The sequence below is a fragment of the Pseudomonas reactans genome (genome assembly GCF_013387025.1).
Taxonomy (GTDB): domain Bacteria; phylum Pseudomonadota; class Gammaproteobacteria; order Pseudomonadales; family Pseudomonadaceae; genus Aquipseudomonas; species Aquipseudomonas reactans.
Window position 1 is genome coordinate 110,512 of record NZ_JACAQP010000036.1, and the last position, 206,713, is coordinate 317,224.

A 206,713-nucleotide genomic window follows, 5' to 3' on the forward strand; every position below is an offset into this window, starting at 1 on the left:
TGGGAGTACAACTGCGCCATCTGCGGCAGCCATGAATCGTTCCTCGATGAGCTGATTCTGGACGATGCGGGAACCCAGAGTTTTGTCTGTTCCGACACCTGGTATTGCGCGCAACGCGTCAAGGAGAACAACCAGTGAGCCAGCCGTTATTGCAAGTGCGTGACCTGTCCCTTTTGTACGGCCCGGAGAAGGGCTGCCAAGGCGTGAGCTTCGATCTTTACCCCGGCGAAGTGCTGGGCATCGTTGGCGAGTCCGGCTCGGGCAAGTCCACCTTGCTCTCGCTGTTGAGCGGGCGCCTGCCGCCGCAAGCGGGGAGCATCGGCTACCGCAGCAAGGACGGCGAATGGCTGGATTTGTACAGCGCCAGCGAAGCCGAGCGCCGCACCTTGCTGCGCACCGAATGGGGCTTTGTCGAGCAGAACCCCCGCGACGGTTTACGCATGGGCGTGTCAGCCGGCGCCAACATTGGCGAGCGCCTGATGGCCCAGGGCGTGCGCAATTACGCGCAACTGCGCGGTGCCGGTCTCGATTGGCTGAGCCAGGTGGAAATCGACCCGCAGCGCATTGATGACTTGCCGCGCACCTTCTCCGGCGGCATGCAGCAACGCCTGCAAATCGCCCGCAACCTGGTGTCGAGCCCGCGTCTTGTGTTCATGGACGAGCCCACCGGCGGTCTCGATGTGTCGGTGCAAGCGCGCCTGCTCGACCTGCTGCGCGGCTTGGTGCGTGAGCTGGATTTGGCGGTGGTGATCGTCACCCACGACCTGGCTGTCGCGCGTCTGTTGGCCGACCGCCTGATGGTGATGCGTCGCTCCCGTGTGGTGGAAACCGGGCTCACCGACCAGATCCTCGACGATCCACAGCACCCTTACTCTCAACTGCTGGTGTCTTCGGTATTGCAGCCATGACAAATGCCTTGATCGAGGTCCGTGACCTCTCGAAAACCTTCACCCTGCATCAGCAACATGGCGTGGTGCTCAACGTGCTGCGTGGCGTCGAGTTCAGTGTGCAGGGCGGTGAATGCCTGGTGCTGCACGGCCAGTCCGGTGCCGGTAAAAGCACCTTGCTGCGTACCCTCTACGGCAACTATCTGCCGGCGGGCGGCAGCATTCGTGTGCAGCATGCGGGCGAGTGGCTGGAGCTGGTCGGCGCCGAGCCGCGTGACATTTTGCAGGTGCGCCAGCAAACCCTCGGCTACGTCAGCCAATTCCTGCGGGTAATCCCCCGCGTGGCGTGCCTGGACGTGGTGATGGAACCGGCGTTGGCCCGTGGCTGGTCCAAGGCCAATGCGCAGTCGCGTGCCGAACACCTGCTGACCCGCCTGAATATCCCGCAACGCCTGTGGCAGCTGGCGCCTGGCACCTTCTCCGGGGGCGAGCAACAGCGCGTCAACATCGCCCGCGGCTTCATGGTGGCCTGGCCGGTGATGCTGCTGGATGAACCCACCGCGTCCCTGGACGACAACAACCGCCAGGTGGTGCTGGAGCTGATGAACGAAGCCAAGGCCGCCGGCGCGGCGCTGATCGGCATCTTCCACGACCGTGCCGCCCGTGAAGCGGTTGCCGACCGCCATTTCGACATGACCCCCACGCCTGTTGCCCAAGAGGAATACGCCCATGCCCGCTGAACAGATCCTCAGTAATGCCCAGATTGTCACGGCTGATCGCATGTTCCTGGGCTCGGTGGTGCTGCGCGACGGCAAGATCGTCGACCTCGCCGAAGGCCGCAGCCAGTTGCCCCAGGCCCAAGACCTGGGCGGTGATTTCCTGTTGCCGGGCCTGGTGGAGTTGCACACCGACAACCTCGAAAAACACATGACCCCGCGCCCCGGCGTGGACTGGCCGTCGACCTCGGCCGTGCTCAGCCACGACGCGCAGATCATCGCGGCGGGCATCACCACGGTGTTCGACGCCGTCTCCATCGGCGACGTAAATCCCAAGGGCAACCGCATGAAAAAGCTGCCGGCGATGCTCGATGCCATCGCCCAGGCGGAAGGCGCCGGCCTGACCCGCGCCGAGCACCACCTGCACCTGCGCTGCGAGCTGTGCCACCCGGACACCCTCAGCGTGTTCCGCGACCTGGTGGAAAACCCGTTGGTGCAACTGGTGTCGGTGATGGACCATTCGCCGGGCCAGCGCCAGTTCGTGCTCGAATCCAAGTACCGTGAGTACTACATGGGCAAGTACCACCTGAACGACGAAACCATGGACGCGTTCATCGTGCTGCAAAAGGCCAACTCCCTGGCGTACAGCGACCGTTATCGCGCCGCCATCGTCGAGCATTGCCTGGCGCGCGGACTGTCCGTCGCCAGCCACGACGATGCGACATTGGCTCACGTGCAAGAATCGGCGCGCTACGGAATGACCATCGCCGAATTCCCCACCACCCTCGAAGCGGCGAAGGGTTGCCAGGCGCTGGACATGAAAGTGTTGATGGGCGCGCCGAACGTGGTGCGCGGCGGGTCGCACTCGGGTAATGTGGCCGCCGCCGGCCTGGCGGCCGAGGGATTGCTGGATATACTTTCCAGCGACTATTACCCGGCCAGCCTGTTGCAGGCGGCCTTTGTGTTGGCCGACCAGCAGGACGGCGGCGACCTGTCGCGAGCGGTCAAGATGATCAGCTTGGCGCCGGCAAAAGCCGCGGGCTTGAGCGATCGCGGTGAAATCGCCATCGGCCTGCGCGCGGACCTGGTCCAGGCCCGCAGCCGTGAAGGGCTGCCGGTGGTGCAACAAGTATGGCGACAAGCGAAGAGGGTGTTTTGATGGCAGGCAGGTTGATCTATCTTATCGGGCCCTCCGGCTCGGGCAAGGACAGCCTGCTGGATGCCGCACGGCCACGGTTGGCCGAGCGCGGTTGCCGCATCGTGCGCCGCGTTATCACCCGCTCGGCAGAAGCGGTGGGCGAGGCCGCGCAAGGGGTCAGCCCGGAACAGTTCGCCGCGCTGCAGGCCGAGGGCGCCTTTGCCCTCAACTGGCAGGCGAATGGTTTGTCCTATGGCATTCCCAAGGAGATCGACGCGTGGTTGGCGGCGGGGGACGACGTGCTGGTCAACGGCTCCCGCGCGCACCTGGCACAGACCCGCGCACGGTATCCGTCGTCGCTGGTGTTGCTGTTGACGGTGGATCAGGCGGTGCTGCGCCAGCGCTTGATCGCACGTGGACGTGAGGCCCTGGCTGACATCGAGGAGCGCCTGGCACGCAATGCACGGTTCACTGCCGAATTGATCGCTGGCAATGGCGCGGGATTGTTCGTGCTGGATAATTCCGGACCGCTGGAGCACACGGTCGAGCGCCTGCTGTGCTGCCTCGACCACGGCCACTCGGCATGCGCCTGACGCTGCTCGGCACCGGTGACGCGCGGCAAGTCCCGGTGTACGGCTGCGAATGCCCCGCGTGCGGTTTGGCGCGCAGCGACGAAAGCCTGCGCCGCCGCCCGTGCAGTGCGCTGATCGAATGCGGCGACCAGCGCTGGCTGATCGACAGCGGCTTGCCCGACCTCACCGAACGCTTCCCGCCGCGCAGCTTCAACGGGATTTTCCAGACCCACTATCACGCCGATCATGCCCAGGGTTTGCTGCACTTGCGCTGGGGGCAGGGGCTGGTGATTCCGGTGCATGGCCCGGCGGATCCGGAGGGTTTGTCCGACTTGTACAAGCATCCGGGTATCCTCGATTTCAGCCGGCCTTTTGCCGAATTTGAAACACGCCAATTTGGCGAGTTGAGCGTCACAGCGTTGCCGTTGCAGCATTCCAAGCTAACCCTGGGCTACCTGCTGGAAGGCGAGGGGCGGCGCATTGCCTACCTCACCGACACGGTCGGCCTGCCGCCAGCGACATTAGCCTGGCTGCAACGCGAGCCGCTGGACGTGCTGGTACTGGATTGCTCCATGCCACCGCAGCCGCAAGCGCCGCGAAATCACAATGACCTGACGCTGGCGTTGCAGAGCATTGAGGAAACTGGCGCGCAACGGGGGGTGTTGACCCATGTGGGGCATACGTTGGATGCGTGGTTGCTGGAGCATAGGTGCGAGTTGCCACGGCATGTCACGGTCGGCTGGGATGGCCGGATTATCTGAACGCCTACGGTTGCACAGAACGCTAATTCCTCAATAACCCCTCAACGTATTCGATAAATGCCTTGGCCTTGGCACTCGGCATTCGCCCCGTCGGCAATACCGCCCACAGGTCCTTTGGCGGAAGTTCCCAATCGGTCAATACGGGCTTCACCTCACCCCTGGCCAATTCCGGCGAGAACATCCATTCGGACGTCATCGCCAGGCCGTGGTGGGCGAGCACACCTGCGCGCAAGCCTTCGGAGGAGGTGACGCGCAAGCGTCCTTGAGCGGCGATGGTGTGTTCGTGAAGGCCTTGTTTGAAGGGCCAGAGCGGGCTTTCCCCGAGGCTGTAGATCACCGCTTGGTGGTTGAGGATATCTGCCGGACTTTGTGGCTCGCCGAAACGTTCGAAGTAAGCCGGTGTACCGAACACCCGGCACGGACTTTGGCCAAGCCGGCGAGCAGTGAGGCCAGAATCACTCAGGTTGCCGATACGCAGGGCGACGTCGATGCCGTCTTCAACCAGGTTCAGGAGCCGGTCGTCGAGCAACACGTCGATGTTCAGGCCTGGATGTTGGTCCAGGAACGGTCCCAGGTTAGGAATGATCCGCATGCGGGAGAACGTCACGCCGGCGCTGACCCGCAGGTTGCCCGTCAATCCGGCGCTGGCGCCACGGGCGGCCTCGTCGGCTGCATTGGCTTCATCGATAGCCCGCTTGGCCCGTTCGAAGTACACCAGGCCCGCCTCGGTGGGGGTCAGGCCCCGTGTGGAGCGCATCACCAGTCGCACGGCCAGGCGCGCCTCCAGTTGCGCAATGCTCTTGGACACGGCGGGCTGGCCGATTCCCAGGCGTTTGGCGGCTGCGGAGAACGAGCCGGTTTCGACGACGTGGACGAAGGTTTCCATGGCACTGAGGCGGTCCATCGGGTGTTCCTGTCTGGCTTGGCGGGGTTCAAGCCTAAGACGGTGACCCGGATGTGTCATGCGTTTCCAGTGTCGAACGGGTGGGTTTTCAATATCCAGTAAAACAGCCGTCAGTCAGGCTCGCGTATTTTGTGCTTGAGTAAAGATAACTCTAGGGTTACTTTTATTCAGGCCAAGCCAAGGAGGCTCGGGTGCAAAGCAGGTTATTGATCAAGGAACTGCAAGAGGCAGGTTGGGTGCTGGATCGGGTCACGGGCAGTCATCATATTTTTACCCACCGCTATAGCCCGTACACCATCCCTGTGCCTCACCCCAAGAAGGACCTGCCGCTGGGCACCGTCAGAAGCATCAGGAAACGCGCCGGCTTGTTTCAGTTTTAAGGAGAACATTCATGCAATACCCAATCTGTATCGAATGGGGCGATGACTTCACCGCCACCGGTATCCAGATCCCCGATATCCCTGGCGCAGTCACCGCCGGGGACAGTTTTGAAGAAGCCTACAACGCCGCAGTCGAAGTCGCGCACATCATGCTGCAAGAGATTGCCGCAGAAGGCGGGCCGATTCCGATGCCGACGTCGGTGGCCAACCATCACGCGCACGAGGACTACGCCGGCATGGGCTGGGGGATGTTGGAGTTGGACATCTCGCCCTATCTGGGCAAGACCGAGAAGGTCAATGTGACTTTGCCTGGTTATGTCATCCAGCGCATCGACCGGTATGTGCGTGAGCACAAGGTCAAGAGCCGCTCCTCCTTCCTGGCGGATGCCGCGTTGGAGAAGCTGGTGCGGTCCTGAGGAAGGTTTAAGGGATATGTCCTGACTGTTGGGAAAACCGCGTAGTTGAGCGAGAGGTGCTGTTTTAGATTTTGTTTTTCTCTTACCAAAACAACGCGATGCCGCCCGGGCCTTTATGTTGTCGAGTGTTTCAATTGCAAAGGAATTCTTGGGTGTATCGCCTCGTGTTTCAGGGGCTTAGGGTGTTTCGGTTGGTATTGACTTTACGGTGGTATCGGATTTTTCAGCGTGCGAGTTTCCCTATGGGACTGCTGGCTAGCGATCAGTTGGCCGGCTCTCTTTATTGAAACCAAAGGCGATGCACAATGAATAATTATGATCTGCGAAGTATGAGTCCTCTGAACAATCTGCCGTTATCGGACCCCGGCCCGTTTGGCGCAGGGTTTGGTAACAAGCCTTCTTACACAACGGACCAGGCAGCTAAACAGCTCTCGCGGGAAAACCTGCGTTTTCATGACCGTAATGGCGATTCGAAGGTCGATGTGAATTACACGGTGGATAGCAGTTTCACCTCCCAGCAACAGCGACGCGTCCGCCAGGCGGCGCAGTCCTGGCAGGATGTGGCCAACATCAATTTCCGCGAGCAGGCAGGCGGGACCGACGGCACGCTCAACATCCGCAATAATCCACGCGGTGATCGGGGGGTTGCCACATCTCCCAATCGCTCTACTTCCAATACGACGGCCACGATTGGCACGCTGAGAGAGAGCGCGTCACCGACGTTGGGCAGCCACTTTTCGGTCACGGCCATTCATGAGATCGGTCACGCCATCGGCCTTCATCATCCGGGTCACTACAACGGCGGTACCCCCAATTACCAGACGGGTGCGGCCTACGCCGAGGATACAAAAGGGCGCACGGTCATGAGTTATTTTTCGGAGAAAAACCAGAAGGCGCACGACTTCAAGGGGCAGAACCCTTCCGCGCCGATGATGGACGATATCGCGGCTGCGCAACGCCTGTATGGGGCTAACCATCAGACCCGTAACACCGACACTACCTATGGCTTCAATTCCAATACCGAGCGGGAGGCGATGACTCTCAAAAGTGCTGCGGACAAACCGGTTTTTTGTGTCTGGGACGGCGGTGGTGTCGACACCATGGATTTCTCCGGGTTTTCCCAGGACCAGAACTTCAACCTGAACGCCGAATCGTTTTCTGATGTGGGCGGGATGAAAGGCAGCGTGTCCATTGCCAAGGGATGCACGATTGAAAACGCGATTGGCGGCGCTGGGCGAGACAATCTATCGGGGAATGAGGCGGCAAACTGGATCAAAGGCGGTGGGAAGGGCGACTCCCTGAGAGGCGGCGGCGGCGCGGACACCTTTGTCTACGACAAGGCCAGCGATTCCACGCCGACCGACCCGGACATGATCGAGGATTTCACCAGTGGTACGGATAAGATCGACGTATCAGGCGCCTTGAAGGACGCCGGTGTGAGCGGTCTGGTCTTTACTGATCGGTTCACCGGGAAAGCCGGTGAGGCGATGCTCAAGCACGATGCCAGCACGGGCCATTCCAGCCTGGCGATTGACCTCAAAGGGACGGGCAACGCGGCCCTGTTGCTCAAAAGCAAGGGGGAGATCAAACCCGCCGATGTGTTGTGGGGTGGGAAGGCGCCCGAGGTTCAGCCTTCACCGACACCGACACCAGCCCCGGCTCCCGCCCCCTTGCCAGATAAAGCGCAGGATAGCGTCGCGGGTTTGATCCAAATGTTCGCCATCTCAGTGCTGGCGTTTTTCTCACAGTTGATGAGCGCGCTGACGCCGTCATCAGATCAGGCATCCGCGAAAAAAACCCAGCCTTGAACCCATCCCTCAAGCAGTGGCAACCGTGGCCTGACGTGAAACGCTCAGGAACCGCAGCAGCGCGACCAGGGGGAACGCGCTGCCCACCAGCATCACGCCCAGCCAGCCGCCGTGTTCATACACGCTGCTGGCAATCGCCGAGCCGAAGGCGCCGCCGATGAAAATGCTGGTCATGTACAGCGCGTTCAGGCGGCTGCGGCTATTGGCGTCGAGCGCGTAGATGGCGCGCTGGCCCAGCACCATGTTCATCTGCACGCAGAAGTCCAGGACCACGCCGGTTACGGCCAGGCCAATCACGCTGTACAACGGGTGCACGAAGGCCGGCAGGAAGCTCAACGCGGCAAACAGCATGGCCAGCAACGACGCGCGGTGAGTGTGACCGGCATCGGCCAGGCGACCAGCGATGGGCGCGGCAATGGCACCCAGGGCGCCGACCAGGGCAAACAGCGCGATCTCGCTCTGGCTCAAGCCGTGGTTGCGCGCCAGTTCCAGTGGGGCAGCGGTCCAGAACAGGCTGAAGGTGGCGAACATGCAACCCTGATAGAACGCCCGTTGACGCAACACTGGTTGCTCACGCAGCAAGGTGCCGAGGGAGCGCAGCAACTGGCCGTAGGTGGCACTGTGATCGGGTTGGCGCTTGGGGATGGTGATCAGCAACACCACACTGATAAACGCCATCAACGCCGCCGCCGCCATGAACATCGCGCGCCAGCCGAAGTGGTCCGCCACCACGCTGGATACTGGCCGAGCCAACAGGATGCCAAGCAACAGGCCACCCATGATGCTGCCGACCACGCGGCCACGGGACTCGGCGGGTGCCAGGTGCGCGGCCAATGGGATCAGGATCTGCACCGACACCGAACTGAAACCGATCAGCAGCGATACCAACAGGAACAGATTCGGCTGCTCGGTGAACGCCGCACCCAACAGACTGGCGATGGCCAGTACGGTGGTGGCGATCATCAGCTTGCGGTTTTCCAGCAGGTCACCCAGCGGCACCAGGAAAAACAGGCCCAGGGCGTAACCGATCTGCGTCAAGGAGACGATCAGGCTGGCCATGGCGGGCGTGAGGCCGATGTCCGGCGCGATCAGCTCGATGATTGGTTGTGCATAGTAGATATTGGCAACGATGGCGCCGCAGCAAAACGCAAACAGCATCACCATGCTCCGGGTCATGGTGGTTGTAGCGTGGGACGTAGCGTTCATGGTGTTCTCATAAATGCGAAGGAAAGTGGGGCGAGCCTAAAGACAACACCGTAGCCCGGGTAGGCCGCTGGCAGTGATAACACTCATGCCCGGTAATGATGAGTGAATCGTTAACTTTCTGCGCGAAGGGTAATGATACATTCAGAAACAACTGTCGAAACAGGAAATCCCATGAAGATCACGTTGAACAAGATGCTCCTGGCTTCCACCCTGGCCGCCGCGATGGCCGTAGGCCTGGCCCAGGCTGCCGAGGCACCCCGCGTGGGCGTGCGCGGCGCCATTACCGCGATGGAAGGCGATGCGATGCACGTCAAGGTCAACAGCGGCGAAGACGTCATCGTGCACCTGACCCCAAGCACTCAAGTGCGCGCGGTCACCCTGGCCAAGATCGATGAGATCAAGCCGGGCAGCTACATCGGCTCCGCCGCCATGCCCAACGCCGATGGCACCCTGACCGCGCTGGAAGTGCACGTCTTCCCACCGGCCATGGCCGGCACGGGCGACGGGCATCGCGCGTTTGACTTGAAAGAAGGCAGCAGCATGACCAACGGCACCGTCGGCGACTTGGTCGTCAGCAACGGGCGCACCTTGACCGTGAAGTACAAAGGTGGCGAGCAGAAGATCGTGGTGCCGGACGATGTGCCGATCGTCAACCTGGAACCGGGGGATCGCAGTTTGCTCAAGGCGGGGGTGAAGGTGGTGTTGTTTGCGGCGCAGGGGGCGGATGGGACCATCACTGCCCAAGCGATTTCGGCGGGTAAGGATGGCGTGACACCGCCGATGTAACGCAAAAATTGTAGGAGCCGGCTTGCCGGCGATGAGGCCAGCGGCAGCACCGCCAGCCTCACGATTGAATCGCCGGCAAGCCGGCTCCTACAAGGGGTGGTTCAGTTATTGACCGGAGTAGATCTGGTCGAAAATGCCACCATCATTGAAGTGAGTCTTCTGCACGGTGCGCCAGTCACCAAAGGTCTTCTCTACCGACAGGAAGTCGACTTTGGGGAAGCGGTCGGTGTACTTGGCCAGCACTTTCGGGTCACGCGGACGCAGGTAGTTGTTGGCCGCGATTTCCTGGCCTTCCGCCGACCACAGGTACTTCAGGTAGTCTTCGGCGGCCACGCGGGTGCCTTTCTTCTCGACCACCTTGTCGACCACCGACACCGGCGGCTCGGCTTCGGCGGAAACACTTGGGTAGATCACTTCGAACTGATCACGGCCGAATTCACGGGCGATCATTTCCGCTTCGTTCTCGAAGGTCACCAGCACGTCGCCGATCTGGTTGGTCATGAAGGTGGTGGTCGCCGCACGGCCGCCGGTATCCAGCACCGGGGCCTGTTTGAAGAGCTTGCCGACAAAGGCCTTGGCCTTGTTTTCGTCGCCGCCGTTCTTCAGCACATAGCCCCAGGCCGACAGGTAGGTGTAGCGGCCGTTACCCGAGGTTTTCGGGTTGGGCACGATCACTTGCACGCCGTCTTTCAACAGATCCGGCCAGTCCTTCAGGGCTTTCGGGTTGCCTTTGCGCACGATGAATACCGTGGCGGAGGTGAACGGCGCGCTGTTGTTCGGCAGGCGGGTGACCCAGTTGTCCGGCACCAGCTTGCCGTTGTCGACCAAGGCGTTGATGTCAGTGGCCATGTTCATGGTGATCACGTCAGCCGGCAGGCCGTCGATCACCGAGCGCGCCTGTTTGCTGGAACCACCGAAGGACATCTGTAGGGTCAGCTTGTCGTTCGGGTGCTCGGCTTCCCAGTGTTTCTGGAACGCGGCGTTGTAGTCCTTGTAGAAATCGCGCATCACGTCGTAGGAGACGTTGAGCAGTGTGACGGGGGCGGCCTGGACGGCGCCCGCCAGGGCAAGGCCGGCGGCCAGGAGGGAGGCGCTAACGAGTTTTTTCACTGCTCATTCCTTGTTGTTCGAGAAGGTGGTCGATTGAGTAGGGGCAATTTGCCAGCGACTATAGCGGGCGCCGCATAGACGTTTAAAGATTAAAACGTACTTTGCTTATTCCACTTTACGGAAAAGGTTACTCCCGCACCGCGAGCAGAAGGCGGCATTCGGTTCATGGCTGTTCTTCTTGCACACCGGGCAATCATGTTGCAGTTGCTCACCCCGCATGGCGCTGGCCAACTCGGCGGTGAAAATCCCGGTGGGTACGGCAATGATCGAATAACCGGTGATCATCACCAGCGACGAAATCACCTGGCCCAGCGGCGTCTTCGGCACGATATCGCCAAAGCCCACAGTGGTCAGGGTCACGATGGCCCAGTAGATACCTTTCGGAATGCTGGTAAAGCCGTGCTCCGGGCCTTCGATCACGTACATCAAGGTGCCGAACACCGTGACCAGCGTGCACACGCTGACCAGGAACACCACGATCTTCTGCTTGCTGCCCCGCAGCGCCGCCATCAGGTAGTTGGCCTGCTTGAGGTACGGGCTGAGCTTGAGCACGCGGAAGATCCGCAGCATACGGATGATGCGGATGATCAGCAGGTACTGCGCGTCGCTGTAATACAACGCGAGGATGCCGGGCACGATGGCCAGCAAGTCCACCAGCCCATAAAAGCTGAAGGCGTAGCGCAACGGCTTGGGCGAACAATACAGCCGCAGCCCGTATTCGATCAGGAAGACGAGGGTGAAGCCCCATTCGATGTAGGCCAGTACATCGGCATAGTTCTGGTGGATCTGGTCGATGCTGTCGAGCATCACGATCACCAGGCTGGCCAGGATGATCAGCAACAGGATGCCGTCAAAGCGCCGCCCGGCCGTGGTGTCACTCTGGAAAATCATGACGTAGAGCCGCTGGCGCCAGTCGTTGCTGCTGTCCATAAATCTCGCCTGAATCGAATATCGAGCAAGCCTAGGGGGATTCGAAGGGACTGTCCATGTGGGGTTTACGCAGCACCCGAGCGCCTGCACGCACCAGCCAGCAGGCGAGGATGAACGGCGCGGTCAGCGCGGGCAGGTGCAGGGCGGCAAAGCCCGGTGTGAGGATGATCGCCAGCAGGATGCCGAGCAGAGGTAGCCAGGGCTGGCGACGTACCTGGCTCAACGCCACGGCAGCCAGCGCAGGGTTGTAGCTGTGCAGGCCGAGGAGGGCGCTGGCGGGTTCGTCCAGCCACAGCGCAATCAGCACGCCGACACTGGCACCGATCAAAGCCCAGGTGGCGGCGCGGCGGTTGGCCAGCCACAGGCCGAGCGCAATCAGCGCGCCCGACACCGGCTGATCCAACAGCATGATTTGCGCGAGGCCGGTAAAAGGTGCGGTGAGGATGGCCAGAGTGTCGGGTTCGCTCAGGGCAACGGTACTCTCCGGCACCGTGCCCAGCAGCAACCAACCCAGGCCGACAAAAGGTGCGGTATAGGCCGGCAAATCATTGGGCTGGCTGGCGCGTTTCAACCATTGGCGCGTCAGGATCGCACTCAAGCCGCCGCACGCCAGGATCAACGGCGGCAGCAAGGCTGACCAGGCAAAGTGCTGGCTGATCAACAAACCCAGCAGCACGCCGTTATAGCTATACAGCCCGGCCTGGCGCTCGGTCTTGGGATAACCGCGACGCTGGGCCGTGAGCAACCCCGCCACGCCACCGAGCAGCGCGCCGCCGAGCAGGCTGGGTGCGCCGATCAGGATGGCCAGCAGGCACAGCAGGCCACACAGCGGCTGGCGCTGCAGGAATATTTGGCTGAAGCCGTTGAGCAGGGCTTCAGCCCAGTCGGGGCAGGTGGGGTTGTGCATGGTGGGTATTCAGTGAGACCGAGTTGTCCCCTTCGCGAGCAAGCCCGCTCCCACATTTGACCGAGTCGTCATGTCGAACCGTGATCGAAATGTGGGAGCGGGCTTGCTCGCGAAGAGGCCCTTACAGGCGCTAGATCAACGTCTCTATACGCAAAGAGTTGGTCGACCCCGGCTGCCCAAACGGCACCCCCGCCGTAATCACCAACGTATCCCCACGCTCCGCCATCCCCTGCGCCTGGGCAATCTCCAGCGCCGTGGAGCACACCTCATCCACCTGACGCAGCCGGTCATTGACCACCGAATGCACGCCCCACGCCACGCTCAACCGCCGGGCCGTGGACAGGTTGGGCGTGAGGTTGAGGATCGGCGCCACCGGCCGTTCCCGCGCCGCGCGCAGGCTGGAGCTGCCCGACTCGCTGTAGTTCACCAGCACCGCCACCGGCAGAATGCTGCTGATACGGCGGATCGCGCAGCTGATGGCGTCCGATACCGTCGCATCCGCCTTCGGTCGGCTGACATCCAACTGCGCCTGGTAATCCGGGCCGTTTTCCACCTGGCGGATGATCTTGCTCATCATCTGTACGGCTTCCAGCGGGTACTCGCCAGAGGCGGTTTCCGCCGACAGCATCACCGCGTCCGCGCCTTCGGCCACGGCATTGGCGACATCGGTGACTTCGGCGCGGGTTGGTGCCGGCGAGAAGCGCATCGACTCCAGCATCTGCGTCGCCACCACCACCGGTTTACCCAGTTGGCGGCAGGTGCTGATGATGTCCTTCTGGATCTGCGGCACGCTCTCGGCGGGCACTTCCACGCCCAGGTCGCCTCTTGCAACCATGATCGCGTCGCTCAGTTCGGCGATTTCCTGCAGGCGCTGCACGGCCGAGGGTTTCTCGATCTTGGCCATGAGGAACGCCTTGTCGCCGATCAGCTCGCGGGCTTCGCGAATGTCTTCCGGGCGCTGCACGAACGACAGCGCCACCCAGTCCACACCCAGTTCCAGGCCGAAGCTCAGGTCGCGCCGATCCTTGGCGGTCAGTGGGCTCAGTTCCAGCAGTGCTTGTGGGACGTTCACGCCTTTGCGGTCCGACAATTCACCGCCATTGAGCACGGTGGTGTCGATGGCGTCGGCATGTTTGGTGATCACCCGCAGGCGCAGCTTGCCATCGTCCAGCAGCAGGTCCATGCCGGGTTCCAGCGCCGCGATGATTTCCGGGTGGGGCAGGTTGACCCGACGCTGATCGCCCGGTGTTTCGTCCAGGTCCAGGCGCAACGCCTGGCCGCGCACCAGTTGTACCTTGCCCTCGGCAAAACGCCCGACGCGCAGCTTCGGCCCTTGCAAGTCCATGAGGATGCCCAGTGGGTAATTCAGCTGGCGCTCGACCTGGCGAATCCATTGGTAGCGTTGGGCATGGTCGGCGTGGTCGCCGTGGCTGAAATTGAGCCGGAAGATGTTTACCCCGGCTTCCACCAGCTCGCGGATGTCGTCGATACCGTCGGTGGCCGGGCCCAGGGTGGCGAGGATTTTGACCTTCTTGTCAGGCGTCATGTTTGGCAGTCTCAAGGATCAGGATGGCGCGGAAGTCGTTGACGTTGGTGCGCGTGGGCTCGGTGATGATCAAGCCGTCGAGGGCGGCGAAATAGCCGTAGCCGTTGTTGTTATCCAACTCATCGCTGGCCGACAGTCCGAGAGCCTCGGCGCGCGAATAGCTGCACGGCGTCATGATCGCGCCGGCGTTGTCTTCCGAGCCGTCGATACCGTCGGTGTCACCGGCCAGCGCGTACACGCCGGGCAGGCCCTTGAGGCTGTCGGTGAGGCTCAACAGGAATTCCGCATTGCGCCCGCCACGGCCATTGCCGCGCACGGTCACGGTGGTTTCGCCGCCGGAGAGGATCACGCACGGCGCCGCCAAGGGCTGGCCGTGTTGCACGATCTGTCGGGCGATACCGGCGTGTACCTTGGCCACGTCCCGTGCTTCGCCTTCGAGGTCGCCGAGGATCAACGGACTGAAACCGGCCTGGCGGACTTTTACCGCCACCGCTTCGAGGGATTGCTGGGGGCGGGCGATCAATTGGAAGTGGCTGCGGGCGAGCACCGGGTCGCCGGGCTTGACGGTTTCCGAGGCCGGGTTCTGCAACCAACTGCGCACCGAGGCGGGGATGTCGATGTTGTAACGCTTCAGGATCGCCAGCGCCTGTTGCGACGTGCTCGGGTCGCCGACCGTGGGGCCGGAGGCGATCACCGTGGCCTGGTCGCCGGGCACATCGGAAATCGCGTAGGTGTAGACCGTGGCGGGCCATGCCGCTTTCGCCAGTCGACCTCCCTTGATGGCCGAAAGGTGCTTGCGCACGCAATTCATCTCGCCGATGGTCGCGCCGGATTTGAGCAGGGCTTTGTTAATGGCCTGTTTGTCGGCCAGGGTGATGCCTTCGGCGGGCAGCGCCAGCAGCGCAGAGCCACCACCGGACAACAGGAAGATTACGCGGTCGTCTTCCGTCAGGTTGCTGATCAGCGCGAGTACGCGCTGGGCCACGGCCAGGCCGGCAGCGTCGGGCACTGGGTGAGCGGCTTCGACCACTTCGATTGTCTTGCACGGCGCGCCGTGGCCGTAGCGGGTGACGACCAGGCCGGTAACTTCGCCCTGCCAGACGTTTTCCACGACCAGCGCCATGGCGGCGGCGGCTTTGCCGGCACCGATCACGATCACACGGCCGCTGCGGTCAGCGGGCAGGTAGGGTTCAAGGACTTGCCGGGGGTGGGCAGCGTCGATGGCTGTGGCAAACAGCTCGCGAAGCAGATGTTGCGGATCGACCGACATAAGCGGGCTCCCGGGGAATTCTTATTATTGGAGGTATGAACACCTGTAGGAGCGAGCTTGCTCGCGAAAATCGTCAACGATAACGCTGGCAAGCTGGGTGAACGTGGCGCCTATGCGTTTTTCGCGAGCAAGCTCGCTCCTACAGGTGGGGTGTCGCGGGTTTATTTATCGCGAATCGAGAAATTCGCCATATGTTCCAGGCCCTTGATCAGCGCCGAGTGGTCCCAGTTGCCGCCGCCAATCGCGGTGCACGTACTGAACACCTGCTGCGTACCGGCGGTGTTCGGCAGGTTGATCCCCAGTTCCTTGGCACCGGCCAGCGCCAGGTTGAGGTCCTTCTGGTGCAGGTTGATGCGGAAGCCCGGGTCAAAAGTGCCCTTGATCATGCGCTCGCCATGCACTTCGAGGATTTTCGACGAAGCAAACCCCCCCATTAGCGCTTCACGCACCTTGGCTGGGTCGGCGCCGTTCTTGGAGGCGAACAGCAGTGCTTCCGCCACCGCCTGGATGTTCAGCGCGACGATGATCTGGTTGGCGACCTTGGCGGTCTGGCCATCGCCATTGCCGCCCACCAACGTGATGTTCTTGCCCATGGCCTGGAACAACGGCAGCGCGCGTTCGAAGGTCTGCGGCTCGCCACCGATCATGATGCTCAGGGTGCCAGCCTTGGCGCCGACTTCACCACCGGACACAGGTGCATCCAGGTACTGCGCGCCGGTCTCGTTGATCTTCGCGGCGAAGGCCTTGGTGGCGGTGGGGGAGATCGAACTCATGTCGATCACCACTTTGTTTGGCGACAGGCCGGCTGCGACACCGTCTTTGCGGAACAGTACGTCGTCGACCTGCGGGGTGTCCGGCACCATCACGATGATGAACTCGGCTTCCTGCGCAACCTGCTGCGGGTTGGCCAGAGCCACCGCGCCAGCGTCGAGCAGCGCTTGCGGCGCCTTGCCATGGTGTTCGGAGAGGAACAGTTGGTGACCTGCTTTCTGCAGGTTGGCGGCCATGGGTTGGCCCATGATGCCGGTGCCGATAAATCCGATTTTAGCCATGATCAATTCCTCTTTTTATTCGATGGGCAGACCTGACCCGGTCAGCCAGACACAGGAGGTCTAAATGTGGGAGCGGGCTTGCTCGCGAAGGTCTTTCATTCAACAGGTGCGTCGACTGATACACCGCTTTCGCGAGCAAGCCCGCTCCCACATAGGGGTTGTGGGGCGTTGGTTAGAGGGCGTTATGGGTTTTGAGCCAGCCCAGACCCGCTTCGGTAGTGGTCAGCGGCTTGTACTCGCAGCCGACCCAACCTTGGTAACCGATGCGGTCCAGGTGTTCGAACAGGAAGCGGTAGTTGATCTCACCGGTACCCGGCTCGTTGCGCCCCGGGTTGTCCGCCAGCTGGACGTGGTTGATCTCACCCAGGTGCGCGGCCATGGTGCGGGCCAGGTCGCCTTCCATGATTTGCATGTGATAGATGTCGTACTGCAGGAACAGGTTGGCGCTGCCCACCTGTTCCCGAATCGACAGGGCTTGCGCCGTGTTGTTCAGGTAGAAGCCTGGGATGTCGCGGGTGTTGATCGCTTCCATCACCAGCTTGATGCCCACGGCTTGCAGTTTTTCAGCGGCGTACTTGAGGTTGGCGACGAAGGTTTTTTCCAGGGTTTCGTCGTCAACACCTTGTGGCCGGATACCCGCCAGGCAGTTGATCTGGGTATTGCCCAGCACTTGTGCATAGGCGATGGCCAGCTTGACCCCGGCACGGAATTCCTCGACCCGGTCCGGGTGGCAGGCCAGGCCGCGTTCGCCCTTGGCCCAGTCACCGGCCGGCAGGTTGAACAGCACCTGGGTCAAGCCGTTGGCGTCGAGTTGCGCCTTGATTTCGGCAGAGCTGAATTCATAGGGGAACAGGTACTCGACGCCTTGGAAGCCAGCATCGGCGGCCGCTTTGAAACGGGCAAGAAAGTCCTGTTCGGTAAACAGCATGGACAGGTTGGCGGCGAAACGCGGCATAGGGTTCTCCTTAATCGAGCAGGGAAATGGCAGTCGGCGCATCGTTGCCGACCAGTGCCAGATCTTCGAATTCATTGACGGCGTTGATCTCGGTGCCCATCGAAATATTGGTCACGCGCTCCAGAATAATCTCAACGATCACCGGAACCTTGAATTCTTCGATCATTTCCTCGGCGCGGCGCAGGGCCGGCGCGATCTGGCTTGGCTCGAACACACGCAAGGCCTTGCAACCCAGGCCTTCGGCGACGGCCACGTGGTCCACGCCATAGCCGTTGAGTTCCGGCGCATTGAGGTTGTCGAAGGACAGCTGCACGCAGTAGTCCATTTCAAACCCGCGCTGAGCCTGGCGGATCAGGCCGAGGTAGGAGTTGTTCACCACCACGTGGATGTACGGCAGCTTGAACTGTGCGCCCACCGCCAGTTCTTCGATCATGAACTGGAAGTCGTAGTCGCCGGACAGCGCCACCACTTTGCGGCTCGGGTCAGCCTTGACCACGCCGAGTGCTGCCGGAATGGTCCAACCCAACGGGCCAGCCTGGCCGCAGTTGATCCAATGGCGCGGCTTGTACACATGCAGGAACTGCGCGCCGGCAATCTGCGACAGGCCGATGGTGCTGACGTAGCAAGTGTCTTTGCCGAACACCTGGTTCATTTCTTCATACACGCGCTGTGGCTTGACCGGCACGTTGTCGAAGTGAGTCTTGCGGTGCAGGGTGGCTTTGCGCTGCTGGCAGTCATTGAGCCAGGCGCTGCGGTCCTTGAGCTTGCCGGCGGCTTTCCACTCGCGGGCCACTTCAATAAACATAGTCAGCGCGGAACCGGCGTCGGACACGATACCCAGATCCGGGGTAAAGACGCGGCCAATCTGGGTCGGCTCGATGTCGACGTGGATGAACTTGCGACCCTCGGTGTACACCTCGACCGAACCAGTATGGCGGTTGGCCCAACGGTTACCGATGCCCAGCACCACGTCCGACTTGAGCATCGTCGCGTTGCCATAACGGTGGGACGTCTGCAGACCGACCATGCCGACCATCTGTGGGTGATCGTCCGGGATGGTGCCCCAGCCCATCAGGGTCGGGATCACCGGGATGCCGGTCAGTTCAGCAAACTCCACCAGCAACTCGCTGGCGTCGGCATTGATCACGCCGCCACCGCTCACCAACAGTGGGCGCTCGGCCTGGTCCAGCAGCGCCAGGGCTTTTTCCACCTGCACGCGGGTGGCCAGTGGCTTGGCCAGGGGCAGGGGTTGGTAGGCGTCGATGTCGAATTCAATCTCGGCCATCTGCACGTCGAACGGCAGGTCGATCAACACCGGGCCTGGGCGGCCGGAGCGCATTTCATAGAAGGCTTTCTGGAAGGCGTACGGCACTTGGCCAGGCTCCAGCACGGTGGTCGCCCACTTGGTCACCGGCTTGACGATGCTGGTGATGTCCACGGCCTGGAAGTCTTCCTTGTGCATCCGGGCGCGGGGCGCTTGACCGGTGATGCACAGGATCGGGATCGAGTCGGCCGAGGCGCTGTACAGGCCGGTGACCATGTCAGTGCCTGCCGGGCCCGAGGTACCGATGCACACGCCGATATTGCCGGCCTTGGTGCGGGTGTAACCCTCGGCCATGTGGGAGGCGCCTTCAACGTGGCGAGCAAGGACGTGATCGATGCCACCCACTTTCTGCAAGGCCGAATACAGCGGGTTGATCGCGGCGCCTGGGATACCGAAGGCGGTGTCCACACCTTCGCGACGCATCACCAGGACAGCGGCTTCGATTGCTCTCATTTTGCTCATGATATTGGTGCCTCTTGCGTTTTGTAATTGTATACAAGTGGTGTCTGGTCAAAGTGTATTCACGGCGAGCGGCGTAGGTCAATGCATTTTATAAACTGGCCTTTGCGTTCGTCGGAACCGCTTTTTTCGACGTATGGAGCCTTTGTGCGAAAATATTGTATACAAAATTAAAAGTCATTGTGTTCTATTTGTTTGATCGAGCATCTGATCATTCAGACCTCCATCGCTTTCCCAATAACAAAAGAAGGACGGCACCATGAGCGCTTTAACCTTGAAACTCGCCACCCAACTGGCCAGCCAGGCCCTCAGTGCAGGGCGCACCATCTGCGCTGCACCGCTGACCATCGCCGTGCTCGACAGCGGCGGCCACTTGGTCACCCTGCAACGCGAAGACGGCGCCAGCCTGCTGCGACCGCAAATCGCCATCGGCAAGGCCTGGGGCGCAATTGCGTTGGGCAAGGGCTCACGCCTGCTGGCGCTGGACGCGCAGCAGCGACCGGCGTTTATCGCGGCGTTGAACAGTTTGGGGCAGGGCAGCGTCGTGCCTGCGCCGGGTGGCGTGTTGATTCGGAGTCAGGAGGGCGTGGTGCTGGGGGCGATCGGGATCAGCGGGGATACGTCGGACATTGATGAGCAGTGTGCGATCACGGCGATCGAAGGGGTGGGGTTGATGGCGGATGCGGGGGTGTCGGCCTAGTTTTTTGCTGGTCTGTCGGGCCTCATCGCGGGCAAGCCCGCTCCCACATTGGTCGGTGCAAACACCATCAAACCCTGTGGGAGCGGGCTTGCCCGCGATGCAGACGACTCGGTTTCAAGTCAAAGCCAAATAGCATCCCACAGCGGGTAGTCGCCAAATTTTTTTACCAGTCCAGCTCTCAAGGGATTGGCCACAATGTATCGTGCGATCCCTTCAAGACTCTCTTCACGGCGCACTGCATGGTCGTGAAAACCGGGCTGCCAGAGCCTGCCCTGACGCCCAGCTACTGCATTCACCACGCGAGTACTTTTGGACTTCACTTGGCGCATCAAATCAGCAAGTGAGCCTTTCTCCAGCGAAATGAGCCAGTGAAAATGATCGGGCATCACTACCCAAGCAAGGGAAGTGGCCAGACCTTGATGCTGTGCGATCCTGAACTGCTGTACGACCAGCCGACCCAGTTTGAAATCACTGAATATAGGCAGCCGGTCAAGAGTGTTAGTAGTAAGTAAATAGATGCGGTTGGGTTCGTCGTAGCGACCGAGACGCAGACGATTTGAAGCAGGTAGATCAGGCATTCCTTGGCCTCTCTTCAGGTGGTGTCCTGAGAGGCTAGATCTCGATGGCTGATGCTGATTGGCAGGCTTTTGGCAGGATGTGTCTGGGAAGGCGCTATCGCGGGCAAGCCCGCTCCCACAGGAGGTTTGCGGTGTGCTTACATTTTGTGTAAGACGCACGAACCTGTGGGAGCTGGCTTGCCTGCGATAGCTTCACTCGGTCTTTCAGTCCGGCTCACAACCTTTAAGCACCAACCGAATAATGGTCTGCGCCGCCGCTTCATAATCCGCCTCATCCAACTTGGCCTTCCCGGTCACCGCTGAGATCTGCCAGTCAAAATCCGCATAGGTCTGCGTGGCCGCCCAGATACTGAACATCAGGTGGTTGGGGTCAATCGCCGCGATCAGGCCGCGATCTACCCAGTTCTGGATGCACGTGATGTTGTGCTTGGCCTGGGCGTTGAGCTGTTCAACCTGGTCCGCGCTGAGGTGCGGGGCGCCGTGCATGATTTCGCTGGCGAAGACTTTGGACGCAAACGGCAGGTCGCGGGAGATGCGGATTTTCGAGCGAATGTAGTTGCTCAGTACCACCGAGGGTTCGCCATCCGGATTGAACGGCGTGGAAGCGGCCAGGATCGGCTCGATAATGCTTTCAAGCACCTCGCGGTAGAGGTTGTCCTTGGACTTGAAGTAGTAATAGACGTTGGGCTTGGGCAGCCCGGCCTTGGCGGCGATATCGCTGGTTTTGGTCGCGGCGAAGCCCTTGTCGGCAAACTCCTCGCTGGCCGCCCGCAGGATCTTTTCTTTGTTGCGCTCGCGAATGGTGCTCATAAACCTGGAGTTTCCTTGCCAAGACTGGCGGTTGCGCATGGTAGCACCGGCCATCCGCGAGCCTCAACAATCTGCCCGCAGGGCCTTGCGCCGCGCTATGCTCGCGTCATCCCACTCTTACGGAAGCCCGATTCATGGCAGGAAGCAGCTTGTTGGTGTTGATCGACGATATCGCCGCAGTACTCGATGACGTTGCCCTGATGACAAAAATGGCGGCAAAGAAGACCGCTGGCGTCCTGGGTGATGACCTGGCGCTCAATGCCCAGCAGGTCTCCGGCGTACGTGCGGAGCGGGAAATTCCCGTGGTATGGGCGGTGGCCAAGGGCTCCTTCGTCAACAAGTTGATCCTGGTGCCGGCCGCGTTGTTGATCAGTGCGTTTGCACCCTGGGCGGTGACGCCGTTGTTGATGCTCGGCGGTGCCTACCTGTGTTTCGAAGGGTTCGAGAAGCTGGCGCACAAGTTCCTGCACAGCAAAGACGAAGACCAGGCGCAACATGCGCAGTTGGTGGAGGCGGTTGCGGACCCGGCCACCGACCTGGTGGCCTTCGAAAAGGACAAGATCAAAGGCGCCATCCGTACCGACTTCATCCTCTCCGCCGAAATCATCGCCATCACCCTCGGCACCGTGGCCGATGCGCCTTTGATGCAACAGGTTATCGTGCTGTCCGGCATTGCCATTGTCATGACCGTGGGCGTGTATGGCTTGGTGGCCGGCATCGTCAAGCTGGATGACCTGGGCCTGTGGCTTACTCAGAAGCCTGGCCAGGCCGCACGCAGCATTGGTGGCGCCATCCTGCGTGCGGCGCCGTACATGATGAAGAGCCTGTCGGTGATTGGTACCGCGGCGATGTTCCTGGTGGGCGGCGGGATTCTCACCCACGGCGTGCCGGTGGTGCATCACTGGATCGAGACGGTCAGCCAGGGCGCAGGCGGGGTGGCGTGGTTGGTGCCGACGCTGCTGAATGGGGTGGCGGGGATCATTGCCGGGGCCGTGGTGCTGGCGGTGGTCAGCGGGGTGGGCAAGCTCTGGAAAACGGCTAAGGCTTGATCGCTCGACAATAAAAAAGGCCATTCAATCGAATGGCCTTTTTTGTGGGCGTTTACTCGGCAATCTGCAGCTTTCGCGATTCCGTATAGATGTAGCGCACCTTTTCGTACTCGAACGGTGAGTTCATCTGGCCATACCGGAAGCTGGTCTGATAACGCTTGTCCACTGCACGCAACGCCCAGATTTCCGGGTGGTTGGAGCTGACTTCGGACACGTTGAGGAAGTTGATCTGGGTTTCCGCGCCGTAGTCGACGATCAGGCCGGTGGTGTCGCGCAGGTTGGACGGGCCGAAGATCGGCAGCACCAGATACGCGCCGCCGGGTACGCCGTAGAAGCCCAAGGTCTGGCCGAAGTCTTCGCTCTGGCGCGGCAGGCCCATGGCGGTGGCGGGGTCCCACAGGCCGGCGATGCCGATAGTGGTGTTGACCAGCAGGCGGCCAGTGGTTTCCAGGGAGCGATGACCCTTGAGCTGTAGCAGGCTGTTCAACAGGTTGGGCACGTCACCCAGGTTGTTGAAGAAGTTGCTTACACCGGTGCGCAGGAAGCTTGGCGTGACGTAGCGGTAACCGTCGACTACCGGCAGGAACACCCATTGGTCGAAGCGGTAGTTGAAGTGGTAGACGCGACGGTTCCACGACTCCAGCGGGTCATACACGTTGAGCGCGGTAAGCGACGAGCGCTCGAACTCGCGCTGGTCCAGGCCTGGGTTGAACTTGAGTTTGGTCAGCGGTTCCTTGAAGCCATCGGAATCGACTTTGACTGGCTCGTGGGCCTTGCTGTTGTCGGCATTGGCCACGCCTGCGCACATCAGGGCGGCAAGCAGCAGAAGATATTTAGCCACGGAAGAACTCCAGCATGGCGTCGGCGTTGACGCGGTAATTGAGGTTGCCGCAATGGCCGCCCAGCGGGTAGACGGTCAAGCGATCGCCGAAGGTTTTACGCAGGAAGCCGAGGTCGCCCGGGCCGAGGATTACGTCGTCGGCGTTGTGCATCACGGCGATTTTCGGGCTGGTGTGCAGGTAGTCCTTGAGGGCGTACAGACTGACCTGGTCGATCAGTTGCAACAGGCTGCCGCCGTCGGAGCGGGCGCGCCACATCGGGATCACCTGTTCGGTGAGGTAGCAATCGAAGTCGCATTGCAGCGCACGCTTGAGGAACGGCGTGAGGCTGGTGCCTTCGGTGATCGGGTATTTGGGCGGGATGATCAGGCCGCGGCGGTTGATCAGGTCCGAGGTAAAGGCAATGTCAGCTGCCGAAAAACGGAACGAGGTGCCGATCAGCATGGCCATCTGTTCGTTGCTCAGGTGCTGCTTGGATTGCTGGAAGTCGTAGAGCAGGGCGTCGTTGAGGTCGATGTAGCCCTTTTGCTGGAAGTAGCGGGTCAGCTTGTTCAGCACCAGCTCATAGAAGGTGGTGGTGTTGTTGATGCCCTTGACCTCGGTCTGCACCAGCTTGTCGAGGTTGGTGATCGAGGTGTAGAGGTTGACCGGTGGGTTGAGCAGCAAGACTTTCTTGAAGTTGAAGCTGCGGCGGGTTTCGTCGAGTTTGCTGACGAATGCTGCGTCCAGCGCGCCGAGGCTGTAACCGGTGAGGTAGAAGTCGGTCACCGGCAACGAAGCGTTCTGCGCGCGCACGGCCTGCATCACGCGGTACATGTCTTCGGCGTCTTCCTGGGTGATCCCCGGCGTGGCGAAACGCGAGGCGGCACTGATGAAGTCGAAGCTGGTGGGCGACGACAGTTGCACCACGTGGTAGCCGGCCTGGTAATACAGCTTTTTCAGGTATTCGTTGATGCTGCTGTCGAAGCGCGCACCGGTGCCCGCGATCAGGAAGATCAGCGGCGCGGCGCGATCCTGTTTGGCGATGCGGTAGGTGAGTTTCTTCACCGCCCAAAAGTTGTCCGGCAGGCTGAATTCGCGCTCGGGGCGCATGTTCAGGGTGTAATCGGACTGGTTGATCTCGTCATCGCTCGGCAATTTGGGCCGAAGGTCAGGCGGGGTGGTGGCGATGGTCGCTTCAAACGGGTTGGTCAAAGGGTAGCCATAGCTGGCTTGGTCAATGTCGACGGCCAGTGCTGACGCACTCAGAAAAAGGCTGCCCAGCAGGGCAGCACAGCGCAAGGAACGGAGCATGACTTAATCCCTAAGAGGAAACGTGCTTAATGAAGTTCGCAGGCTATGACCGCCGCCCTATCGCCGAAGTGCCATCACGCGGCACGAAAAGTCGGAAAATAACGTCGGAAACGGGGTAATAGTAGCCAGACGATACACTTTGACACGTGTGGGTAAACATTAATTGTGTGTATGCACCTTGCTAACGCCCACTGGCGCATTAAGCTGAGCGCCGTTTTTGCCTATCGGAGTGCCTCATGTCCCGTCGTTTGCCGTTGATTCTGCTGCTTATTGCCCTGCCGCTGTGGCTGGCCGCCAGTTATGGCGCACGTTACGGCTTTATGGAAGATGGCCAGTGGGTGGGCATCTGCGCGGATGAAGCCAGCCGCTGGGAATGCCAGTTGCGCTCGAACCTGGGGTTGATGATTCACTTCAAGGTGCTGGGCTGGGCGGCGCTGATTACGTCGGTGCTGGCGTTTTTCGTGCCGGGACGGGCGGGGTGGGGGCTGGCCGTGCTGGGGATGGTGTTCGGGTTACCGGCACTGGCGTTGTACAACACCACGTTTGCGGTGTTTGCGGTGGTGATTGCGGGGTTGCGGTTGGTCAGGAAGCCTCGCGGCGTCTGATAGGGCCTCTTCGCGAGCAAGTCGAACCGTCGAACCGCCGCTCCCACACTTGACCGAGTTCCAACATGAGAATGCGGTCGAATGTGGGAGCGGGCTTGCTCGCGAAAGCGGTGTTAAGCCTTGCGCACCCGCAAGCACCGCCACAAAGCCCCAACCATCAGCACGCTGACCACCGCCCAACCCCAAGCCTGCTGATTCAAGAGACCTTCACGGTACAACTGCGGCGCAACGCCGGCACCGATGATAAAGGCCAGCAAGGCAATCTCCCGGCGCGGACCGGTGACCGGGCGAACCAGGTAAACCAACGCCGGCAATACCAGCGCGGCACTCGGGAAGCTGCGATAGCGCGGGTCAAACACCAACGCCAACATCATCACGGCCCCGGCAAACCCTGCAATCGCAATCAGCCAGCCAGCACGTTGCTCCAGCCAATTGAACGCCCGTTTGCGCCAGCCTTCGCGGGTACTCAGTGCCAAGGCGGCGTGAGCCAGCACCAGCAGGTTCAGCACCACCAGCAACCCCGCCCACACCCATTCATCGCTGAAGCGCGCGGTCACGCGGGTCAGTTCGGCCCAGGTGCCGATGGAGCAGGCCGCTACCGCCCCCAGCAGTGGCAGGGCCAGCGCGGCCCACGTGCTGCGCACACGGCCACCGAGCATCAACGTGCCGAGCAGGATGATTCCGCCAACGCCCAGCCACAGCGGCCAGTACGGCACATTGGTCACCGGGCCGGCAAGGATGCCCTTGTCCTGGCGATCCGCATCGAACAAGCCCCAATAACCGCCAACGGCGCCTTCGCTGGCACGCTTCCATGGCTGGTCAAACGCTTCGATCAGGTTGTAGTGCCAGCCATTGGCCTCGGCCATGGCCACAAAACCACGCATGAACTTGGCCTCGTTGACCCGGCTCGGCACGGCGGTTTCACGCTGGCGGCCTTCGCTGGGCCAGCCGGTTTCACCGATCAGGATGTCCTTGGGGGTAAACTTGTTGCCGAAGGTCTGGCGCACATCGCCCACGTGCTTGAGGGCCTGGTCGATGCCGGACGGGTCATCCTCCCAGTACGGCAACAAGTGGATGGTGAGGAAATCCACTGCCGGGGCGATTTCCGGGTGTTGCAGCCAGAACTCCCACACATCCGCGTAGGTCACCGGCTGTTTGATCTGGCTCTTGACCGTCTGGATCAGCTTCACCAACTGCGTGGCGGTGACTTCCTTGCGCAGCAGCGCTTCGTTGCCGACGATCACTGAGGTCACCACCTCCGGATGGGCGTTGGCCGAGGCGATCAGTTCGTCGATTTCCTTTTGGGTTGCCACCGGGTCACTGCTGACCCAGGCGCCGGCCATCACCTTCAGCCCGTGCTTGCGCGCCATGTCCGGCAAGGCTTCCAGGCCGGTCATGGAATAGGTGCGGATGCACTCGAAGCGGGTCGCCAGCAGGGCGAGGTCAGCGTCCATGCGCTCCGGACGCAGCGTGAATGGCTGGTCGAACGGCGATTGGTCTTTATCGAAAGGGGTATAGGACGCGCACTGCATCTTGTGCGTGGCACTGGCGACGTCGGGCAATACCACCGGCCGGCCGAGGCCATACCAGTAACCGATCAGGGCCAGCAGGCCGAGGATCAAGGCGAAAAAATAGGGCAGGGCGGGGAAGCGGGCAGTCGCGGGCATGGTCGGCTTAACTGTAGGAGCAAAGGCGCGCATCTTACCCGGATTTGCCCCGTCCCAGTGGGGCTGCATAATTTTGACATGCAAAGTTCGGGCGGGATTTTGACGTCAAGTCCTACAAAGCGTCCTACTGGCTATGTGATGTCGTTTCCTGCTTGTATGAGGTCGCTGACAGAGCAGGTCGAAGGCCCCGGCAGGTTGATGATCGAAGTGTCAGCACTCCACTGATGTCACTGCAACCGGATCGATGTGCGTGAAGGGGGCGCGGTGCACCACATAACAACAGGTTGACGTCGCTCGGCATCCGCCGGGCGCAGCACTTTCGGGGAAGTACGATGAAGATGCGACGACTCTTGGGCGCAGCTGCCACTCTGGTAGTTGCGATGAGCTCCACACTGGCCAGCGCCGACAGCAAGACCCTGAGCATCGGCTATGTGGACGGCTGGTCCGACAGCGTGGCTACCACCCACGTGGCGGCAGAAGTGATCAAGGCCAAGCTCGGTTATGACGTGAAACTGCAAGCCGTCGCCACCGGGATCATGTGGCAGGGCGTAGCCACCGGCAAGCTCGACGCCATGCTCTCCGCCTGGCTGCCGGTCACCCACGGTGAATACTGGGCCAAGAACAAGGACAAGGTGGTCGACTACGGCCCCAACTTCAAGGATGCGAAGATCGGCCTGATCGTGCCGGAATATGTCAAAGCCAAGTCCATCGAAGACCTCAAGACCGACACCACCTTCAAGAACAAGATCGTCGGCATCGACGCAGGTTCTGGCGTGATGCTCAAGACCGACGAAGCCATCAAGCAATACGGCCTCGATTACAAGCTGCAAGCCAGTTCGGGCGCGGCGATGATCGCCGAGTTGACCCGTGCCGAAGACAAACAGGAATCCATTGCGGTCACCGGTTGGGTGCCACACTGGATGTTCGCCAAGTGGAAACTGCGTTTCCTGGACGATCCAAAAGGGATTTATGGTGCTGCTGAAACCGTCAACAGCATCGGCAGCAAGGGCCTGGAGAAGAAAGCGCCGGAAGTCGCAGCCTTCCTGAAGAAATTCCAGTGGGCCTCCAAGGACGAAATCGGCGAAGTCATGCTGGCGATTCAAGAAGGCGCCAAGCCTGATGCCGCCGCCAAGGATTGGGTCACCAAGCACCCTGAGCGTGTCGCCGAGTGGACCGGTAAATAGCCCCCGAAGCGTCTAAATAGTACCTTGCAAGCCCGCCTGGCGTTTTCGTCAGGCGGGCTTTGTCGTTTCTGGGTCAAAGGCTGTCAATTCAATCACTGCAAAACTGGCGGCAACCCCGATGTCGTTCTAATACTAAGGTCGTCTGGAACCTCTACGGCAGCCGCATACAGTGGATACGTTCCAATAATAAAAAAGCTGTGCTGCGAGGATAAAAACAATGAACGACAGCATTTACCTCTCGATTCAAAACAGCCCGCGTTTCAAGGAGCTGGTGAGAAAAAGGGAAAGGTTCGCCTGGATTCTCTCGGCGATCATGCTAGGGCTTTACTCCGCTTTCATCCTGTTGATCGCCTACGGGCCACAAGTACTGGGGGCCAAGCTCAGCCCCGGTTCGTCGATTACCTGGGGCATTCCCCTGGGCGTCGGGCTGATTGTGTCCGCCTTCATCCTGACCGGCATCTATGTGCGCCGGGCCAACGGCGAGTTTGACGACCTGAACAATGCGATTCTCAAGGAGGCTGCGCAATGATCGGTCGTCTACTGACACTACTCGGCGCTTCATTCTTTGCTCCGGCCCTTTGGGCTGCGGACGCATTGACCGGCGAAGTGCACAAGCAACCCCTGAACGTTTCGGCCATCGTGATGTTCGTCGCGTTTGTCGGCGCGACCCTGTGCATCACCTACTGGGCCTCCAAGCGCAACAAATCGGCGGCCGACTACTATGCGGCCGGCGGCAAGATCACCGGTTTCCAGAACGGCCTGGCGATTGCCGGTGACTACATGTCGGCGGCGTCCTTCCTGGGGATTTCCGCGCTGGTCTACACCTCTGGTTATGACGGCCTGATCTACTCGATCGGCTTCCTGGTGGGCTGGCCGATCATTCTGTTCCTGATCGCCGAGCGCCTGCGTAACCTGGGCAAGTACACCTTTGCCGACGTGGCGTCCTATCGCTTGGGCCAGACCCAGATTCGCAGCCTCTCGGCCTGTGGCTCGCTGGTGGTGGTGGCGTTCTACCTGATCGCGCAGATGGTCGGTGCGGGCAAGCTGATTCAGCTGCTGTTCGGCCTGGACTACCACGTTGCGGTGATCCTGGTCGGTATCTTGATGGTGATGTATGTACTGTTCGGCGGCATGCTGGCGACCACCTGGGTACAGATCATCAAGGCTGTATTGCTGCTGTCCGGTGCCTCGTTCATGGCGCTGATGGTGATGAAGCACGTCAACTTCGACTTCAATGCCCTGTTCTCCGAGGCGATCAAGGTTCACCCTAAAGGTGAGGCGATCATGAGCCCCGGCGGCTTGGTGAAAGACCCGATTTCGGCCTTCTCCCTCGGGCTTGCGCTGATGTTCGGTACCGCTGGCCTGCCACACATCCTGATGCGCTTCTTCACCGTCAGCGACGCGAAAGAAGCCCGCAAGAGCGTGTTCTACGCCACCGGTTTCATTGGTTACTTCTACATCCTGACCTTCATCATCGGTTTTGGCGCGATCCTGCTGGTCAGCACCAACCCGGCATTCAAGGACGCCGCAGGCGCCTTGCTGGGCGGCAACAACATGGCGGCGGTGCACCTGGCCAACGCGGTAGGTGGCAGTATCTTCCTGGGCTTCATCTCGGCCGTGGCCTTCGCCACCATCCTCGCGGTGGTTGCTGGCTTGACCCTGGCCGGTGCTTCGGCGGTGTCCCATGATCTGTACGCCAGCGTGATCAAGAAAGGCAAGGCCAACGACAAGGATGAGATTCGCGTCTCGAAGATCACCACCGTTGCCTTGGGCGTGCTGGCTATCGGCCTGGGTATCCTGTTCGAAAGCCAGAACATTGCGTTCATGGTCGGCCTGGCGTTCTCCATTGCCGCCAGTTGTAACTTCCCGGTGTTGCTGCTTTCCATGTACTGGAAAAACCTCACCACCCGTGGCGCGATGATTGGTGGCTGGCTGGGTCTGGTCAGTGCCGTTGGCCTGATGGTGCTCGGCCCGACCATCTGGGTCTCCATCCTGCACCATGAAAAAGCCATCTTCCCTTATGAGTACCCGGCGCTGTTCTCGATGATCATTGCGTTCGTCGGCATCTGGTTCTTCTCCATCACCGACAAGTCGGCGGCGGCAGAGAAAGAGCGTGCGCTGTACTTCCCGCAGTTTGTGCGTTCTCAGACTGGCCTGGGGTCGAGTGGGGCGGTGTCTCACTAAGGTTATAGCTGGATAGGAAAATACCCCGGTCGAAAGGCCGGGGTATTTTTTTGTCTGGGTTATGTATTGCCTGGGTTATTGCTATCGCGGGCAAGCCCGCTCCCACAGGGGGTTGCATTTCAAATGTGGGAGCTGGCTTGCCTGCGATGGCGATAGAGCAAGCAGCACAAACAAAAACGGCCTCCACTAAGGGAGGCCGTTTTCATTACAAACAAGCAGCTAAGTGCTTACTTGCGATCTTCCAGCTGGGTGATGTCACGCGACTCGTAGCCGGTGTACAGCTGGCGCGGGCGGCCAATCTTGTACGGGCTGGAGAGCATTTCTTTCCAGTGGGAGATCCAGCCAACGGTCCGCGCCAGGGCGAAGATCACGGTGAACATGCTGGTTGGAATGCCGATCGCCTTGAGGATGATCCCCGAGTAGAAGTCGACGTTCGGGTACAGCGAGCGTTCGATGAAGTACGGGTCGGTCAGGGCGATCTCTTCCAGGCGCATAGCCAGTTCGAGTTGCGGATCGTTCTTGATGCCCAGTTCCTTCAACACTTCGTCGCAGGTCTGCTTCATCACGGTGGCGCGCGGGTCGCGGTTCTTGTAGACCCGGTGACCGAAGCCCATCAACTTGAACGGATCGTTCTTGTCCTTGGCCTTGGCGATGAACTTGTCGATGTTCGAGACATCGCCGATTTCATCGAGCATGGTCAATACGGCTTCGTTCGCACCGCCGTGGGCAGGGCCCCACAGTGCGGCGATACCGGCGGCGATGCAGGCGAACGGGTTGGCACCCGAAGAGCCGGCCAGGCGCACGGTAGAGGTCGAGGCGTTCTGTTCGTGGTCAGCGTGGAGGATGAAGATCCGGTCCATCGCCTTGGCAAGCGTCGGGCTGATCGGTTTGATCTCGCACGGCGTGTTGAACATCATGTGCAGGAAGTTTTCCGCGTACGTCAGGTCGTTGCGCGGGTACATCATGGGTTGACCCATGGAGTACTTGTAAACCATTGCGGCCAGGGTCGGCATCTTGGCAACCAGACGGATCGCGGAGATTTCGCGATGCTGCGGGTTATTGATGTCGAGGGAGTCGTGATAGAAGGCCGACAGGGCGCCAACCACACCGCACATGACGGCCATCGGGTGGGCGTCGCGACGGAAGCCGTTGAAGAAAGTCTTCAACTGCTCGTGAACCATGGTGTGGTTCTTCACGGTGCTGACGAACTGGGCTTTCTGCTCGGCTGTTGGCAATTCGCCATTTAGCAGCAGGTAGCAGGTTTCCAGGTAGTCCGATTTCTCAGCCAGTTGCTCGATCGGGTAGCCGCGATGCAGCAAAATGCCATTATCACCGTCGATGTAGGTGATCTTCGACTCGCAAGAGGCGGTCGACATGAAGCCTGGGTCGAATGTGAAACGGCCCGTGGCCGTCAGGCCCCGTACGTCGATAACATCGGGACCAACGGTGCCGGTTAAAATGGGCAGCTCGACGGGGGCTGCGCCCTCGATGATCAACTGCGCTTTTTTGTCAGCCATGTGGCCTCCTATTTATGCTTCAAATCATCAGACAGACCCCCCACGCAGGGCCCGCACCACTATATTGATATAAATCCAGATGTCAATTTGCCTAAAGTCTTGCAGCAGAAGGCTTTAACCGTACTTTTTCCTCGAAATTGCCTGCCATTTACGCCTTTTATTCCCCCAGCGCAATCCGCTATTAGGGTGAGGAGTGCGCGTTGTCATTAGTAACCTAACTGTCTATACTCGGCCACCGACCGCCAAGGGCTTTTGGGCTTGCTTTCATTGGGGGTCGCACTCCCTGGGTGGTGCTTACCTGACCAGTGCACTCCCCAACAACTTTGCCCTGATTGTTAGGGGCTCTTCAGTGTGAAAAAAAGCCGTGAATAGCCAACGACCTGTAAACCTAGACCTAAGGACCATCAAACTCCCCATCACCGGCGTTACGTCGTTCCTGCACCGTGTTTCCGGCATCATCCTGTTCCTGGGCTTGGGCATCATGCTTTATGCATTGAGCAAATCCCTGGGTTCCGAGGAAGGATACGCCGAGGTGAAGGCATGCTTGACCAGCCCGCTGGCCAAGTTCGTAGCATGGGGCCTCCTGTCCGCTCTGCTGTATCACCTGGTTGCCGGTGTGCGCCACTTGATCATGGATGCGGGTATCGGTGAGACGCTGGAAGGCGGCCGCCTGGGCTCGAAAATCATCATCGCCATTTCCGTGGTGCTGATCGTTCTGGCAGGAGTTTGGATATGGTAACCAGCGTTACGAACCTTTCGCGTTCGGGCCTCTATGACTGGATGGCACAGCGTGTGTCTGCGGTCGTTCTCGCGGCTTATTTCATTTTCCTGATCGGATACCTCGTCGCAAATCCAGGCATCAGCTATGAGCAATGGCATGGCCTGTTTTCCCACAATGCGATGCGAATCTTCAGTCTGCTGGCCCTTGTAGCCCTGGGCGCACACGCCTGGGTTGGCATGTGGACCATCGCGACCGATTACCTGACGCCGATGGCGCTGGGCAAGTCCGCGACAGCAGTACGTTTCCTCTTCCAGGCAGTCTGCGGCGTCGCGATGTTCGCTTACTTCGTCTGGGGTGTGCAGATTCTTTGGGGTATCTGATTCATGGCTAACATTCCAACTATTTCATTCGACGCCATCATCATTGGTGGCGGCGGTGCTGGCATGCGCGCTGCGCTGCAGCTGGCCCAGGGCGGTCACAAGACTGCCGTGATCACCAAGGTATTCCCGACCCGTTCCCACACCGTATCGGCCCAGGGTGGCATCACCTGCGCCATCGCCTCTGCCGATCCGAACGATGACTGGCGCTGGCACATGTACGATACCGTCAAGGGTTCCGACTACATCGGTGACCAGGACGCTATCGAATACATGTGTCAGGAAGGCCCGGCCGCGGTGTTCGAGCTGGACCACATGGGTCTGCCGTTCTCGCGTACCGAGCAAGGCCGCATCTACCAGCGTCCGTTCGGCGGTCAGTCGAAGGATTACGGTAAAGGCGGGCAGGCTGCCCGTACCTGCGCCGCTTCCGACCGTACCGGTCACGCGCTGTTGCACACCCTTTATCAGGGCAACCTGAAAGCCGGTACCACGTTCCTGAACGAGTACTACGCGGTCGACCTGGTGAAAAACGCCCAGGGCGAATTCGTTGGCGTGATCGCCATCTGCATCGAAACCGGTGAAACCACCTACATCCGTGCCAAGGCTACCGTGCTGGCGACGGGCGGTGCAGGCCGTATCTACGCGTCGACCACCAACGCCCTGATCAACACCGGTGACGGCGTCGGCATGGCGCTGCGTGCTGGCGTACCGGTGCAAGACATCGAAATGTGGCAGTTCCACCCAACCGGTATCGCCGGCGCTGGTGTACTGGTTACAGAAGGTTGCCGTGGTGAAGGTGGTTACCTGATCAACAAGCACGGCGAGCGTTTCATGGAGCGTTACGCTCCGAACGCGAAAGACCTGGCGGGTCGTGATGTTGTGGCCCGTTCGATGGTTAAAGAAATCATCGCCGGTAACGGCTGTGGCCCGAATGGCGACCACGTACTGCTCAAGCTCGATCACCTCGGCGAAGAAGTGCTGCACAGCCGTCTGCCAGGTATCTGTGAGCTGTCCAAGACCTTTGCCCACGTTGATCCGGTAGTTGCTCCGGTGCCGGTTGTTCCGACTTGCCACTACATGATGGGCGGCGTGCCGACCAACATCCATGGCCAAGCGATCACCCAGAACGCCGAAGGCCAGGACGAAATCATCCACGGTCTGTTCGCCGTAGGCGAAGTGGCTTGCGTATCGGTACACGGTGCCAACCGTCTGGGCGGCAACTCGCTGCTCGACCTGGTGGTCTTCGGCCGTGCTGCTGGCCTGCACCTGGAAAAAGCGCTGACCGACGGCATCGAATACGATGACGCCACCGACGCCAACATCGAAGCTGCCCTGGCTCGCCTGAACGCTCTGAACGAGCGCACTGATGGCGAAGACGTGGCTACCCTGCGTCGCGAGCTGCAAAGCTGCATGCAGAACTACTTCGGTGTGTTCCGTACCGGCGAATACATGCAGAAGGGCATCGCCCAGCTGGCTGATCTGCGCAAGCGCATCGCCAACGTCAAGATCAACGATAAGAGTCAGGCGTTCAACACCGCTCGTATCGAAGCCCTTGAGCTGCAAAACCTGCTGGAAGTGGCCGAAGCGACCGCAATCGCTGCCGAGGTTCGTAAAGAATCCCGTGGCGCCCACGCCCGTGAAGACTTTGAAGATCGCGATGACGAGAACTGGTTGTGCCACACCCTGTACTTCCCGGGTGACAAGCGCGTAACCAAGCGTGCCGTGAACTTCTCGCCGAAGACGGTTCCGACGTTTGAACCGAAGATTCGGACTTACTAAGGGTGGCTGCCATGTTGAAAGTCAGTGTTTATCGTTACAACCCTGATCAGGACGCCGCGCCGTTCATGCAGGAATTCCAGGTCGATACCGGTGGTAAAGACCTGATGGTGCTGGATGTATTGGCACTGATCAAAGAGCAGGACGAAGGTTTCTCCTATCGTCGCTCTTGCCGTGAAGGTGTGTGCGGTTCCGACGGCATGAACATCAACGGCAAAAACGGCCTGGCGTGCATCACGCCGCTGTCCGCCGTGGTCAAAGGCAACAAGCTGATCGTTCGTCCACTGCCAGGTTTGCCGGTTATCCGTGACCTGGTCGTCGATATGAGCATCTTCTACAAGCAATACGAGAAAGTTAAGCCGTTCCTGCAGAACGACACGCCGGCTCCGGCCATCGAGCGTCTGCAGTCCCCGGAAGAGCGCGAGAAGCTCGACGGTCTGTACGAGTGCATCCTGTGCGCTTGCTGCTCGACCTCTTGCCCGTCCTTCTGGTGGAACCCGGACAAGTTCCTGGGTCCAGCTGCCCTGCTGCAAGCGTACCGCTTCCTGGCAGACAGCCGTGACACCAAGACGTCCGAGCGTCTGGCTTCGCTGGATGACCCGTTCAGCGTATTCCGCTGCCGCGGGATCATGAACTGCGTCAACGTATGTCCCAAAGGCCTGAACCCGACTAAGGCCATTGGTCACATCCGTAACATGCTGCTGCAGAGCGGCGTGTAACTGACGTTGTAGTAAAAGCAGGACCGTTGTGCCCGTAAATGCTACGGCGCAGGCTTCAACCGGCGCCGTAGTTTTAACTTGAGCAGCGACTTACAAAGCCGCGGCTCTTATTTTGAAGAAATGAGACAAGCAGGGGCATTCGGGTTGGTACCCGAACTATCAGCGTGATCCTAAGTGGCTTGTTTTGGTCGCTGCACTTGGCCTTTTGCAAGCAAACTCGGTGTTTTCGCCGGTGGTGTCCCCAAATCGAGGGTGACCAAGCATGCAAGAAAGCGTGATGCAGCGCATGTGGAACAGCGGCTATCTTTCAGGTGGTAACGCTGCCTATGTGGAAGAGCTTTATGAGCTCTACCTGCACGACCCTAACGCTGTGCCAGAAGAATGGCGCACCAAATTTCAGACGTTGTCTTCAGACGGCAACGCTGCCACCGATGTATCGCACGCCACAATTCGCGATCAGTTTGTGCTGCTGGCAAAGAACCAGCGCCGCGCCCAACCGGTTTCCGCCGGCAGCGTGAGCAGTGAGCACGAGAAGAAGCAAGTTGAAGTATTGCGACTGATCCAGGCCTACCGGATGCGCGGCCACCAGGCGGCCCAGCTTGACCCGCTGGGGCTCTGGCAGCGTCCTGCACCTGCTGACCTGTCGATCAATCATTACGGCTTGACCAATGCCGATCTTGATACGACCTTCCGTGCCGGCGACCTGTTCATCGGCAAAGAGGAAGCGAGCCTACGCGAAATTCACGAAGCGTTGCAGCAGACATATTGCCGCACCATCGGCGCTGAGTTCACGCACATCACCGATTCCGAGCAACGCCACTGGTTCCAGCATCGCCTGGAAGGTGTGCGCGGTCGTCCGGTTTTGTCCGCTGACGTACGCAGCCACTTGCTTGAGCGCGTAACCGCTGCTGAAGGCCTGGAAAAATACCTGGGTACCAAATACCCGGGCACCAAGCGTTTCGGCCTGGAAGGCGGCGAAAGCCTGATCCCGATGCTCGACGAGCTGATCCAGCGTTCCGGTTCCTACGGCACCAAGGAAATCGTGATCGGCATGGCCCACCGTGGTCGCCTGAACGTGTTGGTCAACACCTTCGGCAAGAACCCGCGTGAGCTGTTCGACGAGTTCGAAGGCAAGAAGAAGGTCGAGCTGGGTTCCGGTGACGTTAAATACCACCAGGGCTTCTCGTCCAACGTGATGACCACCGGCGGTGAAGTTCACCTGGCCATGGCCTTCAACCCATCCCACCTGGAAATCGTTTCTCCAGTGGTCGAGGGTTCGGTCCGTGCTCGCCAGGATCGTCGTAACGACACCACCGGTGAAAAGGTCCTGCCAATTTCCATCCACGGTGACGCGGCGTTCGCCGGTCAAGGCGTGGTCCTGGAAACGTTCCAGATGTCGCAGACCCGCGGCTTCAAGACTGGCGGCACCGTTCACATCGTCATCAACAACCAGGTTGGCTTCACCATCAGCAACCCGCTGGACGCGCGCTCCACCGAGTACGCGACCGACGTTGCCAAGATGATCCAGGCGCCGATTCTCCATGTGAATGGTGATGATCCGGAAGCCGTGTTGTTCGTGACCCAGTTGGCCATTGACTACCGCATGCAGTTCAAGCGTGACGTGGTGATCGACCTGGTCTGCTACCGTCGTCGCGGTCACAACGAAGCGGACGAACCAAGCGGCACCCAGCCGTTGATGTACCAGCAAATCACCAAGCAGCGCACCACCCGTGAGCTGTACGCCGATAGCCTGACCAAGGCCGGTGTGGTTGACGACGCGCGTGTTCAGGCCAAGGTCGATGAATACCGCAACGCGCTGGACAATGGTCTGCACGTTGTAAAAAGCCTGGTTAAAGAGCCGAACAAAGAGCTGTTCGTTGACTGGCGTCCGTACCTGGGCCACGCCTGGACTGCGCGTCACGATACGTCGTTCGATCTGAAAACCTTGCAGGAATTGTCCGCCAAGCTGCTGGAAATCCCGGAAGGCTTCGTGGTCCAGCGCCAGGTGGCGAAGATTTACGAAGACCGTCAGAAGATGCAAGCCGGCGGCCTGCCGATCAACTGGGGTTACGCCGAAACCATGGCGTACGCAACCCTGGCGTTCGAAGGTCACCCAATCCGCATGACCGGCCAGGACATCGGCCGTGGTACGTTCTCGCACCGTCACGCGGTATTGCACAACCAGAAAGACGCGGGCACCTACATCCCGTTGCAGAACCTGTACGAAGGCCAGCCACGTTTCGACCTGTACGATTCGTTCCTGTCCGAGGAAGCGGTTCTGGCGTTCGAATACGGTTACTCGACCACCACGCCAAACGCGCTGGTGATCTGGGAAGCCCAGTTCGGCGACTTCGCCAACGGTGCCCAAGTGGTGATCGACCAGTTCATCACCAGCGGCGAGCACAAGTGGGGCCGCCTGTGCGGTCTGACCATGTTGCTGCCACACGGTTATGAAGGTCAGGGTCCTGAGCACTCCTCGGCCCGTCTGGAGCGTTACCTGCAGCTGTGCGCCGAGCACAACATCCAGGTGTGCGTGCCGACTACTCCGGCCCAGATCTACCACTTGCTGCGTCGTCAGGTGATCCGCCCGCTGCGCAAGCCGCTGGTAGTGCTGACACCGAAGTCGTTGCTGCGTCATAAATTGGCCATCTCGACCCTGGAAGATCTGGCGGATGGTTCGTTCCAGACCGTGATCCCGGAAATCGACACACTGGATGCGGCCAAGGTAACTCGCCTGGTCCTGTGCAGCGGCAAGGTCTACTACGACCTGCTGGAAAAACGTCGTGCCGAAGGCCGCGAAGACATCGCCATCGTGCGTATCGAGCAGCTTTACCCGTTCCCGGAAGACGACCTGATGGAGGCCATCGCGCCTTACACCAACCTCACCAACGTGGTGTGGTGCCAGGAAGAACCGATGAACCAGGGCGCGTGGTACAGCAGCCAGCATCACCTGCGTCGCAGCATGGGTAACCACAACAAGGCGCTGAACCTGGAGTACGCCGGTCGCGATGCTTCTGCTGCACCTGCATGTGGTTATGCGTCGATGCACGCCGAGCAGCAGGAAAAACTGCTGCAAGATGCTTTCACTGTTTAACGCCTTCGCGCTGACTGAAACCGAATTTTAAGGACCCACAGATAATGGCTATCGAAATCAAAGCCCCGTCATTCCCGGAATCGGTTGCCGATGGCACCGTTGCCACCTGGCACAAGAAACCAGGCGACGCTGTAAAGCGTGACGACCTGATCGTCGACATCGAGACCGACAAAGTCGTTCTGGAAGTGTTGGCCGAAGCTGACGGCGTGCTGGGCGCAATCGTTGCTGAAGAAGGCGCTACCGTTCTGTCGAACCAGGTGCTGGGCTCGATCGAAGAGGGCAGCGCTGCTGCCGCTGCTCCTGCTGCTGCACCGGCAGCCGCTGCTGCTCCTGCCGCCGCTCCGGCTGCTGGCGCTGAAGACCCGATCGCTGCACCGGCTGCCCGTCAGCTGGCTGAAGAGAACGGCATCAACCTGGCGTCCGTCAAAGGCACTGGCAAAGACGGTCGCATCACCAAGGAAGACGTGGTTGCTGCTGTTGAAGCCAAGAAAAACGCTCCAGCTGCCGCACCTGCCAAGGCGGCTGCCCCGGCTGCCGCTGCTCCAGTGTTCGCCGCTGGCGACCGCACCGAGAAGCGTGTACCGATGACTCGCGTACGTGCCACCGTGGCCAAGCGTCTGGTTGAAGCACAGTCGAACATGGCGATGCTGACCACCTTCAACGAAGTCGACATGACCGAAGTCATGGCCCTGCGTTCGAAGTACAAGGATCTGTTCGAGAAGTCCCACAACGGCGTACGCCTGGGCTTCATGTCCTTCTTCGTGAAAGCGGCCACCGAAGCGCTGAAACGCTTCCCGGCTGTCAACGCTTCCATCGACGGCGGCGACATCGTTTACCATGGCTACGCAGACGTCGGCGTAGCCGTGTCCAGCGACCGTGGCCTGGTGGTGCCGGTACTGCGTAACGCCGAGCTGATGAGCCTGGCTGAAATCGAAGGCGGCATCGCCGGCTTCGGCAAGAAAGCCCGTGACGGCAAGCTGACCATCGACGAGATGACCGGCGGTACCTTCACCATCACCAACGGTGGTACCTTCGGTTCGATGATGTCGACGCCGATCGTCAACCCGCCACAAGCCGCAATCCTGGGCATGCACAACATCATCCAGCGTCCGATGGCCATCAACGGCCAAGTCGTGATCCGCCCAATGATGTACCTGGCGCTGTCGTACGATCACCGCCTGATCGATGGTAAAGAAGCCGTGACTTTCCTGGTGACCATCAAGAACCTGCTGGAAGACCCGGCTCGTCTGCTGCTGGACATCTAAAGACGCAGCTGCACGTTGCGAGCTACAGGCTGTAGGAAAAAGCAGCTTGGCTTGCAACGTGTCGCTTGAAGCTTGTCGCTGAATAGAGGAACTATTTTCATGACGCAGAAATTTGACGTTGTAGTGATTGGTGCAGGTCCTGGCGGCTACGTTGCTGCCATCAAGGCCGCACAACTGGGCCTCTCGACTGCTTGCATCGAAAAATACACCGACAAGGAAGGCAAACTGGCACTGGGCGGTACTTGCCTGAACGTCGGTTGCATTCCTTCCAAGGCGCTGCTGGACAGCTCCTGGAAATTCCACGAAGCCCGAGACGGTTTCGCGATCCACGGCATCAACCATGCTGGCGTGACCATGGACGTGCCAGCAATGGTCGGCCGTAAAGCCAACATCGTTAAAGGCCTGACTTCCGGCGTTGCCACCTTGTTCAAGGCCAACGGCGTGACTTCCCTGCAAGGCCACGGCAAGCTGCTGGCTGGCAAGAAAGTTGAAATCACCAAGCCAGACGGCTCGACCGAAATCATCGAAGCCGAGAACGTGATCCTGGCTCCAGGTTCGCGTCCAATCGACATCCCGCCTGCTCCCGTTGACCAGAACGTGATCGTTGATTCGACCGGTGCCCTGGAATTCCAGGCTGTGCCTAAGCGCCTTGGCGTGATCGGCGCTGGCGTGATCGGCCTGGAACTGGGTTCGGTATGGTCCCGCCTGGGTTCCGAAGTGACTGTGCTGGAAGCCCTGGACACTTTCCTGCTGGCTGCCGACACCGCAGTATCCAAAGAAGCGCTGAAAACCCTGACCAAACAAGGTCTGGACATCAAGCTGGGCGCTCGCGTGACCGGTTCGAAAGTCAACGGTGAAGAAGTTGTCGTCAACTACACCGACAAGGATGGCGAAAAAACCATCACTTTCGACAAGCTGATCGTAGCCGTGGGTCGCCGCCCAGTGACCACCGACCTGCTGGCAGCTGACAGCGGCGTGACCCTCGACGAGCGCGGCTACGTGCACGTTGACGATCACTGCGCGACCACCGTGCCTGGCGTCTACGCCATCGGCGACGTGGTGCGTGGCATGATGCTGGCGCACAAGGCTTCCGAAGAAGGCATCATGGTTGTCGAGCGCATCAAGGGCCACAAAACCCAGATGAACTACGACCTGATCCCATCGGTTATCTACACCCACCCGGAAATTGCATGGGTCGGCAAGAACGAACAGCAGTTGAAAGCTGAAGGCGTTGAAGTTAACGTCGGCACCTTCCCGTTTGCCGCTTCTGGCCGTGCCATGGCAGCCAACGACACTGGTGGTTTTGTCAAAGTCATCGCTGATGCCAAGACTGACCGCGTATTGGGCGTCCACGTGATTGGCCCAAGCGCTGCAGAACTGGTTCAGCAAGGCGCGATCGGTATGGAATTCGGCACCAGTGCCGAAGACCTGGGCATGATGGTCTTCTCCCATCCGACCCTGTCCGAAGCGTTGCACGAAGCAGCGTTGGCTGTGAATGGCGGCGCCATTCACATCGCCAACCGCAAGAAGCGCTAAGCGAGATAATAAGAAACCACGGCGGAGTTGCCCGTCGTGAGCCTTGCGCGCAAGACTCACCGCGGAATATCCGCTGGACGCAGCCTTGCGCAGCTTTACGGGCCTTGAGCCCCGCAAGTTGCGCAAGCAGCAGTCACAGGTGGCGCGGCACTCATAATGAGCGCAGCGCCGAATGCGCAGTACCTAACGAAGACGGTAAAAAGCATGAATCTTCACGAGTATCAGGGTAAGCAGCTGTTCGCTGAATACGGCCTGCCAGTTTCCAAGGGCTACGCAGTAGACACCCCGGAAGCAGCAGCAGAAGCTTGCGACAAAATCGGCGGCAGCGAGTGGGTTGTCAAAGCCCAGGTCCACGCCGGTGGTCGCGGTAAAGCGGGCGGCGTTAAGCTGGTTCGCAGCAAAGAAGACGCCAAGGCCTTCGCACAGCAGTGGCTGGGCAAGCGTCTGGTGACTTACCAGACTGATGCCAATGGCCAGCCAGTCACCAAGATCCTGGTTGAATCGTGCACTGATATCGCTAAAGAGCTGTACCTGGGCGCTGTCGTTGACCGTTCGAGCCGTCGCATCGTGTTCATGGCTTCCACCGAAGGTGGCGTGGACATTGAGAAGATCGCCGAAGAAACCCCAGAAAAAATTCTGAAAGCCACTATCGATCCACTGGTTGGCGCTCAGCCATTCCAGGGTCGCGAGCTGGCTTTCCAGCTGGGCCTGGAAGGCAAGCAAGTTGCCCAGTTCGCCAAGATCTTCGTCGGTCTGGCCAAACTGTTCCAGGATCACGATCTGGCCCTGCTGGAAGTGAACCCGCTGGTGATCAAGGCTGACGGCGATCTGCACTGCCTGGACGCCAAGATCAACATCGACGCCAACGCCATGTACCGTCAGCCTAAGCTGAAGACTTTCCACGATCCGTCGCAAGACGATCCGCGCGAAGCGCACGCTGCCAAGTTCGAACTGAACTACGTAGCCCTGGAAGGTAACATCGGTTGCATGGTCAACGGTGCTGGCCTGGCCATGGGTACCATGGACATCGTCAACCTGCATGGCGGCAAACCAGCCAACTTCCTCGACGTGGGCGGTGGTGCTACCAAAGAACGCGTTACCGAAGCTTTCAAGATCATCCTGTCCGACTCCAACGTCGCTGCAGTACTGGTCAACATCTTCGGCGGCATCGTTCGTTGCGACATGATTGCCGAAGGCATCATCGGTGCAGTGAAAGAAGTCGGCGTTAAAATCCCGGTTGTTGTTCGCCTTGAAGGTAACAACGCTGAACTGGGCGCTAAAGTACTGGCAGAAAGCGGTTTGAACATCATCGCGGCTACCAGCCTGACCGACGCTGCTCAACAAGTTGTCAAAGCTGCGGAGGGCAAATAATGAGCGTCCTGATCAATAAAGACACCAAAGTTATCTGCCAGGGTATTACCGGTTCGCAAGGTAGTTTCCACACCCAGCAAGCCATCGAATACGGCACCAAGATGGTTGGCGGCGTAACGCCAGGCAAAGGCGGCACCGAGCACCTGGGCCTGCCAGTGTTCAACACCGTGAAAGACGCTGTAGCTGCCACTGGCGCCACCGCCAGCGTGATCTACGTTCCAGCTCCTTTCTGCAAGGACTCGATCCTGGAAGCAGCATTCGGCGGCATCAAGCTGATCGTTTGCATCACCGAAGGCATTCCTACCCTGGACATGCTGGACGCTAAAGTTAAGTGCGACGAACTGGGTGTTACCCTGATCGGCCCTAACTGCCCAGGCGTGATCACTCCAGGCGAATGCAAGATCGGCATCATGCCAGGTCACATTCACTTGCCAGGCAAAGTCGGTATCGTTTCCCGTTCCGGCACCCTGACTTACGAAGCTGTGAAGCAGACCACTGACGCCGGTTTCGGTCAGTCGACTTGCGTTGGCATCGGCGGTGACCCGATCCCAGGCTCGAACTTCATCGACATCCTGAAGCTGTTCCAGGAAGACCCGAAGACCGAAGCGATCGTAATGATCGGTGAGATCGGCGGTTCGGCTGAAGAAGAAGCGGCTGCCTACATCAAGGCACACGTGACCAAGCCGGTTGTTTCCTACATCGCTGGTGTGACTGCCCCTGCGGGCAAGCGCATGGGCCATGCTGGCGCAATCATCTCTGGCGGCAAAGGCACTGCAGACGAGAAGTTTGCTGCCCTGGAAGACGCAGGCGTCAAAACCGTGCGTTCGCTGGCAGACATCGGCAAGGCTTTGTCCGAGCTGACCGGTTGGGCTGTCAAGTAAGCCTCGCGCTTAACTGACGCTTCACCAACACAAAGGCCACCTTCGGGTGGCCTTTGTGCTTTCTGGGATCGACCAAATTTCGAGTCTGATGAAGATCAAAATGTGGGAGCGGGCTTGCTCGCGAAAGCGGTGTATCAGTACCAAATTCGTATACTGAAACACCGCTTTCGCGAGCAAGCCCGCTCCCACATTCGATTGCATTCCAACATTTAGATATACGAATGCGACATTAAGATGTCGCTTATCGGACAGTCCGCCCCGCAACAGTGCGTTTGTCAGCCCAATTCTGTAACCTAGCCGCCTCTTTATGCGTGTGCATCCCAAAAGGAAGCCCCGCGCTAGACCGGTCGGCTCCCATAAGGGCCGGCAGTATTTCCCTCATCCATAGGGAATCCCTCTCTAAATTCCGATTCAGTAGTGTGGTATTTCCCGAAATGAAAGTGTTGAAAAGCCAGGATGTCCTGGCGTTGGGCTTTATGACGTTTGCCCTGTTCGTGGGCGCCGGCAACATCATCTTCCCGCCTATCGTTGGTTTGCAGTCCGGACCTCATGTCTGGATGGCAGCGCTGGGCTTTCTGATTACCGCAGTGGGTTTGCCGGTGGTCACCGTGATCGCCCTGGCCAAGGTCGGTGGCGGTATGGACGCGCTGAGCAGCCCGATCGGCAAGATCGCTGGTGGCCTGCTGGCGGCGGCGGCGTATCTGGCGGTAGGGCCGCTGTTCGCCACCCCGCGTACCGCGACCGTGTCCTTTGAAGTGGGCTTGGCGCCGCTGACCGGCGAAAGCCCGCTGGCGCTGTTCCTCTACAGCTCGGTGTATTTCCTGGTGGTGTTCTTCGTTTCCCTGTACCCAGGGCGACTGTTGGATACCGTAGGCCGCTTCCTGGCCCCGCTGAAGATCATCGCGCTGGCCATCCTCGGTATCGCCGCCTTTGCCTTGCCGGCCGGTGAAGTGGGCGTCGCTACTCCGGAATACGTGGCTGCACCGTTCTCCCAAGGCTTCATCAATGGTTACCTGACCATGGATACCCTGGGCGCCCTGGTGTTTGGCATCGTGATCGTCAACGCCATTCGCTCCCGCGGCGTCGAGTCGCCGAAGCTGATCACCCGTTACGCGATCATTGCCGGCCTGATCGCCGGTGTGGGCTTGGCCCTGGTGTACATCAGCCTGTTCCGCCTCGGCTCGGGCAGCCACGCGGTTGCCGCCGGTGCAAGCAACGGCGCTGCGGTGCTGCATGCTTACGTGCAACACACTTTCGGCTCCCTGGGCAGCGGCTTCCTGGCCGTGCTGATCTCCCTGGCATGCCTGGTCACCGCCGTAGGCCTGACCTGCGCCTGCGCCGAGTACTTCAGCCGTATCCTGCCGCTGTCCTACAAGGCTCTGGTCGTGATCCTGGCGCTGTTCTCGCTGTTCGTGTCCAACCTGGGCCTGACCAAGCTGATTGCCTTCTCGATCCCGGTACTCACTGCGATCTACCCGCCGTGCATCGTGCTGGTGGCGTTGAGCTTCTGCAAAGACTTCTGGCTGGAGCAGGGGCGCATTGTCGGTCCAGTGATGCTGGTGTCGTTCATCTTTGGTTGCATCGATGCGCTCAAGGGCGCTGGCCTGGCGGATTGGATGCCTGCGCAATTGGCCAACCTGCCGCTGAGCGAACAGGGCCTGGCGTGGCTGGTGCCGTCGGTGATGACACTGGCGGTGGCGTTTGTGGTTGATCGTATGCTCGGCAAGCGTAGCGAAGCCATCGCCTAACACCTATTTTCCGCTGTACTGAAATGCCTCGTATCAATCGATACGGGGCATTTTTTATGGGTGAGAGGCAGTGTCTTTTTCTGTGCGCTAACGTCGAACTGACGCAATAGCTTTTCAGCCCTCTTTCTGCAAAGGACCCGCATGTCGTTCGTCGAAACCAATCAGATCCACCTGCTTGCCGCCCTCTGGTTCGTCCTGTGCTGGGGCGGCTACACCCGTTATGCCACCTGGAAAGCCCGCGACACGGCCTGCCTGGCCAGTGTGCTGCATCTGTATCGCGAAGACTGGATGCGCCGCATGCTGCTGCGCGACAACCGCATCGCCGACGCCAGTGTGATCGGCAACCTGGAGCGCAATGCCTCGTTCTTCGCCTCCAGCACCTTGATCATCCTCGCTGGCATTCTCACCGTGCTCGGCGCCTCCGAGCGCGCGGTGTCGTTGCTGGCGGATATCCCCATGGTGCAGCAGGCGTCCCAGGGCATGTCGGAGATCAAGCTGCTGTGCCTGGCGCTGGTGTTCGTCTACGCGTTCTTCACATTCAGCTGGTGCATGCGCCAGTACAACTTCGCGGCGGTGCTGGTGGGCTCGGCACCGATGATCGGTGAGCGGCATGTGTCGGAACAGGAGCGCAATGCGTTTGCCCTGCGTGCGGCGCGGGTGATCTCCATGGCCGCCAACCAGTTCAACTTCGGCCTGCGCGCCTATTACTTCGGCATGACCATGCTGGCGTGGTTTGTCAGCCCGTGGTTGTTCATGTTGATGAGCAGCGGGGTGGTGTTGGTGCTGTACCGTCGGGAGTTTCATTCCGACGTGCTGCAAGTGATGGTGTACACGCAGACGGACACGCCGCCGTCGGAAATAGCTAAAGAAGTAGGCTAACTAAGGCCTTCAAATAAAAACGCCAGACAAAGTAAAGCCCGCTATCTAAGCGGGCTTTCTTTTTGCAGCCAGGCTATTTCAAGCCGCGGTCTCAAGAACCGGTGGCTGGGGTAGCAGGTGCTGCTTCTTTTGCGGCGGCGGCGTTCGATTCAGCCTGAGCTTTGGCAGCATCGGCGTTTTCTTTCGCAGCGTCGTTCACTTTATCCTGAGCCTTCGCCATATCTTTCTGAGCTTGCTCAGAATGTGCAGCGGCGTCTTGGGCTTTGTCTTCGGATTTCTTGTCGCAGGCAGCGAGACCGAGGGCAGCGGCGAGCATCATGGAAATAGCTAAAGTCTTGCGCATGGGTGTTTCTCCTTATTGAAGATATCTACTGGCCTTTCGAGCATGGCGGTTCGGCATTAGTTCCTTTTATTCCATAGATATATAAATCCCTGACTAACCGGAACTTTTGCCCGCCCACCCCCTTCTGCGGATCAACACTAATAAGAGTCTGGAACGAATGACCGAAAACCCCCTGTTAGAGCGCGCGGCGCGCTTTGTTTCGGCCTTGCGCCATTGTCAGGTGCTGGGCATTACCGCCCATCAGGCCAGCGAGGAGGGCATCACCTTGATCATGCCCTACGCCCCGCATTTAGTGGGCGATCCCCAGTCAGGCGTGATCCACGGCGGCGCGCTGACCTCCCTGATGGACACCGCCTGCGGCATGGCTACCCTGTGTGTGCTGCCGGAATTCGAAGTGTGCCCGACCCTCGACCTGCGCGTTGACTACATGCATCCCGCTGCGCCCCACAAACCGGTGTACGGCTTCGCCCAATGCTACCGGGTGACCACCGACGTGATCTTCACCCGTGGCTTTGCCTATCAGGACGACCCCCAGCAACCCATTGCCCATGTGGTGGGCACGTTCATGCGCATGGGCAAACGCCTCAAGGGCACCCAAGGATTGGGCAGTACGATCAAGGGAGAGCAGGCATGACGCACCGATTCAAGACCCGCCTGGAGCAGGCCCATGAGCGTGGCGATTACGAGGCGCTGCTCAATCTGATTCCCTATGCCAAGCTCATAGGCATTGAATGCACGCGGCTGGGGGATGAATTGCTGTTCCGCCTGCCGGCCAACAAGGACAATATTGGTAACCCCATATTGCCGGCGCTGCACGGCGGGGTGATCGCGGGCTTCATGGAGCTATCGGCGGCGCTGCACCTGCTGGTATTCACGGGCGCGCCGGGCATCCCGAAAATCATCGACTTTTCCCTGGATTACCTGCGCGCCGGGCAGTTTCGCGACACCTATGCCAAGTGCCAGGTGTGGCGCCAGGGTCGACGGGTGGCAAACGTGGCGATCACCGCCTGGCAGAGCACGGCCGCAGAACCTATCGCCACCGCTCGCGCGCATTTCAAGATCGAGGAACAGGGCCGCCCTTGAAATCCTGGTCTTAGCCCCCAACTTTGATGACAACCCGCCGCCAACCCTCAAGGGCGCGGCCACTGCCATCCAATTGGAGTTTGATGACCATGAGTGTGGAAACTCAAAAGGAAACCCTGGGCTTCCAGACCGAGGTGAAGCAACTGCTGCACCTCATGATCCATTCGCTGTATTCCAACAAGGAAATTTTCCTTCGCGAATTGATCTCGAACGCCTCTGACGCTGTCGACAAATTACGTTTCGAAGCCCTGTCCAAGCCTGAGTTGCTGGAAGGTGGCGCCGAACTGAAAATCCGTGTGAGCTTCGACAAGGACGCCAAGACCGTCACCCTCGAAGACAACGGCATCGGTATGAGCCGCGAAGACGCGATTACCCATCTGGGCACGATCGCCAAATCCGGCACCGCTGACTTCATGAAAAACCTGTCGGGCGACCAGAAGAAAGACTCGCACCTGATCGGCCAGTTCGGCGTGGGCTTTTACTCGGCGTTCATCGTCGCCGACAAAGTTGAAGTGTTCAGCCGCCGTGCCGGCCTCGACGCCAGCGAAGGCGTGCACTGGTCGTCCAAAGGCGAGGGCGAATTCGAAATCGCCACTGTCGACAAGGCAGACCGTGGTACCCGCATCGTCCTGCACCTGAAATCCGGTGAAGACGAATTCGCCGATGGCTGGCGCCTGCGCAACATCGTCAAGAAGTACTCCGACCACATCGCTTTGCCGATCGAACTGCCGAAAGAACAAGCGGCTGCCGAAGGCGAAGAGACACCTGCCCAGGAATGGGAAGTGGTCAACCGCGCCAGTGCCCTGTGGACCCGTCCGCGTACCGAGATCAAGGACGAGGAATACCAGGAGTTCTACAAGCACATCGGTCACGACTACGAAAACCCGTTGAGCTGGAGCCACAACAAGGTCGAAGGCAAGCTGGAATACAGCTCGCTGCTCTACGTACCGGCCCGTGCTCCATTCGACCTGTACCAGCGTGAAGCGCCGAAAGGCCTGAAGCTGTACGTACAGCGCGTGTTCGTGATGGACCAGGCGGAATCGTTCCTGCCGTTGTACCTGCGCTTCATCAAGGGTGTGGTCGACTCCAACGATTTGTCGCTGAACGTGTCGCGGGAAATCCTGCAGAAAGACCCGATCATCGACTCCATGAAGTCGGCGCTGACCAAGCGTGTACTCGACATGCTGGAAAAGCTGGCGAAGAACGAGCCTGAGCAATACAAAGGCTTCTGGAAAAACTTTGGCCAGGTCATGAAAGAAGGCCCGGCGGAAGATTTCGCCAACAAGGAAAAAATCGCCGGCCTGCTGCGTTTTGCTTCGACTCACGAAGAAGGCGGCGAGCAAGTGGTGTCCCTGGCTGAGTACCTGGCACGCGCCAAGGAAGGTCAGGACAAGATCTACTACCTGACCGGCGAAACCTACGCCCAGGTCAAGAACAGCCCGCACTTGGAAGTCTTCCGCAAGAAAGGCATCGAAGTGCTGCTGCTGACCGACCGTATCGATGAGTGGCTGATGAGCTACCTCAACGAGTTCGACGGCAAGTCGTTCGTCGACGTGGCCCGTGGCGACCTGGACCTGGGCAACCTGGATTCCGAAGAAGAGAAGAAAGAAGCCGAAGAAGTCGCCAAGTCCAAAGAGGGCCTGGTTGAGCGGATCAAGGCGTCCCTGGGCGAGGCGGTCAGCGAAGTGCGGGTTTCCCATCGTCTGACCGACTCCCCGGCGATCCTGGCCATCGGCGAAGCGGACCTGGGCATGCAGATGCGCCAGATCCTCGAAGCCAGCGGCCAGAAGGTGCCGGACTCCAAGCCGATCTTCGAATTCAACCCGGCTCACCCGCTGATCGAGAAACTCGACGGCGAGCAAAGCGAAGAGCGGTTTGGCGACCTGTCGCACATCCTCTTCGACCAGGCGGCCCTGGCCGCTGGCGACAGCTTGAAAGACCCGGCCGCCTATGTGCGCCGCCTGAACAAGCTGTTGGTTGAACTGTCGGTTTGACCCTGATGTAGAAAAACCCGCTTCGGCGGGTTTTTTCGTTCTGGCGCTTAACTGTAGGAGCGAGCTTGCTCGCGAAAAACGTCAACGATAACGCGCCCATCCTGGGTAAACGCGGTGCCCTTGAGTTTTTCGCGAGCAAGCTCGCTCCTGCAGAAGGCAACATTGTGAGTGCACCTCAACCGGAGAAAATGATGAGCCAAGTCACTGTACGTTCCGTGGTCTATCAGATTGATGGCCAGTCTTATGAAAGCCGCCTCGCGTTCGATGCCAGCCACAAGGGCCCGCTGCCGGGCCTGCTGATGGCGCCGAACTGGATGGGGGTGAGTGCGGGCGCCGAAGAGATCGCCAAGAGCGTCGCCAGCAAGGGCTACGTGGTGCTGATCGCCGACCTGTACGGGCAGACTGTGCGTCCGTCGAATGGCGATGAAGCTGGCGCGGCGATGATGCCGTTGAAGAATGACAACCCCAAGCTGCTCAAACTCATGCAAGCAGCGTTTGATCAACTGCAGGGCCAGGCCGAGGTGGATACCTCCAAGCTGGCGACCTTCGGCTTCTGCTTTGGCGGCTTCTGCTCGCTGGAACTGGCGCGGACTGGTGCGCCCTTGAAGGCGGCCGTCTCGTTCCACGGCACCATCGACACCCAGAACCCGGCCGGTGCCAAGCACATCAAGGGTTCAGTGCTGGTGCTGCATGGTGCGTCCGATCCATTGGTGCCGAAAGCGCAACTGCCGGCGTTCGAAGATGAAATGAACGCGGCCGGCGTGGATTGGCAGTTGCTGAGCTACGGCGGCGCGGTGCATTCCTTCACTGACCCGCATGCCAATGTGCCGGGCAAGATGATGTATGACGCGAAGACGGCCAAGCGGGCGTTCAAGTCGATGCATGATTTGTTGGATGAAGTGTTCCAGGGCTGATGACCTCATCGCTGGCAAGCCAGCTCCTACATTTGAAACGCATCTTCCTGTAGGAGTCGGCTTGCCGGCGATAGCTACCTTACCGGCAACTCAATTCTTTCAGATTCACCCGGCACCGTCGGCCAATCCCCAGCCGCCCAGCGCTGCCTGGCCTGTTCGATCACCGCCGGATCACTCGCGACAAAATTCCAGTTGATCCGCCGCGGCCCATCCAACGGCGCGCCGCCAAACACCACCAGGTGGCAATCGCTTTCGGCAAACAGTGTCATCTCTTCGCCAGCCGGCAGTACCACCAGGCTGTGCACCTCCAGCAGCTGGCCGTCCAACTGCGCCTCACCCTCCAGCACATACACCGCACGTTCCTCATGCTCATCCGGAATCAGCAGGGTCGTGGCCGTCTGCATCTGTACCTCGGCGTACAGGGTGGGCGACAGTACCGGCACGGGCGACTTGAGGCAGAACCCATCGCCCGCGATCATACGGATCTGCACGCCCAGGTTGTCACTGACCGGCAGGCTCGCAGCCAGGTGATGGCTGTAATGCCCCGGCCCCGTCTCATGGTCTTTTGGTGAGGCCAACCACACTTGCAGGCCATGCAGGCTGAACCCGTCGGTCTTGAGCGCCTCGGGTGTCCGTTCGACATGGGCAATCGCGCTGCCGGCCGTCATCCAGCTCGCATCACCGGCCTGCACTACCTGATCCGAACCCAGGCTGTCCTTGTGCTGCAATGCACCTTCAAACAGATAGGTGAGGGTCGACAGCCCGATATGCGGATGCTGGCGGATATTCATGCCATCGCCCGGTGCATAACGAGTGAGCAGCATATGGTCGAAGAACACAAAAGGCCCGACGCTGCGGCATTCCCGCGACGGCAGGGGGCGCAGGATCGGTTGGCCTTCGACATCTTCGGGGCGAGGGCGGATCACGGTGAGGGGGGTCATGGTGCGTCCCAGTCTGAGCGGGTTAGATGCTGCTGAGCATAACCCGCTCGGTAGGATGTTGCCGCTATTGGCTGAAGGCGCCTTCCGACAGCTTTGTCTCGATGGTGACTTCAGCGGTGGTCATCAGCTTATGCACCGGGCAGCGATCTGCCACACGGTGCAGCTCGTCGCGTTGCTCGTCGGTGAGCACGCCCTTGAGCGTCAGCTTGACGTTGAGCTTGTATTTGCCTTTTTGCTCTTCAGTGGCGTCGTGGGTGACTTCCACGGTCACGCCAGTCAGCGGGATGTCTTTCTTCTGCGCGTAGAGCTTGACCGTCAGCGCTTTGCACGACGCCAGCGCGGCGTCGAAGTAGTCATGGGGGGAGGGTGCCGAGTCGTCGCCTCCCAGGCTTTTGGGCAGGTCGGTAAACAACTCATGGTTATTGATATTGACGCTATGACGGAAGTTGTCCTGGTTCAGGGTATTCACGGTAACAGGCATGGTAAACCTCACAGGGTGGCAGGATGAAGGTCATGCAGTTATAGAGCATGCTGGCACTTCGGTGTTCCGCGTTTTTTTGCCGGATGAACCCTGGCAGCGTGAGCAAGGTCTACCCGTATCAGCCCTTATCGAGGTTTTATCGTGCCCTTGACCCGCCTGACGCTTGCCCTGTTGCTCACCGCCAGCAGTCTTGCTGCGCAGGCCCGCGACTACGCCTATAGCGATGCGCACCTGCATTTCGTGGATTTCTTCCAGGAAACCGCGGGCATGGACAAGCTGCTCAAGGCCATGGCCGACAGTCACATCGAGCATGTGATGATTTCCGGTATCCCGGTCGCCAAGAAATGGCACGAAGACGAACCCAAGCGGCCGCGTTACTACGCTGGTGATGATGCCGATGCCTACTGGTACAGCGCCACCGACGTGATCGTCGCAGCAGCGGTCAACAAGCTGACCCCCGAACAGCGTCGCCATTTCCATCCCTTCCTGTCCGGCTTCAACCCCAACGACAAGAACTCGGCCGCCCATATCCAGCGCATGCTCGACCTCAATCCGGGGCTCTGGCAGGGCATCGGCGAAGTCTTCACGCGTCATGACGACCTCACGGCCATCACCGCTGGCGACACCCCGCGTGCCAATAACGAAGCCATGACCCGCATCTATCACCTGGCGGCAGAAAACGACCTGCCGGTGATGCTGCACTCCAACATCACCTCCAAGCGCGAGCGCAACCCGTTGTACCTGGCTGAAGTGGAAGAACCGCTGCGCAACCATCCGCACACCCGCTTTATCTGGGCCCACGCCGGCACCAGCAAGGAAATTCATCGTCATCAGGTGCAGATGGACTTTTTGCTGCCGACCTTGAGCCGCCTGTTGGAGGCTTATCCCAACCTGTATGTCGACCTGTCCTGGAGCATGCTCACCCCGTATCTGCTGGATGATGCGGGTCAGCCCCGCCCTGAGTGGGTAGAGCTGGTGGAACGCTTCCCGGAACGCTTTATGTTGGGTTCGGACGTAGTAGGGCGTTTCAATAAATTGGGTAAGGAAATGCGCCGCTTCGATCCCTTTTTGGATGCATTGCCTGAGGACGTTGCGCACAAAGTGGCGCGGGACAACTTCCTGGCGATCCTGCCTAAAGCTACACGCGATGGTATGGCACGCTGATATCGCGTTTTCGTCTTACGCAAAGAACGTAATAGGCCGATACCTTTCAAGAGCCAGCTGCAAATGGATGCAGCGCATTTGGAAGGAGCCAAGGCATGAGTATCAGAAGTCTGAATATCGCCCCGCGCGCAGGCCTGGGGTTTGGCCTGTTGGCGTTGATGGTGTTTGCCCTGGGCGGATTTGCCCTGTTACAGATGGCCAATATGCGCCAGCAGTCGGACCAAGTGGAAAACAACTGGCTGCCCAGCGTGATGGCCGTGGGGGAGATGAGCCAGGATCTGCTGCGCATCCGGGCGCTGACCTTGCGCCTGCTGGTTAATCGCGATCCCCAGGCGCTGGCGCAGAATGAGCAAAAACTCAGTGACCTCAAAAACGGCCTGCACCACGCGCAGACGCTCTATGAGGCGCTGATCGTATTGCCCGAGGAGCGCACGCTGTTTGATCGCTTCAAGGCTCAGGAGCAGCAGTATCTGCAACGTCAGGAGCAGGTCGTGGGGTTTTCCAAGGCCAATCAGTTGGAAGACGCGATCAGGGTGGTCAACGGTGAGATGAACCAACTCGCTGATGAAATGGCTACGACCCTGCATGACCTGGTCAGCCTCAACAAAGCCAATGCCAATCAGGCTGCCAGCCTGGCGCAAAGCGTGTTCAGCCAGTCGCGCAGCTGGGTGATCGGCATGATCGTGCTTACGGCGCTGATTACCATTGGCCTGGCGGTGTGGCTGACACGCAGCATCGTGTTACCCCTGGCCCAGTCGCTGAAAGTCGCTCAGGGCGTGGCCAGTGGCGATCTGACCGGCGAGATCCATGTGAGTGGCAACGATGAGCCGGCGCGTCTGCAGCAGGCGCTCAAGGGGATGCAGGACAACCTGCGCGATACCATCCGGCGTATTGCTGAATCATCGAACCAGTTGGCGTCCGCCTCGGAGGAACTTAGCTGCGTGACTGAAGACGCCACCCGTGGTTTGCACCAGCAGAATCAGGAAATCGAGCAGGCCGCCACGGCGGTGAACCAGATGACGGCAGCCGTGGAGGAGGTGGCAAGCAACGCAGTGGCCACGTCCCAGGCGTCCCGCGAGTCCGACCGCATTGCCCAGCATGGGCGCGAGCAAGTGCATCAGACCGTGGTGTCGATCGAGGCGCTGGCCACCGATGTGACGGATAACGTGACGCAGGTCGAGGACCTGGCGCAGAAGGTCTATGGCATCAGCAAGGTACTGGACGTAATCCGCTCGATTGCCGAGCAGACCAACTTGCTGGCGTTGAACGCGGCGATTGAAGCGGCGCGCGCCGGGGATGCAGGGCGTGGGTTTGCGGTAGTGGCCGACGAAGTGCGGGCCTTGGCTCATCGCACCCAGCAGTCGACCCAGGAAATCGAGCAGATGATCAGCGGGATCCAGCAAGGCACCGATCAGGCGGTCAGCTCGATGCAGCAGAGCAATACGCGAGCCCGCTCGACCTTGGATATCGCCAAGTCGGCGGGCACGGCGCTGGAGGAAATTGCCTCGGCGTTCACCTTGATCAACGAACGCAACCTGGTGATCGCCAGCGCGTCAGAACAGCAGGCAGCGGTGGCGCGGGAGGTGGATCGCAATTTGATGAACATTCGCGATTTGGCGCACCAGACGTCCACGGGTGCGAATCAGACCAGTGCGGCGAGCCAGGAGTTGTCGCGGTTGGCGGTGGACCTGAACACGATGGTGGCGCGGTTTTCGGTGTAGGGCCGGGTGCCGAGTTGGCGCTATCGCAGGCAAGCCAGCTCCCACAGGGGAATGCGTTTCAAATGTGGGAGCTGGCTTGCCTGCGATGAAGGCGACTCGGTCTTGAATCCATTACCCACAAAAAAGCCCCGAACCAGTCGGGGCTTTTTCATGCAATCAAGCTACAGGTCTTACTGACCCTGCCAGCGTTTCAGCACCAGGGTAGCGTTAGTGCCACCAAAGCCGAAGCTGTTGCTCATCACGGTGTCGATTTTTGCATTCTCAACGGTCTTGGTCAGGATCGGCATGTCAGCCACCACCGGATCAATCTCGTCGATGTTCGCCGAACCGGCCATGAAGTTGCCTTCCATCATCAGCAGGCAGTAGATCGCTTCGTGAACGCCAGCGGCGCCCAAGGAGTGACCGGACAGGCTCTTGGTAGAGCTGATGGCTGGAGCCTTGTCGCCGAATACCGCACGCACGCCTTCCATTTCCTTGGCGTCGCCGACCGGAGTCGAGGTGCCGTGGGTGTTCAGGTAGTCGATTGGGGTATCAACGGTGGACATTGCCATCTGCATGCAACGGATGGCGCCTTCACCGCTCGGGGCAACCATGTCGTAGCCGTCGGAAGTGGCGCCGTAGCCGACGATTTCCGCGTAGATCTTGGCACCACGGGCCAGAGCGTGTTCCAGCTCCTCGACCACCACCATGCCGCCACCGCCGGCGATGACGAAACCGTCACGCTTGGCGTCGTAGGCGCGGGAGGCCTTTTCCGGGGTTTCGTTGTACTGGGTGGACAGTGCGCCCATTGCGTCGAACAGGAACGATTGGCTCCAATGTTCTTCTTCACCGCCGCCGGCGAACACGATGTCCTGCTTGCCCAGCTGGATCTGCTCAACCGCAGTACCGATGCAGTGTGCACTGGTGGCGCAGGCCGAGGAGATCGAGTAGTTCACGCCCTTGATCTGGAACGGCGTGGCCAGGCAGGCGGAAACGGTGCTGCCCATGGTCCGCGTGACACGGTACGGGCCAACGCGCTTCACGCCTTTTTCGCGCAGGATGTCCAGCGCTTCCATCTGGTTCAGGGTCGATGCGCCGCCGGAGCCGGCGATCAGGCCGGTGCGTACGTTCGAGACCTGGTCGTCGCTCAGGCCGGAGTCGGCGATTGCGTCTTTCATCGCCAGGTAGGCGTAGGCGGCAGCGTGGCCGACGAAGCGATAGATCTTGCGATCGATCAGTTCTTCGAGGGGCAGGTCGATGGAGCCGGAAACCTGGCTACGCAGACCCATTTCGGCATATTCCGGGTTGAAGCGGATGCCAGGGCGACTTGCACGCAGGTTAGCGGTGACGGTCTCTTTGTCATTGCCCAGGCAAGAAACAATGCCCAGACCAGTGATAACGACGCGGCGCATGCGGATAACCCTTAAAAGTTGTCAGTGGATGTGAATACGCCGACCCGAAGGCCTTCGGCAGTATAGATCTCGCGACCGTCGACGCTCACCGAACCATCGGCGATGGCCAGGTTCAGCTTGCCCTTGAGGACGCGCTTGATTTGAATGTTGTAGGTGACTTTCTTGGCGGTCGGCAGGACCTGGCCAAAGAACTTCACTTCGCCCGAACCCAGGGCACGACCGCGGCCCGGCAGACCTTGCCAGCCGAGGAAGAAACCGACCAGCTGCCACATGGCGTCAAGGCCCAGGCAGCCTGGCATCACAGGGTCGCCTTCGAAATGGCAGGCAAAGAACCACAGGTCCGGGGTGATATCCAGCTCGGCGACCAATTCACCTTTGCCGTACTTGCCACCCTCTTCGCTGATATGGGTGATGCGATCCACCATCAGCATGTTCGGGGCGGGCAGTTGCGCGTTACCTGGGCCGAACAGCTCACCGCGACTGCAGCGCAGCAGGTCTTCCCGGGTAAAGGCGTTTTGTTTGGTCATGCGAGCTCCTCAATAATCCCATGCGGCAGGGTAGGGTAAATCTTCCCGAACCGAATGAAGCGTTCATGCCTCATGTCGGCAGCCTACACATAGACTATTGCGTTGTAGTGAAAGTCACAGCGGCAAGGCACTGAATGTACACTTGTTCACTGAAATTTTAAACCGGGCCTGTTTATTGGCCCGTTCGGGTGCCTAAGACTGCCGCACTTTCGCCTTTCACGCCAGTCGGAGTTGGCTGATGGCGCGGCGCTATTGCACCCAACGCTGCAGGATTTGCTGCAAATCCGTGCGTTTGAACGGCTTGGCCAGGTAATCGTTCATTCCCGCTGCCAGGCAGGCTTCACGGTCGCCCTGTAAAGCGTTGGCAGTCAGGGCGATGATCGGCAGATCGGCACAGCCCGGTAACTGACGGATCTGCCGTGTGGCTTCATAGCCGTCGATGACCGGCAGCCGACAATCCATCAGGATGGCGGTGAAAATCAGGCTCTCGGCGCTGCGGACCGCTTCGGCGCCGTCGGTGGCCAGGCTCACTTCGAAGCCCAGGCTGCGCAGCATGGCCTCAACCACCGTGCGGTTCACCGGGTTGTCCTCCACCAGCAGCACATGACGACCCTCACCCGCGCCGGCTTTGCCCTCGGCGTCGCTGGCAATCGCCGGCACGCTGTGCTGGTCGATGGCCAGGGGAATTTCCAGGGTAAACACCGAACCGCGGCCTTCTTCGCTCTGGGCGCGCAGGGTGCCCCCCATGCGTTCGGCCAGGGTGCGGGCGATGGGCAGGCCGAGGCCGGTGCCGCCGTAACGTCTTGAAATGGAACTGTCGGCCTGCTGGAACGCGTCGAACATCGCCTCCAGGCGTTCGGCGGAGATCCCAATGCCACTGTCGCGCACGGTGCAGGTGAACCACACCAGTTCATGGTCTAGGGTCTGCCAATGGGGTTCGACGCTGACGCTGCCGTACTCGGTGAACTTCAATGCATTGCCGATCAGGTTCACCAGGATCTGGCGGATCCGTGTCGGGTCACCTTGCACTCGCACGGTGTCCATTCCAAGTGGAATCGACAGCTTCAGCGTCAACCCGCGCTGTTGCGCATTGTGCTGGAAGGCCTGGGCGCAGCTGTTGATCAGGTCCGCCAGGTTGAACGGAATATGCTCCAGCTCCAGGGCGGCGCGCTCGATACGCGAGAAGTCGAGGATATCGTTGATCACCTTGAGCAAATGCTCGGTGGATTCCGAAGCCAGCGCCGCGTATTCGGTCTGCTCCTCGGTCATCTCAGTGGTTTCCAGCAACTGCAACATGCCCAGCACGCCATTCATGGGCGTGCGCAGTTCATGGCTCATCATCGCCAGGAAGTCCGACTTGGCGTTGTTGGCGCGTTCGGCCTCTTCGCGGGTCTCGATCAACTGGGCCATGGCCTGTTGCTGTTCACGACTGGCCTGGTTGAGGCCTTCGGCAAGGTTGTTGATATGCCGCGACAGGTCGCCCAGCTCCGAGTCATCCACGATCGGCAGCGGCGTCTTGTAGTCGCCTTGCTGGATTGCTTTTACCGCATGGCCCATGGCGCTGATCGGCTGCGACAGGCTGGCGGCCAGGCGCCGTGCCAGCAGGAAGGTAAACAGCAGGGCAAACAGCGCGAGGATACCGGCCTTGAACAGGATCTCCTGCTGGCGCTGGCTGAAGGCATCGTTGGACATGCCGACGATCACCCGGCCCAGGTAGTCCGCGCGCGGGGCCTTGGGTTCGTTGAGGTTGTCCTGGAAGAAATCATTGCCCAACTGGATGTGTTGCAGGCGGATCGGCGCCTGAAACACTTTCACCGACAGCGAACGGTCGTGCTTCTCCGACGGCTGCTCGACATACACCAGGATGTTCTCGCTGCTGTCCTGGATCTCCAGGAAGCGCACATGGGGCGTGGCCAGCGTGGCGCGCAACAGGCTGTCGAGCACGTCATTGTTGCCGGAAATCACCCCGTATTCGGTGGCCGGCGCCAGTTGGTTGGCGATCAGTTGGCCGGTGTGGTCCAGTTCCTGGCGCAAATCCTGGATACGCACGAAGGTGAAGAAGCTGATCAACAGCAACGTCAGCAACAGCGCCGGGCCCAGGGTGATGAGCTGGGTGCGGGTGTTGATGTCCCAACGACGACGCAAGGTCATGGGCGTTTTTCTCCTTCGGCCAATCGGGTGGCGACGCTGGCTTCGTCCACCTGTTCGATCCCCAGTGAGCGCGCGACTTGCGGGTTGCCCACGACTTTGAAGCGATCCGGGTACAGCGAGCGCGGCCAGTTGGCCGGCGAATGGTCGAGCAGTCGGTCAAGCACGGCCAGCCAGTCAGCCTGGTCGCTGTAGGTGCTGGCCAGGCTGCCGGCCCGTACGAAGCCCGCGTTCGGGCCGATCAGTGGCAATTGCTGGGCGTAACTGCTCAGCAACAGGTTCTTCGCGGTTTTCGGGTTGTACAACTGCGGATCGTCGAGGCCGAGCAGCACGTCACTGTTGCGGAACAGGATTTGGAGCGGTCGACTGTCATTAATGTTGTCCCAGAGCTGGGGCACGATCTCCAGGCCTAGCGAGGCGGAGTGCTGTTTCAGTTCGGGCAGCAGGAATTCGCTGTCGGCGCTATAAAGTACGCCGATGCGCCGCGCCTGCGGCAGGATGCCCGCGATCAGGCGCAGTTGGCGATCCAGCGGCGGGTCGCTCCACAGCAGGCTGATGCGTGGGTGCGGCATGCTGCCCAGGCGCTGATGGGCTTGCAGGCGGCTGATGCGCAGCACCAGGGTCGGTGGACCCTGAGGCTCTTGCAGGCGCCAGTCGAGGCCGGGCAGGTCCAGCAGGATCAAGCGTGTGGTTGCCGGTAGGCGGCCGGGTGCAGGCAGGTCTTTGAGGGCGGTGAAGGTGACGCGGTCTTCGGGGCGTTGCTGGGCCAGCGCCTGGGCAAAGGCTTGCACACCTGCGCCGTCTTCGGCGGCGGTCAGCAGGATATCGGCGCTCCAGGCCGGTGCAGCCAACAGCAGGCAGGCGAGCAGCACGGCACGCCGCCAGAGCCGAGTGATCAACACGCCAGTCATCCGTGACGAGTCGCCCATGTCAGAACTCTAACTCGGCGCTGAAGTAGAGCACGTGGCGATGGTCATAACGGTTGTCGGCCCAGGTAGTGGGCTGGTTGTCGAGGCGTTCTTGCAGCATGCCGGCCAGCTCCACGTTGGCTTTGCCCAGGGCAATGCGCTTGGCCACCCGCAGGTCGACCCGTTCGAAGCGATATTGGTTGAGTGCGTCATCGCCATAGTAGAACAGCGCGCTGGACCAACCCTGGCCCCACTCGCGCAACCAGCCGGCGGAGCCACTGTTGCGCGCGGTCTGTGCTTTGTCCAGCGGGTTGCTGCTGCTGGCATCGACGTAAGCATAGGTCAGCCGCAGACGATCGGCGTTGCTCACGCGCCAGTCGAACTGCGACTCGGCGCCGGTGAACCGTGCGCTGTTGGCGTTGCTGGCAATGTACTGGTTATTGCGCAGCGGCGAGCTGATCATGTCGGTGATCTCGTCGTAGAACAGTTTCACGTCCATGTTCAGCCCGATGTCGGCAAAGAAGCCGTTGTACCCCAGTTCCCGTGACTTCATCATCTCTTTATCGAGGTTGCCCGGGCCCCGGGTCTTTACGAAGTATTGCCCGGTGGTCTGCCCGTAGGCCGGGGAGCTGAGGTTGGTGACGCGATAACTCCAGTTGACGTTGTTCTCGAACATGTCCGGCGAGCGGATCGCTTCGGAGTACACCGCACGCAGGCCGTGGCGCGGGTTGATCAGGTAGTTGACCGCCACCCGTGGCGTCAGCGAGTTGCCGCTCAGGTGAGTGTCTTCATACATGGCGCCGCCTTGCAGCAGCCAATGCTCGCTGGCGCGCCATTCCAACTGGCCGAACAGGCGCCAGGTGGTGTCGTCCAGGGTGCCGTTGAAGTAGGTGTCGGAGTCGGCGCGGTCATACCGGTAGTTCATGCCGCTGACCAGGCGCAGGCTGTCGGACAGGCTGAGGGTGTCTTGGATCTCCAGGTCGTAGCGGCTTTCGCGGGTGCTCTGGTCGATGTCGCCGCATACGCTTTGGCTTGCACCGTCGCGCCATTGTTGCAGCACTTGGTTGGCCAACGCCTGTTCGGCGGCGCTGCCCGGTGGCGCGCTGCCTTGGCTGTAGGTGTCCATGTGCCGGGCCAACAGTTCGGCATAGTTGGGGTTCATCTGCCACAACTGGGTCAATTCCGGGCTGAACGAGACCTTGGCGTCACAGGCTTTCCAGATCTGGCGGCGGTCCCATTGTTGGGCCGAGCCCTGGATATACAGGCTGTGCTCCGGGTTGAAGTCGAAGTTCCAGCGCAGGGAGCCAGCGTAATCCTTGGCTGTGACATCGGAATTATTACCGCCTTCGGTAATCCCGGCAAAGACCGGGCTGTAGGTATACGGTCGCTGGTTGGTGCCTTCCTTCGCATCCAGTTGCAAGTCGATGCTCTGCTGCGTGTTCAGTGTCTGGCTGATCGCCAGGCTGAAGCGGTTGAGGCGGCGGCTGTCACGGCGGTCGGCCCCGGATGCATCGCTGTCGAAGCCGTCGTCTTGCTGCCCGGACAGGGACAGGCGCAAGTCGCCGGTTTCCCAGCCTGCGCCCTGGCTGGCATAGAAATCATTGATGCCGCGTTCGCCACGCACCACTTTTACCCGCGTGCCGTGGCTGTTGGCTGGCGAGCGCGTAAGAATGTTCACCACTGCCATCAGGGCATTGGCGCCGTAGCTGACGGTATTGGGTCCCCGGAACACTTCGATGCGCTCGATATCTTCCATGGCCACCGGAATGTCGCTCCAGTCCACGGTGGCCAGGCCTGCGCGGTACACCGAGCGGCCGTCGATCAATACCTGCATGCGCCGCGCATCGCTGGCACTGGTGCCGTGGTAGTTCACTGCCGCCTGGTTGCCGGTCGTATAGCCGACCATCATCCCCGGCACCAGGCGCAGCAACTCACTGATGTCCCGCGCGCCACTGGCCTTGATCAGCTCGCTGTCGATCACGGTCATGCTGCCAGGCACGGCGGCGGCTGATTGCTTGAGGCGTGTGGCCGTCAATACCTGAGGCAGCGGCTGGCTGTCGAGGAACAGGTCGTCGGCCATGGCTGGCGCGCTGCACAGCAGCATCAACCACAGAGATGAACGGGGAGGAGGGCCCAAATACACGGCACGGCCTTGATAATTGCGGATAGCCGCCCATGTTAACTGAGGCGGGGCCTTTTGCCAGTCGCCGGACTTGCAATTGCTTCATGAAAATGTGGCATTTTCCGACAAACGCACGAATTGAGACGGGGGCTGGCCGCCAGCGGGTCGGCCCGTATAATGCCGCCATCGCCACTGGTATGGATTAACGGATTGCATATGACTGAACAGCGCCCAATTGCGGTCCTGGGAGGCGGAAGTTTTGGTACCGCCGTAGCAAACCTGCTGGCCGAGAACGGCCACGCTGTGCGCCAGTGGATGCGCGACCCCGAGCAGGCCGAGGCCATTCGGGTGCACCGGGAAAATCCGCGTTACCTCAAAGGCATCAAGATTCATCCGGCGGTCGAGCCGGTCACCGACCTGCTGGAAACCCTCACGGCGTGCGACCTGTGCTTCGTCGCGCTGCCCTCCAGCGCCTTGCGCTCGGTGCTGGCGCCCCACGCCGAGCGTCTGGCGGGCAAAATGCTGGTTAGCCTGACCAAGGGCATCGAGGCGCAAACCTTCAAGCTGATGAGCGAAATCCTTGAAGAGATCGCTCCCCAGGCGCGCATTGGCGTGCTGTCCGGGCCGAACCTGGCACGGGAAGTCGCCGAGCACGCGCTGACCGCCACGGTGGTCGCCAGTGAAGATGAGGAACTCTGCGAACGCGTCCAGGCCGTGCTGCATGGCCGCACGTTCCGGGTCTACGCCAGCGGCGACCGCTTTGGCGTAGAACTGGGCGGTGCGCTGAAAAACGTCTATGCGATCATCGCCGGCATGGCCGTCGCGCTGGGCATGGGCGAAAACACCAAGAGCATGCTGATCACCCGCGCCTTGGCCGAGATGACCCGCTTTGCAGTGAACCAGGGCGCCAACCCGATGACGTTCCTGGGGTTGGCGGGCGTGGGCGATTTGATCGTCACCTGCTCCTCGCCGAAAAGCCGCAATTATCAGGTCGGGTTCGCCCTTGGCCAGGGTCTGAGCCTGGACGACGCAGTGACCCGCCTGGGCGAAGTGGCCGAAGGGGTCAACACCCTCAAGGTGCTCAAAGCCAAGGCCCAGGAAGTCGGCGTTTACATGCCGCTGGTCGCGGGGTTGCACGCGATTCTGTTTGAAGGGCGCACCTTGAACCAGGTCATCGAGTTGCTGATGCGCGCCGAGCCGAAAACCGATGTCGACTTTATTTCCACCAGTGGTTTCAACTGAGGAACGCGTCATGAACGATCCGAAAGCAGCTCCCAAGTACGAATCCATTGGCCTGCGCATCCTGTGGATGCTGGTGTTTGCCCTGGTGTGGCAGGTGGCGCAGTTCCTGCTCGGCGCGCTGGTGGTGGTGCAGTTGATCTACCGCCTGGTCTACGGCGCCCCGAACCTGGGCCTGATGAACTTTGGCGACAGCCTCAGCCAGTTCCTGGCGCAGATCGGCCGCTTCGGCAGCTTCCACACCGACCAGAAGCCGTGGCCGTTCGCCGACTGGCCGACCCCGCGCGCACCCGAGGGCGAAGCCGCCCACAGCGTGCCGCCGGCGCCGCACCCGGTGCGTGATGAAGAGCCAAAGCTGTGAAGTTGTGGATCCTGCGCCACGGTGAAGCCGAAGGGCACGCGCGCACCGATGCCGAGCGCAACCTCACCGAGCATGGCCGTGGTGAAGTGTTGCGCAGTGCTGCGCACCTGATCGGCCAGCCCCTCAGCGCGATCATCGCCAGCCCCTATGTGCGGGCGCAGCAGACTGCGCACCTGGTGCGTGATGCCTTGGGCTTTGAGCCTGAGATTCGCACAGTGCCGTGGCTGACGCCCGAGGGTAATCCGGCGCAGGTGCTGGAAAAGCTCGACACCGATGACAATGTGCTGCTGGTCAGCCATCAGCCGTTGGTGGGCAGCCTGATCAGCTTTTTGCAGCATGGTCACCAGCGCCAGCCGCAGCCGATGCACACCGCCAGCCTGGCGGAACTGGAAGGGGATTTCCCACTGGCGGGGCTGATGAGCCTGGTCAGCGTTAAAAATCCGTAGGCTTTTTCGCGGCTTTTTGTGTGTTATATAGTCAACCGAGCAAGTGCTTGGTTGGCTATCATCGGACCACAAAGGAGCGCGTCCCATGCCCGTCGCTTTTCGTTTGCCGTTGCAGGTCTTCTACGAACGTGAAGCGCGACATCCGCGCAAAACCTTTCTGGTGCAGCCGGTCGGTGGTGACCAAGTGCAAAGCCTCAGCTGGGGCGACGTCGGCCACCAGGCCCGCTGCGCCGCGCAGTGGTTGCGCGCCCGCGAGTTGCCCCAGGGCTCGCACATAGCGCTGATCTCGAAAAACTGCGCGCACTGGATCATCGCCGACCTGGCCATCTGGATGGCCGGGCATGTCTCGGTGCCGCTGTACCCCAACCTCACCGCTGATTCCGTCGCCCATGTGCTGACCCACTCCGAGGCGGCGCTGGTGATTATCGGCAAGCTTGATGACTGGCCGGCCATGGCGCCCGGCGTGCCTGCGGATGTGCCGACCATCAGCCTGCCGTTGTGCCCAGCGGGCGAGTTCGATTTCAGGTGGGCTGACCTGCAAGCCTGTTCTCCTATCCAGGATGAGCCGGCACCTGCGGCTTCAGACCTGGCCACCATCATCTATACCTCCGGCACTACCGGCCTGCCCAAAGGCGTGATGCACACCTTCGGCACGTTGGGGTTTGCCGCCACCCGTGGTACGGAGTTGTTTGGCTTGGGCGAGGGCGACCGCTTGTTGTCTTACCTGCCACTGTGCCATGTGGCGGAGCGGATGTTTGTCGAGATGGCCTCGATCTACACCGGGCAAACGGTGTTTTTCGCCGAAAGCCTGGAGACGTTTCTGACGGACCTGCGTAGGGCACGTCCGACCGCTCTGTTTGGCGTGCCGCGTATCTGGACCAAATTCCAGATGGGCGTCTACGCCAGGATTCCCGCAAAGCGCCTGGACACCTTGTTGCGCCTGCCCTTCATCGGTAAGCGTGTGGGCCGCAAGGTACTCGCCGGCTTGGGCCTGGACGCGTTGCGTATCGCGCTTTCGGGAGCGGCGCCTGTGCCTGAGGCGTTGCTGCGCTGGTATCAACGCCTGGGCCTGGATGTGCTTGAGGTGTATGGCATGACCGAGAGTTGCGGCTACTCCCATGTCTGTCGCCCCGGCCAGCAGACCCTCGGTTGGATCGGCTTGCCGTGCCCCGGGGTGGAAGTGCGTATCGACCCGACAGGCGAAGTCCAGGTACGCAGCGGCGCGACCATGCTCGGCTACTACAAGGACCCGCAGAAAACCGCCGAAACCATCACCGCCGAGGCTTTCCTGCGCACGGGAGACAAAGGCGAGCAGGACGCCGAGGGGCGTTTGCGCCTGACCGGGCGGCTCAAGGAAATTTTCAAGACCTGCAAAGGCAAATACGTGGCCCCTGCGCCGATTGAAAACCGCCTGGCCGAGCATGCGCGTATCGAGCAGGTGTGTGTGGTGGGCGAGGGACTGATCGCGCCGATAGCTTTGTGCGTGCTATCGGATGGGGGTGAGGACTCGCCAACCCTGCGTGCCAGCCTGGAGCGCTGGTTGGAGCAGGTCAACCAGTCACTGGATAAGCCTGAACGCCTGCGCCAATTGGTGGTGGTCAAAGATAGCTGGGCGGTGGAAAACGGCTTTCTGACGCCGACCTTGAAGATCAAGCGCAACGTGATCGAATCGACCTACGGTGCACATTTCCAAACCTGGAGCGAGCGTTCCGAAACGGTTCTGTGGCAGGATTAGGGCCGTAATAAAACCAATAAGGACACTCTTTATGAGCCTGTGGCGCACCCAACCGAATATCGACCAACTCAACGCAATCCAGAAAAACACCATCGGTGAACTGCTGGACATCCGTTTTGAAAGCTTCGACGACGAATCCCTGACTGCAAGCATGGTGGTCGACCATCGCACCCATCAGCCCTACGGCTTGCTGCATGGCGGCGCCTCGGTGGTGTTGGCCGAGAGCGTTGGTTCCATGGCGGCCTACTTGTGTATCGATCCGAGCAAGTTTTATTGCGTGGGCCTGGAGGTCAACGCCAACCACCTGCGCGGTGTGCGCAGCGGGCGCGTGACGGCGGTGGCCAAGGCCGTCCATATTGGCCGCACTACCCAGGTCTGGGATATCCGTCTGACCAACGATGAGGGCAAGGCCAGTTGCGTGTCGCGCCTGACCATGGCCGTGGTGCCGCTGGGCGAGAACCCGCCGGCGCGATAGGCGTGGCGTGAGTGTCATCATTCCTGGCAGTTACAGTCATTGCTGTGCAGGCCGGGCATGGTGACAATCAATCTCTGTTTTTGTAGATGGATCCGGTATGTCGCAGCACGTGTTTTTTGCCCACGCCAATGGCTTCCCCTCGGCCACCTACGGCAAGTTGTTCGCCGCCCTGGCCCCGGAATACGCGGTGGCTCATCTGCCACAGCACGGTCACGACCCCAGGTTTCCGGTGGACGATAACTGGCAGAACCTGGTGGACGAGTTGATCCACCACCTAGAGCAGCAACCGGAACCGGTGTGGGGCGTGGGCCATTCCCTCGGCGGCGTGTTGCACCTGCACGCGGCCATGCGCTGCCCGCAGTTGTATCGCGGGGTGGTGATGCTGGATTCGCCGGTGCTGACCCGCGCCGATCGCTGGGTGATCCGCGCGGCCAAGCGCTTCGGGTTTATCGACCGCCTGACCCCGGCCGGGCGCACCCTGGGCCGTCGGGAAGAGTTCAGCGACCTGGACGCCGCGCGCAGCTATTTCGCCGGCAAGACCCTGTTCCGCGGCTTTGACCCCGAATGCTTCGACGCTTACCTACAACACGGCCTGCTGCAAGTGGGCGATCGCCTGCGGCTGCGTTTCGATCCGGCCACCGAAATCAGCATCTACCGTGGCGTGCCCCACACCAGCCCCGGCCAAGTGCGCCAGTTGAAGGTGCCGCTGGCGGTGGTGCGCGGCCGGCAGAGCCGGGTGGTGATGCGTCACCACGCCAGCGGCGTCGGGCGTCTGCCCATGGGCGAAATGCTCACCATGCCCGGCGGCCACATGTTTCCTCTTGAGCGGCCCCAAGACACCGCGACCCTGATCAAGAACCTGTTCTCCCGCTGGGAAGCCCGCGAGCGCAATTGCGCATGAGTGCACCGGTCGAAGAAGTGCGCCTGAGCCTGCCCCATATCGAACTGGCGGCCCATCTGTTCGGGCCCGAGGACGGTTTACCGGTGATCGCCCTGCATGGCTGGCTGGACAACGCCAACAGCTTTGCGCGGCTGGCGCCAAAACTTCAGGGGTTGCGCATCGTTGCGCTGGATATGGCTGGGCACGGGCATTCGGCGCATCGTCCTACCGGTGCCGGTTATGCCTTGTGGGATTACGTCTTTGACGTGCTGCAAGTTGCTGAACAACTGGGTTGGAAACGTTTTGCATTACTTGGCCATTCCCTCGGCGCCATCGTGTCCCTGGTGTTGGCCGGCGCGTTGCCGGAACGTGTGACGCACCTGGGATTGATCGACGGCGTGATCCCGCCGACCGCCAGCGGCGAGAACGCCGCCGAGCGCCTGGGCATGGCCTTGCAGGCGCAATTGAACCTGCAGGACAAGCGCAAGCCGGTCTACAACACCCTGGATCGAGCGGTCGAGGCTCGCATGAAAGGCGTGGTGGCGGTCAGTCGCGAAGCCGCCGAACTGCTGGCCCAGCGCGGTTTGATGCCGGTGCCGGGTGGTTACACTTGGCGTAGCGACAGCCGTTTGACCCTGGCCTCGCCGGTTCGCCTGACTGAGGAACAGGCGATGGCTTTCGTGCGACGCGTGAGTTGTCCTACCCAGTTGGTGGTCGCTGCCGACGGCATGCTGGCGAAACATTCCGAATTGCTTTCCCAGCTACCCTTTACCGTGACGACGCTGCCAGGCGGCCATCATTTACACCTTAATGACGAGTCCGGCGCGGTCCTTGTTGCAGACTGTTTCAATCGGTTCTTCTCCGCGCCTTGACTTGGGGCGGTCAACTGCCGAGGCTGGGCGGATTGAAAGGGAGTCAACCATGAACAAACTCAACACCGCTGCGACCTCCGATGGCCAGGGCTCGTTGATCTTATGAGCGTGCGTAAAGGATGTATCCGTATCCTGGGCTTGAGCCTTTTGAGCCCACTGGTATTCGCCGCCGACGTACCGGGCAGCCAGGACCTGCCCACCGTGGCCCGTCAGGTCGACTCGCAAATCGTCGACTACCGTCCCGCCGAAGAAAAAGAACGCATCTACCCCATGGGCGCGATCCGCAAGATCAGCGGCCAGTTGCGTTATGAAGGCCAGGCCACCGCCCGTGGCCAGACCACCGCCATCACCTATGAACTGCCCGCCGAGCACAGCTCCAGCGCTGCGTTCAAAGCGACGCGTGAAGCCTTGCAGGAGAAGGGCGCGCAACTGCTGTTCTGGTGCCAGGCACGCGATTGCGGTGAAAGCAGCCTGTGGGCCAATGAAGTGTTCGGCAACGCCAAGCTGGTCGGCGCCGATGGCCAGCAGGAATACCTGCTGCTACGCCTCGCGGCTCCCCAGGAAAACTCCCTGGTGGCGCTGTACGGCATCACCCGTGGCAACCGCCGCGCCTACCTGCACGTAGAACAGTTGGACGCCAACGCGCCGCTGGCCGACTTGCTGCCCACCTCGGCCACTCTGTTGCGAGAATTGAAAAGCACCGGCGAGCTGGATTTCCCTGCATTGGGCGGCGACCCAGACGATACCTGGCTGACCCTGATTTCCCGTGGCCTGAACCTCGATGCCACACTGCGCGTCAGCTTGACCGGCCCAACCGCCGAAGCCTGGCGCCAGGCCCTGGTCGACAAAGGCGTGCGCGCCGCACGCATGGAAACCGGCACGGGTGACGCCAAGGGCCTGCACCTGCATCTGATACGCTAGGCGTAACAGGGCGAACGGACCCGTGCCGTTCGCCTAAGCTGTCTTCCTACAGTCTTCCTTTCGAGATCCTACATGCTCAATAACGATCGCCTACTGGTGCAAATCCTGCTGCTGGTGCTGTTCGGTGCCAGCTTCTGGGTGATGGCGCCGTTCTGGTCGGCGCTGTTCTGGGGCGCAGTGCTGGCGTTTGCCAGTTGGCCGCTGATGGTCCTGCTGACCCGCTGGCTGGGTGGCCGGGAATCCTTGGCTGCCGGCATCCTGACGTTGGGTTGGATGCTGCTGGTGGCGCTGCCGCTGGTGTGGCTGGGCTTCAACCTTGCGGACCATGTGCGCGATGCAACCGCATTGATCAAGGATATCCAGGTCGATGGCTTGCCGGAAGCGCCTACCTGGCTCGGCTCGATCCCCTTTGTCGGCGAGCGGCTGGTGGGCATGTGGGACAGCATTGATCAGCAGGGCGCTGCTTTGATGGTCAGCATCAAGCCCTATCTGGGGCAGGTGGGTAATTGGTTGCTGGCGCGCAGTGCGCAAATCGGTGGTGGGATTCTTGAACTGACCCTGAGCCTGGTATTCGTGTTCTTTTTCTATCGAGACGGGCTGCGCCTGGCAATGTTCGTCCACCGCCTGCTGGAACGCTTGATCGGCGATCGCGCTGGCTACTACATCGAACTGGTAGCCGGCACGGTGCAGCGGGTGGTCAACGGAGTGATCGGCACCGCCGCCGCGCAAGCGCTGCTGGCGTTGATCGGCTTCTGGATTGCTGGCGTTCCAGGTGCATTGGTACTGGGTATCGTCACCTTCCTGCTCAGCCTGATCCCCATGGGCCCGCCGCTGGTGTGGATCCCGGCCACGGCCTGGCTGGCCTGGAAGGGCGACTACACCTACGCGGTGTTCCTCGGCGTATGGGGCACCTTCATCATCAGTGGCGTGGACAACGTGCTCAAACCCTACCTGATCAGCCGTGGCGGCAACCTGCCGCTGGTGATCGTGTTGCTGGGGGTGTTTGGCGGCTTGATTGCGTTTGGGTTCATCGGCCTGTTTATCGGCCCGACCCTGCTGGCGGTGGCCTACAGCCTGTTGATGGATTGGAGCGCAACCCAGGCCCAAGGACGTCGGGAAGACAAACCGCTTTAAGCCCTGGGCAACCACATCACGGCGGTCAAGCCACCGCCGGGGGTTTCTTCCAGGTGCAGCCGACCGCCGAGGCGTTCGGCGGCTTCCTTGGAAATCGTCATGCCCAGGCCGACCCCGCCAGAGTTGCGATTGCGTGAGCCTTCTAGCCGAAAGAACGGTTCGAATACTGCCTCGCGCTTGTCGGCGGCAATGCCAGGGCCGTGATCGATCACGCGGATTACCAAGGCCTCGCGGCTGTCCGTCAGCTCGATGCGCGCCGTACCGGCATAGCGCAGGGCATTGTCGATCAGGTTGTTGAGGCACGAACGCAAGGCCATCGGCTGCACCTGCAGCGGCGCGCAGGTGCCGGAAAATTGTACGTCGCAGCCTTGGTCCTGGGCGTTTTCGCTCATGGACTCGACCAACGCTTGCACGTCCAGCCAGTGTCGGGTTTCGCTGGTGCGTTGTTCGTGCAGGTAGCTCAGGGTGGCGTCGAGCATGCTGATCATGTCGTCCAGGTCCTGGCGCATCTGGCCTTGCAACCGGGTGTCTTCGATCTGTTCCAGGCGTAGTTTCAAGCGTGACAGCGGCGTGCGCAGGTCATGGGAGACCGCGCCGAACATGCGCGCGCGCTGGCTGACTTGTTCGCGGATACGCCGCTGCATCAGGTTGAAGGTCGACGCGGCTTGCTGTGCTTCACGCGGTCCCGACTCGTCGAGGGGCGGGCTGTCGAGGTCCAGGCTCAAGCGCTCGGCGGCTTCGCTCAGGCGCTGAATCGGCCGGCTGAGCAACTTGGCGCCGTACCAGGCGGCGATGATCAACGAGATGAACTGGAACGTCAGCGGCACCACCGGGCCGCCAAACCACGGACGCTTGTGCTTGAGCAGGGGCTTCATCGTGCCGTCAGGCTGTTCGACAAAGGTTTCCTGGGGCGGCGGCGGGGGCGGGCCGTAATAGCGAAACCAGGAGATCGCCAACACGTGGGCCAGCACAATCGCCACCAGCAACACGCCAAACAGTCGACCGAACAGCGTGTTGAAGGCGTTGCGCATCAACCGATATCCCGCGCATCGAACAGGTAGCCTTCGCCGCGCACGGTCTTGATCAGTTGCGGGGCCTTGGGGTCGTCCCCGAGTTTTTGCCGCAGGCGCGACACCAGCAAGTCGATGCTGCGATCAAAGGCTTCAATGGAGCGGCCACGGGCGGCATCCAGCAATTGTTCGCGGCTCAACACCCGGCGCGGACGCTCGATGAACACCCACAACAGGCGGAATTCCGCGTTGGACAGCGGCACCACCAGGCCGTCGTCGGCCACCAGTTGGCGCAACACGCTGTTGAGGCGCCAGTTGTCGAAGCGGATGTTGGCGCGCTGTTCGGTGCGGTCATCGCGCACCCGGCGCAGGATGGTCTGGATCCGTGCTACCAGCTCACGCGGCTCGAACGGCTTGGACATATAGTCGTCGGCGCCCAGCTCCAGGCCGATAATGCGGTCCGTCGGCTCGCAGCGGGCGGTGAGCATCAGGATCGGAATGTCCGACTCCGCGCGCAGCCAGCGGCAGAGCGAAAGGCCGTCTTCACCGGGCAGCATCAGGTCGAGCACCACCACATCGAAGGTTTCAGCCTGCATGGCCTGGCGCATGGCGGTGCCGTCGGTGACGCCAGTGGCGAGGATTCCGAAGCGGGCGAGGTAGTCGATCAGCAGTTCGCGGATCGGCACATCGTCGTCAACGATCAGCGCGCGGGTGTTCCAGCGCTTGTCATCGGCGATCACTGTGCCTTTTTGCTCGTCGTTCAAAGAGACGGAAGGGGTCTGCATAATGCGATCATCTGCCTGGTCGTTGCGGTCAGCATAGGCGCCCAGCCCCATGGCTGGAAGTGCTGGTCGGTGGGTCGTGCGAGCGAGGCTAGCCGTGGGGCGTGTTGGGGGCATGTCGTGAATGTATCAGCTTTGAAATAATTGGAGAAAATGCCCGCTCGAGGGCGGTTGGTCAGTATTTACCGATCATCGGATCCCGCAACGCCGCCGCTTGCGCTACAATCCGCGCCGATTTCGACTTGCCTGAGAGCCCATTCCAATGTCCGTCTGCCAGACTCCTATCATCGTCGCCCTGGATTACCCCACTCGTGACGCCGCACTGAAGCTGGCTGACCAGTTGGACCCGATGCTTTGCCGGGTCAAGGTCGGCAAGGAACTGTTCACCAGTTGCGCCGCAGAAATCGTCGGCACCTTGCGTGATAAAGGCTTCGAGGTGTTCCTCGACCTGAAATTCCACGATATCCCGAACACCACCGCCATGGCGGTCAAGGCCGCCGCCGAAATGGGCGTGTGGATGGTCAACGTGCACTGCTCCGGTGGCCTGCGCATGATGAGTGCTTGCCGTGAGGTGCTGGAACAGCGTAGCGGTCCCAAGCCTTTGTTGATCGGCGTGACTGTGCTCACCAGCATGGAACGTGAAGACCTGGCCGGCATCGGTTTGGACATTGAGCCTCAGGAGCAGGTCCTGCGCCTGGCAGCACTGGCGCAGAAAGCCGGTCTCGACGGCCTGGTGTGCTCGGCGCTGGAAGCCCAGGCCTTGAAAACCGCGCACCCGTCGCTGCAACTGGTGACGCCAGGGATTCGTCCGGCGGGCAGCGCCCAGGATGACCAGCGCCGTATTCTGACGCCGCGTCAGGCGCTGGACGCGGGTTCCGATTACCTGGTGATTGGCCGTCCGATCAGCCAGGCGGCGGATCCGGCCAAGGCGTTGGCGGCAGTGGTTGCCGAGATCGCCTGAACAACACCCCCTGTAGGAGCCGGCTTGCCGGCGATAGCGGCCTTTAGATCAATGAAGGACTCAAGGGCCTCATCGCCGGCAAGCCGGCTCCTACATAAGTTGGGTGTCAGTTGACCTTCAGTACCAACTTGCCAAAGTTCTCGCCGTTGAACAGCTTCATCAACGTCTCCGGGAACGTCTCCAGCCCCTCGACGATATCTTCTTTGCTCTTGAGCTTGCCCTGGGCCATCCAGCCGGCCATTTCCTGCCCGGCAGCGGCAAAGCCTGCGGCGTGATCCATCACCACAAAGCCTTCCATGCGCGCGCGATTGACCAGCAGTGACAGGTAGTTGGCCGGGCCTTTCACGGCTTCCTTGTTGTTGTATTGGCTGATGGCGCCGCAGATGACCACGCGGGCTTTCAGTGCCAGGCGGCTGAGGACGGCGTCGAGAATATCGCCGCCGACGTTATCGAAATACACGTCGACGCCTTTGGGGCACTCGCGCTTGAGGGCAGCGGGCACGTCTTCGCTTTTGTAGTCGATGGCGGCGTCGAAGCCCAATTCGTCCACCAGGAACTTGCACTTGTCGGCGCCGCCGGCAATGCCCACCACGCGACAACCCTTGAGCTTGGCGATCTGCCCGGCAATGCTGCCCACGGCACCGGCTGCACCGGAGATCACCACGGTTTCGCCGGCCTTGGGCGCCCCCGTTTCCAGCAGTGCAAAGTAGGCGGTCATGCCGGTCATGCCCAGGGCGGACAGGTAGCGCGGCAACGGCGCGAGTTTCGGATCGATCTTGTAGAAACCACGCGGTTCGCCCAGGAAATAATCCTGCACACCCAAGGCGCCATTGACGTAGTCGCCGACAGCGAACTTCGGGTTGTTCGACGCAATTACTTTGCCCACACCCAGCGCGCGCATGACTTCGCCGAGACCGACCGGCGGAATGTAGGACTTGCCTTCATTCATCCAGCCGCGCATGGCCGGGTCGAGGGACAGGTATTCGTTGCGCACCAGCACCTGGCCCTCCTGGGGCGTGCCCACCGGGACTTCCTGATAGGTGAAGGTGTCCCGGGTGGCTGCGCCGACCGGGCGCTTGGCGAGCAGGAATTGGCGGTTGGTCTGGGCGGTCATGGCAGCGACTCTTCTGGAAATGAACCTGAAGTGATAGACCTTCAACGCGTCGGGAGCAAGGTTCTCCGAGGGCGCGAATGCCGGTCGATAGGTGTTGCTGATGGTGGTGCGGTGTCTCTTATCACTACGATCCATGCAGCGCCAACCGGCGGTTTGATAGTGCTGACGCGTCCGACGTGGCGTTGGCTAGACTCGATCCACCGCTATTTTCTCCCACAGGACATCTTCTATGAGCATGACGTTTTCCGGCCAGGTCGCCCTGGTGACTGGCGCCGCTGCCGGTATCGGCCGCGCCACCGCGCTGGCATTTGCCGCCGAAGGCTTGAAGGTCGTGGTTGCCGACCTGGATGCGGCGGGCGGTGAGGGCACTGTCGCCCTGATCCACCAGGCCGGCGGAGAAGCGCTGTTTGTGCGCTGCAACGTCACGCTGGAGGCGGATGTGCAGCAATTGATGGCCCAGACCATCGCTGCCTACGGTCGCCTGGACTACGCCTTCAATAACGCCGGTATCGAGATCGAAAAGGGCAAGCTGGCTGACGGCAGCCTGGATGAGTTCGACGCGATCATGGGCGTGAACGTCAAGGGCGTGTGGTTGTGCATGAAGCACCAGTTGCCGCTGTTGCTGGCCCAGGGCGGCGGCGCCATTGTTAACACCGCCTCGGTCGCGGGTCTGGGAGCGGCGCCGAAGATGAGCATTTATGCGGCCTCCAAACATGCGGTGATCGGCCTGACCAAATCGGCGGCCATCGAGTACGCGAAGAAGAAAATCCGCGTCAACGCAGTCTGCCCAGCGGTGATCGATACCGATATGTTCCGGCGTGCCTATGAAGCCGACCCGCGTAAGGCTGAATTTGCCGCCGCCATGCACCCGGTCGGGCGCATCGGCAAGGTCGAGGAAATCGCCAGCGCGGTGCTGTACCTGTGCAGTGATGGCGCAGCATTTACCACAGGCCAAGCGTTGGCGGTGGACGGTGGTGCGACGGCAATCTAGGACCTCACGCCGCCCTTCATTCGAAAAGGTTTGGGGGGCTGTGGGGCATTTCCATAGCTGGCACTGTGCCTTGTGAGAATGTGTATCAGAAGGTAAATAACTCAATAAAATCAATACTTTAATAAGGTTTTGCGAGCGGTAGAAATGGGCTTCTGTGCTTAACTGTTCTGGGTTGAATATCAGACAGTTGAAGTGAGTGGCGCATGGATTTAGGGATCGATCGACAAGCCCTTGTACCGGTGGTGCAGCAAATCATCAGCGCAGTGGCGCAATGGATTCGCACGAGTGGCGCGAGCCCCGGCACACGCTTGCCGTCCATTCGACAGGTGGCTCTCGATAACTTGCTCAGCCAATCCAGTGTGATCGAGGCGTTCGAGCGGATGGTCGCCCAGGGATTGTTGGTTTCCAGGCACGGTTCGGGTTTCAGCGTGGCCCAGCCTGCAACGTTGTATGAGGGCCAGTGGTATGAGGGCGCGGAGCGGGAATGGGGCGCCTTCGTCGATAGCCCATTGGGCGAGCTGAAGCTGGGCTGCGGCTGGTTGCCGGATGCCTGGCGTGAAAGCGATGACATCAGTTATGCGATTCGCGAGGTCACTCGAACCGACACCGCCGGGCTGTTCAACTACAGCACGCCATTGGGGTTGCCGGCGCTGCGCGAGCAACTGCTCAAGCGCCTGAGTCGGATCCACATCGCCGCCCACCAGGACCGTATCCTCATCACGGCAGGCGCGAGCCATGCCCAGGACCTGCTGATACGCACCTTGCTCAACGCCGGCGACTGCGTGGTGGTCGAAACGCCAGGGTATGGCAATCTCTACCGGCAACTGGCCTTCCAGGGCGTGCAACTGCTGCCAGTGCCACGTATCCCCGGTGGCCCGGATATTCCGGCGCTGGAAGCACTGCTGCAGCGGCATCGGCCCAAGTGCCTGTTCATCAACAGCCTGTATCACAACCCCACTGGCTCCAGCCTTTGCCGCCCGGTGGCCGAGCGTCTGCTGGCGTTGGCGCGACGCGACAACTTCCTGATCATTGAAGAGGATGTGTTCGGCGACCTGCAACACGCCAGTTGCACGCGGCTTTCGGCATTGCCCCATGACGACCGGGTGATCTATGTCGCCAGTTTTTCCAAGACGTTGAGCAGTGCCTTGCGCGTGGGTTACCTGTGTGCCAGTGCGGCGATCATCGCGCAACTGAGCAGCCTCAAGACCCTGACCGGCTTCGGTACCTCACGCTTTGCCGAAACGGTGGTGGCCACGCTGTTGGCCAATGGCACCTATCGCAAATGGGTACAGCGCTTGCGCAAGCGGCTCAATACGCAAATGACGGCTACGCTGCAGGTGCTGGAGGACGAGGAGTGGGAGGTGTTCGCCGCACCTGCCGGCGGCATGTTTTTGTGGGCGCGACCGAGGGTAGGTGATCCATTGCGGTTGCAGGCCTGTGCCCGGCGACTCGGGGTTTTGATGTCGCCGGGGGCATTGTTCAGCCCAACCAGCGAGCCGAGTGAGTGGCTGCGCATCAACGTGGCCTATGCTGCTGATCCACGGGCCTTGGCGTTGTTCCGCGCCATGGGGCCTGCCAGATCGACCTCGACCATTCTGAAAACGACGGGCGTGTAGCTTTTTGCCATTATTGTGGCGCCAACGACTTGTGTTCAGTGCCTTGTGGTTGCGAATCTCGCCTGTGTAAACCGGGCTCGATGGCAACCGCCATTGCAAGAGGATTCAAGTGCAATGATTTCGGCCGTGCTACGACAATTCGCCAACCTCGGTATGGCAAAAAAACTGGGCTTGGGTTTCACCCTGGTCTTGCTGCTGACGGCCCTGGTCGCGGCGATCGGGGTGTGGTCCCTGCAAACCGTTGGCCAGCGTTTCGAAGGGCTCAAGGCCATGTCGTCGCTTAACAGCGGCTTGCTCAAGGTGCGCCTGATCGAACAGGACTACGCGCTGCACGCCGACCCCAAGGCCGTCGACGCCCTGCATGAAAGTGTCGATGCCCTGGCGACCCTCGCGGCCAGTCTCAAGGCCCAGTCGGCGGCCAACGTTCCGGTCATGACCGATGTCGAACAGGCCTTGGTCGCCTACCGTAAGGCGTTCGATGAGTTTGTCGAATTGACCCAGACCAAGGACCTGGCGTTGGAAATGGCCAGTTGGTCGGTGTCCAGCGTGGCCAATAACCTTGATGTGTTGCAGGCCGGGCTGGCGGATGACGGCGCCTATGGCCTGAAGGAAAGCCAAGGTAAGGAAGGCGCCGAATTTATCGAGCAGGCGGGGCAGGTCAGCCAGGTGTCGCGCCTGATGCTGCAAGCCATGAATGAAGCCCATGTGCGCTTGAACCAGAGCCGAAAAGTCGATGAGGACAACGGTGAGCAGGGCAAGATCGAGCAAGCCGACCAGGCCCTCGCTCAGGTCGAGCAACTGAAAACCGCAGTCAAGGATTCCGGCTACCAGACCGTGCTCAACGAAGTGGCCGGGCATATCGCCGCGTTCAGTGAAAAGCTCGGCGAGTACACCGGGCTGCTGGCCCAGGAAAAGGGGGTCTACAAGCAATTGCATGATCGGGCGGGCCAAGTGGTCAGCCGGGTCAACCAGGCCTACGACGCCGAAGACCAGTCGATGCAGGCGCAGTTGAAGAAAAGCGCGATGCTGATCATCGGCTCTTCGGCTTTGGCGTTGTTGGTGGGGTTGATTGCGGCGTGGGTGATCACCCGCTTGATCGTCGCGCCGCTGCGCAGTGTGATTGCGGTGGCCCAGCAGATTGCCGCCGGCGATTTGAGTGGGCGCATGGAGGTCAGCCGTCGTGATGAAATCGGCCAGTTGATGCAGGCGATGCAACAGATGGGTAATGGGCTTAGCCAGATGGTCAGCGGCCTGCAAGCCGGTATCGAGCAACTGGCCAGTTCGGCACATTCATTGTCCAGCGTCACCGAGCAGACCAACGTCGAGGTCAGCAGCCAGAAAGAAGAAACCGAACAGGTCGCCACGGCGATGAACCAGATGACCGCCACCGTGCACGACGTGGCGCGCAACGCCGAAGAGGCCGCGCAAGCCGCACAGACCGCCGATGACAAAGTCGACAGCGGCCAGCAGGTGGTGCGCCAGAGTTTGCAGCGCATTGAATTGCTGGCCACATCCAGCACCTCTGCCAGCGCCAGCATCGAGAGCCTGAGCGCTGAAATTCAAAATATCGGCACTGTATTGAGTGTGATCAAGAGCGTGGCCGAACAGACCAACCTGTTGGCCCTCAACGCCGCCATTGAAGCTGCCCGCGCCGGTGAGCAGGGCCGTGGTTTTGCGGTGGTGGCCGACGAAGTACGGGCCCTGGCCAAACGTACCCAGCAGTCCACCGAGGAGATCGAACGACTGGTCAGCACCTTGCGCAGCGCGGCCCAGTCCTCGGTGCAGCAGATCCAGCAGAGTGGCGAGTTGGTGAAGCTGGCGGTGAGCGATGCCCTGGAAACCGAGAGTGCCCTGGGCAGTATCGCAGTGGCTGTGTCGTTGATTCAGCAGATGAACCAGCAGATTGCCGCGGCGGCCGAGGAGCAAAGTTCGGTGGCCGAAGAGATCAACCGCAGCGTCACCAGCATCCGCGCCAGTGCCGATCAATCGGCGCTGAGCATGCAAGGCAACGCCGCGTCGAGTATTCAACTGGCGCAGTTGGGCGCGGAACTCAAGGGCATGGTGGGGCACTTTCGCCTGTGATTGCCGCGTGATTGCGGCGACCACAGGGGATGGCGGTCACGCGTTGTTGGCGAGGAAGGTCAGCAGGGCTTCGTTGACGAAGTCCGGGTTTTCCCTGGCGCTGATATGGCCGGCTTCCGGAATCAGGATCAGGCTGCAACCGATCAGGCCTGCCATCTCCTCTGACTCGGCGGGAGGGCGCGGTTTGTCCTGCTCGCCGCACATCAGCAACGTGGTGTCGGCGTCCAGGCGCGGCAGTTGCTCCAGCACGTCTTCGCGACTGAAGATCAGCCGGCCCAGGGGCACGATGCTTTGCAGCAGGCGCTCCTTGGAGTAGCCCTGCAATTGCTGGCGGAAGTCCTGGTACAGCGCTGATTCGCGGTCGATACCCGGGCGGAAGAAGATCGGCGCGACCACATCCAGCAACGGCTCGGGGATGGCACCGGCGTCTTCGATCATCTTGAACAGCGAGAAATAGTACTGGCGCGTGGCCTCGGGCTCGGCGCCCAGGTAGGTGTCCATCAGCACCAGGCTGTTGATCCGCTCGGGCGCCAGCAATGCCAGGCGTGCGCCCCACATCCCGCCGACCGAGAGCCCCACCAGGTTGATCGCTGGAATATCCAGCTGGTCAATCAGGGCCAGGGCCTGGCGTGCAAGGTCGTCGAGGGAGCGCGTTTGCGCGGGCAACGCACCGGATTCACCATGGCCCCACAGCTCGGGCACGATCACCCGGTACTGTTGCGACAGCGCTTCGATCTGCGGCGCCCACATGTCGGCGTCCCACAGGTAGCTTGAACCCAGCAGGACGATCGGGCCGGTGCCCTGGTCCAGGTAGTGCAGCGGTTGTCCATCAATGACGGCGACAGGCATAACAGGCCTCTGACTTCACGGAGTAAGGGGCACTTTTTTACGCTAGTCGGGGGCGGGGGGATAGATGCAAAGTGATGGCATGTGGCGAACCGGGTTCGCCACAGGGGAGGGGCCAATCAGTCGTAGATGACTTTCTTCTTCCACTCGGCGTCGGCATCCACCACTTTGAGGCCTTCGGTCAGCTCGTTGACCTCGTCTTCGGCGGGCTTGCTGTTGGTCAGTACCGTAGAGTTGGCGCGGGCAAGCTGGGCTTCCAGCTGTTGCAACTGTGCGCTGTAGATCACCGGCTCCGGCTGTTTGCGCAGGTATTGCACGCCACGCTCGAACGCCAGGCGTGCCTGGCCCGGCTGGCCTTGTTGCAGGGCGTGCTGGCCGAGGTTGTTGAAGAACTCGATGTGCAGCAACACCAGGATATGGCGGATTTCCCGGATCCAGTGCTTGGCCTCGTTGGCCGGCAGGAAACCGTCCTGGGCGGCGCGGGTAACCTGGCCGTGCAGGGCTTCGAGCAGGAAGCGCACATCCTTTGCTTTGGCTTCGGTCTGGATCGGCGCGGGCGGGTTGTTCACCGGGATCGATTCGCCCTGGGCCACCAGCGTGTTCAGTTCGGCGATGCGGGCTTTCAGTGGTGCGCTGCCTTTATTGAGGTTCAACAGGCGCTGGTTGACGTTGAGTTCCAAGCGGGTCATCAACAGTTTGAGCGCCGGGGTCATCAATTGGCCGGGGAAGGTCTCGGTGATTTCACCGCAGCGACGCAGGCGATCATTAAGCTCGATCTCGGTGCGCTTCTTTTCCAGCTTGTTGTTTTCCACCACGTGGTTCATGTAGCCAATGGCGATCAGTATTGCGATCCCGGCTATTACCAGCAGGGTGATCATGAGTGGTGTCACCGGTGTGACCTCTTTATAGGGTTTACAGTGGAGTGTAGTGACTGGGCCATCCGGCGGATAGGACTGATCGACCAGTTGCCCGGGTAGTTTGCTTCTATATAGATAGGCGCTCCCTGCATGGATGCACATTGCCATCATTTGCTGGGGCGAACTATAGCGTCTTGTCGGGCGCCAGAATATAGGCGTCAAAGCCCGGACACGCACAATTCGCCCTCAGGCCCTGAAAGCAGGTCGAAGTCATTGATTTTAATAAATTTATCCTTGGGGGTTGACGACCTTTCAATCCATCCATAGAATGCGCGCCACTTAACGCGTAAAGCACACAGCGAAACGCGGCTAAGTAGTGAATGTTGTACGTGTGTCCCCTTCGTCTAGTGGCCTAGGACACCGCCCTTTCACGGCGGTAACAGGGGTTCGAGTCCCCTAGGGGACGCCAATATGCGGGAATAGCTCAGTTGGTAGAGCACGACCTTGCCAAGGTCGGGGTCGCGAGTTCGAGTCTCGTTTCCCGCTCCAAGTTTAAGCAGTGTGGCCCTCGGGCGGCACTGAGTGAAACCAGGGCATGATCTTCGGATCTAACCTCTGGGCACTGAAATACACACCATGTGTTTCAGTTGTGTGTCCCCTTCGTCTAGTGGCCTAGGACACCGCCCTTTCACGGCGGTAACAGGGGTTCGAGTCCCCTAGGGGACGCCATTTGCGGGAATAGCTCAGTTGGTAGAGCACGACCTTGCCAAGGTCGGGGTCGCGAGTTCGAGTCTCGTTTCCCGCTCCAAATTTTGATCCACAGACTTCTACTGGGGTCTGTAGGTCATTGAAAAAAGGAGCTTCGGCTCCTTTTTTCATTCCAGCGAGTGCCACGGAAATCCACCCACAGCTACCGTTTTTGAGTGACCAAATAAGGCACAAGAATACGGGTGGGTCGGCTACCGGATAGTTGCTGGGGCTGAGCGGGGACCATGACGAGCATAGGGCCTAAGTCATTACTTAGGAGTCTCGAAATGGCGCTCTCTGATCTGACCGTCCGGCAGGCGAAGACCACCGGAAAACGCTACACCCTCTCCGACAACGACTGCCTGGGCCTGATGGTCTCAGCCGCAGGCGGCAAGTCATGGCAATTCCGCTACTACTGGCTGGGCAAGCAAAAGCGCCTGTGCCTGGGCGGCTATCCTGCTCTCAGCCTGCGCGAGGCCCGGATCGAGCGAGACAAGGCCCAGGCCCTGCTCGCCAGGGGGATCGATCCTCAGGTCGAGCGCGACCAGAAACGGCACGCGGCCAAGCTGGCGGGCGAATACACCTTCAAGACCGTCTTCGATGCCTGGGTCGAGCATCGCCGCAAGGAACTCAAGGAAGGCCGTCAAAGCACGCTGTCGCAGATCCTGCGCATCTTCAACAAGGACGTGTTGCCCACCCTGGGAAGAATGTCGATCTACGACATTCGCCGCCCCCAACTCCTGGGCGTCTTGGCGGCGATCGAGAAACGCAAGGCGTTCACCACCGCCGAGAAGGTCCGCACCTGGTTCAACCAGTTGTTCCGCTATGCCCTGGTCATTGCCGAGGGGTTGGAAGTCAACCCGGCCGCCGACCTGGACGTGGTGGCAGAGCCCAAGCCCCCCGTAGCCCACAATCCCTACCTGCACCTGCCCGAGATGCCCGAGTTCCTCCAGAAGCTCCGGCTCTACAACCCCCGTGGCTGGCAGACCCAGCTTGGCGTCCGGCTGCTGTTCCTGACCGGGGTGCGCACCGGCGAACTGCGATTGGCCGAACCCGAACAGTTCGACCTCGACAGGGGCTTGTGGATCATCCCACCGCAGATCGTCAAGCAGCTCCAGGATGAAATGCGCAAGGCAGGGAAGCGGCCGCAGGATGTGCCCCCCTATATCGTGCCGCTATCCCTGCAGGCCATCGAGATCGTGCGCTATCTCCTGGGGGTGATGCGGCCGGCGCAGAAGTACTTGCTGTCACACCGCAGCGAACTCAAGAAGCGCATCAGCGAGAACACCCTCAACAAGGCCGTGCAGCTCATGGGCTATGAGGGGCGCCTGACCGGCCACGGCATCCGCGGCACTATCTCGACGGCGCTCAACGAGATTGGCTACCCGAAGATTTGGGTGGACGCGCAGCTTTCCCATTCCGACCCCAACAAGGTGAGTTCGTCCTACAACCACGCCAAGTACGTTGAGCCGCGCCGTCGGATGATGCAGGACTGGGCCGATCGGCTCGACCTGCTCGAACAGGGCGAAGTGGAAGCCGCGAGCGCGCATCTGACCATCCGTATCGACGGGGCGCCGGCGATGGCAGAAGTGGAGGAAGCGGTGGATGCGACCCTCGCGATGGCCGAGCCCACTCCTCCCGGCGTCCCGCCCGTCGTGGCCACGCCTATTGTCGTAACCCCGAGCAGCGGCGGCATCACGTTCCAGCGGCTGTCTCAGGTACCGCCGCCTCCGACGCATGCCCCAGAGCCGGAAGTGTCCGCGATCCAGCGCGAGCGCGAGGAAATGCTGACCATCTACGAGTCTCCAAGCAGCTTGCCGGTCCCGCTGTTCGGCAAGCTGGCCGGAAAGTCCAAGGACCAGATCAACCGCGAACTGAAAGCGGGCAAGTTGCTGTCCATCAGTTTGGGCAATCGGGGGCAGCGTGTTCCCGATTGGCAACTGGTGCCGCTCAAGCACAAGCTGGCCCAGGTGCTCATGAACCAGTGCCCGCACGCGGATTCGTGGGATCTGTACCGCATGCTGACCCAGCCGCACCCTGACCTGGGGGACCGCGCGGCCATTGATGCGGTCACGCCGACCAACGTACCGGCGATCATCCAGGTCATCATGGGCGACTACCAGCACTATGCGGATATGCCCGAGGCCATTGCCCCGTACCCCATCCCCGAGGATGTGCGGCAAAGCGTTCGTCGGCTGGTGGATAGCGCAGTAGTTCTAGACGGAGCATAGGGCTCTCAAACCTTGCAGGGGCCTTGCGGCCCCTGCATTACGCTTGCACCGCCTCCACGAGTTCGCTCAGCGTGCGCGGTGCGGGAGCGAAGAACACGGCGCCGGTGTGCGCCGTCGAGAAATCGAGCAGGCGGTCGTGCATGCCTGGCGGATCGCCGAGGAACATGCGCTCCAGCATCTTCTGCGTCACCCACAGATGCCTGGAGTAGCCGATGAAGTAGGTGCCATATTCGCCCTGGCCGGGGCGGCCGAAGGGCATGTTGTCGCGCAGGATGTCGTGCTCGGTGCCGTCGTCGTCCACGATCGTGGCGAGGGTCTTGTGCGATTTCTGGCCGCTCGTCGCGTCGGGCAATTCGACATTGCTGACGATCTCCCGGCCGATGATCCGCTCTTGCTCGTCCTTGGCGAGCCGAGCCCACGGCTGCATTTGGTGCAGATACTTCTGCACCACCAAGTAGCTGCCGCCGGCGAACGCCTGATCTTCACTGCCGACCAGCGTCGAGGCGCCGATGTCGTGCCCGGTCGGGTTGGCCGTGCCATCGACAAAGCCAAGCAGGTCGCGGGAGTCGAAGTAGCGAAAACCGACCACCTCGTCGGCCACCGTCACGCTGCTGCCCAGTTGGTCCAGCAGCAGGCGCTCGAATTCAAAACAGAGGTCCTCGCGTTCGGCACGGATGTGAAAGAACAGGTCGCCGGGCGTGGCAGGCGCGGTGTGCTTGGCACCCTCGATGGGCACGAAGGGCCGTAGTTCCTTCGGGCGCTTCCCGGTCTGGAAACGGTCCCATAGCGCCGATCCCAGTGCAGTGATGCACGACAGCCGGCCGTTGAGATCGCGGAAGCCCACCGTTTTGATCAGGTCGTCCAGCCCGTCCAAGACGCCGGCGACCGCCTGAAGGGCCTCGTGGCCCTCGGCGACCGTCAACGTGAGAAACACCGCCGCGCGCGACAGCGGCGCATCGATGCTTTGCGAGTCAATTGGTACTCGATCCCAACCACTTCCAACCATTCGTGCCTCCAAAGACCATGTTAATTCATCATATTGCCAGAGATGGAAGCGCTATCACTGGCGCGCTAACAGGCGCGTGCCGCTGCAATTACCCGCACGCAGCCTCGGCGAGAGCGGGCTATGGGGTATTCGAGCAAGCCGCCCTGTCCCTGGCAACCAGCATTGCCCTGTGCTCGAACCGCTCAGAAACAACATTGGCTCGTCCGTGGGGTCGCTGCAGGTATGTCACGATCTCGTAGGGGCCGTCTGAAAGCGGTCGCATAGTGATCCCCCACGCATGGGCACGCTCAATGCGCGATTGCGCGGAGAGCCCCACTCCGTAGCCAGCGGTCACCCAAAGCGCCATCATCTCGAACGAAGTCACGTGCTGAATGCTCTGCTGGCTCAACGGAAGAAAGGACAGTCGCTGATCCAGCAGTAGGCAAGCCTCCGCCGGCCAGCGAAACACCGGATAGTCCAGAAGCTCGGCAAGCGTGATCTTCGCCTGGGCAACTAAGGGGGACCCCAGCGGCACTGCAACAGCCACGTTCTCCACCCAGAGCGGTTGGCTTTTCACAGCCGGAGCACCAGCGTTCCGAAGCGTCATTCCAGCGTCGTAGCGGCCTTCCTCAAGGCCCGTCAACAGATCATCGGCTGAGGTCTCAAAGAACGTGATGGTGACTTCTGGTTCCTCCGCGCGCTGTAGGGCAAGAAGCGTTGTGAGGCAAGAGGATGGCACTCCGGGCGCGATAGCAAGCCTGAAATGGGAAAACTGGCTGGTGGCGTCATGCATGAGGGCCCCCAATAAGCGATCTGTCCAGAAAGGCAAACCAGCGTTTCAGGAAAGAGTGAAGTTTAACGTCGTTATCTTTAACGTGGTTAATTGTGGCAGATTGTTTGACGCTTCTGCTAATGCAGAAATCAACAATTCAGCCAGGCCGTCCTTCTGGCACATCGACGTATGAATCCGAGTCGGCGTTAGCCTTCGGACAGGCCGTGCGCGCTGCGCGCGTCGCTCAAGGAGTCGCGCAAGACGAGTTCGCATCTCGGGCAAGCATTTCGCGTTCTCACATGGGTAAGATCGAGCGTGGTGAGCACGTGCCCACGCTTCCGCTCATACTGAAAATTTCTACGGCACTTGGAATAAGCGCGGCTGACCTGATGACGGCGACCGAACGCAATCTGCGTGCCGACACTGATCCCTGAGTGTCTAGCCTGCCAGGCTCCGTCAACCGTCCGAAGAGTCGCGAAGGCGAACGATAAATCGCTCCACCGAAGCCGATAAATTGCCGCCGTCCGGCCGAAGCAGGTAGGTGGTGATCACGGCAGAATCCATCGCCAAGGGGCGGATCACCACATCCGGCCGTTGGGAGATGGGAATCTTGGTCGCCGTCATGAAGCCGATGCCGTAGCCGGCGCCGACCAACGTGAGCATCATGTCCAGCGAGGACACTTCCTCGACAACATTCAGCTTGTGCTCCAACGTGTTGAGCAGCCGCTTGAGTTCGCGGCAATAGCCCTCGCATACCTGCGGGTCGCACAGGACAAGTGGATGGCCTTGAAGTTCTTGAAGTGGCACCTCCTTGTAGGTGAGCAATGAGTGACGAGCTGGCACCGCAATCACCAGCGGGTCGTGCCAGATTGGTTCGGCAGCGATACCGTCGCCGACATCGCCCGTGTGCGCGAACCCGATCATGAAGTCGCCCGAACGCAAGCCACGCACTTGCTCTGCCAGAGGCACTTCTGACAAGCGTATTTCGATCTCCGGCTCCTCGGCGCGGCAACGAGCCAGAAATGCCGACAGCCGTGGATCGATAGCCCCATCTGATACAGCGATGCGCAGGCTACCGCGCAAGCCCGATGCCACAGCCTTGGCATTTTCACGAGCCTGTTCCAGCACTGTGAATAGACGGCGAACATCTTGCAAGAAGACCGCGCCCGCCGCCGTTAGAACTGTTCCTCGTCGGTTTCGGTCGAAGAGCACTACGCCCAACTCGTCCTCAAGTTCCTTGATGGCTCGTGATAGCGGTGGTTGTTCGATATGCAGGCGCTCAGCCGCCCGCGTGAAATGTAGCTCCTCAGCAAGAACTACGAAGCAGCGAAGATGGCGCAGCTCCATAGGCCACCCTCCCGTTCCGACTTATCCAACACTGTGCTATCTCCCTATAGAAGTGACTGCCATTCTGGCGGCGGCGAGTTCGGCCACATCATTGGAAACTTCTGGCTGAATGAGCCAGGGCTGGGTTGACCGTGCGATGGCCCGAGGCAGGCACAACACTAGGCGAGCCTGATCAAGTCCGTGGGGTGATAAGGATCAGACGAAGGCTATCTCCAGCCACGCACGTCAATGGATGCCGTGCATCGTCCCCGTCTGACCCTTGGCCGATTGCGAACCAAGCGCTTGAACACGCTTGCGGTTGATCATCACCTGCGGATTGCTGAGGCTCTGCTCCTGGTCCGAGCCAAGGCAAGTACCCTGGGGCAGACGGCAAATGCCGGCGAAAATATTCGCCGGCTCCAGTTGCTGCCCGGAGACTGGCGGGACCAGAATGCCTCTCACCAGAAAGTGTGAGACATCCTGATGCTTAGCCCGCGCCGGATGCTTAATGCCGCACTGAACCATGCGGGTCGATGACGTACTTGTATGCAGAACCCGCGTCGAACTCTTTGTACGCGGCGGGCGCGTCTTCGAGCTTGATGAACTTAGTGTTCATCATCGGCGAAAGGTAAGGCATGCGATCGTTCAGTATCGCCCGCATTAACGCGTGGTTGTAGTTGGCCGTCGGAGATTGACCAGCCGACATTCGCGGCGACTTGATCCAGGCGTTGGACCATTCCAGATCCATATGGCCTTTCTTGGCTTTCGGGTCTTTCGAGATCGGGTTTGCGCAGTACACACCGACCGTACTGGTCATTCCGCCGAAGCGGACATATTTGAGCATTGCGTTGGTAACAGCGCTCTCCACGATCTTGTCAGCCTCCGCGCCAAACCCGCGGCAGTCCACACCAACATAGTCGATGACGCGATCCACCTCCCTGTGCCCGGTAATGCGTTCGAGATGCTCCTCGATCGGCACGCCGTCGGAAAGGTTGATGGTTTCCACGCCGTGTGGCTTGAGAAGGTCCAGCCGCTCTTGAATGTAATCGGCAACGATGATGGCGCCTGCACCCAGAAGTCTGGCGCAGGCGGCACCCGCTCTGCCGACCGGCCCGGCACCGAAGATCAGGATGTTTTCGCCGACGACGTAGGCCGGCGCGGCTGGCCAGTCTGGGCCAGCGAACCCATGGAAAGCTGTGGGTAATACGTCAGAGAGAAGGGTCAGGTCGCGGATTTTTTCCATGGCGGCATCCTTGTCAGGGAAGCGAAGGAGATTGAAATCCGCATACGGTACGAAGAGATAATCACCTTGCCCCCCCGTCCAGCCACCGAGGTTGAACCCGTAGGCTCCGCAGTCGATTTCGGGGTTGGTGTTCTCGCATACATCGGAGCGCATATGCTTGCAGTTGTAGCAACGCCCACACCCCACATTGAAGGGAACGGAAACGATGTCGCCCTTCTTCACGACTTCGACGTCTGATCCCACTTCGATCACTTCGCCGGTCATTTCATGGCCCATGGTCATTCCCTTGGGAACAGCAAACGAACCGCGATAAATGTGAAGGTCGCTGCCACAGATATTTGTGGTAACTATTTTGAGGATAGCGCCATGGGGTGCGCTTTTCCCTTGAGGGGTTATCAGCTCTGGAAATTTGAAGGTGTTGACCTTCATTTCCAAGGGCTTCTCGAAAGTCACGATTCGGTTACCGGTCGGAGTCATTTCGTCACCTCTGTGCGTTAATGTTTCCATCTTCTAAATCGAAGTGGGAAACGAAATTTACCGCTGTCAAGAAGAACGATCGTGGTACTGCCTAGCCGTTGGCCGCGTCTCCTTCTGCGGTCTTGACAGCATCGGATCAAGCTCAGAAGTGGTCAAACTGGAATAATCTATGTACAGATAGGCACGATCTATCTACGCGGGATCGTCGAGCCGTGCTCGTCTCCTAGCCGGGAGAGGGCAACGATCATCGCTACATCGCGCCTCCTAGCTTGATCTAGGAACAGTCAGCTCGACCCAGCGAGACATGAGGAGGCCGCATGCAGCAGGTACTCCTGTCCCCCGAGTTGCCCCTGGACCTAGTGGCCTTCGATGGGTTGCTCAGCACGTGGCGCCTGTTAGCGGCGCACACGGCATGCCTGCAATCTTCGCCTGGTTGAAGCAATACAGAGTTGCTCTTCAAGACTCGCTATTTCAGGGGGCTTTGAGATGAGTCTGCTTTGGGCTGGAACCGACGATGGATCGATATAACGGATTGAAGAGTGGCGGCGAGTTCGGGGGTGTGCACCATTTCGAGCAATGCACGCGATGACGGTGCCTCGAACGCATTTTTCCCAGCAACGAATCCGACATTTGAGTGCGACATTGGTCCATTGATTGCGATTGCGTGGAGATTTGGAATGTGCGCGAGTTGGCCGGCGAGAGATTGCGGAAGAACTGCCGAATATTTTCCTGTCGCCACGTGTGCCGATAGCACGTCAATTGAATCAGTGCGAATAGTCTGCGCGGTACATTGCATCAGCCTATCTTGAATGGGTTCAGGTACTGCCGAGTTCAGCACGCAGAGTTGTCTATTGAGAACATGGTCCCACGTTGTGCTTCGGGGTTGCTGTGTTCTCGCGGCGTGAAAAAGGAAAATGCGTTCACGGTACAGAAGGTGAGTATCGAAGTCTTCCCCTGGGATATCCTCCAAATGCATGAGTGCGATATCCAAATTGTTTTCTCGAATCGCCTGTAGCAGGGAAGAAGCGCCGGAAACCAGAACTGATTGTTGAAGTAAGGGTGTTTTTTCAGCAAGGGCGATGCTTAATGTGGGCGCTACACCGGCAGTTCCTGGGAGTATCCCTAGCCGGAATTGCCCCTCTATACCTCGCCGTAGTGCGGAGAGTTCTCGCTCCAGCCCTTTGCAGTCGTCATACATCTGCTGAGCCCAAGACAGTACGCGCATCCCTTCAGAAGTGAGGCCGTCATAGCGTCGGCCATGACGCACGATCTCGACACCCATGTCTTCCTCCAATTGCTTAATGCCCGCGGAGAGTGTCGGCTGAGAAACATTGCAGCTTTTGGCCGCGTTGCCAAAATGGCCTTCACGGTGCAAAGCAAGCAAGTATTCAAAGTTTCTTACGATCATATATTTTCTTCTGATAAAGTTGATTAGATTTTATACTTTCACGAAAAACCCTGCGCACGCTTCGATCCGCGTCCAACCTTGGGCACGTAGCTGGCACGCATGAAAGGCTGCCGCGCGCAGTGCCCATACAGTAGGTTCGACTCGTCATCGACGGTCAGCACCACAACGCACGGGACAGCCAATAGCGCGAACACAGGTGCTTTGCGCTGTGGGCGAGTCGTCCTCATGTAGCTTAGCAGTTGGCGCGTTCTGGAAGGGAGTAAGCGTGAGTGGTGAGGCACGCAACCGCAAAAGGCGGTGCTAAGCTCTTGAGCTGTTCGGGTCGTGGCCGTTGAAGCGGGGAGAGAATGGAGCCTGCCATGGCCGTTGTGGCGCAGCTGGGGAAATCCTGAAAAAGACTTCCTGATTTGGCAAAATCCCCGGACACCAATCGCCGAGCTTTTCGATGATGAAACAAATGACCTTCGCCGATGCCGAGTACGCCGGTAAGCGCAAGCAGACCCGCAAGGAGCTGTTCCTGATAGAGATGGATCGGGTCGTACCCTGGGAGGGTTTGATTGCTCTGATCAAACCTCATTACCCAAAGGGCGAAGGGGGCCGTCCAGCCTATCCGCTGATGGCGATGCTGCGGATTCATCTAATGCAGAACTGGTTCGGTTACAGCGATCCGGCGATGGAAGAGGCGCTGTACGAGACGACGATCCTGCGCCAGTTTTCCGGTCTGAGCCTGGAGCGAATCCCGGATGAAACCACCATCCTCAACTTCCGTCGCCTGCTGGAAAAGCATGAGTTGGCCACCGGTATTCTCGGCGTGATCAATGGCTATTTGGGCGACCGTGGCTTGTCACTGCGACAAGGCACCATCGTCGATGCCACTCTGATTCATGCGCCCAGTTCGACCAAGAACAAGGACGGCAAACGCGACCCGGAAATGCATCAGACCAAGAAGGGCAACCAGTATTACTTCGGTGCCAAAGCTCACATTGGTGTCGACGATGAGTCCGGGCTTGTGCACAGCGTGGTGGTCACTGCGGCCAACGTCGCGGACGTAACCCAAGTCGACAAACTGCTGCACGGTGGTGAGAACGTGGTCTGCGCTGATGCGGGCTATACCGGTGTAGAGAAGCGTGAAGAGCATGAGGGGCGCCAAGTCATCTGGCAGATTGCAGCCCGGCGCAGCACTTACAAAAAGCACGGTAACCGCAGCGCGTTATACAAAGCGATACGTAAGATCGAAAGAGCCAAGGCCCAGGTTCGCTCCAAGGTTGAGCATCCATTTCGGGTGATCAAGCGCCAGTTTGGTTATACGAAAGTGCGCTTCCGAGGCTTGGTGAAAAACACTGCTCAGATGGTGACGCTGTTCGCCCTGTCGAACATTTGGATGGCGCGTCGACATTTGCTCTCCAATGCAGGAGAGGTGCGTCCGTGAAGAGTGAAGTGACTGCTGCGAGGTGCTTGCAGCGGCAAAAAAGGCTGAAATAGACGGCAGGTTTGACCGGGATTTGAGCGGCTACCGTTTTTTGAAAGTGTCGATGGCGAAGTAGCCGGAAAACAGGGGCTACTTCAGACCATCCCTAGTACACCATGCCCCCAGCGTTTCCTTAGCTGCGATTGACGGGCATGCCTGGCGGTAGCTCAATAACAGCCATTTATGGATGAAGGAACGAGGGGAATAAGGCAGATGAAGATATTCACGATTGGATTCACTAAGACCTCCGCGCGGTCCTTCTTCACCAAGTTAAGTGCTTCTGGTGCCAAGCGCCTTGTCGATGTTCGCCTGAATAATGTTTCGCAATTGGCCGGGTTCGCTAAACGCGAGGATCTTCGATATTTTTCCGAGGCGTTGTGTGGGATGGAATATGAACATCTACCAGCACTTGCTCCAACCAAAGACATGTTCGAGGAATATAAAATAAAAGGGGGAGATTGGGATATCTACGCCAGTAAATTTCTGGATTTAATGTCGTCCCGAAAGATTGAGTCAATCGATAAAGAAAAGATTGATAACAGTTGCCTGCTTTGCAGCGAAGACAAGCCCCATCACTGCCATCGGAGGCTAGTGGCCGAGTACCTTGCAGGCAAATGGCCGAATGTTGAGATCGTGCATCTTTAGAGGGGCGACGTAGCTCCACGTTTCCAACGCCTCGTCTGGAGGGCTGAGAGAGACAAAGGCGCGTATCGGCGGGAGCCGGCGCCACACATTGGGCGTACAGAGCAACCTCGCCCGCCACGGCTCGATGTCAGCGCTCAACGAGGCGAGTGGCTCCAGGTGCATTGGCAGACGGGCCGCTGGCTGACGTCGTGGCGATCGGCGGATATGCACTGGGAAGCCCGCCCATGTGTTGGGCTATCATGTTGGCGACGCCTACGCCCAGGTGGGGCGCGGCAGGATCGCCGTCATTTACACCCCAGTTTGGTACTGCTATAGGTCTTCTGGAATAGCCGATACATCAGGACAAATTGAAGTAGCTCAATTAGGAGATATCTAATGTCAACCGGTATGTTTATTCTGCACTCCAACTATACGCCGGCGGGGGACCAGCCAGAGGCGATCGCGCGGCTGCTGTCGGACATAGAAGAAGGTGCGACGCACCAGACGCTGAAAGGTATCACCGGCTCAGGTAAGACCTTCACCATGGCCAATGTGATTCATCGTCTGAAGCGGCCCACGTTGATCTTGGCTCCCAACAAGACGTTGACCGCGCAGCTCTATAGTGAAATGAAGCACTTCTTTCCTGAGAATGCGGTCGAGTACTTCGTTTCGTATTACGACTATTTTCAGCCCGAGATCTATATGCCGGGCACCGATCGTTTCATACCGAAGGACTCGGCCATCAATGACCACCTTGAGCGCCTGCGCCTGTCCACGACCAAATCCTTGATTGAGCGTCGTGACGTGATCGTCGTCGCTTCGGTGTCTTCAATCTACGGCCTGGGTGATCCAGATGCATATCGAGCGCTACAGATCGCTCTGTCCCCTGGGGTCAAACTAAACCAGAGAGAGCTAATTCGTCGCTTGGCTTTGCTGCAATATGATCGCACGGAGCGTACGCTCAAGCGTGCAACGTTCCGCGTCCAAGGTGATGTGATTGACATTTTCCCCGCTGATTCCGAGTACAGGGCGGTTCGGGTGGAACTGTTGGATGACACTGTTGCGTCTGTCCAATGGATGGACCCTGTTACTGGCAAGACGTTGGGAGAGATAGACCATTATTTGGTTTCGCCAAAAACGCTTTTCGCACCGCCCACGAACAAAATAGATTCTGCATCCAAAAAGATACTCGCTGATATGGAAGAGCGGGTTGCCGAGCTGAACAGGAATAATCGCTTGGTCGAGGCAAACAGACTGTACGAGCGGATCACGCATGACGTGGAAATGATGCGCGAGGTCGGCTATTGCTCGGGGATGGAGAATTATTCCTGCTACTTCAGCGACCGAGACGCAGCTTCTCCTCCGATCACGTTGCTGGATTATTTGCCGAAAGACGGGCTGCTGTTCGTCGATGAATCTCATGTCATGGTGCCACAGATATCCGCAATGTACCGGGGGGATCAGGCGCGCAAGGACACGCTGATCGATTACGGGTTCCGTTTGCCTTCATCGAAGAACAACCGGCCATTGAACTTTGACGAGTTCGAGAAGGTCAAGCCTCAGACCATCTTTGTTTCCGCTACTCCGGGCGACTACGAGCTGAGGGTGTCGAAAGGCAGGGTTGTCGAACAGGTTATCAGGCCAACGGGACTGCTTGACCCCAAGGTTGAAGTGCGGAAAGCGGATGGATACATAGATGACCTGCTTGCCGAAATATCGAAGTGCGTGAAGAGAAAGAATCGAGTGCTTGTGACTACGCTGACGAAGGTCAGTGCAGAAGAGCTAACGGATTTCTTGACGGACAACGGGATTCGAGCGCGCTACATGCATTCGGACATAAAAGCGGAGGATCGTGTTGAGATCATCAATGGCCTGCGCGCAGGAGAGTTCGATGTTTTGATTGGGATTAGTCTTTTGCGCGAAGGGCTGGATATTCCAGAGGCATCATTGGTTGCCATTCTCGATGCAGACCGTGCAGGGTTCTTGCGTTCGGCCCATGCGCTCATTCAGATGATCGGTCGAGTCGCTCGGAATGAAAACGGCAAGGCGATCTTGTACGCCGACGCGGTGACGCCGGCGATGAAGCAGGCGATCGATGAGACCAATAGGCGCAGGCAGCTTCAAATTGCCTTTAACGAGGAAAATGGGATTTCTCCAGCCTCGTCTGTGCGAAAACTAGCAGGGGAAGAGACGAATACGGAGGAGCCCACCGTTCATTCCGAGGCTTTCTGCGAGAACTTGTCCGACCTTTGCGATCAGATCACTGCCAAGGAACAGCAGCTACTCGAATTTACCGATACCGGTGACGAGCAGCGCGTCGAAGACATTCGTCATCAGTTGGATGGGTTGTACCGGCAATTCATTTACATCTAATCGTTCGCCGGCATTGAGTTGCATGGCCGACCGATCTGCACCTGGGGCAAGCGGGCAGACGGTCGGCTCATCATTCAACCGGAGGGGTGAGCCGCCGAGGCTCAGTGCCCCGCTTTCCAAGGTGTGTGCCCTACAGCGTCTTGCGACGTGTCAGCGCAAAGCTGGCAACGATCCAACGGCGACCAGCATTTCATCAAATACCGCTCGAACCCTTCCCGGAATGGGGCCACGCTGAGGCCGATAGACGTACAACCCCCATGCCGGAGGTTCTTCGTTCTCCAGCACTCGCACGAGCTTCCCGCTGGCAATGTAGGGGGCGGCCATGTAGTCCGCCAGTTGCGCGAACGCGATCCCGGCCAGCGCCGCTCCCATTTCCATGTCGGCATTGTCTGCGACGAGAGTGGGTGCGGTAGGTGTCCACTGGCGTCCCGCCTTGAAGTGCCAAGGCCAGGGACGGCCGGTATTGATATCCAAGGCCACGGTAACTGGCAGGCTGCTTAGCGCATCGATGTTTGCAGGTACGCCCACTTTCTTGATCAGGCGCGGAGCGGCAACGATGGGGAGTCTCATGTCGGCGGCCTTGCGTGCGACGAAGCGGCTATCGCGCATGAATCCGACCCTGATCCCGACGTCAATCCCTTCGTCAACCGTATTGCTGATGCGATCGGACAGGCGCACATCCAGCGTGATGCCGGGATGGCGCGCGGCCACGCGCTCCAGTGCCGGTAGCACCGCTCTGGTGCCCAAGCTGTGCGGTGCGGTGATGCGAACCGTACCGGACAGAGAGGCCTGCTGGTCGGAGCCAGGCGTTCGCCACAGATCCTCGAACCGCTCCAATGCGGGGCGCACTTGGTCTAGCAGCCCTTCGCCGAAGGCGGTGATGCGCACCTGGCGCGTGCTTCGATGAAACAACACCTCGCCGTAGTGTTGCTCCAGTTGCTGGATGGCACGGGTTACACCTTGCGGAGAAGTCCCCAGCCGGACGGCCGCATCGCGAAAACTGCTGCTTTCGGCCGCCACCCGAAAGATGCGCAGTAGTTCCATTTCCTTGTTCATGACGCACGCCTTATGGCCGATTTCGCTGCTCGTTGATTGTTCCAGATTGTGGAATTATAAAATCGCAACAATTCCATATACAAGGGAGGCGCGGTTGCCCAGACTGACAACACCCCGGAATGCTCCGCTCCGAACAACCCAATAAGGAACGCGAATGAACGCTGCGACTCTCATCACTGCCTACTACGACGCCTTCAACCGCGGTGACCGCGAGGCCATGCTGTCAATGTTGACCGATGACGTCGCGCACGACTTGAACCAGGGCGCTCGTGAGGTCGGTCGCGAAGCCTTCCGCGCCTTCCTGCAGCGCATGGACCGCTGCTATGGCGAGCAACTGCGCGGGATCGTGGTGATGGTCAGCGCCGACGGCCTGTGTGCAGGCGCGGAGTACGTGGTGCATGGCGAATACAAGGTCACGGACGACGGGCTGCCGGAAGCCCAGGGCCAGCGCTACGTGCTGCCGGGCGGCGCGTTCTTCGAGATCCGCGATGGCAAGATCGCTCGTGTCACCAACTACTACAACCTCGGCGACTGGATCGCACAGGTTGGAGGGGACGCCTGAAATGACCAGCGACGTGCAGGTGCTGGTTCATCGTGGTCCGGACATTGCCGAATGGTTCGATGCCGTGGCAGGCCTGCGGGCGAGCGTCTTCCGCAGCTTTCCTTACCTGTACGAGGGCGACACCGAATACGAGAAGCACTACCTCGCTATGTACGCCCGTTCGGCAGACAGCCTGCTGGTACTCGCGCTCGCTGATGACGTGGTCGTGGGTGCGTCCACGGGATTGCCGCTCGGCGATGCGGAGCCGGCCTTCCAGGTGCCGTTCGCCGATCGAGGAATCCCGATGGAGGCAGTGTTTTACTGCGGCGAATCAGTCCTGCTCCCGGCCTTCCGGGGCCTTGGCCTGGGCCATCGCTTCTTTGACGAACGCGAAGCGCATGCCCGTTCGTTGGGCGGCATGCAGTGGACATCGTTCGCGTCGGTGGATCGAGCAGACGACGATCCCCGGCGTCCTTCCAACTACCGCAGTAATGATCCCTTCTGGATCCGTCGTGGCTACGTGCGGCAGTCGGACATGAAGGTTACGCTGCCCTGGAAACAGGTGGGTGAGCCGAGCGAAACCGAGCAGACGCTCACGATGTGGCTGCGCTCCCTGGAGAACGCGAAATGAAAGTAGCAGTTGCGAAATACGCAGTGGGTCAGCCCACGGGCTTCGAGGCATTCGCAGCGCGGCAGCGGCGGGTTCTGGAGGAGGCGAGCCGTGCCGGAGCGGAACTGGCCGTGTTGCCAGAATATCTGTCCCTCGAACTGGCTGCGATGTTCGAGCCTGGCATCCGCCAGGATTTCAACGCCTCGCTGGCCGCGCTGCAGGCCTTGCAGCCTGCGTGGCTGGCCCTGTACACCGACCTGGCGCGCGAGCTGCGCATGACCATTCAGGCCGGTACGTTCTTGACCCGGGTTGGACCGGATCGCTATCGCAACCGGGCGTGGTGGTTTGCGCCGGACGGCACGCGTGACTACCAGGACAAATTGCAGTTGACGGGGTTCGAGAAAGACACTGGCGTCATCGAGGGGGGCGACGAACTCAAAGTGTTCGACCTGAATGGCGTGCGTGCCGGCATCGCTGTCTGCTACGACAGTGAGTTTCCATTGCCCGTGCGAGCCCAGCGAGAGGCGGGTGCACGCCTGCTGTTGGTCCCGAGCTGTACGGACACGAGGGCAGGTGCAACCCGGGTTCGTGTGGGCTGCATGGCGCGGGCACTGGAGAACCGGATGTTCGTCGCACAGGCCGTGACGACCGGAGCTGCTGACTGGAGTCCGGCGCTGGACACGAACACTGGCGAGGCCACGATCTATGCACCCATGGATCGTGGATTCCCCGAGGATGGCATTCTCGCGACTACTTGCGGCACGCAGACATGGGCGATCGGTGATCTTGACGTTGAAGCACTCGAACGAAACCAAGAACAGGCCCAGGTTGCGGTCGATCGTGACTGGGACGGACAGATGTTGCCTGCACTGCGGAAAGCTCGACACTCGGGTCATCAGGTCGCCTAGCCGGTCTCATCTTGATAGCTTCAACTCGATGAGTCGGCTTAGATAGGTCATATCTATCTGCGCATAGATTTTTCCAGTTTGACCAGTTTTGAACTTGCCCCGATGCTGTCGATACATGCAAGAAATATTCATTGATTTGAATGTTTTGCGCTTCTTGGGAACAAACCTGTACTAGCCTGTAAGAGTGCTCGAAGAGCACAGAATTTGTGGCAAAGTTCGGCCGCATATACTATGGGGGAGTATTGTATAATGCGGCGGTGTACCCAAGTAGAGAGGTGTTCGATGCCACACAGTCCGGAAGAAAAGAAGCAAGCACTGACGCGCATCCGGCGCATCAAAGGTCAGGTAGCGACTCTTGAGCAAGCGCTTGATGCAGGTGCGGAATGCCCTGCAATTCTTCAGCAGCTTGCGGCCGTTCGTGGGGCAGTCAACGGATTGATGGCAACCGTTCTGGAGAGCTATCTGCGGGAAGAATTTCCCAGTAGCGAAATCAGGAGCGATTCGCAGAACAAGTCCATTGACGAGACCATCTCTATCGTCCGCTCCTATCTGCGATAGAGGCACCAGGGTGCCCTCGGTGAGGGCAAATTTAGTTAGCTAGTAAAGGAAGCGACATCATGAAATCACGTGCAGCAGTTGCCTTCGGGCCAGGAAAGCCGCTGGAAATCGTCGAGATCGACGTCGAGCCGCCGCGCAAGGGCGAGGTGCTCATCAAGATCACGAATACCGGCGTTTGCCATACCGACGCCTTCACCCTGTCGGGCGACGACCCCGAAGGTCTCTTCCCGGTCGTGCTGGGTCATGAAGGTGCGGGTATCGTCGTGGAGGTGGGTGAAGGTGTGACCAGCGTGAAGCCTGGCGATCACGTCATTCCGCTCTACACCGCCGAATGCGGCGAGTGCCTGTTCTGCAAGTCCGGCAAGACCAACCTGTGTGTCGCGGTTCGCGCAACCCAGGGCAAGGGGCTGATGCCCGATGGTACGACTCGCTTCTCGTACAACGGTCAGCCGCTTTACCACTACATGGGCTGCTCGACCTTCAGCGAATACACGGTCGTCGCCGAAGTCTCGCTGGCCAAGATCAACCCGGACGCCAACCCCGAGCACGTCTGCCTGCTGGGCTGCGGCGTGACCACCGGCATCGGCGCCGTGCACAACACGGCCAAGGTACAGCCCGGCGACTCGGTGGCCATCTTCGGCCTCGGCGGCATCGGTCTCGCTGCGATTCAAGGTGCACGCCAGGCCAAAGCGGGCCGCATCATCGCCATCGATACCAATCCGGCGAAGTTCGAACTGGCTCGTACCTTCGGCGCGACCGAATGTCTCAACCCGAAGGACTTCGACAAGCCGATTCACGAGGTTCTGATCGAGATGACTGGCTGGGGTGTCGATCACACCTTCGAGTGCATCGGCAACGTCAACGTGATGCGTTCGGCTCTGGAAGCTGCCCACCGCGGCTGGGGCCAGTCGATCGTCATCGGCGTCGCCGGGGCCGGCAAGGAAATCTCGACCCGTCCGTTCCAGTTGGTCACCGGCCGGACCTGGAAGGGGTCGGCTTTCGGCGGGGTCAAGGGGCGCACCCAACTCCCGGGCATGGTGGAAGACGCAATGAAAGGCGAGATCGATCTCGCCCCGTTCGTCACTCACACCATGGGTCTCGACGAGATCAACCACGCCTTCGACCTGATGCATGAAGGCAAGTCGATTCGCACGGTGATCCACTACTGATCACTCACTATCCATTCAACACCAACCACCAAGGAAATTAACCATGTCCAATCCTGTCATTTCCGGCGACGGCATCTTCTCGCACGTCTTCATCGGCGCCGCCGACGTCCAGAAGTCGGCCGCGTTCTATGACGCCGCTCTGGGTGCTCTCGGCATCAAGAACCTCGGTCCTTTCGGCAACGGATGGGTGCTTTTCGGTCGCGAAAAGCCGGCTTTCATCATCGCCCGTCCGGGCAATGGTGAAGCGCCTTCCAGCAACGGCGTGACGGTCGGCTTTGCGGCCGCCACTCCCGCCGAAGTGGATGCCTTCCACGCCGCCGGCCTTGCCGCAGGCGGCACCGACGAGGGCCAGCCTGGCCCGCGTGGCCACCTGCCGGGTGCCTATGCGGCCTACCTGCGTGATCCGGCGGGCAACAAGGTTTGCTCGTACACCTTCGTCTGAAAGCTAGGAAGCTGAGGGCGTTCTGAAAGGGCCAGCACAAGCCTCTACACGGCGAGCCTATTAGACGGACCGTGTAGAGCGGTGCCCGCTCATGAAGATCGGCCCGCAGCCATGTGCGAAACGCATGGCTGCGGGCATTTGCTTTGAAGCGTGTTTTTCAACCAAGAAGAAATGAGGTCGTTATGAAAGAGCCGGCCAACATCAATACGACGACCGTACAACCCACCCCGACCGCCACCGTGTACGGCATGCCGGCCTATACCGATCGTGCTGCCGCCGTGGGTGAAGTGCACGCGCGCCCGCATCTCTTGATTCAGGCCCCCCGCGGCATATTGCAGCTCGCTTTCATGACCGAAGGCGACCAGGCCAGGGATCAGATGGCGATGAGCGAGTTGTCTCATCGCTTCGGCGTTGCCGAACCCGACCATACTACGCCGCTCCACGGCGTGACATGGGATGAAGGAGACCTGCACTGCGAAAAGCACACCGAGTTCTCGACGTATCTCTGGTGCGCTTCGCTGGATTCCGAGACGGGAGAGCCGTGCGGCGAAAATCCGTTCAAGCATGGATTTGTTCCTCCCGGCCCGGTCGTATCCGGCATCCGTTTGAGACTTCTTCCGTGGACGCCGGAAACGGAGAAGGAGGTCGATCGCTTCGATCCTGCCAGCCTGTGCTACTCGCTGGTGGAGAACGGCTCTGCCGCCATCCTGACCGACTTTCGACAGGATGAGGATGGCCTGACGCAGATCCTCGTCCTGGCCCGCGATTTGACCCCGGCGCGGGCGGGTGCGCTGGCTCAACGTCTGCTGGAGATCGAGACTTACCGCACCTTGGCGTTGCTGTCCCTGCCGTTGACACGATCGATGACGTCGGAACTGCGACGCATGGAGTCGCGCCTTGCGGCGATCACCGACGAGATGTGTACGAGCTTGGTGGAACGGCGCGACAGCGACGTGCTGCTGTCCGAATTGACCGGCCTGGCTGCCGAGCTGGAAGCTGGCGTTGCGGCGAATCTCTATCGCTTCGGCGCCAGCCGTGCCTACTACGAGATCGTCGAGGAAAGGCTGGCAGCGCTTTCGGAAGAGGCCGTATCCGGGTACTGCACCTGGGCGGATTTCCTGCAGCGTCGCATCGCTCCCGCCATGCGGACATGCCAATCCGTAAAGGAGCGCCAGACCAAGCTCTCCGACAAGCTGACCCGGGCCATCGCGTTGCTGCGTTCCTGGATCGACGTCGAGCTTGAACGCCAGAACCGCGATCTGCTTGCGTCGATGAACAACCGGGCCAAGATGCAATTGCGCCTTCAGCAAACCGTCGAAGGCCTGTCGGTCGCGGCAATTTCTTATTACGTCGTGAGTCTTCTCGGCTATTTGCTCAAGGGCATTCCGATGGTTCACGACAGCGTGGCGCCGGTGATGGCGGTTCTGGTGCCTGCGGTGATGCTGACGATCTGGTGGATCGTGCGCAGGATCAGACACGCCCACGGCGACACGGCAGCGGAAGAGAAATCTTCCTGACGAGCTGCCGTCCTGGCGCGCGAGAGCTGCGCCGTTCCTTTGAACATAGGAGAACACCATGGAACGCATCGAACATCACGCCAGCTTTGATGGTTGGCAGGACGTTTATCAGCATGAATCCACGACGCTCGGTTGCACGATGAAAGTCGGCGTCTATCTGCCTCCGCAGGCACAGCACGGCAAGGTGCCGGTGCTGTACTGGCTTTCAGGCCTCACCTGCACCGAGCAGAACTTCATCACCAAGTCCGCCGTCCAGCGCTACGCAGCCGAACATGGCATTGCCGTCGTCGCGCCCGATAGCAGCGCTCGCGGCGAAGGCGTTGCCGACGATCCCGCCTATGACCTCGGACAGGGGGCAGGTTTCTACGTCAACGCCACGCAGGAACCCTGGGCTGCGAATCATCGGATGTATGACTACGTGGTGCAGGAACTACCGGCGCTGATCGAGGCCCACTTTCCCGTGACAGCGGAGCGGAGCATCAGCGGCCATTCCATGGGGGGACACGGTGCTCTGGTCATCGCCCTGCGCAACCCGGGCCGTTATCGAAGCGTCTCGGCCTTCTCGCCCATCGTCGCGCCCACCCAGGTTCCCTGGGGACACAAGGCCTTCGAGGCGTACCTGGGCAGCGACCGGGAGGCGTGGAAGCAGTACGACACCGTGGAGCTGATTCGCACCGTGCAGGAGCGTCTGCCGCTGCTGGTGGATCAGGGTTTGGGCGACGAGTTCCTGGAGAGTCAGCTTCAGCCCGATCTGCTGCGCAAGGCCTGCGACGAGACGGGGCACCCGCTCACGTTGAATCTGCGCCCAGGCTACGACCACAGCTACTACTTCATTGCCAGTTTCATTGGCGAGCATATGGCACACCACGCATCGGCGCTGAAACGCTGAGAGAGAGGAGATCAGGTCATGACAAAGACCTCCAAAAACCGACATCACGTCGTCATTATCGGAGCGGGCTTCGGCGGGATCGAGGTTGCCAACCAGCTTGCTGGTGCCGAGGTCGATGTGACGATCATCGACCGGCGCAATCATCACCTGTTCCAGCCGCTGCTTTACCAGGTCGCAGGGGCATCTCTCTCGACATCCGAGATCGCCTGGCCTATTCGCTATCTATTCCGAAATCGCCCGGAAGTGAACACCTTGATGGCGGAAGTGGAAGGTATCGACCAGGACGCGCGTCAGGTCATTCTCAACAATGGCTCGCGCCAAACCTACGACACGCTCGTACTCGCGACAGGTGCTACCCATGCCTATTTCGGACACGACGAATGGGGGGCTTTCGCGCCGGGGTTGAAGACGCTGGAAGATGCCACGACCATTCGAGGCCGAATCCTCGCGGCTTTCGAGGAGGCCGAGCGCACGAGCGATCCTCAGCAGCGTGCCGCGCTGCAGACGTTCGTCATCATCGGTGGTGGTCCCACCGGGGTTGAATTGGCCGGGACCATCGCCGAGCTTGCACGAGACACGCTGGCGCGTGACTTCCGCTCGATCGACCCGAGCACGTCCCGGGTTGTACTGATCGAGGCGGGCCCGCGTCTGTTGTCCGTCTTTCCAGAGGATCTTTCGGCCTATACGCGCCAGGCACTCGAAAAGCTCGGGGTCGAGGTCGTGCTGGGTACGCCGGTCACCGAATGCTCGGCCGACGGCGTGGTGTATGGCGGCAAGCCTCTTTCGGCCAAGACCATCGTTTGGGCCGCCGGCGTCCAGGCGTCTCCCGCGGCTCGCTGGTTGGGTGCTGCGTCTGATCGTGCGGGTCGAGTGGTCGTTGGTCCCGACCTGACGGTGGCCGGTCGCCCGGAGGTCTTCGCCATCGGCGATACCGCCTCGTGCACCATGGCTGATGGGAAGCCCGTACCGGGCATCGCCCCCGCCGCCAAACAGCAAGGCAAGTACGTCGCCAACCTCATTGGACGGCGTTTGAAAGGCAAGCCCGCTGACGGGCCTTTCAAATACCGGCATCAGGGGAACCTGGCCACCATCGGCCGCAGCCTGGCCGTAATTGACATGGGGCGGGTTAAGCTGCGTGGAGCCTTTGCGTGGTGGATCTGGAAGCTCGCGCATATCTACTTTCTGATCGGTACGCGAAATCGTCTCAGCGTCGCGTTGAGCTGGGTATGGAACCATAGCATCGGCTACCGCGGCTCTCGCATCATCATGCATGCGATTAGCGACAAAGAGCCCACGGCGTTGGATAAATCCGGCTCTCTGGATTGAGGTGCACACCTTATCGGAACGTCAACTATCAGAAATACCAGGGAGAGGAACTTGACCGATCTATTCACGACAAAGCCCAAGCCTCCCTTGGCCGAACTCCTGCGGCCCAAGACGCTGGATGAATTCGTCGGGCAACGGCACTTGCTCGGCCCCGGCAAGCCGCTTCGTCTCGCGTTCGAGGCGGGCAAGTTGCACTCGTTCATCCTCTGGGGGCCGCCAGGCGTGGGCAAGACCACCCTGGGGCGCCTGGCCGCCAGTGCGACCGACAGCCGATTCATCGCCATCTCGGCCGTGCTTGCCGGGGTGAAGGACATCCGGCAAGCCATCGACGAGGCCCAGGCAGAACTGGGCAACCATGGTCGATCGACGGTGCTTTTCGTCGATGAGATCCATCGCTTCAACAAGGCGCAGCAGGATGCCCTACTGCCCCATGTCGAGTCGGGGCTCCTGACCCTGGTGGGGGGAACGACCGAGCATCCGGGGCTGGCGGTCAATTCCGCTCTGCTCTCACGCGCGCAGGTCTATACCCTCGAACCGCTGTCCGGCGACGAACTGAACCAGCTCTACGAACGCGCACTGCCGCATCTCCAGGGCGTCACGTTGGACGCGGACGCGCTGGATCTGCTCAAGGGCTTTGCCGATGGCGATGGCAGGCGCTTCCTCAATCTGCTTGAGCAGGTGACGAATGCTGCGTCGGGCGCGGGCAAGGCCGTGGTCGATGGCGAGTTTGCCAAACTGTCCACCAGCCCATCACTGCGCAGGTTCGACAAGGGCGGCGACGAGTTCTACTGGCAGCTCTCCGCCTTCCACAAGTCGCTGCGGGGCTCCGACCCCGACGCGGCCCTGTACTGGCTGGCCCGCATCCTCGACGGCAGCGGCGACGTCAGCCAGGTGACGCGCCGCATGATCGTGGTGGCCAGCGAAGACATCGGCAATGCCGACCCGCAGGCGCTGCAACTGGCGCTCAATGCCGCGCTGGCTTATGAGAGGCTGGGTTCCCCCGAAGGCGAAATACCGATTGCCCACGCGGCGACCTACCTTGCTGCCGCCCCCAAGTCGAACGCTGCCTATGCCGCCTGGAACAAGGCGAAGGCCTTCGTCAAGAACAGCGGCTCCCTGCCTGTGCCTCTCCATCTTCGCAATGCGCCGACGAAGCTGATGCAGCAGATGGGGTATCACGAAGGCTACCGCTATGCCCATGACGAGCCCAACGGCTATGCCGCTGGGCAAAGCTACTTTCCCGAGGGCGTGGCGCGGCCGGGCTGGTATCAGCCAACGGACAGAGGTGTTGAGCGCAGGCTGGGAGAAAGGCTTACTTGGCTGCGCTCGCTGGATGATGGGACGCTGCCAGAGGCGGACGCCTGACCGGTCGCCTCCGAAACCGGCTCATCGCGACTTCACGAACTACAGGAACAGGATAAGAACATGTCAGCCACTTCTTTCGGTGCATCCTCGGCGAATATCAGCCGGGGACGCGTTGCCCGCTATCTGCGCACGGAGTCTGGTGCTGCGGTGCTGCTGGTGATCGTCACGGTCGTGGCGCTGGCGTGGGCGAACTCGCCGCTATCCGATGCCTATTTCGCGTTGTGGCACCTGGACGTCGGGTTTGACTTCGGGCCGCTGGGCATGCACATGGATCTGCATCACTGGGTCAACGACGGCCTGATGGTGGTCTTCTTCTTCCTGATCGGCCTGGAGGTGCGTCAGGAGTTCGCCCACGGATCGCTCAGGGACCGCAGCCGTGCCCGTCTCGCTCTGATCGCGGGTGTCGCAGGTGTCGTGCTTCCCGCGCTGGTGTATGTCCTGATCGTGGGGCTGGCCGGAAGTGAAGGCCTGCACGGGTGGGGGGCGGTGGTCGGCACCGATACGGCATTCATGCTGGGCACCCTGGCGATCGTCGGCCCGCGGCTATCCGGTCAGTTGCGCGTGTTCCTGCTCACCCTGACCGTGGTCGATGACTTCCTCGCCGTGTCCATCATCGGCATCGTCTATAGCGAGGAGATTCGGATCGTCCCGTTGTTGATCGCCCTCGCCAGTCTCGTTGCGTTGTGGTGGCTAGGGCGCACCCGCCAGTGGCGGGCAATGCCGTATGTGCTGATCGTGATCGTGCTGTGGCTCGCAACCGTGTACTCCGGCATCCATGCCTCTCTCGCCGGGATGGCCGCGGGGCTGCTGATCCCCGCCTACGCGACGCAACGTCACAAGGTCGTCGCGGCAAAACAACTGTTCCGCGACTTCTGGCAGTCTCCGAGTGCCGCATCGGCCCGCGCGGTGGACTGCGGGCTGTCCCGGGGTATCTCGGTGAACGAGCGATTGCACGAGTTCCTGCGGCTGCCGACGGCGCTGCTGATCGTGCCGGTGTTCGCCTTGGCGAACGCCGGAGTGGACGTGCGTGGCGGGCTGCTCGCCGAGGCCTTCGGCTCGCCAGTCACGTGGGGCGTCATCGCAGGGCTCGTGCTCGGCAAGCTCGTGGGCATCGGGCTCATCACGCTCGTCGCCGTCCGTCTCGGCCTGGGCCGGCTGCCCGAGGGCGTCGGGGTGGGGAGCGTGTTCGGTGGTGCGGCACTGTCCGGGATCGGCTTCACCGTGTCGCTGCTGATCATCGGGCTCGCGTTCGGCACGACCTCCGACCTGGGCCGCCAGGCGACGGTCGGCGTGCTCGTGTCGATGGTGTTCGCCACGTTGCTCGGGTGGCTGATCTTCAAGGTCGCCGCCAAGCGGTGGGGTGAGAAGACCGCTGACCTGCCGATGGTGCTTGAGCCACCGGTCGATCCGGAGATCGATCACATCCGCGGGCCGGAGGACGCCCAGCTCACACTCGTCGAGTACGTGGACTTCGAGTGCGCGTACTGTGCGCACGCGACCGGTTCTTGGGACGATCTGCGTGCCCACTTCGGGGACGACCTGCGGTATGTGGTGCGCCATCTGCCGCACCACCCGCACGGGCCGATCGCCGCGCGGGCGTCCGAGGCAGCGGCGAACCAGGGGATGTTCTGGCCGTGGCTGGACTTCGTGTTCACCCGTCAGCATGCGCTGGAGCGCGAGCATCTGATCGGCTACGCCGCCGAGCTTGGGCTCGACGTCGAACGGTTCATCGCGGATCTCGACAGCACCGCGGTGATCGAGCGTGTCGAGCGCGACCTCGCCAGTGCGGTCGCCAGCGGTGCGCACGCCACGCCGACGTTCTTCGTCGAGGGTCGTCGTCTGCGCGGCAGCTACGACGCCCGCACTGTCACCGCGGCGCTCGAAGCCAGTCGCCGCGGCCCACGAACTCAGGAAGTCCCGTCCTGAGCGGGACGAACTACAGGATAAGAACATGCCAAACAATTCTTTCGGTGAATCCTCTTGTACCGCTGCGGCCAGCGGCCTCGTGCAGGTGCGCGGGGCGCGCGAGAACAACCTCAAAGAGGTGGACGTTTCCATCCCGCGTAACGCGCTCGTGGTGTTCTCGGGAGTCTCCGGCTCCGGGAAGTCCTCGCTGGCCTTCGGCACCATCTATGCCGAGGCTCAGCGACGTTACTTCGAGTCGGTGGCCCCCTATGCGCGGCGATTGATCGACCAGGCCGGCGTGCCCGACGTCGATGCGATCGACGGCCTCCCGCCGGCGGTGGCGCTGCAGCAGCAGCGTGGCTCCAGCAACGCGCGTTCCTCCGTGGGCAGTGTGACCACCCTGTCCAGCCTGGTGCGGATGATGTATTCGCGCGCCGGCGCCTACCCAGCCAACCAGCCGATGCTGTACGCCGAGGATTTTTCGCCCAACACGCCGCAGGGAGCGTGCCCGACCTGCCACGGCCTGGGCCATGTGTACGAGGTGACCGAGGCCATCATGGTGCCCGATCCCTCCCTGAGCATCCGCGAGCGGGCGATCGCCTCCTGGCCCCCCGCCTGGCAAGGCCAGAACCTGCGCGACATCCTGGTCAGCATGGGCTACGACGTTGACCGACCGTGGAAGGACCTGCCGAAGAAGGATCGCGACTGGATTCTGTTCACCGAGGAAACACCGACGGTGCCGGTGTACGCCGGCTTCACGCCCGCCGAGACCCGCGCCGCGCTCAAGCGCAAGATGGAGCCGAGCTACATGGGCACCTTCACCGGTGCTCGCCGGTATGTGCTGCACACCTTTGCCAACACCCAGAGCGCGCTGATGAGAAAGCGCGTGTCCCGGTTCATGGAGGGCAAGCCGTGCCCCACCTGCCACGGCAAGCGGCTCAAGCCCGAGGCGTTGTCGGTCACCTTCGCCGGCGTGGACATCGGCGCGTTCATGCAGATGCCGCTGGACCAGTTGGCGGCCTTGCTCGAACCCATTGCCCAGGGTGATTTCCGCGCCCATGCAGCGGGGGCGGCTACGGACAAGGAAGCGACCCGGCGCGACCGTGCCCAACGCGCGGCCTCCGGTCGTGCCGTACACGCGGTATCGCCCGACGTGCGCCGCACCTCCGCGCTGTCGGAAGAAAAGCGCCTCGCCGCGCAGCGCCTGGCCGGTGGCGTGATGGCACGCCTGCGCCAACTGCGCGGGCTGGGCTTGGGCTACCTGACGCTGGACCGGGCCACGCCGACGCTTTCGGCTGGCGAGTTGCAACGCCTGCGGCTGGCTACGCAATTGAGTTCCCTGCTGTTCGGCGTCGTGTACGTGCTCGACGAGCCCTCGGCGGGGCTGCACCCCTCCGACAGCCAGGCCCTGTACGACGCACTCGATCGGCTGCGCGACGCAGGCAACTCGGTGTTCGTGGTGGAGCACGACCTGGAACTGATGCGCCGCGCGCAATGGCTAGTGGATGTCGGGCCGGATGCCGGGGAGCGTGGCGGCCGCGTGCTCTACAGTGGCGAGCCGGATGGCCTGCGCAAGATTGCCGAATCGCGCACCGCCCGTTACCTGTTCGACGAGATCCCCGCGCCGGGGAGCCGGGCACGCGAAGCGATCGGCTGGCTGGAGCTGCAGGGCGTCCACCGCCACAACCTGCATGGCGTGGACGCACGCATTCCGCTGGGCGTGCTGACGGCCGTCACCGGCATCTCCGGCTCGGGCAAGTCCAGCCTCGTCGCGCAGGCCCTGCCGGAGCTGGTGCTGCTGCACCTGGGCCACGAGCCGGAAGACGATGTAGCCGAAAGCGCCACCAGCGAAGGGCCGGCAGTGATCGAAGCGACCGGCGGCCATCTGGCGGGCGACGTGGACGCCGTACAGCGTCTGGTGCAGGTGGACCAGAAACCGATCGGGCGCACGCCGCGGTCGAACCTAGCCACCTACACGGGCCTGTTCGACCATGTGCGCAAGCTGTTCGCTGCCACGCCCGATGCGCGACGCCGCCGCTACGATGCCGGACGGTTCTCGTTCAACGTCGCCAAGGGGCGCTGCGAGACCTGCGAGGGCGAGGGCTTCGTCAGCGTGGAACTGCTGTTCATGCCCAGCGTGTACGCGCCGTGCCCGACGTGCCATGGCGCACGCTACAACGAGGCCACGCTGAAGGTGCAATGGAACGGGCGCAACATCGCCGAGGTGCTGCAGATGACCGTGGACGAAGCCAGCGAATTCTTCGCGGGTGAAGACGCTGTGGCAAGGCCACTGCAACTGCTGCGCGATATCGGACTGGGCTACCTGCGCCTGGGGCAACCGGCCACCGAGCTTTCCGGTGGCGAGGCGCAGCGTATCAAGCTGGCGACCGAGCTTCAGCGCAGCCAGCGCGGCCGAAGCCTGTACGTGCTCGACGAGCCGACTACCGGGCTGCATGCGTCGGACGCCGACCGGCTGCTGGTGCAGTTGCAGCGCCTGGTCGATGCCGGCAATACCGTAGTGATGATCGAACACGATATGCGCGCGGTGGCCCAGGCCGATTGGGTGATCGACGTGGGGCCTGGTGCAGGCGCTGCCGGCGGCAGCATCGTGGTGGCGGGCTCCCCTCAGCAGGTGGCCCGAACGTCTGGCAGCAGAACCGCTCCGTTCCTTGCACAGGAGTTGGCGCGGGCCGAGTAGCTCAGTTCGCCAAATGTTGCCAGTTTTCGCGGGGCATTGATCGTCGCCACACGACGGTGGCGATCAATGCCCGAATCGCGTCATCCTTCCTGAGTCAGAGCAAGATAGGGATTGTTGGGCGGTATTTCGGCGAGTGCCAAGGACCCATCTTCGAGGAGGTAGCCATGCAGTCGGCGGGACTTCCTCGGGCCCGTGACTTCACAGGTCCAAATGTTCAGGCCATTGGGCTGCTTTCGATGTAGCTGCAGCTTCTCGAAGCGCTTCTGCACCCACTGCCAATCCTGTTGACTCTCCTGCTTGGCGAGTGCGGCCACTTCGGGATGCTCCTGCGCATAGCGTTGGAACACACCCGGGCTGACCAGGTAGGCCGTGTCATTCACCGTATGCACGAGTGCCTTCGCGTCGTTGATGATGAGCCGTCGTGAGGCGATTCCCTGCTTCAGCCAAACCATGAACTGTTCCCCGGATGGCTTCGTTGCCGATGACCCAGGCGTAGGCGCGGGTGCAGGTGCAGGCGATGGAATGGACGTCGCGGCTGTTGCTGGCGCGGGGGTGTGGAGGAACTCCTCGGCATCCTGGCCAACGCCGGCCGACTCACCCAAGCCCACCATCGCGAGCAAATCCTCCATGACGTCGGGCACGGGCTGGGCTGCGGGCGGTGAAACGATGGTGGTGCTGTCGCCCTCCCAAATCGGAGGCTCTTGACCTCCCTGCGCTGGGTTCACCGAGACGGTAGGCGCGGGAGCCGACATGCTGGCGTCGTTTTCCGCGGGCGTCGCGTCGATCTCTACCGTGCCCGCGAAAGGTGCTGGTCGCTCGCCAGACTCCCAGATCAGCGCGGGAGCGAGACGCAACAGGGTGAACGAATGGGACCAGCCGGTCGTGCTGGTCACGGTCGCGCGCCAGACCGCCTTGCCGTCCGGTGTGGGCTGCAGCATGCCGTGGTCCTGCAGCACATTGAACACGGCGGTGTTGTTCGCAGGAATGCCATCGATCCCCTGAGACAGGAGGTGTGCGCGCAGTTTGTCCGAAACCGTCTTGCTCACCAGCCACAAACCATCCTCGGTGAGCCAGCCATCGGAGGCTTCCGGCTGGTTCAGCTTCAACTGTTCCTTGAGCAGGTAGCGCAACCCGTCCAGCAGCTTGCGTTGCAGTGCGTGCTTGGGCGCGGCCATGGCGCGCGCCGGATCGCCGCCCAGCTCCTGGGCCACCGACGCCCGGTCTGCTTGCACGACGAGTTCCCCCAGTACACCGGCATGTTCGTACTGACCGGCCAGCACATAGAGCAGCGGTGCCCAGAGAGCCGGATAGTCGCTGAGCCAGTCCAGGACGTGGCGGTCGAGCAGTTGGCGATAGAGCAAGCCTGTTGCGGCGCTGTGCAGGCGGTATTCGCGGTCGTCACGGTAGCGAAATCGGTACGCCTGGTGCAGCGGGCCATGCCACGGATGCCAAGTACTGCCGTCGGCCAGTTCGACGTGTAGATCGACGGCGATCTTGCCAATATCGTGGAGCAGCGCAGCATAGGCAACGGCGGCGGTCCAGGCTTCGGACTGGGCCGCCTGGTCTTCGGGACTGGCACCGATGGGCAGCAGATGGGACTGCCGCAGTTTCAGGCTGTAGGCGACGATCTCCAGGCCGTGGTCGAGCATGCCGCCCGGGTAGGCATGGTGATGCGCCTCGGAGGCCGGGAAGGCCTGGACCAGTTCGGCATAGCGTTCCAGGGGCGTGCGATACAGGGTGGCGAATTGCCTACGCGAGAGCGAGGTACGCTGCCAGATGTGCTCCAGCAGCTTCTGCCGGCGTGGGGTGGCCAGCAGCGATGCGGCCGACTCAGGACGCAGCAGCCCTTTCGGGAGGGCGGTGACGGGTGGTGGCGTCGGTGCGGCAGCGACCGGGGGCCGTTTTCGCTGGAACAGGGAAAGCATGTGGGTGTCCTGATGACGGGCCGACCGGGAGGCCTTTTGGCCTTTTCGAGGTAGGGCCTTTCCCCTTGCACCCCATTCCCTTGCCATTTCGGCCCTTTGGCCTTTAACCGTTTCGGTATAGCGAGGCCTGGGTTGCGGCTCCAGCGTCAATGTGGAACCCGCTCGAATGCATTGGACGGCGACCCGGCGCTGGCCTCTGCCTATGCTGTGGGAACGCTGCTTCCGCCAGGTAGGTTGTTCTCACTCAGGCGACTAAGTTGACAGACGCGACAAAGGCGACTAGAGTGAATCCTGTCCCAAACCTACTCGGGAGATGACCATGCCCACTGCCATTGAATTCATTGCCGACCGTCTGCCGCGCGTCACGGTGGAAGATGTACGCCGCTTCGCGGATACCGTCGAAATCCGGGATGCCACGGCTTTCGCGGCCGAGTTGCAGGCGTTCGTCCACGAGCGTGTGGAAGCGGTGACACTGCCCGCCAACTTGGAGGGGGAGACCGTTGGGCAGGCCCTTGCACGCAAGGCGGCCGCGCTGCGCGCCGACACGCGCTGGGCACCGAATGAAACCGACGTCCAGCGAGGCCGCGCCGTGCTGCTGGAAACCTTCAACCAGCCGCACAACCTGCCGCCCGCGGAGTTCGCCAAGCTGGCGGACAAGTCGCGCCAGCAGATCTACAAGGACATCCTCGCGCGTCGGCTGCTGGCGCTGAACGTGGGGCCGCGCGGTCAGAAGCTGCCCGACTGGCAGCTCGACCCGGTGAAACAGCAGTTGACCCAAACCGTGCTTCAGGAGGTCGAGGGTATCGATCACTGGACGATCTACCGCGCACTGTCCGAACCGCTCGAAGGCTTGGGTGGGCGCTCGCCGGTGGATGCGGTGACGCATGGCACGATCGATGACGTGGCCGAGGCCGTGTTCAACGTGCTGGGCGTCCAGGTGCATTGAAGCGAGATCGCCATGAGCCACGAGCTGCCTTCGTTCCTGATCGATGCCGGTGAACTGCTCCAGCATGTGAGCCGCGTCGTCTATCGGGGCAGCCCGCTGTACTATGGTCGCAGCAGCACGAATCGCTACGATGACCCGGCGGGGGCCTACGGCGTGCTCTACCTGGGGCGCGACCTGCCCACGGCGCTGATGGAGTCGGTGTTTCACAAGCACCAGTGGCTTGAAGACACGAAGCGCTCCATCGCCCTGAAGGAGGTCCACGCCCGGATGGTCCGCGCCGTGGGCGTGCTGGACGACGTGCTCCTGGCCGACCTCACGGCGCCGGGCGTCATGGCGGGCTACTTCGGCCTGAATCTGGAGCAGTTGGCGAGCCGCGACTACACGCACACGCAGCAGGTGTCCGCTCAGGTGCATGCGATGGTCGGCGACGACGGCCAGCCGCTGTTCGACGGGGTGCTCTATCCGTCGCGCAACAACTATCCCGCCGCGAGCATCGCCCTGTTCGAGCGTGCGGGAACGAAGGTCAGCGTTGTCGAGGACATCGACCTGGTTGACCATGTGGACTGGCCGCGTTTCGTTGCCACCTACCGCATCGGCGTGGAGCCCGACCCCGGCCCGGTGGAACCGGATGACGAAGCGTCCTGAAGCAGCAAGAAAACACATTGAAGCCCGAAACGGAATGAAGTGGAGCAAACAGGAATAGGCATTCCTCAGTAGCAGGAGACGACCATGAACACGACGACCCGCACCAGTACCGCAGAACGCCTCGGCCGTACCTTTGGCCGCGGATGGCGCGTCTATGCGCGTGGCGAACGGCGGGTATCGAATTGGTTGGTGGCCAAAGGGGTGCCTTCGGTTGGTGCCACAGTGCTGCTGTGGGTGGTCAAGCTGGCTGTGCTGGGCGCGCTGCTCTACGCCGCCTTCTGGTTCGCACTCGTGTTGCTGGGAGTCGTGGTGGCGGGATGGGCGGCGGCTGCCAATACATCGGAAGAAGACGAGTGGCCGTTCACCGACCTCACCGAACTGCGCAAGACACCCGGCTACGATCCCAATCTGTACAACGATACGTCGCACGAGTTGTACACCGACGACTGATCGGCACCGCGCTACTTCAGCTTACCTCCGGTAAGGGCCCCAGCGCCCTTACCGCCTGCTTGGCCGGCGCTCTTGCTGCCATCTGAAAGCCCCTGGATGACGTGCCCGGCCCGAATCCCAACCCAGGTAAGGCTCGCAAGCCAAAAGCCCGGCAAGACCAGGAACATCGTGCCCATGACGAACATCAGGAGCAGGTCGCCAAAGGCATTGTTCAACCCCACCAGCGGATCGAAGTTAGTGTGTGGCCGGTTCCAGCCGAAGCCCCACCCATAGAGCGCATCGAGGATGGTGCTGTCGATCCAGCGTGCGAGTTGGAACCAGAAATCGGTGAAGAACAGCGCGAATTGCACGACGCTGACGGTGACGACCGTCTTCAGGTCATAGGTTCCGACGACCAGTACGAGCGGGATGCAGATGACCAGTGCCATCTTGAGCAAGGCAAGCACCATGGGCAGCGCCTGGCGCACCACGTCCATGGCGGGAAATGCGGCAAGTGCCCCGACCGCCATTCCTACATCCCCCGTGGCCCGCGTCACGATGTTCGGCAGGGTCTTGTCGATCTGGCCGCCGTAGTCGGTATAGACCGAACCCTGGTTGAGCTTCTGCTGTCGCGGTGACGCGATGGTACGGACCACCGAATCGTCCACCTCGGTACGGCTCAGGAACCCGGCCCAGCCCGCCAAGCGATTCAACAGGCTGGGGTCCACCTGGCCCAGCAGCCGTGCCCGCAGGCCGTTGCTGCCATCGGCCCACCACTGCCTGCAGGTCGGGTAGCCGCCGCCACTGGCCACCTGCGCAAGCCCTGCGTCGCGGGTGTCGTCATAGGGCCATGACTCGCGCGCCGTGCTGGAACGGTAGCTGTCGTAGTAGCCGCCGGTATCCGTGAAAAACCTCGAACCGATCCAGGTCACGTCGTTCATTTGAGCGTCGTCCAGCTCCGGCCGCGCCATGAACAATTTAGCGCGTGCAGGTCCGTAGCAGTCGTGTGTGAAATCGGCCACTTCCTGAGCCAGAACCGGGTCATTGATGCGGGTAGCGTCGATCTCCATGCGCATCTGTCGCAGGTCTGTCCCGCACGGGATTGCCGCCACCGAGGCGCTGGTGACGGCGCGCGAGAGCGCGTGCATGAAGGCCCACCAGACCGGCACCTTGGCACTCTGGTTGTTGATGGTGCTGAAGGACTGGGACCAGCCGGTATCCGTGGGCTGCGGCACGTTGACCTGGCACTGGGCCGAGCGCGAGCTGTCGTACTGAATTGTGTTGAGGTCCACGTCGATGAAGGGGATGCCGGCGAACATCACCACCACGATGGCGACGAACACCCGGTTCTCGATGCGTGCGGCCGAGAGCACGCCCTTGTTGCCTTCGTCGGCACCTTCCGCACGGGCCTTAAGCCATTCCTGCACGATGATCGCCACGAAGGGCAGTGCGAATACCCCGCTGGATACCAGTACCGCCCAGATGCCGTTGTTGACGATCCAGGACACCAAGGTCAGGTAGTACTCCAGGTAGTCGGTTGTGAAAAGCGTCATGGCTCGGACCTCCCCTCAGCCCTGCATCAACAGGCTGGCTTCAAGCGCCACGATGGCAACGACGCCGGCGATCTCGCTGCGTACCAGGCGGCGCCGCGCTTGCGCGTCGTCCTCACGCGCAAGCAGCCGGCGACGCATCCAGACCCAGCCGTAGGCCGTCGCGCCATACAGGCACAGCCGCCAGACCAGGAAGTAGCCCGCTGCTGCCGCCAGCCAACGCTCCCAGCCCGCGACACTTCCGACGAGGTAGATGCCAACGATGTTGGCACCCACGGCGACGGCCGCGAGTACCATCGTCCACAGCAGCGCCTTCGCTGCGCGCCGGTTGAACAGCCAGCGCGGGCGCAGCCAGGCCGCACGCATCAGGCTCATGGCCGGCCTCCCGGATTGCCCTTCTGCAACTGATCGAGGCGGTCAGGCACCGGATCGCCTTCGTAGATGCCACGCGAGCCCGCCGCGCGCGTGCCGTGGCGCTGGATGATCGCCATGGGCGAGTTGTTCGCCAGCTCCCGGCGCAGCTCCAGCTCGGTCTTGAGGTTGCGAATCTCGCGATCGAGCGTGTCGCTCTCGTGGTTCACCGCCTCCACGGCGAGCTGGTTGGCCGCCACGTTGGGCTCCTTCTTGCCGGTCAGCAGCGTGCGTTGCAGCAGTAGCGCCTTCTCCAGCACCGACGCCAGCGCAACCTCGGACGCCAGGCGCTGCGACAGCAGGTGCTGGTCCGGTTCGTCGCGCAGTGCCTCGACCACGCCGCGCGTGATGGGCAGCGACGCGCTGCCGGCCTCCCGCAGGTTTTCGGGCGTCGTGTTCTTCGCCTTGGAGACCAGGTCCTGGAGCGCCTGCAGCTTGGCGTCGTACTCCTCCTGGATCAGGGGCGTCAGCCCGACGCCGGGCACCGTCTCCGTCTTGGTGCAGGCGTCGCAGGTGCGCTGCTCCTTCTCGCCGAGCACCCGTGTTGCCCACTCGATGGCCGCCTGCGGCGTGGTCCAGGTTTGGCACGACAGGCTCGTGCAACTGGCCGGAGCGATTGCCGACGTGTCGGTCACCCCGCGGCCATTGACCAGGTTGTAGCCCGCGCGGGTGACGTCACCGACCACCTTGATCGCGGGCTGACCGGAGCCGCCGGCATTGCTTCCCCCGACCCAGGGCACGCCATCGTTGCCACGGCGCGTCTCGGCCTGCTCGATGGCCGAGACGGCATCCGTGCTCGAAACAGCGTCACGCAGCGCCAACCCCTCTGCCATCTGGCTCCAGCCGAGTTGGCCGCCAGCCGTTTCGGCCATCTTTTCGGCCATGGCGCGGCACGTCAGCTTCGAGCGGTCGAAATCCAGCCGCGCTTGCAGAACGCCGTTGGTGAGCAGGTTGTAGAGGCCTGGATCTGCACGCTGGATGATCAACGCCGGCAGGGACGCCACAGCACTCGTAGCACTCTGGATCACCGAGGACATGATCTGCTGAAAGCCATTGGTGACACCGTTGAGTTGATTCTTCAACGTGGTCTGGATGCTCATGTCGCCGCAGATCAGATTGCTGTTCCAGCCGACACCCACGCCGAGCGAGCGCATGCCGGCTGCGCGGCCCATCGAAACGGCGCTGCCGCCGCCGATGGAGTACATGACGTCATCGCCGATGACGTTGCCGCTGGTCTGGTAGCCCAGTTGGCCCCAGGCCACGCCGCTTGCCAGAACCAACGCGCCGGTAAGCGCCAAACAGATCCTCTTGCCACGAGCCGGTGGGGAGAACTGCATAGAGTCGGAACGCTTCATCGCGGCACCTCAAAGGAAATCAACGCTGCCAAGGAACACCTGTCCACGGCGTTCGCAGCAGGCATACGGCCGCCACAGCGCCCAGGCGTAGTCGCCTTGCTGGGCCTGAGTCAGGAAGCCGGTGCGTGGGAAAACCGTGCAGGACGAGGACAGGACGGGCGTGAGTTCCTGCCACTTGCCAGTCGAGGCATCACCCTCCATCAGCGCGCTGGCGGGCCAGTAGCCATCGCGGGCATTGGCAAGCAGCGGCTGGTACACGTGCAACTGCCCGCGGCGCGTGACGACATCGCCCGCACGCTGGGCCACCACGGCTCCCGATTTGTGGTCGTCGGTCTGGTGCAGGAAGCCGCCGCGGGGATACACGTTGCCCCAAAGGTTCATCGTGGTGCGTGCGCCGACCTCGCGCATGCCGGGAATCAATGCCTCCGGGTAGGCCATCTCGGGCACGTTGTAGCGCCAGGCAAGCGTGTCCAAGGTGCTGAGCAGATACGGCATGAATGCCGTTCCCGCGCCCTCGCAGAAGTAGCCCGAGGACGAAACAAACTGGTTGAACACCTCGACGCCGGGATGGCCGATCACGTCGGCGTTCTTGAATTTCGCGAGATTGTTTTCGTGATCCTCGTTCGTCGTTCCATCGCCGCCCGCTTGGGCGGACGGGTTGGCCGTACTCATCGCCCGGACTTCGACCCACGGGTTCTCGCCCGTGTTGCTGTAGCTGGAGACGACCGCATCGGGGATGTAGTGGCGCACCTTGACAGAGGTGCGCACCGTGCAGCCTCCCCAGGTGCAGTAGAGCCAGTAGCAGATACCCACCACCCGGTACTCCAAGCAATCGGGCGAGGCCACCGAGGCAACGATGGCGGTGGTGTTCAAGGCGTAGCTACCCGTGGCGCTGAGCAGCAGCAAGGAAGCCACGCCAGCCCGCATGCGGCGCATAAGGTCGAATGGCCTCGTCATGGCTGGGTCCTCCGACGCTGCTCGATGCGCGCGACAGCGCGGGCCACATCCGGCTCGCCATAGACCACGTAGCGCTGATCCACCACGACAGCCGGGATGCTGGTGATGCCCAGGCTCCATGCGTCGGTGACGCCCTGGTATGCGGAAGCGATGCGGCGCTGTAGGTCGGCGCCGCCTTGGTTCAGCCGACGCTTGACGGTGGCCGCCGCCTGTTCGGGGGCGGCGGGCAGTTCCGCAGAAAGCTCCGCTTCAATCCGGCGGGCTTCGTCCAGCTCGATCAGCCGCTCGCCGCCCATGGTCTTGACCGGGTGGTGGCTGTCGGTGACGACCAGTACGTCGGCTGCGAAGGTGACGGGGCTGAACACGGCCAGGGACGCCGGCAGCGCCACGACGAGACCAAGGGTTCGCCAGCCCGACGCGAACGTGGAAAAGGATGCCGGCATGTCGCGTGCCCCGAAAGTTGATCAGGGCCATAGTCAAACGCGAACCCGATGCCACCCCAACAAACAATGCGCATCGCGGGCTGCCCGCATACCTGCTTGTCCCGGGCCATAAAAAAACGGAGGCCGAAGCCTCCGCGAGGATCAATGAAGCAATGCGACCGTTACAGCAGGCCTGACTCCGCAAAGGAGAACGGGGAACCTTGGCCTACGATGATGTGATCCAGTACCCGTACATCGATGAGCGCCAGCGCGGCCTGCAGTTGCTGGGTCAGCACACGATCCGCGCTCGACGGCTCGGAGATGCCCGAGGGGTGCTGGTGCGCGAAGATCACCGCGGCGGCGTTCAACTCCAGCACACGCTGTACGACGACACGTGGATAAACAGAAGTCGAGTTGATCGTGCCCCTGAACAATGGCTCGTAGGCCAGCACCTGGTGCATGCTATCCAGGAACACAGCGGCGAATATCTCGTTGGGTTCAGCGACCAGTTTCACGCGCAGATAGTCCCGCACGGCGGCCGGCTGGCTGAGGCATGGTCCAGCTTTGAAGATCCGTTTTTCCAGCAGCACGATGGCCTGCTGGATGATCCAGTCTTCGTGCTGGGCAGCTACGGCGGAAAGCGACTCCACACAGGAGTCATTGATGGCGAAAGACATGGCGAACCTCCAGACGGTGAGATCGGAGGGCGCGCGCCCCCGAGGGCAAGCCCTCCTGGGGATGAGAATGAAAAGATGCATCCATCACCGCGATTGCGGTGACCGTTCGCGGCCAGGATGCAAGGCGAACGAGTCGCGGTCAGCGCAGAGGACTGCGCCGTAGCCTTGAAGACCGGGGCTACCTGGGCATGTCGCCGACGACGTCGGCAGGCATTTCGGATGTGGGTGTGCTGGTCGGACCCTCAGCCGCCAGCATGTCCATGGCTGACAGCAAGGCATCGCCCTCGATCGGCCCCTGCAGCAGGATGGCCTGGCCCGTTTGGCGATCGAGCAGGCGCAGCGACGGCGTGGCGGTTACGCCGCTCTTGGTGGCTTCCGCAGCCTGGGCGCGGATAGCCGCACTGGGCCTTTCGCTTGCCATGCACTGCTCGCTGGCTGGCGTCGATTCGGGGTACCGCAAGCCATCGGGCAAGCCCTGGCCGCCGCTGCGCGTGTGGGCATAGACCCATTCGATCGCCTGCCAGAACGCGACATGCCCACCTGCTTCGGCAGCGCATTCCACTAGGCGTGCCTCGGCTGACGCGGCCGGCTCGTGCTCGGCCAGCGGCTGGTGGTGCCATTGCAGCGCCACGTCGGTGTTGTTGCCGATCCACCGCTTGAGCTGCGGGAAATACTCCCGGCAGAACGGGCACTCCAGGTCGGCATAGAGCGTCAGCGTGAAACGGCCTTTGGGGTTGCCCATTAGCCAGGGCGGCCCGGCCACCGGTGCCATGCTGACCGGCGTGGGCGGCTGCGGCGGGGATTCGCCGGGCGACCTTGACACAAGCCAGATCAGCAGCAGCGCGACCAGCACAGCAGCCAATGCCCAGGGCCAGCGGGGCCGCCCGTTGCGGCGGCGGAACGCCTGGACCTGCATCGGAATGGAAGGACGTTTCTGTTCCATGGCGTTCTCCGTCTTACGACAGTTCCAAGGCCGGCGACTCGATGCCGCGCGCCTGGTCGATCTTCTCGGCCACCTTGAAGGCCGCTTCCAGTTCGGTGCAGCCGTAGTGCTGCATGAGCTGGTAGCGCTCGGCCTTCTCTTCGGGTTCGGTCTGCGCCAACGCCAAGTACAGGCTGGGCGGCACGGCGCGGAACAGCACTTCCATGCTCTTGGAAAGGATGACGCCCTCGGTGAACTTGCCCGCTTCTTTGCGCGCCGAGAGCATCAGCGCTTTCTGCGCGGGCGAGAGTTCGCGGAAGCGTGCAATCTTCTCGACCTCATCGGGCGGCATCGACAGGCAGATCCACCACTCAATCATGTTGAGCATGGGCTCCGCGGCACGCGGCAGATCGTCGATATTTTGTGTAGCCAGCCAGAACCAGGCCCCTAGCTTGCGCCACATTTTTGTAATTTTTACAACGTAGGGCGCAAGCAGCGGGTTCTTCGTGATGATGTGGCCTTCGTCGGTCACATTGATGATCGGACGGCCCAGGTACTGGTCGCGCTCGGCGATGTTGTTCACCGTGCTGATCAGGCTGATGTAGGCGATGGAGAGCTGCGCGTTGTAGCCCTCCCGGGCATAGGTCGCGAGATCCACCAGCGTGATGTCGGCCTCGGGCCACGGCGTGCCATCGCGATCGAACATCTCGCCGTCCGTGCCTTGGCAGAACATGTCCATCGCGTCCGCCATCTCCAGCAGCCGCACGCGCCGCATCTCGGGCAGCGTCGGGTCCTGGCCGCGCGTGCGCAGCGCGTTGCGCACGTCGCGCGTGAGCACCGTGCGTTTCTCGGCCACGCAGTGCTCGGCGGCATCGAGGATGCACTGGCGGATCAGCGAGCGATCGGCCCGCGTCATCCGGGCTTCTTCCTTGTCCTCGCCGCCTGTGATCATCAGCCGTGCCGTGATCTCCAGTTCACCCAGCACGTCGCGCTGCTCGTCCTCCTCCATGACCGAGGAATCGGCTGGCAATTCTTCATCCAGTGCATCGGCATCAAGCGTCTGCACGTTGCTGGGCGTTTCGATCAGCCGGCGAGCGTCGGCGAACGGCGCCAGGCTGATGCCCGAGCCAGGAGCCAGCTTGACCCGGTTCACGGTCAGACCCAGGCGCTTTGCGAAGTCGCTGAACAAGCCAAAGCTGTTGCCGGCTTCCACGATGAACAGCCGCGGCCGGTAGATGGCCGTGACCTGGTTCAAGAGGTTGTTGAGCGTTGCGCTCTTGCCCGAGCCGGTGGGGCCGAACAGGAACAGATGGGCGTTCATCTGCCTGTCCAAGCGGTTCAGTGGATCAAACGTGATCGGCCCGCCGCCGCGGTTGAAGAACGTGTTGCCCGGATGACCCGTACCCTGGCTGCGACCCCACGCCGGCGAGAGATTCGCCACATGCTGGGCGAACATCAGTTGGGTGAACCAGTTCCGTCGATCTTGCGCAGGGTTGTAGCAGCACGGTAGCCAGCGCAGGTAGCTGTTGAGCGGCGCGACTTCATCGTCCTCGCGCACAGGCTGCAACCCCGCGTTGAGCATCACGTTGGCGAGGTCCAGACCGCGCCTGTCAAGTTCGGCTTCATCGCGTCCGCGCAGATAGAAGGCCAGCGTGCCGCGGTAGAGCTTGTGCGCGCTGCCGATGAGCGAGCGTGCCTCCTGCACATCCTTGAGCGTTTGTTCCGATGCCAGTGTTTCGCCGACAGCCTTCTTCGCCAGGTGATTCAGGTGCGATTCGAGGATGTCCTGGGGCGTCGCCACCATGGTCAGACACATCGTGGTGTCTTCGGGCATCTGATCGAAAAGCGTGTTGATAGCGTCCCCCTTGCGGGTTTCGCCGGTCAGGTGCCCCGTACCGGGCGGCATGCGTAGCCGGTCGGTGACCAGTACGCGATGCGGCATACCGTCAAAGTACCAGGTGCCGTGCTCGGCATCGGAGCGAGGCTGACCGAAGAACAGCCGTTGACTGAAGTCCCGACCACTCGCCAGCTCAATCTCACCTTCCTCCACCTCGTCGGGATAGCGGGCCAGCGCATAGAAGCGCTCTCGCTCCTCAGCGCCGGGCCCGAGCATCGTGGGGCGTGGGTTGAACCAACGCAGCAGCCAGTCGTGAACATCGGCCGCGACCATGCGCCGGGCCTGGATGCCGGCGTTCGCCAAGCCGCCGCAGAGGCGATCGCAGACGATGTTCAGCATTTGCTCGGGTGTCTGGCCGCGGCGGTTCGCCTGCCCGGCGGCCCGGCGATAGACCACCATGCGCACGCGCCGCGTCTGGCCGCGCCAGCGCAACCGCGTGACCACCGTATCCTCGAACAGTCCGCCGGGCTTGGCCACCGCGCGCAGGTGGTGGCCAAAGAAGCGGAGGTAGAACTCGGTGAAGGCCGTGCTGCGGGCGCGCGGCTGCACGTAGTCGCGTAGCGTCTGCATGTACTGGTCGAAGCTGGGCTCGTCCTGTGCATAGAGCTGGAGCACCCACGGGTTCTCATCCAGCTCATCGAACGAGTCCTGGAGCGCGTTTTCGAGCGCATCGCGGGCATGAGCGAGCCAGCCCGGTTCCCGACCTTCGGTGCCTAGCGGGACCAGTTCGTAGAAGGCCGCGACCGATTGCCCGTCCTCCAGCAGCATGGACTTCGACGGCGGCAGGAACTCCACCCACGGCAGCAGCTCCGCGAATGACTGCGCAACGTCGTACATCGCCTGCTCGTCCGCCACGGTCGCCGGCCTGCGGCCCTGGACCGTCGCTCCGGGTTCGGCAATGCCGGCCTGGCGCAACGCCTCGACGTGGCGCTGCCAGCCGTCCGGCTGCTCGTCATTGCCACCATCGGATGCAGCCAGCTTCGGCCAGGGGAGTTTCCAGCGCATCAGTAGTCCTCCACGCGCTCGCCCGGCATGGCGTACTGCACACGCTGGTACAGGGGAAAGACCGTCGTGTAGCCCGGAACCGGCACGGGATCGGTGCCCGCCAGGTGCGGGTACACATACATGACAAGATCGGGGTTCGGCAGGCGGTGGAACTGGCGATAGACCTCGTTGCGCGCCGTGCGCGTGTAGCGCATCTGCTCGGTGGGCGCGGCCTCCACGTCGGCCTCGGTCAGCGTCCGGCGCAGGCTCTGGCGTGCATCGAGCAATTGCCTGCGCGCCACCTGGCCGGCGCCACCACCCCCGTCACCGGCGTTCTGCTGCCAGATGTCCATCATCGTGCTGTCGCCGTGGGGGAGCAGCTTTTCCTTGCTGGTGGCACAGCCGCCGAGCACCGCGACGGCGAGGGCCAGCGCCAGGGCCTTATTCAAGTTCGAGAGCATGGCTTTCTCCTGCGCGGTGATCGACCTTGCGGCCTTCGGGATCGAAGTCGATGGCGAGCGGCTTTTCGAGGTGGACGGCGACCTTCGCGCCGGGCTGGACATAGACAGCGGCGAACGCCTGGCCGTACAGCTTGTTCACCCAGTCGGCCATGTCGCGCACGCCACCGGCCAGGATGCGGCCCACGGCTTCATTGCCCGAGATACCGACGCTGCCGATGGAGCCGTCGGCGCCGACGTAGGACATCTGGCCGCTGTCGCTGTCGATCAGCGAGGCGACGCCGGCACCGGCGGCGGTAATCAGGGCTTGCGAGCCAAGGTACTGCTGGGCGTTGCTGCGCCGCTCCCCGCTGACGCAGGGAATGCCGTATGGGTCGCTGATCCAGCCCAGGCCTCCACTTTGAGAGTTCTGCTGCTGGTTGTTTTGCTGGTTGCCGTCGCGGTCTTCGGGGATGGTGCGGATCGTGCCGTCGTGGAAGACGAAGGTGATGCTGCGTACCTGGCCGCGCACGCACGAGAGCGTCCAGTCGCCCGATGCGGTGCCGCTGAACACGGCACCGGCCACGTCGGGAATGTCGATGCCATTGGCGGTCAGGTTGTCCGATCCGACCAACACCTTGAAGGGGTACGGATCGTTGACGGTTCCGTCGATCGGCACGCGGCCGATCAGCGCCGTCATCGCCACCGACCCCATCAGCGTCGAATTGGTCGGTACGGTATAGACCGCCTTGGCGCTCTTCACGCCTGCGGCGCGTGCGCCCGCGTTCGCCACGGTTTCCGCCGTGGTTTCCAACGTGCTCTGCGCGGGGCCGAAGCTCGTCGGGAAGCTCATGCCGCTACCCGTGCCACGACTGCTGTTGCGCCCCTCGGCTTTCCTCGCATCGTCGGGTTCGACCCAGCGCACGCCGCCTTCCATGCCGGCCTCGTCGCCGTCACGCAGCCCCAGACCCACCGGCAGGTCGGCATGGCCGCCGCCACGTCCGCCGATACTGTCCAGGCGCCGTTGCAGGTCGGCCAGCAGCCCTTCGGTCTGCTGACGCGCGCTGGCTGCCTGCTCTTGGTCGCGACGCAGGTTGGTGCGCTCGGAGTCGAGGGCCGAATTGATGCGCTGGTCAATGGAGTTCTCGCGCTGGCGCAGTCGCTGGTTTTCTTCGCGCTGGGATTTGTTGTCCGAGAGCGCGGTCTGAAGCTCGGTGCGCAACTGCTTCACTTGGGCAACGAGCGTCGCCACGGTGTCGCGCGGGGTATCGCCCTCGATGCCCAGCGCCTTCATTTCCGCTGGCGTGAGCTTGGCGCCGGCATCCGCGGTCGGTGGTGCCGAAGTGCTGCCTCCCGAGAACAGCCGGATGGCGACGAACAGCACCAGCACGGCAACCGGGATCATCAGCCACTTCAGGAGTCCATTACTGCGCATGGCGGACCTCCTTGCGGTCGGTGCCATCCTGGGAACCGGCTTCCGGTTGCGGGAGATGCACGGCCGGGTCGAAGCGGTTGACCGCTGGTAGCAGCGATTGCGCAAGGCCACGCCCGCGCGTCACCAGGTACAGAACGGTCGTGTCCTCGGGCGTCCCGCGCGGGCCAAGCGCCTCGTGTTGGAAGGTGGCGGTGAGGAAATCGCCTTGCAGCACGCGCGGGTCCAGGGTGATCCAGCCGCTGCTGCTGTTGGTCAGGCGCACGGCGGTCACCCACTGGTCTTCCAGACGCCATGACGCGAGCGCGACCGCGCGCACGGGCAGCGTCGGCATCAGCGTGCCGAGGTCGAGGTCACGGCGCAGGTTCACCCGCATGACGCTCGGCAGCGGCTCCACGGTGCGTAGCGGCGCGTAGAGGTTCTGTGCGGCAAAGCGCGTCAGGACAACCGACACCGGGGTCTCGCGTCGCGCCGCTCGCGCGCCGGCCTGGTCCTGGGCGCGCGCCGGAGCTTCGTTGTCATCGCCGGGCTGATCGCCATAGCGCGCCGGGGTGCTGTTGCCCTCGACGATGCGCACTGGTTCCAGCTCGGCTTCGCCGTCCTTGGCTGGCTCCGCCGCAATGTCCAGCAGGATCAGCGCGCCCGTGTCGGCGTCCTGCAATTGCAGCCGCGTGGGCTCGATCGGCTCGCTGGCGCGCAGGTACACCGCGCCGCCCGCGCTCTGCACCCGTAGGCGCTCGCCGACGCCCGCAGGTACGCCCACGCGGACGTTGCGGTCGATGAACACGATGCGCTCGTGGCCGACCTTCAGCGGCACCGCCAACGGCATACGTTCCCAGCGCAGGATCTCCACTGCCTGGACAGCAGGAGCGGCGGCCACGGCCAACAGCCCCAGCAGCGTGAGTACAGGATGCTTCATGGGGTTTCTCCTTGGGGCGCTTGCGGAGACAGGCCGCCAGACGCCGGGCGCGTTGGCTCCGGCGTGCTGATGCGCTGGGGCGCGCCCTCATAGCAGTCGAGCGCCAGGCCGAACGGGTTGCGGGCAGGATCGACGTCCACCCGCGTGACCTTCACTGGATAGCGCACCAGAGCGCGCTTGACTTGCTCGGCGCCGTAGTACTCGTCGGCGGTGATGTCCAGCGTCACCACCCAGTCGCGGTCGGAGACCACGCGCACGCGCGCCGTAGGGTCGTCGCCGTAGCCGCGGCCGGGGATTTCATAAATCCCGCGCACGCGCTGGCGCAGCTCGCCCGTGCTGCGGCGGTAGTCGTAGTCCGCGCGAAGGAAGGCCTGGCAGGACGGGGTGAGATACGGCGAGAGCGTGTGGAGGTTGCGCGCGTAGTCCTCTTCGCCATTCGTCGGCCAGCGGTTGAGCGTCTGGAACACGTAGAACGTGAACGCATAGACCGATTCGGGCGGCACTTCCCACCACTTCCTGGTACTGCCGGAGCGCAGGTCAGGCGGAACGTGGATGGTCAGATCGCGCGGAGCGCTCCACCAGCCGCCGCCCATGACCAGGGCGACGATGACCAGGGCGCCAGCCCCCAGGCGAAGCGTCTTGATGTGCGCCTGCAGGTGGGTGATCTCGTTCTTGAAGCGGCTCATCGCGCGCTCCTTCGGGTGGTCCAGAAGCCGGAACGCGAGATCAGCACATGGCCGCCCACCCAACCCGCCATCAGTGGATGACGTGTCGCAATGCGCCATTGCAGTTGCCGATACAGCCAGGTGTCGGGACGCCCGCGTTTGAGGCGGCGAAGAATGCCGCCGCCGATGAACACGCCCAAGGCCACGCCCAGGACGACGAACGTGGGAGCTAGCGCGATCGTGCGGAACACCCACGACAGCGGCGCGCCGACCAGCAGGCCGGCGGCGCCGGACAAGCCGCAGCAGATCCACAGCTCGTCGGCGGTGAGGCCGCGCACGACAACGGGGTGGCGGTTGAGCCGGTGCGGAAGGAACGTCACGGTCCCGTCCGCACGGACGTGCTGCTGCTCAGACATACCGGCCTCGCCTTACAGGATGCCGGTGGCTTCGGTGAGCAGCCAGATGCCGATCACGAGCAGGACGGCGCCGATGGCGACCGTGAGGCCGAACTGGCCCCACGTCTTGCGGCCTGTGTGGATTTCCGCGTAGGTCCCGTAAGCGTGGTAGCACACGCCGATGAACATCGACGCCACCACCAGCAGGGCTACGAGCATGATGATGTCGTAGCCGTAGTTGCGGATCGTTTCCATGATGCCGTTGCCCGTGCCGCGGGTCGGGTTCTCCAATTGCGGCAGACCCTGCGCGAACGACAGCACGGGCAGCGCAGCGGCGCCCAGGGCCACGGCGGCGCGCTGGGCAAGACGGGAATTGAGGATGCGGTTTTGCATGGTCATGCCTTTCAGGTCAGGAGAGGAGGAAGAAAGTCAGGACGAGGTACATCGCGACGAATCGGATGCAGACGCCGAGGAACTGGCGCTGGTTGAGGCGGCTCTCGGACCACCCCACGTAGGCCGTTCGCATGGCCCAGACGCCCCAGACGAGCAGGACCGCGAACACGACGCCGACCAGGACGGTCGCCATCGCTGAAGGTGCGATGCCGCTGTTGGCTTGAAATGCCGAGACCTGGGCGCCGTTCATGGCTTGCCCTCCGCGGTCGTCGGCGGTGATGGCGGGACGACCCGCTCCGTGCGGTAGTCGCCGGCCAATTCGGACGGGTCGCGCGGCTGGGCGCGCGACGGTGTGAGATGGGCCTGGATGCCGGCGCGCACGCGCGCCAGGTCAGCCAGCAGCCTCGGGTAGTCGAAGTGGTAGCGCTCGCCCGGCTGGATGGGGGCATGCGCGGCGCTGTCGGCGACCGTGCGCTCCAGCGCGTCGAGTTGGCGCAGCGCTGCGACCAGCTCCTGACGCTGCGCTGGGGACTCGGCCAAGGCCATCGAGGACTGGCCCAACACAAGGGCCGTCACGAGAAAAGTGGGCACGCCGCGATGCGCGGCGCGCAGCCAGATCGGAGCCAACATCGCGCCATTCCTGTGTGATCAGCAATGGCTAGATCGTGGAGATCAGGGCTGTTTCAGGCCGCAAACAATAGGAACCTGCGGATGACCGGATTGATCGGCTAGAGGTACTTCTTGAAGCTGCCCGCAGTCAGGCTCACGGCCAGTCCCAGCAAGGCGGCGCTCGGCAACAGGATCAGCAATGGATGCACCGAGATCGGCAGTGCCAGGTACGTGATCCACGGCAGCACGGCCAGGGGCATAAGGCTGGCTTTCGCGCGGTGGTAGATGAACCCGGATTCGCGGCCCGCGCCGAACCTGCGCACGTCACGTCGCACCAGACCGTCAATCAGACCGACGAAAGCAGCCGTGAAGATCAGTGGCAGCGTGAGCACCAGGACCAGCAGGCGCACTAGGAAGGTCAGCGTCGTGAAGGCCGCGGCGATCAGGTAGCTCTCGGCCCAGACATAGGCTTGGCTGATGTAGTAGCGGAAGTTGCGCGCCTGCTCGTGGCTGGGCGCGCGGACGCGCTCGGCGGTCTGGCTCATGCGCGCCAGCAGCCCGGAGCGAACAAACACCCATTCGTAGCCTGTATCCACCAACTCGTGCGCCGTGCGCCCCGGCTCCTGCACGACCACGCTGCGCGTGAAGTGGTTGGACAGATGCCCAAGCTCGTACTGCAACATCTGCTGGGAATGGCGCCAGCCCTGGTCCTTCCAGAACAGGTGCATGCCGACGCACTCCACCACGATCGAGAACAGCAGCGAGCCGATCAGCACTCCAAGCAAGCGAAACGGCAAGGTGATGGTGCCGACGATCAGGCCCTGGCGCTGATTCTGCTCCCGCTGCGCGGTCGAGGCGGCGTCCTTCACGGCGCGGCCTCGTCGCCACTGTGGTCGGTGTCGGTGGCCACCGCAGCAGGCTCGGCTGGAGCAGCATCATCCAGCAGGTCATCGGGCAAGGCCGCATCCTGCAAGGCCGGGGAACTGGTGAACTCCCACCACTGCGTAGCCTCGCTGTAGCTCTGGCGCATGTACCCTGCCAGTTGTTGCAGGTCCGTCGGCATCACTTCATCCGGGTCTGGTAGCGGCAGCGGCATGCGAACCTTCCAAAGCTGGCCGCCCTGCAGCAGCGCGAAGCATTGGCCTTTTGGCAGGCCGACTACGTGCGATGGCTCGATCATCGGCACGCTGGACATGCTGATGCGGTCCTGGGTGTTCGACGTGAAATCCGTCGCGCCGCGGATGTCCGAACTGTCGGTTGCCCCGGAGACGATGGTAGTGGTATAGACCTCGACCTTCGGCAACTGCCGCGTCAGCAGTTCGGCAGTGGCAGTCTCGCGCACGCGCAGCATGAACAGGTTGTTGAAGTTGCCGATCACCTGGCCAGCTTTCGCGCGATTGCCGATGCGGGCCTCGATGTCCGAGAGGGTCTGCGTGTACGCGGTGACTTGCAGCCCGGCGCCGCCGCCTTTGTTGATAAGCGGCACGAATTCGTCACCCATGAGTTCATTGAATTCATCCGCATGGACGTTGATCGGTACGCGCGCGCCAGCCGAGGCGTCTGGCAGGCCATCGTCGATTCCGTGCTTGTAGATATGGCCCGCGACCGAAACCAGGTCGGAGAACATGGAGTTGCCGACCGCTGCGGCAACCTCGGCGTCGGACAGCGCGTCCAGTCCCACATAGACGATGGCGCGCTTCCTGATGACTTGCATCCAATCGAAGATCGGGCGCGGGTCGGCCAGGTCGGAATAGTTCGGTGCCAGGAGCTGCGCGATCTTGCCGCTGGTTAGCTTTTCCAACAACGGCAGCAATGACGCGACGATCTTGTCGAAGTAGGTCTTGTCGTACCGAACTGCCGAGCGCAGTCCGTCGAGCACCGGGTCGTAGTTGCGCGCCTGGGAGAGATACTGCTCCAGCGCAACCACGCGCTTCTCTCGCCCGATCATGTTGCGCGGGATGTTCTTCTCGTTGAGCTTGGCCTCGATCTGGACGATCACCTCCCAGGCCTTGGGCTCGGTCTTGGCGAAGTAGTGCTGGGCGTACTCGATAAACAGCGCGTCGATGTTGATGACGTGCCGCTGGATCAGCATGTAGTCCGGGCGCTGTCCCAGTTCCACCAGGGCACGAGCAATGATGTTGACGAAGCGCCACGCGAACTCCCTGAAGGCCGCGCTATTGCCTTCACCGGAGAGTTGCCCTGCGATACGGGTGGCGACTTCCGAGATGCGACCGAATCGGCCCACCGCGTTGTAGCGGGCGCTGATCTCCGGCCAGCCCAAGTGGAAGATGTAAAACTCGCCTTCACGGCCGGCGCGCTTGGCCTCGACATACATGCGCTTCAAGAGGTCCGCATCCCCTTTGGGGTCGATGACGATCACGACTTCGTGCTCGCCGGCAGCGCTCTTGCGGCGGATGTCCTGGGTCACGAACAACTCGGCCAGTCGCGTCTTGCCCACGCGCGTGGTGCCCAGCACCAGCGAGTGCCCGACACGCTCGCCGAGCGGAAGGCTGACGTCCACCTCGTCCGGTTCGATGCCGTGCAGGCGTGGCAGGCCGCCCACAGGCGGCAGCGGACGCACCGGGTTGAAAGGAGCATCCCAGCCCGTGAGCGCGGACAGCCGGGATAGCGGGAACGGCGCGAACTCCAGCCGCTCCTCCAGTCGCCGTGCCAGCCGGTAGGCAGGCGTCGGCTCGACGTATCGGCGGAACTCCGGCCGGTACGTCTGCATCAGCCTATGGGTGTGTTTTTGTTCCCACAGGAACCCGCGCCCGATGAAAAGCCGCTGCTGGCTGACGGGCACGTCCTTGCTCGTCATCACGTAGCGCGACAGGCGGCGGATGTTGCGTCGGTAGCGCAGGATCACGCGGGCATCGCGATAGCGGATCGCGCCGTAAGCGCCGAAAGCCAGCGCGCTGCCGACGCCCATCGACGGGCTCAGCGCGAGCGACCATGGGGCCACCAGGCACAGAAACGCGGCGCCTGCACACGCCGCGACGGTGTATAGCTCCACCGCTGGGCGTAGCAGAACCTCGACCGGCTGTTTCCCCGACATGGCTTCATTGCTCGATGCCGGTGGCCGTGATCAGCGCCGGGTAGTGCCGCAGCCCCAGGCGATCGGCCAGGTCGTCTCCGGCTACGGGCGCGAGCGGCACGCCCGGCACCAGGGCACGCAACCGTGCCAGGCCCTGCGCGGTCTCGACATTGACCACGAGGCCGACCGCGCCGCGTTCGCGCAAAGCGACGCCGCGGCGCTGCAGCCAGGCCCGGGAGGCGTCGTCGTCGCCGATGACCACGAACGGCCGCAGGCCGGGCGCTTCGATCACGCGCCGCGCGACGGTGCCGGGCGTGAGCTTGGCGCTACGCACCGGCAGCATCGCTGCCTCGTCCGCGGGTGTGGCGGGAACCTGTGGCGTCGGAATGGGCGGCCGGCCCGGGACATCGGCGCGCGCCTGGAGGTTGAGGGCCTCGTAGTACGGCAGCGCCGACGTGCCACCGCGATCTTCGACCACGATCAGCGGATCGCCGGCACGCGATGCCAGCGGCAGACCTGCCAGCAGCACAAGCAGGCCCCGCAGGGCCAGATGGGATTTTGTCATGGGGAAGTCTCCTGGCGCGCGGCGAGCACCGCGGCGTTTGGATGTGCGCCCTGCACACGCGCGAGATGGCGCGACACGCTGCGCCGGTAGCGGGCGGCGGGCTCGCCGCCCGCAGGACGGTGGTAGCGGCCGATCGCGAGCAGCCAGTCTTCGCCGGACGTGTGCTGCTCGTTCAGGATTTCAGCGGCGATGGCGAGGTTTCGATACGGGTCCAGCAGGTCGCACGCGCTGGTGAAGCGATGCTTGTGGTAGCCGAGGTTGATCTGGACCAGGCCTGCATCGATGCGCGTGTGGGGCGTGGTACGCATTGCCTGTTGCAAGCCCGAGCAGGCGTCGGCGCGCGTGGCGAAGCGGCGCGACTGGCCGGCGACATTGAGGGACCACGGCCACGGCACGATGCGCCCGTTGCGTCGAACGCCGCTCTCCTGCAAGGCCACGGCGTAGAGCACGGTCGAGGGGATGCCCGCCTGCTGGGCGGCGAGCTGGTAGGCAGGTGGCGGAATCTCCTGGGCATGGACGGCGCAGGCGCACAGGCCGGTAGCGAGCACCAGTGCGCACAAGAGCTGCGAGAAGGAGGTGGCCGCTACGGCTGGCGCTGCCATTGGCCGTTCACCTCGCGCACAGCCGCGGGCAAGTCACCGGGCAGGCCCAGCGACAGCCAGCGGCCGCCGTCGTGGTTGAGGGTAATGCTGCCGCTGCGCACGCGCGCCGGGTCGATCTGCGCGCGCTTGGCCCAGTCGCGGATGCGTGCGTCGTCCTGGCGGCTGCCCACCATATACAGGTCGAACTCGGCACCCGAGGATTGCAGCCGCTGCACGAGCTGCCCACAGGCCGCGCAGCCGTCCTTGACGAACACCGCCATGCGACCGCTGCCGCGCGCGGTGCCGGTGCCCGGCCCGTCGTCGGGCAGGTTCACGCGCTGCATGCCGGGGTTCAGGCGCTGCCAGGCTTCGTCGTAGGCACGTTGGTAGGCGAGCAGCTTCTCGACGCGGCGAGCCTCGACTTGCACCTGCAGCTCTGCATAGCGCCGCCGTTCTTCGTCGGTGCGTGCCTCGATGCCTAGGGCAGACAGCGGGTCCAGGTTTGGCGAGTAGATGCCCAGCGGCCCATCCATCAGCTCGCGGTAACGCGCCCATTCCTGGGGTTGGAGCCCCCAGTTGCTTGCTACTCGGTCGTCCAGGACGCGGGCGGCCAGCGGGCGCTCCTGGCTCTGCGCATTGCGGGCTGGAGCTGTGGCTGGCTGTTGCGCCCACGCGGGCCACTGGACTGAAGCCAGTAGGAGTGCGGAAAGGATGATCGACGGCTTCATGTCGTGTGCTCCGATCAGGGAATCGCCACGCGACGGATCTGTTCGCCGGCTTGGAACACCGCAGCGCTGCCATCGATTGCCTGCAAGCGCCATGGACCGACCGCATCACCGGGCAACAGCACCTGAAGCTGGTCGGGCGTGAAGTCCCCGCTGCTCGGCGCGACGGACACACTGAGCTGGCCGGCGCGCAGTTCGGCGCCGACGATGCGGAACGGCAGTGGCGGCGGTTCAGGCTTGGCGGCGGGCTTGCTCGATGTGCGCGGCTGGGCGGGTGTTGCTGCACGCGCGGCGGTCTGACGCGTCTTGATCTGCTCGATCTCCGCGCGCAGCGCCTGAAGGTCGTCGGCTGCTGCGTAGCTGCTCAATGTCTTCTCAACTTGGGAAGCGCGTGCTTCCAGGATTTGGCGGGTGTCTTTGAGGTCCGCCGCCGTTGCGACCTGCGGACGCTGCTGGATGGTTCCGATGGTCTCGGCCAAGGCCACCGCCTGCGCTTCGAGGCGTTGCAAACGGGAGTCGAGCCGTTCCTCGTCGGCCTGGTCGCTCATCGCCTGGTAGCCGAGGGCCACGATGACGCTGAGACCGAGCAGCCAGAGCCAGAGCAGGCTTTGCGCCACCACGGCGGCAGCCGGGCGCCGCGAGGATTGGGGAGTGTTCATGGCTGGCCGCCTGGAATGGAGGGCATCAGTGGGAAGGTCTGCACCGCATCGGCGGCGGCCGGTTCAGGCATGGATTCGACGGCCATGCTGTCGCCGGGCCGCTCGAAGCAAATTTGTCGTGCGCGGTCATCCGCGTGCAGTTCCCAGGCCGGACCAGCTAGGGTGATCAGCGCGTCGCGCAAGGTCATGGGACCGAGATGCAGGTGCGCCGCCGGCAGCGGCAGCGCATACAACTCGATCACGGCATGTGCCGTTTGACACAGGCTGTAGCCGCTGCGCTTGAGCACGTGCCGCAGCCCATCGCCGACCGTGACGCGGGCATCCGCCGGCATCGAAACATCGATGGTCTGCAACAGCAGGTCGCGCTGCGCCGCCGTGGGGGCCAGCTCGACCAACGTGTAGCGCCCATAGCGCACAACGGGGATGTACTCGGGCGCTTCGGGTTCGGGCGCGGTCGAGACTTCCTCGAAGGCATCGGGTGCGTGCGGCGCAGTCGTTGTCGCGCAGCCGCCAGCCAGTACCGACCAAAGCAGGCCGAGAAATCCCGTCAGCAGGCGGCGTTCGGGATGGTGAAACCAGGGTGGAGAGGGGCACATAGCTCGGCGTCCTGAAACATCGAGCCCTCACCATCGCCGCTGGGGTCGTGCGCGGCAGCAAACAATGCGAATCACGCCCCGTCCGATTTTCCGACAGCCTCCCTCCAAAGAAAAAGGCCCCCGAAGGGGCCAATGAGAGCGCAGGTCGGACCCTGCCGAATCAACCCCGAGCCAGCTTCAGGCCAGGATCGACCTGTGCCAGTTGGGCATGCGCCCAGCAGCGCACGAGTTGGCCGTTCTCGCCGAGCGGCCGGTCCGCCATCGCCACCGAGTACTCGTCGGTATCGCTGGTGTCGTAGCAGACGACTTTGATCTCGCCGGTGTCGCAGCGGATGGAGTGGATCTGGCCGTCGGTCATATCGACCACGACGACCTGCGGGACAAGACCCAGTTCGCGGGCGGCCGACAGGATGGGGCCATATTCGGCAGCGTCGAAGCAGACGAACGGCCCTTCGTACCGGGCTTCTTCGGCCAGATCCTTGGCTTTGTGGTAGTGGGCACCCTGGTCGTATTCCTCCTGGGTGGTTCTGACCTTGTAGACCGGCATGTTGGGGGTGCCGGAAGCATCGACGCAGGCGACAGCGACTTGCATCTCGATCTCGCCGCCTTCAGCAGGCTCGGTCGGAGGGATGACAGCCTGACTCTCGGGTTCTTCGTCGGCCATACCCATGCGCTCGCGCATCTCGTCGGCGAATGCCTCGGGAGCCATCAGGCCGTAGCGCGCCAGGCGCACGGGGATGTCTTCAGCGTTCAGATTGCCGTCTTCGATGCGCTGCCGCATGAAGGAGGCGATCTCGGTTACCAGGGTGTCACTCTCAGCTTCCGAGGGCTGCTCGGACACATCGATCGACCACTTATCCACTTCCGCGGCGGTCTCGCCGGTCAGCAGACCCTCATCGATGGCGTATTCGCACATGCTGCGCAGCCGTGCCAGCATTTCCGATTCGGCCTCGCCGTTGAGCAGGTAAGTCACGTCCAGCGTGAGGCGAGCACTGACGACTTTGGTCGTTGCTTGGGTATTGGTGTTCATGGAAATCTCCTTGGGATCGAAAAAGCGCAGCCACGCCCACGGAGACCGTGGACGTGGCTGCAAGGTGGGAACAGCGGAAAGCCGGCGGCGTTAGGCCAGCGTTGGCGTGGGGATCAGGCGGCGACCAGTTGCCGGGCCAGTGCGACCTCGACCGAATCACCATCCTGGTTCAGGACGTCCAACCCTGATTCGGGCACGTCGCCCGAGGTGGACTGCGAGACCATGATCTTCTTGGCCATCAGTTCGAGGCAGGTCATCTGCGAGGAGCCGGCGTAGCCAAGGTAGATCACGCGCACGGGTTGCTTCTGCCCGATGCGCCAGGAGCGGCGTGCCGCCTGCTGCAGCGAGTACACGTTGTAGCCCGACTGCATGAACACGATCGTCGGAAACTCCAACAGGTCCAGTCCCGTTTTAACCAGCTCGGGGTTGGTGATGAGCACATCGATGCCACGGTCCAGTTGTTCGGCGATCCAGTCCTCGCGGCGGCTGGCATCCACGCTTGCGCGCAGCACCGCCACCTTGAAGCCTTCCTGCTCCAGCAGCACCTTCAACCGGCTGGTCGTGTCGCGCGTGCCGGTATAGACCGTGTAGGCCAGCACCTTGCGGCCCTGCGCCTTCTCCTCTTTGCAGATGTCGATCAGCTCACGCTCCTTGGGGCTGATCTCGAACTCGTTGAACTGAGCCGGGACGAACGCCAAGGTGTTGCGCGTGCGCGGATGCACCACGGTCTCCGACCGGAAGCAGCAATCTGGCCAGGCCAGTAGCACGTTGAGCACCACACCCAGCAAGGTCGTATCGCGTCGTGCAAGAGCCTGTTTCAGCTCCGCGGTCAGCCGACCCGCCAGATCGCGGTAGGCCGCGGCTTGCGCCGTGTCCATCGCGACTTCGCGGAACTCCTCGTCATACGGCGGCAGGATGTTGCCGCCGATGTCCTTGAGCTTGAGGAAGATCGTGAACGGCAGGATGCAGCGCAAGACGCCCTTGGGGCCGAAGCCCGGGGCCTTGACCGTGCGCACCGATACCTTGGTGCCCTTGGCCGTCTTGTGCGCCGTGCCGGTGCTCTCGGAGTAGATGTCCTTCAAGACCCCGTGATCGCGCATGAACGCCATCGCGGCCGAGGTCATGCTGCCGCTCGTGGTCGGGCGGTAGCCGTCTTCGATCATCCGCCCCGGAAGGGCTCGGAACAGCAGGTAGAACAGGTCGTCCCCGTAGCCGCCCATCAGCGTGCCAGTCAGCAGCAAGGTCTTGCGAGCCTTCGCTGCCAGCACGCCCATGGCCTGGCCTTGGGCACTGCCGCCGTTCTTGTACTCGTGCGCCTCATCGGCGATGAGCAGGTCGAACGTGCCTTGCGGCAGGTAGCGTTTGATGAACTCGGACGGCTGGTAGCCGCCTTCGCCAAAGCCGAACTCCATGTTGGCCATCGCACGTTCCATGCGGGTGGCCTGACGGTCGGAAAACACCAGCTCGCCGTTGCCGTCCATGAGGTTGATGAACTCATGGATGTTGTCGCCGAGCATCGAGGCCAGGAAGCCGTCTCCGAACTTCTGCATCAGCTTCTGCGCGGTGACTGCCCCGATGGTCGGGATGCGCTTCAAGGCTTTCAGCACGGCCGAGGACTGGTCGCTGCCGGACAGGCTGCGTGGGCGGATCAGCGTCCACAGGGGCGCTGCGCAATGGCTGCACTTCCTGCGGTACTCCTCGGCTTCGAGCGCGACCGGGTTGACCGGCTCGCCGTCGAGGTCGGTGATGACCGTGCCGCAGTCCGGGCAGGCCGCCACGTCGCCGTGGCGGGTGCGCCGCTGGGTGAAGACAGGCTTCCAGTGGAACCCCATCCGCATCCTGACGCGCCCCAGGACAAAGAACTCCTGGCCGGTCGGCTGCACACCCAACTGCTCGCGCAGCTTGATGAGCTTGACCAAGGTATCGGGGCCGTTGAGCACCCAGACCTTCGCGCCCGCTACTGTCTCCTGGATCTCGCGCCGCCACTTGTAAACAAGGTGCGGGGGCGAGAGAACCAAGGTCCGGCGGTAGCCTTCGGCGTTGAGCACAGCGGCCGTGGCGATGCCGACGGTCGTCTTGCCGCAGCCCATCTCGCCATTGACGATCGCGGCGCGCTCGCCACGGTCAATCAGCAGCTCCGCGGCGGCGTGGACGACTTCGGCCTGGGCCTGGAACAGCTTGCGCTTGAGGCTGGCGACGATGAGCTGGCGATGTGCTTGCGGTTGGCCGGTATAGACCGGCGGGTTGGCGCTGTTGAGGGCGTCGAGCAGTTCGTCGCCGAACTCGCCGACGAAATCCTGAAGGCTCAGGGTCAGAGGGGAAGATTCCGCGTCGAGCAGTTCGCCCTGTACGGGCGCGGCTTCAGCGGCATTGGTTTCGAGATCGAGGGACATGGTGATGCTCCAAAGAAAAAGGGGCATGCACCACCCCCAGCGGGGCAGTGGCATGCCCCGTGGTGGGAAGTAAATCGACGCGTGGCCGACGGTGGTTGAAGGTGCTGGCCTGGGTGGCCAGCGGCTGAACCGTGCTCAGTCCTCGGACGGCAGAACGATGACGGTGGCGTGGCGCTCCGCGTCGGTAACGATGCGAATGGCCAGCCCCGGATGGATCACGTAGTGCGATGCCAGCGATGCGCCTGATTGAAGCGCGGTGCTGTTGGCCTGCCATTGCTGGACGTTGACGTCGCCCCAGTCGCCACGGGTGTGGCGCCTGAAGTACGGGATCGGGTCGAGGCGACCCGAGCGGACCAGGCGGTCAATGCCTTTGCTGAAGATAAGCGCCCCGATGGGGAACGCCAGGTTCTGACAGTAGGTTTCGATGCGATGTGATGCCATGGGCTCCTCCTTGATGAGTCATTGAGCCACGACACCCCTGCCGGAGTGAAGTGGCTCCGTCAGGAGAATGAGGATGACGATGTGGGGACGTCAGATCAGGTCCCGCTCTTCGGGAAGCTGGATCACCGTGGTCTGGTGGTCCTCGCTGGTCTTGACGATTAGCGCCAGGTCCGGCGTGATCCTGAACTGCGAGATCATCAGGTTGTCCTGTTGGATCGCCACGTCGTTGGCTTGGCGTGTGGCCTCATCGATCTCGCCCCAGTCCCCGCGCACATGGCGCTGGACATAGGCTAAGGGGTCGATCAGGCCTCTTCGGGCCAGCCAATGCACCTTCTCGCTCAACTTCAACGTACTCGGTGCGAACAACGGTTGCTTGTGCGGCGCTGGCCGCTTGAACGGATTCGGGAACATGGTGTTTCTCCTTCGATGTGGTACAGCAGGACGGCAGCGCGTCCGGTGGATCAGCGGATGGTCAACACCTCGCCCCGTGTCGCGGAGCCAGGCGTCATGTCCCACGCGCGGATGACGGGCACAAACTTGTCGGTGAGGATGCGGGTCTCGGCGATGGAGCCGTCTTCGCGTTCGGTGAATTCCCGCTGGAGCGTTTTGTCCTTGTGGGTGTCACCTTTGACGACGAGCACGCGCCCCGTCTGGGAGCGCACAACGCCGGAGATCGCGCCCGCTGCCAAGGCCAGGGCGAGATGCCAGTGGGACAAGGCTCGCGCCGGTGGACGCAGCGACTGCTGCGCGGCCCCCAGGTGCGTGTCCAGCGACGGCCAGAGGCCTTGCAGCCGACCGACCTCATCGGCGAACTGCTCCGGCTCCATCGTCACGCGGAAGAAATGCTCCGGCTCGACCGGACTGGCGGGGACGATGTACGGCAGGAACGGCCATTCGCTCGGCAGTTCCTCGGCTTCGACTTCGCCAAGCCCAACCTGCAGCAGCAGGTTGCGCACGGCCTTGACGCCATCGGGGGCCTGCTCGCGCTGGCGCACCCTTCGGCCAAAGATCACCACCTGCTTGAACTGCGTTTCCACCGCTCGGTAGATCCGCAGATCGGTGTAGTGGCGTGTCAGCCAACCAACCAGCTCCGCGTCGAGCACGTAGCCGGGGACGATGAAGACCAGCATGCCGCCGTACTGCAGCAGCGACAGCGAACGCTGATAGAACAGCTTTTCGAGGCGGGCACGTCCCTGACCTTGATAGCCGATGTTGCCGTTGACGTCCTTGGACAGGTCGCCATACGGCGGGTTGAGCCAGAGCAACCCGAAGGACTGTTTGGAGACCATCGTGTCCATCAGGTCCGCGTGCAGGCAGTGATCGACCAAGCCTCGGGCATGGCGTGCCCGCTCCGCGTCGAACTCGACCGCGAATGCCTTGGCCTGGTCACGCCCGAGGGCATAGGCGGCTTCGGCGATCGCCACGCCTTCGCCGGCGCAGGGATCAAGGATGCACATCGGCCCGTCGCTGGGCATCAGTGCGTTGAGGGCTCTTTCGAGCGTGGGTTCGTCGGTCGGGTAGTACCCGTTCTTGGCGAAATTGCGGGCGAGCCGCGGGAACATGAGGGCCATGGAAGTCTCCTGGTTGGCGGGGATGAAAGACGGAAGCACGCCGAGACGTGCCTCCGAGGGGGTCAAGCCGCTACCGCTTCCGGCGTCCAAATCTTGGTCGGATAGGGATAGGCGGTGAGCGCGTCACTGCGGATCAGGGAGCCCAGCGCCAGGGTCAGCGCCGGCACGTCGATGGCGAGCCGATGGCCTTCCAGCGGCCCGAGGGCGAACGGAAGGCGGGCCAGCATCTCGCGGCTTTGCAGCAGTTCCAGCACGGTCTCGCGCCAGTGGTCGAGTAGCGGCAACGGGCAGGTGTCCCGCACCAGCATCCACAGGCGGTCAAGCCGGTGGGCGCTGTCGCGCGGCAGCAGTGCCAATGCGCTGGCGTTGGCCTTGTCGGGCTTGACGCAGCGCCGGTCGAACAGCCACACGTTGGACAGCGAACCGAACAGCGTTCGCCGGTAGGCGCGGGTCATGCGCTTTTCCAGGCGATCGACGTTGCCGATGAACACCGGGACGCTGCCGCCCTGGTCGGTGATGACGTGGAACTGGTCCAGTCCCTGCTCGTCGCGCCCGAGGGTCAGGCGAGCGAGGAATTGCTGGACGGCGGTGTCGCGTGCCCAGATGGACAGGAAGATCAGGTTGCCCTGGTCATCGCCAACGCAGGCGTCGGCCATCACGTCCGGGCATTCGTCGATGCGGTACAGCGTGGAAGAAGTGTTTGCGGGCATGGTGGTGTCCTCGGATGAGCGGGAACAGCACCGCCCGTCGGGGCAGGTACTGCCCCGGGGGGGGTGGAAGAAAACCGCTCAGTCCGGCTCGAACTGCCGGGTGTGCGGGTTGAAGTGAAGCGCCTCGTCCACCGCGGTGATCGGCGTGAAGCCGTCCAGGTAGATGTTGTTGAGGTACTGGTCGCGATAGGTCAGCGCCTGCCGTGCCTGCTCCTCGGTGAGGCCGTTGTCGATGAAGTACGCCAGCATTTCCTCGTCGGAGGAAACTTCGTCGTTGGACAAACTGCCTTCAACGAGCTTTAACAGCGAGGCGGGGAGCGCAGCCAGGATCGGGTCCATGTTGGTTCCTCCTGGCTCAGGCCAATAGTGCCGCGGCGGGTGCCGTGGCAACCGTGGGTGTACGACGCCGCGCGTGGTAGGCGCGAACGCCTGCACGCCAGTCGGCGGACTGCTCCGGTGCGAGGTCCAGATAGGACAGCGGGCACGAGTAGTAGTACGGGTGCATGGACTCGTCCAGCGGCTTGTAGCCCCACTGGTTGCCGCTGCGCTCCAGAAGATCGCAGCGGATGTAGCGCAGGGACTGGCCCGGCGCGAGATCACGATGCACGCCTTCGGCCCTGGCCGTCACTTCCGCGACGGACCAGAGGACGTTGCCGCGCAGCGTGTGGGCGATGACCTTCACGCTGGCGCGCTCGGTCTCCTGCGGTGCGATCAGTTCGGCGATCAGTTCAGACCGCGATTGGGGAGAGAAATACCAGCCCATGAGAGGCCTCCTGAAGAAGTAGAGCCAGAGGCCTCCCCGTGGGGAAGAACCCCCAGCGGGTGATGGAATGCCGCGTGTGCGGCGATGGAATGCAGTGCGGGCTAGGAACCGCAACCGGCCGGGCAGCAACCCAGCGTGATCCCATGCGAACAGCAGCCGTTTTCAGCGAGCCAGTCCTGGGTTTCCTGCCGTTCGGCAGGTGTTGCGTAGTCCCATTCCTGGGTCGCGATTTCCAGCGCATGAACGCGCTGGCTTTCCGGCAATCGACTGGCTTGCGCGTCGATCTCCGAGCTGAAAAGCGTGACCCAGTGATCCCAGGACAGGCCGCAACCACGTTGGGCATGCTCGGCGGCCGTCTTGCAAACGGCGCGCCACGCGGTTTCGTCCAGCGCGGAACGGGGTGTATCGCAAGTGATGGTGGACATGATGGAGACCTCCAGAAGAAAGCCGAGGCCACCCCCGCATGGGGAAGGAACCCCAGCGGGTGGATGAAGAACACCGCGGATGCGGTGTCTGCAATCACGCAGGTTGCAGTTCGGCCTGGCGGCTCCACTCCTGCGTCTTGAAGTCCAGCGCGTAGCCCAGTTCGCCCAGGCGGGCGATCTGGGCGCGCAGGGCGCGGCGGTCGATGGTCGAATCCAGCTTCACAGACTCGCCCAGCGGCCACAACAGGCCGAACAGCGCGGCGTCGCCATCCTCGGTGCTGCCGGGGGCAGCAGCCGCAGCAGGCGGCGCGTCCACGCCGAAGGGCGTGGTATCGACCAGCGGGTCCGCGGACGTCTGCACGGGTGCAGGTTTGGCGGACCTGGATGCCTTGGCGGGTTTGGCCGGCGTTGTCGCAGGCTGTGTCCCTTGATCTTCATCGAGCGGATCGACTTCCTGCGGGGCGAAGCTATGTGCTTCGGCCTTGCTCAGCTTGTCGATGCCGAAAAGTGTCATACCGTCCAGGTTGGCGCGCATCTCGAAACGCATGCTGCCGTCGCTGATCGGATAGCCTTTGAGGAAGATGTAGCGAAGGACGAACTCCCCTTGATACTTGCCCTCGGGGTATTGCTCCAACTCCGCGTCTTTAATCGTGAATTTTCCGAGTTGGCATTCGAGCTTGCCAACATTGAACTTTCCGTTGCGGCCATGAATGGTGCGCAGCGCGAGCTGGCCCGGGACGATGATGGGAGTGGCCGATTTCTCGGGTGCCGATGTGACTGCCATGATGCTTCTCCTTGAGGAATAGGAAAAAGGCAAGGCCCCGTGAGGGGCCATGCCGGATCAGAACGAAGCAGCCAATGCCGGCTCCTGCTCTTCGACTTCACCTGCGGGCTCGCGCTCGGCGGGCTCGATAGGCTGGTCGGCAGCGGTGTCGGCGGCGTCCTCGGCTTCGGGCGCGGGTGCGTCCTCGGCCTGCGACGCCTCGGCTTGCGCCTGGCTCGTCGGATAGACCTGGGTGCCGTCGATCTTGATCAGACCGATGTGGATCAGCGTCGATTCCAGGCTCGCTCCCGGCTCCCCGGCGCGCTCACCCTTGGTGCGGATGTACGGATCGATCTTCATGTCGTTCAACTTGAAGGCGATCAGCACCTTGCGGTCCCCTTCGATGGCCTGCACGCACCGGCGAACCAGGTGCTCGGCTTCAGGGGTGGCGACGATGGTGTCGAAGTACCGATAGTCCGGTTCACCGACAGGCCCGGCCAGAGCCGCGACGCAGCACGACAGGAACGGATCGCCATCCTTGGGGGTGACGTCCTTCGGACGGCTGAGGTAGCCGATGCCGCGGGTGATCAGCTCGTGCTGCTTGATGGAAGCCAGTTCGGCCCGGTCAAGCGGCTCGGCCTTGAGCAGTCGCGCCTTGAGGGACGCGGCGGCTTCACCCTTGCGCTCGCCCTTGTCGCGGATGTACGCATCGCCCCACAGGTCGCCGAGGCGGAAGCGCACCAGCGGGCGCTGCTTGGGATCGTCAACGCCGATGTAGCGCTGGACGAGGTTCTTGGCCTCGGCACCCGAGACCTTGACGTCGAAGTAGCGGTAGCTGGGGTCCCTGGCGGGGCCGACCAGCGCGGCAACGGTGCATGCCAGGAAAGGCTGCGCACGGCGGCCGCCCCGGACAGGCACTTCACGGACACGCTGGATGTAGCCGATGCCCGAGGTGTGGAGGTCGAAATACGATTTCTCGTTGGACGTGGTGTTCATGGTGAATCTCCATAGGGAAGAAGCGGAGACACACCAGCCCCACGCATGCGGGGAAAGGTGCGTAACCCCGCGGTGGGTCGATAAGGCGAAAGCATCCGCCACCAGAGACTGGTGGCCGCTCGCGGATGGATGCGGTGCGAGCTGGCTCGGTCACGCAGTGGGAACTGCGACGCAACCTTGAAGACCGATGGTTGCTTGGCATGTCGCTGACAACGTCAGCAGGCATGGGGTCAGCATGGCCGGGCCTCGCGCGCGCGACAGCAATCAATCGGCATCCGGGCGCTTCCCATTTTTTCCAGGCTGCCCAGTTCCGCCCAAAAGAAAGCCCCCGAAATGGGGGCTTCAAGGGGTATGCGGACATTTTTGGACTACGCCGATTCCACCGCCGCCAGCGACAGATACGTAGCGGTGGCGGACAGCTCCAGATCATCTGAGCTTTGCAGAATGCGAGTGAAAACGCTGTCTTTCGGGTCGAAGAACTCGCCGAAGTCGTCGCCGCCAAGCTCGGCGCGTGCCAGTTCCCACCAGTCATCGAACGGGTCGGTATCCGGGTTGCAGCCGACGGCATAGGCCAGCAGCTTCACGCGGCCATCGGGGCGGCGCTCTCCGCGCTCGGCGAGGAAGTACACGCCCTGGTCCTTGGCCAGGGCGACGCGGCATTGGTTGGCGATGGCTTCGGCAAGCACGGGGCGCAGGTCGGAGCCTCTGAATCGCAGTGACATGGTTGAAATCTCCTGTATGGATGAAGAAAAAAGCCCTCCACCGAAACGGATGGAAGGCTTGTGGGGCAGTCGCCGGTAGGCTGTGGACTGATCAGTCGTGCCGCTAGGCTTCCTGTCTGGCACGTCAGGCTGGAACCGCCTGACGTTGCCGAAAGGCTTTGGCGTCGATCACGCTCACGTCGATCAGGCGCCAGCGCCCGTCGTCGATGAGCCGCTCCAGCACTTCACCGAGCATGTCGAAATACACCTCGTCGTGCCTATCGACCAACTCACCGTCGCGGTGCAGCTCCACCACGTAGGTGTCGCCGCCACGGTCGTAGAGGATCGTCACCTGACCCTCGAACTTGGTGGTTGAGACCGTGAAGCTGATCGCCGGCGGGGTCTCGATGATCCTGGAGGGCTTGGGATCGACCCAGGCGAAGTCGCGGGCACCTGCATCGACCAGCATGTGGGTGATGCACCGGAACCCGTCGGGCGCGGGCATCTCCTCCAACTGCTCGATGAGTTGGCCCAGCTCCATGCACTGCGGCTCGGGAATGGGCAGCTTGGCGGGTGCTTTGCCAAGGATATGCCTCGTGATGGTGTAAGGCGTGCCATCCGAAGTCTTCTCGGTGACGACTTCCGGGGTGTCCGCGCGAAGCCCGTCGAAACGTCGCCGGGCGTAGGGTTGGACATGGACCTTGGCGCCCTCGCTGGGAACGGTGGTCACCAGGTTGGGATCGAGCACGGCGAACTCGGAAGGCTTGAGCTTGACGACGATGGCATCGTCGGTCGCGGAGACTACCTTGCCGTTGAAGGGCTGAGGGTCAATGGCGAAGCCCAACGTCGAGGACTGCGGCTGATCATCGAATACGCGGTATTTGAACGAACGCACGTTGCGAGGGACATGGCCCGCGACAAGCGAAGGCATCATGGATTTGATGAGGGAACGGTCCATGGGAATCTCCTTGAGGAAGAACAAGGGATTCCCCGCCCGCAAGGGAGAGGTCCCTTGTGGGTGGCGTGAACGGACGGGGTACGTCCATAGGAAGAAACGACCAGCACGGTTTCCCGCACTTGCAGCCTTGAAGGTCTCGGCTGCCAGGGCATGTGTCGGCAACGCCGACGAACATGGAGCAAGGATGGCTCTGGAATGGGCGGCCTGCCTGCAAGAAATCGCACAGCGTCGCACCCGCTTTCCTGCGCTGCGGACAAGAAAAAGCCCCTCGAAAAGGGGCTTGGTTGGGTCAGGCTTCGTACACGAAGTAGTGCTCGCGCTGACGTGGGAAGAAGACATGCTTCCATGTATCGCCGCTGGTGTTGCCACCGTCGAAGACGACCATTTCGTAGTCGTCAATGTCGGTGTCCACCAGGTCGGCGCTGGCGATATGGCGCATGTGCAGCGTGCCGCTCATGCGCTCGAATACCAGGATCTGGCCGATGGCGTCGTCCTGGCCCATGGCATTGACGCAGGCGCCGAGCTGGTGCTCGAAGTCTGGCGTGCGCGAGATGAGGTCGGGGAACATGAGGTTGCTCCTATGAAAATGGACCAGCCCGGCTCCGGGAGGGAGACGGGCCGGTATGGGGGAGAACAAAGAGGAAGGATGTTGCGTCGAGCGGCTGCTAGGATTCGGCCAACGGCAGGCCCAACAGCACGGGTGCGTCGGCGTCGAGAATCAGGATGCGCACGTCGGCCTGGCCAGCCAGTTCAATGACGTTCGCCAGGTCATCCGGCATACCCTTGCTTCGGTGCTCCTGGCGAAGCTGCTCCGCACTGATGCCCTCGGCGTGGTCCAGGTTCTTGTCCGTCCAGGGAGTGGAGATCAGCTTGATGCCGATCGCCGGGCTGTACGGAACCCGGAACGCGATGAACAGGAATGCCTCCGGCGTAGCGAGGTCTGCCAGGTTGGCGAGGTATTGGCCGGTTTCTTGGCTGATGTGTGCGCTGCTGATTTCCCAGCACCGGCTGTAGTAGCCGGTCTCGAAACTCAGGCGCTGTACGACTTCCCGCGCTGCCTCTGCCGAATAGGCGTCGCCGACGTGGATGGGGCGACCGTCGAAGTCGTCGCCATGGATGGCATAGACCACGGCACCGATTACACCTTCGCCGCTGACACCTTCTGCGGTATCGCATTCGGCCAGCACCTCGGCACTCACGGGTTCGGGACCATTCCTGACCACGGCGAAATCGCTGGTGACGATGCACGAGGATGAAATCAGTTCCTCGTCGGAAAAGTGCTTTTGACTCGCGTGGATGATTCGCCAGACATGCGGGCTTCCGTCGTCGTAGCCGATGCACAGCGTGCGGACGATTTTCAGATTCCAGTAGCCGCGGAGAAAGGGATTGGGTTTCTGGGACATGGGAACTCTCCAGATTTGAATATTGGGGCCAATCTCCGCCACCGGGAATTGGACCCGGTTGGTTGAAAGTGGAAAATGCGTCAGTCGGCGCTGATCGTTGGCGTCTGAACCAGCCGTTCGGCGATGCGATGGCGCACATTTAGGCGAAATTGCTCATCGGTGATGCCGGCAAGCAGGTTGGCGGCCTCCAGCGCGATCAACGCTGAGGCCTCTTCGATGTCGGCGGCCAGGATGGTGTTGCGCAGTTGATCGCCGAGTTGAAGCGCCTGCGAGGACGTTCTGAAGACCTGGACCTCACGGCTCAGGTAGCAGCCGTTGCCGCCGAACTCGAATAGCCTTGGCTTGCTGCAATACCAGCAGCCCTCAAACTGGATGGCGGTCAGGTTATGGCCGTCATCGAAGCGGGTAGCGATCAGAAGCAGGGCTTCCAGGTCGGCGCCGTCCTCGAATTGGTGGTGCTCGATCAGGTTCTCCAGCTCCCCGTCCTGGTCAGCACCGAAGTGCGCGGCCAGCCGTTCAAGCAGAGGCGGAATCGACAACTCTTCGTCGTCGGGCATGGGGATGCCGAGTTGTGTGGCCAGGTTTTCCAGACCGTCCAGCACATCTGTCCAGCGTGGATCATTGGTTTCGGCGATCTGGGCGATGTAGGCCTGCCCATTGCCGGGATGGTTTTCGTCGAGCGCGAAAGCACCGAACAGTGCCTTGATGACGGGAGTAACGCGGTTGAGCACGAGAACGCCCGTGCCTTCGTAGTAGTTGTTTGCCATGCTGGCTCCTTTCGAGAAGAGCGGAGCCAGCCCATGCGGACGATGGCGTCCGCAGGGAATAGCCCAAGGCCGTTGGCGTCGGGCGATGGGGAAGAAAAATTGAGGGACATGGCCTTATGGGCGCATGTCCCTCACGGGGGGATCGAGAGGACAGTGGCGTGCCGGAGACCGGCTCACCAACCGCTGTAGTTCACCAGCAGGTCGGCGATGACCTTGCGGCGTTCCAGATCGAGACCGTCGAAGTCCGACAGCCCGTGGAAGCGGCAGCGCTTGAGCATGGCACCGCCCTCGCGCGCGTTGTAGAAGCTGACCATGGCGGACAGGAACATGCGTTCGCCGCTGCTCAGGACGCCGAGGGCATCGTTGAGCCGCAGCATGTCGGGACGCAAATCCCACTTGGTCTTGGCCTGGTTCAGGCCTTCACGGGTGCCGTCGCCGAACCACTCGGGACCAGCAATCTCGACACCGCGCTTCCAGGCCTCGAAGAAGGCTTGGGGCGCGGCAGCGAAATGCTGCTCTTCCCGCATGATCTGATCGACGACTTCCCGCGGCAGTAGCTGGTTCATGACGTGATTTCTCCAGTTGGATCAGGGAATGGCGAGCTGGGACCAGCCGCCTCTTTCGAGGGCGCGTTGAGCCGCGGCATAGCTGCGGAAGTACTCGCGGGATTCCCGCGAAACGGGACCTTCGGTATCGCGCGTGCCGATGTAGTGGCCGGCGGCGCTTTGCAAGACTTCGAGCGGCAGGAACTTGCCGCAGTAGGTCAGGGCCAACTGGCCGAAAGAGGCTTGCTGGGACATGGACGGGCTCCTTGGAAAAGCGGGGCCTTGTCCCTCACGGGATGGCAGCTCCCGCACGCGGTTGATAAAAAGCATCAGCGTCACGGGGACGCTCATCCGCAGAATTGATGCGATGCGGACTGGTGGGTGACGCGGGAGAGACCCGCGGCAGCCTGGAACCCTGGCTGCTGGCATGTGCTGACGAATCAGCGAACATGCAGGCAGCTTCGTGCGAGGGCTGCGCCGCGTCAGTTGGAAAACGGCATTCGGCCCAGCCCCGATTGATGAGCACAGGAAAAGAAAAGCCCCGCATCGAGTACGGGGCTGTCAGGAGGGTGCGGTGGCGCTGGGTCAATCGGGCTTGTCGCCCAGGACATGCTGCTTCCACAGGTCGAATGCCCGCTCGGGCGGAAGCTCGGCGAGGATGACGATGGGCTGGGCCTGCCTGGTGCGCAGCGAAGCGAAGTACGCCTTGCGGTCGGCGATAGCCTTGAGCTTGATGCCTTTGATGAACAGCAGTTTGCCGTCCTTGATGAACAGCACCTTGTTGCCGATGTCGCGGTTGAAGGCGGCTCGCACCTTGCGCTCCGCGTGCATGGCATCGGCCAGTTCATCGACCAGGAAGTCGAGCGTCATGTCGATGTAATGAGGGTCTTCACCCTCCTGGCCTAGATCGAGCGGCGCAGGCGGCAAGCCCTTGGCAAAGGCTTCGGCCTGAGCCAGCAGCGTCGTCTTGCCGTTGAGCGCGCGGAGGAATGTCGAGCCGCCATGCCCGTCGTTGCGGGCCTCGGCGATGGGAGTGCCGTCGAACACGATGGTCGCGGTGAAGCACAGCGTTTCCTCGCTGGCGAAGTCGGCGACCTTGAGGTTCTTCAGCGTGATGCGGTCTTGCTTGGTGATGGTGTCCATGGGAAGTCCTGAAATCGACCGGGTGGCGACATGCCCCTGACGGGACGTGGCGACCATCCCGTGGGTTGGAGAAAGGAGGCATCGATGCCCCGGTGGGCAGCGTTCGCCGGTGAGATGCCGAAGCGAACTGGTGGGTGGCGTGGGCGGAACCCACGGCAGCCTTGACACCCTGGCTGCGGGCTGCTGCCGATACATCGGCAATGCAGGGGGAGAATGGCGCGGCCGGCAGGCTGCGTCGTCGATCAATCCGAAGCGGTCGAGTCCGTCTTGTGCAGGCACTGCACCAGCCGGTTGCCCAGCCAAGCCATGCACGGGACGGCCATGGAGTTGCCAATCGCCTTGTAGCGCGGAGCGTCTGCGGCAGGCTTGCCGCGATACGGGATCAGCGTGTAGTCGTCGGGCATGCCCTGCAGCCGCTCGCACTCCATGGGCATCAGCCGCCGCACCCGCCATTGCGACCAGTCCGCTGCACCGGATTCATTCCAGTCGTAGCGGAAATGTGCCTCGAAGTCGGGGGCCAGGACATGGGGCTTGTCTGCGCCGCCGCCGCTGGTACGCAACGCCGCCGCAACGCTTCCGCCCAGTTCGGCAGCAAGACCCTGCGTCCGTCCCCGCAGGGCAACGCAGGCCACCATCGGCACACCGTAGCCCGGCTTGCCGTTGGACAGGACGGTGCAAGACACCTGTCCATGGCCCGACTCGAAGCGCACTTCGCCGCGGTTGTTCTGCGCGAAGGCGATGGCGGGCACGACGCCTGCGTTCGCATGGCTGTTGCGATGCCCGCCGGCACGCAGCGTCGGCGTCAGGTCGATCGTGGCGTCCGCGCCGCTGCCCTGGGCGGTGAAGGCGATGATCGGCACGCCCTTTCCCGTACCGTCCTCGCTGCTGCCCTTGCCGTTGTTGGCGGTGTCGAGGGTGTGGGCGATGCTGCCGGCGATGGACTGCACCATGAACGTCTCGGTGCGGATGTCGTGCTTGGGACCCGCGGCCATCAGGCATGCCGCAACATCGACGGGGCCAATGCCGCCGCTGAATCCGAACGTCGTCGTGACCTTGCCGTAGGGCTGGTTCAGTCCAGCGAATCCTGCGTATCCGCCTGCTGCTGCAGCACCCGGTCCAGCAGCGCGGGCAGCTTCTTGCCACGGCGCGCGGCCCGCAGAAGAATCCCCGCGCAGGCCTGTGCGCTCAAAAAGTACTTCGGAGGGATCGAGGTCATCACCACCACATGCCACAAGAAACACGCGCTTGCGGCGTTGGGCGACACCGAAATATTGAGCGTCGAGCACGCGCCAGGCGATGCGGCGGCGGGGTCCAGACACACAACCAGCGTGCGCCCATTTTTCCCCTGGCGGCTGGAGCGCACGGCTTTCTCCGGCCAGTGCGCCCAGGAAATGCCCGAAGGCATTGCTGCGGTCGTTGAGGACGCCGGGGACGTTTTCCCAGACGAGCGTTGCCGGCGGGCGGCGGTCTTGGTGGCGGGTTTGGTCGATGGCATTTGCAAGCTCCACATAGGCAAGGGTCAAGGCGCCGCGCGGGTCGTTCAACCCCTGGCGCGCGCCGGCAACGCTGAACGACTGGCACGGCGTGCCGCCGACCAGGATGTCGGGCGCCGGCACGGTGCCGGCGCGCACCTGACGGGCGATCGCGGTCATGTCGCCCAGGTTGGGCACATGGGGGTAACGGTGGGCGAGCACGGCGCTCGGGAACGGCTCGATCTCGGCGAACCACGCGGCTTTGAGGCCGAGGGGTTGCCATGCGAGGCTCACGGCCTCGATGCCGCTGCACACGCTGCCGTACAGCAGTGGCGCGGCCTGGGGCGCACCGCGAAGGGTGCAAGGTTGCGGGTTCATGTCGGGTCTCCTGTTCGTGTGGCCCGGGGCGGGCCGGGACGTTGATAGGCAGGAGAAAGGCGCCGAAGGCCCTGCGGCCTTCGGCTCGGGAGGACAGAACCACCCGTGGGCTGGTGCAGGCCCGGTCGTCGCTAGAACCGTCTGCTCATCAGCAATCACACCCGGCGCATGTCGTGGTTCGCGCCGGCATCGTCTGGCGCACATCCGCGCACAAAGGGAGCCCGTTTTTGCGCCGGCGGGCACCGGCACCGAATACCGCTGACCACGAAGGGTCTCCGGGTGGCTCGCGCAGCTTGGCAAGCCACCGGGGGACCCTTCGCAGAGGCGGGAGAAATGCAGATCAGCAGAACGCGCAGGAGGCGGTTCGCGGAGAAGCTACCTTCAGGTCCCGCGGCCGGGGATGACCAAGCGGGACGCGCACACGGACAAGAAGGCGTTGCGCGCTGGGCGTCCCGCAGGGCGTGCGGAACACAGGCCGCGCCGCCGATGGCGGGCACGGTTCACGGGGAACGGGGTCGGTCAGGAGCCTTTGCGGCCGCTGCGGCGCGGGCGCGAGGCACCACGCTTGGACGTGCCGGATTCGACCGGCAGCGTGCCTTTGCAGTCGGGGTAGCGACTGCACGACCAGAATGGGCCGCTCTTGCCGGTGCGCTGGCGCGTCGGTGCGCCGCACTGTGGGCAAGGCGGTCCGTGGGGAACCTTGATGGACAGGGACGTGCTGCCGTACTGCGCGATCAACTGTGAGATCCATGCAGCCTGCTTGCCGATGAATACGTCCAGCGTGAGCTGTCCAGCTTCGATCATGTCCAGCGCCTGTTCCCAGACGGCGGTTGTCCCTGGGTCGGCAATCGCTGTGGGCACCGCGTCGATCAGGGTGAAGGCCGCATCCGAGGCACGGATGGCGCGGCCCTTCTTCACGAGGTAGCCCCGCGTCAGCAGGCCACTGATGATGTTGGCCCGCGTCGCTTCGGTGCCGATGCCGACCGTATCCTTGAGCTTCTGTTTCAGGCGCGGGTCCGAGACCAGTTTGGCGACGCCCTTCATGGACTTGACCAACTCGCCCTGCGTATAGGGCCGAGGGGGCAGCGTCTTGAGCGCCTTCAGATCGACGTCGGCCACCTGACATGCCAGGCCCTCGCGCAGCGCGGGCAGTACCTGGCTGCGCGCCGCAGGGTCGCCATCCTCCTCGGATTGCGGTTCGGCCAGCACCAGGCGCCACCCCTTGACGACGACCTGCTTGCCGGTGGCCGCCAGCGTCTGCTGGCCGCAGGAGAGGTTCGCCACATTGCGGTCGAACTCGTGGTGAGGAAGGAATTGCGCCAGGTAATGCGCCCGGATCAGCCGATACACTGCCAGTTCCTTCTCACTCATGGTCGAGAGGTTCGCCGGTTCGAGCGTCGGGATGATGCCGTGGTGAGCAGACACCTTCGCGTCGTTCCAGGCGCGTGAGCGTTGAGTGCGGTTGAGCTGGTCCATGATCGGTCGCAGCAAGGGATCGGTCTTGACCAGGCTGTCGAGGACCGTTGGCACCTCGGCGAACATGCTTTCGGGCAGGTAGCCCGAATCGGAGCGCGGGTACGTCGTGGCCTTGTGCGTCTCGTATAGGGCCTGAGCAATGTCTAAGGTCTCCTGCACATCGAGCCCAAGCTGCCTGGAACACACCTCCTGCAAGGTCCCCAGGTCGAACGGCAGCGGCGGGCCTTCCCGCACGCGCTCGGTTTCGACCGCCACCACCTGGGCGCTGTCCGCGGCGCGGATCTGCTGCGCGGCGTGCTGCGCGATGGGCTGCTGCAGGCAGCGGCCGGCGTCGTCGGTGCATGCTTTCGGGGGAACCCACTGCGCGGCGAAAGTCTGGCCACCGGCGGACAGGGACACGTCGATGGCCCAGTACGGCACGGACACGAAGGCGGTGATCTCGCGGTCGCGGTCCACGACCAGTTTGAGCGTGGGGGTCTGGACGCGGCCTACCGACAGCACGCCGTCGTAGCCGGCCTGCCGTCCCAGCACCGTGAACAAGCGGCTGAGGTTCATGCCGACGAGCCAATCCGCCCGAGAGCGCGCCAGCGCCGAGTAGTACATCGGCAGCGTCTCGGCCGATGGCCGGAGCTTGCCGAGTGCCGCGCGGATGGACGCATCGTTGAGCGCCGACAACCACAGCCGTTCGATGGGACCGCGGTAGCCGCACAGGTCGATGATCTCGCGGGCGATCAACTCGCCCTCGCGGTCGGCATCTGTGGCGATGACAAGCTGGGTCGCCTTAGCCAGAAGCGCCTTGACGACTTTGAACTGCGTGGCGGTTTTAGGTTTGACCTCGACCCGCCAGTGCTGAGGAATGATGGGCAACTGCTCCAGCGACCAGCGCTTGAGCGCCGCGTCATAGACCTCGGGGGCTGCCGCTTCGACGAGATGGCCGATGCACCAGGTGACGGTGACGCCGGAACCGTTGAGGCAGCCTTCACCGCGCTGCGTGGCACCGAGAATTCGGCCAATGTCTTTGCCCTGGGAGGGCTTCTCGCACAAGAACAGCCGCATGTCCGTCCATCCCGATTCCCGTTGTTCATGGAGTTGCTGGAATCGAGGATGCCGAGCGCCACCTGGGGTAGCAGCAAACAAGCCGCATGCGCCGGCGACCGCTTTCACGCCGATGGAATGGCTCGGGCGGGGATGGCGCGTGGCCGCAGGTGTGCGGACCAGTAGCCGCGATTTGCGGGAGCGCGTGGAAGTCGATGGACGTTGATGGAGCTATCCCCAGGGGATAGCTTGCGGGGTGCATGGAGGGCGGCGAAGCACTACGGCGGCCGCCCTCCATGCCGGTTCACTTCCTGCGCTTCGCCTCCTTCGGCGCGGTCGATTCCTGGGCAGCCTGTGGCTTCGGTTCTGCCTCCTGCGGCTTCGGACTGAGGGCCACGGACTCGATGCGGTACGGCAGGATGCCGACGCTGCGCGCGTTGATCTGCCAGGTCTCGCGCGGCTGATCTTCGTTGTCCGTCCAAGGCTCGCGCTCCATGCGGCCGATGACCAGCACGCGCATACCTTTCTGGTACAGGTCCTTCCAGTGCTCGGCGTCGCGGTGCCAGATTTCCACCGGCGCCCAGAAGCCGCCGCGGTCCTCGAAGGTGCCATCCTTCTTGGGTACGGGGTTGTCGAAATAGACGTTCAGGCGCAGCAAGCGGCTGGGTTCGTCATTGCCGTTGGGGAATTCGCGGTACTCCGGTGGCGAGCCGATGTTGCCTTCGCCAGAAAAATGCGTGCTCATGGTGTGATCTCCGTGGTGGTTGAAATACCCGTGCCTCGTCGGCGCCGGGCGCGTGCTGGGATGCCCGGCGCAATCACCGATCGCGCATTGCGGCAGGAACGGACGTGAGCCGGTGCAGGTAGGCGTCGTCCGCCTCGGCGGCCTTGCTGGCGCATTCCTGCGCCTGCCTGCCCAAGGTGTGCAGCAGGCTGATCTGCATGTTCAACGTGATGCGCTGCAGCTCGATCGCGTGCAGGTCGGCCAGCAGGTTGACGGGTGTGCTGCTGCTGGCGATCAGCTCCCGCCACAGCGCCACGCCCATGGCCGACCTGTCGTGCCTGCGCCAGCGCAAGAAGACGGTTCCTGCGCCAGTGGTCTGTTGGGCCAGTTCGATGGGCAGAAGGTGGAAGGGGTGCCCGCATGCTTGCTCCAGCACCTGTCGCTGTGCCAGGGCAATCAACTCGTCGCGCATGGCGAAGCACTGGCTGGCCCAGGCCTCGAAGTCCCCTTTACCCTTAAAAGGCTTTAAAAGGCCTTTTAGAGAGGCCGCGTGTTCCAGCCGCATGAAGGCACCCTGTTGCAGGCCCCGGAAGTAGCGGGTCGGTTGGTTCAGATCGTTCATGCGGGCTCGTCCTCGCCGGCTGACGCTTCGGGCGGCTCTGCGGTGGCGGCTTCGTCGCTGGGCGGAGGCGCTGTGGCAGGACCGTCGCCGCGCTGTTGCAGGCCACGGCGCACGACGGGTGGCGCAAACTTCGAGCGGCGTGTCCCCTCCAGCACCTCCTGCGGCAGTTCGCCGTACTTCTCCAGCGCGACTCGCGCAGCGGCGTTCTTCGCCGCGAAATCGTCGCGGGTGCAGCCCGAGTAGCGATACTGCTGGGCCAGCGAGAACAGGCTGCGCAGCGCGTGCGCGCCCTCGTTGAGCCAGCGTTCCAAGGTGCTGCGGTCGATGAGCGCGGTGTGGTGGGCGAGGATCAGCTTGCGGGCGATGTCGTCGTAGTCGGCCAGGAGATAGACCGCGGCAAAGCCGAGCTGCGCGTTGACGAAGAGCGGGAGCTTGACCGGCTGCACGTTGAGGTTTTCGCCCAGGCTGAGCGCCGGTGGCACGCTCGCCAGCGCCTGGTCCACCTGCTCGCGCAGCGATTGCAGCGTGACCTTGGTTTGGTCGAGCTTGTCCTCGATGCGCAGCATCCACCAGTCCGAGTACGGGTCGTCCTGCTCCGAGCCCCGCCGCATCTTGTTCATCTGGGCGATGTAGCCGTTCAGGCCGACGATGCCCGGTCGCCCCTCGGCGGCGGCGCGGCCGTGCCAGATGCGGGAAGCGTGATGGGTGTGCAGGGTCAGCGACATCGCGCTGCGCAGGGAGCCGAGATTCAGTTGCAGAGGTTCATTGGTTGCCATGGTGTCCGCTCGTTGTTGGAAAAGGAGCGGCCAGCTTCGGCAGGAAGCGGAAGGCAGTCAGTCAAGAATCCGAATCCCGGCGGGCCCCGGTTTAGGGCGCGGCGGTTGCATGCGGCGCGAGCTATCCCCAGGGGATAGCTCCATGGAGCGTCAACGAACGCTGCACGCCGGGATCAGGGTAGGCAACACCGATGCTGCGGCAGATGGTCGATCCCAGGCCTGCGACAACTTGGCGTTGTGCCCAGCAGCGGAACTATCCCCAGGGGATAGCTCTATTGGCGGCCATGGGCATCTACTTTCACCGACTTGCATGCCGGCTCACTTGCTGGCGAGCAGATTGCGTAGCCGCTCGATGTGCTGCTTGGCGACTTCCGGCGGCACTGGCTTACCCTGCGGCTGAGGTGGCGGTGCTGCTGGTGGCCGCTCGTTTGGCGGGACGGGTGCCGATGGCGCGTCTTTCTTGGCCCAGGCATTGAACTCGCCATGGATGGCGCGCTGGATGATGCCGAACAGATACCCCGCAGGATTGCGGATGCCATGACTGCTGCATCGTGCGGCCCAGTCGTCCAGCACGGCCTGTCTCAGCGCGGCATCGACCTGCTGCAATGCCACCCTGGCACCTGTCTGCTGCTCTGCCTTCAGTTCCGTGAAGCGCTTGGGCCATTGCAGATCGCCCAGCGCGCGCGCCTGCGCGGTAGTACGTACTTCATTAATACGACTACTACGTACTGTACGGGCCTGCTTCGGATTCCGAAGAGAGGCGTCTGGCGCGGGTTTCGCCCCTGCTTCGGATTCCGAAGACGGGTCGTCCGCATTCCGAAGAAGGCTCGATGCTCCTTCTTCGGAATCGTGGGCGGCATCCTCCTGTGGATAACTTTCGGCGGCCGTGATGCCTTGGCTGGCGAGGCGTTCGGCCAGGACCTGTAGCCGCGACGGCAGTGTGCGTCCGGAGAGCATCGGATCTTCCGCGATCTCCTTGAGGGTGTTCAGACCGACCATCTGGACAGCCTTGGCCGAATGGCCGAGGGACTGGCTGACCAGTGCCAGGTAGTCGGCGTCGAGCTGCATGGCCTCGAAGGGCGTCAGTGGTTCATCGTGCAGAACGTAGAGGTTGCCGAGGATGCGGCCGGTCTTGGGGTCACGCCGTCGCCGTACCAGGCTCAACCATCGGGTGAGGCGCAACAGCGTCAACGCTCGGGCCACGGTTTCATGCGAGGCCTGCCCGGCGCAGGGCATCGACGCCAGCCAGGGTCGAAGCTGCTCATACGTCGGGAAGGCTGTCATGCCGTCGTCGTTGAGCATCAGCCGGAACACCTGCCAGGCGTTGCGCTCCAGCGGCGTCAGGCGACGGTCGAGGAACAGCCGCCGCGGCACGGTCTCGTGCCGGTTGCCGCTGAAGAGGAAGGCATCGCCTGACGTGGCGGGCGTCGGCGTAGGCACGGGTGCTGGCGCACTGGGGCTGGGCTTGGGCGCGAGGTCTTTCAGGGCAGCATCGAACAGATCCGCGAGTGCGACGGGGCCACGGCGTGGTGCGGTGTCGTCCACGGCCATGGCTCAACCCAATCCCTGATCGACCCAGCTCTTGATCGAGGCCCAGACCACCGACAGAGGCAGCGACATGCCTTCGGCCAAGTCCATGGTAGCGTCGAGGATGGAGGTTTCGTCTTCGAGATCGACATTCCTGCTGCCGGTCACGGCCTTCCATTGCCGCCACAGCTCCGTGTCCTGTTTCTCGTCCAGCACGGGGTGGCGGCCCTTGCGCTTCGGCAGGCCGAGGATTTCGCGGCGAAGCGCCACCTCCTGGTGGGTCAGGCCATAGAACCGACTGACCATCTCGGTGCTCGCGCCCAGCCTGAGCATGCGATCGACCGTGGCGATTTCCTTCTCCACGTCCTGCGCCTGCTTGAGCAGTCGCCGGAGCACTTCGCGGTTGACCGTCACCGAGCACCAGGAGACGTTAGCGTTGGCGAGCACGCTGATCAGCGCGGGATGCTTGAGGGCGTCCAGTTCTTCCTCGCCAAACCCCATCAGTTTGCACCGGCGCAGTTGCCCATTGCGCAGGTCATAGAGGGCCTGGGCGATGACGGCCTGGTTGAGTGGGTGTGGTGCGGACATGCTGGCCTCCCTCGCTCACATTCCAACGCCTTCAGCGCCGGCTTCAAGGTCGAGCAGGCGCCGGGCCAGCCGCAGCAGCCGGAACAGCTTGACCAGCGAGGTATCGCTCAATCGCTGGGCCGCATCACCCTGGCCGTGCAGCAGCGCCGGCAGTTCGATGACGATTTGCCCGTCGTGCAGGCCGACGTCGGCGGGCCGCTGACCGGCCAGGCACGCTAACAGCGCGAGGACGGCACGGCCCAGCGGTGCCGAGCTTTGGGTGCGGGCCCGGCAGACGAAACCGATACCCTCTGCACGGTCATCAATGCACTCGTCCAGGTCTGCCTCGCCCGCGATTTCGCGGGCGAACTGTGCGATGTGGATGCGCAGGCGCTCGGCTGTGTCCACGCCGGGATCGATGTACCAGACATCGGAGATCGGATAGAGCCCGCCAGCCTGCACAGGGATGGACTGCAAGACACTCGCCGAGAAGTCGAGCGGCAGCGCATCACCCAACTGGTCGGCGACCATGCGCTGAATGGACTGGAGCCGTTCGGTCGTCGGTGCCGGCGAGACGATGTGCTCCCGAAGCAGATCGCCACCCACCGCAGGGTTGGCCGGACTTGCCTGGCTGGCATCCGTGTCGCTCTCGCGCGTCGAAGGCGTTGCCGCAGGTCGGCCTGCAGGCGGCGCTGCGGATGCAGCCCCTGCGATGGGTGGCGCAGTGTTGGCAGGTGGGCGCGCGATGGTTCCCGGCTCCGGCAACGCAGGCGGCGTCGATGGCGGCGTTGGGTCGCTGACCAAGGCGCGCTGCCGGCTCTCGGATTCGGTCATGTCCAGGGCGAGCACGTCGTAATCGACACCCAGCATCTCGGCCATCTGGCCGATCAGCTCGTCCTGTACACGCTGCGCGGAGAACTCGTCGGCCTGGACGTCGAATTGCGACAGCACTTCCTGGAAAAATTCGTCGAAGTCCTGAACCAGTGGGCGACCCTTGGCGTAGCGCTCCCACGCGAGCATGCAGGCTTTGCGCATGACCGACAGGCGTTCGACCTGATGGCGACCGAGACCGCCATAGAGCACGGTGGGGATCGCGGGCAGGAGATACTGCACCGCGTCGTTCATGCGGCTGATGTGCGACTGTTGTACCGGGAAGCCATCGGCGGCGAGGCGGCGGGCCAGCTCGGACTGGCTCAAGGTGGTGCCGCTTTCTTGCTCGTAGAACTCGCGCGCCTTCTCGACGCCGAGGGCGCGCTCGATGAACGTGAGGCCCCCGCGCAATTCGTTCTCGGCCAAGTGGCCGGTCAACATGACGACTTCGCCGCGGCTGGGCCACGGCCGGAACAGGCACGATACACGGAAAAACCGCTCGTCCTTGGTCTCTGACCATAGTTCGCGCAGGATCGCCAGCCGAGTATTTCCACCGTTGCGGATGATGTAGTGGGACTCACCTGGTCGGCGAGTGATGGCCGGCGCTGCGTCCAGACCGCGCTCGCGGATGGACGCCTTGATTTCCTCGTAGGCCGGGTTGCGTTTTTTCCTGGGATCGTGGTCGTAGGGGCGCAACTGATCTAGGGTCACGACCATGGGGGTGTCGGCGATCGGGTCGCTCAAGGTCGAGGCTGACGGGCCGCTGCGCTCGAACCCGGCCGCGAGCAGCTTGCCAGCCATCTGCTGGGAGGTGATCTCAGCCATGGCCGCCTCCCTGCGCTTGGTATCGGGCCTCGCGCTCGGCGCGGCGGATTTGCGCACGGGCATTCAGGGTCGCCCGGTGGTCGCTTGCCGTCGAGCTGGTGTAGATCGCGGCGCAGCCAGGCTTGGTGAACTTGAGGTGGCCGCCAGGCGTGCGTTTGACGTGCCAACCTTCGCCAACCGCGAACTCGATCAGGGCGCGAAGCCGCTTGTGGCCTCGGGCTAGCTCATGTGCGTTCGCCATGGGACCTCCCGGCATCAAGAGGGTGTGGCGGACGGCCGGACACCATGGCAAATCGGTGCCGCCATTGCGGAAATAGTTCGTCTGCGAGGCCGCGCATGGTGTCGAGCGCGGCGAGGGCGACTCTGCCCGGCGGCTGGCGGTATTCGACCCGATGCACTGGCAATCCGCGCGTAGCTGCACGCGGATACGCCTCGATGGCCGGCACGTCGGTGGCCAGCACGCGGATGCCGGCGTGGTCCTGGAAAAGATCGCGCAGGGCCTGCTGGATCAGCCGTGCATTGGCTGACACAGGGTGGACGCGATTGATGAGCAGATGCAGAGGTGGAGGCTCGATGCCCAGGTGCCGGTAGGGCGCAATGTCTTCGAGCAACTGCATGGTGCCGCGCCGCAGCTCGCGCGCCGCGAGAATTTCCGGGGTCACGGGCGACAGCGCGAGGTTGGAGGCGAGCACCGCCATCTCCAGCAGCACCGAGCGCGCACCTTGGGTGTCGATCAGCACCAGGTCATAGAGAGGCGCCAGGACCGGCAAGAGATGGCGCAACCGTAGGCGCCCATCCGGCGTGTGCAGCAGCAAAGTGTTCAGCTCGCCTCGGTGGTCGTTGGAGAGCACCAAGTCCAGGCCCTCGATGTTCGTGCGGGACACAAGCAGCCCGAGGTCGCGCTCGTTGAAGGCCAGCAACTCGTAGATGCCACCAGGTGCGCGGTGGCCTAGCTCGTAGTACGAGGACAAGGTGGGCTGCACGTCGAGGTCGAGCAGCAGTACACGCAGCCCCGCGTCCGCGGCAAGCCCGCCGAGGTTCGCGGCCGTGGTGGTCTTGCCGACGCCACCTTTGGTTGAAATGATGGATACGACCTGCATGGCGTTCTCCGTGTGAGGATGGGAAGTCCGCTGGAGAACGGGTCAGGCCCGGTTGTTGACGCGCTCGGCGATCCACTGATCGATCTCGATGGAGTCCCAACCGACCGCGCGCACGCCCAGGCGCAGCGCCTTCGGGAACAGGCCTTTGCGCATCAGGTTGTAGATGTGGGCGCGTTTGAAACCCGACTTGGTTTCGACTTCATCAAGCCGCAGGATGCGGCGCTCGCTTGCGGGCAGTGCAGGTGTTTGCGACATGGCGGTCACTCCTGAACGCTCAGTGGCGTTTGTTGGCGTGACCTCCATTCAATAGACATGGATGGGAAAAGACATTGCAAATGCAATCTCCGCGATTGCACATACAAGATGGAAAACCTCAGACTGTTGCGCTACGCAGCCGGCGTCTGGCCGTGGCGAACTTGCCGTTTAGCGTCCGCTCCGCGATCCCCATTGCGCCGCTGTGATGGGCGACCAACGCGCTGACCACCGCCTCCTGCGTCTTGAAGCTGGAGTACGGAACGCCGGAAGGCGACTGGCCGAGCATCAGGTCCAGCATGCTGCCGATGATGTTCAGGTAGGTGGCTTCGGCGCGATCACTGATCAGGCACTGTGCGCCAGCAGAGGGCGCCATCTGCTTGAGAAGCGCTCCGTGCTTTTCCTGCAGCTCATGCAGTTGGCGTTTGTACTGGTCCAAGGTGGACTTCAGGGCCAGGCGCTCGACTAGCATCGCCTGCCCAGTTTCCACCGAGATGAAGGGATGGGCGATGCGCTCGCTCCGGGAGAAAAGGAAGCACGGTCGTTGCTCGGGATAGTGCTGGCGCATCCAGCGCTTCAGATCGACGTGGCGCACCGTCAGATCAGGGGAGTCGATCAGCGCGGAATCGCGCGTCGTGATGCCGTTCCGTCCGAAGGGCAGTTCTCCATTGAGGATGCCGTCGAAGATGCGTTCGGTGCAAAGCCGCAGCTCGTCACAACGTGGACAGTCCAACGACTGCGGCAGGCGCCTTGGCGACGAAATCGAAGCCAGGATCACCTGCTCGTATCGCAGCAGCCCGGCCCAGCGGATGGACGCTTCGATCGGGCGATAGAACACCTTTGATGTTGGTGCATCATTCTTGTTCTCGTGCATGCTCCGTCTCCTTCCAGGAGAAGAACTACATGACCGACTCCTTTGTCGCCGACCTCATGGTCGGCCTGTCGCTTGTGTAGGAAGTGGGTCCCGAAGGCCGCTTCGTCATGTGGTTTGAATACTTCTCACCAGTTCGCGCAACTGGTAGTCGTCGTGTGTTCGATGTGCAAAAATCATCGATCAGAAGGTCGAGCATCGGGACGTAGGCTCGACAGCGACGCTCACGCTATCAGGGTCGTGAGAAGTTACGGTTTCTGCAAAACCGTCTAGGTATGACCTGATATGCCAGCGGTCTCAGGAAGCGTGAGGGGGCCGCAATCGTCCTCGAATGTCCAGTCGGACGCAGCAAACCGGCGCCTGTCATGCTTGCCCCGTCATCCTGATATATCGACAAAGAATCGTGTGCGGAAACGCGGTGGCCAGCATGCGCGTTCTTTCAAAGGAGCTTGACCAGAAGGTCGCCTGTGAGTTGTGGTGCAGGCGTTCCTAGGTGGCATCCGAGCTGTGCCATCACCAGAACCATCTGCCTGATCGTCTTCGCGGTGATGGATGCGGGGCAGACGACCGGGCGTGGATGATGAGTTCGAGGGAGTTGCCTACGACGATGTACCGATCGTGGGTCTGGTGTGCTGAGTGCAGCTCTTTGGACGTCTGTGGAACTCTTTGGACGAATTTGTTGCCGAGGACGAAAAACAAGGCTACAATTGAGGTCTTCGCTGGCCAGCCCAACGAAGAAAGTGATTGGGAAACAACGACTTACTGTCCTAGTACACGTCTCGTTTCCCGCTCCATATTCAATGAAAACGCCGATCAGCAATGATCGGCGTTTTTGTTTGTGCGTGATTTGTGAGAGGACGCTGGCGGTTCAATGCGCTGGCGACGTTTCCTGCCCAGGCATGAAAAACCGTGCAAACAACTCGGACTGAGACTTGATGCTCAGCTTGTTGTAAAGGTTGCGACGATGAACTTTGATGGTCTCGGTCGACAGGTTCAGCTTGCCGGCGATCTCTTTGTTGGAAAAACCGCTCAACAGCAACCGCAGCACATCTTTTTCGCGCGCGGTGATTTGTGCGCCAAGTTGCATGATCGCCTCAGACCACGGCGGCGGTTCGGCCTGGCTTTTTTCCGCGTCACTCTCAAAGCACATGCGTTGATGCATCAATGCCATCACCCACGGTTTGATCATGTCCAGCGTAGTGATCTGCTGCGGGCTGTATCGCACGTTGCTGCCAAATGAAATGCACAGGGTTCTGTCGGCGTCGAGCTGCACGTTGTACTGCACCTCGTCCACGCTGACGTACTGGGCAAAGTACTGGTGGTAATACTCGGTGGTCAGGAAGTGCTCCGGCGCGATGTCGGACAGATGGAAAAAACCACTCTGCGGGTTTTCCCGGTTGGCGATGTAAAACGGGTCCAGCAGGTACAGCCCTTTTACATAGCGCTGGGTCAGGGCGTCCACTTCGTCTGCATCGGCGACTTCGGTCAGGCTGATAACCCGCACCTGTTGGTCGCTGAAGATCAGCACAACCCAATTGTCGATCTGGACATATTCCTTTAACACGCGAACCAGCGAGCTCCAGAACGCCGGGCGGTTCAGCTGCATGATCAGCGTTCCGGCGGACCGATGCCAGGCCAGGTTGTGAAGGTCGAGCGACATTTACTACCCCTTTAGGGTTAGGCATTCATGGGGCTGGGCTAAGTACTTCTGGGTATTTACTAATCGGACCTGCCGCGTATATTCACCCTCCAGTGGATGCAGGCCATGATGGCCTGTCGTTTTGACAAGGATAGCGAGATGAGTCAACCCCAATTGCGCGCCATTTTTATGGCTGCGCTGGTGTCTGTGTGTGCCAGTGCGCCGGTCTCGGCGGCCGAGCCTCGGGTCAATCTGTATAACTGGTTCGGGCTGATCGCGCCGGAAACCCCCAAGGAATTTGAGCAGAAAACCGGTACCCGGATGCACCTGGATGCTTTCGACAGTGCCGAGATCATGCAGAGCAAGGTCATGGCCGGGCGCACTGGGTATGACGTCGTCGTTGCTACCTCGAATGTCTTGCCCAGCCTGATCCAGGCCGGTGTGCTGGCGCCGCTGGACCGTTCCCAACTGAGTAATTTCTCGCACATCGATCCCGAAATGCTGGCGCTGCTGTCCGCCAACGATCCGGGTAACCGCTATGCCGTGCCGTATTTGTGGGGCACCACCGGCATTGGTTACGACGTGGATAAGGTCAAGGCCGCCCTGGGTGACGATGCCCCGGTGGACAGCTGGGACCTGATCTTCAAGGAAGAGAACATCAGCAAGCTCAAGTCGTGTGGCGTGGCGATGCTCGACTCGCCGAGTGAAATCATTTCGATTGCCTTGCATTACCTCGGCCTGCCAAGCAACAGCCAGAACCCCGAGGATTACCAGAAAGCCCAGGCGTTGCTGCTGAAGATCCGCCCTTACGTTCTCTACTTCGACTCTTCCAGGACCGACGCTGACTTTGCCGACGGAAATATTTGCGTGGTGGTGGGGTGGGCGAGCGGAGCGCTGACGGCGCAAGCCATCAATGAGAAAAACAACACTGGCCGCAAGATTGCCTACAGCCTGCCGCGTGAGGGCGGGTTGGTGTGGTCGGAAAACTTTGTGCTGCTCAAGGATGCGCCGCATGCCAAGCAGGGCCTGGCGTTCATCAACTACATGCTCGACCCGCAAGTGATTGCCAAGAGTTCCAACCACACGCTGTACCCCAACGCCAACAAGGACGCCACCCAGTTGGTCGAGCAGAAGTTGCGCGATAACCCCTGGATTTATCCGTCCAAAGAGACGATCGCCACCTTGGTTCCCCTGGAACCGTTGCCCTTGAAATTGGAGCGAATCCGCACGCGGGTGTGGACCAAGGTGAAGAGCGGCACCTGATCGGGTGAATGAATAGGCGGGTCGGGCTGCAGCAGACGTGTCAGTGAAGGAGATCAATCATGGGCCAAGCCGAATATCAGCGCGACGTGAAGTCGGACGATGACAAGGCGTACAAGGACATCGAGGAACAGATCGGCCACTGTACGCCCGAGCAAGCCTGGGCCATGTATTACGTTTCCACGGGCATGGTGCGTGAGTACATTACGCGGGCGGTGATGGAGCATATCGGCCGGGGCAACCGGGCGCTGCTGCTGGAGTTCCCGGAGCTTGCCCGGACCGAGGAGCGATCACGCTTCCTGCTGCCGCTCTAACCGAATGCCGATCAGCGATGATCGGCATTTTTGTGTGCGCGCGGGCTTGCTGCTTTGGCCAGGCGTAATGTGGCCTCGCGGATCTCTTGCTGGTTCAGCGAGGCGAAACCCAGGCGCAACGCGTTCTCCGCCTGGTCCATCGGCGAGAACTGCCGGCCGCTGCGTACGACCAGCCCGTGATCAAGGGCTGCGTTCACCGTCTGGTCGACGTCGATTGTATCGTCGAAGCGTACCCACAGCGCCAGGCCGCCTTCGGGCTCGCGCACCTGGATCCGATCACCGAACGCCGCCTGCAGGCAGTCTTGCAAGGTCTCACGGCGAGCGCGGTATTCCTTTGATACCCGGCGCAGGTGCTTCTTGAGTTCGCCATCGTTGATCAAGTCGGCAAGCATCTTCTGCGCGACCGCGTCGGCATCGCCCAGCATCAGTGCAGCGTTGCGATGCAGGGCTTCGATCACCTGCGTAGGAGCCACCACATAACTGCAGCGAAACGTCGAGCCGAGGACCTTGGACAACGAACCGACATAGATCACATGTCGCTGCGCGCGATCGCTGGCCAGGGGCAGGTAGGGGCGTCCGCTGAAGTGAAATTCGTGGTCGTAATCCTCTTCGATGATGCAGAAGTCATGCAGCGCCGCCAATGCCAGCAACTGTTGCCGCCGCGCCGCGTGCAGGCTCACGGTGGTGGGGAACTGGTGGTGCGGCGTGAGGTAGATCATGCGCACCTTGTGTTCGCGACACAGGTAATCGATCTGGTCCGTGCGACAGCCTTCTTCGTCGATGTCCACCGTGACCAGTTGCGCACCCAACCTGCGGAAGATTTCCCACGCTGGCGGGTAGCTCAGGCGCTCTACCAGCACCACGTCGCCAGGTTTGAGCAACAGGCTGGCGGTCAGGTACAGCGACATCTGCGTGCCTTGGGTCAGGCAGATGTTTTCGGCGCTGACCGTCAACCCACGGTTGTTGCGCAGCATCTCGGCCAGGGCGCAGCGCAGATGATAGCCGGTGCCCTCGCTGCCGTAGCGCAGCGTGTTGGACGCAAAGCTGCTACGCAGGGCGTTGCGGTAGTAGCGGTGCAGCACGGCTTGGGGCAGCAGGCGGTGGTCGCTGGTGCCGTTGTCGAAAAACAGCGCGCCATGCCGATGGTTCAGCGCCGTCACCTGGGCGTTCTGGGCGAAATAGGGCGCGGCTGTCTGCGCCAGGATGGGCGGCGCGAAGGACGCTTGCGCGCGGCTCGGCAGTTGCTTGGCCGTCAACTGCGCGTTGACGAAGGTTCCGCGTCGCGGCTCGCTGACCAGCCAGCCTTTGGTCATGGCCTCTTCGTAGGCCAGGATCACCGTCTTGCGGTTGACGTCGAGCAACTGCGCCATTTCCCGCGTGCCCGGCAGCAAGGTGCCGGGCAGCAATCGCCCTTCAACGATCGCGGTCACCAGGCCTTCGGCAATCCTGCGATAGGACGCCTGGCTTGCACTGTCGTCCAGCTTGAGCAGCGGGCGCCATTTTCGCATCTGGACCATCTGAAGTATCCAAAACTGGAGGTTTTAATGGGCCTAGTCTAGCGCAACAATCCAGCCTCACTCACCCCGAGGTTGTTATGAATACACGTCATGTCATCGAACTGTCCCCCTCGGGGAAAACCTTTGAGGCCGGTGATGAACTGTTGCTGGATGCGATGCTGGCCAACGGCCTGCCGGTGCCGTTTTCCTGCCGGCGCGGTGCCTGTGGCTCATGCAAGGTGGTGGTCGCAGCAGGGGCGTACCGGGCCAAGCAGCTGGCGGCGGACGCCCCCGCGCCGTGTTATCCGTTGGCCGCCAATGAAATGCTGTTGTGCCAGAGCCACGCCTGCGGCGACATGCGCCTGGAAATCCCCGGTTGGTCACTGGACACGCCGGCGCTGGTGGTCGAGGCGCAGGTCGTGAGCAAGCGCGCACTGAGCCCCGACATCATTGAGTTGGTGGTGATGCCGGACAGGCCGCTGGCGGTGCGGGCGGGCCAGTACCTCAAGTTCCGCCTGGTCGACGGCGACTCGCGGTGTTTCTCGATCGCCAACCTGCCGGCCGAAGACGACGGGCGGCTGGTTTTTCAGATTCGCCAGGTGAGGGGCGGGCTGTTTTCCGAGACCCTGCTGGCCCACCTTGAAGCCGGCGATCTGTTGCAACTGGAAGGGCCATTTGGTGCCTGTACCTGGCAGGACAATGACAATGCGCCCGTCGTCTTGTTCGCCACGGGCACCGGCTACGCGGGTATCAAGCCCACCCTGCTGACCGCCCTAACGCGTGATGTTGACGTGACCTTGTACTGGGGCGGCGGGCAACCGGCAGATTTCTATGACCGCACGTTCCTGGACCAGTCGGTCATCGATCACCCACGCTTTCACTGGCACCCTGTGTTGGTTTCCCAGGGGCGAGTGCAGGAAGTTGCCTTGAGCCATGGGCATGACTGGGAAGCCGCCCAGGTGTATGCCTGCGGTAATGGCGCCATGATCAGCCAGGTGCGCACGGAGTGTCTGGACGCCGGCTTGCCCGGCCATCGATTCGTCGCGGAGGCCTTTGTGCCCAGTGGCCGGTCGAGTGCCGGCACGACGCCCAAGGCGCTGCACCCGATCTGGGAGAAAGTCGGCCCACGTTATTCACTGGACGGCATGCTGGCCGCGCGCGATCAGTCAATCCGCGCCTTGGCGGCGATTGCCAGCCGACTGCAGGTCGGCATGACCACCGGCGAAGCCCTCGACATGGCCGCCGACCAACTGCACGCCATGGGCGCCTCCCACACCTGGCACCCGACCTACATCCGTTTTGGCGATGACACGGTGCGCCCGCCCCGCGAAGGCATTGACCGCCAGCGCAGGCTGCGCGCCAGCGATATCGTCGTGGTTGATTTGGGCCCAGTGTGGGACGGTTACGAAGGCGATTACGGCGATACCTTTGTGTTCGGTGACGCGCCGCTGCACCTGGCGTGCAGGACCGCACTGCACGAGGTGTTCGACGAAACCCGCGACGCCTGGCTACAGGGCCTCACTGGCCGCGAACTTTATGACTTCGCCGAGCAGAGCGCCGTGGCAAAAGGCTGGAGGCTGGCGCGCAATTTGGCAGGGCACCGCCTTGCGGATTTTCCCCACGCGTTGTTCGAGAGCAAAGTGTTGGCGGACCTGGAAATCCCACCGAGTGAAATGGCCTGGGTCCTGGAAATCCAGTTGTGCCATCCCACGGAACCGGTCGGTGGTTTTTTCGAAGATATGCTGATGCTGCAAGCCTGAAGAGCCCGCCGTTGCGACGGGCTGCTGTTTATCAGAGCTTCGGCAGTTGGCCGATACGGCCCATCATTTCGGTGACGATCTGCAGGTCCAGCAGGAACTGGTCGACGGTCTTGAACTCGTTGTCAGTGTGCCCGGTGTACTTCACTTCCGGACGCGCCAAGCCGAATTGCACGCCGTTGGGCAGTTCATGCACGGAGGTCGCGCCGGCCGACGTGCCGAACTTATGTTCCATGCCCAGGTTTTCGCTCGCCACGGCCAACAGGGCCTTGACCCACTCACCTTCAGGGTTGCGATACATCGGCTCGGCCACCGAGTAGGTGAAACCCACCTTGACCTTGGTTTTCTTGTCCCAGGCGCTCAATTTTTCGGCGATCTCGGCTTTGAGTTTTTCAGGTGACTTGCCCTTCGGCACGCGCAGGTTCACGGCCAGCTTGAAGGCTTTTTCATCCAGGCCGACAAAGGTCAGCGAAGTGGTCAGCGGCCCCATGAACTCATCAGAGAAGCCCACGCCCAACTTGCCGCCCAGGTAATCCAGGCCCCAGTTGTCAGACGCATAACGTGCAGCATCCGTGATGTGGTTGTGCTTGAGGGCGATCTTGCCATCGACGCTGTGGATCAACTCCAGCATGCGCGCCACCGGGTTGACCCCGGACTCCGGCTCGGACGAGTGTGCGGACACGCCGGTGACGGTCAGCTTGACGTTTTTGCCGTCGACCTTGGCGGCCACTTCAAAATCGCCACCGTTGTTCTTGGCGTATTCAGCACCGGCCTTTTGCAGGCTGGCAGCCAACTCGGCAGGTTTGTCGCTGACAAAAGTCGCCACTGACGCCGACGGAATCTGGTTGGTCGCCATGCCGCCGGTCATCGAGATGATTTCCGCGCCTTTGCCTTCACCCTTGCGGCGCGGGAAGGTGGCCATCACCGTGCCGTAGCCTTTCTCGGCAATCACCACCGGGTAACCGCCATCCAGCGCCAGGTTGTATTGCGGTGTCGGGTTCTTTTCGAAGTAGTAGGGAATCGCGTCGCCGGAGGTTTCTTCGGTGGTGTCCACCAGCAGCTTGAAATTGCGTGCCAGCGGCAGTTTCTCTTCCTTGATCACCTTCATGGCATACATCGCCACGACGATGCCGTTCTTGTCATCCTCGGTGCCACGGCCGTACATGCGGTCACCGATCAGCGTGACCTTGAACGGGTCGAGCTTGGTGCCGTCTTTCAATACCCAGTTTTCCAGTGTCACGGGCACCACGTCGGCGTGGGCGTGGATACCCACCACTTCATCACCGCTGCCTTCCAGGGAAATTTCGTACACACGGTTGTCGATATTGCGGAAGGTCAGGTTAAAGGCCTTGGCCAGTGCCTCGATCTTGCCGGCGATCTTGATGAATTCCGGGTTCTTGTACTGCGGCAGGCCGTCCACGTTAAAGGTCGGGATTTCCACCAGTTCGCGCAGGGTTTCGGTGGCGGCCTTGCCGTACTTCACGCGGGTGTAGATACCGAGCAGGCGATTGATCTCGTTCTGCTGATCCGCGCTCAAGGTTTTGTTATCAATAAACGCACTGATCGCCGGGCCTACATCGCTGGTCTTGCCCAGGTCGCCCTTGGCCAGGGCGCCGAGGAAACCACGGAAATCGGTGACGGACGTTTCGTTGAAATGCTTCAGAATCGCTGTGCTTTGGTCCGGGGTGATGTTGGCGAAAGCGGGGCTGGTGATGGCCGAAAGGCTCGCCGCGAACAGGGTGGCAGCCGCCAAGTGCTTGAGTGGAAAGTGCATGAAGGGACGCATTCCTTTGCAGGTAGTGAGTAGGACGTTTCTGATCAAACTGTCAGAAACATTTCCACACACTACCACTACTCAGGTGCCTCTGGTCAATGCTGGCCAGGATGGGGCTCAGGGTACTCCTCGGTCACGTTCAAGGCTCTAGCGTAGGGCCCATCCCACAACTGCTCATGCAAATCCCCGATCCGCTTGGCCATCGCTTCACTGCGCATCACCACTTCCAGATTGCGCGAGTTATCCAGGTACCCGCCCAGCCAGTTGCTGGTGCCGATCCACGCAACCTGGCCGTCGATTTCCATGGTCTTGCTGTGGATCACCCGCGCATACGGGATAAAACCTTGCCTGGCCTCGGGGAGGGTGACGATTTTGATCTGGACGTTAGGCAGCACGGCCAGGCTTTTGAGGTAGGGCAGTTCCAGCTTGTCGGTGTTCCAGTTGGACACCATCAGCTTGATCGACACCCCACGTGCCGCTGCCGCACGCACGGCATTGTCGATCACTGCGTAGTACGGGCGGGTCTTGTCCGGTCCGTAGGACAGTGGTGCGTAGTCCAGCAGTTGCACGCGCACTTCGTGTTTGGCTTCGCTCAGCAGACGCGGCAGTTCCAGCTGTGAATCACCCACGCCTGGTGGGTTGTAGCGTTGCGGGCTGGCGACCAGGTAGTTGCCGGTACGTGGCGGCTCTTTGCTGGAGGCAGGCAGCGGAACGGGTTGGTTGTCGGCCACGGCTTGCTGGGCTTTCCAGTCCTGTTCGAAGATTGCCTGCACTTGGCTCACCACGGTCGGGTCGGTGATACGCAGCCCGGTTTCGTGGATATGTTCCAGCGAGCGCCAATCGAAATTCTGGCTGCCGACAAACGCCTGCTTGCCATCCACCACCAGGTATTTGGCGTGGATGATCCCACCGCTCACCCGCGCGTAGGGCAGCACGCGAAAGGTCAGGTTGGGGATCGCCCGCAGGCGTTCCAGGGTAGAAGCTTCCGACAATCGGATGCCTTTTTCTTCCAGCAGAAAACGAATTTTCACACCGCGTTTACCGGCGGCTTCCAGGCGTTCGATCACGCGGTCCATCACCGAGCCTGGGTGATCGGCGGCGTAGAACTGGCCAATGTCGATACTGTTTTTTGCGCCATCGAACAGCTCGCTCCACACCGGGCCGGGCTGGCGCAAGTCGTCGGTACCGAGGGCGGTGTCCACCGGCACGGTGTGCACCAATTCAAACCCCGGAATCGAAAAGTCCGCCTGGGCCAGCGGACTCATGAGCAAGCCTGCCAGGCCTGCGATGCGCAATTTCAAGGAAACGGACATAGGGATTCCCATCAGAAAAGAAAGCGGGCGCATTGCGCGCCCGCTGTTGCGTTTAGGCCGTGCGGCTGTGCAGCGGCGTCGGCACCAGGTGCGGTACTTCACTCTGCACGCGGGCGCCGGTGGCGGCGCGGATCAGCAGGATTTTCAGCTGGTCGTTGATGCGCTCCAGGCTGTCCTGGAAGAAGTTGTGGAACACCACGCAGAACAGCGCGATGGCGATCCCCAGGCCGGTGGCGAACAAGGCCGTGCCGATACCACCGGAGATCTGCCCTGGGTCGGACACGCCCGCCGTGGCCAGCGCCTTGAAGGTGTCGATGATGCCGAGGATGGTGCCCAGCAAACCCAACAGCGGCGCGGCGGTGGTGATGGTTTCGATGATCCACAGGCTGCGGGCCAGGGGGGCACGGGTGGTCAGGTACTGGGTTTCGATGACGTCATCCAGGTCCTTGCGCGAACCTTGTGAGGCTTTCTGCGCCAGCACCGGCAACACCATGCTCAGCGGCAGGCTGTCACGGCGGGTCAGGCTTTCCGGCAAGTCGCGTTCGCTGTGCACATTGGCGCCCAGCACCTCGGTCAGCGCGCGGGCTTGGCGGCGTACGTAGGCGAAGTAAATCCCGCGTTCGATGGTGATAAAGATCGCGATGGCCATCGCGGCATACATCACATAAAAGGTGATGTCGTGGAGCAGATTCATGTCCATGTTCATTTACCTCGCAATTAGAAGTTGGCTTCCAGGGAAACCGTCACGGTACGTTCCAGGCCCACGATGTAGGCCGGGTCGCCGTCGCGGAAACCGCTGTAGCTGGCCGCGTTGGTCTTGGTGGTGTACACGCCGTCCAGGTACTTCTTGTCGAACAGGTTGTCGACGTTCAGGCGCAGGGTCGCGTCCTTGACCACCTTCTTGTCCACCGGCAGGTAGATACCCGCGCCGGCGTTGAACACGGTACGGCCGGAGATCGCTTCGTCGTTGGTCAGGTCGCCGTAGAGCTTGCTGGTGTACTTGCCGCCGAAGGTGCCGTAGAAACGGCCATCGTCGTAGCCGATGTTGGCGGCCAGCATGTTTTTCGGCACGTTGGCGAACTGCTTGCCGCTGGTCGGCAACAGGATGGCTTTGCCGGCGTTGTACACGGTCAGGTCGTCTTGCTGCTCGGCCTTGGTGTAGGTGTAGGAGGTGTAGTAGTTGAAGTGATTGGGCAGCAGGCCGCTCCACTCCAGCTCCAGGCCGCTGTTGTTGACGGAGCCGGCGTTGATGTCGGCGAAGTCGCCGTTGATGTCGCGCGACGACACTTGGCGGTCCTTGAACTGCATGTAGAACAAGGTGGCGGCCACGGTCATGTCTTCATCGGTGTAGCGCCAGCCCAGTTCGTGGTTCCAGCTGGTTTCCGGCTTGGAGTCGATGGAGCCGACGCCCTTGTCGTACAGCACGTAGTTCTGCGGGATGCGCATGTTGCGTGACAGGCTGTAGAACAACTGATCGCGTTCATCCAACTGGTATTTCAGACCGGCGTTGGGCAACAGCTTGTTGTAGGTCTGGTTACGTTTTTCCGCCTGCTCGGTGAGGCTGCCGTGGTTGGTGCCGTCACGCTTGACGTTCATGTAGGCCAGGCCGGCGATCAGGGTCCAGTCCGAGTTGATGTACCAGGTGTCCTGGGCCCAGACCTTCTGCGCCGGGGTGATGGTGAAGCGGTCGCGACCCTGGATGGTGTTGCCGTTGGCATCGACCACGGCCTCGTTGGAGTCCGGCCAGGTGTCGACCGGCTTGCCACTGGCCTTGAGCGGAATGAACGGCTGGGTCTGGCTTTGACGGGCGCGCTCGTACCAGTAGCCGACTTGCAGGCTGTGATCGCCCAAGTCCCAGTTCAGTTTGGTGGTGATGCCCGGACGCCAGGTCTGGGTGCGCGAAGGGCGGTAGTACACGCCACTGTTCGGGGTGCCGTCGGCGTTGTATTGGGCGCCGGTCGGCAGGTTGCCCAGGTCGAACACACCGCCCTGGTTCGAACCGCGGTTCAGCGCATAGCTGGACGAGCCGACACCGCTGCCGTTACCCCAGTAGTAATACGGGATCACCGACAGCGCGAGGTTGTCCGCCAGCTTGAACTGGGTGTTGAGCACGGCGGTGAAGGTCTGGAACGGGTTCTGCGCCAGGGCGTAGTAGCTGTTGTACTTGCCGTTGCTGCCCACGGTCGGCGTGGCCGGGTAAGGGTCGTACTTGCGGCCGTTCTGCTGGTACTGGGCCTTGGTCAGCTGGCTGTAGCTGTTGTTGTCCTGCTCGTGGTACTTGAGGATCAGGTTGGCGGTGTTGCCATCGCCGGCGTCGAAGAAGCTGTTCCACTCGACCTTGTCCGCGCGCACGGCGCCTGAGCCGCGCCACATCTGGCCTTCGGTGTGGGAGGCCGACAACCAGTTGCTCAGGCCATTGATCTCGCCGGTGTTGAGGCGGGCAAAGGTCTTGCGCGTGGCGTTGCTGCCCATCACCTGTTTGACGAACGCCCCGGTTTCCTTGGTCGGGCGAATGGTCACGATGCCGATGTTGCCGCCGCTGGAGCCGATGTGCGGGCCGTCGGCCTCCGAAGAGCCTTGGGTGACGAAGATCTGCTCGATGTTTTCCGGGTCGCCCAGCAGGTTGGAGTACAGCGCGTAGTTGCCGGAGTCGTTGATCGGCATGCCGTCCACCGACATCCCCACCTGGTCGGAGTTGAGCCCGCGCATGGTGAAGCGAAAGCCGGACAGGCCGGTGTTGTCTTCGCTGGAGATGTTCAAGCCCGGCGTGTACTTGAGCTTGTCCACGGCGTTGCCGGTGGCGGTCTGTTTATCCAGCGCTTCCTTGGTCACGGTGGAGCGGCCTTTGATGCTTTCTTCCTGCACCATGTAGCCGCCACCTGCCGTGGCCTTGCCCTGAACCCCAATCGTCCCGACGTCGCTATTGCTGGTGTCGGCCATGACCATTCCATGGCCCATGCTTGCGGCAACGAGTGCCAGATGAATCCGTGTGAACCTCATCTCTGTCGTCCTGGTGTCGGGTGCTTATTGCACGCTGTAGTTGAAGGTGGCGGTGAAGCGCTGCTCATTGCGGCCCCCGAAGGCTTGCTCGGGGAACGGCTTGACTTGCTTGATACGACGCAAGCTGTTGGTGGCGGCCCGGTTGAGCAACATGCTCGAGGCCTGGGTCTGCAAGCCGGAGTCGAGAACCCGACCCTGGCGATCGACCAGCAACCAGACCACTACTTCGCCGGTGGGGCGTTCGAGGGAGGCCTGGCGTCCGGTGGGGTACTGCTTGTAAGTGTCCAGCTCGTTGCGCAAACCCTTGAGGTAACCGCCTTCCAGGGCTTGGCCGTCGACCTTGGGTGGCGCAGGTGGTGCGGGTGTCGGCGCGGCCTGGGCCACGGGCGCCGGTGCCGGTTTGGCGGCGACCGGTGGTGGTGTCGGGGTGGGCGTTGGCTTGGCAACCACTGGCTTGGGCACCGGTTTCGGCTTGGGCTCAGGCTTGGGTTTCGGCAAGGGTTTAGGTGGCGGCGGTGGCGGGGCCGGTTCGGCCTCTTCATCCTCGATCACCGGCGGCGGCGGTTCTTGTTCCACCACAGGTTCCGGGATCACTTCCGGCTCTGGCTCGACCAGCGCCAACTCGACCGCCGACTCGTCGTACACCGGCTCGACCTTCAAGGTCTGGGACTGGATACCCAGTGCAATCAGCACCAGGGCGATCAGGGCCGGGACACTGCCCAGCAGCTGACGCGCACGAAACAATACGTACATGATCAGGACTTACGCGTGGCAATGGACACGGAGGTAAAGCCACCCAGACGCAGGGTGTCCATCACCTCCACCAGGCGCGAGACTTCTACGCCTTTGTCGCTGTTGACGATGATGGTCGACTTGGTATCGGGCTTTTCAGCCGCCTTCAGCGCCGGCACCAGCGCGTCGACCGTGAGGTCCTTGCCATCCAGTTGCAGCTGGCCTTCCAGGCCCAGTGTCAGGATGAATTTGTTCTGTGGTTTGAGCTGCTGCGAACTGCTGGCGCTGGGCAGTTGCGTCTTCATGCCGAGGGCCGGAATCACGTTCAGGCTCACGAGTACGAAAAACACCAGGAGGAACATCATCACGTCGATCATCGGGATCAGTTCGATGTGCGCCTTGCGTTTTTTCGGTTCGTCCCAGGTTCTCATTCCGCTACCCCGTTATTGAATTAGGGGCGACACGCTAACAACCAAAAATGACCGATTGGTTAACTTTAATTGACGTTTTGAGGGCTCTAGGACAAGTCTTTCAGGTGATTCTCAAGACATTTTTGTGACGTAACAGAATTGACATGCGCCAGGGGCATTCTCAAAAACTTTACATTGAGGGCCCCTGGAAATGAGCCGTGAACTGCCACAGATATCCACGCCGCGACTGTTAATGCGCGCACTGGAAAACCATCAGGCCGAGACGCTGTGCACCCTCGCCAACGGCCCGAAAATCGCCGACAACACGGCGAGTATTCCTTCGCCTTACACCCTCGAAATCGCGCAGGATTTCATCGCTGGCATGCCGGAGAGATTTCGCTCGGCCCACCTGTTGAGCCTGGGCATGCATCGGCGTGACAACGGCGATCTGATCGGCATTGTCAGCCTGCGCATCAAACCGGATCACCTCTACGGACACCTGGGCGGCTGGGTGGCGGCGGACGCACGCAACCAGGGCTACGCGGCAGAAGCGGCGCGTGCACTGATGGACTACGGCTTTACCGAACTTGGCCTGCATCGCGTGGGCAGCCAGTGTTTCAGTCGCAACAAAGAGTCGGCACGGGTCATGGAGAAAATAGGCCTGCAGTACGAAGGCTGCATGCGCGGGGCGTTCCTCAAGAACGGCGTGCATGAAGACATGCTGGTGTTCGCCACGCTGCGAGAGGATTGGGAGTTTCGGCTGTGAGTAGCGAGGTTGATCATGGCCGACGCCGGGTGCTTGCCGGGCTGGCGGTTGCCACCACATTTTCGATCCTCAGTCCGTTTGCGCGCAGCGCCGGTGTGGACTATCCGTTCACCCTCGGCGTGGCTTCCGGTGACCCGTTGCCCGATGGGTTTGTGATCTGGACGCGCCTGGCGCCGTTGTTCAACGCCGTGGATGGCCGGGGTGGCTTGAGCCGTTCCGTGCCCGTGCGTTGGCGGGTCGCCAGCGATGCCGCGATGACCCGCGTGGTACGCCAGGGCGAAGTCATGGCCAGTGAGCGCTGGGGCCATTCGGTGCATGTGGAAGTCGCGGGGCTGGAGGCGGGCCGCCCCTATTGGTATCAGTTCGAAGGGCTGGGCGCGCAAAGCCCGGTGGGGCAGTCGCGCACGGCGCCTGCGGTGCATGCCATGGTGTCGGCGCGCCTGGGGTTTGTCTCGTGTTCCCACTGGGAGCGCGGCTATTTCAGTGCCTATCGCCATTTGGCACAGGAACAGCCCGACCTGGTGTTCTTTCTCGGCGACTACATCTACGACAGTTCCTACGCGGCGGATTCGGGCAAGATTATCCGCCCTCATGGCAGTGGCAATGCGGTAAGCCTGAGCGACTATCGCAACCGCTATGCCTTGTACAAAACTGATCCGGATCTACAGGCCCTGCACGCCGCAGCACCGAGCGTGGCGACCTGGGACGATCACGAAGTGCAGAACGACTACGCCAACCGTTGGTCCCAGGACCCGAAGATTCCGATTGGGCAATTCCTGCAGCAACGTGCGGCGGCCTACCAGGCTTACTACGAACATATGCCGCTGCGTGCCAGCAGTTTGCCGAAAGGGCCGGACATGCGTATTTACCGGCGCCTGGACTACGGCCGATTGGCCCGTTTCCACGTACTGGACGGTCGGCAATACCGTTCCGAACAACCGTGCATTCCGGCCAATGGCAGCCACCAGGGGCATATCGCCGATAACCTCTGCCACGACTTGCGCGACCCTGGCCGCACCATGCTGGGTTGGCAGCAAGAAGCCTGGCTGGACCAGGGGTTTGCCCAGTCGAAAGCGCAGTGGAACATCATCGCCCAGGACCTGCTGGTGGCGCCGCTGACCCAGCGTGACCTGACCGATCACAAGCCGGGGCGTTGGACCGACGGCTGGGATGGCTACATGGCTAATCGCACACGGATGCTGGCGTCCATCGAACGTAACCGGGTCAGCAACCCGGTGTTCTGGGGCGGTGATATCCATTCGTTCTGGGTGACGGACTTGCATGCCGATGGCAATAACCCGGACTCGCGGGTGGTGGCCACGGAATTCGTCGGTACGTCGGTGACCTCCGACGGGCCGCCCTTTGATGCGTTCAGCAAGCTGCTGCCGCTCAACCCGCATGTGAAGTTTTTCGATAGCCGTCAGCGGGGATATGTGTCGGTTGAGGTGGAGGAGGGCAAGATGCTCACTAACCTGCGTGTGATTACCGACCCCCGCGACCCAATGGCCACGGTATCGACCCTCAAGTCGTTTGTGGTGGAACCGGGGCGGGCGGGGGCGAGTGAGGTTTAATCGAGTTCGTAGCGCACGGACAGTGCGCCCTTTTTCTCTGACAAGGTCAGGATGGTCACCTGGCCCAACTCGCTCAGTGCCTGCACGTGGGTGCCGCCGCAGGCGTACGCGGGCAATTCACCAAAGCCGACTTCGCGGGTGCCGTCTTCCAGGTTCATGTGGCGCGGGTAATCTGCGGCAATCCATTGGTTGACCTGTTGCTGGATCGCCTCGGCGTCCATGGCTTGCGCCGCTTCACCACGGATGAAGGTGATCTTGCCTTCGCCGGGCCAGTGATGGGCCTTGATCGGCATCCAACCCAAGGTCTCGCCGACGTTGCCGATCAAATGCCCGGCGGAATGCAGTCGGGTGTTTAGCATACGGCGCTGTTCATCGACCCTTGCGGTGATCGGACCCGGTTCCAATGGCCGGTCGACGTAGTGCACCACGCGGTCTGCTTCCTGGGTGGCGCGCAGCACAGTGGCTTCACCGAGCCAGCCGGTATCGAAAGGTTGCCCACCGCCCTGGGGGTGAAAAATCGTCGACTGCAGGATCACTGCAAACTGCTCCTCGTGGGGGGTGCAACTCAACACCTCCAGCTCGGCAGTCAGGTGGTCGTGGGTAAAAAACAGGCGCTCGGTCATCATCTACATCCGCATCAGGGTTCTGCGCGCAGTATAAATAGTGCGCGGATAGGTGATAATCCGCTCAATTATCAATGGACCTGTGCACCATGAGCATCAATCTTCCTTTGCCGCTGCTGGGCGAAATGGCGATTTTCGTCAAAGTGGTGGAAACCGGCAGCTTCTCCGAAGCCGCCCGGCAACTGGGGGCCTCGCCTTCCTCGGTGAGCCGCAGTATCTCGCGCCTGGAGAAGGCACTGGCGACGCGCTTGTTGCAACGCACCACACGCAAATTGCGCTTGAGCGAAGGCGGGGAAGAGGTCTTCAAGCGCTGCCAGGAGATGGTCAGCGCGGCGCGCTCGGTGATGGAGATCAGTGGCCAGTTCACCCATGAAGCCGAAGGGTTGGTGCGGGTCAGCGTGCCCAAGGCGGTGGGGCGGTTTGTGGTGCACCCGCATATGCCGGAGTTCCTGCGGCGTTACCCCAAGGTGGATGTGCAGTTGATCCTGGAGGACCGCCAGGTGGACATGATTGATGACAACGTCGACCTGAGTATCCGTATCACCGACAGCCCTCCGCCGGGGTTGGTGGGGCGGCAGTTATTGCCCATCGAGCATCTGTTGTGCGCGACGCCGCAGTACCTGGCTGAACACGGGACGCCGGCGCATCCCCATGACCTGCTGGCGCACAGTTGCATTTACTTGGGGGAAACGCCGGGCGATTCGCGCTGGAAATTCCGCCAGGCCGGCAAGGCGGTGACGGTGGCGGTGCGTGGGCGTTATGCGGCGAACCACACCGGGGTTCGGCTGGATGCGGTGTTGCAGCATGTGGGGATTGGCAGCTTGCCGTATTTCACGGCGCGCCATGCGTTGGAGGAGGGGCGGTTGGTGCAGGTGTTGCCAGCGTGGGACTTTATTGCGTCCTACCACGGCGAGGCGTGGTTGCTGCATTCGCCCACGCGGTACCTGCCGCCGAAGTTACGGGTGTTTATTGATTATCTGGTGGCGTGCATGGCGAAGGAGCCGACATTGCGTCGGCCCATTCCTGGTCGCTGATCAGTGCTTGCTCTGGTCAACCGGCATGGCCAGCAGCTGCTTTTCCTGGTTCCAGTCGAACGGTTCGTCGTTCTGTTCGGCTTCGAAGCGACGTTCTTCCAGGGCCTGGTACAGGTCCAGTTCTTCGTCGGGCATGAAGTGCAGGCAGTCACCGCCAAAGAACCACAGCAGGTCGCGCGGCACCAGGTGGGCGATTTGCGGGTAGCGCAGGATGACCTGGCTCATCAGGTCCTGGCCCAGGTACTGGCTTTCGATCGGGTCGATCGGCAGCAGGGCGCGCAATTCGTCGAAGCGCTCCAGGAACAGTGAATGGCTTTCCTCGGGCACCTGTTCGGCTTCGCCGACGGCAACCAGGATGCTGCGCAGGTGGTCGAGCAAGACGAGATGATCGGCAACGACGTTGGACACGAGATAAGTCCTCTAAAGCAAAAACGGGCGCGAGAGTATATAGCTCTCGCGCCCGTATTTATATGACCGCTCGACTCAGCGGACTTTACCCTCGGCCTGGGTCAGCTCTTCCTTGCTGAAATCATCCACGTCGATCACCTTGCGCCGCGCCGCTTCGGCGTCACGCAGGGTCTGCGCCTCGGCCGGTTGCAAGACGCCTGCGTGCAACGCCGCGTCGATGGCATGCTCCCCGGCGGTCGGTTTGACCTGGCCGCTTTTGAGCGCGGTGTGCAGTTTTTTCTGCAACGGATGGCTGGCGCCGAGCAGGTCGTAGGCATGTTGCAAGGCGCCCACCGGATCTTCCGCCGATTGCGGGCGATAGCAGCCGGCCAGCAACTCTTCCAGGGTCGGGTCACCCTTGGCACGGCCGATCACCGCAGCCACTTCGGCATCCAGCGCATCCGACGGCCCGGTATGGCGACGGCCGAACGGGAACACGATCACCCGCAGCAGGCAGCCCAGTACCTTGTTCGGGAAGTTGCTCAGCAGTTCATCCAGCGCACGCTCCGATTCACCAAGGCTTTCTTCCATGGCCCAGGCGAACAGCGGTTCCAGGTGGTCCGGCGAATCCAGATCGTGATAACGCTTGAGAGCGGCCGACGCCAGGTACATATGGCTCAGCACATCACCCAGGCGTGCGGACAGGCGTTCACGACGCTTCAGCTCGCCACCCAGCAACATCATGCTGAGGTCAGCCAACAGCGCGAACGCGGCCGCCTGTCGGTTGAGTGCGCGGAAATAACCCTGGCTCAGGCGGTTGCCCGGCGCTTTCTCGAAATGACCCAAACCGAGGTTCAGCACCAGGGTGCTGGCGGCGTTGCTCACGGCGAAACCGATATGTTGCATCAGCAGCCCGTCGAATTCCTTCAACGCCTGGTCATGGTCTTCACGACCGGCCAGGGCCATTTCCTTGAGCACGAACGGATGGCAGCGGATCGCGCCCTGGCCGAAGATCATCAAGTTGCGTGAGAGGATATTCGCGCCTTCCACGGTGATGAAGATCGGCGCACCTTGCCAGTTGCGACCCAAGTAGTTGTTCGGGCCCATGATGATGCCCTTGCCGCCATGCACGTCCATGGCGTGGCTGATGCACTCGCGGCCACGCTCGGTGAGGTGGTACTTGAGAATGGCCGACAGTACCGAGGGTTTTTCCCCCAGGTCCACGGCGTTGGCGGTGAGCATGCGTGCGCTGTCCATCAGCCAGGCGTTGCCGCCGATACGCGCCAAGGCTTCCTGGATACCTTCGAATGCCGACAGCGGCACATTGAACTGCTCGCGCACCTGGGCGTATTGGCCGGTCACCAGGCTGGTGAACTTGGCCGCGCCAGTGCCCACCGCAGGCAGGGAGATCGAACGGCCCACGGAGAGGCAGTTCATCAACATGATCCAGCCCTTGCCGAGCATTTCCTGGCCGCCGATCAGGAACTCAAGCGGGATGAAGACATCCTTGCCGGAGTTGGGGCCGTTCATGAAGGCGGCGCCCAGGGGCAGGTGGCGACGGCCGATTTCCACGCCGGGGGTGTCGGTGGGGATCAGCGCCAGGCTGATGCCCAGGTCTTCCTCTTCACCCAGCAGATGGTCCGGGTCGTGTGCCTTGAAGGCCAAGCCGAGCAGGGTCGCGACCGGGCCGAGGGTGATGTAGCGTTTTTCCCAGTTCAGGCGCAGACCCAGGGTTTCCTTGCCTTCCCACTCACCTTTGCAGATCACGCCAGTGTCGGGCATGGCGCCGGCATCGGAGCCGGCCAGCGGGCCGGTCAGGGCAAAGCAGGGGATGTCATCGCCACGGGCCAGGCGCGGCAGGTAGTGGTTGCGTTGTTCGTCGGTGCCGTAGTGCAGCAGCAGCTCGGCTGGGCCGAGGGAGTTGGGCACCATCACGGTCGAGGCCAGGTCGCCGCTGCGGGTGGCGAGTTTCATTGCGACCTGGGAGTGCGCGTAGGCAGAGAAGCCCTTGCCACCATACTCCTTGGGAATGATCAGGGCGAAGAAGCCATGGGTCTTGATGTGTTCCCAGGCCGCAGGCGGCAGGTCCATGGCCTGGCCGATTTCCCAGTCGCTGACCATGGCGCAGAGTTCTTCGGTAGGGCCGTCGATGAAGGCTTGTTCTTCTTCGGTCAGTTGGACCTTGGGGTAGGCCAGCAACTTGTCCCAATCGGGGCGACCGCTGAACAGCTCGCCGTCCCACCAGGCGGTACCGGCGTCGATCGCGTCGCGCTCGGTCTCGGACATCGGCGGCAGGACTTTCTGGAACCAACTGAACAGTGGCTTGGTGAAGTATTGGCGGCGCAGGTCGGGCAGCAGCAGGGGCGCGGCCACCACGGCGATCAACACCCAGAAGACCAGCAGCAGCCAACCCGGTGCGTGGCTCCAGGCGCCCATCGCCAGCAGGTAGACGGCGACCACGCCCAGGGCGGGCAGGGGCGCGACTCGGCGGTGTGCGAGGTAGGCAATGCCGACCACCAGCACCAGTATCCACAACAACAGCATATTCAATCCTCCGTGAAACCAGGGGCGAAACCACCAGGGAGCTTAGTCGGCATCCGAACAAGCGGGGTGATCAGGGTGTAACGAGATTTGGCCGATTCGTCGTTATCTCCCCGGCAGGCCTGTGGTTAGACTCCAGGCTTCCTTCGGAGATAAAACTCATGGATACCTACCTGAGTCCCAGCCGCTTCATCGATAGTGACCACCCTGCGGTGGTGGAGTTCGCCGAAAAACACCGTGGAACCCGTACGGATTTTAGTGACCAGGCAGTCAGCCTCTACTACGCCGTGCGTGAGGCGATTCGCTATAACCCCTACACTTTCAGCCGCGACCCAGGCACATTAAGTGCCAGCTTCGCCTTGGCCACCGGCGAAAGCTATTGCGTGCCCAAGGCCACTTTGCTTGCCGCCTGCGCCCGCCACTGCGGGATCCCGGCGCGCATCGGCCTGGCGGATGTGCGCAATCATCTGTCGACGCCGCGCCTGATCGCCTTGCTCAAGAGTGACGTATTCGCCATGCACGGCTATACCGAGCTTTATCTTAACAATCGCTGGGTCAAGGCCACGCCTGCGTTTAACCAGCAATTGTGCGATGTATTCGATGTGCCGCCGCTGGACTTCGATGGCATCCACGACAGCGTTTTCCACGCGTTCAATCGCCAAGGCCAGCGTTCGATGGAATACGTGGTCGACCATGGGCAGTTTCCTGACGTGCCCGAGGCGTTTTTCTTCGCCCACATACAGCAGTGTTACCCCCATCTGTTTGCCGAGGATTTGCCGCCGTTACTCGGCGACATGCAGGGCGATTTAAGCCGCGCGTGAACCGGCGTATGCTGCTGCCTTCATCAAGCCATGTTCATCAACGATAAGGCGCGGTCATGCTGAAAATCTGGGGTCGTAAAAATTCATCAAACGTCAGGAAGGCACTGTGGTGCGCCGAGGAACTCGGCCTGGACTATGAAGCAATTGATGCGGGCGGGGCTTTTGGTGTGGTCGACACACCGCAATATCGGGCATTGAACCCCAACGGCCGGGTGCCGATGATCGAAGACGGCGACTTCGTGCTGTGGGAGTCCAATACCATCGTGCGTTACCTCTGCGCCAAGCAGGCGTCCAGCTGGTATCCGACTGAGGTGAAAGCCCGGGCCAACGCGGAAAAGTGGATGGACTGGACCACGTCGACCTTCGCCGAACCGTTCAAGATTGTGTTCTGGGGCGTGCTGCGCACCCCGGCGGACAAACAGAACTGGGACAACATCCATGCCGGTCGCCAGGCCTGTATCGATGTGCTCAAGACCGTTGATGAAGCGCTGGCTACACAGCCGTATCTGTCGGGCAACGAGATCGGCATGGGCGATATCCCGCTGGGCAGCTTTATCTACGCCTGGTTCGAAATGCCTATCGAGCGGCCTGCGATGCCCCATCTAGAGGCCTGGTATGCGCGCCTGCAACAACGTCCGGCCTACCGTAAAGCGGTCATGACTGCGTTGACTTAATACCCACTATTAATACGGGTGACTGTACTTGTGCGGCGCGGGCAAGCACCATGCTTGTCATGCGCCGCCGTTGAACTACCTGGGCTGCGCCCTCATCTACTCTTTCTATTCCCTTCTTTGGTGCGTAATCCGATATGAGTTCCGCTCTGTCCATCCGGCAGCTAACCAAAACCTACGGCAACGGTTTCCAGGCCCTGAGTGGTATCGATCTGGACGTTGCCGAAGGTGACTTCTTCGCCTTGCTCGGCCCCAACGGCGCCGGCAAATCCACCACCATCGGTATCCTCTCGACCCTGGTCAACAAGACCAGCGGCACGGTGAATATCTTTGGCCATGACCTGGACAAATCCCCGGCGGCGCTCAAGCGTTCCATCGGCGTGGTGCCCCAGGAATTCAACTTCAACCAGTTTGAAAAGACCTTCGACATCGTCGTGACCCAGGCTGGCTACTATGGCATTCCGGCGAAAGTCGCCAAGGAGCGCGCCGAGCAGTACCTGACCCAACTGGGCCTGTGGGACAAGCGCGACGTGCCTTCGCGTTCGCTGTCCGGCGGCATGAAACGCCGCCTGATGATCGCCCGCGCACTGGTGCATGAGCCGCGCCTGCTGATCCTCGACGAGCCCACTGCCGGCGTGGACATCGAACTGCGTCGCTCGATGTGGACCTTTCTCACCGAGCTGAACGAGAAGGGCATCACCATCATCCTCACCACCCACTATCTGGAAGAGGCTGAGCAACTGTGCCGCAACATCGGCATCATCGACCACGGCACCATTGTCGAGAACACCAGCATGCGTAACCTGCTGGGCCAGTTGCATGTGGAAACCTTCTTGCTCGACCTGAAAAACAACCTGTCGGCGCCGCCGCAACTGCTCGGTTACCCGAGTCGCCTGGTGGACAGCCATACCCTGGAAGTGCAGGTGGACAAGGCCATGGGCATCACCGCGTTGTTCACGCAGTTGGCGACCCAGAACATCGAAGTGCTGAGCCTGCGTAACAAAACCAATCGCCTTGAGGAGTTGTTCGTGTCCCTGGTGGAGAAAAATCTGGCGAAGGTGGCGGTATGAGTTCCGAACTGCAACCCAACCTCGTCGCGCTGCAAACCATCGTCTATCGCGAAGTGAAGCGTTTTACCCGGATCTGGCCGCAGACCCTGCTGCCGCCGGCGATCACCATGGTCCTGTACTTCGTGATCTTCGGTAACCTGATTGGCCGCCAGATTGGCGACATGGGTGGCTTCACCTACATGGAGTACATCGTGCCGGGGCTGATCATGATGTCGGTGATCACCAACTCCTACGGCAACGTGGTCTCCAGCTTTTTCGGCAGCAAGTTCCAGCGCTCCATCGAAGAATTGATGGTGTCGCCGGTGTCGCCCCACACCATCCTGATCGGCTACACCCTGGGCGGTGTGCTGCGTGGCTTGATGGTGGGCGTGATCGTGACCCTGCTGTCGCTGTTCTTCACCCACCTGCAGGTGCATCACCTCGGGGTCACCATTTTGGTGGTGGTACTGACGGCGACGATCTTCTCGCTGCTGGGGTTCATCAACGCCGTGTTTGCGCGCAACTTCGATGATATTTCGATCATCCCGACCTTCGTGCTGACGCCGCTGACCTACCTGGGCGGGGTGTTCTACTCCATTACCCTGCTGCCGCCGTTCTGGCAGACCGTGTCGCTGGCCAACCCGGTGCTGCACATGGTCAACGCCTTCCGCTACGGCATCCTGGGGGTGTCGGACATCAAGATCAGCGTGGCGATCACCTTCATGCTGGTGGCGACCGTGGTGCTGTATATCGGCTGCGCGAAGCTGCTGGTGAGTGGGCGTGGGATGCGTACGTAAGGCTGACCTTAAACGCGGTCAAAATTGTGGGAGGGGGCTTGCCCCCGATGACGGTGGGTCAGTTAATACAGGTACTGGCTGACAATCCGCTATCGGGGGCAAGCCCCCTCCTATTCAGCCGTTAGGCTTTCAGGGCCAGATCAATCAGTTCATGCAGCTCTTCAACCGGCAACGGTGCGCTGGAAAACAGGCTGCGATACACCGTGGGGGCCGCGATCAGGTTCAGCAGGCGATCCAGGCTTGGCAACACGTCGACGCTGTCCCGATAACGGTCGAGGATGACCTGCAACTGGCCCATCAAAATGTGGCTGCAGTAGTCCCTGGGATGACTGCACTGCACGTCGCGCATCATGTTTCGGCCCAGGTCGGAACTCATTTCATCCAGGTACTGTTCGCCCCAGGCACGCAAGTCACCGCGCAGGCTGCCGGTGTTGGCCGGCTCGCTGTCCGGGCGCAGGCGCTCCAACGCCACATCGGCGAGCAGGGCGGCGAGGTCGCCCCAGCGTCGGTAGATGGTGGAGGGCGTAACGCCCGCGCGTGCAGCAATCATCGGCACGGTCACGCTGGCGCGCTCATGGGCTTCCAGCAGTTCACGCGCGGCGTTATGCACTGATTCTTGGACCCGGGCACTGCGGCCTCCCGGGCGAAGGCCTTCTTTAATCGCCATGCCTAAAACCTTAACACAAAGAATTTGCTTTAAGCGCTTTCCAGTAGCACACTCGGCAAAAGCAAAATATTAGCTTTAGCGGAGCGTGCCCATGTCCAGTACTCCTTCACACCGTGCCAACCTGGCCTTCCTGGTGATTACGGTGTTGACCTTCCTCGCCGCGTCCAGCGCGCCCACGCCGTTGTATCAGGTGTATCAGGACAACCTGCACTTTTCGGCGGCAATGCTCACGGTGATCTTCGGCGTCTACGCCGTGAGCTTGCTGGCGGCTCTGCTGACCGTCGGCTCGCTGTCGGATCACCTGGGACGCAAGCCGGTGATCTTCACTGCATTGCTGCTGAACAGTGTGGCGATGCTGCTGTTTATCAACGCCGACAGCACCGCTTACCTGATCGCCGCCCGCGCGTTGCAAGGTTTTGCGACCGGCATGGCCACGGCGGTGCTGAGCGCGACGCTGCTTGATACCGATCGCCTGCGCGGCCCGATGCTCAATAGCCTGGCGCCGCTGTTGGGCATGGCCAGTGGTGGCCTGGGCAGTGGCTTGCTGGTGGAGTACGCGCCTCGGCCAACCCAGCTGATTTATCTGACGATGCTCGCCTTGATGGTGGTGCAGGCGCTGTATGTATGGCGCTTGCCGGAAACGGTCAGCCGGATTCCGGGTGCGTTGAAATCCCTGGCACCGACCCTGCACGTACCCGAACAGGCACGCCGTGCCTTGTGGCTGGCGATGCCGCTGAATGTGGCGGTGTGGGCGCTCGGCGGGTTCTTTTCCTCCCTGGCACCTTCGCTGGTGCGGGCGGCGACCGGCTCGACCTCGCACCTGATCGGCGGTGGGTTGGTGGCCGTGGTCACCTTGAGCGGTGCGGTGATGATCTACAGCCTGCGGGATCGCCCGGCGGACAAAGTCATGCGCCTGTCGGCCGTGCTGTTGGCGGTGGGCGTGGCCTTGCTGCTGGTGGCGGTGCAGAGCGCCAGCCTGCCGCTGTTCTTTGCCGCCAGTGTGATCGCCGGCTTCGGCTTTGGCGGTGGGTTCATGGGCAGTGTCCGCAGCATCGTCGGGCTGGCGTTGCCCCATGAGCGGGCTGGATTGATGTCGGCTTTCTACGTGCTGAGCTACCTGGCGTTCTGCTTGCCGGCGCTGCTGGCGGGTAACTTGAGCCACGTATATGGCCTGATCGTGACCACGGATGGCTACGGCGCGGTGCTGATCCTGTTGGCCCTGGGGGCGCTGGTCGGTCTGCTGATGCAGGATTCGGCGCGGGCCAGGGCGACGACGGGTAGCTGATGGGTAATAATCGGTGCCTCGTATTCGCCTGACCGAGAGGCAAGCATGAAGATCATCCGCAGCAAGGACTTCACCGGCAGCCGGGCCTGGGAGGCGCTGGATATCGCCAACATGAACGGCATCACCACGCGCCTGCACTGGACCGACCAGCCGTACCGCTGGCACGTCAATGACGGTGAAGAAGTGTTTGTGGTGCTGGATGGCCGGGTGCAGATGCACTATCGCGACAATGGCTTCGAACAGGTGGCGGAACTGGGCGTCGGTGACATCTTCTACGCCAGCGTCGGCACCGAACACGTAGCTCATCCCCAGGGCCCGGCGCGCATCCTGGTGATCGAAAGCGAAGGCAGCGTTTGACACTATATTTGTAAAATAGATAACAGATAGAGATATTACCCGTTATATAGATATTCGATCAGGTTCTATCATGTTCTCAACCTCATGCGAGGAAGAGGATTGCCATCATGACCTGCTCGAATACCGTCAGCTACAAACCCTTCAGTCACTTGACCCGTCCACGGGAAGTGATCCGCCAGTTCACCCCCAACTGGTTCGCCGCCACCATGGGCACCGGCGTGCTTGCGTTGGCGTTGGCGCAACTGCCGTTCAATTTGCCTGGCTTGCACGCGATTGCCGAAGCGCTGTGGTTGTTCACCATCGGCCTGTTTGTGCTGTTCAGCGGGTTGTACGCGGCGCGCTGGGTGATGTTTTTCCATGAAGCGCGGCGAATTTTCGGACACTCCACGGTGTCGATGTTCTTCGGCACGATTCCCATGGGGCTGGCGACCATTCTCAATGGCCTGCTGGTGTTCGGCCTGCCGCGTTGGGGCAGCGACGTGATCCCTCTGGCTGAAGCGCTGTGGTGGCTGGATGTGGCCATGGCCCTGGCCTGCGGCGTGTTGATCCCGTTCATGATGTTCACCCGCCAGGAACACAGCATCGACCAGATGACCGCCGTCTGGCTGCTGCCGGTGGTGGCTGCCGAAGTCGCGGCCGCCAGCGGTGGTTTGCTCGCGCCGCATCTGGTGGACGCCCATTCGCAACTGGTGATGCTGGTGACCAGCTACGTGCTCTGGGCGTTTTCCTTGCCGGTGGCGTTCAGCATCCTCACCATCCTGATGTTGCGCATGGCCCTGCATAAACTGCCTCATGCCAATATGGCCGCGTCGAGCTGGCTGGCGTTGGGCCCCATTGGCACTGGGGCGCTGGGTATGCTGCTGCTGGGGGGCGATGCGCCGGCGATTTTCGCGGCCAATGGTTTGTCGGGTGTCGGCGAAATGGCCAACGGCCTGGGGCTGGTGGCGGGCATTACCCTGTGGGGCTTCGGCCTGTGGTGGATGTTGATCGCGGTGTTGATCACCCTGCGTTACCTGCGCGCCGGTATCCCGTTCAACCTCGGCTGGTGGGGCTTTACCTTTCCACTGGGTGTGTACGCTCTGGCAACGCTTAAGCTGGCGGGCCTGTTGCGCCTGGGTTTCTTCAGCGTATTCGGCAGTGTGCTGGTGGTGGCATTGGCGTTGATGTGGCTGATCGTGGCCAAGCGCACCGTGCAGGGGGCTTATAAAGGCGAGCTTTTTGTTTCGCCTTGCATTGCAGGACTAGCGAATAAGTAAGCCGGATTAGGTAAAGTCGTGGCCTGAATGCTTTTACAAAAACACAGGCCACGCAGGAACACGGACGATGAGCCACCCCTCGCAATTCACTTTGCTGCGCACACGGCGTTTCCTGCCGTTCTTCATTACCCAGTTGCTGGGCGCGTTCAACGACAACATCTTCAAGCAATCGCTGATCCTCGCCATTCTCTACAAGCTCACCATCGACGGTGACCGCTCCATCTGGGTCAACCTGTGCGCTTTGCTGTTTATCCTGCCGTTCTTCCTGTTTTCGGCGCTGGCCGGGCAGTTTGGCGAGAAATTCAATAAGGATGCGTTGATCCGCGCGATCAAGATCGGCGAGATCGTGATCATGGCCGTCGGCGCGACGGGCTTCCTCACCAACCACCTGGAATTGATGCTGCTGGCGCTGTTTGCCATGGGCACACACTCGGCGCTGTTCGGGCCGGTGAAGTATTCGATCATGCCCCAGGCCCTGCACGAAGATGAGCTGGTCGGCGGCAACGGCCTGGTGGAGATGGGCACGTTTCTGGCGATCCTGGCCGGGACCATTGGCGCCGGGATCATGATGTCGTCCACCCATTACGCGCCGGTGGTGTCAGTGGCGATCGTCGGTGTGGCGGTGCTGGGTTACCTGGCCAGCCGCAGCATTCCACGGGCGGCGGCGTCGACCCCAGGGTTGCGCCTGAACTGGAACATTTTCAGCGAATCCTGGGCCACCTTGCGTTTGGGCCTGGGGCAGACGCCGGCCGTTTCGCGTTCCATCGTCGGTAACTCTTGGTTCTGGTTTGTCGGCGCGATCTACCTGACGCAGATCCCGGCCTACGCCAAGGAATGGTTGTACGGCGACGAAACCGTGGTGACGCTGATCCTTACCGTGTTCTCGGTGGGCATCGCGCTCGGCTCGATGCTTTGCGAGAAACTCTCCGGGCGTAAGGTGGAAATCGGCCTGGTGCCGTTCGGCTCATTCGGCCTGACCGTGTTTGGCCTGCTGCTGTGGTGGCACTCCGGCGGCTTCCCGCAGAACGTGCAGGCCAACGACTGGCTTGCCGTGCTCAGCTACGGCCAGGCCTGGTGGGTGCTGCTCGATATCCTTGGCCTGGGCGTGTTTGGCGGCTTTTATATCGTGCCGTTGTATGCCCTGATTCAGTCGCGTACCGCCGAGAACGAGCGTGCGCGGGTGATCGCGGCCAACAACATCCTCAACGCCCTGTTCATGGTGGTCTCGGCCATCGTGTCGATCCTGCTGCTCAGTGTGGCCAAGCTGTCGATCCCCGAGTTGTTCTTGGCGGTGTCGCTGCTCAATATCGCGGTCAACACCTACATCTTCAAGATCGTCCCCGAGTTCACCATGCGTTTTATGATCTGGCTGCTCAGCCATTCCATGTACCGCGTGGAGCATCGCAACCTGGAGGCGATCCCGGATGAAGGCGCCGCGTTGCTGGTGTGCAACCACGTATCGTTTGTCGATGCACTGTTGATTGGCGGCGCGGTGCGTCGGCCGATTCGCTTTGTCACGTACTACAAGATCTACCGTTTGCCGGTGCTGAATTTTATCTTCCGCACCGCCGGGGCGATTCCGATTGCCGGGCGTCACGAAGATATACAGATCTACGAAAAGGCTTTCACACGGATTGCGCAGTATCTGAAGGAAGGTGAGTTGGTGTGCATCTTTCCCGAGGGCAAGCTGACCTCCGATGGCGAGATGAATGAGTTTCGCGGGGGTGTGACGCGGATTCTGGAAGAGACGGCGGTGCCGGTGATTCCGATGGCGTTGCAGGGGTTGTGGGGGAGTTTCTTCAGTCGGGATCCGAAGAAGGGCTTCTTCCATCGCATCTGGTCGCGGGTGGTGTTGGTGGCGGGGGAGCCGGTGGCGGCAGACGCTGCGACTCCTGCGCAGCTACAAGAAAAAGTCACCCAGCTACGCGGCACGGTCCTGTAGGAGCCCGGCTTGCCGGCGATGGCGCCCGTTCAGACGCTATCGCCCGCAAGCGGGCTCCTACAGGTCGATGGCGTCCGTTTGAACGCCATCGACCGCACGGTTCAGGTGCTGATTTTCAGGCCAATCAGCCCGCAGATGATCAGCGCCACGCTGGCCAACCGGAACAACGCCATGGACTCCCCAAACAGGATGATCCCGGCAATCACGGTGCCCACGGCGCCCACGCCGGTCCAGATGGCATAGGCCGTGCCCAGCGGCAGTTCCTTCATGGCCAGCCCCAGCAGGCCGAGGCTGACGGCCATGGCGGCAATCGTCAAAGCCGTGGGCAAAGGCTTGCTGAAACCGTCGGTGTACTTCAGGCCGACGGCCCAGCCGACTTCAAACAAACCTGCGAAAAACAGAATGATCCAGGACATGATGACCTCCTAACGTTAGGTGGGGTCGTCCCCGGATTAGGCGCTTGCAGCGTCGCGGGGTCGTCCCCGCGAAGCTCGGTAGAGTGCCGAAAAGTGCTCGGCTGATCAAGTTTGCGGGGTGTTCTCCAGCACGCGGCGGTCTTCCTTTTCGCTCATGCGGCGGAAGTAGGTCGACAGCAACGCCCCGGAAATATTGTGCCAGACGCTGAACAGCGCACTCGGCACCGCCGCCAATGGCGAAAAGTGCGCGCTGGCCAAGGCGGCGCCCAGCCCGGAGTTCTGCATGCCCACTTCCAGCGCCAGTGACTTGCGCTGTGCCAACGGCAACTTGAACACGCGGCCGGTGAAGTAACCCAGCAGGTAGCCGAAGCTGTTGTGCAGCATGACCACGGCCATGATCAGCAGGCCCGACTCGGCGATCTTCGCCTGGCTCGCGGCAACCACCGCCGCGACGATGATCACGATGCTCACCACCGACACCAGTGGCAATACGTCCACCGCGTGACGAACCCGCTCGCCGAGCAGACGTTGCGCCAGCACGCCGAGCACGATCGGCAGCAGCACCACTTGCAGGATCGACCAGAACAACTCCATGAACGACACCGGCAGCCAGGCCGACGCCAGCAGCCAGATCAGCGCCGGGGTGAGCAGCGGGGCGAGGAGGGTGGTGACGGCGGCGATGGCCACCGACAGCGCCAGGTCGCCACGGGCCAACCAGGTCATCACGTTGGACGAGGTGCCGCTTGGGCAGCAACCGACCAGGATCACACCGACGGCGATTTCCGGCGGCAGGTGGAACGCTTGGCACAGCAACCAGGCTACGCCCGGCATGATCACAAAGTGCGCGACCACGCCCAAGGCCACACGCCAGGGGTGGCGAGCGACCTCGGCGAAGTCATCAATCTTGAGGGTCAGCCCCATGCCGAACATCACCAGGCCCAGCAACGGGACGATGGCGCTTTTCAGGCCGATGAACCAGTTGGGTTCGAGGAAGGCGACGACGGCGAAGATCAATACCCAGTAGGCGAAGGTATTGCCGACGAAGCGGCTCAAGGCGGCGAGTGCGCGCATGGGGATGTCCTTTTATTAGAGAGGTAGTCGGATTGGAAACCGGATCCAAATGTGGGAGCGGGCTTGCTCGCGAATGCGGTGGATCAGTCAACATATTCAGTGACTGGCACACCGCATTCGCGAGCAAGCCCGCTCCCACAGTTTGATCTTCACAAGGCGTTAAATGCCCTGTGGTGTCTCTTCACCGCCCAACGCTTCAACCAGCGCCGGGATGAAATCGCCGAACGTCAGCATCATCAGGGTAAAGCTCGCATCCAGTTGGCCCAGGGCCTCGTCGCCGCCGTCCTGTTCCGCCTGGTCTTGCAGCAGGTCTTCGAACTTCAGGCGCTTGACCGTCATCTTGTCGTCGAGCATGAAGGACAGTTTGTCCTGCCAGGCCAGGGACAGTTGGGTCACGACTTTGCCGGTGGTCAGGTGCAGTTGGATCTCTTCGCCGGTCAGGTCCTGGCGCTTGCAGCGCACGATGCCGCCATCTTCGTGGGTGTCGCGCAGTTCGCATTCGTCGAGGACGAAGAAGTCATCGGCTGGCTTCTGGGTGGTGACCCAATCGGTCATGATTGCGGTTGGCGCGGTTTTCACCGTGAGCGGGCGAACCGGCAGGGTGCCGATCACTTCACGCAGGGTGGACAGCAGGTCTTCGGCGCGCTTCGGGCTGGCCGAGTTGACCAGGATCAGGCCCTGTTTCGGCGCGATGGCGGCGAAGGTGGAGGAGCGACGGATAAAGGCGCGTGGCAGGAAGGCCTGGATGATTTCATCCTTGATCTGGTCGCGTTCCTTCTTATAGACCTTGCGCATCTGCTCGGCCTCGATTTCTTCGACTTTCTCTTTCAGTGCGTCACGCACCACGCTGCCCGGCAGGATGCGTTCTTCCTTGCGTGCAGCGATCAGCAGGAAATCACCGCTGACGTGAACCAGGGGAGCGTCTTCACCTTTACCAAAAGGCGCGACGAAACCATAAGTGGTCAATTCCTGGCTTGCGCAAGGGCGCGCCAGTTTGGTGGCCATGGCCGCTTCCAACGCCTCGGCATCAACAGGCAGATCTTGGGTCAGGCGATAGATAAGCAGGTTCTTGAACCACATGGGGTGAGTCTCTCCTTTATACAAAGGGGGGCATTATTCTCTTGATAACGTCCCAGGCCAACCCTGCCTAAGCCATTGGAAGCTATCAAAAAAAAGATTTCAGAAAGTGCTTGCCAGACTTAAGGTCGCTCCGTAGAATGCGCGCCACACCGAAACGAAGGGTGATTAGCTCAGCTGGGAGAGCGTCTGCCTTACAAGCAGAATGTCGGCGGTTCGATCCCGTCATCACCCACCATTCGTTTTACGTGTTACGCGCAGCGGTAGTTCAGTCGGTTAGAATACCGGCCTGTCACGCCGGGGGTCGCGGGTTCGAGTCCCGTCCGCTGCGCCATATTCGGTAACCTGGAACACTGAACGCCAGGTCACCACAGGAAGCCCGCTCAATGAGCGGGCTTTTTGCTGTCTGGGGTTTGCAAAACCAAAAAAACGCCGCCGATCATTTCCGATGATCGGCGGCGTTTTTTATTGGGCGACTAGAAATCCCAGCGTGTAGTGACCATGAAGTTGCGCGGCTCACCGTACGCGGCGGAGTTATAGAAGCCGATGTTGGTGTAGTAGTGCTTGTCGAAGATATTGTTGACGTTCAACGTCGCCGACAGGTTTTTGCTGACCTGATACTTGGTCATCAGATCCACCAGCCAATAAGCATCCTGGGAAAACTCTTCATACCCACCATGGGGTGAGTTGTAGATGTCCTGCCAGCCCACGCTTTGCCAGCGCACGCCACCGCCGACGGTCAGCTTGTCCAGGTTGCCCTTGAGTTTGTAGGTGGTGAACAGCTTGACCTGGTCTTCGGGCTCGAAGGTGGAGATCTTCACGTCCTTGTCGTCGCGCACCACCTTGTGCGTGTAGCCGGCCTGGAGTTGCCAGCCGGGCGCAATCTCGCCGGACATCTCCAGCTCATAACCCTTGGTCACGGCCTTGCTGCTCTTATAGGCGTAGTTGTTCGGTGTCGGTGTCTGGTTGTTGTATGCGTCGTCGGAGAGCGCACGATTGGACTCGTGGATTTCAAAGTACGCTGCGCTGGCGTTCACGCGGCCGTCGAGGAAGTCGGCTTTCACGCCCAGTTCCCAGTTCTGGCCTTCATCCGGTTCCAGCAACTTGTTTTCGCGGTCGCGGTTGTAGTTTTCCTGCGGCATGAAGATGTCGGTGTAGCTGGCGTAGACCGCATAGGTGTCGTTGAGGTCGTACACGGCACCGATGTAGGGGACGAAGCGCCCCGACTCGCGGTAGTTGGGGTTGTAGCCCGTGACCTGATAATTGACCACACGTCCGCCCAGCAGCAGCTTGAGGTCATCGGCGAGGTTCAGCCGCGTGGTCACGTAGGCACCGGTCTGGCGCACGGTGTCATCGATCAGGGATTGTGGCTTGCCCCAGTCCGGAATGGTGGCGTGGCCGTGCCAGTTATTGAAGTCGACGATGTTGGGGGAGAGGTTCCAATAGCCTTTGCCTTTCCACTCCGACGCGCTGATGGAGCCACCCAGCACCAGCTCATGTTCGCGCCCGCCGAGGCTGAACGGGCCGCTGACGTACAGGTCGGCCGAGTCGCTGACGGTTTCCCCGGTGTATTTACCCGAGGTGAGTTGCGCGGTGCCATCCGGCTGCGGTTGGTCGCCCTGGATCGAGCCCATCAGCGCGTGATAGCCGTTGATCTTGTGATCCAGTTGCAGCTTGGTCACCCAGCCATTGCCCAGATCGTGTTCGAGCATGGCAAAGACGGTTCGAGTGTATTGCTCCCAACTGCTCCAGTCAGCGGCGTTGTTGAACGAGCGCTTGACGCTGTTGCGGTCGCCCTTGGAGTTGATCAGCGGGAAACTGCCCGACCACGATGAGCCCTTCGGCAAGGTGTCCTGGTAATCGCCGCCTACGGTCAGCAGCGTATCGGGTGACAGGTCGAACTCCATGATGCCGTAGTACGTCGGGCTCTTGCGCGAGTAGTGGGCCATGAACGAATGCTTGTCCTGATAGGCCGCCACGGCCCGGCCACGCACATTGCCGCTTTCGGTCATGGGGCCGCTGACATCCAGCTCGCTGCGGTAGTTGTCCCACGAACCGGCGCCGAGGGTCGCGTGGCCCTGGAAGTCTGCGGTGGGTTTCTTGCGTACCAGGTTGATCGTCGCGCCCAGTGAACCTGCGCCCGTGAGCAGGCCGGTGGCGCCCTTGAGCACTTCGACACGGTCATAGATCGCCATGTCGCTCAGCGTGTTGCCCGCCGAGTAAGCGACGTTGCGTGCGGTCGAGGGGATGCCGTCGTATTGGAAGTTATTGATCGAAAAGCCCCGGGCGTAGTAGTTGGTACGCTCGGTGTCGAAGGCGGAAACGGTGATGCCCGGGGTGTGGCGCATCACGTCGTCGACGTTGTTCAGGCCAAAGTCATCCATGTGCTGACGGGTGACAACGCTCACGGACTGAGGGGTTTCCTTGGGTGTCAGCACCAGGCGCGTGGAGGTCGCGATAGTGCCGGGTGTGTAGGAGCCGGTGCCTTCGGTGACGTTGCCCAGCTGGTTGGCGGTGACGGCGGTCGGGCTCAGTTCCATGGTGCCGTTGCCGGCGATGGGCGCGGGTTGCAGTGCATATCCCTGATCGCCTTTTACCGCGCGGTAGCCGCTGCCTTCCAGCAGCCGGTCGAACCCGTCCTGAATCCCGAAGTTGCCTTTCAGCCCAGGGCCTTTGAGGCCCTCCAGTTCGCGGGACTGGAACACGATGGCCACACCGGCCTGCTGGGCGAAGCGGTTGAGCGAACTGCCCAGCGGCCCAGCGGGGATGTCATAGGACTGGGCGGCGACGCTGACGGCGTCCGCCTGGGCCAGGCCGATGTTCAAGGTGCCGGCAGTGATGAGGGCCAAGGACAGCGGTGCACTTTTCAGTAGCCGAAAGCGTCCGCGTGGGTAGTAAGGGGTGTGCATGGTGAAGGCAGTCCTTTATGTGTCGAATTACCTTCCTTGACGGGCAACCTCGAAAAAACCGGAAGCAAATGCGAATAATTATTTATTGGATGCTGGCTCGGGGCCAACCACGATCAGCCAGGGCGTGAAGGACTGCACCCGTATCGGCAACGTTTGCGCGAGTAATTGCAAGGCCTGGTCGCTGTCGTCCAGGGGGATCACGGCAGACACGCGCAGGTTTTGCAGTGCGGTGCGATCAAACTGCACGTGGCCGCTGCGGTGCCGGGCGATTTCGTCCAGCACGTCGGGCAAGGGCTGGTTCTCCACCACCAATTGATGGCGGCGCCAGGCTTCGTTGATGCTGCTCGGGTCGACAGTGCCCGCCAAGCGGACCTGGTTTTTGTGCAACAGGGCCCGCGACCCAGCATCGACTTCCAGCGTCTGCTGGCCGTTTGCGCTTTGTGCCGCCACGCGCGACTGGAGCATGATCAGCACCGTGACATCACCTTCGCGCTTGACCACGAACCGCGTGCCCAGCGCACGCAACGTGCCTTGCGGCGTCTGCACGACAAATGGCCGAGTGCTGTCGTGGGCGACTTCCACCAGGATTTCGCCTTGCAACAGTTCGATGCGACGCTGCTGGCCATCGAAATGCAGGTTCGCCGCGCTGATGCCATTGAGGGTCAGTGTCGAACCGTCCGCCAGTTGCAGGGTTTGCCATTGGTTCGGGCCATTTCGCACATCGGCCATCCATTGCCGCGGATAGGGGCTGATCAATAAGGCCGCTGCCGGGATCGCCAGGCTGCACGCCAATACCAGCGCGCGCAGGGCGTGCTTGCGGCGACGGGTTTTCGGCTGAGCAAAGGCCGCATCCAGAGCGGCGCGGGCAGGGGCTTTTTTACCGCGCAGGGCCTGCATTCGCGACACCACAGCTTCCATGCGGGCGGCCGCCGCCGCGTGATGGGGGCCTTGTTGCTTCCAGCGCTCGAACGCCTGCTGCTGGGCCTCGTCCCATTCGCTATCGTGCAGGCGCAGCAGCCATTCGGCGGCTTGTTCTTCGACGTCCGACATGCTCGATCAGGTGTCCATGCTGTGGCTGCAATGCATAAGCGCCTGGATCAGGTACTTGCGCACGGTGCGTTCCGACAATTTGAGCTGCCGGGCGATCTGTTGCTGGGTCATGTCTTCGAGGTAATACAGCACGAACGCCTGGCGCGAGTATTCGTGCATGCCTTCCAGGATAAAGGCGATCTGTTCGAGGGCTTCGAGGGTGGTGTGGATTTGCTCCGGGGATTGGAACCCTTCGAGCGCATCCACCGTCAATGCCAATTCTTGCAGGTAAGCCTGTTCAATCTGCCTGCGCCGCGCCTGGTCGATGAGCAGGCGCCTGGCGGTGGTGCTCAAATACGCGCGGGGTTCGCGAATGCCAGCGACGGACTCACGTGCGTTCAAGATGCGTGCAAAGGTATCGTGCGCTAGGTCGGCGGCATTCTGTCGACAGCCCAGCTTGCGTCTTAGCCAGGTGAGCAGCCAGCCATGATGCTCGCTGTAGAGCTGGGTAATTTCCCGTTGGAAGGGCGGTTCACCCACAGACATAGGCGTGGCTCAAGTGTTATTGAGAATGGTTTTTAATTGTGCGGCCAAGGGGCGGGTAAACGCAATAGACTCGCGTTTGAAGGCGTAGAAGCCCGTTTTTGCGGGGTTTTGTCGTGCCTGAGAAAATATTTCAAATAAATTGCATTTAAATCAAGACATTGCGGATTTTTGGTGTATGATGCCGCCCACACCGAAACGAAGGGTGATTAGCTCAGCTGGGAGAGCGTCTGCCTTACAAGCAGAATGTCGGCGGTTCGATCCCGTCATCACCCACCATTCGTTTTACGTGTTACGCGCAGCGGTAGTTCAGTCGGTTAGAATACCGGCCTGTCACGCCGGGGGTCGCGGGTTCGAGTCCCGTCCGCTGCGCCATATTCGGTCACCTGGAACACTGAACGCCAGGTCACCACAAGAAGCCCGCTCATTGAGCGGGCTTTTTTTCGTCTGCGATTTATCCTCCTTGCGCACTCCCGTTGTGCACTGCCTATTTGTCTTGAACTGTGCGGGTGCGTCATGACGTGGGGGAATACCCCCATGCACATTGGTTGATTGCGCCCTCGGTCGCTTAAACGTTTATCTATAGCCACGCGAAGACTTCCAGGCGGGTTACCGGCAGCAGGATGCTGCGGGGACTCGCTCTCCAACATAAAAATAGTCTGCAAGGGGAATGGCTCTCTATGAAATATCCACTGCGTCCGTTGGTGTTCTGGCCAACGTTCCTGATCCTGCTGGCGGCGGTGATCGCCAGCTACGTCGACCTGAATGCGTTCCTTGCGGTCAGCAAACAGCTCAACAACCTGATCCTGAAGAACTTCTCATGGCTGTTCAGTGCCGGCTCGTTTGCCATGGTAGTGCTGACCGCGATCGTCTACTTTTCCGCGCTGGGCAAGGTGCGTATCGGCGGTGAAGACGCCCAGCCGCTGTTGAGCAAATGGCGCTGGTTCATGGTGGCGCTGTGCACCACGCTGGCGGTGGGCGTGCTGTTCTGGACCACCGCCGAACCGCTTTATCACCTGTACGGCCCGCCCACCAGCCTGCCGATCGAGGCGGGTAGTTCAGCGGCGAAGAGCTTTGCGATGTCGACGATGTTCCTGCACTGGACCATCACGCCCTACGCCATCTACCTGGTGCCCTCGCTGGTGTTTGCGTTGGTGTTCTACAACCGCCGCAGCAATTTCTCCATCGGCGCCATGCTTGAACCGTTGCTGGGCGAAGCGCGGGTCCGGCGCTATGCCGGGCTGATCGACACCCTGGCGATGTTCGCCCTGGTGGCCGGCATGGCCTCGTCCCTCGGTACCGGCGCGTTGACCCTGGCCGGCGGCCTGGCCCAGTACATCGGCGGTGAAACCACGCCGTTTCGCCTGGCCATCATCATTGCGATCATCGTCATCACCTTTGTCGCCTCGGCCGCCAGTGGTCTGCAGAAAGGCATTGTGATGCTGTCTTCGTTCAACACCTGGATCATGCTGGCCCTGGGGCTGTTCGTGCTGCTGTGCGGGCCGACCCTGTACATGTTCAGCCTCGGCGTCGAGTCGCTGGGCGTGTACCTCGACACCTTCTTCAGCCGCAGCCTGTTCACCGGCGCCGCCAGTGGCGACACCTGGCCGCACAGCTGGACGGTGTTCTACTGGTCGGTGTGGTTTGCCTGGGCGCCGGTCAGCGCGTTGTTCCTCGGCAAGATCGGCCGCGGCTACACGGTGCGTGAATTTATCCACATCAACATGCTCTACCCGGCGTTGTTCACGGCGGTGTGGATCTGCATCTTCTCCGGCACCAGCCTGTACTTCGATGCGCTGGGCGACGGCAGCCTCAACCGGGTGCTGAACGAGCAGGGCGTGGAACACGTGCTGTACCAGATGTTCCAGCAACTGCCGGCCAGCGGCCTGATGATCGCGTTCCTGTTGTTTGTGGCGTTCATCTCCTTTGTCACTGCCGCCGACTCCAGCACCGACGTGATCGCCAACCTGTGCAGCAAAGGCGTGACCGCCGACTCCGACCTGGACGGCAATCCGATGTTGAAGATTGTCTGGGGCGTGATCATCGGCTCGGTGTCGTGGGTAATGGTCTCATTCGTCGGCATCGACGGCGTGAAGATGCTCTCCAACCTCGGAGGTCTGCCGGGCATGATCCTGGTGTTGCTGGCCAGTACCTCACTGATCTTCTGGTTGAAAAACCCCGCATTGCTGGATGTGAAACGCCTTCAGCGGACCCCCGAGACGGAACTGCGCGGCGCCAGCCCGGTGCCGGATTTCGCCCGCTGATCGATTGAACCGCTGTAGGAGTTACTGATGGAAATCGTCACTGAATTTGCTTACACCGTGCGCGAAATCGAGCACTGCCTGATCCCCTTGAAGGACGGCACGCAACTGGCCGCCCGTATCTGGCTGCCGGAAGTCGCCGGCCTGCAAACCTTCCCGGCAATCCTCGAATACCTGCCGTACCGCAAGCGCGATGGCACCGCCGTACGCGATGCGCTGACTCACCCGTGGATGGCGGGGCAGGGCTATGTGTGTGTGCGGGTGGACATGCGGGGCAACGGTGAATCCCAGGGCCTGATGGCCGATGAATACCTGCTGCAGGAACAGGAAGACGCCCTCGAAGTGATCGACTGGCTGTGCCGGCAACCCTGGTGCGACGGCAATGTCGGCATGATGGGCATTTCCTGGGGCGGCTTCAACGGCCTGCAAGTCGCGGCGCGCCAGCCCGAAGCGTTGAAAGCGATCATTACCCTGTGCTCCACCGATGACCGTTTCGCCGACGACATCCATTACAAGGGCGGCAACCTGCTGATGGAGAACTTTGGCTGGGCCGCCACCATGCTCAACTTCAGCGCGGCGGTGCCGGATCCTGCGCTGGTGGGCGACGACTGGAAAGACCTCTGGCACCAACGCCTGGACGCCATGCCGTTGCTGGCGGAAACCTGGCTGCAACACCAGACCCGCGATGACTATTGGCGCCATGGCTCGGTGTGCGAGGACTATTCAAAGATCAAGGCGGCCGTGTATGCCGTCGGCGGCTGGGGCGATGCCTACCGCAACACCGTTTCGCGCCTGATGCAAAACCTGCCGGGCCCGAAGAAAGCCATGATCGGGCCGTGGATCCACAAGTACCCGCATTTTGCCGTGCCGAACCCGGCCATCGGCTTCCTGCAAGAGGCCAAACGCTGGTGGGATCACTGGCTCAAGGGCTTCGATAACGGGGTAATGGATGACGCAGTCTGCACCTTCTACCTACAGGATATTCTGCCGCCGAAAGGCAGTTATGCCGAGCGGCCGGGGATCTGGGTGCAGACCTCCGGTTGGCCGGATCCGCAGGTGCAATGGACTGATTTCAGCCTCGGTGAACAGGGCCTGAAAGCAGGATCAGAGCCTTTGGCGGCGCCGCGCAGTATCTGCTCGCCGTTGACCACCGGCCTGCACCAGGGCGAATACTGCGCCATCTGGTTTGGTCCCGATGGCCCGACGGATCAACGCCGCGATGATGCCAACTCGCTGTGTTTCGACTCCCCGCCGCTGACCGAGCCGCTGGCGCTGCTCGGCGATGCACGTCTCACGCTGCGCCTGGCCAGTGACACCGCCTGTGGCCAATTGGTCGCCCGGCTGAATGCGATAGCTCCGGACGGGCAAGTCACCCAGATCAGCTACGGTGTGCTTAATCTCACACTACGTGAGGATTTTTCCCAGGTAACGCCGGTAGCCCCCGGTGAACCCATGGACGTGCAGTTAAACCTCGACCACATCGGCATGCGCCTGCCCGCCGGCTACCGTTTGCGTCTGGCGCTTAGCACGGCGAGTTTCCCGTTACTGTGGCCGAGCCGCGAGCTGACCACCCTGACATTGCTGCCGAGCCTGCAAAGCCTGCAGCTGCCGATATTCAAAGGCGAGGCGGTGGACTGCCCGTTCGAAGCGCCGCAGTCGGCTACGCCGGTGGCGATGGAAGTCCTACGTGCTGCTGCGCCGAAACGTACGTTGATCGAAGACGTGGGCAGCGGCGAAGTCTGCGTGAAAATCGAAGATGACCTGGGGTCTGTGCGTTTTACCGACCACGGCTTGTCGGTGGACCAGCGTTGCACCGAGCAATACCGCACCTTGCCTTGGGATCCGCTGTCGACGCGCGCCGATATCGAATGGCATTACCGTGTCGGCCGCGACCAGTGGGCCGTGGAGGTGGAAAGCCACTTGAGCGTGCACGCCGACGCCGAGTGGTTCTACATCGAAGCGGAGCAGACCGCCTGGGAAAACGGCCAGTTGGAACACCGTCGGCAATGGAGTAAACGCGTGGCCAGGGTCGCGCTCTGAGCAGGCAACTGGCAGGATGCACGCCAACGTGATCTCTGCGGGCCTGGGGTAACCTGGGCCCGTCATTGCCAATGGACTTGCTCATGTCGCGCCGAAACGTCGATCTTCCTCCCCTCAATTGCTTGCAGACCTTCGAAGCGGCGGCCCGCCATTTGAGCTTTACCCAGGCGGCCCATGAACTGAATTTGACCCAAAGCGCGGTCAGCCGCCAGGTCAAACGCCTCGAAGAAGATCTCGCCCGCCCGCTGTTTTATCGGCTGGCCCAAGGGTTGAGCCTGACACCCGCCGGGGTGCGTTATTTCCGTACCGTCCAACGCCTGTTGCGCGAGCTTGACCGCGAGTCCGCCGAATTACGCAGGCGCGGTGCCGATCGCCAGTTGACCCTGGCCAGCACGCCCACCATCAGCTCGATCTGGCTGGCCGGTCTGTTGCCGCAGTTCCAGCGCGACCACCCGGACCTGGATATCCGCATCCTGTGCAGCGAAAGCCCCAGCCACCTGGATGTCAGCGAATATGACCTGGGCCTGTTCTACCACCTGGATGAACTGGCGGCGCCCCACGGCCTTGAGCTGTCGCCGGTGTTCGACAGCGAACAGGTCATCACCGTGTGCAGCCCGGGCTATCTTGAACGCCATGGACCGATTCGCGACCTGCATCACTTGTTGCACGCTCATACCCTGCTGATCGTCGAGGACCACCATCACGATTGGCTGACCTGGGCCGACTGGTTTGCCGATGCGGGCGCCGATTACTACTCGCCGCGTCATGCCTTACGCACCAACAGCTATCAACTGTTGATGCAATCGGCGGTGATGGGGCACGGCGTCGCCCTCGGCTGGAAGCGCTTGCTGGACAGCGACCTCGATTCCGGGCGCCTGCAAATGGCCTTGCCCCACAGCATGCACAGCCGCGGCCGCCTGCACTTGATGCAGCCGCATCACCGCAACCCGCCGGCGGCGGTGCGCAGTTTTCGTCAATGGTTGCAGGCACGAACGGCGCAGGCAGAACAGGCTGGCTGAGGGTCAGTGCTGGCCGGTTTTTTTCTTTTTGGTCTGGCGTGTCGCCAGGTGTTCGAAGCAAAAAGACGCGGTGCCGAACACGGCGATCAGGGTCAGTACGATCATGCCGAGGGTTGAGCTTTCCACGGTGATTTCCTACGGGTGATGGGGTAGGTGCTCACGGTAGAGGCGGGGTGAAAACGGCTCAATAGACCCGACGCAATCCTTACGCCGTCGGGCCCATTGTTACGCACTCTTTACGGGGCGTTGCGGCTGTGGCGGTAATCGCTGACCGCCTCGTACACCGCCTTGCGCAAGCGGTTGATACCGCCAATAGGGCGATGTTCCGCTACACCAAACCAAGGGTTGAACGACTGGTTGTCGCACGCCAGGTTCTGCTCGGGGGTGTCGAAATCCTGCGCCGGGATGCGTACCTTGGCCACGGTTTCATAGGGCGCATCGCTCTCCTTCCATTCGATGCTGGTGTCTTCGATCGGCATGAATTTCTGCGGGTTCTGCCGCTGGATCTGCAGCACGAAACACGCAGGCACGCGGTCGGTGGACAACTGCTGGCTCAAGGCGCTGCGCAGGAAGTTCGGCAGGTCCTGGTTTTGCTTGGGCAACACGTACTCCGGGCAGCTCTGCGGGTCGGGCGCGACGCGGAACTTGGCGTTGGCCGCGCCGAACTTGTAGGGCGACACCGAAAAGTAGGTGGTCTGCGTCGGGCTGGCCGGTGCGGGCGCCAGGGTCGCCAGGGCGATAAACAGATGACGCACCTGCCAAGTCCGTGGGTCGGCCTTGGGGAAGAACGCCAGGACTTTCTTGCCATCTGCTTGCGCGCCGATGTTCTGCGCGTACTCGGCCACATCGCTGACAAAGAAGTTCGGGTGGCTGAACATCACGAAGTCCTGTTCCGTGCGCGCCTGCTGGTCGGCCAGCAGTTGCTTGCCCGGCACGTCCAGCAGCTTGAGCGCCATGCCCCGCGCATCACGGATGCTGTCGAACTGCGGGTAGGCGTTGCCGTTGGACAGCCGCATCATCGCCTGCCAGGTCTTGCCCGGTTCGGCGAACACGCCTTGGCGCAATGCTGGATCAAGATCAGGTACCACGCTGACCTCGGCCTTCACGCAACCATGGGCCTTGGCATGGGCATCGCGCAGGTAGCGCGTGCCTTCACGGTGCTGGTCGACGATGCGCACCGCCGTCTGGATAATGCCTTGGGTCATCGCCGCTTCGCCGGGAGGAATCTGCTCATTCGGCGACACCGGGCCACTGTGTTGCCAGGCGTACCACGCGCTGGCACCCAGCCAACCGAGCAGGCCGAGGCCCACCAGCCACAGCAGGGTCTTGCCCAGAAACGCGCCGATGCGCAGCCACAGGCGGGCGAGCAGGGAAGGTCGGTCGTAGGGGGATCGAATCATCATGGCAGTTGTTGCTCCAGCGGGCCGCCCAGCACTTTGAGGTATTCCAGCAGCGCCCAGCGTTCCTGCGGCAGCAGGCCACGGCCGATTACGCCGTTGCCACGACTGCCGGCACGGAATTCGTGACCGCTGTTGTGGTTGCCGGTGATTTTGGTATCGAACAGGAAGGCATTCTTGAACGCACCGGTTTCGAAGCCGAGGTGGCGCGGGTCGTAGTTGAAAGTGCCTTTATAGAAGGTGGTGCTGCGCTCGTCCTGGGGCGAGAGCAACTGGTAGATCGTCGGCACCGAACCGTTATGCAGGAACGGCGGCGTCGCCCACACGCCGGCCAATGGCCGCGCTTTATAAGCACGCAGCTCACGCACGCCGATGGGCAGGCCGTAACCGTCCAGGCGCGGGCGCTCGGCCGGGGTCACGCCGGCGGCGCGGTAGGCATGTTCTTCGACGAACGCGGTGACGTAGGCCAGGCCCTTGGCCACGGACAGCTTTTTCAGGTCCAGCGGCTCGGTCGGCGTGGGGTGCAGTTCGACGTTGAGTTTGGCCAATTCCGCCAGGTCCCATTGCAACGCGCTGAGGTCGTAGCGCTGATCGGCGATGTTGCTGGCAGTGCCGGGGTCGGTGCCGATGTAGTCCACCGGCAGCATTTTTAATTGTTGCACCGGGCGGCCGCCTTCCTGGGTGACGCTGGGCACATGGCAGCCGGCGCAGTTTTCGGCGAAGAGTGCACGGCCTTGGGCGGCGAGCGGTTTGTCGATGCTGCCGAACAACTCTTCGGGCCAGGTCGGTGGCTTGAGGCGTTGCAGGGTTTCTTCAATCAGGTTGAGGTCGCGCACGCGTACGCTGGACGGGTAGCGCGCATCGCCTTGGAGTGGCTGGCCGGCGTCGTCGAAAAACGCCAGGGTCGCCCCGACACCCAGGGCTTCGCCGATGTTGCGCGCCATGGGCTGCTGGGCCGAACCGTTCCACTGCACCCAGTCGAAGGTCCAGATGTCCCACAGTTGCGGGTAGTCCACCGGTGCATTGGCGACGCGATAGTTATCTGGGGAAATGGCATCGCCAAAGCTGGCGTTGGCGATACGGCCGAACGCGTCCGTACGGCCAGGGCCTTCTTCGGTCGGGTAGAGGCGACGGTGGGTGTCGTTCCAGGCCACCTTGAGGAACTGGTTCAGCGACTGCTTGAAGTCCTTACGCAGTTGCGTGTGCTCGGCGTCGTAGCGATCCCCCAGCACCTGGCGGGCGAAGCGCTCGAACTTCCACGGGTTGTAATAGGTGGCGGTGAGGCTGGCGACCAAGGCCTGGCCGAAACTGCCGCCGCGCAAGGTTGGCACGCTGGAGGGCAGCACGTGCTGGGCGGAACCGCCGTCGATACGCAGGGCCTGGTTTTTGTAATGCAGTTCGCCGGTGTGGCAGGCGGCGCAGGTGATATCCAGGTATTCAACGTTGCTGCTGGCGTTCTTATGCCGGGCGAAACCCACGGGCAGGTTGCCGGGGTTTTGCGCGGTGGGCACCTGCTTGGGGTCCACCAGGAAGCCGAAGCGTGCCAGATACTCGGGCGTCGCGAATCGCTGTTCGGAAAACGGCAGCTCCAGGGCAGTGAACCAGTCGTAGTGCAGGCCTTTTACCTGGGTGCCCTGGGGCGTGAAGTAATAGGTCTGGCGGTCGGCGGCAGTCCATTGGTCCTGGTAGTGCACCTGCTCCACGGGCACGTAGTCCGGCAGCTTGGGGTTGACGGTGTAATAGAGCACCACGGCCAGGGCGATGCCCAGCAGGGTGAATATCAGGAGTAAAACACGGGAAAAAATGCGCAAGATGGCTATCCTTGTCTCGGTCTTGTCGAGTTGTCGCGATGTTATGCCACTACGCCACAGGTGCGGCAAGTGGCCATGAGCCCGGTAGTGGGCGGTCCCGCGATCCTTCGCGGGCCTCCATCATGAATGAAAATGCTTTTAAACACGTGAACTTATCAGAAGTTTCCTGCTCACATGCCGGTAGCCATTGGTCGTGGCCGCCTGATAAGCTCGCGACTTTATTCGAATGCCCTATTGGCGCATGAACAAGGAAATAGCATGAAACAGCATCGGTTGGCGGCGGCGGTGGCCCTGGTTAGCCTGGTACTTGCGGGTTGTGATTCGCAGACCAGCGTAGAGCTGAAAACCCCGGCGCAGAAAGCTTCCTACGGCATCGGCCTGAACATGGGCAAGAGCCTTGCCCAAGAAGGCATGGATGACCTGGATTCCAAAGCAGTAGCCCAAGGCATCGAAGATGCCGTCGGCAAAAAAGAGCAGAAGCTCAAAGACGACGAACTGGTTGAAGCGTTTGCCGCACTGCAGAAGCGTGCTGAAGAACGCATGACCAAGATGAGCGAAGAGTCGGCAGCTGCCGGCAAGAAATTCCTCGAAGACAACGCCAAGAAAGACGGCGTCGTCACCACCGCTTCCGGTCTGCAGTACAAGATCACCAAGAAAGCCGACGGCGCCCAGCCTAAGCCGACTGACGTGGTGACTGTGCACTACACCGGCAAACTCACCAACGGCACCACCTTTGACAGCTCCGTGGATCGCGGTAGCCCGATTGACCTGCCAGTCAGCGGCGTGATCCCAGGTTGGGTCGAAGGCCTGCAACTGATGCACGTCGGCGAGAAGGTCGAGCTGTACATTCCTTCGGACCTGGCCTACGGCGCACAAAGCCCAAGCCCAGCGATCCCAGCCAACTCCGTGCTGGTATTCGACCTGGAGCTGCTGGCCATCAAGGACCCAGCCAAGGCTGACGCTCCTGCTGCACCGGCTGCCAAGAAGTAACAGGCGCCTGAACACACAACGCCCCGTCTCGACGGGGCGTTGTTGTTTCTGGGGATTGCAAAATCCGAGCCCGCGAACATCCGATCGAACGCCTGCAACCTGCAACAGTCTGATATAAGACTCGAGTACGGGTAGCCGCACATCAACGCCAAGTCAATGAAATCTTGGGTTTTTTTTCAGTGCGCAAAAAACGCCCGATCTGACTGCAAGCCTTTTAATACGTGGCTTTCAGCGCAGAAAATAGGCTCTGTTCACAAGGTTATCCACAATTTGTGTGGATAACCTTTTATGTCGCCTGGAACTGGAGTGACCGATGAAACCACCCTTCAATTTCACCCGTTTCCTGCCCATGGCCGCACGCCTCCTGGGCCGTGGGCGCTTGCCGACGCTGCTGTTCGCCGTCGCCGCCAAGGGATCGAGCCAGGGTAATCGTCTGGGGAAGCTCAAGGATGATCTCAAGTTGCTCCAGGCCCTGTGCCTGGCCTACTGGCGTGGCGAATACCGGGCGATCAGTCCCAAGGCGCTGATCTCGGTGGTGGCGGGGCTGATGTACTTCCTGAGCCCGATCGATGCGATCCCGGACTTTATCCCCATGTTCGGCATGCTCGACGACATTGCCGTGCTGGCATGGGTCATGAAGACCCTCGACGGTGAATTGAGCGCCTTTCGCGCCTGGCGTGAGGCTCAGCGCCCGGAAAAACTCGCCGTGGTTGAGCGCCTGCCTGCGACGCCGGCCCTGCTGGCCAAGGAACACCCGCAAAAAAACGCATGACGTGACTATCCCCCTGCGACCTTTAGGGCTGTTAGGATTACACTCCTAAGGAAACTCTGAAAAAG

The 206,713-nt window shown here is 61.7% G+C and carries 196 protein-coding genes, 8 tRNA genes and 1 pseudogene (1 of these 205 cut by a window edge); 94 read left to right on the forward strand and 111 right to left on the reverse strand.

Translation table 11 applies throughout. The annotated features are described in order from the left end of the window. The 6 genes in view from HX793_RS25930 to phnP are tightly spaced (each overlapping or abutting the next) and all read left to right on the forward strand, a layout consistent with a single transcriptional unit that may run on beyond the window. Positions 1–138 carry the final stretch of an alpha-D-ribose 1-methylphosphonate 5-phosphate C-P-lyase PhnJ gene (locus HX793_RS25930; protein ID WP_177060062.1) on the forward strand. The gene continues 705 nt to the left of window position 1, outside the view, so the window shows 138 of its 843 coding nt (coding positions 706–843); the start codon falls outside the window, past its left edge; it ends in the stop codon at positions 136–138. Further along, positions 99–908 (forward strand): phosphonate C-P lyase system protein PhnK, encoded by an 810-nt coding sequence (phnK, locus tag HX793_RS25935; RefSeq protein WP_177060121.1) that lies wholly within the window; start codon positions 99–101, stop codon positions 906–908. Before HX793_RS25930 ends, phnK begins: the two co-directional genes overlap by 40 nt. Next, the gene (gene phnL / locus HX793_RS25940) at positions 905–1,627 is read left to right on the forward strand and encodes a phosphonate C-P lyase system protein PhnL (protein ID WP_095015303.1); all 723 of its coding nucleotides are present in this window, start codon (positions 905–907) and stop codon (positions 1,625–1,627) included. The genes phnK and phnL overlap by 4 nt, the downstream gene beginning before the upstream one ends. Then, the gene (locus tag HX793_RS25945; protein ID WP_061435888.1) at positions 1,617–2,762 is read left to right on the forward strand and encodes an alpha-D-ribose 1-methylphosphonate 5-triphosphate diphosphatase; all 1,146 of its coding nucleotides are present in this window, start codon (positions 1,617–1,619) and stop codon (positions 2,760–2,762) included. The genes phnL and HX793_RS25945 overlap by 11 nt, the downstream gene beginning before the upstream one ends. Then, positions 2,762–3,334 (forward strand): phosphonate metabolism protein/1,5-bisphosphokinase (PRPP-forming) PhnN, encoded by a 573-nt coding sequence (gene phnN, locus HX793_RS25950; protein ID WP_016978505.1) that lies wholly within the window; start codon positions 2,762–2,764, stop codon positions 3,332–3,334. Before HX793_RS25945 ends, phnN begins: the two co-directional genes overlap by 1 nt. Further along, positions 3,325–4,074 carry a phosphonate metabolism protein PhnP gene (phnP, locus tag HX793_RS25955; protein WP_177051364.1) on the forward strand — a complete coding sequence of 250 codons (750 nt, stop codon included), beginning with the start codon at positions 3,325–3,327 and terminating at the stop codon, positions 4,072–4,074. The genes phnN and phnP overlap by 10 nt, the downstream gene beginning before the upstream one ends. A gap of 22 nt (positions 4,075–4,096) precedes the next feature. Here phnP and HX793_RS25960 read toward each other — a convergent pair whose 3' ends face one another. Next, positions 4,097–4,978: a LysR family transcriptional regulator gene (locus HX793_RS25960; protein ID WP_177051366.1), complete on the reverse strand. Its 882-nt coding sequence runs from the start codon at positions 4,976–4,978 to the stop codon at positions 4,097–4,099. Positions 4,979–5,169: 191 nt separating this feature from the next. On the opposite strand from HX793_RS25960, the gene HX793_RS25965 reads away from it, so the two are divergent. The 3 genes from HX793_RS25965 to HX793_RS25975 all read left to right on the forward strand — a co-directional run bounded on the left by HX793_RS25965 (position 5,170) and on the right by HX793_RS25975 (position 7,582). After that, on the forward strand, positions 5,170–5,358 hold the full coding sequence (locus HX793_RS25965; RefSeq protein WP_016978508.1) for a type II toxin-antitoxin system HicA family toxin: 189 nt from the start codon (positions 5,170–5,172) through the stop codon (positions 5,356–5,358). A gap of 11 nt (positions 5,359–5,369) precedes the next feature. Further along, positions 5,370–5,774 (forward strand): type II toxin-antitoxin system HicB family antitoxin, encoded by a 405-nt coding sequence (locus tag HX793_RS25970; protein WP_016978509.1) that lies wholly within the window; start codon positions 5,370–5,372, stop codon positions 5,772–5,774. Between the two features lie 305 nt (positions 5,775–6,079). Further along, positions 6,080–7,582 carry a M10 family metallopeptidase C-terminal domain-containing protein gene (locus tag HX793_RS25975; protein WP_177095860.1) on the forward strand — a complete coding sequence of 501 codons (1,503 nt, stop codon included), beginning with the start codon at positions 6,080–6,082 and terminating at the stop codon, positions 7,580–7,582. Between the two features lie 9 nt (positions 7,583–7,591). Here HX793_RS25975 and HX793_RS25980 read toward each other — a convergent pair whose 3' ends face one another. Continuing rightward, entirely contained in the window at positions 7,592–8,788 is a 1,197-nt protein-coding gene (locus tag HX793_RS25980) for an MFS transporter (RefSeq protein ID WP_177051370.1), read from the reverse strand. A gap of 171 nt (positions 8,789–8,959) precedes the next feature. On the opposite strand from HX793_RS25980, the gene HX793_RS25985 reads away from it, so the two are divergent. Continuing rightward, complete coding sequence (locus HX793_RS25985) at positions 8,960–9,574, forward strand: DUF5666 domain-containing protein (protein ID WP_177051372.1); 615 nt, start codon at positions 8,960–8,962, stop codon at positions 9,572–9,574. 105 nt (positions 9,575–9,679) lie between these two features. Here the strand turns inward: HX793_RS25985 and HX793_RS25990 are convergent, their stop codons facing one another. From HX793_RS25990 to gcl, 8 genes are all read right to left on the reverse strand, one after another. Continuing rightward, on the reverse strand, positions 9,680–10,684 hold the full coding sequence (locus tag HX793_RS25990) for a sulfate ABC transporter substrate-binding protein (RefSeq protein WP_177051374.1): 1,005 nt from the start codon (positions 10,682–10,684) through the stop codon (positions 9,680–9,682). A 105-nt stretch (positions 10,685–10,789) separates the two neighbouring features. Beyond that, positions 10,790–11,614: an ion transporter gene (locus tag HX793_RS25995; protein ID WP_177051375.1), complete on the reverse strand. Its 825-nt coding sequence runs from the start codon at positions 11,612–11,614 to the stop codon at positions 10,790–10,792. A gap of 31 nt (positions 11,615–11,645) precedes the next feature. After that, the gene (locus HX793_RS26000) at positions 11,646–12,521 is read right to left on the reverse strand and encodes an urea transporter (protein ID WP_177051376.1); all 876 of its coding nucleotides are present in this window, start codon (positions 12,519–12,521) and stop codon (positions 11,646–11,648) included. A 130-nt stretch (positions 12,522–12,651) separates the two neighbouring features. Then, positions 12,652–14,067, reverse strand: coding sequence for a pyruvate kinase (pyk, locus tag HX793_RS26005; RefSeq protein ID WP_016979579.1), 1,416 nt, complete (start codon positions 14,065–14,067; stop codon positions 12,652–12,654). Continuing rightward, positions 14,057–15,337, reverse strand: coding sequence for a glycerate kinase type-2 family protein (locus HX793_RS26010; protein ID WP_177051377.1), 1,281 nt, complete (start codon positions 15,335–15,337; stop codon positions 14,057–14,059). The genes pyk and HX793_RS26010 overlap by 11 nt, the downstream gene beginning before the upstream one ends. A 161-nt stretch (positions 15,338–15,498) precedes the next feature. Continuing rightward, entirely contained in the window at positions 15,499–16,389 is an 891-nt protein-coding gene (locus tag HX793_RS26015; protein WP_177095859.1) for a 2-hydroxy-3-oxopropionate reductase, read from the reverse strand. A 172-nt stretch (positions 16,390–16,561) separates the two neighbouring features. Further along, on the reverse strand, positions 16,562–17,344 hold the full coding sequence (hyi, locus tag HX793_RS26020; protein ID WP_177051378.1) for a hydroxypyruvate isomerase: 783 nt from the start codon (positions 17,342–17,344) through the stop codon (positions 16,562–16,564). Between the two features lie 10 nt (positions 17,345–17,354). Continuing rightward, positions 17,355–19,130: a glyoxylate carboligase gene (gcl, locus tag HX793_RS26025; RefSeq protein ID WP_016979576.1), complete on the reverse strand. Its 1,776-nt coding sequence runs from the start codon at positions 19,128–19,130 to the stop codon at positions 17,355–17,357. 256 nt (positions 19,131–19,386) lie between these two features. On the opposite strand from gcl, the gene HX793_RS26030 reads away from it, so the two are divergent. Then, entirely contained in the window at positions 19,387–19,827 is a 441-nt protein-coding gene (locus HX793_RS26030) for a GlcG/HbpS family heme-binding protein (RefSeq protein ID WP_177060055.1), read from the forward strand. 119 nt (positions 19,828–19,946) lie between these two features. Here HX793_RS26030 and HX793_RS26035 read toward each other — a convergent pair whose 3' ends face one another. Together HX793_RS26035 and HX793_RS26040 are read right to left on the reverse strand one after the other, a co-directional pair. After that, positions 19,947–20,405 (reverse strand): REP-associated tyrosine transposase, encoded by a 459-nt coding sequence (locus HX793_RS26035; protein ID WP_016979574.1) that lies wholly within the window; start codon positions 20,403–20,405, stop codon positions 19,947–19,949. A gap of 204 nt (positions 20,406–20,609) precedes the next feature. Further along, the gene (locus HX793_RS26040) at positions 20,610–21,215 is read right to left on the reverse strand and encodes a TetR/AcrR family transcriptional regulator (protein ID WP_016979573.1); all 606 of its coding nucleotides are present in this window, start codon (positions 21,213–21,215) and stop codon (positions 20,610–20,612) included. A 134-nt stretch (positions 21,216–21,349) separates the two neighbouring features. Here HX793_RS26040 and HX793_RS26045 point away from each other — a divergent pair, with 134 nt between their 5' ends. Continuing rightward, the gene (locus tag HX793_RS26045; RefSeq protein ID WP_177051380.1) at positions 21,350–22,264 is read left to right on the forward strand and encodes a DUF808 domain-containing protein; all 915 of its coding nucleotides are present in this window, start codon (positions 21,350–21,352) and stop codon (positions 22,262–22,264) included. A gap of 52 nt (positions 22,265–22,316) precedes the next feature. Here HX793_RS26045 and HX793_RS26050 read toward each other — a convergent pair whose 3' ends face one another. Together HX793_RS26050 and HX793_RS26055 are read right to left on the reverse strand one after the other, a co-directional pair. After that, a complete protein-coding gene (locus HX793_RS26050) occupies positions 22,317–23,105 on the reverse strand; it encodes an MlaA family lipoprotein (RefSeq protein ID WP_016979571.1) in 789 nt (262 codons plus the stop codon). Continuing rightward, positions 23,098–24,396, reverse strand: coding sequence for a serine protein kinase PrkA (locus tag HX793_RS26055; protein WP_016979570.1), 1,299 nt, complete (start codon positions 24,394–24,396; stop codon positions 23,098–23,100). Before HX793_RS26055 ends, HX793_RS26050 begins: the two co-directional genes overlap by 8 nt. A 236-nt stretch (positions 24,397–24,632) precedes the next feature. Here HX793_RS26055 and HX793_RS26060 point away from each other — a divergent pair, with 236 nt between their 5' ends. After that, positions 24,633–25,001: a hypothetical protein gene (locus HX793_RS26060; protein WP_177095856.1), complete on the forward strand. Its 369-nt coding sequence runs from the start codon at positions 24,633–24,635 to the stop codon at positions 24,999–25,001. 113 nt (positions 25,002–25,114) lie between these two features. On the opposite strand, the gene HX793_RS26065 is transcribed toward HX793_RS26060, so the two are convergent. Continuing rightward, the gene (locus HX793_RS26065; RefSeq protein ID WP_177095854.1) at positions 25,115–26,668 is read right to left on the reverse strand and encodes a glycoside hydrolase family 17 protein; all 1,554 of its coding nucleotides are present in this window, start codon (positions 26,666–26,668) and stop codon (positions 25,115–25,117) included. Between the two features lie 332 nt (positions 26,669–27,000). Here HX793_RS26065 and HX793_RS26070 point away from each other — a divergent pair, with 332 nt between their 5' ends. The 3 genes from HX793_RS26070 (at position 27,001) to HX793_RS26080 (ending at position 30,036) form a co-directional block, all read left to right on the forward strand. Continuing rightward, entirely contained in the window at positions 27,001–27,852 is an 852-nt protein-coding gene (locus HX793_RS26070) for a glycine betaine ABC transporter substrate-binding protein (RefSeq protein WP_016979567.1), read from the forward strand. 217 nt (positions 27,853–28,069) lie between these two features. Beyond that, positions 28,070–28,381 carry a DUF485 domain-containing protein gene (locus tag HX793_RS26075; RefSeq protein ID WP_016972153.1) on the forward strand — a complete coding sequence of 104 codons (312 nt, stop codon included), beginning with the start codon at positions 28,070–28,072 and terminating at the stop codon, positions 28,379–28,381. Then, on the forward strand, positions 28,378–30,036 hold the full coding sequence (locus tag HX793_RS26080; protein ID WP_016979566.1) for a cation acetate symporter: 1,659 nt from the start codon (positions 28,378–28,380) through the stop codon (positions 30,034–30,036). Before HX793_RS26075 ends, HX793_RS26080 begins: the two co-directional genes overlap by 4 nt. 227 nt (positions 30,037–30,263) lie before the next feature. Here the strand turns inward: HX793_RS26080 and gltA are convergent, their stop codons facing one another. Beyond that, positions 30,264–31,553 (reverse strand): citrate synthase, encoded by a 1,290-nt coding sequence (gltA, locus tag HX793_RS26085; RefSeq protein ID WP_028615712.1) that lies wholly within the window; start codon positions 31,551–31,553, stop codon positions 30,264–30,266. Between the two features lie 364 nt (positions 31,554–31,917). Between gltA and sdhC the strand changes: the two genes are divergently transcribed. From sdhC to HX793_RS26140, 11 genes are all read left to right on the forward strand, one after another. Continuing rightward, positions 31,918–32,292 (forward strand): succinate dehydrogenase, cytochrome b556 subunit, encoded by a 375-nt coding sequence (sdhC, locus tag HX793_RS26090; RefSeq protein WP_016979564.1) that lies wholly within the window; start codon positions 31,918–31,920, stop codon positions 32,290–32,292. Further along, positions 32,286–32,654, forward strand: a complete 369-nt coding sequence (sdhD, locus tag HX793_RS26095) for a succinate dehydrogenase, hydrophobic membrane anchor protein (protein WP_016974690.1) — start codon at positions 32,286–32,288, stop codon at positions 32,652–32,654. Before sdhC ends, sdhD begins: the two co-directional genes overlap by 7 nt. A gap of 3 nt (positions 32,655–32,657) precedes the next feature. Beyond that, complete coding sequence (sdhA, locus tag HX793_RS26100; RefSeq protein WP_016979563.1) at positions 32,658–34,430, forward strand: succinate dehydrogenase flavoprotein subunit; 1,773 nt, start codon at positions 32,658–32,660, stop codon at positions 34,428–34,430. An 11-nt stretch (positions 34,431–34,441) separates the two neighbouring features. Beyond that, a complete protein-coding gene (locus HX793_RS26105) occupies positions 34,442–35,146 on the forward strand; it encodes a succinate dehydrogenase iron-sulfur subunit (RefSeq protein ID WP_003172807.1) in 705 nt (234 codons plus the stop codon). Positions 35,147–35,408: 262 nt separating this feature from the next. Beyond that, positions 35,409–38,240, forward strand: a complete 2,832-nt coding sequence (locus tag HX793_RS26110; RefSeq protein WP_177095852.1) for a 2-oxoglutarate dehydrogenase E1 component — start codon at positions 35,409–35,411, stop codon at positions 38,238–38,240. 44 nt (positions 38,241–38,284) lie between these two features. After that, positions 38,285–39,505 carry a 2-oxoglutarate dehydrogenase complex dihydrolipoyllysine-residue succinyltransferase gene (gene odhB / locus HX793_RS26115; RefSeq protein WP_016979561.1) on the forward strand — a complete coding sequence of 407 codons (1,221 nt, stop codon included), beginning with the start codon at positions 38,285–38,287 and terminating at the stop codon, positions 39,503–39,505. Positions 39,506–39,604: 99 nt separating this feature from the next. Further along, on the forward strand, positions 39,605–41,041 hold the full coding sequence (gene lpdA, locus HX793_RS26120) for a dihydrolipoyl dehydrogenase (RefSeq protein WP_177095850.1): 1,437 nt from the start codon (positions 39,605–39,607) through the stop codon (positions 41,039–41,041). Between the two features lie 204 nt (positions 41,042–41,245). Next, positions 41,246–42,412 carry an ADP-forming succinate--CoA ligase subunit beta gene (gene sucC, locus HX793_RS26125; protein WP_016979559.1) on the forward strand — a complete coding sequence of 389 codons (1,167 nt, stop codon included), beginning with the start codon at positions 41,246–41,248 and terminating at the stop codon, positions 42,410–42,412. Next, positions 42,412–43,293 (forward strand): succinate--CoA ligase subunit alpha, encoded by an 882-nt coding sequence (gene sucD / locus HX793_RS26130; protein ID WP_010166265.1) that lies wholly within the window; start codon positions 42,412–42,414, stop codon positions 43,291–43,293. The genes sucC and sucD overlap by 1 nt, the downstream gene beginning before the upstream one ends. A gap of 434 nt (positions 43,294–43,727) precedes the next feature. After that, positions 43,728–45,041, forward strand: coding sequence for a branched-chain amino acid transport system II carrier protein (brnQ, locus tag HX793_RS26135; protein ID WP_177061666.1), 1,314 nt, complete (start codon positions 43,728–43,730; stop codon positions 45,039–45,041). Between the two features lie 141 nt (positions 45,042–45,182). Next, positions 45,183–45,920: a DUF599 domain-containing protein gene (locus HX793_RS26140; protein WP_016979557.1), complete on the forward strand. Its 738-nt coding sequence runs from the start codon at positions 45,183–45,185 to the stop codon at positions 45,918–45,920. 91 nt (positions 45,921–46,011) lie between these two features. On the opposite strand, the gene HX793_RS26145 is transcribed toward HX793_RS26140, so the two are convergent. After that, on the reverse strand, positions 46,012–46,263 hold the full coding sequence (locus HX793_RS26145; RefSeq protein WP_012723095.1) for a hypothetical protein: 252 nt from the start codon (positions 46,261–46,263) through the stop codon (positions 46,012–46,014). A gap of 157 nt (positions 46,264–46,420) precedes the next feature. On the opposite strand from HX793_RS26145, the gene HX793_RS26150 reads away from it, so the two are divergent. From HX793_RS26150 to HX793_RS26165, 4 genes are all read left to right on the forward strand, one after another. Continuing rightward, positions 46,421–46,897, forward strand: a complete 477-nt coding sequence (locus tag HX793_RS26150; protein WP_177095847.1) for a PaaI family thioesterase — start codon at positions 46,421–46,423, stop codon at positions 46,895–46,897. After that, a complete protein-coding gene (locus HX793_RS26155; RefSeq protein ID WP_016979555.1) occupies positions 46,894–47,346 on the forward strand; it encodes a PaaI family thioesterase in 453 nt (150 codons plus the stop codon). The genes HX793_RS26150 and HX793_RS26155 overlap by 4 nt, the downstream gene beginning before the upstream one ends. A gap of 89 nt (positions 47,347–47,435) precedes the next feature. After that, positions 47,436–49,340 carry a molecular chaperone HtpG gene (gene htpG, locus HX793_RS26160; RefSeq protein WP_177095845.1) on the forward strand — a complete coding sequence of 635 codons (1,905 nt, stop codon included), beginning with the start codon at positions 47,436–47,438 and terminating at the stop codon, positions 49,338–49,340. Between the two features lie 191 nt (positions 49,341–49,531). Beyond that, positions 49,532–50,254, forward strand: coding sequence for a dienelactone hydrolase family protein (locus tag HX793_RS26165; protein WP_177095843.1), 723 nt, complete (start codon positions 49,532–49,534; stop codon positions 50,252–50,254). Positions 50,255–50,328: 74 nt separating this feature from the next. Here the strand turns inward: HX793_RS26165 and HX793_RS26170 are convergent, their stop codons facing one another. Beyond that, complete coding sequence (locus HX793_RS26170; RefSeq protein ID WP_177053345.1) at positions 50,329–51,195, reverse strand: pirin family protein; 867 nt, start codon at positions 51,193–51,195, stop codon at positions 50,329–50,331. Positions 51,196–51,259: 64 nt separating this feature from the next. Continuing rightward, positions 51,260–51,676, reverse strand: a complete 417-nt coding sequence (locus tag HX793_RS26175; RefSeq protein ID WP_033897639.1) for an OsmC family protein — start codon at positions 51,674–51,676, stop codon at positions 51,260–51,262. 141 nt (positions 51,677–51,817) lie between these two features. On the opposite strand from HX793_RS26175, the gene HX793_RS26180 reads away from it, so the two are divergent. Next, a complete protein-coding gene (locus tag HX793_RS26180) occupies positions 51,818–52,840 on the forward strand; it encodes an amidohydrolase family protein (RefSeq protein ID WP_177095841.1) in 1,023 nt (340 codons plus the stop codon). Positions 52,841–52,935: 95 nt separating this feature from the next. Next, positions 52,936–54,561 (forward strand): methyl-accepting chemotaxis protein, encoded by a 1,626-nt coding sequence (locus HX793_RS26185; protein WP_016979550.1) that lies wholly within the window; start codon positions 52,936–52,938, stop codon positions 54,559–54,561. A gap of 170 nt (positions 54,562–54,731) precedes the next feature. On the opposite strand, the gene fabB is transcribed toward HX793_RS26185, so the two are convergent. The 5 genes from fabB to HX793_RS26210 form a co-directional block, all read right to left on the reverse strand. Beyond that, entirely contained in the window at positions 54,732–55,952 is a 1,221-nt protein-coding gene (fabB, locus tag HX793_RS26190; RefSeq protein ID WP_016974674.1) for a beta-ketoacyl-ACP synthase I, read from the reverse strand. A gap of 11 nt (positions 55,953–55,963) precedes the next feature. Next, positions 55,964–56,479, reverse strand: a complete 516-nt coding sequence (gene fabA, locus HX793_RS26195) for a 3-hydroxyacyl-[acyl-carrier-protein] dehydratase FabA (protein ID WP_010211704.1) — start codon at positions 56,477–56,479, stop codon at positions 55,964–55,966. Positions 56,480–56,728: 249 nt separating this feature from the next. Next, positions 56,729–58,630, reverse strand: coding sequence for an ATP-binding protein (locus tag HX793_RS26200; RefSeq protein WP_016979548.1), 1,902 nt, complete (start codon positions 58,628–58,630; stop codon positions 56,729–56,731). Next, on the reverse strand, positions 58,627–59,556 hold the full coding sequence (locus HX793_RS26205) for an ABC transporter substrate-binding protein (protein WP_177095840.1): 930 nt from the start codon (positions 59,554–59,556) through the stop codon (positions 58,627–58,629). The genes HX793_RS26200 and HX793_RS26205 overlap by 4 nt, the downstream gene beginning before the upstream one ends. A 1-nt stretch (position 59,557) precedes the next feature. Then, on the reverse strand, positions 59,558–61,678 hold the full coding sequence (locus HX793_RS26210; RefSeq protein ID WP_016979546.1) for a TonB-dependent receptor plug domain-containing protein: 2,121 nt from the start codon (positions 61,676–61,678) through the stop codon (positions 59,558–59,560). Positions 61,679–61,873: 195 nt separating this feature from the next. Between HX793_RS26210 and HX793_RS26215 the strand changes: the two genes are divergently transcribed. From HX793_RS26215 to HX793_RS26255, 9 genes are all read left to right on the forward strand, one after another. After that, the gene (locus HX793_RS26215) at positions 61,874–62,899 is read left to right on the forward strand and encodes an NAD(P)H-dependent glycerol-3-phosphate dehydrogenase (RefSeq protein WP_177053341.1); all 1,026 of its coding nucleotides are present in this window, start codon (positions 61,874–61,876) and stop codon (positions 62,897–62,899) included. Positions 62,900–62,909: 10 nt separating this feature from the next. Next, positions 62,910–63,257 (forward strand): DUF4389 domain-containing protein, encoded by a 348-nt coding sequence (locus HX793_RS26220; RefSeq protein WP_028615729.1) that lies wholly within the window; start codon positions 62,910–62,912, stop codon positions 63,255–63,257. Further along, on the forward strand, positions 63,254–63,703 hold the full coding sequence (gene sixA / locus HX793_RS26225; RefSeq protein ID WP_177095838.1) for a phosphohistidine phosphatase SixA: 450 nt from the start codon (positions 63,254–63,256) through the stop codon (positions 63,701–63,703). Before HX793_RS26220 ends, sixA begins: the two co-directional genes overlap by 4 nt. Before the next feature lie 85 nt (positions 63,704–63,788). Continuing rightward, on the forward strand, positions 63,789–65,438 hold the full coding sequence (locus HX793_RS26230; protein ID WP_177061655.1) for an AMP-binding protein: 1,650 nt from the start codon (positions 63,789–63,791) through the stop codon (positions 65,436–65,438). Between the two features lie 31 nt (positions 65,439–65,469). Continuing rightward, complete coding sequence (locus tag HX793_RS26235; RefSeq protein WP_016979541.1) at positions 65,470–65,913, forward strand: hotdog fold thioesterase; 444 nt, start codon at positions 65,470–65,472, stop codon at positions 65,911–65,913. A 97-nt stretch (positions 65,914–66,010) separates the two neighbouring features. Beyond that, a complete protein-coding gene (locus HX793_RS26240; RefSeq protein WP_016979540.1) occupies positions 66,011–66,814 on the forward strand; it encodes an alpha/beta fold hydrolase in 804 nt (267 codons plus the stop codon). Further along, positions 66,811–67,665 carry an alpha/beta hydrolase gene (locus tag HX793_RS26245; protein ID WP_061435913.1) on the forward strand — a complete coding sequence of 285 codons (855 nt, stop codon included), beginning with the start codon at positions 66,811–66,813 and terminating at the stop codon, positions 67,663–67,665. Before HX793_RS26240 ends, HX793_RS26245 begins: the two co-directional genes overlap by 4 nt. Positions 67,666–67,767: 102 nt before the next feature. Beyond that, positions 67,768–68,586 (forward strand): DUF4892 domain-containing protein, encoded by an 819-nt coding sequence (locus HX793_RS26250; protein ID WP_177095836.1) that lies wholly within the window; start codon positions 67,768–67,770, stop codon positions 68,584–68,586. Between the two features lie 72 nt (positions 68,587–68,658). Further along, on the forward strand, positions 68,659–69,720 hold the full coding sequence (locus HX793_RS26255) for an AI-2E family transporter (RefSeq protein WP_177095834.1): 1,062 nt from the start codon (positions 68,659–68,661) through the stop codon (positions 69,718–69,720). On the opposite strand, the gene HX793_RS26260 is transcribed toward HX793_RS26255, so the two are convergent. Continuing rightward, complete coding sequence (locus HX793_RS26260) at positions 69,717–70,751, reverse strand: sensor histidine kinase (protein WP_178905556.1); 1,035 nt, start codon at positions 70,749–70,751, stop codon at positions 69,717–69,719. The two genes, HX793_RS26255 and HX793_RS26260, sit on opposite strands and share 4 nt — an antisense overlap. After that, a complete protein-coding gene (locus tag HX793_RS26265; RefSeq protein ID WP_025999999.1) occupies positions 70,751–71,515 on the reverse strand; it encodes a response regulator in 765 nt (254 codons plus the stop codon). Before HX793_RS26265 ends, HX793_RS26260 begins: the two co-directional genes overlap by 1 nt. Before the next feature lie 259 nt (positions 71,516–71,774). Here HX793_RS26265 and pyrF point away from each other — a divergent pair, with 259 nt between their 5' ends. After that, positions 71,775–72,473: an orotidine-5'-phosphate decarboxylase gene (gene pyrF, locus HX793_RS26270; protein ID WP_177095832.1), complete on the forward strand. Its 699-nt coding sequence runs from the start codon at positions 71,775–71,777 to the stop codon at positions 72,471–72,473. A gap of 106 nt (positions 72,474–72,579) precedes the next feature. Here the strand turns inward: pyrF and HX793_RS26275 are convergent, their stop codons facing one another. Beyond that, positions 72,580–73,587 carry an NADP-dependent oxidoreductase gene (locus HX793_RS26275; protein ID WP_177095920.1) on the reverse strand — a complete coding sequence of 336 codons (1,008 nt, stop codon included), beginning with the start codon at positions 73,585–73,587 and terminating at the stop codon, positions 72,580–72,582. Between the two features lie 229 nt (positions 73,588–73,816). On the opposite strand from HX793_RS26275, the gene HX793_RS26280 reads away from it, so the two are divergent. From HX793_RS26280 to HX793_RS32075, 4 genes and pseudogenes are all read left to right on the forward strand, one after another. Next, positions 73,817–74,578 carry an SDR family oxidoreductase gene (locus HX793_RS26280; RefSeq protein WP_025858564.1) on the forward strand — a complete coding sequence of 254 codons (762 nt, stop codon included), beginning with the start codon at positions 73,817–73,819 and terminating at the stop codon, positions 74,576–74,578. A 203-nt stretch (positions 74,579–74,781) separates the two neighbouring features. Continuing rightward, a complete protein-coding gene (locus HX793_RS26285) occupies positions 74,782–76,194 on the forward strand; it encodes an aminotransferase-like domain-containing protein (RefSeq protein ID WP_177095830.1) in 1,413 nt (470 codons plus the stop codon). 1,023 nt (positions 76,195–77,217) lie between these two features. Next, positions 77,218–77,418 (forward strand): annotated as a pseudogene (locus tag HX793_RS32070) (HAMP domain-containing protein); the annotation flags it as partial. Positions 77,419–77,433: 15 nt separating this feature from the next. Beyond that, positions 77,434–78,276: a methyl-accepting chemotaxis protein gene (locus tag HX793_RS32075; protein WP_371858007.1), complete on the forward strand. Its 843-nt coding sequence runs from the start codon at positions 77,434–77,436 to the stop codon at positions 78,274–78,276. Positions 78,277–78,312: 36 nt separating this feature from the next. Here the strand turns inward: HX793_RS32075 and HX793_RS26295 are convergent, their stop codons facing one another. Together HX793_RS26295 and HX793_RS26300 are read right to left on the reverse strand one after the other, a co-directional pair. After that, positions 78,313–79,125, reverse strand: a complete 813-nt coding sequence (locus tag HX793_RS26295) for an alpha/beta fold hydrolase (RefSeq protein ID WP_177095826.1) — start codon at positions 79,123–79,125, stop codon at positions 78,313–78,315. A 116-nt stretch (positions 79,126–79,241) separates the two neighbouring features. Continuing rightward, the gene (locus HX793_RS26300; protein ID WP_016979530.1) at positions 79,242–80,012 is read right to left on the reverse strand and encodes a hypothetical protein; all 771 of its coding nucleotides are present in this window, start codon (positions 80,010–80,012) and stop codon (positions 79,242–79,244) included. Positions 80,013–80,372: 360 nt separating this feature from the next. Between HX793_RS26300 and HX793_RS26305 the strand changes: the two genes are divergently transcribed. The 5 genes from HX793_RS26305 to HX793_RS26325 all read left to right on the forward strand — a co-directional run bounded on the left by HX793_RS26305 (position 80,373) and on the right by HX793_RS26325 (position 82,957). Further along, positions 80,373–80,448, forward strand: a tRNA-Glu gene (locus HX793_RS26305). A 4-nt stretch (positions 80,449–80,452) separates the two neighbouring features. Continuing rightward, positions 80,453–80,528 (forward strand) — tRNA-Gly (locus HX793_RS26310). 104 nt (positions 80,529–80,632) lie between these two features. Then, positions 80,633–80,708: transfer RNA gene (locus tag HX793_RS26315), tRNA-Glu, on the forward strand. 3 nt (positions 80,709–80,711) lie between these two features. Then, a tRNA-Gly gene (locus HX793_RS26320) sits at positions 80,712–80,787 on the forward strand. 226 nt (positions 80,788–81,013) lie between these two features. After that, complete coding sequence (locus tag HX793_RS26325) at positions 81,014–82,957, forward strand: tyrosine-type recombinase/integrase (RefSeq protein WP_023103875.1); 1,944 nt, start codon at positions 81,014–81,016, stop codon at positions 82,955–82,957. A 37-nt stretch (positions 82,958–82,994) separates the two neighbouring features. Here the strand turns inward: HX793_RS26325 and HX793_RS26330 are convergent, their stop codons facing one another. Both HX793_RS26330 and HX793_RS26335 read right to left on the reverse strand, forming a co-directional pair. Continuing rightward, positions 82,995–83,963 (reverse strand): Dyp-type peroxidase, encoded by a 969-nt coding sequence (locus HX793_RS26330; RefSeq protein WP_020924940.1) that lies wholly within the window; start codon positions 83,961–83,963, stop codon positions 82,995–82,997. Between the two features lie 118 nt (positions 83,964–84,081). Beyond that, complete coding sequence (locus HX793_RS26335; protein ID WP_023106332.1) at positions 84,082–84,735, reverse strand: substrate-binding domain-containing protein; 654 nt, start codon at positions 84,733–84,735, stop codon at positions 84,082–84,084. A 119-nt stretch (positions 84,736–84,854) separates the two neighbouring features. On the opposite strand from HX793_RS26335, the gene HX793_RS26340 reads away from it, so the two are divergent. Beyond that, positions 84,855–85,148 carry a helix-turn-helix domain-containing protein gene (locus HX793_RS26340; protein WP_009459591.1) on the forward strand — a complete coding sequence of 98 codons (294 nt, stop codon included), beginning with the start codon at positions 84,855–84,857 and terminating at the stop codon, positions 85,146–85,148. A 22-nt stretch (positions 85,149–85,170) separates the two neighbouring features. Here the strand turns inward: HX793_RS26340 and HX793_RS26345 are convergent, their stop codons facing one another. From HX793_RS26345 to HX793_RS26355, 3 genes are all read right to left on the reverse strand, one after another. Then, positions 85,171–86,061 (reverse strand): LysR family transcriptional regulator, encoded by an 891-nt coding sequence (locus HX793_RS26345; RefSeq protein WP_023103878.1) that lies wholly within the window; start codon positions 86,059–86,061, stop codon positions 85,171–85,173. Positions 86,062–86,545: 484 nt separating this feature from the next. Beyond that, positions 86,546–87,760, reverse strand: coding sequence for a glutathione-independent formaldehyde dehydrogenase (locus tag HX793_RS26350; RefSeq protein WP_023093406.1), 1,215 nt, complete (start codon positions 87,758–87,760; stop codon positions 86,546–86,548). A gap of 466 nt (positions 87,761–88,226) precedes the next feature. Continuing rightward, positions 88,227–89,168, reverse strand: coding sequence for a LysR family transcriptional regulator (locus tag HX793_RS26355; RefSeq protein ID WP_028698648.1), 942 nt, complete (start codon positions 89,166–89,168; stop codon positions 88,227–88,229). A gap of 448 nt (positions 89,169–89,616) precedes the next feature. Here HX793_RS26355 and HX793_RS26360 point away from each other — a divergent pair, with 448 nt between their 5' ends. From HX793_RS26360 to uvrB, 3 genes are all read left to right on the forward strand, one after another. After that, positions 89,617–90,597, forward strand: coding sequence for an IS5-like element ISPa26 family transposase (locus HX793_RS26360; RefSeq protein WP_024086516.1), 981 nt, complete (start codon positions 89,617–89,619; stop codon positions 90,595–90,597). A 252-nt stretch (positions 90,598–90,849) separates the two neighbouring features. Further along, the gene (locus tag HX793_RS26365; RefSeq protein ID WP_023835768.1) at positions 90,850–91,281 is read left to right on the forward strand and encodes a DUF488 domain-containing protein; all 432 of its coding nucleotides are present in this window, start codon (positions 90,850–90,852) and stop codon (positions 91,279–91,281) included. A 375-nt stretch (positions 91,282–91,656) separates the two neighbouring features. Then, the gene (gene uvrB / locus HX793_RS26370; RefSeq protein ID WP_028690943.1) at positions 91,657–93,633 is read left to right on the forward strand and encodes an excinuclease ABC subunit UvrB; all 1,977 of its coding nucleotides are present in this window, start codon (positions 91,657–91,659) and stop codon (positions 93,631–93,633) included. 150 nt (positions 93,634–93,783) lie between these two features. Here uvrB and HX793_RS26375 read toward each other — a convergent pair whose 3' ends face one another. Continuing rightward, positions 93,784–94,689, reverse strand: coding sequence for a LysR family transcriptional regulator (locus HX793_RS26375; RefSeq protein WP_023103881.1), 906 nt, complete (start codon positions 94,687–94,689; stop codon positions 93,784–93,786). A gap of 154 nt (positions 94,690–94,843) precedes the next feature. Between HX793_RS26375 and HX793_RS26380 the strand changes: the two genes are divergently transcribed. The 12 genes from HX793_RS26380 to HX793_RS26435 all read left to right on the forward strand — a co-directional run bounded on the left by HX793_RS26380 (position 94,844) and on the right by HX793_RS26435 (position 108,617). After that, positions 94,844–95,251, forward strand: a complete 408-nt coding sequence (locus tag HX793_RS26380) for a ketosteroid isomerase-related protein (RefSeq protein ID WP_023103882.1) — start codon at positions 94,844–94,846, stop codon at positions 95,249–95,251. A gap of 1 nt (position 95,252) precedes the next feature. Further along, the gene (locus tag HX793_RS26385; RefSeq protein ID WP_028690944.1) at positions 95,253–95,861 is read left to right on the forward strand and encodes a GNAT family N-acetyltransferase; all 609 of its coding nucleotides are present in this window, start codon (positions 95,253–95,255) and stop codon (positions 95,859–95,861) included. After that, on the forward strand, positions 95,858–96,748 hold the full coding sequence (locus HX793_RS26390) for a carbon-nitrogen hydrolase family protein (protein WP_028690945.1): 891 nt from the start codon (positions 95,858–95,860) through the stop codon (positions 96,746–96,748). Before HX793_RS26385 ends, HX793_RS26390 begins: the two co-directional genes overlap by 4 nt. 282 nt (positions 96,749–97,030) lie before the next feature. After that, the gene (gene frmR, locus HX793_RS26395) at positions 97,031–97,306 is read left to right on the forward strand and encodes a formaldehyde-responsive transcriptional repressor FrmR (RefSeq protein WP_007182548.1); all 276 of its coding nucleotides are present in this window, start codon (positions 97,031–97,033) and stop codon (positions 97,304–97,306) included. Between the two features lie 59 nt (positions 97,307–97,365). Continuing rightward, positions 97,366–98,475: an S-(hydroxymethyl)glutathione dehydrogenase/class III alcohol dehydrogenase gene (locus HX793_RS26400; RefSeq protein WP_011871467.1), complete on the forward strand. Its 1,110-nt coding sequence runs from the start codon at positions 97,366–97,368 to the stop codon at positions 98,473–98,475. A gap of 43 nt (positions 98,476–98,518) precedes the next feature. Beyond that, positions 98,519–98,917 carry a VOC family protein gene (locus HX793_RS26405; RefSeq protein ID WP_023103885.1) on the forward strand — a complete coding sequence of 133 codons (399 nt, stop codon included), beginning with the start codon at positions 98,519–98,521 and terminating at the stop codon, positions 98,915–98,917. Positions 98,918–99,099: 182 nt separating this feature from the next. Beyond that, entirely contained in the window at positions 99,100–100,434 is a 1,335-nt protein-coding gene (locus tag HX793_RS26410; RefSeq protein ID WP_023464791.1) for a DUF3422 family protein, read from the forward strand. A gap of 58 nt (positions 100,435–100,492) precedes the next feature. Next, the gene (gene fghA, locus HX793_RS26415) at positions 100,493–101,323 is read left to right on the forward strand and encodes an S-formylglutathione hydrolase (protein ID WP_023464790.1); all 831 of its coding nucleotides are present in this window, start codon (positions 100,493–100,495) and stop codon (positions 101,321–101,323) included. Positions 101,324–101,341: 18 nt separating this feature from the next. Further along, positions 101,342–102,649 carry an NAD(P)/FAD-dependent oxidoreductase gene (locus tag HX793_RS26420; protein WP_028690947.1) on the forward strand — a complete coding sequence of 436 codons (1,308 nt, stop codon included), beginning with the start codon at positions 101,342–101,344 and terminating at the stop codon, positions 102,647–102,649. Between the two features lie 51 nt (positions 102,650–102,700). After that, positions 102,701–104,014 carry a replication-associated recombination protein A gene (locus HX793_RS26425; protein WP_028690948.1) on the forward strand — a complete coding sequence of 438 codons (1,314 nt, stop codon included), beginning with the start codon at positions 102,701–102,703 and terminating at the stop codon, positions 104,012–104,014. Between the two features lie 60 nt (positions 104,015–104,074). Further along, positions 104,075–105,940, forward strand: a complete 1,866-nt coding sequence (gene nhaA / locus HX793_RS26430) for a Na+/H+ antiporter NhaA (protein ID WP_028690949.1) — start codon at positions 104,075–104,077, stop codon at positions 105,938–105,940. Positions 105,941–105,965: 25 nt separating this feature from the next. Continuing rightward, entirely contained in the window at positions 105,966–108,617 is a 2,652-nt protein-coding gene (locus tag HX793_RS26435) for an excinuclease ABC subunit UvrA (protein WP_028690950.1), read from the forward strand. 80 nt (positions 108,618–108,697) lie between these two features. On the opposite strand, the gene mobH is transcribed toward HX793_RS26435, so the two are convergent. Then, positions 108,698–110,542: a MobH family relaxase gene (mobH, locus tag HX793_RS26440; protein ID WP_028690951.1), complete on the reverse strand. Its 1,845-nt coding sequence runs from the start codon at positions 110,540–110,542 to the stop codon at positions 108,698–108,700. 319 nt (positions 110,543–110,861) lie between these two features. Between mobH and HX793_RS26445 the strand changes: the two genes are divergently transcribed. From HX793_RS26445 to HX793_RS26455, 3 genes are all read left to right on the forward strand, one after another. After that, positions 110,862–111,488 carry a hypothetical protein gene (locus HX793_RS26445; RefSeq protein ID WP_023657212.1) on the forward strand — a complete coding sequence of 209 codons (627 nt, stop codon included), beginning with the start codon at positions 110,862–110,864 and terminating at the stop codon, positions 111,486–111,488. Between the two features lie 12 nt (positions 111,489–111,500). Beyond that, positions 111,501–112,133: an RES family NAD+ phosphorylase gene (locus tag HX793_RS26450; protein ID WP_028690952.1), complete on the forward strand. Its 633-nt coding sequence runs from the start codon at positions 111,501–111,503 to the stop codon at positions 112,131–112,133. An 84-nt stretch (positions 112,134–112,217) separates the two neighbouring features. Further along, on the forward strand, positions 112,218–112,583 hold the full coding sequence (locus HX793_RS26455; protein ID WP_028690953.1) for a DUF3742 family protein: 366 nt from the start codon (positions 112,218–112,220) through the stop codon (positions 112,581–112,583). A gap of 11 nt (positions 112,584–112,594) precedes the next feature. Here the strand turns inward: HX793_RS26455 and HX793_RS26460 are convergent, their stop codons facing one another. From HX793_RS26460 to HX793_RS26730, 55 genes are all read right to left on the reverse strand, one after another. Further along, the gene (locus tag HX793_RS26460) at positions 112,595–114,115 is read right to left on the reverse strand and encodes a conjugal transfer protein TraG N-terminal domain-containing protein (protein ID WP_028698647.1); all 1,521 of its coding nucleotides are present in this window, start codon (positions 114,113–114,115) and stop codon (positions 112,595–112,597) included. A gap of 15 nt (positions 114,116–114,130) precedes the next feature. Then, entirely contained in the window at positions 114,131–114,487 is a 357-nt protein-coding gene (locus tag HX793_RS26465) for a hypothetical protein (protein ID WP_017516006.1), read from the reverse strand. After that, positions 114,484–115,860, reverse strand: coding sequence for an integrating conjugative element protein (locus HX793_RS26470; protein WP_425301414.1), 1,377 nt, complete (start codon positions 115,858–115,860; stop codon positions 114,484–114,486). Before HX793_RS26470 ends, HX793_RS26465 begins: the two co-directional genes overlap by 4 nt. A 27-nt stretch (positions 115,861–115,887) precedes the next feature. Beyond that, complete coding sequence (locus HX793_RS26475) at positions 115,888–116,835, reverse strand: TIGR03756 family integrating conjugative element protein (RefSeq protein ID WP_023103897.1); 948 nt, start codon at positions 116,833–116,835, stop codon at positions 115,888–115,890. Beyond that, a complete protein-coding gene (locus HX793_RS26480) occupies positions 116,832–117,278 on the reverse strand; it encodes a TIGR03757 family integrating conjugative element protein (RefSeq protein WP_017514119.1) in 447 nt (148 codons plus the stop codon). The genes HX793_RS26475 and HX793_RS26480 overlap by 4 nt, the downstream gene beginning before the upstream one ends. A 161-nt stretch (positions 117,279–117,439) precedes the next feature. Further along, positions 117,440–117,934, reverse strand: coding sequence for a RadC family protein (gene radC / locus HX793_RS26485; protein ID WP_023103898.1), 495 nt, complete (start codon positions 117,932–117,934; stop codon positions 117,440–117,442). A 178-nt stretch (positions 117,935–118,112) separates the two neighbouring features. Further along, positions 118,113–118,877 (reverse strand): DsbA family protein, encoded by a 765-nt coding sequence (locus HX793_RS26490; protein WP_028690954.1) that lies wholly within the window; start codon positions 118,875–118,877, stop codon positions 118,113–118,115. Positions 118,878–118,890: 13 nt separating this feature from the next. Beyond that, positions 118,891–121,758 carry a conjugative transfer ATPase gene (locus tag HX793_RS26495; RefSeq protein ID WP_023103900.1) on the reverse strand — a complete coding sequence of 956 codons (2,868 nt, stop codon included), beginning with the start codon at positions 121,756–121,758 and terminating at the stop codon, positions 118,891–118,893. Continuing rightward, complete coding sequence (locus HX793_RS26500) at positions 121,758–122,198, reverse strand: TIGR03751 family conjugal transfer lipoprotein (RefSeq protein ID WP_023103901.1); 441 nt, start codon at positions 122,196–122,198, stop codon at positions 121,758–121,760. Before HX793_RS26500 ends, HX793_RS26495 begins: the two co-directional genes overlap by 1 nt. Further along, positions 122,179–123,609: a TIGR03752 family integrating conjugative element protein gene (locus tag HX793_RS26505; RefSeq protein WP_017515583.1), complete on the reverse strand. Its 1,431-nt coding sequence runs from the start codon at positions 123,607–123,609 to the stop codon at positions 122,179–122,181. The genes HX793_RS26500 and HX793_RS26505 overlap by 20 nt, the downstream gene beginning before the upstream one ends. Continuing rightward, entirely contained in the window at positions 123,599–124,525 is a 927-nt protein-coding gene (locus tag HX793_RS26510) for a TIGR03749 family integrating conjugative element protein (RefSeq protein WP_023103903.1), read from the reverse strand. The genes HX793_RS26505 and HX793_RS26510 overlap by 11 nt, the downstream gene beginning before the upstream one ends. Beyond that, a complete protein-coding gene (locus tag HX793_RS26515; protein WP_023835765.1) occupies positions 124,522–125,211 on the reverse strand; it encodes a PFL_4703 family integrating conjugative element protein in 690 nt (229 codons plus the stop codon). The genes HX793_RS26510 and HX793_RS26515 overlap by 4 nt, the downstream gene beginning before the upstream one ends. Continuing rightward, complete coding sequence (locus tag HX793_RS26520) at positions 125,208–125,606, reverse strand: TIGR03750 family conjugal transfer protein (protein WP_023103905.1); 399 nt, start codon at positions 125,604–125,606, stop codon at positions 125,208–125,210. Before HX793_RS26520 ends, HX793_RS26515 begins: the two co-directional genes overlap by 4 nt. Before the next feature lie 12 nt (positions 125,607–125,618). Beyond that, the gene (locus HX793_RS26525) at positions 125,619–125,978 is read right to left on the reverse strand and encodes a TIGR03745 family integrating conjugative element membrane protein (protein WP_023103906.1); all 360 of its coding nucleotides are present in this window, start codon (positions 125,976–125,978) and stop codon (positions 125,619–125,621) included. Positions 125,979–125,994: 16 nt separating this feature from the next. Next, positions 125,995–126,228 carry a TIGR03758 family integrating conjugative element protein gene (locus HX793_RS26530; RefSeq protein WP_009459672.1) on the reverse strand — a complete coding sequence of 78 codons (234 nt, stop codon included), beginning with the start codon at positions 126,226–126,228 and terminating at the stop codon, positions 125,995–125,997. Beyond that, positions 126,225–126,608 (reverse strand): integrative conjugative element protein, RAQPRD family, encoded by a 384-nt coding sequence (locus HX793_RS26535; RefSeq protein WP_023465080.1) that lies wholly within the window; start codon positions 126,606–126,608, stop codon positions 126,225–126,227. Before HX793_RS26535 ends, HX793_RS26530 begins: the two co-directional genes overlap by 4 nt. A gap of 98 nt (positions 126,609–126,706) precedes the next feature. Next, a complete protein-coding gene (locus HX793_RS26540; protein ID WP_023103908.1) occupies positions 126,707–127,456 on the reverse strand; it encodes a TIGR03747 family integrating conjugative element membrane protein in 750 nt (249 codons plus the stop codon). Then, the gene (traD, locus tag HX793_RS26545; RefSeq protein WP_023103909.1) at positions 127,453–129,642 is read right to left on the reverse strand and encodes a type IV conjugative transfer system coupling protein TraD; all 2,190 of its coding nucleotides are present in this window, start codon (positions 129,640–129,642) and stop codon (positions 127,453–127,455) included. The genes HX793_RS26540 and traD overlap by 4 nt, the downstream gene beginning before the upstream one ends. 4 nt (positions 129,643–129,646) lie before the next feature. Further along, a complete protein-coding gene (locus HX793_RS26550) occupies positions 129,647–130,186 on the reverse strand; it encodes an integrating conjugative element protein (RefSeq protein ID WP_017515759.1) in 540 nt (179 codons plus the stop codon). After that, positions 130,183–130,788, reverse strand: a complete 606-nt coding sequence (locus HX793_RS26555; RefSeq protein ID WP_028690955.1) for a transglycosylase SLT domain-containing protein — start codon at positions 130,786–130,788, stop codon at positions 130,183–130,185. Before HX793_RS26555 ends, HX793_RS26550 begins: the two co-directional genes overlap by 4 nt. Next, a complete protein-coding gene (locus HX793_RS26560) occupies positions 130,770–131,495 on the reverse strand; it encodes a TIGR03759 family integrating conjugative element protein (RefSeq protein ID WP_023103911.1) in 726 nt (241 codons plus the stop codon). Before HX793_RS26560 ends, HX793_RS26555 begins: the two co-directional genes overlap by 19 nt. Before the next feature lie 14 nt (positions 131,496–131,509). Further along, a complete protein-coding gene (locus tag HX793_RS26565; RefSeq protein WP_023103912.1) occupies positions 131,510–132,151 on the reverse strand; it encodes a hypothetical protein in 642 nt (213 codons plus the stop codon). Then, on the reverse strand, positions 132,148–132,747 hold the full coding sequence (gene pilL2 / locus HX793_RS26570) for a PFGI-1 class ICE element type IV pilus protein PilL2 (RefSeq protein WP_028690956.1): 600 nt from the start codon (positions 132,745–132,747) through the stop codon (positions 132,148–132,150). Before pilL2 ends, HX793_RS26565 begins: the two co-directional genes overlap by 4 nt. 160 nt (positions 132,748–132,907) lie before the next feature. Next, entirely contained in the window at positions 132,908–133,777 is an 870-nt protein-coding gene (locus HX793_RS26575) for a hypothetical protein (RefSeq protein ID WP_176987480.1), read from the reverse strand. Positions 133,778–133,890: 113 nt separating this feature from the next. Further along, complete coding sequence (locus tag HX793_RS26580; protein ID WP_028690958.1) at positions 133,891–136,170, reverse strand: helicase-related protein; 2,280 nt, start codon at positions 136,168–136,170, stop codon at positions 133,891–133,893. A 135-nt stretch (positions 136,171–136,305) separates the two neighbouring features. Next, positions 136,306–136,611 carry a hypothetical protein gene (locus tag HX793_RS26585; RefSeq protein WP_023103916.1) on the reverse strand — a complete coding sequence of 102 codons (306 nt, stop codon included), beginning with the start codon at positions 136,609–136,611 and terminating at the stop codon, positions 136,306–136,308. Between the two features lie 90 nt (positions 136,612–136,701). Next, positions 136,702–137,022 carry a hypothetical protein gene (locus HX793_RS26590; RefSeq protein ID WP_023103917.1) on the reverse strand — a complete coding sequence of 107 codons (321 nt, stop codon included), beginning with the start codon at positions 137,020–137,022 and terminating at the stop codon, positions 136,702–136,704. Between the two features lie 50 nt (positions 137,023–137,072). Then, positions 137,073–138,182: a DUF6094 domain-containing protein gene (locus HX793_RS26595; RefSeq protein WP_028690959.1), complete on the reverse strand. Its 1,110-nt coding sequence runs from the start codon at positions 138,180–138,182 to the stop codon at positions 137,073–137,075. 62 nt (positions 138,183–138,244) lie between these two features. Next, on the reverse strand, positions 138,245–138,892 hold the full coding sequence (locus HX793_RS26600) for a hypothetical protein (protein ID WP_023103919.1): 648 nt from the start codon (positions 138,890–138,892) through the stop codon (positions 138,245–138,247). A gap of 78 nt (positions 138,893–138,970) precedes the next feature. Continuing rightward, positions 138,971–139,231, reverse strand: a complete 261-nt coding sequence (locus HX793_RS26605; RefSeq protein WP_023103920.1) for a hypothetical protein — start codon at positions 139,229–139,231, stop codon at positions 138,971–138,973. Positions 139,232–139,247: 16 nt separating this feature from the next. Continuing rightward, on the reverse strand, positions 139,248–139,655 hold the full coding sequence (locus HX793_RS26610; RefSeq protein WP_023103921.1) for a hypothetical protein: 408 nt from the start codon (positions 139,653–139,655) through the stop codon (positions 139,248–139,250). A gap of 101 nt (positions 139,656–139,756) precedes the next feature. Beyond that, on the reverse strand, positions 139,757–140,080 hold the full coding sequence (locus HX793_RS26615) for a hypothetical protein (protein WP_023103922.1): 324 nt from the start codon (positions 140,078–140,080) through the stop codon (positions 139,757–139,759). Positions 140,081–140,174: 94 nt separating this feature from the next. Next, the gene (locus HX793_RS26620) at positions 140,175–140,864 is read right to left on the reverse strand and encodes a DUF3275 family protein (protein WP_023103923.1); all 690 of its coding nucleotides are present in this window, start codon (positions 140,862–140,864) and stop codon (positions 140,175–140,177) included. Between the two features lie 57 nt (positions 140,865–140,921). Beyond that, positions 140,922–141,839, reverse strand: a complete 918-nt coding sequence (locus tag HX793_RS26625; protein WP_023103924.1) for a DUF3577 domain-containing protein — start codon at positions 141,837–141,839, stop codon at positions 140,922–140,924. A 368-nt stretch (positions 141,840–142,207) separates the two neighbouring features. Beyond that, positions 142,208–142,561: a DUF3085 domain-containing protein gene (locus tag HX793_RS26630; protein ID WP_009459699.1), complete on the reverse strand. Its 354-nt coding sequence runs from the start codon at positions 142,559–142,561 to the stop codon at positions 142,208–142,210. Positions 142,562–142,685: 124 nt separating this feature from the next. After that, complete coding sequence (locus HX793_RS26635) at positions 142,686–143,498, reverse strand: hypothetical protein (RefSeq protein ID WP_023103925.1); 813 nt, start codon at positions 143,496–143,498, stop codon at positions 142,686–142,688. 289 nt (positions 143,499–143,787) lie between these two features. Further along, on the reverse strand, positions 143,788–144,066 hold the full coding sequence (locus HX793_RS26640) for a hypothetical protein (RefSeq protein WP_009459701.1): 279 nt from the start codon (positions 144,064–144,066) through the stop codon (positions 143,788–143,790). A 97-nt stretch (positions 144,067–144,163) separates the two neighbouring features. Beyond that, complete coding sequence (locus HX793_RS26645) at positions 144,164–144,901, reverse strand: DUF5983 family protein (RefSeq protein WP_017512403.1); 738 nt, start codon at positions 144,899–144,901, stop codon at positions 144,164–144,166. Positions 144,902–144,981: 80 nt separating this feature from the next. Then, positions 144,982–145,668 carry a hypothetical protein gene (locus HX793_RS26650; RefSeq protein ID WP_017512402.1) on the reverse strand — a complete coding sequence of 229 codons (687 nt, stop codon included), beginning with the start codon at positions 145,666–145,668 and terminating at the stop codon, positions 144,982–144,984. 173 nt (positions 145,669–145,841) lie between these two features. Continuing rightward, entirely contained in the window at positions 145,842–146,234 is a 393-nt protein-coding gene (locus HX793_RS26655) for a hypothetical protein (protein WP_017512401.1), read from the reverse strand. Between the two features lie 21 nt (positions 146,235–146,255). Continuing rightward, the gene (locus HX793_RS26660) at positions 146,256–146,468 is read right to left on the reverse strand and encodes a hypothetical protein (protein WP_003290186.1); all 213 of its coding nucleotides are present in this window, start codon (positions 146,466–146,468) and stop codon (positions 146,256–146,258) included. Between the two features lie 330 nt (positions 146,469–146,798). Continuing rightward, positions 146,799–147,356, reverse strand: a complete 558-nt coding sequence (locus HX793_RS26665; protein ID WP_023103929.1) for a hypothetical protein — start codon at positions 147,354–147,356, stop codon at positions 146,799–146,801. A gap of 242 nt (positions 147,357–147,598) precedes the next feature. Beyond that, complete coding sequence (locus HX793_RS26670) at positions 147,599–149,206, reverse strand: DNA cytosine methyltransferase (RefSeq protein ID WP_023103930.1); 1,608 nt, start codon at positions 149,204–149,206, stop codon at positions 147,599–147,601. 519 nt (positions 149,207–149,725) lie between these two features. Next, positions 149,726–151,738: a DNA topoisomerase III gene (locus HX793_RS26675; RefSeq protein WP_028690960.1), complete on the reverse strand. Its 2,013-nt coding sequence runs from the start codon at positions 151,736–151,738 to the stop codon at positions 149,726–149,728. 283 nt (positions 151,739–152,021) lie between these two features. Continuing rightward, the gene (locus tag HX793_RS26680; RefSeq protein ID WP_028690961.1) at positions 152,022–152,462 is read right to left on the reverse strand and encodes a single-stranded DNA-binding protein; all 441 of its coding nucleotides are present in this window, start codon (positions 152,460–152,462) and stop codon (positions 152,022–152,024) included. Positions 152,463–152,535: 73 nt separating this feature from the next. Beyond that, entirely contained in the window at positions 152,536–153,063 is a 528-nt protein-coding gene (locus tag HX793_RS26685) for a DUF3158 family protein (protein WP_028690962.1), read from the reverse strand. Beyond that, entirely contained in the window at positions 153,060–153,839 is a 780-nt protein-coding gene (locus HX793_RS26690; protein WP_028690963.1) for a PFL_4669 family integrating conjugative element protein, read from the reverse strand. Before HX793_RS26690 ends, HX793_RS26685 begins: the two co-directional genes overlap by 4 nt. A 318-nt stretch (positions 153,840–154,157) precedes the next feature. Next, positions 154,158–155,390: an STY4528 family pathogenicity island replication protein gene (locus HX793_RS26695; RefSeq protein ID WP_028690964.1), complete on the reverse strand. Its 1,233-nt coding sequence runs from the start codon at positions 155,388–155,390 to the stop codon at positions 154,158–154,160. Between the two features lie 3 nt (positions 155,391–155,393). After that, a complete protein-coding gene (locus HX793_RS26700; RefSeq protein ID WP_023093474.1) occupies positions 155,394–155,954 on the reverse strand; it encodes a DUF2857 domain-containing protein in 561 nt (186 codons plus the stop codon). A 15-nt stretch (positions 155,955–155,969) separates the two neighbouring features. Next, complete coding sequence (locus HX793_RS26705) at positions 155,970–157,628, reverse strand: ParB family protein (RefSeq protein WP_028690965.1); 1,659 nt, start codon at positions 157,626–157,628, stop codon at positions 155,970–155,972. After that, positions 157,621–157,869, reverse strand: coding sequence for a hypothetical protein (locus HX793_RS26710; protein ID WP_019726333.1), 249 nt, complete (start codon positions 157,867–157,869; stop codon positions 157,621–157,623). The genes HX793_RS26705 and HX793_RS26710 overlap by 8 nt, the downstream gene beginning before the upstream one ends. Further along, the gene (locus tag HX793_RS26715) at positions 157,853–158,728 is read right to left on the reverse strand and encodes a ParA family protein (RefSeq protein ID WP_028690966.1); all 876 of its coding nucleotides are present in this window, start codon (positions 158,726–158,728) and stop codon (positions 157,853–157,855) included. Before HX793_RS26715 ends, HX793_RS26710 begins: the two co-directional genes overlap by 17 nt. A 42-nt stretch (positions 158,729–158,770) precedes the next feature. Continuing rightward, positions 158,771–158,983, reverse strand: coding sequence for an AlpA family transcriptional regulator (locus tag HX793_RS26720; RefSeq protein ID WP_009459729.1), 213 nt, complete (start codon positions 158,981–158,983; stop codon positions 158,771–158,773). A gap of 118 nt (positions 158,984–159,101) precedes the next feature. Beyond that, positions 159,102–159,854, reverse strand: a complete 753-nt coding sequence (locus HX793_RS26725; protein ID WP_028690967.1) for a hypothetical protein — start codon at positions 159,852–159,854, stop codon at positions 159,102–159,104. A gap of 865 nt (positions 159,855–160,719) precedes the next feature. Continuing rightward, positions 160,720–161,511: a response regulator transcription factor gene (locus tag HX793_RS26730; protein WP_177001983.1), complete on the reverse strand. Its 792-nt coding sequence runs from the start codon at positions 161,509–161,511 to the stop codon at positions 160,720–160,722. 138 nt (positions 161,512–161,649) lie between these two features. On the opposite strand from HX793_RS26730, the gene HX793_RS26735 reads away from it, so the two are divergent. Next, positions 161,650–162,753: a polyamine ABC transporter substrate-binding protein gene (locus tag HX793_RS26735; RefSeq protein WP_095015344.1), complete on the forward strand. Its 1,104-nt coding sequence runs from the start codon at positions 161,650–161,652 to the stop codon at positions 162,751–162,753. Between the two features lie 59 nt (positions 162,754–162,812). Next, positions 162,813–163,064, forward strand: coding sequence for a hypothetical protein (locus HX793_RS26740; protein ID WP_016979527.1), 252 nt, complete (start codon positions 162,813–162,815; stop codon positions 163,062–163,064). 11 nt (positions 163,065–163,075) lie between these two features. On the opposite strand, the gene pdxR is transcribed toward HX793_RS26740, so the two are convergent. Continuing rightward, positions 163,076–164,581 (reverse strand): MocR-like pyridoxine biosynthesis transcription factor PdxR, encoded by a 1,506-nt coding sequence (gene pdxR / locus HX793_RS26745; RefSeq protein ID WP_177052500.1) that lies wholly within the window; start codon positions 164,579–164,581, stop codon positions 163,076–163,078. A 77-nt stretch (positions 164,582–164,658) separates the two neighbouring features. Here pdxR and HX793_RS26750 point away from each other — a divergent pair, with 77 nt between their 5' ends. Continuing rightward, on the forward strand, positions 164,659–166,320 hold the full coding sequence (locus HX793_RS26750; protein ID WP_177095824.1) for a M24 family metallopeptidase: 1,662 nt from the start codon (positions 164,659–164,661) through the stop codon (positions 166,318–166,320). A 31-nt stretch (positions 166,321–166,351) separates the two neighbouring features. Here HX793_RS26750 and HX793_RS26755 read toward each other — a convergent pair whose 3' ends face one another. From HX793_RS26755 to HX793_RS26780, 6 genes are all read right to left on the reverse strand, one after another. Continuing rightward, a complete protein-coding gene (locus tag HX793_RS26755) occupies positions 166,352–168,091 on the reverse strand; it encodes a dipeptidase (protein ID WP_177052502.1) in 1,740 nt (579 codons plus the stop codon). 95 nt (positions 168,092–168,186) lie between these two features. After that, entirely contained in the window at positions 168,187–169,404 is a 1,218-nt protein-coding gene (locus HX793_RS26760; protein ID WP_177052503.1) for a phospholipase D-like domain-containing protein, read from the reverse strand. A 52-nt stretch (positions 169,405–169,456) separates the two neighbouring features. Then, complete coding sequence (locus tag HX793_RS26765) at positions 169,457–170,104, reverse strand: MotA/TolQ/ExbB proton channel family protein (protein ID WP_028615752.1); 648 nt, start codon at positions 170,102–170,104, stop codon at positions 169,457–169,459. A 17-nt stretch (positions 170,105–170,121) separates the two neighbouring features. Beyond that, on the reverse strand, positions 170,122–172,404 hold the full coding sequence (locus HX793_RS26770; RefSeq protein WP_177052504.1) for a TonB-dependent receptor: 2,283 nt from the start codon (positions 172,402–172,404) through the stop codon (positions 170,122–170,124). A 24-nt stretch (positions 172,405–172,428) separates the two neighbouring features. Continuing rightward, positions 172,429–173,157 (reverse strand): energy transducer TonB family protein, encoded by a 729-nt coding sequence (locus tag HX793_RS26775; RefSeq protein WP_038845191.1) that lies wholly within the window; start codon positions 173,155–173,157, stop codon positions 172,429–172,431. Positions 173,158–173,159: 2 nt separating this feature from the next. Then, complete coding sequence (locus HX793_RS26780; protein WP_005786670.1) at positions 173,160–173,567, reverse strand: ExbD/TolR family protein; 408 nt, start codon at positions 173,565–173,567, stop codon at positions 173,160–173,162. Between the two features lie 190 nt (positions 173,568–173,757). On the opposite strand from HX793_RS26780, the gene HX793_RS26785 reads away from it, so the two are divergent. Together HX793_RS26785 and HX793_RS26790 are read left to right on the forward strand one after the other, a co-directional pair. After that, the gene (locus HX793_RS26785; protein WP_177095822.1) at positions 173,758–174,312 is read left to right on the forward strand and encodes a GNAT family N-acetyltransferase; all 555 of its coding nucleotides are present in this window, start codon (positions 173,758–173,760) and stop codon (positions 174,310–174,312) included. Then, positions 174,309–175,883, forward strand: a complete 1,575-nt coding sequence (locus HX793_RS26790; RefSeq protein ID WP_177095820.1) for an alkaline phosphatase D family protein — start codon at positions 174,309–174,311, stop codon at positions 175,881–175,883. Before HX793_RS26785 ends, HX793_RS26790 begins: the two co-directional genes overlap by 4 nt. Here the strand turns inward: HX793_RS26790 and HX793_RS26795 are convergent. After that, the gene (locus tag HX793_RS26795) at positions 175,880–176,506 is read right to left on the reverse strand and encodes a serine-tRNA(Ala) deacylase AlaX (protein ID WP_038845235.1); all 627 of its coding nucleotides are present in this window, start codon (positions 176,504–176,506) and stop codon (positions 175,880–175,882) included. The genes HX793_RS26790 and HX793_RS26795 overlap by 4 nt on opposite strands. Positions 176,507–176,595: 89 nt before the next feature. Between HX793_RS26795 and HX793_RS26800 the strand changes: the two genes are divergently transcribed. Beyond that, a complete protein-coding gene (locus HX793_RS26800) occupies positions 176,596–177,540 on the forward strand; it encodes a LysR family transcriptional regulator (RefSeq protein ID WP_177095818.1) in 945 nt (314 codons plus the stop codon). Here HX793_RS26800 and HX793_RS26805 read toward each other — a convergent pair whose 3' ends face one another. Next, positions 177,541–177,948: a PA2817 family protein gene (locus HX793_RS26805; protein WP_016979513.1), complete on the reverse strand. Its 408-nt coding sequence runs from the start codon at positions 177,946–177,948 to the stop codon at positions 177,541–177,543. A gap of 75 nt (positions 177,949–178,023) precedes the next feature. Continuing rightward, on the reverse strand, positions 178,024–180,471 hold the full coding sequence (locus tag HX793_RS26810) for an acyl-CoA dehydrogenase (RefSeq protein ID WP_178905557.1): 2,448 nt from the start codon (positions 180,469–180,471) through the stop codon (positions 178,024–178,026). Positions 180,472–180,629: 158 nt separating this feature from the next. Between HX793_RS26810 and HX793_RS26815 the strand changes: the two genes are divergently transcribed. The 4 genes from HX793_RS26815 (at position 180,630) to HX793_RS26830 (ending at position 183,806) form a co-directional block, all read left to right on the forward strand. After that, positions 180,630–181,289 carry a transglutaminase-like domain-containing protein gene (locus HX793_RS26815; RefSeq protein WP_177095814.1) on the forward strand — a complete coding sequence of 220 codons (660 nt, stop codon included), beginning with the start codon at positions 180,630–180,632 and terminating at the stop codon, positions 181,287–181,289. 56 nt (positions 181,290–181,345) lie between these two features. After that, on the forward strand, positions 181,346–181,963 hold the full coding sequence (locus tag HX793_RS26820; protein WP_177095812.1) for a glutathione S-transferase family protein: 618 nt from the start codon (positions 181,346–181,348) through the stop codon (positions 181,961–181,963). A 134-nt stretch (positions 181,964–182,097) separates the two neighbouring features. Further along, positions 182,098–183,030 carry an ABC transporter ATP-binding protein gene (locus HX793_RS26825; RefSeq protein WP_010211649.1) on the forward strand — a complete coding sequence of 311 codons (933 nt, stop codon included), beginning with the start codon at positions 182,098–182,100 and terminating at the stop codon, positions 183,028–183,030. Then, complete coding sequence (locus HX793_RS26830; RefSeq protein WP_012723134.1) at positions 183,027–183,806, forward strand: ABC transporter permease; 780 nt, start codon at positions 183,027–183,029, stop codon at positions 183,804–183,806. The genes HX793_RS26825 and HX793_RS26830 overlap by 4 nt, the downstream gene beginning before the upstream one ends. Positions 183,807–183,927: 121 nt before the next feature. Here the strand turns inward: HX793_RS26830 and HX793_RS26835 are convergent, their stop codons facing one another. After that, the gene (locus HX793_RS26835; protein WP_177095810.1) at positions 183,928–184,473 is read right to left on the reverse strand and encodes a TetR/AcrR family transcriptional regulator; all 546 of its coding nucleotides are present in this window, start codon (positions 184,471–184,473) and stop codon (positions 183,928–183,930) included. A gap of 91 nt (positions 184,474–184,564) precedes the next feature. On the opposite strand from HX793_RS26835, the gene HX793_RS26840 reads away from it, so the two are divergent. The 4 genes from HX793_RS26840 to HX793_RS26855 all read left to right on the forward strand — a co-directional run bounded on the left by HX793_RS26840 (position 184,565) and on the right by HX793_RS26855 (position 189,313). Further along, positions 184,565–185,758 (forward strand): MFS transporter, encoded by a 1,194-nt coding sequence (locus HX793_RS26840; protein WP_177095808.1) that lies wholly within the window; start codon positions 184,565–184,567, stop codon positions 185,756–185,758. A gap of 45 nt (positions 185,759–185,803) precedes the next feature. Further along, the gene (locus HX793_RS26845) at positions 185,804–186,115 is read left to right on the forward strand and encodes a cupin domain-containing protein (RefSeq protein ID WP_016979506.1); all 312 of its coding nucleotides are present in this window, start codon (positions 185,804–185,806) and stop codon (positions 186,113–186,115) included. 107 nt (positions 186,116–186,222) lie between these two features. After that, on the forward strand, positions 186,223–187,371 hold the full coding sequence (locus tag HX793_RS26850; RefSeq protein WP_016979507.1) for a TDT family transporter: 1,149 nt from the start codon (positions 186,223–186,225) through the stop codon (positions 187,369–187,371). 67 nt (positions 187,372–187,438) lie between these two features. Next, on the forward strand, positions 187,439–189,313 hold the full coding sequence (locus HX793_RS26855) for an MFS transporter (protein WP_177061624.1): 1,875 nt from the start codon (positions 187,439–187,441) through the stop codon (positions 189,311–189,313). 101 nt (positions 189,314–189,414) lie between these two features. Here HX793_RS26855 and sugE read toward each other — a convergent pair whose 3' ends face one another. The 3 genes from sugE to rdgC form a co-directional block, all read right to left on the reverse strand. Further along, entirely contained in the window at positions 189,415–189,729 is a 315-nt protein-coding gene (sugE, locus tag HX793_RS26860; protein ID WP_010211634.1) for a quaternary ammonium compound efflux SMR transporter SugE, read from the reverse strand. Positions 189,730–189,834: 105 nt separating this feature from the next. After that, positions 189,835–190,800, reverse strand: a complete 966-nt coding sequence (locus HX793_RS26865) for a bile acid:sodium symporter family protein (protein WP_177095806.1) — start codon at positions 190,798–190,800, stop codon at positions 189,835–189,837. Between the two features lie 159 nt (positions 190,801–190,959). After that, a complete protein-coding gene (rdgC, locus tag HX793_RS26870; protein WP_010211632.1) occupies positions 190,960–191,880 on the reverse strand; it encodes a recombination-associated protein RdgC in 921 nt (306 codons plus the stop codon). 159 nt (positions 191,881–192,039) lie between these two features. On the opposite strand from rdgC, the gene HX793_RS26875 reads away from it, so the two are divergent. Together HX793_RS26875 and HX793_RS26880 are read left to right on the forward strand one after the other, a co-directional pair. Continuing rightward, positions 192,040–192,115, forward strand: a tRNA-Val gene (locus tag HX793_RS26875). A 19-nt stretch (positions 192,116–192,134) separates the two neighbouring features. After that, positions 192,135–192,211: transfer RNA gene (locus HX793_RS26880), tRNA-Asp, on the forward strand. 142 nt (positions 192,212–192,353) lie between these two features. Here the strand turns inward: HX793_RS26880 and HX793_RS26885 are convergent. From HX793_RS26885 to HX793_RS26895, 3 genes are all read right to left on the reverse strand, one after another. After that, positions 192,354–194,786 carry a TonB-dependent siderophore receptor gene (locus tag HX793_RS26885; RefSeq protein WP_177097138.1) on the reverse strand — a complete coding sequence of 811 codons (2,433 nt, stop codon included), beginning with the start codon at positions 194,784–194,786 and terminating at the stop codon, positions 192,354–192,356. A 78-nt stretch (positions 194,787–194,864) separates the two neighbouring features. Then, complete coding sequence (locus tag HX793_RS26890) at positions 194,865–195,836, reverse strand: FecR family protein (protein ID WP_177097136.1); 972 nt, start codon at positions 195,834–195,836, stop codon at positions 194,865–194,867. 6 nt (positions 195,837–195,842) lie between these two features. Next, positions 195,843–196,361 (reverse strand): sigma-70 family RNA polymerase sigma factor, encoded by a 519-nt coding sequence (locus HX793_RS26895; RefSeq protein WP_016980273.1) that lies wholly within the window; start codon positions 196,359–196,361, stop codon positions 195,843–195,845. A 200-nt stretch (positions 196,362–196,561) separates the two neighbouring features. Here HX793_RS26895 and HX793_RS26900 point away from each other — a divergent pair. The 5 genes from HX793_RS26900 (at position 196,562) to HX793_RS26920 (ending at position 201,678) form a co-directional block, all read left to right on the forward strand. Then, a tRNA-Val gene (locus HX793_RS26900) sits at positions 196,562–196,637 on the forward strand. A 19-nt stretch (positions 196,638–196,656) separates the two neighbouring features. After that, a tRNA-Asp gene (locus tag HX793_RS26905) sits at positions 196,657–196,733 on the forward strand. A gap of 305 nt (positions 196,734–197,038) precedes the next feature. Next, the gene (locus HX793_RS26910; RefSeq protein ID WP_016980272.1) at positions 197,039–198,622 is read left to right on the forward strand and encodes a BCCT family transporter; all 1,584 of its coding nucleotides are present in this window, start codon (positions 197,039–197,041) and stop codon (positions 198,620–198,622) included. A gap of 27 nt (positions 198,623–198,649) precedes the next feature. Further along, positions 198,650–200,659 carry a CocE/NonD family hydrolase gene (locus HX793_RS26915; RefSeq protein WP_177051958.1) on the forward strand — a complete coding sequence of 670 codons (2,010 nt, stop codon included), beginning with the start codon at positions 198,650–198,652 and terminating at the stop codon, positions 200,657–200,659. An 83-nt stretch (positions 200,660–200,742) separates the two neighbouring features. Beyond that, positions 200,743–201,678 carry a LysR substrate-binding domain-containing protein gene (locus tag HX793_RS26920; RefSeq protein ID WP_177051960.1) on the forward strand — a complete coding sequence of 312 codons (936 nt, stop codon included), beginning with the start codon at positions 200,743–200,745 and terminating at the stop codon, positions 201,676–201,678. Between the two features lie 3 nt (positions 201,679–201,681). Here HX793_RS26920 and HX793_RS31450 read toward each other — a convergent pair whose 3' ends face one another. From HX793_RS31450 to HX793_RS26930, 3 genes are all read right to left on the reverse strand, one after another. Next, positions 201,682–201,804 (reverse strand): hypothetical protein, encoded by a 123-nt coding sequence (locus HX793_RS31450; RefSeq protein WP_256348291.1) that lies wholly within the window; start codon positions 201,802–201,804, stop codon positions 201,682–201,684. 110 nt (positions 201,805–201,914) lie between these two features. Continuing rightward, positions 201,915–203,081, reverse strand: coding sequence for a catalase family protein (locus HX793_RS26925; RefSeq protein ID WP_177051962.1), 1,167 nt, complete (start codon positions 203,079–203,081; stop codon positions 201,915–201,917). After that, complete coding sequence (locus HX793_RS26930; RefSeq protein ID WP_177051963.1) at positions 203,078–204,886, reverse strand: di-heme-cytochrome C peroxidase; 1,809 nt, start codon at positions 204,884–204,886, stop codon at positions 203,078–203,080. The genes HX793_RS26925 and HX793_RS26930 overlap by 4 nt, the downstream gene beginning before the upstream one ends. 258 nt (positions 204,887–205,144) lie before the next feature. Between HX793_RS26930 and bamJ the strand changes: the two genes are divergently transcribed. Further along, a complete protein-coding gene (bamJ, locus tag HX793_RS26935) occupies positions 205,145–205,876 on the forward strand; it encodes a BamJ family beta-barrel-assembly machinery protein (protein WP_033897692.1) in 732 nt (243 codons plus the stop codon). A 313-nt stretch (positions 205,877–206,189) separates the two neighbouring features. After that, complete coding sequence (locus HX793_RS26940; protein WP_016980261.1) at positions 206,190–206,648, forward strand: YkvA family protein; 459 nt, start codon at positions 206,190–206,192, stop codon at positions 206,646–206,648. Positions 206,649–206,713 lie beyond the last annotated feature (65 nt).

What these genes read in the sequence shown, in the direction of transcription:
- phnL (WP_095015303.1), top strand. Translation starts at nt 905, where the DNA reads ATGACAAATGCCTTGATCGAGGTCCGTGACCTCTCGAAAACCTTCACC.
- HX793_RS25945 (WP_061435888.1), top strand. Translation starts at nt 1,617, where the DNA reads ATGCCCGCTGAACAGATCCTCAGTAATGCCCAGATTGTCACGGCTGAT.
- phnN (WP_016978505.1), top strand. Translation starts at nt 2,762, where the DNA reads ATGGCAGGCAGGTTGATCTATCTTATCGGGCCCTCCGGCTCGGGCAAG.
- phnP (WP_177051364.1), top strand. Translation starts at nt 3,325, where the DNA reads ATGCGCCTGACGCTGCTCGGCACCGGTGACGCGCGGCAAGTCCCGGTG.
- HX793_RS25960 (WP_177051366.1), bottom strand. Translation starts at nt 4,978, where the DNA reads ATGGACCGCCTCAGTGCCATGGAAACCTTCGTCCACGTCGTCGAAACC.
- HX793_RS25970 (WP_016978509.1), top strand. Translation starts at nt 5,370, where the DNA reads ATGCAATACCCAATCTGTATCGAATGGGGCGATGACTTCACCGCCACC.
- HX793_RS25975 (WP_177095860.1), top strand. Translation starts at nt 6,080, where the DNA reads ATGAATAATTATGATCTGCGAAGTATGAGTCCTCTGAACAATCTGCCG.
- HX793_RS25980 (WP_177051370.1), bottom strand. Translation starts at nt 8,788, where the DNA reads ATGAACGCTACGTCCCACGCTACAACCACCATGACCCGGAGCATGGTG.
- HX793_RS25985 (WP_177051372.1), top strand. Translation starts at nt 8,960, where the DNA reads ATGAAGATCACGTTGAACAAGATGCTCCTGGCTTCCACCCTGGCCGCC.
- HX793_RS25995 (WP_177051375.1), bottom strand. Translation starts at nt 11,614, where the DNA reads ATGGACAGCAGCAACGACTGGCGCCAGCGGCTCTACGTCATGATTTTC.
- HX793_RS26000 (WP_177051376.1), bottom strand. Translation starts at nt 12,521, where the DNA reads ATGCACAACCCCACCTGCCCCGACTGGGCTGAAGCCCTGCTCAACGGC.
- pyk (WP_016979579.1), bottom strand. Translation starts at nt 14,067, where the DNA reads ATGACGCCTGACAAGAAGGTCAAAATCCTCGCCACCCTGGGCCCGGCC.
- HX793_RS26010 (WP_177051377.1), bottom strand. Translation starts at nt 15,337, where the DNA reads ATGTCGGTCGATCCGCAACATCTGCTTCGCGAGCTGTTTGCCACAGCC.
- HX793_RS26015 (WP_177095859.1), bottom strand. Translation starts at nt 16,389, where the DNA reads ATGGCTAAAATCGGATTTATCGGCACCGGCATCATGGGCCAACCCATG.
- hyi (WP_177051378.1), bottom strand. Translation starts at nt 17,344, where the DNA reads ATGCCGCGTTTCGCCGCCAACCTGTCCATGCTGTTTACCGAACAGGAC.
- gcl (WP_016979576.1), bottom strand. Translation starts at nt 19,130, where the DNA reads ATGAGCAAAATGAGAGCAATCGAAGCCGCTGTCCTGGTGATGCGTCGC.
- HX793_RS26030 (WP_177060055.1), top strand. Translation starts at nt 19,387, where the DNA reads ATGAGCGCTTTAACCTTGAAACTCGCCACCCAACTGGCCAGCCAGGCC.
- HX793_RS26035 (WP_016979574.1), bottom strand. Translation starts at nt 20,405, where the DNA reads ATGCCTGATCTACCTGCTTCAAATCGTCTGCGTCTCGGTCGCTACGAC.
- HX793_RS26040 (WP_016979573.1), bottom strand. Translation starts at nt 21,215, where the DNA reads ATGAGCACCATTCGCGAGCGCAACAAAGAAAAGATCCTGCGGGCGGCC.
- HX793_RS26045 (WP_177051380.1), top strand. Translation starts at nt 21,350, where the DNA reads ATGGCAGGAAGCAGCTTGTTGGTGTTGATCGACGATATCGCCGCAGTA.
- HX793_RS26055 (WP_016979570.1), bottom strand. Translation starts at nt 24,396, where the DNA reads ATGCTCCGTTCCTTGCGCTGTGCTGCCCTGCTGGGCAGCCTTTTTCTG.
- HX793_RS26060 (WP_177095856.1), top strand. Translation starts at nt 24,633, where the DNA reads ATGTCCCGTCGTTTGCCGTTGATTCTGCTGCTTATTGCCCTGCCGCTG.
- HX793_RS26065 (WP_177095854.1), bottom strand. Translation starts at nt 26,668, where the DNA reads ATGCCCGCGACTGCCCGCTTCCCCGCCCTGCCCTATTTTTTCGCCTTG.
- HX793_RS26070 (WP_016979567.1), top strand. Translation starts at nt 27,001, where the DNA reads ATGAAGATGCGACGACTCTTGGGCGCAGCTGCCACTCTGGTAGTTGCG.
- HX793_RS26075 (WP_016972153.1), top strand. Translation starts at nt 28,070, where the DNA reads ATGAACGACAGCATTTACCTCTCGATTCAAAACAGCCCGCGTTTCAAG.
- HX793_RS26080 (WP_016979566.1), top strand. Translation starts at nt 28,378, where the DNA reads ATGATCGGTCGTCTACTGACACTACTCGGCGCTTCATTCTTTGCTCCG.
- gltA (WP_028615712.1), bottom strand. Translation starts at nt 31,553, where the DNA reads ATGGCTGACAAAAAAGCGCAGTTGATCATCGAGGGCGCAGCCCCCGTC.
- sdhD (WP_016974690.1), top strand. Translation starts at nt 32,286, where the DNA reads ATGGTAACCAGCGTTACGAACCTTTCGCGTTCGGGCCTCTATGACTGG.
- sdhA (WP_016979563.1), top strand. Translation starts at nt 32,658, where the DNA reads ATGGCTAACATTCCAACTATTTCATTCGACGCCATCATCATTGGTGGC.
- HX793_RS26105 (WP_003172807.1), top strand. Translation starts at nt 34,442, where the DNA reads ATGTTGAAAGTCAGTGTTTATCGTTACAACCCTGATCAGGACGCCGCG.
- HX793_RS26110 (WP_177095852.1), top strand. Translation starts at nt 35,409, where the DNA reads ATGCAAGAAAGCGTGATGCAGCGCATGTGGAACAGCGGCTATCTTTCA.
- odhB (WP_016979561.1), top strand. Translation starts at nt 38,285, where the DNA reads ATGGCTATCGAAATCAAAGCCCCGTCATTCCCGGAATCGGTTGCCGAT.
- lpdA (WP_177095850.1), top strand. Translation starts at nt 39,605, where the DNA reads ATGACGCAGAAATTTGACGTTGTAGTGATTGGTGCAGGTCCTGGCGGC.
- sucC (WP_016979559.1), top strand. Translation starts at nt 41,246, where the DNA reads ATGAATCTTCACGAGTATCAGGGTAAGCAGCTGTTCGCTGAATACGGC.
- sucD (WP_010166265.1), top strand. Translation starts at nt 42,412, where the DNA reads ATGAGCGTCCTGATCAATAAAGACACCAAAGTTATCTGCCAGGGTATT.
- brnQ (WP_177061666.1), top strand. Translation starts at nt 43,728, where the DNA reads ATGAAAGTGTTGAAAAGCCAGGATGTCCTGGCGTTGGGCTTTATGACG.
- HX793_RS26140 (WP_016979557.1), top strand. Translation starts at nt 45,183, where the DNA reads ATGTCGTTCGTCGAAACCAATCAGATCCACCTGCTTGCCGCCCTCTGG.
- HX793_RS26145 (WP_012723095.1), bottom strand. Translation starts at nt 46,263, where the DNA reads ATGCGCAAGACTTTAGCTATTTCCATGATGCTCGCCGCTGCCCTCGGT.
- HX793_RS26150 (WP_177095847.1), top strand. Translation starts at nt 46,421, where the DNA reads ATGACCGAAAACCCCCTGTTAGAGCGCGCGGCGCGCTTTGTTTCGGCC.
- HX793_RS26155 (WP_016979555.1), top strand. Translation starts at nt 46,894, where the DNA reads ATGACGCACCGATTCAAGACCCGCCTGGAGCAGGCCCATGAGCGTGGC.
- htpG (WP_177095845.1), top strand. Translation starts at nt 47,436, where the DNA reads ATGAGTGTGGAAACTCAAAAGGAAACCCTGGGCTTCCAGACCGAGGTG.
- HX793_RS26165 (WP_177095843.1), top strand. Translation starts at nt 49,532, where the DNA reads ATGAGCCAAGTCACTGTACGTTCCGTGGTCTATCAGATTGATGGCCAG.
- HX793_RS26170 (WP_177053345.1), bottom strand. Translation starts at nt 51,195, where the DNA reads ATGACCCCCCTCACCGTGATCCGCCCTCGCCCCGAAGATGTCGAAGGC.
- HX793_RS26175 (WP_033897639.1), bottom strand. Translation starts at nt 51,676, where the DNA reads ATGCCTGTTACCGTGAATACCCTGAACCAGGACAACTTCCGTCATAGC.
- HX793_RS26185 (WP_016979550.1), top strand. Translation starts at nt 52,936, where the DNA reads ATGAGTATCAGAAGTCTGAATATCGCCCCGCGCGCAGGCCTGGGGTTT.
- fabB (WP_016974674.1), bottom strand. Translation starts at nt 55,952, where the DNA reads ATGCGCCGCGTCGTTATCACTGGTCTGGGCATTGTTTCTTGCCTGGGC.
- fabA (WP_010211704.1), bottom strand. Translation starts at nt 56,479, where the DNA reads ATGACCAAACAAAACGCCTTTACCCGGGAAGACCTGCTGCGCTGCAGT.
- HX793_RS26200 (WP_016979548.1), bottom strand. Translation starts at nt 58,630, where the DNA reads ATGACCTTGCGTCGTCGTTGGGACATCAACACCCGCACCCAGCTCATC.
- HX793_RS26205 (WP_177095840.1), bottom strand. Translation starts at nt 59,556, where the DNA reads ATGGGCGACTCGTCACGGATGACTGGCGTGTTGATCACTCGGCTCTGG.
- HX793_RS26215 (WP_177053341.1), top strand. Translation starts at nt 61,874, where the DNA reads ATGACTGAACAGCGCCCAATTGCGGTCCTGGGAGGCGGAAGTTTTGGT.
- HX793_RS26220 (WP_028615729.1), top strand. Translation starts at nt 62,910, where the DNA reads ATGAACGATCCGAAAGCAGCTCCCAAGTACGAATCCATTGGCCTGCGC.
- HX793_RS26230 (WP_177061655.1), top strand. Translation starts at nt 63,789, where the DNA reads ATGCCCGTCGCTTTTCGTTTGCCGTTGCAGGTCTTCTACGAACGTGAA.
- HX793_RS26235 (WP_016979541.1), top strand. Translation starts at nt 65,470, where the DNA reads ATGAGCCTGTGGCGCACCCAACCGAATATCGACCAACTCAACGCAATC.
- HX793_RS26240 (WP_016979540.1), top strand. Translation starts at nt 66,011, where the DNA reads ATGTCGCAGCACGTGTTTTTTGCCCACGCCAATGGCTTCCCCTCGGCC.
- HX793_RS26245 (WP_061435913.1), top strand. Translation starts at nt 66,811, where the DNA reads ATGAGTGCACCGGTCGAAGAAGTGCGCCTGAGCCTGCCCCATATCGAA.
- HX793_RS26250 (WP_177095836.1), top strand. Translation starts at nt 67,768, where the DNA reads ATGAGCGTGCGTAAAGGATGTATCCGTATCCTGGGCTTGAGCCTTTTG.
- HX793_RS26255 (WP_177095834.1), top strand. Translation starts at nt 68,659, where the DNA reads ATGCTCAATAACGATCGCCTACTGGTGCAAATCCTGCTGCTGGTGCTG.
- HX793_RS26260 (WP_178905556.1), bottom strand. Translation starts at nt 70,751, where the DNA reads ATGCGCAACGCCTTCAACACGCTGTTCGGTCGACTGTTTGGCGTGTTG.
- HX793_RS26265 (WP_025999999.1), bottom strand. Translation starts at nt 71,515, where the DNA reads ATGCAGACCCCTTCCGTCTCTTTGAACGACGAGCAAAAAGGCACAGTG.
- pyrF (WP_177095832.1), top strand. Translation starts at nt 71,775, where the DNA reads ATGTCCGTCTGCCAGACTCCTATCATCGTCGCCCTGGATTACCCCACT.
- HX793_RS26275 (WP_177095920.1), bottom strand. Translation starts at nt 73,587, where the DNA reads ATGACCGCCCAGACCAACCGCCAATTCCTGCTCGCCAAGCGCCCGGTC.
- HX793_RS26280 (WP_025858564.1), top strand. Translation starts at nt 73,817, where the DNA reads ATGAGCATGACGTTTTCCGGCCAGGTCGCCCTGGTGACTGGCGCCGCT.
- HX793_RS26285 (WP_177095830.1), top strand. Translation starts at nt 74,782, where the DNA reads ATGGATTTAGGGATCGATCGACAAGCCCTTGTACCGGTGGTGCAGCAA.
- HX793_RS32075 (WP_371858007.1), top strand. Translation starts at nt 77,434, where the DNA reads ATGGTCAGCGGCCTGCAAGCCGGTATCGAGCAACTGGCCAGTTCGGCA.
- HX793_RS26295 (WP_177095826.1), bottom strand. Translation starts at nt 79,125, where the DNA reads ATGCCTGTCGCCGTCATTGATGGACAACCGCTGCACTACCTGGACCAG.
- HX793_RS26325 (WP_023103875.1), top strand. Translation starts at nt 81,014, where the DNA reads ATGGCGCTCTCTGATCTGACCGTCCGGCAGGCGAAGACCACCGGAAAA.
- HX793_RS26330 (WP_020924940.1), bottom strand. Translation starts at nt 83,963, where the DNA reads ATGGTTGGAAGTGGTTGGGATCGAGTACCAATTGACTCGCAAAGCATC.
- HX793_RS26335 (WP_023106332.1), bottom strand. Translation starts at nt 84,735, where the DNA reads ATGCATGACGCCACCAGCCAGTTTTCCCATTTCAGGCTTGCTATCGCG.
- HX793_RS26340 (WP_009459591.1), top strand. Translation starts at nt 84,855, where the DNA reads ATGCAGAAATCAACAATTCAGCCAGGCCGTCCTTCTGGCACATCGACG.
- HX793_RS26345 (WP_023103878.1), bottom strand. Translation starts at nt 86,061, where the DNA reads ATGGAGCTGCGCCATCTTCGCTGCTTCGTAGTTCTTGCTGAGGAGCTA.
- HX793_RS26350 (WP_023093406.1), bottom strand. Translation starts at nt 87,760, where the DNA reads ATGACTCCGACCGGTAACCGAATCGTGACTTTCGAGAAGCCCTTGGAA.
- HX793_RS26355 (WP_028698648.1), bottom strand. Translation starts at nt 89,168, where the DNA reads ATGATCGTAAGAAACTTTGAATACTTGCTTGCTTTGCACCGTGAAGGC.
- HX793_RS26360 (WP_024086516.1), top strand. Translation starts at nt 89,617, where the DNA reads ATGAAACAAATGACCTTCGCCGATGCCGAGTACGCCGGTAAGCGCAAG.
- HX793_RS26365 (WP_023835768.1), top strand. Translation starts at nt 90,850, where the DNA reads ATGAAGATATTCACGATTGGATTCACTAAGACCTCCGCGCGGTCCTTC.
- uvrB (WP_028690943.1), top strand. Translation starts at nt 91,657, where the DNA reads ATGTCAACCGGTATGTTTATTCTGCACTCCAACTATACGCCGGCGGGG.
- HX793_RS26375 (WP_023103881.1), bottom strand. Translation starts at nt 94,689, where the DNA reads ATGAACAAGGAAATGGAACTACTGCGCATCTTTCGGGTGGCGGCCGAA.
- HX793_RS26380 (WP_023103882.1), top strand. Translation starts at nt 94,844, where the DNA reads ATGAACGCTGCGACTCTCATCACTGCCTACTACGACGCCTTCAACCGC.
- HX793_RS26385 (WP_028690944.1), top strand. Translation starts at nt 95,253, where the DNA reads ATGACCAGCGACGTGCAGGTGCTGGTTCATCGTGGTCCGGACATTGCC.
- HX793_RS26390 (WP_028690945.1), top strand. Translation starts at nt 95,858, where the DNA reads ATGAAAGTAGCAGTTGCGAAATACGCAGTGGGTCAGCCCACGGGCTTC.
- frmR (WP_007182548.1), top strand. Translation starts at nt 97,031, where the DNA reads ATGCCACACAGTCCGGAAGAAAAGAAGCAAGCACTGACGCGCATCCGG.
- HX793_RS26400 (WP_011871467.1), top strand. Translation starts at nt 97,366, where the DNA reads ATGAAATCACGTGCAGCAGTTGCCTTCGGGCCAGGAAAGCCGCTGGAA.
- HX793_RS26405 (WP_023103885.1), top strand. Translation starts at nt 98,519, where the DNA reads ATGTCCAATCCTGTCATTTCCGGCGACGGCATCTTCTCGCACGTCTTC.
- HX793_RS26410 (WP_023464791.1), top strand. Translation starts at nt 99,100, where the DNA reads ATGAAAGAGCCGGCCAACATCAATACGACGACCGTACAACCCACCCCG.
- fghA (WP_023464790.1), top strand. Translation starts at nt 100,493, where the DNA reads ATGGAACGCATCGAACATCACGCCAGCTTTGATGGTTGGCAGGACGTT.
- HX793_RS26420 (WP_028690947.1), top strand. Translation starts at nt 101,342, where the DNA reads ATGACAAAGACCTCCAAAAACCGACATCACGTCGTCATTATCGGAGCG.
- nhaA (WP_028690949.1), top strand. Translation starts at nt 104,075, where the DNA reads ATGTCAGCCACTTCTTTCGGTGCATCCTCGGCGAATATCAGCCGGGGA.
- HX793_RS26435 (WP_028690950.1), top strand. Translation starts at nt 105,966, where the DNA reads ATGCCAAACAATTCTTTCGGTGAATCCTCTTGTACCGCTGCGGCCAGC.
- mobH (WP_028690951.1), bottom strand. Translation starts at nt 110,542, where the DNA reads ATGCTTTCCCTGTTCCAGCGAAAACGGCCCCCGGTCGCTGCCGCACCG.
- HX793_RS26445 (WP_023657212.1), top strand. Translation starts at nt 110,862, where the DNA reads ATGCCCACTGCCATTGAATTCATTGCCGACCGTCTGCCGCGCGTCACG.
- HX793_RS26450 (WP_028690952.1), top strand. Translation starts at nt 111,501, where the DNA reads ATGAGCCACGAGCTGCCTTCGTTCCTGATCGATGCCGGTGAACTGCTC.
- HX793_RS26455 (WP_028690953.1), top strand. Translation starts at nt 112,218, where the DNA reads ATGAACACGACGACCCGCACCAGTACCGCAGAACGCCTCGGCCGTACC.
- HX793_RS26460 (WP_028698647.1), bottom strand. Translation starts at nt 114,115, where the DNA reads ATGACGCTTTTCACAACCGACTACCTGGAGTACTACCTGACCTTGGTG.
- HX793_RS26465 (WP_017516006.1), bottom strand. Translation starts at nt 114,487, where the DNA reads ATGAGCCTGATGCGTGCGGCCTGGCTGCGCCCGCGCTGGCTGTTCAAC.
- HX793_RS26470 (WP_425301414.1), bottom strand. Translation starts at nt 115,860, where the DNA reads ATGCAGTTCTCCCCACCGGCTCGTGGCAAGAGGATCTGTTTGGCGCTT.
- HX793_RS26475 (WP_023103897.1), bottom strand. Translation starts at nt 116,835, where the DNA reads ATGACGAGGCCATTCGACCTTATGCGCCGCATGCGGGCTGGCGTGGCT.
- HX793_RS26480 (WP_017514119.1), bottom strand. Translation starts at nt 117,278, where the DNA reads ATGCCGGCATCCTTTTCCACGTTCGCGTCGGGCTGGCGAACCCTTGGT.
- radC (WP_023103898.1), bottom strand. Translation starts at nt 117,934, where the DNA reads ATGTCTTTCGCCATCAATGACTCCTGTGTGGAGTCGCTTTCCGCCGTA.
- HX793_RS26490 (WP_028690954.1), bottom strand. Translation starts at nt 118,877, where the DNA reads ATGGAACAGAAACGTCCTTCCATTCCGATGCAGGTCCAGGCGTTCCGC.
- HX793_RS26495 (WP_023103900.1), bottom strand. Translation starts at nt 121,758, where the DNA reads ATGCGCTGGAAACTCCCCTGGCCGAAGCTGGCTGCATCCGATGGTGGC.
- HX793_RS26500 (WP_023103901.1), bottom strand. Translation starts at nt 122,198, where the DNA reads ATGCTCTCGAACTTGAATAAGGCCCTGGCGCTGGCCCTCGCCGTCGCG.
- HX793_RS26505 (WP_017515583.1), bottom strand. Translation starts at nt 123,609, where the DNA reads ATGCGCAGTAATGGACTCCTGAAGTGGCTGATGATCCCGGTTGCCGTG.
- HX793_RS26510 (WP_023103903.1), bottom strand. Translation starts at nt 124,525, where the DNA reads ATGAAGCATCCTGTACTCACGCTGCTGGGGCTGTTGGCCGTGGCCGCC.
- HX793_RS26515 (WP_023835765.1), bottom strand. Translation starts at nt 125,211, where the DNA reads ATGAGCCGCTTCAAGAACGAGATCACCCACCTGCAGGCGCACATCAAG.
- HX793_RS26520 (WP_023103905.1), bottom strand. Translation starts at nt 125,606, where the DNA reads ATGTCTGAGCAGCAGCACGTCCGTGCGGACGGGACCGTGACGTTCCTT.
- HX793_RS26525 (WP_023103906.1), bottom strand. Translation starts at nt 125,978, where the DNA reads ATGCAAAACCGCATCCTCAATTCCCGTCTTGCCCAGCGCGCCGCCGTG.
- HX793_RS26530 (WP_009459672.1), bottom strand. Translation starts at nt 126,228, where the DNA reads ATGAACGGCGCCCAGGTCTCGGCATTTCAAGCCAACAGCGGCATCGCA.
- HX793_RS26535 (WP_023465080.1), bottom strand. Translation starts at nt 126,608, where the DNA reads ATGTTGGCTCCGATCTGGCTGCGCGCCGCGCATCGCGGCGTGCCCACT.
- traD (WP_023103909.1), bottom strand. Translation starts at nt 129,642, where the DNA reads ATGTCGGGGAAACAGCCGGTCGAGGTTCTGCTACGCCCAGCGGTGGAG.
- HX793_RS26550 (WP_017515759.1), bottom strand. Translation starts at nt 130,186, where the DNA reads ATGACAAAATCCCATCTGGCCCTGCGGGGCCTGCTTGTGCTGCTGGCA.
- HX793_RS26555 (WP_028690955.1), bottom strand. Translation starts at nt 130,788, where the DNA reads ATGGCAGCGCCAGCCGTAGCGGCCACCTCCTTCTCGCAGCTCTTGTGC.
- HX793_RS26560 (WP_023103911.1), bottom strand. Translation starts at nt 131,495, where the DNA reads ATGAAGCCGTCGATCATCCTTTCCGCACTCCTACTGGCTTCAGTCCAG.
- HX793_RS26565 (WP_023103912.1), bottom strand. Translation starts at nt 132,151, where the DNA reads ATGAACACTCCCCAATCCTCGCGGCGCCCGGCTGCCGCCGTGGTGGCG.
- pilL2 (WP_028690956.1), bottom strand. Translation starts at nt 132,747, where the DNA reads ATGTGCCCCTCTCCACCCTGGTTTCACCATCCCGAACGCCGCCTGCTG.
- HX793_RS26575 (WP_176987480.1), bottom strand. Translation starts at nt 133,777, where the DNA reads ATGAACACCAATACCCAAGCAACGACCAAAGTCGTCAGTGCTCGCCTC.
- HX793_RS26580 (WP_028690958.1), bottom strand. Translation starts at nt 136,170, where the DNA reads ATGTCCCTCGATCTCGAAACCAATGCCGCTGAAGCCGCGCCCGTACAG.
- HX793_RS26585 (WP_023103916.1), bottom strand. Translation starts at nt 136,611, where the DNA reads ATGGCATCACATCGCATCGAAACCTACTGTCAGAACCTGGCGTTCCCC.
- HX793_RS26590 (WP_023103917.1), bottom strand. Translation starts at nt 137,022, where the DNA reads ATGTTCCCGAATCCGTTCAAGCGGCCAGCGCCGCACAAGCAACCGTTG.
- HX793_RS26595 (WP_028690959.1), bottom strand. Translation starts at nt 138,182, where the DNA reads ATGGCCCTCATGTTCCCGCGGCTCGCCCGCAATTTCGCCAAGAACGGG.
- HX793_RS26600 (WP_023103919.1), bottom strand. Translation starts at nt 138,892, where the DNA reads ATGCCCGCAAACACTTCTTCCACGCTGTACCGCATCGACGAATGCCCG.
- HX793_RS26605 (WP_023103920.1), bottom strand. Translation starts at nt 139,231, where the DNA reads ATGGACCCGATCCTGGCTGCGCTCCCCGCCTCGCTGTTAAAGCTCGTT.
- HX793_RS26610 (WP_023103921.1), bottom strand. Translation starts at nt 139,655, where the DNA reads ATGGGCTGGTATTTCTCTCCCCAATCGCGGTCTGAACTGATCGCCGAA.
- HX793_RS26615 (WP_023103922.1), bottom strand. Translation starts at nt 140,080, where the DNA reads ATGTCCACCATCACTTGCGATACACCCCGTTCCGCGCTGGACGAAACC.
- HX793_RS26620 (WP_023103923.1), bottom strand. Translation starts at nt 140,864, where the DNA reads ATGGCAGTCACATCGGCACCCGAGAAATCGGCCACTCCCATCATCGTC.
- HX793_RS26625 (WP_023103924.1), bottom strand. Translation starts at nt 141,839, where the DNA reads ATGAACACCACGTCCAACGAGAAATCGTATTTCGACCTCCACACCTCG.
- HX793_RS26630 (WP_009459699.1), bottom strand. Translation starts at nt 142,561, where the DNA reads ATGTCACTGCGATTCAGAGGCTCCGACCTGCGCCCCGTGCTTGCCGAA.
- HX793_RS26635 (WP_023103925.1), bottom strand. Translation starts at nt 143,498, where the DNA reads ATGGACCGTTCCCTCATCAAATCCATGATGCCTTCGCTTGTCGCGGGC.
- HX793_RS26640 (WP_009459701.1), bottom strand. Translation starts at nt 144,066, where the DNA reads ATGTTCCCCGACCTCATCTCGCGCACGCCAGACTTCGAGCACCAGCTC.
- HX793_RS26645 (WP_017512403.1), bottom strand. Translation starts at nt 144,901, where the DNA reads ATGTCCCAGAAACCCAATCCCTTTCTCCGCGGCTACTGGAATCTGAAA.
- HX793_RS26650 (WP_017512402.1), bottom strand. Translation starts at nt 145,668, where the DNA reads ATGGCAAACAACTACTACGAAGGCACGGGCGTTCTCGTGCTCAACCGC.
- HX793_RS26655 (WP_017512401.1), bottom strand. Translation starts at nt 146,234, where the DNA reads ATGAACCAGCTACTGCCGCGGGAAGTCGTCGATCAGATCATGCGGGAA.
- HX793_RS26660 (WP_003290186.1), bottom strand. Translation starts at nt 146,468, where the DNA reads ATGTCCCAGCAAGCCTCTTTCGGCCAGTTGGCCCTGACCTACTGCGGC.
- HX793_RS26665 (WP_023103929.1), bottom strand. Translation starts at nt 147,356, where the DNA reads ATGGACACCATCACCAAGCAAGACCGCATCACGCTGAAGAACCTCAAG.
- HX793_RS26670 (WP_023103930.1), bottom strand. Translation starts at nt 149,206, where the DNA reads ATGAACCCGCAACCTTGCACCCTTCGCGGTGCGCCCCAGGCCGCGCCA.
- HX793_RS26675 (WP_028690960.1), bottom strand. Translation starts at nt 151,738, where the DNA reads ATGCGGCTGTTCTTGTGCGAGAAGCCCTCCCAGGGCAAAGACATTGGC.
- HX793_RS26680 (WP_028690961.1), bottom strand. Translation starts at nt 152,462, where the DNA reads ATGAGCACGCATTTTTCTGGCGAAGGCAACATCGGCTCGCCACCGGAG.
- HX793_RS26685 (WP_028690962.1), bottom strand. Translation starts at nt 153,063, where the DNA reads ATGAACGATCTGAACCAACCGACCCGCTACTTCCGGGGCCTGCAACAG.
- HX793_RS26690 (WP_028690963.1), bottom strand. Translation starts at nt 153,839, where the DNA reads ATGGCAACCAATGAACCTCTGCAACTGAATCTCGGCTCCCTGCGCAGC.
- HX793_RS26695 (WP_028690964.1), bottom strand. Translation starts at nt 155,390, where the DNA reads ATGGCCGTGGACGACACCGCACCACGCCGTGGCCCCGTCGCACTCGCG.
- HX793_RS26700 (WP_023093474.1), bottom strand. Translation starts at nt 155,954, where the DNA reads ATGTCCGCACCACACCCACTCAACCAGGCCGTCATCGCCCAGGCCCTC.
- HX793_RS26705 (WP_028690965.1), bottom strand. Translation starts at nt 157,628, where the DNA reads ATGGCTGAGATCACCTCCCAGCAGATGGCTGGCAAGCTGCTCGCGGCC.
- HX793_RS26710 (WP_019726333.1), bottom strand. Translation starts at nt 157,869, where the DNA reads ATGGCGAACGCACATGAGCTAGCCCGAGGCCACAAGCGGCTTCGCGCC.
- HX793_RS26715 (WP_028690966.1), bottom strand. Translation starts at nt 158,728, where the DNA reads ATGCAGGTCGTATCCATCATTTCAACCAAAGGTGGCGTCGGCAAGACC.
- HX793_RS26720 (WP_009459729.1), bottom strand. Translation starts at nt 158,983, where the DNA reads ATGTCGCAAACACCTGCACTGCCCGCAAGCGAGCGCCGCATCCTGCGG.
- HX793_RS26725 (WP_028690967.1), bottom strand. Translation starts at nt 159,854, where the DNA reads ATGCACGAGAACAAGAATGATGCACCAACATCAAAGGTGTTCTATCGC.
- HX793_RS26730 (WP_177001983.1), bottom strand. Translation starts at nt 161,511, where the DNA reads ATGTCGCTCGACCTTCACAACCTGGCCTGGCATCGGTCCGCCGGAACG.
- HX793_RS26735 (WP_095015344.1), top strand. Translation starts at nt 161,650, where the DNA reads ATGAGTCAACCCCAATTGCGCGCCATTTTTATGGCTGCGCTGGTGTCT.
- HX793_RS26740 (WP_016979527.1), top strand. Translation starts at nt 162,813, where the DNA reads ATGGGCCAAGCCGAATATCAGCGCGACGTGAAGTCGGACGATGACAAG.
- pdxR (WP_177052500.1), bottom strand. Translation starts at nt 164,581, where the DNA reads ATGGTCCAGATGCGAAAATGGCGCCCGCTGCTCAAGCTGGACGACAGT.
- HX793_RS26750 (WP_177095824.1), top strand. Translation starts at nt 164,659, where the DNA reads ATGAATACACGTCATGTCATCGAACTGTCCCCCTCGGGGAAAACCTTT.
- HX793_RS26755 (WP_177052502.1), bottom strand. Translation starts at nt 168,091, where the DNA reads ATGCACTTTCCACTCAAGCACTTGGCGGCTGCCACCCTGTTCGCGGCG.
- HX793_RS26760 (WP_177052503.1), bottom strand. Translation starts at nt 169,404, where the DNA reads ATGTCCGTTTCCTTGAAATTGCGCATCGCAGGCCTGGCAGGCTTGCTC.
- HX793_RS26765 (WP_028615752.1), bottom strand. Translation starts at nt 170,104, where the DNA reads ATGGACATGAATCTGCTCCACGACATCACCTTTTATGTGATGTATGCC.
- HX793_RS26770 (WP_177052504.1), bottom strand. Translation starts at nt 172,404, where the DNA reads ATGAGGTTCACACGGATTCATCTGGCACTCGTTGCCGCAAGCATGGGC.
- HX793_RS26775 (WP_038845191.1), bottom strand. Translation starts at nt 173,157, where the DNA reads ATGTACGTATTGTTTCGTGCGCGTCAGCTGCTGGGCAGTGTCCCGGCC.
- HX793_RS26780 (WP_005786670.1), bottom strand. Translation starts at nt 173,567, where the DNA reads ATGAGAACCTGGGACGAACCGAAAAAACGCAAGGCGCACATCGAACTG.
- HX793_RS26785 (WP_177095822.1), top strand. Translation starts at nt 173,758, where the DNA reads ATGAGCCGTGAACTGCCACAGATATCCACGCCGCGACTGTTAATGCGC.
- HX793_RS26795 (WP_038845235.1), bottom strand. Translation starts at nt 176,506, where the DNA reads ATGACCGAGCGCCTGTTTTTTACCCACGACCACCTGACTGCCGAGCTG.
- HX793_RS26800 (WP_177095818.1), top strand. Translation starts at nt 176,596, where the DNA reads ATGAGCATCAATCTTCCTTTGCCGCTGCTGGGCGAAATGGCGATTTTC.
- HX793_RS26810 (WP_178905557.1), bottom strand. Translation starts at nt 180,471, where the DNA reads ATGCTGTTGTTGTGGATACTGGTGCTGGTGGTCGGCATTGCCTACCTC.
- HX793_RS26815 (WP_177095814.1), top strand. Translation starts at nt 180,630, where the DNA reads ATGGATACCTACCTGAGTCCCAGCCGCTTCATCGATAGTGACCACCCT.
- HX793_RS26820 (WP_177095812.1), top strand. Translation starts at nt 181,346, where the DNA reads ATGCTGAAAATCTGGGGTCGTAAAAATTCATCAAACGTCAGGAAGGCA.
- HX793_RS26825 (WP_010211649.1), top strand. Translation starts at nt 182,098, where the DNA reads ATGAGTTCCGCTCTGTCCATCCGGCAGCTAACCAAAACCTACGGCAAC.
- HX793_RS26830 (WP_012723134.1), top strand. Translation starts at nt 183,027, where the DNA reads ATGAGTTCCGAACTGCAACCCAACCTCGTCGCGCTGCAAACCATCGTC.
- HX793_RS26835 (WP_177095810.1), bottom strand. Translation starts at nt 184,473, where the DNA reads ATGGCGATTAAAGAAGGCCTTCGCCCGGGAGGCCGCAGTGCCCGGGTC.
- HX793_RS26840 (WP_177095808.1), top strand. Translation starts at nt 184,565, where the DNA reads ATGTCCAGTACTCCTTCACACCGTGCCAACCTGGCCTTCCTGGTGATT.
- HX793_RS26845 (WP_016979506.1), top strand. Translation starts at nt 185,804, where the DNA reads ATGAAGATCATCCGCAGCAAGGACTTCACCGGCAGCCGGGCCTGGGAG.
- HX793_RS26850 (WP_016979507.1), top strand. Translation starts at nt 186,223, where the DNA reads ATGACCTGCTCGAATACCGTCAGCTACAAACCCTTCAGTCACTTGACC.
- HX793_RS26855 (WP_177061624.1), top strand. Translation starts at nt 187,439, where the DNA reads ATGAGCCACCCCTCGCAATTCACTTTGCTGCGCACACGGCGTTTCCTG.
- sugE (WP_010211634.1), bottom strand. Translation starts at nt 189,729, where the DNA reads ATGTCCTGGATCATTCTGTTTTTCGCAGGTTTGTTTGAAGTCGGCTGG.
- HX793_RS26865 (WP_177095806.1), bottom strand. Translation starts at nt 190,800, where the DNA reads ATGCGCGCACTCGCCGCCTTGAGCCGCTTCGTCGGCAATACCTTCGCC.
- rdgC (WP_010211632.1), bottom strand. Translation starts at nt 191,880, where the DNA reads ATGTGGTTCAAGAACCTGCTTATCTATCGCCTGACCCAAGATCTGCCT.
- HX793_RS26885 (WP_177097138.1), bottom strand. Translation starts at nt 194,786, where the DNA reads ATGCACACCCCTTACTACCCACGCGGACGCTTTCGGCTACTGAAAAGT.
- HX793_RS26890 (WP_177097136.1), bottom strand. Translation starts at nt 195,836, where the DNA reads ATGTCGGACGTCGAAGAACAAGCCGCCGAATGGCTGCTGCGCCTGCAC.
- HX793_RS26895 (WP_016980273.1), bottom strand. Translation starts at nt 196,361, where the DNA reads ATGTCTGTGGGTGAACCGCCCTTCCAACGGGAAATTACCCAGCTCTAC.
- HX793_RS26910 (WP_016980272.1), top strand. Translation starts at nt 197,039, where the DNA reads ATGAAATATCCACTGCGTCCGTTGGTGTTCTGGCCAACGTTCCTGATC.
- HX793_RS26915 (WP_177051958.1), top strand. Translation starts at nt 198,650, where the DNA reads ATGGAAATCGTCACTGAATTTGCTTACACCGTGCGCGAAATCGAGCAC.
- HX793_RS26920 (WP_177051960.1), top strand. Translation starts at nt 200,743, where the DNA reads ATGTCGCGCCGAAACGTCGATCTTCCTCCCCTCAATTGCTTGCAGACC.
- HX793_RS26925 (WP_177051962.1), bottom strand. Translation starts at nt 203,081, where the DNA reads ATGATGATTCGATCCCCCTACGACCGACCTTCCCTGCTCGCCCGCCTG.
- bamJ (WP_033897692.1), top strand. Translation starts at nt 205,145, where the DNA reads ATGAAACAGCATCGGTTGGCGGCGGCGGTGGCCCTGGTTAGCCTGGTA.
- HX793_RS26940 (WP_016980261.1), top strand. Translation starts at nt 206,190, where the DNA reads ATGAAACCACCCTTCAATTTCACCCGTTTCCTGCCCATGGCCGCACGC.